Genomic DNA, 224,732 nt, shown 5'->3' with positions numbered 1-224,732 from the left:
GAGCACGCGCAGGTCGAGGCGGCGGATGCGCTGGTGGCTTTCCAGCGTCTTGCTGTCGGCCGGGTCGATGCTGGCGGTGTCGATGCCGATGAGCTTCACGCCCATGGCCGCCAGGCGCTCGATGGTGGCCGGTGCGTAGGCCGCGAGTTGCGGGTCCCAGCGGTCGATGGGCATGGCGCCGTAGGTGCGCACCAGCACGCGCGGTGGCAGCTGGCTGGTGATGGCATGCGCAATGTGCTCCCACTCGATCAGCGGGCCCTTGGCAATGGCATGGATCACGCGGCAGGGGCCGATGAAGGGGGCCAGATCCACGAGGCCGATGGTCTGGCCTTCGGGGTCGTAGTGCAGGGGCGCGTCGGCGTGCGCGCCGACATGCGGTGAGAGCTTGATCTCGCTGACGTTGACCGGGCAATCCGGCGAAATGGTCGCAGCCCAACGCTGCTGGTAGGGCGTGTCGCCGGGAAACACCGGCGTGCCTTCATGCACGGGCGGTGAAATGTCCCAGATGCGTTGCGGATGTGATGAAGCCATGGCGCGAAGTTAGCGCCCGGCGAGGGGTCGTGGTGTCGGTTATTTCCAACACCATGCGTGACCAGATGAACCGGGTCAGTGATCGAGCGGCGGCAGCCCGTGCCGCGAGCGCGCCCGCTCGCAGGCGTCGCTGCCGGCCTGCAGCTCGTGGCACGGGTTGGGGCGCCATTCGTAGATGCCGCAGGCCACGGCGTGGCCGATTTTGCCGGTCAGCGCCGCGCAGCGCATCGGCGTGTGGTCGGTGCCGCGCATGCGGCAAAGCGCATCGTTCACCTCGACCGCGAGGCCCGACGGCACGCGCCCGCCGTTGTCGTCGAGTTCATGCACGCTGAAGTCGACGCGGTAGCTGGCGCAGCAGGCGCCGCATTGCTGGCAATCGGACACGCGGCCACGCCCTCAGCTGTTCAGAGCTTGCCCAGGAGCAAGAACTCCATCAGCGCCTTCTGCGCATGGAGCCGGTTCTCGGCCTCGTCCCACACCACGGATTGCGGGCCGTCGATGACCTCGGCCTGCACTTCCTCGCCGCGGTGCGCGGGCAGGCAGTGCATGAAGAGGGCGTCGGGCTGTGCGATGCGCATCATGTCTTCGTCGACGCACCAGTCGGCAAAAGCCTTGCGGCGCGCCTCGTTCTCGGACTCGTAGCCCATGCTGGTCCAGACGTCGGTGGTCACCAGGTCGGCGCCGCGGCAGGCTTCCATCGGGTCCTTGAAGACCTGGTAGCTGTCGGCCGAGCGCAGGCCCGCCACCGACTGGTCGACCTCGTAGCCGCTGGGCGTGCTCACGTGCACCTTGAAACCCAGGATCTCGCTCGCCTGCAGCCAGGTGTTGGCCATGTTGTTGCCGTCACCCACCCAGGCGACGGTCTTGCCTTGGATGGAGCCGCGATGCTCGATGTAGGTGAAGATGTCCGCAAGGATCTGACAGGGGTGGAACTCGTTGGTCAGGCCGTTGATCACCGGCACGCGCGAATGCGCGGCGAAGGTGTCGATCTTGGTCTGCTCGTAGGTGCGGATCATCACGATGTCGACCATGCGGCTGATGACCTTGGCGCTGTCCTCGATGGGCTCGGCACGGCCCAGCTGGCTGTCGCCGGTGGTCAGGTGCACCACGCTGCCGCCGAGCTGGTACATGCCGGCCTCGAAACTCACGCGGGTGCGCGTGCTGGCCTTCTCGAAGATCATGGCCAGCGTGCGGTCGGTCAGCGGCTGGTGCTTTTCGTAGGTCTTGAACTTCTTCTTGATGATCGCCATGCGATCGAAGAGGTAGGCGTATTCGTCGGCCGTGAAGTCCGAGAACTGCAGGTAGTGGCGGATGGCGTTGGGCGTGGTGGCGGTCGTCATTGCGCTACGGGCTCCGACAGAAAGGTTTTCACCAGGGGCGCGAGGATGGCGACGATCTCGTCGGCCTCGGCAATGCTCAGGATGAGCGGCGGCACGAGGCGGATCACCTTGTCGGCCGTGACGCTCAGCAGCAGGCCCGCGTCGCAGGCGCGGTTCAGGATCACGCCGCAGGGCCGGTCCAGCTCGATGCCCAGCATCAGGCCCTGGCCACGGATTTCCGTCACGCCCGCGAGGCCGCCGATTTCGCGCTCCAGCGCGCTCTTGAGGTGCTCGCCCACCGCGGCGGCGTTCTCGAGCAGCTTGTGCTCTTCCATGATGCGGATGGTCTCGATGCCGGCGCGCATCGCGAGCGGATTGCCGCCGAAGGTGGTGCCATGGTTGCCCGGGCCGAAGATGTTGGCGGCCTTGGGGCCAGCCACCACGGCGCCGATCGGCACGCCGGAGCCCAGGCCCTTGGCCAGCGGCATGACGTCGGGCTTGATACCGGCCCACTGGTGCGCGAACCACTTGCCGGTGCGGCCCATGCCGCATTGCACTTCGTCGATCATCATGAGCCAGTCGCGGGCGTCGCACAGGGCGCGCACCTGCTTCAGATATTCCCAGCGCATCGGATTGATGCCGCCTTCGCCCTGGATGGTTTCGAAGAACACCGCGACCACGTTGGGGTTGCCCTCGGTGGCTTTCTTGAGCGCCTCGATGTCGTTCAGCGGCACGCGGATGAAGCCCTCGACCAGCGGGCCGAAGCCGGCCTGAACCTTGGGGTTGCCGGTAGCCGACAAGGTGGCGATGCTGCGGCCGTGGAACGCGGCTTCGTACACCACGATTTCGGGCCGCTCGATGCCCTTGTCGTGGCCGAACTTGCGCGCGAGCTTCAGGGCGGCTTCATTGGCTTCCAGGCCGGTACAGCAGAAGAAGGCATTGGTCAGGCCCGACAGCTCGGTCAGCTTGGCGGCCAGCTGTTCCTGCCCGGGCACGTGGTAGTAGTTGGAGCTGTGGATCAGCTTGCTGATCTGGTCCTGCAGCGCGGGCACCAGCTCGGGGTGGTTGTGGCCCAGCGTGTTCACCGCAATGCCCCCGAGACCGTCGAGGTAGGCCTTGCCCGTGGTGTCCCAGACTCGGCAGCCCTGGCCGTGCGACAGCGCGATCGGCAGGCGACCGTAGGTGTTCATGACGTGGGGCGAGGTGGGCTGGGCGGTAGCGCTCATTCGGTTCTCCAGAAAGGGAACCGCGGATTCTAGGCGTGCCCCATGGCGGCTTCGTTGAGGATTCCGCATCACAGCAATGCCCCCTGCCCAGGAGGCAAAAGTGGGGCGGATAGAATCTCTTGTTGCACCGCAGCACCCGCTCCGGGCGCCTCATTCAACGATGATTTCCCCCACTGCCAAAGAAATCTTCATCCAGGGCATCACCCATGATGGCCGGACTTTTCGACCGAGCGACTGGGCCGAGCGGCTCGCCGGCGTGATGTGCTCTTTCCGGCCCGGCGGTGCGTATCCGGGGAGCCATTTGAGCTATTCGCCCTGGTGCGTTCCAACCACCATCAACGGGGTCAAGTGCGTGGTCGTGAATCGCGCCCTGCGCGATGCCGAGCCCATGGCCTGGGACTTCTGCGTCAATTTTGCGCGGGACAACGATCTGCAGGTGGCCGAAGCCTGCCTGGTCCCCGACGCGCCGGTCGCACCACTCAAAACCTGAGCCAGCGCTTCCACTCCAGGAAGCGATCGGACATGAAAAAACCGCCCGAAGGCGGTTTTTTACACTTTGCTGCAGCGCACCCCGATCAAACGGCGGATCGGAGAATTCCGATCCGGGCTTGCCTGACAGGTGTCAGGCGGCGGCCTTTTCAGGCGCGAGGGCGAGGGCCTTGACCTTCGCCGACAGGCGGCTCTTGTCGCGAGCTGCCTTGTTCTTGTGGAAGATGCCCTTGTCGGCGACGGTGTCGACGATGCTCTGGGCCTTCGCGAAGAGTTCGCTTGCCTTGGTCTTGTCGCCGGCCAGGACGGCCTTTTCGACATTCTTCACGGCGGTGCGGTATTTGGAGCGCAGCGAGGTGTTCGCAGCGTTGAGCTTGGTGTCCTGGCGGACGCGCTTACGGCCGGAGGCGAGGCGCGGGTTCTTTTTCTTGGGCTTGGCGGATGCCATGATTTAGTTCCTTAGGTGTCTGAGGATGATGCAGCAAAGCCCTCCATTATAGGCCGGGTTGGCTTTTTCGCCGAATCGCTGCTTGGCGGGCCCTACACTCGCCCCGTGTCCCTGCTCAAATCCGCTTCCACCGTTTCCCTGCTGACGCTCGCATCGCGGATCACGGGCCTTGTGCGCGACGTGCTCTTTGCCTCGGTATTCGGCGTCAGCGCCCTGACTGACGCCTTCAACGTCGCGTTCCGCATTCCCAACCTGTTCCGCCGGGTTTTCGGCGAAGGCGCCTTCAGCCAGGCTTTCGTGCCGGTGCTCGCAGCGCGCAAGAGCGAGGCCGGAGAGGAGGGCGCCAAGGCGCTGATCGACCACGTCGCCACGCTGCTCACCTGGGCGCTGGTGGTCCTGTGCGTGGCCGGGGTGGTCGGCGCGCCCTGGATGGTGTGGGCCATGGCCAGCGGGCTCGCGGGGTTCGATGCGGCCGTGGTCATGACGCGCTGGATGTTTCCCTACATCGGCTTCATGTCGCTCGTGGCGCTGGCGGGCGGCGTGCTCAATACCTGGCGCAAGTTCGCGGTGCCGGCCGCTTCGCCAGTGTTGCTGAACCTTTCGCTCATTCTTGCCATCGTGGTGGGCGCACCGCTGTTCAGGCGCTACGGCATCGAGCCCATCTATGCGCAGTGCGCCGGCGTGCTGGTCGGCGGGGTGCTGCAACTGGCGCTGCAAGTGCCCGCCCTGCGCGCCCTGGGCCTCATGCCACGCATCGGCGCCAGCTGGACGGCGCTGCGCACCGCCTGGACCGATCCCACCACGCGCAAGGTCATGAGCCTGATGCTGCCCGCGCTGCTGGGTGTCAGCGTGGCGCAGATCTCGCTGCTCATCAATACGCAGATCGCGTCGCACCTGGCCACGGGCAGCGTGACCTGGGTGGTCAATGCCGACCGGCTGATGGAATTCCCGACCGCCATGCTGGGCGTTGCGCTCGGCGTGGTGCTGATGCCGCAACTGGCCGGCGCGCGCGCCGCCAAGGACGACGAGCGCTATTCGGCTCTGCTCGACTGGGGGCTCCGGCTGGTGGTGCTGCTCTCGGCGCCCTGTGCCATTGCCCTTTTGCTGTTCTCGCAGCCGCTGGTGGCCGTGCTGTTCCACAACGGCGCCTACGGCGACGAGGACGTGAAGCGCACCACGCTGGCGCTCATGGGCTACGGCGTCGGGCTGGTGGGCATCGTGGCCATCAAGGTGCTGGCGCCGGGCTACTACGCCAGGCACGACATGCGCACGCCGGTGATCATTGCCGTGTCGGTGCTGGTGCTGATCCAGGTGCTCAACGTCTTCCTGGTACCGGTGCTTCAGCACGCCGCGCTCACGCTGACCATCGGCATCGGCGCGGTGGTCAATGCCATCTGGCTCCTGGTCGGGCTGATCCGCCGGGGCAGCTACAAGCCCGAGCCGGGCTGGGGCAAGTTCATCCTGCAGGTGGCGGCCGGCACGCTGGTGCTGGCCGCCTTGCTGGCCTGGGGCTCGCACTATTTCGACTGGATCGGCCTGCGCGCCCAGCGGCTGCATCGCATCGGGCTGCTGGCTGCGCTGATCGCGGGTGCGGGGCTGCTGTATTTCGCTGTGCTGGCGGCCGTGGGCGTGCGGCTGCGCAGTTTCATGCGCCGGTAAGGGGCTCGGACGGTGCTCGGTGGGAGCTCGCGCAACAGGGTTGTTTGCAAATTGTGCAAGCTGAAAACACCGCCTTGACGCTCCCCGAATGCTCCTCTACAAAGACACATGACGTTCAGCTTTCAGGTTCCCACCGCACTGGCTTATTTCGAGTCGCTGGTGCAGAGCGATGACCACTTTCCGCTGCTCGAGGCGGCCGCGAGCCTTGCGCAGGACGAATACCCCGACCTCGACGTGCAGCAGGTGCTCGGCGACGTCGACCAGCTGCTTGCGCGCCTGAAGCGCCGGCTGCCGGCCGATGCCGCGCCGCTGGCCCGGCTGCGCGCGCTCAACCAGTTCTTCTTCAACGACCTGAACTTCGGCGGCAACGTCAACGACTACTACGACCCCGACAACAGCTACCTGAACGCCGTTTTGCGCACGCGCCGCGGCATTCCGATCTCGCTGGCGGTGTTGTGGATGGAGCTGGCGCAGGGCCTGGGGCTGCAGGCGCGTGGCGTCGGTTTCCCGGGCCACTTCATGCTCAAGGTCACGTTGCCGAAGGGGCAGGTGGTCATCGACCCTTTTACCGGCAAATCGCTCTCGCGCGAAGAACTGGGCGAGAGGCTCGAGCCGTACAAGCGCAGCAACGGGCTGGTCGGCGACTTCGACGTGCCGCTGGGCCTGTACCTGCAGCCGGCCAGTTCGCGTGAAATCATCGCGCGCATGCTGCGCAACCTGAAGGAAGTGCACCGTGCCCAGGAGGACTGGCAGCGTGCCATTGCGGTGCAAGACCGGCTGATTGCGCTGCTGCCCACCGCCTGGGGCGAATACCGCGACCGCGGCATCGCGCATGCCGAGCAGGGCAACACCGCGGCCGCCGTGCGCGACCTCGAAACCTACCTAGAGCACGCGGAAGACGCGCTCGACGTCGACGCCATTGCCGAGCGCGTAGCCGCATTGCGGCGCGCGGCCAATTGATGGACGCGACGGACGGCGTGGCTGCCGCGCCCGATCTCGGCACGCTGCACGAATTCCACGGTGTGCAGCCGGTGCTGCCGGTGTCCGACGTCACGCGCGCCGCACGCTGGTTTCGCGACGTGCTGGGCTTCGAGCTCGACTTCATCGCCGGCGAGCCGCCCAGCTATGCGCGGGTCAAGAAGGGCGACCGCAGCTACGGCGATCCGGTCTACCTGCGGCTGTGGCAGTGCAACACGCGCGGCACGCCGCCCTGGCGCGGCGAAATCGTGATTCACGTGGGCAAGGACGTGGACGGCCTGCACGCCGCCTACGTCAAGCGCGGCGTGACGGTGGTCGAGCCGCCGGCCTCCCAGCCCTGGGGCCTGCGCGAATTCGCGATCCGCGAGCCGGATGGACACATCCTGCGCTTCTGCGGCTATTTGCCCTGAGTTTCTGATACAAATAATTACAAATGGATCGACGCGGACGTGTCGATCCGTATTTCGCTCGTCCGACGTGTGAACAGGAGCACGTGGTTTTTGCGGCTCCCCCAACCTCATCAACCTTCAGGAGAAAAGACATGCGATTCATGGTTCTGGTCAAGGCCAACAAGGATTCCGAAGCCGGCGTGATGCCGAGCACCGAGGTGCTCACCGCCATGGGCAAGTTCAACGAGGAACTGGTCAAGGCCGGCGTGCTGCTGGCGGGCGAAGGGCTGCATCCGTCGTCCAGGGGCGCCCGAGTGCGCTGCGAAGGGCTGAAGCGCACCGTGATCGACGGCCCCTTCGCCGAGACGAAGGAACTGCTCGCGGGTTTCTGGCTGCTCCAGGTCAAGTCGAAGGACGAAGCCATCGAATGGATCAAGCGCAGCCCGTTCCAGGAGGGCGAGATCGAGATCCGCCAGGTCTTCGAAGCCTCCGATTTCGGCGACTCGATGACGCCCGAACTGCTGGCGCAGGAAGACCGCCTGCGCGCGGAGGCCGAGGCCCGCGGCAAGGCCGGCAGCTGAGCCGGCCGCACCCAAGGAGACCCACCATGCGATTCATGCTGCTGATGATTCCCCACGGCTACGAAACGGCCGCGCCGGGCACCATTCCCGACGACGTCGATGCGGTGGCGGCCATGATGGCCTACAACGAGTCGATGCAGAAGGCCGGCATTCTGATCAGCTGCGACGGCCTGCACCCGCCCTCGATGGGCGCGCGCGTGAGCTTTCCGGGCCGCAAGCCCAAGGTGGTCGATGGCCCTTTCGCCGAGGCCAAGGAAGTGCTCGGCGGCTACTGGATCATCGACGTGTCTTCGCGTGCCGACGCCATCGAATGGGCCACGCGCTGCCCGGGCGGCGAGAACGAGGTCATCGAGGTCCGGCAGATCCAGGAGATTGCCGACTTTCCGCCTGAGGTGCAGGCCCTGACAATCGAATTGCCGTCGATGCAGGCGGTCAAGAAAACTTGACCATGAGCGCTGCGCCTCGCGACGAGGCAGCCATCCACCGCAGCATCGAGGCGGTGTGGCGCATCGAATCCGCCAAGATCATCGCCACTGTGGCGCGGATGGTGCGCGACGTGGGCCTGGCGGAGGAGCTGGCCCAGGACGCGCTGGTTTCCGCCCTCGAGCAATGGCCGGAATCGGGCGTGCCCGACAACCCCGCGGCCTGGCTCACCGCAGTTGCCAAGCGCCGCGCCCTCGACCGGTTGCGGCATGGCCAGCTGGCGGAACGCAAGGCACCCGAGATCGGCCGCGAACTCGATGCGCAGCACGAAATGGCGCAAGCCGATTTTGCCGAAGCGGTGGATGCGGCCATCGACGACGACATCGGGGACGACCTGCTGCGGCTGGTGTTCACCGCCTGCCACCCGGTGCTTTCGACCGAGGCGCGCGTGGCGCTCACGCTGCGGCTGATGGGAGGCCTCACGACCGATGAGATCGCCCGTGCCTTCCTCGTGCCCGAAGCCACCGTGGCGCAGCGCATCGTGCGGGCCAAGCGCACGCTTCTCGAAGCGCACGTGCCCTTCGAGGTGCCGCGCCGGCACGAGCTCGAGGCGCGGCTCGCGTCGGTGCTCGAGGTGCTCTACCTGATCTTCAACGAAGGCTACTCGGCCACCGCCGGCGACGACTGGATGCGCCCCGCGCTGTGCGACGAAGCGATGCGCCTGGGCCGCATCGTGGCCGAGCTGATGCCCGACGCGTCGGAGGTGCACGGCCTCGTGGCGCTGATGGAAATCCAGGCCTCGCGCACGGCGGCGCGCATGGGTCCGTCGGGCGAGCCAGTGCTGCTGCTCGAGCAGAACCGCGCGCGCTGGGACCAGATGCTGATTCGCCGCGGCTTGGCCGGACTGGCGCGGGCGGAAGCGCTGGTCGGCGCTCACGGCCCCTATGCGCTGCAGGCCGCCATTGCCGCCTGCCATGGCCGAGCGCGCACCGCGGAAGAAACCGACTGGGCGCGCATCGCCGCGCTGTACGACGCGCTGGCGGAGTTGTCGCCTTCACCCATCGTCGAACTGAACCGCGCCGTCGCGCTCTCGATGGCCTTCGGCCCGGCCGCCGGACTCGAAGTGGTCGATGCGCTCGTGGGCGAGCCGGCATTGCAGAACTATCACCTGCTGCCTGCGGTGCGCGGCGACCTTCTGCTCAAGCTCGGCCGCCGCGAGGAGGCGCGCAGGGAATTCGACCGCGCCGCCTCGCTCACGCGCAACACGCGCGAGAAGACATTGCTGCTGGCGCGCGCCCGGGCCTGCACACTGCCGGAAAGCTGATTCTCGGAGCCTCTGCGGCGCTAGGCTTTGGACAGCGATGTGGAAGCAGATGGTGAGCCGGGCAGCCCGAACTGATGCCATGCGCGCCGCAACTGCGTGTCCGATCCGAAGCCCGAGATTTCCGCCGCCCGCGTCACGCTCGCACCCGAGGCCAGCGCGAGCTGCGCCGCCGCCAGCCGCAGCCGCCGCAGGTAGGCCAGCGGCGCAACGCCCGCATGCTCGACGAACAACCGCGTGAGGTGACGCGCCGAGGTGTGGGCCACTTCCGCCATCCGGGGCACGCTCCAGTCGGCCTGGGGCTGTTCGCTGACGGCGTCCTGCACCCGGTGGAGGGCGGCATGCAAATGGTTGCGGTAGGCCAGAAAGGGCGACAGCTCCGGGTCGTGCGGGCCGCGCCGCTGCGCTACCACCATGGTCTGCGCCACCTGGGCCGCCAGCGGCTCGCCGCACACCTCCGCGATGCGGTGCAGCACCAAGTCGATGCCGGTCGTGACGCCCGCGCTGCTGTAGACCGGCGGATCGATCACGAACACGCGGTTGGCCACGACGTCGCAGCGCGGTTCTACCGCGCGCAACTCGTCCAGGTGGTGGTGGTGCGTGGTGACGCGCCGGCCCGCGAGCGCACCGGCATGCGCAGCGAGCAGGGCGCCGGCGCAGACCGTGACCAGCTCGAGACGGCCGCGCTCGAAGCGCTGCCCGCGCAGCCAGTGCAGAAGATCCTGGGTCTCGGCGTTGTCCACCGGGATGGAGTCGCCGGGCAGCCCGACGAGCACTATCCAGGCCGGGCCGTTCCATTGCGCCGGCAGCGGCGCGAGATTGGCGAGCGCAACCCCCACGGAACCGATCGACGTGGGGCGCGGGCTTGCGAATTCGATCTCGAAGCGCTCGGGCTGGCCCGCCGCGCGCAACCGCTGGTTGGCGATGCGCAGCGCCTCCGCGGGGCCGGCCCAGTCGAGCACCAGGCTGCCCGGCAGCAGCACGAACACTACGCGGATGGGTTGCTGCAGGAGGTCCATGCGTAGTCCATCTGGCGCGCCGTGCGTTCGGCCAGCGCGCGGCCGGACAGCCTTTCGACCAGGTACAGGCTCATGTCGATACCGGCGCTGATGCCCGCGGAGCTGACGACGCGGCCGCTGTCGATCCAGCGCTCACCTTCGCGCACGTCGAGGGAGGGGAACTGCTCACGGAGGTCCGCAATGTCTTCCCAGTGGGTGGTGACGGCCTCATGCGCGACCACGCCGCTTTTGGCCAGCAGGAAGACGCCGGTGCAGACCGAGGCGACGAGCTGCGCGCCGGCCGCGCATTCGGCGATCCAGCGCAGCGTATCGGAGCTCGCCATCGGCGCGTCGACCACGCCGCCGGGCACGATCAGCACGTCGGCTTCGGGGCTTGTGGCCAGGTCGTGGTCCGCCAGCAGGCGCAGGCCGGCGCGCGCCTGCACGGGCTGGCCGTTGCGCGCGAGCGCCACGGACGCCACCTCGAACGGGGTTGGCGTGCCGAGGTTCATCCGCCGGCTGACGCGGCTCGCGGTGGTGAACACTTCGAAGGGGCCCGCGAAGTCGAGCGCTTCGACGCCTTCGTAGGCGAGGATTCGTACGCGCAAAGTCATGCCGCCGCTCCTTCGCTGGCTTGGGCGCGGGCTCTTTGCAGCGCCTGCGCAACGCTGCAAACGGTGGCAAATCGGCCGTCCAGCACGGCCGCGGTGCGCGCCTTGATGTCGGCCGCAGCCAGCGGCCGGCCATCGGGCTGCACCATGTCGAAGGTCAGTGTGGCGTCGGTCACGTAGTCGACCTCCCAGCCCAGGTCGGAGGCATGGCGCGTGGTGGTTTCGCAGCATTGCTCGGTGCGGATGCCGCTCACGATCAGCCGGCCGATGCCTTGCTGCGTGAGCCAGACGTCGAGGCCGCTGTTGACCAGCGCGCTGTGGCGGTGCTTGGTGAAGGTGGCCGCGGCGTCGAACGGTGCCAAGCCTTCGATCGGCCGGACGAAGCCCGACTCGACCGCAAAGGGATGGCTTTCGATTGCGGGTTCGTCGACATGGAAGATGCGAACGATCGGGACATCGGCGGCCGAGCAGCCTTCGATCAGCGCGTTCTGCGCGGCGAAATACGGGTGCGCGACACTTTCGGACCAATAGGCGCGCTGCCGGAACGATTCCTGGGCGTCGATCACAATCAGACAGGATTTCATGGGTGCGGGCTCGAAGGGCGGAGTGAATGATGCCTCCTATTCTTCAGTGTCGCCAGCGCCCGGTCCGCGCCAAAGCAGACCAGAACCGATCAGATCAGGACATGAGTTCTACACGAGCTCGGCGGCCTGCAGCTCTTTCTTGAGGTACGCGTAGAAAAGCGGCGCCGCCACCAGGCCGGCCGGGCCGAAAATCGCTTCGGCCACGAACATGACGGCCAGCAGTTCCCACACGCGCATCTGCGTGCGGCTGCCGACCACCTTGGCGTTGATGACGTATTCGGCCTTGTGAATGACGATCAGGAAGACAAGGCAGGCGAGCGCCGTGATCGGAGAGACCGACAGCGCCACCAGCGTGATCACCGAATTGCAGACCAGGTTGCCCACGATGGGCACCAGGCCCGCCACGAAGGTCAATGTGATCAGAGCCGGCGTGTAGGGCAGGTGGGGGCCCCAGAGCGGCATCAGGAACAGCAGGAAGATGGCGGTCAGCAGGGTGTTGAAGGCCGCGATCCAGAACTGCGCGGCAACGATCTGGCGAAAGGCCTCGCCGAAGATGGTGATGCGCCGGTACAGCTGCGCAGCCAATGGCCGGTGCCGCAATGGCGGCGGCGCAATGGCGGCCAGCCCGCCCACGATGAGTCCGACGTAGGCGAACAGCAGACCGCCCAGCCATGCCCGGCCGGCCAGGGCCAGCGAACCGGCCTGCGCCCGCAGGTAGTTGGCCACCACGCGTTGCACTTCGGCCGCGCCTTCAGGCAGGTAGACCGCAATTTCTGGAGGCAGCTTGAGCCGCAGTTCGAGCACCGTGCGGGCCGTGTAGTCGAGCAGGTCTCGGTACTGGTCGGGCGCATCGAGGATGTACTCCCGCGCCTCCGACAGGCCGAGAGAAATCAGCGCAATGGGAGCGAGCAGCATCAGCGTGACCGCCAGGAACCGGGCCAGCACGCCGGCACGCAGCGGCGGCAGCCTCAGCCGCGCCAGGCCATTGCCGATCAGGCGTGCGAACCAGCGCGTGGCCAGAAAACCGATGCACACGCACAGAAGCCCGGGCAGCAGGTGCTCCCACATCACCAGCAGCAGGGCGGCCGGCATCAAGAGGTAGCTGGCCAGCACCACGTTGCGGGAAGCAGGCTTGGGCTTGGTGTCGATGGTGACGAGGGTGGGTTTGGCCATCAGGGTCCGGGTGCTGCGCGCGAGCCTCGGAGGAAAAGATCAGCCGACCACTACAGCGGCACCCGCGGCGCGCTCGGCGATGGTGCCGATTTCATGCACCGACTCTCCGGCTGCGCGCAGCGTGGCGGCACAGGCGGCGGCCTCGGCCGCATCGATCACCACCACCATGCCGATGCCGTTGTTGAAGGTGCGGTTCATCTCGATGTCGTCGATGCCCGCCACCTTCTGCAGCCAGGCGAAGAGCTCGGTTTGCGGCCAACTGCCCTTCTTGAGGTGGGCCGCCGTGCCTTCGGGCAGCACGCGCGGAATGTTCTCGAGCAAGCCGCCACCCGTGATGTGGGCCAGCGCCTTGATCGGGTGCTTGGCCAGCGCCTCGAGCACCGGCTTCACGTAGAGGTGGGTGGGTTCCATCACGGCTTCGCGGAAAGGCTTGCCGTCGAGCGTGGCCGGCAGATCAGCACCCGCGCGCTCGATCACCTTGCGTACCAGGCTGAAGCCGTTGGAGTGCACGCCGGCCGAAGCCAGGCCCAGCACCACGTCGCCGGGCTTCACGTTCTGGCCGGTGAGGATCTTCGACTTTTCGACCGCGCCGACCGCAAAGCCGGCCAGGTCGTACTCGCCGGCCGGGTACATGCCCGGCATTTCGGCGGTTTCGCCGCCGATCAGCGCGCAACCGGAGATTTCGCAGCCGCGTGCGATGCCGCCGATCACGGCCGCGGCCGTGTCCACGTCGAGCTTGCCGCAGGCGAAGTAGTCGAGAAAGAAGAGGGGCTCGGCGCCCTGCACCAGCACGTCGTTGACGCTCATGGCCACCAGGTCGATGCCGACCGTGTCGTGCATGTTCCATTCGAAAGCCAGCTTGAGCTTGGTGCCCACGCCGTCGGTGCCGCTCACCAGCACCGGCTCTTTGTAGCGCTTGGGCACCTCGAACAGCGCGCCGAAGCCGCCGATGCCGGCCAGTACACCTTCGCGAAGGGTCTTCTTGGCGAGGGGTTTGATACGGTCGACCAGGGCGTCGCCGGCATCGATATCGACACCGGCATCCTTGTAGCTGAGCGGGGTGGGCGTAGGGGAAGTCATGGTCGGACGGTGTCGAGAAAAGGGGCGGGAAGGAGACGAAGAGGTAGGGGCGCCGGTAACCGAAGCGGCCGGGCCGATAGAATTCCTCACGATTTTAAGGGCCCTCCGGGCCCCCTCCATGAACCTTCCCGGGATGAAACAGCTCGCGCTCGATATCGGCATTGCGACGGGCCCCAGCTTCGACGCTTTTTTTGCCGGCCCGAACGAGGCGGCGCTGCGGCACCTGCAACTGTGGGTGGGCGGCGCCGGCCAGCCGGTGCCGCACTCTCCCGTGCCCACCTATCTGTGGGGCGAAAGCGGCAGCGGCAAGACCCATCTGCTCGAATCGGTGCGTGTCGCACTGCGCGAGCAGGGCGCGAGCGTGGGTTGGCTGCACGCCGGCCTGCTGGAGCCGCCCGAGTTCGACGAGCGCTGGGGCGCCGTGCTCCTGGACGACGTGCACCTGTACACCGCGGTGCAGCAGCACGCGGCCTTCAACTGGTTCGTCAACGCGCAGACCCTGCAGCGCGGCGTGGTGGCCGCGGGCGCCCTGCCGCCGGCCGACCTGCCGCTGCGCGAAGATCTTCGCACCCGGCTGGGCTGGGGCCACGTGTTCCACCTGCAGGTGCTGAGCGAAAGCGAACGCCGCGCGGTGCTGCGGCAGGCGGCCGACGCGCGCGGCGTCATGCTGTCGGACGACGTGCTCGACTACATGCTGCACCGCTTCAGCCGCGACCTGGGCAGCCTCATGGAGCTGCTCACGCAGCTCGATGGCTATGCCCTGCAGACACAGCGCGCGATCACGATCCCGCTGATCCGATCCATGCTCGAAAACGAATAAAGAAGAGCTTCAACCAACAATGATCAAGAAATTCATCGACAAGCTGCTCGGCAAATCGGCCGGCGGCGCACAGGGCAAGAGCCGTTTCGGCAAGCGCCAGGAGGTGCCTGCGGAGGTTCACAAGATCGATCCAGCCCTGGTCGACGAACGCGCGAAGAACGTCGTCACCACGCTCCAGCAAGCCGGCTACGAGGCCTACGTGGTGGGCGGCGCGGTGCGAGACCTGCTGCTGGGCCTGCGTCCGAAGGACTTCGACGTGGCCACCAACGCCACGCCCGAGCAGGTCAAGTCGCTCTTCAGGCGCGCCTTCATCATCGGGCGGCGCTTTCGCATCGTGCACGTGGTGTATGGGCGCGGCCGCGAGCACGAGGTGATCGAGGTCTCGACCTTCCGCGCCTATATGGACAACGCCGCCGCCGAGCAGGTTGCCGGCAACGAGCGCACCAGCAAGGGCGAACTCGCAAGCATGAAGCACGCGGTGGACGCCAGCGGCCGCGTGCTGCGCGACAACGTCTGGGGCCCGCAGGAAGAAGACGCGGCGCGCCGCGACTTCACCGTGAACGCCATGTACTACGACCCGGCCAACCAGATCGTGGTCGACTATCACAACGGCATCAAGGACGCGCAGAAGCTCACGCTGCGCATGATCGGCGACCCCGCCACGCGCTACCGCGAAGACCCGGTGCGCATCATTCGCGCCATCCGCTTCTCGGCCAAGCTCGCGGCCCTCGGTTTCAAGATGGAAACCAAGACCGCCGCGCCGCTGGTCGAGTCGAGCAAGCTGCTGGCCGACGTGCCGCAGAGCCGCCTGTTCGACGAGATGCTCAAGCTGCTGCAGACCGGCCACGCCATTGCCACGGTGGAGCAGCTGCGCAAGCTGGACCTGGTCACTGGCATCTATCCGCTGCTCGACGTGGTGGTGGAGCGCGCCGATTCGCAATTCGTGAAGGCCGCCCTGCAGGACACCGACCGCCGCGTCGGCGAAGGCAAGCCCGTGGCGCCCAGCTTCCTCCTGGCCTGCGTGCTGTGGGCCGACGTGCGCGACGGCTGGGCTCAGCGCATAGAGGGCCGGCACGGCCAACGCCCGCAGCCGCCGTTCCCGGCGCTGCAAGATGCCATCGACGACGTGTTCAACGCCCGCATCGGCGACGTGTCGGGACGCGGCAAGCTGGCCGCCGACATGCGCGAGATCTGGATGATGCAGCCGCGCTTCGACAAGCGCACCGGTTCCACGCCCTACAGCCTGGTCGATCAGGCGCGCTTCCGCGCCGCCTTCGACTTCATGCGCCTGCGCGCCGACGTGGGTGAAGTCAGCGAGGCCATTGCCGAATGGTGGCAAGAGTTCAGCACAGCCGACGACGTGCGCCAGCAAGACCTGCTGGAGCAGGTGCGCGACGAGCAGAAGACCCGCCAGCGCGTGCGCACGCGCGACCCGGTGGCGCCCAAGCCTCACGGCGAACCGGCTGCGCGCCAGCGTCAGGACGGCCAGGAGCCGGCGCAGCAAGACGATGAGCTGGAAACCGAAGCCGCGGGCGTCTCGACCGATGGCGAGGCCGCGGCGCCGCGCAAGCGCCGGCGTCGCCGGAAGCCCCGCACCGGTGGTGCCGCGGGCGGTGGCGGTGCAGGCGAGGGCGGCGGGAGCGCCGCAGGCGAATGAGCGCCCCCAACCGGCCGAAGGATGGCAAGAGCGGCGGCAGGAGCCAGCCCGCGTCGCCGCGCGGCGGTGCCGCCAAGCCGAAGAGCGGCTCGGCGCCGGCACGCCGCGCGCCCAGCCGTCCCTCGGGCAAGGTGGCACCTGGCAGCCCTGCCGCACGCCGCACGCGCGAGGACTATCCGACGGTGCAGGCCTTCGTCGCCATCGGCGCCAACCTTGGCGACGCACAGGCGGCGGTGAAAGCGGCCATGGACGCCATCGGCACCATCGAACGCACCGTGGTCACGGCGCGCTCGTCGCTTTACCGCAGCGCACCGGTCGATGCGGCCGGGCCCGATTTCATCAATGCCGTGGTGGCTGTGCGGACCGGGCTCACGGCCGAGGCGTTCCTGGCCGAGCTGCATCTGCTCGAAGAGCAGGCCGGCCGCGAACGGCCGTTTCCAAATGCGCCGCGCACACTCGATCTCGACCTGCTGATGCACGGTAATGCGATCAAGGACACGCCCGCGCTGAGCTTGCCGCATCCCCGCATGCGAGATCGCGCCTTCGTGCTCAAGCCGCTGGCAGAGATCGCTCCGGACAAGGTGCCGCGCGCGGCGCTCGCCCGCGTCTCGTCACAGGTCATCGAGCGAATCCGCGACTGAGCCGGCCGGAGTCCGGAACCCTGCCGGACCGGCCGGCTTTGCGCCGCCCATTACACTTGCGCGGTTTTTCATGACGTTGTCACGCATTTGTGGCAGCCGCGAACCCAGGAGAGCGCCATGTTTGGCAAGCTGCTGCCCCGCGAGGGGAATTTTTTCGAGATGTTCAACCAGCACGCCGAGCGCATTGTCGAAGCGGCGCGGGCGTTCGAGCAACTCGTGGCCAATTACAACGACGTGCACTTGCGGGAGCAATACAACCGCGACGTCGACAATGCCGAGCGTGCGGCCGACCGCGTGACGCATGACGTCAACCGGCTGATCCACAAGACTTTCATCACGCCCATCGACCGCGAGCAGATCCACAAGCTCATCAACACGATGGACGACGTGGCCGACCTGATCCAGGATTCGGCCGAGACAATGGCGCTGTACGACGTGCGCCACATGACCGACGAGATCGTGCGCCTCACGGCACTGAGCGTGAAGTGTTGCGACCGCCTGAAAGACGCCGTCAAGTTCCTGGGCAAGATCGCCGACCCGGCCGTGGCCGAGGCCACGCTCAAGACCTGCGAGGAAATCGACCGCCTCGAGTCGGACGCCGATCGCGTGATGCGCAGCGCCATGAGCAAGCTGTTCCGCGAGGAGCCGGATGTGCGCGAGGTGATCAAGCTCAAGGCAATCTACGAATTGCTCGAGACGATCACCGACAAATGCGAGGACGTGGCCAATGTGATCGAGGGCATCGTCCTCGAGAATTCCTGATCGGCAGCAATCGATGGCAACGGTTCAGGTCGCCCTCTGGGTGGTGATGGTGCTGGTCGCGCTCGCGATCCTGTTCGACTTCATGAATGGCTTCCACGACGCGGCGAACTCGATCGCCACCGTGGTGTCGACGGGCGTGCTCAAACCGGGACACGCCGTGCTGTTCGCGGCCTTCTTCAATCTGGTCGCCATCTTCATCTTCCACCTGAGCGTGGCGGCCACGGTCGGCAAGGGCATTGCCCAGCCCGGTGTGGTCGATGTGCACGTGGTCTTTGGCGCTCTCGTGGGCGCCATCAGCTGGAACCTCGTGACCTGGTACTACGGCATCCCGAGCAGTTCGTCGCACGCGCTGATCGGCGGCATCGTGGGGGCCGTGATCGCCAAGACCGGTACCGGCGGCCTGGTGGCCACCGGCATCTGGAAGACCGTGGCCTTCATTTTCGTTTCGCCGTTTCTCGGCTTCGTGCTGGGCTCGATGATGATGGTGGTGGTGGCCTGGGGCTTCCGCCGCGCCACGCCGTCCCGCGTCGACCGCTGGTTCCGGCGGCTGCAGCTGGTGTCTGCCGGGGCTTACAGCCTGGGCCACGGCGGCAACGATGCGCAGAAAACCATCGGCATCATCTGGATGCTGCTGATCGCCACCGGCTACGCCTCGGCCACCGATGCGAGCCCGCCTACCTGGACCATCGTGAGCTGCTATGCCGCGATCGCGCTGGGCACCATGTTCGGCGGCTGGCGCATCGTAAAGACCATGGGCCAGAAGATCACCAAGCTCAAGCCCGTGGGCGGCTTCTGCGCGGAGACCGGCGGCGCGCTCACGTTGTTCCTGGCCACCGCGCTGGGCATTCCCGTCTCGACCACCCACACCATCACTGGCGCCATCGTCGGCGTCGGCTCCGCGCAACGCGCGAGCGCCGTGCGTTGGGGCGTGGCAGGCAACATCGTCTGGGCCTGGATCTTCACGATCCCGGCATCGGCCTTCGTCGCCGCCATTGCCTACTGGCTCAGCCTGCAGATTTTCTGAGGCGCGCGCCCTTCGGGCGCGCAACGGGCTACTGTGAAATCTTCCGGCCTTCTTCGACCTGGTGTTCGAAGTAGCGCTGGAAGCTGAACACGATGCTGGCCATCAGCACCGTGGTGCCGAAGAGGAGCGCGAGTACCACCGCCCCGATGGTGGCCCAGTTGGTGAGGCCGGGCGCGGCGTCCGGAGGCGCACCCGCGTTGAAGCGTGCATTCCACTTCTCGGGCGCCATGAGGCCGTAGATGATGGCCATCAGCGCGCATCCGGCGATGGTGAAGCCCAGGAACGGAATCAGAACCCAGCTCCAACCGTCGTCCAGGCCGTACATGCGTGCGCGCTCGATGCCGTAGAGGCCGAGCGCCGTGGGAATGGGCAGCAGCCAACCGAGCCAGTCGCCCATGCCGCGAAGGTAGAAGCGGTGCAGGCCCAAGGGGCCGCCCAGGAAGGAGAGCCAAGCGGCAATGGTCTTGTTTTTCATTCGGGTTTGGTGGTGCTGCCTTCGCCGAGGACCTTTTCCATCAGGACCACGTCGCGCCATTCGCCGAACTTCCAGCCGCAGTCCTTGAGCACGCCCACATGCGTGAACCCCTGGCTGCGATGAACGCCCACCGAGCCCGCGTTGGCCGAGTCGCCGATCACTGCGATGAGCTTGCGCACGCCCACCGCCTCTGCGGCCTGCGAGAGGGCTGCGAGCAGCTGGCCGCCCAGGCCCCGGCCACGTGCGGCTTCGGAGATGTAGATCGAGTCTTCGGCGGAAAAGCGGTAGGCCGGGCGCGGCTTGAACCAGTTGCAGTAGGCAAAACCCAACACTTCGCCGTTTTCTTCGGCAACGAGATAGGGCAGGTTCTTGCCGAGCACGTCGGCGCGCCGCGCCGCCATGTCGGCGGCCGAGGGGGGCTCGGTTTCGAAAGTGCCGGTGCCGTTCAGCACGTGATGGGCGTAGATGGCCGTAAGGGCCGCGACATCTTCGTCGCGGCTGGGGCGGATGATGAGGGTCATGCAGGTGGAAAACGAAGCGCGCCAAGCGCTGAAATTGGAGAAAACGCGGGTCGGGCTATAATCGCAGGCTTTTCAGCGTGTCGCTGGCCGGGTGGCCATGTCGCGTGTCTCGACGTTGAAAGAACACTGTGAGCGGGCTTCTTGTTTAGACAACGGGCTTGCTGCACCACCCAAGGATAAATCATGGTCGTCATTCGACTCTCCCGCGGCGGCTCCAAAGGCCGTCCGTTCTTCAACATCGTCGTGTCGGACAAGCGCGTTCGCCGCGATGGCCGTTTCATCGAGCGCCTGGGTTTCTACAACCCGATCGCCAAGGAAAACGAAGAAAGCATCCGTATTGCCCAGGACCGCCTGGCCTACTGGAAGGGCGTCGGCGCACAAGCTTCGCCGACGGTTCTGCGCCTGATCAAGCAAGCTGCAGCCGCAGCGCCCAAGGCAGCTGCCTAAGCTGTCCGGCACGCCGATGCTGCCTACACTCGAAGCCGCCGAATTGCCGGCGGATGCGATCGAGGTAGGACGCATCGCCGATGCATGGGGCATCAAGGGCTGGTTCAAGGTCCTGCCCCACAGCGCCCAGCCAGAGGCGCTTTTTTCTTCCAAGCGCTGGTTCCTGCAGGCTCCCGGAGCCTCGGCAACCGCAGCTTTCCGGCTCGCGATCCGCGAAGCCAAAGAACATTCCGACTGCATCGTCGCCTCGTCCGAAGATGTGCCCGACCGCAATGCCGCCGAGGCACTGCGCGGCGCGCGCGTGTTCGTGCCGCGCTCGAGCTTTCCGACGGCCGGCGATGACGAGTACTACTGGGTCGACCTGATCGGCCTTTCGGTGGTCAACCGCGAAGGCGTGGCGCTCGGCACGGTGCGCGAACTGCTCGCTACCGGCCCGCAGACCACGCTGGTGCTCGCGGCCGAAGAAGACGGCAAGGCCGTCGAACGCATGGTGCCCTTCGTCTCTGTCTTCGTCGACAAGGTCGACCTCGCCGGCCGCCTGATCACGGTCGACTGGCAGCCTGAGTACTGATCGAGGCTTCGCGCGCATGCGCTTCGACGTCCTCACGCTTTTTCCCGAACTGTTCGCGCCTTTCATGGCCAGCGGCGTGACGCGCCGTGCCTACGAGTCGAAGCAGGTCGAGGTCGTGCTCTGGAATCCGCGCGATTTTGCGCAGGGCAACTACAAGCGCGTGGACGACCGGCCTTTCGGCGGCGGTCCCGGCATGGTGATGATGGCTGAGCCACTCTCGACCTGCCTCGATGCGGCGCTCGCTGCGCGCGGCTCTCCGGCGCCTGTTGTGCTGTTTTCCCCCATCGGCGAATCCTTGCGCCACGAAGCGGTCGAGCGCTGGTCCGCCAGCGAGGGCGCGGTGCTGGTTTGCGGCCGCTATGAAGGCATCGACCAGCGCTTCATCGACACGCGCGTCACGCACCAGATCAGCCTCGGCGACTTCGTTCTCTCGGGCGGCGAGATCCCGGCCATGGCGCTGCTCGACGCGGTAGCCCGTCTGCAGCCCGGAGTGCTGGGCGATGAGGCCAGCCATGTGCAGGACAGCTTCAACCCCTCTCTCGACGGCTTGCTCGACTGCCCGCACTACACGCGGCCCGAGCAATGGAACGGGCAGGGCGTGCCGGCACCGCTGTTGTCGGGGCACCACGTGCAGATCGAGCGCTGGCGGCGCGACCAGCGGTTGGCCATTACCGCCGCGCGGCGCCCCGACCTGATTGCCGCCGCGCGCGCTGCGGGCCGCTTGAGCAAGGCCGATGAGACGGCCCTCAAAAAAAAGCTATAATCTTCGGTTCCCCGATCCTCTGCCCGGCCGCGCCTGGCTTTGTTGCGTTCAGTGATGAAAGAGCAATGAAACCAAAGGCGCCTTTTGTGTAGCGCGAGCACGATCGAATATCAGGAAATCATGAACCTCATCGAAACCCTCGAGCAGGAAGAAATCGCCCGCCTCGGCAAGAAGATCCCCGATTTCATGCCCGGTGACACGGTCATCGTCAGCGTGAGCGTCGTCGAAGGCACCCGCAAGCGCGTGCAGGCCTACGAAGGCGTCGTGATCGCCAAGCGCAATCGCGGCCTCAACAGCGGCTTCACGGTCCGCAAGATCTCCAGCGGCGAAGGCGTGGAGCGTACGTTCCAGACCTACAGCCCGCTGATCGCCGGCATCGAAATCAAGCGCCGCGGCGATGTTCGCCGCGCCAAGCTGTACTACCTGCGTGAACGCAGCGGCCGTTCGGCACGTATCAAGGAAAAGCTGCCGGGCAAGTCGCAGGCTGCCAAGTAAGCTGCTTGCTTCCGTGCAAAAAGCCGCCGCTCTGGCGGCTTTTTGCGTTGTGCGCCGTGCACGCTTCTTGCGAACCTGCGAAAAGACAACAGGCCCCTTTTACGCTCTACTCCTTCACTGAAACTCTCTCACTTGACCAATTCCGCCGCCTCCATGCCATTTGCGCCCGACGAACCCGTCAACGCCGTGGTGCCACCCACGCTGTTGGCGATCGACCCGCGCAAAGCACCGGTGGTGGGCGGTCCTGACGGCCTGCCGGCTGTTACACCCGCGCAGTTGACCACCGAGGCGCTGCGCAACCGCTTTGCCACTCCGCCGGAGTGGGTGCCCGAATTGCGCCGCGAGCCGCGCATGACCGAGCGCGCGCCGGCGCAGGCTGCCGTGCTGGTGCCCATCGTGCAGCGGCCGCAGGGCCCCACCGTGCTGCTGACCGAGCGCACCGCGCACCTGTCCACCCACTCGGGCCAGGTGGCGTTTCCGGGCGGCCGCGTCGACCCCGAGGACGCGAACGTCGCGGCGGCCGCGTTGCGCGAAGCCTGGGAAGAGGTGGGCCTGTCCGCCCGGTTCATCGAAGTGCTTGGTAGCCTTCCGACCTACACGACCGTCACTTCGTTCATCGTGACGCCCGTGGTCGCGCTGGTGAAGCCCGACTTCGAGCTCACCATCAATCCCTACGAAGTGGCGCTGGCCTTCGAAGTGCCGCTGGCCTGGCTCATGGACCCGGCCAACCACCGCCGCCATACCGTGCCCGCGCCCGACGGCACCCGCCGCGAGTGGTACTCGATGCCCTACCAGGACGGCGCCGAAGAGCGCTTCGTCTGGGGCGCCACCGCGGGCATGCTGCGCAACCTCTATCGTTTCCTCAGCGCCTGACCTCGGTCTGGCCGGGCTCGCGCAAGCTCTCTCGCTATCATCGAAGGATGAGCTTCTTTGCCATCCTGTGTGCGTTGCTGATCGAGCAGGTGCGACCGCTCGCCTCTCGCAACCCGGTGTACGGCGGCGTGCTGGCGTGGACGCGCTGGACCAGCCGCAACTTCGATGCCGGCAAGCCGCATCATGGATGGGTTGCATGGGCCCTTGCGGTGTTCGTGCCCACTTTGATGACGCTGGGCATCCACTGGCTGCTGGTGTTCACGCTCGGGCTGCCGTTTGCCGTGCTCTGGAGCATTGCGGTGCTGTACGTCACGCTCGGATTCCGCCAGTTCAGCCACCACTTCACGGACATTCGCGACGCGCTCGATGAAGGCGACGAGCCGCTCGCGCGTTCGCTGCTGGCGCACTGGCAGGGTGTCGATGCGGCCGATCTGCCGCGCAGCGAAATCGTCCGCCACGTGATCGAGCATTCGGTGATCGCGGCGCATCGCCACGTGTTCGGCGTTCTGGCATGGTTCTCGATACTCGCTGCCTTGGGACTGGGGCCGGCCGGTGCGGCGTTCTATCGCATGAGCGAATTCGTCTCGCGCTACTGGACACACAAGAACGGCGCGGCCATCCAGCCTTCGAGCGTCTCGGTGCAGCGGGCTGCGGAGCGCGCATGGCACGCGATCGACTGGCTGCCCGCTCGCATCACTGCGCTGGGCTTCGCGGTCGTCGGGAGCTTCGAGGAGGCCATCGATTGCTGGCGCAACGATGCGCGGCGTTTTCCGAGCGAAAACGATGGCGTGATCCTCGCGGCGACCTCGGGCGCGGTCAACGTGCGCCTGGGCGGCGGTGCGCTGAGCCCGATTCCCGTTGCCGACCCATTGCCGCGCGCGCAGGCCGGCGACTCGATGGGTGGCGGCCGGACCGATAGCGGCAGCACGCCGGGCCGCGAGCCCGAGCCTGGTCACCTGCGCAGCGTAGTCGGCCTGGTGTGGCGCTCGGTCGTGATGTGGATGGTGCTGCTGGCCCTGCTCACGCTGGCCCGGCTGCTCGGCTGAGAAGCGTCAAACGCCATGACCGCCACAGTGCCGGCCTTCTGGAGCCCGCGCATCGGCGCGCTTGAACCCTATGTGCCCGGCGAGCAGCCGCGCATTGCCAACCTCGTCAAGCTCAACACCAACGAGAACCCCTATCCGCCGTCGCCGCGCGCCATCGAGGCCATCCAGCAAGCGGCAGCGAACGGCCTGGAGCGCTACCCCGACCCGACCTCGCTCGCAGTGCGCGAAGCGGTGGCGCGGCGGCACCGCCTGCAAGCCGACCAGGTGTTTGCGGGCAACGGTTCGGACGAAGTGCTGGCGCACGCCTTCTTCGCCTTCTTCCAGCAGGCCGAGCCGTTGCTGATGCCCGACGTGAGCTACAGCTTCTATCGGGTTTATGCGCAGCTCTACGGCATTGAATGCGAACTGCTGCCGGTCGATGAGAGTCTGCGCATTGATGTCGATGCCTTGGCGGCCCGTGCCCGCAGCGGCTGTGCCGGCCTCGTGATCGCCAATCCGAACGCGCCGACGGGCATCGGGCTACCGCTTGCGCGCATCGAGCAACTGCTCGCGGCGTGCCCCGCGCGTGTGGTGCTGGTTGACGAGGCGTATGTCGATTTCGGCGGCGAGAGCGCGTTGCCGCTCATTGGCGAGTATCCGAACCTGCTGGTGGTGCAGACCTTGTCCAAGTCGCGCTCGCTGGCGGGCTTGCGGGTGGGCTTTGCGTGCGGACAGGCGCATCTGATCGACGCACTGGTGCGCGTGAAGGACAGCTTCAATTCCTATCCGCTCGACCGGCTCGCCACGGCGGGCACGGTGGCGGCGCTCGAGGACGAAGACTGGTTCAGGACCACGCGCAACAAGGTCGTCGATACCCGCGAAGGGCTAAGCCTGCAGCTCGAAGACCTCGGCTTCGAGGTGCTGCCGTCTCAGGCCAACTTCGTGTTTGCGCGCCATCCGAAGCGCGATGCGGCAGAGCTTGCGGCACTGCTGCGCGAGCGCGCGGTGCTGGTGCGGTATTTCAAGCAGCCGCGCATTGCGCAGTACCTGCGAATCAGCATCGGCACGCGAGAGCAGTGCGGAGCGCTGGTATGGGCGCTTGAATCGATCCTGGGCGTTCAGTAGCTCAGTAGCTCAGTAGCTCAGTAGCGCGACTGGCTCAGCTCGGCAAAGAGCTCGCCGTAAATCTTGTAGCGCGTCGCGCTGATCGGCCCCGGCTTGGCCGGCGAATCCACGTTCGCAATCACGCCGCATCCGGGCTCGTGCAGATGGGTGCAGTTGTAGAACTTGCAGTCGTTCGCGTGCTCGGCAATGTCGGGCATCAGCTTTGCGAGCTGCATCGGCTGGATGTGGTTGAGCCCAAATTCCTGGAAGCCCGGCGAGTCGATCAGGCCGGTGGTGCGCGCTTCGTCGATCCAGTACCAAGTGGTGCTGGTGGTCGTGTGCTTGCCTGAGTTCAGCGCCTGCGAAATCTCTTGCGTCAGCACGGTCGCGCCCGGCACCAGCAGGTTGGTCAGGGTGCTCTTGCCCGAGCCGGAGGGCCCGAGCACGAGGGTCGACTTGCCGGCAAGCAGCTTCATCAGCGACGCATAGTCTGCTTCGCCCGACGCCTTCAGCGACAGCGGCAGCACGCCGTGATGCATGCGGCGATAGGGCGCCAGCTTGTTCCATGCGCGCGCGAAGGGCTCGACCAGGTCGCTCTTGTTGAGCGCGATGATCGGCGTGATGCGCTCGGCCTCCGCCGCTATCAATGCGCGCGCCAGCTGATGCTCGGAAAACTCCGGCTCGGCGGCGATCAGGATCAGCACGTGGTCAAGGTTGGCCGCAAACGACTTGGTGCGGATCTCGTCCTGCCGGTAGAAGAGGTTGCGCCGCGGCACGACCTCTTCGATGGTGCCCTCGTCCTCCGTGGCCTGCCAGCGCACGCGGTCGCCGACCACCGCCTGGCTCTTCTTGCCGCGCGGGTGGCAGATCAGCCGCTCGCCAGTGGGTGTTTCGACGAGGCAATGACGCCCATGACTGGCAACAACGAGACCGTCGTGTAGTGTCTTCGCAGCAGTGGCGGCGGAGGCAGCGGCGCGGCCCGGTTTAGCCACGGGCGTGTTCCGTCATGCGGTGGGACCCGCAACCAGCGCGTCGGCCTGGCGTGCGCACTCGAAGTCGGTGACTGAAAGCCCGCCCACGTCGTGCGTGTTGAAGCGCACGGCGCAGCGGTTGTAGTGCACCGACAGGTCCGGATGATGGTCTTGCGTGTGGGCGATGAAGGCCAGCGCATTCACGAACGCGATGGTCTCGAAATAGTTGGCAAAGGTGAAGGTCTTCTCGATGGCGACGTTGGCACCGTCGCCGCTGAGCTTCCATCCGTCGAGCTTGGCGAGGCCGGACACGATCTCGGTGGCGCTCAGTGCGTGGCGGGGAGGAATGTTTTTCCAGTCTTTGGGTTTGAACATGCTGCTCATGGTCTCGGCTTCCGGGGCAAGTATTTTTTCAGGCCGCCGCCATGCGCGCGAGGCGCTCGGAGGCCGGAGGGTGGGAATAGTAGAACTTGACGAACACCGGGTCGGGCGTGAGCGTCGATGCATTGTCCTGGTAGAGCTTGAGCAGCGCGGCCGACAGGTCGGCGCCGCTGGTTTGCGCAATGGCATAGGCATCGGCTTCGAATTCATGCTTGCGCGACAGTCGGGCGGGCAGGGGCGCGACGAAGAATCCGAACACCGGAACCGCGAGCATGAACAGCAGCAGCGCAAGCGCATTGTTTGGCGCCGTTGCGGCCATATTGGGCTGCACCCCCAGGCCCGTGTAGAACCAGGCCTGCGTCGACACCCAGCCCAGAAGCGCGAAGCCCGCAAGGCTCAGCGCAAACATGGCCACGAGCCGCTTCACGATGTGGCGGTGCTTGAAGTGGCCGAGTTCATGCGCGAGCACGGCTTCCACTTCGCTTGCGTTGAGCTGGCGCAGCAGCGTGTCGTAGAACACCACGCGCTTGCTCGCACCAAAGCCCGTGAAGTACGCGTTGGCGTGGGCGCTGCGGGTGCTGCCGTCCATCACGAACAAGCCCTTGGCGGCAAAGCCGCAGCGCTTCATCAAGGCCGTCACGCGATCCTTGAGGTCGGGGTCGTCGAGCGGCTTGAACTTGTTGAACAGCGGCGCAATGAACGTGGGGTAGATCAGCATCCCCAGCAGGTTGAAACCCATCCACACAGCCCAGGCCCAGAGCCACCACGTGGTGCCGGCGGTGCCCATGAGCCAGAGGATCACCGCTGCGATCGGCAGCCCGATCGCCGCGCCGAGCAGCGTCGACTTGAGGGTGTCTGCAAGCCAGAGGCGGAGGGTCATCTTGTTGAAGCCGAAACGTTCTTCGAGCCTGAAGGTCTGCCAGAGCGTGAAAGGCAGCTCGAGCAGGGCGCCGATGGCCGCGAACGCCGCCAGCAGGGCCAACTGCTGCACCATGCCGCCGCCGAGCCAGGCCAGCAGCAGCCGGTTGAGCACGTCGAGCCCGCCCAGCAGCGTCCAGCCCAGCAGCAAAGCGGTGCTCCATGCCATCTCGACCAAGCCGAAGCGCGCCTTCGCAATGGTGTAGTCGGCGGCCTTCTGATGCGCGGCGAGGCTGATGGTGTGTTCGAAAGCGGCCGGCACGGCGCCGCGGTGCTGCGCCACGTGGCGCACCTGCCGCGAAGCGAGCCAGAACTTCACGAGCAGGCCCGCGACCAGTGCAGAGGCGAAGGCAATGGTGAAGATGAGCGAATAGGACATGAGCGTCGAGTTTAGCCCTCGGGTCCGGCCGGTGCAGACCTTCGACGACAATCCAGCGATGCCCGAATCCCTTGACCCCACGACCGCCACAGCCACGCCCGTCCTGAAGAAAAGCGACCAGAACCTGGTCTGGCTCGACTGCGAAATGAGCGGCCTCGACCCCGAAAAAGAGCGCCTGCTCGAGATTGCCGTGGTCGTCACCGGCCCCGACCTCACGCCCCGCATCGACGGCCCGGTGCTGGTCATCCACCAGAGCGACGCGGTGCTCGACGCCATGGACGCCTGGAACAAGGGCACGCACGGCCGCAGCGGCCTGATCGACAAGGTGAAGGCCTCCACGCTGGACGAAGCTGCTGCCGAGCAGCAGCTGCTGGAGTTCATCGCCAAGTACATTCCGCGCAGCGGCTCACCCATGTGCGGCAACACCATCGGGCAGGACCGGCGCTTCCTGGTCAAGTTCATGCCCAAGCTGGAGGCCTACTTCCACTACCGCAACCTCGACGTCAGCACCCTGAAGGAGCTGGCCAAGCGCTGGAAGCCCTCGGCCTACAGCTCCTTCAAGAAGCAGCAGGCGCACACGGCGCTGGCCGACGTGCACGAATCCATCGAGGAGCTCGCGCACTACCGGGAAACCTTTCTAAAACTCACGGATTAGGTAAAAACCCCGACCCGTGCCATAATCGAAGGCTGCGCTGATCCGGGCTACCGGTATTTTTGGTTTTTCTGGTCAGCGTCTCTTGCATCTCCCTATCTTGCACACCGCGCCCGATCGCATTCGCTGATCAAAAAGGGCCGCAGCCTCCGGCGTAAGCCAGAAGTTGAATGTCGTTGGATGGTTGATGTTTTTAACCACCAACGGGGCGCCGCCTTCGGCAGCGCTCGCGTTTGAGATTGATATCTACATGACCGACGCTTTTGAAGCGCAGGGCGAGTTCGCGCCTGTGCAATCCACCAACAACAACGAATTCATCGCCGCCGTGGACACCGTGTCCGAGGCGCCGATTCTGGAGGCGCTCGATGCAGCAGCCCCCGAAGCGGCCGTGGCCGAAGAACCCCGCCTGCCCAACGGCTTCATCAAGCTGGGCCTCGCGCCCGAACTGATCGCCGCCGTGGCCGACCTGGGGTTCACCCAGCCCACCACCGTGCAAGACAAGGTGATCCCGCTCGCCATGGGCGGTGAAGCCGGCCAGGACGGCAAGGCCCGTTTCGTCGACCTGATGGTCTCCAGCCAGACCGGCTCCGGCAAGACCGCGGCCTTCCTGCTGCCCGTGCTGCACACGCTGCTCAAGCGCCAGGCCGAAGCCGAAGCCGAAGCCAAGGCCGAATTCCAGCGCCTGGCCGCCGAAGCCGCTGCCCGCGGCGAAGCCGTGCCGAAGAAGCCAAAGCGCAAGGACCCGACCAACGCACGCCATTTCAAGGCCGCCACTCCTGGCGCCCTGATCCTGTGCCCGACGCGCGAACTCGCGCAGCAGGTGGCGCACGACGCCATCGAACTGGTTCGCCATTGCCGCGGCCTTCGCGTGGCCAACGTGGTGGGCGGCATGCCCTACCAGTTGCAGATCGCCAAGCTGCAGAACGCCGACCTCGTGGTGGCCACGCCTGGCCGCCTGCTCGACCTGCAGCGCTCCTCGCAGCTCAAGCTCGACCAGGTCAAATTCCTGGTGGTCGACGAAGCCGACCGCATGCTCGACCTCGGCTTCTCCGATGACCTGGCCGAAGTGAACCAGCTCACCATCGAGCGCCAGCAAACCATGATGTTCAGCGCCACCTTCGCGCCGCGCATCCAGCAGCTGGCCCAGCGCGTCATGCGCGAGCCGCAGCGCATCACCATCGACAGCCCGCAAGAAAAGCACGCCAACATCAAGCAATCGCTGTACTGGGCCGACAACAGCCAGCACAAGCGCAAGCTGCTCGACCACTGGCTGCGCGACACCAGCATCAACCAGGCGATCGTGTTCGCCAGCACGCAAGTCGAATGCGACGGCCTCGCCGGCGACCTGCAGCAAGAAGGCTTCAGCGCCGTGGCGCTGCACGGCGCCCTGAGCCAGGGCCTGCGCAACCGCCGCCTGATGGCGCTGCGCCAGGGCCAGGTGCAGATCCTGGTGGCTACCGACGTTGCCGCCCGCGGCATCGACGTGCCGACCATCACCCACGTCTTCAACTTCGGCCTGCCGATGAAGGCCGAGGACTACACCCACCGCATCGGCCGCACTGGCCGTGCCGGCCGCGACGGCCTGGCCATCACGTTTGCCGAATTCCGCGATCGCCGCAAGATCATGGACATCGAGCAGTACAGCCGCCAGCAGTTCAAGGCCGAAGTGGTTGCTGGCCTCGAGCCGCAGCAGCGCATGCCGCAATCGCGTCCCCCGATGGGCGAGTACCGTGGTGGCCGTGGCGACAACCAGTCGCGTGACCGCAAGTTCGGCAATGGCGGTGCAGGCGGCGGCGGTGGATACCGCGGCGGCAACAGCGGCGGCTACGCCGGTGCCAGCGGCTTCAACGACCGCAATGCACGTGGTCCGGCCCCGAGCCAAGGTCACCAGGGCCCGCGCGGCTTCCAGGGCGGCAACAACGCCGGCTTCGGCGGCAGCCGTGACGACGGCGGCAATGGCGGCGGTGGCGGTGGTTATGGCCGCAAGCCGGGCTGGGGCGACAGCGCTCCGCGCGGCGGCCATGGCCATGGCGGCGGCCGCGGCGACGGCGGTTTCGCGCCGCGTGAAGGTTTTGCACCCCGCGAAGGTTTTGCACCGCGCGGCAATGGCGCAGGCCATGGCGGCCCGGGCAAGGTGTTCATGCCCCGTGACGCACAAAAGCGTGCGTTCAAGCCCACGCGCTGATCCATTTCGAAGCAGCCGGCCGGCTGCCTCGCCCCAAAAGAAAGCCCGCGCTTCGCAAGAAGCGCGGGCTTTTTCATTGCGGGTTTCCGAGGGGCTCCCTAGGGCGAAATTTGATTGACACATGAATCGATGAAAAGTAATGTAATAGTGCATTCTTTCCCCGGTCCGCACCGCGGCCGCCGGTTCATCGACATCTGCTTTTCAAATTTCAAACATGAAAATCGCGATTCTTGGGGGTGGCCACGGCGCCTATGCGGCCGCCGCGGACCTGTCCGAAGCTGGCCATGAAGTGCGCCTCTGGCGCCGCGACGCGGCTGCCCTTGAGCCGGTCGTGAAAGCCGGCGCCATCACGCTGAAGGATGCCGATGGCACGCGCGAAGTGCCGCTTGCGCTGGCCACCGCCGACATCGCCGCAGCCCTGAAGGACGCCGAACTCATCGTCGTTCCTACGCCAGCTATTGCCCAGCACGACATCGCGCTCGCCATGGCACCGCACCTGGTCGACGGCCAGGTCGTCTTCCTGCCGCCGGGCACCTTCGGCAGCTACGTGATGGCAAGAACGGTGCGACAGGCCGGCAACCGCGCCGACGTGGCCTGGGCTGAAACCGGCACATTGCCTTACCTTGCACGCAAGCATGGCGAGCGCGAAGTGAATGTCACGATCCGCGCCATCCGCCTGCCGACCGGCGTGTATCCGGCCCGCAAGGAGGTCGAAGCCATCGAGGTGATTCGCAGGGCCTACCCGGCGGTGCATGCCTGCGGCGATGCGCTCTCGGGCGCACTCATGAACGCCGGCCCGGTCATCCACCCGCCGCTCATGGTGATGAACGCCGCACCGCTGCAGCATTTCGAGCGCTGGGACATCCACAACGAGGGCACCCAGCGCGCGGTGCGCGACGTGACCGACCGGCTCGACCGCGAGCGCATCGCGGTGCGCGAGGCCTTCGGGCAGGGCGCGCCGCACTATCCGCTGGCCGACCACTACGACAACGACCAGTGGATGTACGGCGATGCGCACAAGCAGCTCGTCAAGTCGGGCGACTGGCGCGAAAACATCGACCTGCACACGCATCGCTACATCACCGAAGACACCGAACTCGGGCTCGCGTTCCTGGCCTCCGCGGCGCGCCATGCGGGGGTGGATGCGCCCATCGCACATGGCCTGCTCGCCATCGTCGGCGGCTTCCTCGGCCGCGAGCTTCGTTACGGCCCGCGCACCTTCGAAAGCCTGGGCCTCGCCGAACTGAGCGCGGCGCAGCTCAAGGAGAGGCTGCACGATGGCGAATGAGCCGCTGTTGCCGCGCTTTGCCGCCGTCGGTGCCGGGCGAATGGGGCGCGGGATTGCAATCGCGTTCGCCTATGCCGGACATCGCATCTCGCTTGTCGACCTGCGCCAGCGCAGCGATGAAGCCTGGCAACGCCTGCAGGGCGAAGCCAGGTCCGAGATCGAAGCCAGCCTCGCGAGCCTGGCGCAGCTCGGTGTGATCGATGCGGCGCAGAGCCAGCGCATCGCCGAGCGGGTGAACTTCGTGAATGCCGCTTCGGCGCCGCAGGCGCTGGCCGCCGCTGAGCTGGTGTTCGAAGGCGTGCCCGAGACCATGGACGCCAAGCGCGAGGCCTTCGAGCAGCTCAACCGCCATTGCCGCGACGACGCGATCCTGACCTCGACCACCAGCAGCATCCTCGTGACGCAGCTCGCGGCGCTGGTGCGCCTGCCCGGCCGTTTTCTCAACATGCACTGGCTCAACCCGGCCTACGTGATTCCGGTGGTCGAGCTCAGCTGCCACCCGGGCACCGATGCCGCCGTGCTCGCGCGCACCAAGGCGCTGATGGAAGAGATCGGCAAGCTGCCCGTGGTCTGCGGCGCAACGCCGGGCTACATCGTGCCGCGGCTGCAGGCGCTGGTGATGAACGAGGCGGCCCGCATGATCGAGGAGGGCGCCGCAACCGCCGAGGAAATCGACAAGGCCACGCGCTACGGCCTGGGCCTGCGCTTTGCCGCACTCGGGGTGGTCGAGTTCATCGACTTCGGCGGCTGCGACATCCTGCATCACGCGAGCCGCGAGATGTCGGCCTCGATCGGCAAGGGCCGCTACACCGCGCCGGCCATCGTCGATCGCATGGTCGAGGAAGGGCGACTCGGCCTCAAGAGCGGCAGCGGCTTCTACGACTATCAGGGCCGCGATATCGCATCCTACCGGCGCGACGTGCTGTCGCGCACGCTCGGCGAGCTGCGGCACGCCGGGCTGTGGCGCGCGCCCGCCGACGAGACGCGCTCATGATCATCCGCCGCGCCTTTGCCGACCTGTCGGTGGGGCAGGTGCACTACGCGGCGTGCGGCGATGCTCATGCGCCGGCCGTGCTGCTGCTGCATCAGTCGCCGCGCAGCTGGGCCGAGTACCGTGCGGTGCTGCCGCTGCTCGGCGCGCGGTATCGGGCCATTGCCATGGACACCGCGGGCTTCGGCGATTCGTCGGACGGCGGCGTGCCGGCAAGCATCGCGCAATGGGCGCGGGTGGCGTGCGAGCTGCTCGATGCGCTGAACATCCGTCAGACCGACGTGGTGGGCCATCACACCGGCGGCGTCGTGGCGATCGAACTGGCCGCGGCCTTTCCCGATCGCGTGCGCGGCCTCGTGCTGTCGTCCACGCCGTACGCCGGCGAAGCCTTTCGCATCGCCAGGACCCAGAGGCCGCCCATAGACGAGGTCGCGCCAAGCGACGATGGAAGCCATCTGTCTGCACTCTGGCAAAAGCGCCAGGGCTTCTATCCGCCGGGCCGCCCCGATCTGCTCGAGGCCTTCGTGCTCGACGCGTTGAAGGTCGGCCATCGTGTGGAGGAGGGCCATCGCGCCGTCGCGTCCTACCGCATGGAAGAGCGCATCGGCCGCGTGACGCAGCCTGCGCTCCTCATCCGCGCCACCGGCGATCCGTTTGCCGCACCGCATGCAACGGAGCTGCAACACCATCTGCCGGGTGCGCGCATCGTCGACATCGAAGGCGGCATGGTGCCTTTGCCGGACCAGATGCCCGAAGCCTTCGTGCAGGCGGTGCTCGGCTTTCTCTCGACACTGCCATGAAAGCCGTTTGCATCCACGGCTTCGACGCGGTGCCTCTGCTGGAGGAAGTACCATGGGTGGCGCTGCATGAAGTCGCCAGGCTGCAGGCCGGCGAACAGGTTCTGGTGACAGGCGCGAGCGGTGCCGTGGGCTCGCTCGCCATGTAGCTGGCGCGCGAAGCCGGCTGCACCGTGATGGCGGTCGATCCGGATGGTGAACCTCCGCCAGCCGCTAGTGCAGACCTGCTGATCGACACGGTCGGCGGCAGCGTTCTTTCGTCGGTGCTGCCTGCCGTGCGGCCCGGTGGCCGCGCAGTGCTCATCGGCTACACGGCCGGCCCCACGCTGCAGCTCGACATCGCGTATTTTCTGCAGCGCGACGTGGCGCTGCTGCCGCTCAACATGTTCAGGCGTGAAGCCGAGGGCCGTGCGGCGGTTCCCGGTTTGCTCGCGCGGCTGGCCGACGGCCGCCTGCATCTCGACGTGCACAGCTTCGCTCTTGCCGATGCCGCCATGGCGCTCGAATGGATCGCGCAGCGCGGCCATCGCGGTCGCGCGGTGCTGATTCCTTAGTCTTCTTCCGGCTCCTCGACCGGCAAATTCACGTGCAGGTCGATCATCTGCCGCAGGGTCTGCTTCAGCTCTTCAGCGCGCCGAAGGCCAAAGGGTTCGAGCACGCGCCGCTCGTGGTCGCGCGCGAGCTCCATCAGGTGCTCCACCGCCTTCAGCCCCTTGCGCGTGATGCGCACCAGCGTGATGCGGCGATCACTTTCATGGGGCAGCCGCTCGACCTGCCCGCGTGCTTCCATGCGGTCCAGCAGGCGTGTCACGGTCGGCTGCTTGGTCACGGTCACCTGCGCGAGCTGCCCGATGCTGATCGGCTCACTGCCCGCGAGCGACGCCATCACGCGCCACTCCGACACGGAAAAACCCTGCTGCCGTGCCACCTCGTGGAACTCCGAGGAGATCAGCTGGCTGGCCTGCGCCAGCAATGCGGGCAGGTAGTCATCGACGAAGCGATGCGTTTCGGGCGGTTGGTCAGCCATGAAGGCACCTCATGTCCACGCGCCTCACGGCAGCCGCGGGCACGCTGCTTGCATGTCTAGGGTAATTCATGATTGTGGATACATTCATTTGTCAACATTATAGAAACCACGGTGCAGCAGCTTGCTCGCATCGTCCCACGAGAGAGAACAAGGACCCCCATGGCTGAGCGTTCGTTCGTCGAAGAAGTCAAGAAGCTGCGGCTTTCCGGTGGCGAGGTATTTCGCGGTGAAGGCATTCTGGCGGTCACCAAGGCCCTGCTTGAATCGGGGGTTTCCTATGTGGCCGGCTACCAGGGCGCGCCCATCTCGCACTTGATGGATGTGCTGGCCGATGCGCAGGACATTCTTGCGGAGCAGGGCATCCGCTTTGAGAACAGCGCGAGCGAAGCCACCGCGGCCGCCACGCTGGCTGCGTCGGTCAACTACCCGCTGCGCGGCGCCGTCACCTTCAAGGCCACCGTGGGTACCAACGTGGCGTCCGATGCGCTCGCCAACCTCGCATCGGGTGGCGTCACGGGTGGCGCACTCATCATCGTGGGCGAAGACTACGGCGAAGGCTCGTCGATCATGCAGGAGCGCAGCCATGCGTTCGCGATGAAGTCGCAGATCTGGCTGCTCGATCCGCGTCCCAACCTGCCGAGCATCGTCGATGCGGTGAAGACCGGTTTCGATCTCTCCGAGGCCAGCAACACGCCCGTGATGCTGCAGCTGCGCATCCGCGCCTGCCATGTGCACGGCCACTTCATCGCCGGCGACAACAAGCGCGCGAAGTTCACGCTGAAAGAGGCGCTCGAAAATCCGCAGCGCGACGTCAGCCGCATCGTGCTGCCGCCCGCGAGCTTCGTGCATGAGCAGGAAAAGGTGAAGGACCGTTGGCCCGCCGCGGTGCGCTTCATCGAGGAGCGCAAGCTCAACGAGTTTTTCTCGGAGGACGCCGACGACATCGGCATCATCGTGCAGGGCGGTAGCTACAACACGCTGCTGCGTGCGCTCGAACGCCTGGGCCTGGCCGATGTCTACGGCAACACGCAGGTACCGCTCTATGTGATGAACGTGGCCTACCCGGTCATCGAGAGCGAAGTGATCCGCTTCTGCGAAGGCAAGCGTGCGGTGATGATCGTGGAGGAGGGCCAGCCCAACTTCGTCGAGCAGAACCTCGCGATCATCTTGCGCCAGGCCGGCTCGGCCACCGCGCTGCACGGCAAGGACATGCTGCCGGTGGCGGGTGAGTACACCGCGTCCGAACTGCTGAAGGGCGCGCGCACCTTCTGCGAGCACTATGAGCGCCTGGCGCCGCTGCCTGTCAAGGTGGCCGAGCGCAAGGTTATCCCGCTCAAGGAAGTGGCCGCCATCGGCGTCGATGGCGCGCCCGAGCCGGCATTGCCGTCCTCGTCGCTCGGCGAAGTGGTGCATGCGCGTCCTCCAGGTTTTTGCATCGGTTGCCCCGAGCGCCCGATATTCAGCGCGATGAAACTGGTCGAGCGCGAGCTCGGCGCGCACCACGTGAGTGCCGACATCGGCTGCCACCTGTTCTCCATCCTGCCGCCCTTCAACATCGGCAACACCACCATGGGCTACGGCCTTGGCGGGGCCGGTGCGGCGGCGCTCAATGCGCCGGCCGGCAAGCGTGCGATCTCGATGATGGGCGACGGCGGCTTCTGGCACAACGGCCTCACCAGCGGCGTGGCCAATGCGGTTTTCAATAAAAGCGACAACCTCACCATCGTCGTCGACAACAACTACACCTCGGCCACAGGCGGGCAGGACATCCTCTCGTCGAATGCCGTCAACAAGACGCGCAGCACCGGCCACGAGATCGAGCGCGCGGTTCGCGGCGTGGGCGTCGAATGGGTGAAGACGCTGCGCCGCACCTATGACGTGGCCGGCATGCGCGATGCGCTGAAGGACGCGCTCACCACGACGAAGAAAGGTCCCAAGGTCCTCATCGCGCAGTCGGAGTGCATGCTCAACAAGCAGCGCCGCGAAAAGCCGCTGGTGCGCAAGGCCATCGCAGACGGCAAGCGCATGGTGCGTGAAAAGTTCGGCGTCGATTCCGACACCTGCACCGGCGACCACTCGTGCATCCGTCTCTCGGGCTGCCCCTCGCTTTCGATCAAGCCCAACCCCGATCCGCTGCGCACCGATCCGGTTGCGACCGTGCTCGACAGCTGCGTCGGCTGCGGGGTCTGCGGCGAGGTCTCGCATGCCGCGGTGCTGTGCCCCTCGTTCTACAAGGCGCAGATCGTCAGCAACCCGAGCCGCTGGGACCTGCTGCGCGAGCGCGTGCGCGCCGCCGTCATCGGCTGGCTGCAGCGCGGCGAGGCGCGCCGCCGCGAAGCCTATGCGTTCTGAAGCAATGACGAACAAGCCACAGCCCATCAAGATCGCAATCCTCGCCATGGGCGGGGAAGGCGGCGGCGTGCTGGCCGATTGGATCGTCGACATGGGCGAGGCCAATGGCTACGTCGCGCAGACCACCTCGGTGCCCGGCGTCGCGCAGCGCACTGGTGCCACCATCTACTACGTCGAGCTGTATCCCCTGGTGCAGGCCGAGACGGATGGTGGCTCGCCGGTGCTGGCGTTGATGCCGTTGCCGGGCGATGTCGATGTGGTGCTGGCCTCGGAACTCATGGAAGCCGGCCGTGCCGTGCAACGCGGGCTGGTCACGCGTGACCGCACCACGCTCATCGCATCGACGCACCGCGTGTTCTCCATTGCGGAGAAGAGCGCGCTCGGCGATGGCCGCGTCGACAGCGCCCAGCTGCTCGCGCACACCGCAAGAGCCGCCAAGCGTTTCATCCGCTTCGACATGGCGCAGGCGGCCGAGGCTTCGGGCAGCGTGATCAGCGCCGTGCTGTTCGGCGCGTTGGCGGGCTCGGGCGTGCTGCCGTTCAGCCGCGGGCAGTTCGAGGCCACCATCGAGCGCGGCGGCGTGGGCGTCAAGCCCAGCCTCAAGGCCTTTGGCGCGGCGTTTGCGCGCGCCCAGGGTGGCGACGATGGCGAGACGCCGCCGGAGGCGGTTGTGGCCACGCCGGTGCCGCAGCCTCGCCACCCCGCGGTGCGCGCGCTGGTCGAACGCGTGCAGCACGGTTTCCCGCTCGCCGCACAAGACTTCCTGCTCGAGGGCGTGCGCCGCCTCATCGACTACCAGGATCCGGCCTACGCGGCCCTGTACCTCGACCGCATGGCCGCCATCGCCACGCTGCCCGGCAGCGAGGATCACCGACTGCTGCGCGAAACCGCACGACACCTTGCACTGTGGATGTCCTACGAAGACACCGCCCGCGTCGCCGCGCTCAAAACCCGCGCCACCCGCTTCGAGCGCGTGCGCGGCGAGGCCCGCGTGCAGCCGGGGCAGTTGCTCGCCATCAACGAATACATGCATCCGCGACTGCAGGAAATCTGCGAAACGCTGCCGGGCGGCATCGGCCGCTGGCTCATGAACTCAACGCTGCCGAAGAGGATCGTCGAGCGCTTCACGCAGCACGGCCGTGTGATCCAGACCAGTTCGCTGCATGGCTATCTGATGCTGCGCACCGTGGCGGCATGCAAGCGCTGGCGCCGCTCGACGATGCGCTACGCGGAAGAAAACCGCCGCATCGAAGAGTGGCTTCAACGCATTGCCGCCACGGCCCAGCGCAACCCCGAGCTGGCCGTCGAGCTGGCCCAGTGCCAGCGCCTCGTCAAGGGCTACAGCGACACGCACGAGCGCGGTATCCGCAACTACGACACCGTGATGCGCGCGGTCGAGCGTGCCGGCACAGCGCTCGCGCCTGCCACCTTGCGCGAACTGCGCGACGCGGCGCTCGCCGACGAACACGGCCACAAGCTGCAAGCCGCGCTGGCGCAGCACGCACTGGCCTGAAGAGACCACGCACGATGACTGCTCCCACCGCCACCCTTCAGCTTCGCGTTGCCGAAGCGCGCGAACTCAATCCGCTGATCCGCATGCTCCGGCTGCGCGCGGAAGATGGCCGCGCATTGCCCGGCTTCGCGGCCGGTGCCCACATCCGCGTGCAGGTGACGCTGCCCGACGGCAAGACCGACTGGCGCCACTACTCGCTGATCAACTTCGCGACGGCGCGCAACGCCACCAACGCGCCGACGGAATATGTCATTGCCGTGCGCAAGGAGGCCGAAGGCCGTGGCGGCTCGCGCTTCATGCACGAGCAGTTGAAAGAGGGCGACACCCTCGCCATCGAGCCGCCGAAGAACGACTTTCCGCTGCACACCGGCCCCGGTGGCACGGTGCTGGTAGCAGGCGGCATCGGCATCACGCCACTCGCCACCATGGCGGCACGGCGCCGCGCCGAAGGGGCGCCGGTGCGCCTGCACTACGCAGGCCGCAGCCGCGACCTGATGGCCTTCCTGCCCGAGCTGCAGGCGCTCTTGGGCGACGACCTGCGCGTGCATGCCGACGCGGAAGTCGGCACGCCGCTGGCCGTCGATGCGTTGCTCGACGGCGTCCCCGCCGGCGACCGCCTCTACGTTTGCGGCCCCAAGGTCATGCTCGACGCCGTGCTCGCCCGCACCCAGGCGCGCGGCTGGGAACACGACCGCGTGCACTTCGAACTCTTTACCGAACCGGTCGTGGAAGAGGGTGACCAGCCCTTCGAGGTGGAGCTGGCGCAATCGGGCCAGCGCTTCACCGTGCCGGCCGACCAGAGCATCCTCGATTGCCTGATCGAGAACGGCTGCGACCCCATGTTCGACTGCAAGCGCGGCGAATGCGGCGTATGCGCTACCCCTGTGCTCGAAGGCGAGATCGACCACCGCGACTACGTGCTGACCGCACGAGAGAAGGCGGAAGGCACCGTCATGCAGATCTGCATCTCGCGCGCCAAGGGCGCACGTCTGGTGCTCGACATCTGAAGCAAGGAGCCACGAGAACCATGACCTCGTACCGAGACAACCCGGAAGCGGTCCGCGCGCTGGTAGAGAACGACCGCGTGCATCGCGACCTGTACATCAGCCAGGAACTGTTCGAGCTCGAGCAGGAGCACTTCTTCGCCAACACCTGGAACTACGTCGGCCACGAGAGCCAGCTGCCGAAGCCGGGCGACTGGATCAGCAACGAGATTGCCGGCCGCCCGCTGATCGTGGTGCGCCACACCGATGGCAGCGTGCGCGCGATGATGAACCGCTGCGCCCACAAGGGCTCGCGGCTCGTGAGTGGGCCCTGCGGCAAAACCGGCAAGTTCTTTCGCTGCCCCTACCACGCCTGGACATTCAAGACCGACGGCTCGCTGCTCGCCATCCCGCTGAAGACCGGTTACGAGAACACCGCGCTGCACGAGTGCGAATCGGCCAAGGGGCTCATCACGCTGAAGCACGTGCGCAGCTACCGCGGCTTCATCTTCGTGAAGGTCAACGATGCGGGGCCGGACTTCGACGAATACTTCGGCGACTCGCTGAGTTCCATCGACAACATGGCCGACCGTTCGCCCGAGGGCGAACTCGAGATCGCGGGCGGATGCCTGCGCTTCATGCACCAGTGCAACTGGAAGATGTTCGTGGAGAACCTCAACGACACCATGCACCCGATGGTGGCGCATGAATCGTCGGCCGGCACCGCCAAGCGCATGTGGGCGGACAAGCCCGAGGACGAACCCAAGCCCATGGCGGTGGAGCAGTTCGTGCCTTTCATGTCCGACTACAAGTTCTTCGAGGACATGGGCATTCGCACCTACGACCACGGCCACAGCTTCACGGGTGTGCACTTCAGCATCCACAGCAAGTACAAGGCGATTCCCGCGTACGACGACGCCATGAAGGCGCGCTACGGCGAGGAAAAGACCGCGCAGATCCTGGGCATGGCGCGGCACAACACGGTGTACTACCCGAACCTCACGATCAAGGGTGCGATCCAGGCCATTCGCGTGGTCAAGCCGATCTCCGCCGACAAGACGCTGATCGAGAGCTGGACCTTCCGCCTGAAGGGTGCGCCGCCCGAACTGCTGCAACGCACCACCATGTACAACCGCCTCATCAACTCGCCGTTCTCGGTGGTGGGGCACGACGACCTGCAGGCGTATCGTGGCATGCAGGCCGGCCTGCACGCGAGCGGGAACGACTGGGTCAGCCTGCATCGCAACTACGATCCGTCGGAGCTGAAAGGCGGCGAGATCACGACCGGCGGCACCAACGAACTGCCGATGCGCAACCAGTACCGCAGCTGGGTGCAGCGCATGACGGAGACGATGTGATGGCCGCCGTCGAAATCACCCGCCAGGACCTGATCGACTTCGTCGTGAACGAAGCGCACCTGCTCGACACGCGCCGCTATGAAGAATGGAACGCGCTTTTCACCGACGACGCGTTCTACTGGATTCCACTGGTGCCCGATCAGGAAGATGGCATCAACCACACCTCGCACCTGTACGAAGACAAGCTGCTGCGCGAGCTGCGCATCGAGCGCTTGAAGAGTCCGCGCGCGTTCTCGCAGCAGCCGCAAAGCCGTTGCCACCATCTGCTGCAAATGCCGGTGGTCGAAACGCTCGATGCCGAAGGCAACCGCTTCGTGGTGCGCACCGAGTTTCACTACACCGAATCGCAGGGCGATGAGCTTCAGTTCTATGTCGGCACCTTTTTCCATCACCTCACGGTGCAGAACGGCGCGTTGCGCATGACGCTCAAGCGCGTGAACCTACTCAACTGCGACGCGGCCTTGCCGGCCGTGCAGCTCTTCATCTAGGGACGCGATGCCACACGTCACCGTCCATCAAGTCTTTGCGGCCACCGCGGCGCGCACGCCGCAGGCCGAGTTCTTGTTCACCGAGTCGGTGACCGCTTCGGCCTACGGCATCCCGGCCGGCGCCATTAGATGGGGCGAGGCAGCGGCCGAAGTCGAGCGCCTGCGCACTGCCTATGCGAAAGCCGGCTACGGCCACGGCCATCGCGTGGGCCTGCTGCTGGAGAACAGGCCGGCCTTCCTCTTTCACTGGTTCGCGCTCAACGCGCTGGGCGTAAGCGTCGTGCCGATCAATGCCGAAATGCGATCGACAGAACTGGTCTACCTGATCGGCCATAGCGAAATCGGTCTCGCCGTGACGCTGCCCGAGCGCGCGAACGACTTGCGGGCTGCCGCTGCACAAGCCGGCGTGTCCTTCGAGACCATGGGCGCCGACGATGCAGTGCCAAGCGCGAAGACAGCCGCGCCGCGCGCCCACGAGCCCATCGGCGTCGACACCGAATGCGGCCTGCTCTACACCTCCGGCACCACCGGGCGCCCCAAGGGCTGCATCCTGAGCAACGCCTACTTCCTGCGCGCCGGCGAATGGTACGCCGCGCTCGACGGCGTGTGCAGCATCCGCCCCGATGCCGAACGGGTCATCACGCCGCTGCCGCTCAACCACATGAACGCGATGGCGTTCTCCACCATGGTGGTGCTGGTTGCGGGTGGCTGCCTGGTGCAGCTCGATCGCTTCCACCCCAAGACCTGGCTGGCCAGCGCGCGCGAAAGCGGCGCGACCATCGTTCACTACCTTGGCGTGATGCCGGCAATGCTGTTGTCCGCACCACCGTCTGCCGCCGACCGCGACCACGCGATCCGCTGGGGCTTCGGCGCCGGCGTAGACCGCAAGAACCACGCGCCTTTCGAGGAGCGTTTCGGCTTTCCGTTGGTCGAGGCCTGGGCCATGACCGAGACCGGCGCTGCCGCCTGCATCATGGCCAACCGCGAGCCGCGCCTGGTGGGCACCAGCTGCTTCGGCAGGCGGGAGGAGTTCGTGCAGATCCGCCTCGCGGGCGAAGACGGGGGTGACGTCGCCACCGACATGCCCGGCGAATTGCTGGTGCGCTCCGCGGGCGACGACCCGAAGCGCTACTTCTTCTCCGGCTACCTGAAGGACGAGCATGCCACGCGCGAGGCCTGGGCCGACGGCTGGTTTCATACCGGCGATCTCGTGCGCCGCGATGCCGAGGGAAATTTTTTCTTCGTTGACCGCAAGAAGAACGTGATCCGCCGGAGCGGTGAGAACATCTCGGCCGTGGAGGTCGAGAGTGTGCTCAACCAGCACCCGGCCGTGAAGACATCTGCCGTAGCCGCTACGCCCGACGCGGTGCGCGGCGACGAGGTGCTGGCCTGCGTCGTGATGCGCGAAGGCGCCGACGTCTCGCAGCGCGAGGAGATCGCGGCGAGCATCGTCCAGCACGCCCTTGCACAGCTCGCCTACTACAAGGCGCCGGGCTACGTGGCTTTCGTCGATGCGCTGCCGCTCACGCCTTCGCAAAAGATCCAGCGCGGGCAACTGCGCGAAATGGCGCAGGCGTTGCCGGGGCAGAGCCATTGCATCGACACCCGCGCCATGAAAAAGAGGCAGGCATGACGAGGCAACGACTTTCCTACGAAGGCGTCGCGGTGGCTGTGCCCGTCACGGTGCCGTACGTGCGCTATTCCACGCGCACTGCGCACTGGTTCATCGGCCAGGCCATCGAGGCGCTGGTCCAGGCCAGCGGCGTGGCCAAGGAGCAGATCGACGGCCTCTGCCTCAGCAGCTTCTCGCTCGCGCCCGACACGGCCGTGGGCGTCACGCAACACCTGGGCCTGTCGCCGCGCTGGCTCGACCATGTGCCGACCGGCGGCGCCTCGGGCGTGATGTGCCTGCGCCGCGCCGCACGCGCCGTGCAGGCGGGCGATGCCGACATCGTGGCCTGTGTCGGCGCCGACACCAACCATGTCGATTCCTTTCGCCAGACGCTCGGCAGCTTCAGCAACTTTGCGCGCGACGCGAGCTACCCCTACGGTTCCGGCGGGCCCAACTCGATCTTCGCCTTTATCACTGCCAACTACATGCGCACCTATGGCGCGAAGCGCGAAGACTTCGGCCGCATCTGCGTAGACCAGCGCACCAATGCGCTCGGCAATTCGAACGCGATGTTCAAGAAGCCGCTGACGCTTGAGGAGTACATGGCCGCACGGCCGATCTCCGATCCGATCCACTTGTTCGATTGCGTGATGCCCTGCGCCGGCGCCGACGCATTCCTGGTGATGAGCGAGGAGCGCGCGCGCGACCTGGGCTTGGCGCACGTCGTGATCCGCGGCGCCATCGAGCGGCACAACGCCTATGCCGAAGACCCAGTGATGGTGCAGGGCGGCTGGCGCAAGGACCGCGACGATCTCTATGCACAGGCCGGCGTGCAACCCGCCGCGCTCGACTTCGTACAGACCTACGACGACTACCCGGTCATCGTGATGATGCAGTTCGAAGACCTGGGCTTCTGCGAGAAGGGCGAGGGCTCGGCCTTCGTGCAGTCGCACACGATGACCTTTGACGGCAGCTTTCCGAACAACACGAGTGGCGGCCAACTCTCGGCCGGGCAGGCCGGTGCGGCGGGTGGCTTCCTCGGCATGGTCGAGGCGATCCGGCAGCTGACAGACCAGGCTGGCGCGCGCGCCGTGCCCAACGCCCAGCTGGGCCTTGTCGCCGGCTTTGGCATGGTGACTTACGACCGCTGCCTGTGCACCGGCGCCGTCATCCTCGGGAGACAGGAATGATGTACCCCCACGTTTGCCGCTTCACGGCTGCACTGCCCCCCGAGGTGGCCGCGCGCCTGCCTTGGGGCGGCCCGGCGGAGGCGCTATGACCATGCCGATGATGCGCCCCCCGCGCAAGAACCCGGTGCTGCGCACCCGGCAGATGAACCTGCCGCCCGGCGCACGCGGCCGCGTGGCGCTCGGCCTCACGGCCGCCGCGGCCGAGGGCCGCTTCGAGCTCCAGACCTGCGAGGACTGCGGCACCGTGCAGTACCCGCCGCGTGAGGTCTGCCACAAGTGCCTCTCCGCCGCGTTGCGCTGGCGCCAGCAGAGCGGCGAGGGCGAGCTGCTCGGCAGCACCACGCTGCACCACAGCAACGACCTGTTCTTTCGCGAGCGGCTGCCCTGGCGGCTGGGCCTGGTGCACCTGGATGCCGGCCCGACGCTCATGGTCCACCTGCATGGCGAGGTTGGCGATGCGCCCCAGCGCGTGCGAGTCGGTGCCCGGCTCGACCGCGCGGGCCAGGCCGTCCTCATTGGTTTTCCGAACGAAGGGAGTGCCCACATGGCCGACGACAAGATGCTCCGTGAAATGACCAGCGACCCCAAGTTCCGCAAGGCGCTGGTGACCGACGGCAAGACCGAGGTAGGCCAGGCCCTCGTGCGCGCACTGGTGAAGGCCGGCGCCGACATCGTCTGGGTCGGCCATGCCGAGCCCTGGAAGAAGATGGGCGACGGCCTGGACGACATCTCGGCGCTGCCGCAGGTCACGCTAGTGCCGCTCGACCTCACCAACGGCCGCCAGGTGACCGAGCTTGCGGGCTCCATCGGCGGCAAGGTCGACATCGTGATCAACAACGCCGAGGTGCACCGCACCTTCGGCATCGGCTCGCGCCGCGGCACCGACGTGGCCAAGGCCGAGATGGACATCAACTACTTCGGCCTGCTGCGCCTGGCGCAAGAGTTCGGCCCCGCGCTCAAGGGCCGCTCGGCCGACGGTGCGACCGGCGCGACGGCCTGGGTCAACCTGCTGTCGATCTACGCGCTCAGCAACTTCCCGCCGCACGGCACCTTCAGCGCCTCGAAGGCGGCGGCGCATTCGCTCGCGCAGTGCCTGCGCGCCGAGATGCGGCCGGCCGGCATCCGCGTGATCAACGTGTTCCCCGGGCCGATCGACGACGAATGGAACCAGCACACGCCGCCGCCCAAGCTGGCGCCGACGGCCTTGGCCAATGCCATCGTCAAGGCATTGCGTGATGGCGTCGAAGACGTGTACCCCGGCGACGTGGCACAGGAGTGGCTGGAGCGCTGGCGCGACAACCCCAAGGTGCTCGAACGCGAGCTGGCCGCAGGCGGCTGAGACAGGAGCCATACGATGACGACAACCACCGAACTGATGTCCGCCGCCGAAATTCTCGGCGGCCTCGTGACCGCGATGGCCAGCGGCCGCATCCGCGTGATCGACCTCACGCAGACGCTCACGCCCGAGTTCCCGCAGATCGCGCTGCCGCCCGAGATGGGCCAGTGCTGGCCCTTCCGCATCGAGGAAGTGTCGAAGTACGACGAGCGCGGACCGGGCTGGTACTGGAACAATTTTTCCTGCGGCGAGCACACGGGCACGCACTTCGACGCGCCGATCCACTGGATCTCGGGCCGCGACCTGCCGAACAACTCGGTCGACACGATTCCCGTGCAGCACTTCGTGGCGCCGGCCTGCGTGATCGACTGCTCGGTCGATGTGCAGGGCAACGACGACTACCTGCTGAGCGTGGCCGATATCGAGCGCTACGAAGCCGCGCACGGCCGCATCCCGAAGGGCGCGTGGGTGCTGATGCGCACCGACTGGTCCAAGCGCAGCGACCCGGCGGCCTATCAGAACTTCGATGAGACCGGCCAGCACACGCCCGGCCCGAGCACCGAGGCCGTGCGTTTTCTGGTGGAGCAGCGTGACGTGCTGGGCTTCGGCTCCGAGGCCATCGGGACCGATGCCGGACAGGGCTACCACCTGCGGCCGCCGTACCCGTGTCATTACTACATGCACGGTGCGGGGCGCTATGGACTGCAGTGCCTGAGCAACCTCGACCAGCTGCCGCCGTCTGGCGCGGTGCTGATCTGCCCGCCGCTGAAGATCGAGAAGGGCAGCGGCAGCCCGCTGCGCGTGCTCGCCTTGGTGGGAGCTTCGCTGTGAGCAACGCACCCAACGTAGCAGCTGTCACCGGCGGCAGCGCCGGCATCGGCAAGGCGATCTGCGAAGACCTGCTCGCGCAGGGCTACGAGGTGGTGTCGCTCGCCCGCCGCAAGGCCGAGATCGATCATCCGAAGCTGCACAGCATCGAGGTCGATCTGAGCGACCGCGCCGCCACCGGCGAGGCGGTGCGCGAGCTGGTCGAACGCTTCTCGCCGACCACCATCGTCCACAACGCCGGGGTGATCCGCGCGGCCTTGCTGCCCGAGGTCAAGCTCGACGACCTCGATGCGCTGGTCGACCTGCACCTGGGTTGCGCAATCCAGCTGGTTCAGGGCGCATTGCCCGCCATGCGCGCGCAGCGCTTCGGCCGCGTCGTGCTGCTGTCGTCCCGTGCCGCGCTGGGCCTGGCCACGCGCACCAGCTACTCGGCCACCAAGGCCGGCATGCTGGGCATGGCGCGCACATGGGCGCTCGAGCTTGCCGCGGACGGCATCACGGTGAACGTGGTGGCGCCGGGCCCGATTCGGACCGACATGTTCTATGACGTGGTCGAAGCCGGCAGCGAGAAGGAACGCGCGCTCGCGGCCTCCGTGCCGGTCAAGCGGCTCGGCGAATCGGCCGACGTGGCGCGCGCGGTGCGTTTCTTTGCCGACCCGGCCAGCAGCTTCATCACCGGGCAGGTTCTCTACGTCTGCGGCGGCACCAGTGTCGGCAGCCTCGCCCTCTAGTCATTCAGCGTTCGTCACGTTCATTCCTTACTTCTGGAGCATCGCCATGAAAGTCCTGAACCGATTCCGTGCCCTCGCGGGCATTGCTGCAGCCTTTGGTGCGCTGGGCGCCGCGGGCGCGTGGGCCGCCGATCTCAAGGTCGGTTTCATCACCTCGTTGTCGGGCCCGGTGTCGTCGCTCGGCATTCCTTACGAGAAGGGCATGAAGGCGGCCATCGCCTACAAGTCGGAAATTGGCGGCCGCAAGATCCAGCTGGTGCAGCTCGACGACGCGTCCGACCCTTCCACGGCCGCGCGCAACGCCCGCAAGATGATCGACGAGGACAAGGTCGACGTCATCATCGGCACCGCAGGCTCCCCCGGCGCGCTGGCCATTGCTGGCGTGGCGCGCGAGACAAAAACGCCGCTGATTTCCATCGCCAACGCGAACTTGCCGGGCGAAGAGGGCGCGTGGATGGTCACGCTGCCGCAGCCCGCACCGCTGATGGTGAGCGCGGTGGTCGATCGCATGAAGAAGTCGGGCGTGAAGACGGTTGGCTACATCGGTTTCTCCGATGCCTGGGGCGACCTGGTGTACGACGCACTGCAGAAGAGCGCGGAGCCTGCCGGCATCAAGATCGTGTCGAACGAGCGCTATGCGCGCGCCGATTCCTCAGTGACGGGCCAGGTGCTGAAGATCGTCGCACTGCGCCCCGATGCGGTGATCACCGGTACCTCGGGCACGCCCGGTGCGCTGCCTTACCTGGCACTCGCGGAGCGCGGCTACAAGGGCCAGATCTACGGCATGCACGCGCTCATCAACCCTGACTTCGTGCGCGTGGGTGGTGCTGCCGTCGAAGGCATGCTCGCGCCCACCGGCCCGGTGATCGTGGCCGAGCAGCTGTCCAGCGACAACCCGATCCGCAGGGTCTCGATGGACTTTCGCGCTGCCTACCAGAAGGCCAACGGCGCGCCGCCGACCGATGCCTTCTCGGCCTACACCTTCGACGCGTGGCTGGTGTGCCTGGACGCGGCCCAGCGCGCGCTTGCCACCAAGGCCGAGCCGGGCACGCCGCAGTTCCGCCTCGCCTTGCGCGATGCCATCGTGAGCACCAAGGAGCTGGTGGGTACGCACTCGGTCTACAACTTCAAGCCAAACGATCGGTATGGCTCGGACGAGCGTTCGCGCGTTGTCGTCAAGCTTGAAAAAGGCCAATGGAAGCTGGTTCCCTGACATGAAAAAACTCACTCGCATCCTCGGCGCCACGGCCGTCGCGCTGGCGGCCGCGCAGGCCGTGGCGGCCGATCTCAAGATCGGCTTCATCAGTTCGCTCTCGGGTCCTGTGGCCGCGCTGGGCGTGCCGTATGAAAAGGGGATTCGCGCGGCGATTGCCGAACATCCCGAGATCGGCGGGCGCAAGGTCCAGCTGATCGTGCTGGACGATGCCTCCGACCCCACCACCGCCGGGCGCAATGCGCGCAAGCTGGTGGTGGAGGACAAGGTCGACGTGCTCATCGGCACCTCGGGCGTGCCTGGTGCGATGGCCATTGCCTCGGTGGCGCGCGAGCTCAATACACCGCTGATTTCGCCGACGCCGGTCACCATCCCTGGCCCCGAAGGCGCGTGGACCGTGACGGTGTCGCAGCCCTTTCCGTTGATGGTCGCAGGCGTGGTGGACCGCATGCAGAAGTCCGGCGTGAAAACGGTGGCCTTCATCGGCTTTTCCGACGCGCTCGGCGACCTGGCCTATGACTCGCTCGTGAAGAGCGCCGACAAGGCCGGCATCAAAGTGGTGGCGAACGAGCGCTACGCGCGCAGTGATTCGTCAGTAGCTGGGCAGGTGCTGAAGATCGTCGCCACCCGGCCCGACGCGGTGTTTGCCGGCAACTCGGGCACACCCGGCGCGCTGCCCTACATCGCGCTGGCCGAGCGCGGCTACAAGGGCAAGATCTACGGCACGCACGGGCTTATCAACGCCGACTTCGTGCGCGTGGGCGGCAACTCGATCGAAGGCTTGCAGGTGCCCAGCGGCCCCGTTCTGGTGGCCGACCAGCTGCCCGACAGCAACCCGATCAAGAAGGTGTCGATGGGCTTTCGCAACGCCTACCAGAAGGTGAACGGCGCGGCGCCCACCGATGCCTTCTCGTCGTACACCTACGACGCCTACCTGCTGCTGGCCGACGCCGCTTCGCGCACCAAGGGCGAGCCCGGCACGCCGCAGTACCGCACGGCGCTGCGCGATGCCATAGTGGCGACCCGCGAGCTGGTGGGCACGCACGGCATCTACACCTTCAAGCCCGATGACCGCTACGGATCCGACCAGCGCGGCGTCGTGATCGTGCAGATGAACAAGGGCCAGTGGAAGCTGGTGCCCTGAGATAAGCCCGAGCACGCCGATGACCAGCTACCGCCATCATCCCGAACGCATCGCCGCCCTGGTGCAGCACGACCGCGTGCACCGCGACCTGTACCTGAGCGATGAGATCTTCGCGCTCGAACAGGAGCATCTGTTCGCGACCACCTGGGTCTTCCTTGGCCATGCGAGCCAGGTGCCGGAGGCGGGCGACTTCGTGGCGCAGGACATCGCGGGCCGGCCGCTCCTGATGGTGCGCCAGCCCGATGGCGCGGTGCACGTGCTCTACAACCGCTGTGCGCACAAGGGCACGCAGCTGGTGACGGACGAGTGCGGCAACACCGGCCGCTTTTTCCGCTGCCCCTACCACGCGTGGACTTACAAGCTCGATGGCGCGCCGCTCGGCCTGCCGCTGAAGAACGGCTACGAGGGCACGCAGCTCAAGGCCTGCGAGTCGGGGCAGGGGCTCTCGGTGGTGAAGCACGTGAAGGTGTATCGCGATTTCGTGTTCGTGCGCTTGTCCGATGCGGGCCCTGCCTTCGAGGACTATTTCGGCGAGGTGCTGGGCGCCATCGACAACATGGTCGACCGCTCGCCCGAGGGCAAGCTTACTGTCGGTGGCGGCGTGCTTCGCAATATCGTGCACTGCAACTGGAAGATGTACCTGGAGAACATCAACGACACGGTGCACCCGATGTCGACGCACGAGTCGGCCACCAAGGCGGCCGAAGCACTGTGGGAGGGCCGTGCGCCCACCGATCCTAAGCCGATGGCGATGGAGCAGATGCTGCCCTTCGGTTCGGGCTATGAATTCTTCGACAAGATGGGCGGCCGGGTGTTCGCCAACGGCCACAGTGTGCTGGGCGTCAACTTCAGCATCCACTCCAACTACGCGCAGCTGCCCGAGTACGAGGCCGCGATGCGCGCCGCCCACGGCGAAGAGCGCGCGGCCGAGATCCTGCAGCGCTCGCCGCAGAACTCGGTCTTCTATCCGAGCCTCTCGGTCAAGGGCTCGCCGCAGGCCATTCGCGTGATCCGGCCGCTGGCCGCGAACCGCACGCTCGTCGAGGCCTGGAGCTTTCGCGCGGCAGGTGCGCCCGCGCTGCTGTTCGAGCGTGCGATGAGTTACAACCGGCTGGTGTTCTCGCCCATGTCGGTGGTCGCGCACGACGATGTGCACCTGTTCGAGAGCATCCAGCAGGGCCTGCGCGCCGGTGGCAACGAATGGGTGAGTCTGCATCGCAACTACGATCCGGCCGAACTCGCGCAAGAGACGATCACCACCAACGGCACCAACGAGCTGCTCATGCGCAACCAGTTCCGCGCCTGGGCGAAGTCGATGGTGGCCGGCATGGAGGCCGCGGCATGAACGGCGATCCGCGCGATTTCGCCGCCCACGAGGCAGCTCTGCTCGACGAGCGCCGCCTCGACGACTGGTTGGCCCTGTTCGCCGAAGACGGCCACTACTGGGTGCCGCTGCTCGGTGCGGCGCAGACGGATCCGTTCTCGCACAACTCCCTGGCCTACGAAGACCGGCTGCTGCTGCAGCTTCGGGTCGATCGCCTGAAGAACCCGCGTGCGCATTCGCAGCATCCGGCAAGCCACAGCCAGCATGTCCTGCAGTCTTCGCGCATCGAGCACGAGTCGCCCGGCGAAGCGCGGTTGCGCACGCCATTCATCTACATCGAGGCGCGCGGCGAAAGCCAGGTCTTGCTGACCGGCACCGCACGCCACCACCTCGTGCGCACGCCCACGGGCTGGACCATTCGCGAGAAGCGCATCGACCTGCTCGACGCCGCCCGCGCGTTGCCGGCGATCCAGTTGTTCATCTGAGTTTTCCCGTTCATTCCATCCTTCCTCACTGGAGCTACGACATGAAGAGCCTGATGCAGACCTTGACGCGCGGTGCCCTCGCCGCGGCGCTGACCGCCTGTGGTGTTGCGAGCGCGTTCGCGGCCGACCTCAAGGTCGGCCTGAGCGTGTCGCTGTCGGGGCCCAACTCCTCGCTGGGCGTGCCCTATGCCAAGGGCATGCAGGCCGCGCTGGCCTACAAGCCGGAGATCAATGGCCGCAAGGTCCAGCTGATCGTGCTGGACGACGGCTCCGACCCGACCACCGCCGGGCGCAATGCGCGCAAGCTCATCGAGGAAGACAAGGTCGACGTGCTCATGGGCACCTCGGGCGTACCTGCCGCCATCGCGATGGCGCAGGTGGGCAAGGAGGCCAAGGTGCCGATGATCGGCCTCACCCCCATCCTTCTCGACCCCAATGAGAACCCCTGGGTCGTGACGGTGGCGCAGCCGACCCAGCTGATGATCGATGCGGTGGTCGAGCGCATGAAGCGCAACAACGTGAAGACCGTCGGCTACATCGGCTTCACCGATGCCTGGGGCGACCTGGTCTACAACGCGCTCATGAAGGCCGCGCCCGAGGCCGGCATCAAGGTGGTGAGCAATGAGCGCTACGCGCGCGCCGACGCCTCGGTGACCGGGCAGGTGCTGAAGATCGTGGCGCTGCGGCCCGACGCGGTGATGACCGGCGGCGCCGGCACGCCGGGTGCGCTGCCGTTCCTTGCGTTGCAGGAGCGCGGCTACAAGGGCGGGGTGTACGGCCAGCACGGCCTGATCAACCCGGACTTCGTGCGCGTGGTCAGTGCTTCTGGGCAGAACGCGCTGATGCCCACCGGTCCGGTGATCGTGGCCGAGCAGCTGCCCGACGGCTACCCGACCAAGAAGATTGCGACCGATTTCCGCGCCGCGTTCCAGAAGGTCAATAACGCACCCACCAGCGACGCCTTCTCGGCCTATTCCTTCGACGGCTGGCTGGTGTTTGCGGATGCCGCATCGCGCGCCATGAAGAAGGCCGAGCCGGGCACGGCGGAGTTTCGCGTCGCATTGCGCGATGCCATCTTCAGCACCAAGGAAGTGGTGGGCACGCACGGCGTGTACAGCTTCAAGCCCGGCAGCCTCTACGGCGTGGACGAACGCGCCCGCGTGATCGTCAAGCTCGACAACGGCCAATGGAAGCTCGCACCTTGAACCGCTTGATGCCAACGACGACGATTCCCCGAGGGGCATTTCTATGACATGGGACGTGGCGCTGATCCTCGTCACCGATGGCCTCGCCAACGGTGCCGTCTATCTGCTGGCCGGGCTCGGGCTGGTGTTGATCTTTTCCGTCACGCGAGTGGTGTTCGTGCCGTTCGGCGACATCGCGGCCTTCGCGGCCCTGTCGCTCGCGGCTTTCGAAACCGGCCGCGTCCCGCCGACCATCGGCATGGTGGCCGTGCTCGCCGCGCTGGCCCTGGCCACGGAAGTCGGCAGCCTGCTGCGGCGCGGGGAGACCAAGCGCATTCCCAAGGCGGTGCTGATGTGGGGCGTGCTGCCCGCCATCCCGTGCCTCTTGGCATGGTTGGCGGCGCGGCCCGGTGTGCCGGTGGCGGTGCACATCGCGGTGGCCGTGTTGCTGGTGGTGCCCATTGCACCGCTGCTCGCGCGGGTGGTTTTTCAGCCGATCGCGGATGCCTCGGTGCTGGTGCTTTTGATCGTGTCGCTGGCGCTGCACTTTCTTCTGTCGGGCCTGGGCCTGCTGTTCTTCGGGCCTGAGGGCTCGCGCACCACGCCGCTCACGAGCGCCGTGTTCACGTTGGGCGACGGCTTCACGGTCAGCGGCCAGGTGGTGCTGATGGTGGGCGCGGCCATTGTGCTGAGCGGGCTCTTCTTCCTGGTGTTCGAACGCACGGTGGCGGGCAAGGCACTGCGCGCCACGGCGGTGAACCGCATCGGCGCGCGGCTTGTCGGCATTCGGCCGGTGCGCACGGCGCTGCTCGCCTATGGCTGCGCCTCGCTGCTGGCCGGGCTCATCGGCGTGCTGATCGCGCCGGTGACCACCATGTATTACGACTCGGGTTTCATCATCGGCCTGAAGGCCTTCGTGGCCGCGATCATCGGCGGGCTCGTGAGCTACCCGATGACGGCCCTGGGTGCGCTGGCGGTGGGTGTGGTCGAGAGTTTTGCCTCGTTCTGGAGCGGCGCGCTGAAAGACGTGATCGTATTCAGCCTGCTGATACCGGTGCTCATGCTGCGGTCCTTTCTTGCGGCCCACGCCGAAGAGGAAGAAGACGAGGTGGACCAATGAACGACAACAACAACAGAAACCGCAAGCGCATGGCCTGGATCGCCGCGGTGGTCGCCGTGCTGGCGCTGGTGCCGGCCGTGGCGGGCAGCTTCACGGTCTCGCTGCTCAACGACATCGGCATCGGCGCATTGGTGGCGCTCGGGCTGGTGCTGCTCACGGGCGTGGGCGGTGCCACGTCGTTCGGCCAAGCTGCCTTCGTGGGCATTGCCGCCTATGCCACGGCATGGCTCACCACCACGCAGGGCATGTCGCCATGGATCGGGCTGCTGTTCGCGCTGCTGCTCACGGGCTTGTCGGCGCTCGCCATCGGCATGCTCACGCTGCGGCTGGGCGGGCACTTTCTGCCGCTCAGCACCATCGCCTGGGGGCTGTCGATCGCCATGCTGTTCGGCAACGTCGATGCGCTCGGGCGGCACACGGGCCTGTCGAACATTCCAGCGCTGCGGATCGCGGGCTGGTCGCTGGCCGATCCGCGCGCGATGTATTACCTGATCTGGGTGGTGGTCGGGCTGGCCTGCCTGTTCAGCCACAACCTCCTGCAGTCGCGGCCGGGCCGTGCGATTCGCGGCTTGCGCGGCGGTGCCACGCTGCTGGCGAGCGTTGGGGCCGATGCGTACCGCGTGCGGCTCACGCTGTTTGTCACGGCCGCGCTCTTCGCGGGGCTGGCGGGGTGGCTCTATGCGCACATGAACCGCTTCGTGAGCCCTTCCCCCTTCGACGTGCGTGCAAGCATCGAATACCTGCTGATGGCGGTGGCCGGCGGGCTCGGGCAGCTGGCGGGCGCGCTGGTGGGTGCGGCCCTGGTGCTGGTGCTGAAGAACGGCCTGCAAGACGTGCTGCCGATGCTCACGCAGCGCGCGGGGCAACTGGAGGCCGTGGCGTTCGCGACGCTCTTCATCCTGCTGCTGCACTTTGCGCGGGGCGGGCTCATGGGACTGCTGCGCCGCTGGACGCGTCGGCGCGCCGGTGCACCAGGTGCTTCGCGCTACCAAGCGCCCACGGTCGATCCCCTGCCGCACCGCCAGTTGCCACAGCGCGGCACGCAGGTGCTGTCGGTGAAGGGTGCGGTCAAGCGCTTCGGCGGGCTGGTGGCGGTCAACGACGTGAGCTTTGAAGTGAACGCGGGTGAGATCGTCGGCCTGATCGGGCCCAACGGCGCGGGCAAGTCGACCATGTTCAACCTGCTGACCTGCACGCTGCCGATGAGCGCGGGGCAGGTGCGCTTTCTGGAACACGACATTGCCGGCATGCCGCAGCGGCAGGTGGCGCGGCTGGGCCTGGCGCGCACCTTCCAGCACGTGAAGCTCAGGCCGCACATGAGCCTGCTCGACAACGTGGCGCTGGGCGCGCATTCGCGCACGCGCTCGGGCATCCTCAAGGCGGGCTTGCGGCTCGACCGCACCGAAGAAAAGCAGATCCTGCAGGAAGCGCAGCGCCAGCTCGACCGCATCGGCCTGGGCGACCGCGCGCACGAGTTGGCGGGCAGCCTGCCGCTGGGCACGCAGCGCATTCTGGAAATTGCGCGCGCGCTGGCCGCCGACCCGGTGCTGCTGGTGCTCGACGAGCCCGCGGCGGGCCTCCGCCGCAAGGAAAAGATGGCGCTCGGCGACCTGCTGCGCAAGCTGCGCGAGGAGGGCGTGACCATCCTCATCGTCGAACATGACATGGACTTCGTGATGAAACTGGTGGACCGTCTGGTGGTGATGAACTTCGGCTCCAAGCTTGTGGAAGGCGTGCCTTCTGCGGTCCGGGCCGATGAGCGCGTGCAGGCGGCTTACCTCGGGAGCGTTGTATGACCGCAATGCTGGAAATCGGCGACCTGCACGTGTCCTATGGTCAGGTCGAGGCGGTGCGCGGAGTGTCGCTCGAGCTGCAGCCGGGCCAGATCATCTCGGTGATCGGGCCGAACGGCGCGGGCAAGACCACGCTGCTTGCGGCTGCGATGGGCCTGCTGCCGTGCAAAGGCACGCTGCGCTTCGAGGGCGAGGACCTGCAGGGGCTCGACGTGGAGGCGCGTGTGGAGCGCGGCCTGTGCCTCGTGCCCGAGAAGCGCGAGCTGTTCGGCGAGCTCACGGTGCTCGACAACCTGCAGCTCGGCGCCTATGCCAAACGGCTGCGCAGCGATGCGATGAAGCGACAGTTGCAGTCGGTGTACGACCGCTTTCCGCGCCTGGCCGAACGCCGCTCGCAGCGCGCCGACACGCTCTCGGGCGGTGAGCGGCAGATGCTCGCTGTGGGCCGTGCGCTCATGTCCGCGCCGCGCTTGCTGATGCTCGACGAACCGAGCCTGGGCTTGGCACCGCTCATCGTGCGCGACATTCTTTCCATTGTCCGCAAGCTGCGCGAAGACGGCGTCTCGATCCTGCTGGTGGAGCAGAACGCGCGCGCCGCGCTCGAAACGTCGGATCACGGCTACGTGCTCGAAACCGGCGAGATTGCGCTGTCGGGTGCTTCTGGCGAACTGGCAAGCGATCCGCGGGTGCAGGCCACTTACCTTGGCGGAGGCACACACGATGACGAATGACCCGCGCGCGGTGCCGCCCGTTCAACGTACTTTGCCCGACATGTTGCGTCGGCAGGCGGCGCTGTTCGGCTCGCGCCCGCTGCTGCGCATCGCGGGCCGCCAGTGGTCGCATTCCGATGCGGCCGAAGCGGCGGGCGTGCGAGCGGCCGTGCTGGCGCAAGCCGGCGTCCAGCGCGGTGACCGTATCGCCGTGATGTGCGGCAATCGCATCGAGTTTCTCGAAACCTTTCTGGGGGCCGGCTGGCTCGGCGCTTCCACGGTGCCGGTCAACACCGCCTCCATGGGGCCTCAGATCGAGTACTTCCTGGCGCACAGCGAGGCAAAGCTGCTGGTCATCGAAGTCGGCTTTTTGGAACGCCTGCAGACTGCGGACCTTGCGCAGACGAAGCTCGAGGAAATCTGGGTCGTCGGCGATGCGCCGGCGGGCAGCGGCGCCGCATGGCAGCCGCCGGCCGGCGTGCGCGTGCGCGCCTATCCCGCTGGCGGGCCAGCCATTCCGCCCGCCGATGTGCACCCCGGCGACTCGCTCGCCATCCTGTATACCTCTGGCACCACCGGACCGGCCAAGGGCGTGATCTGTCCGCACGCGCAGTATTTCTGGTGGGGCGTGAACAGCGCGGAGGTGCTTGGCGTAGGCGCGGACGACGTGCTGTGCACCACCTTGCCGCTCTTTCACATCAATGCACTCAACACCTTTGCGCAGGCCGCGCTCACGAGTTCCGAGGTCGTCTTCGAAACGCGTTTCTCGGCGTCCGGCTTCTGGCCCTCGATGCGTGCGAACGGCGCCACCGTGGTCTACCTGCTGGGCGCCATGGTTCCGATACTGCTTGCGCAGCCCGCGGGCGAGGCAGAGCGCAATCACCGCGTGCGCACCGGGCTCGGCCCGGGCGTGCCCGACGCCGCGGGCAAGACCTTTTTCGAGCGCACCGGTGTTCGCCTGCTCGAAGGCTACGGCTCCACCGAAACCAACTTTGCCATTGCCACGGCGCCGGACTCGCCGCGCGGCGGCGTGATGGGATGGCTTCGGCCCGGCTTTCAGGCGCGCGTGGCCGACGAAAGCGATGCGGAACTGCCCGCCGGAGAAGCCGGCGAACTGCTGCTGCGCGCCGACGAGCCGCACGCCTTCGCGAGCGGCTACTTCAACATGCCCGAGAAAACGGTCGAGGCCTGGCGCAACCTCTGGTTCCACACCGGTGACCGCGTGGTGCGCGATGCCGACGGAGCCTTCCGGTTTGTCGACCGCATCAAGGACGCAATCCGCAGGCGCGGCGAAAACATCTCGTCGTTCGAGGTCGAGCAGGTGCTGCTGAGCCACTCCTCGGTGGCCTCCTGCGCCGTGTATCCGGTGCAATCCGAGCTGGCCGAAGACGAGGTGATGGCCGCGCTGGTGCCGCGCGACGGCGAGCGCATCGACCCCGCCGAACTGGTTCGCTTCTGCGAGAGCCGGCTGCCTTACTTCGCGGTGCCCCGCTACATCGACGTGCTGCAAGACCTGCCGCGCACCGAGAACGGCAAGGTGCAGAAGTTCAAGCTGCGCGAGCGCGGCGTCAGCGCGCAGACCTGGGACCGCGGGCCGGCCGCTCGTCCGGCGGCCAAGGCGGCATGAGTTTCGTCCGCCCGTTTGCGGCGAGTTCACGGGTTGAAAAGGCGACGAGGCACAATCGCTAAAATCATTCAGAACTAAACATTTCAGGTATGCACGCAAATTCACTGACTGGCCGCCATGCCCTCGTCACCGGTGCCGCGCGCGGCATCGGCGCCGAGATTGCCCGCACACTGGCTGCGGACGGCGCAACATTGACCCTGCTGGGGCGCGACATCGAAGCGCTCCGGCGCGTGGCAGCCACGCTCGAAGGCCGGGGGCACGGCGTTGTCGCCGCCGACGTGGCTGACGTGCAAGCGGTGCAGTCGGCCTTTGCACTGGCCCGTGCAGAGCGCGGCCCGGTCGCCATCCTCGTCAACAACGCCGGCGCGGCCGAGAGCGCGCCGTTTCTCAAGACCTCGGTCGAGCTCTGGCAGCGCATGCTGTCGGTGAACCTGACCGGCAGCTTCCTGTGCGCGCAGGCGGCGCTGCCCGACATGCTCGAGGCCGGCTGGGGCCGCATCGTCAACATTGCCAGTACCGCGGGCCAGAAGGGCTATGCCTACGTTGCGGCCTATTCGGCGGCCAAGCATGGCGTGATCGGGCTCACCCGATCGCTCGCACTCGAAGTAGCGCGCAAGGGCATCACCGTGAACGCGGTGTGCCCTGGCTACACCGACACCGACATCCTGCGCGCGAGCGTTGCCAACGTGGTGGGCAAGACCGGGCGCAGCGAAGCTGACGCGCTGGCCGAGTTCTCCAGCGTCAATCCGCAGCGGCGCATCGTGCAGCCTGCCGAGGTGGCCGACGCGGTGCGCTGGCTGTGCGGCGACGGCGCCGCGTCCGTTACCGGGCAGTCGGTCTCGGTGTCGGGCGGAGAGGTGATGTGATGCGCAACGATGCCTCGCATGCCGCACTCAGCGATGCCGAAGAACTCGGCCACGAGGCCCGCGCCGGCCGCGAAGATCACGCCATGCTCAGGCTCTGGCTGCGAATGCTCGCCAGCACCACGCAGATCGAAGCCGAGATCCGGCGCCGGCTGCGCGAGCGCTTCGGCATCTCGCTGGCACGCTTCGACTACATGGCCCAGCTCTACCGCTATGAAGAAGGCCTCAAGATGCGCGTGCTGTCGCGCTACCTGATGGTTACCGGCGGCAACGTCACCGGCCTGACCGACGAGCTCGAGCGCGACGGCCTGGTGGCGCGCGCACACAGCCCTGACGACCGCCGATCGTGGATCGTGAGCCTGACGCCCAAGGGGCGCACGACCTTCGAGACCATGGCCAAGGAACACGAGCAGTGGATTCTCGAAATGTTCTCGGGCCTCGACATGAAGACCGTCAAGCAGATGCACACGCAGCTCGGGCAGTTGCGCGTGCACGTGATGCGCAGCGAGCCTTCGGGCGAAGAGGGCTGAACATGACGAGTGCAGCAGCGCAGCCACAAAAAGCCTCAGGCGCCGAGTTCCAGCGCCCGCGGATGATCCGCTTTTCCGATTGCGACCCCGCCGGCATCGTCTTCTATCCGCAGTACTTCGTCATGCTCAACGGGCTGGTGGAAGACTGGGTGAGCGAAGGGCTGGGCATCGACTACCACGCGTTCATCAACGAGCGGCGCATCGGCTTGCCAACGGTGCGGCTCGAGGCCGACTTTCGCGCTGTGAGCCGCATGGGCGACAAGGTCACGCTCGGCCTTTCGGTTGAGCGGCTGGGCTCGCGCTCCATGACGCTCGTGTTGCGTTGCTTCGACGCGGCAAGCGGCGAACTGCGCATGCAAATGAAGCAGGTGCTTGTGACCACGTCCCTCGATAGCCATCGCGCGGTTGAGGTTCCGCAGGACATGCGGGCGGCCATGTTGCGAGGTGCAACGCCGTCGCGGGCTTGAGGCCAAACCGTCTCAAGAGAGGTCAGCCCAATAAAAAAGCCCGCTACCGATGAGGTAGCAGGCTTTTCAGCGTTTCCGCGATGTTGGTTGGTGGGCCCTGAGTGACTCGAACACTCGACCTACGGATTAAGAGTCCGCTGCTCTACCAACTGAGCTAAGAGCCCTTGCACTAGAAAACGTTTTGCGTTTTTTGGCAAGACCGCAAGTATAGCGTAAAAATTCTGGGGTTCAACGATTTTGTGCGCGGCGGCGTTAGCATTGGCCATCATCTGCGGGTCCCCGGGGGCCCTCCACCAGGAGAATCTTCCATGACAGATACAACCACCATGCCTCATGTTGTGATCACCGGGGCCGCGGGCGCGCTGGGGCGCGCAGTGGCGCAGCACTTTCTGGAGCAGGGCGCACGCCTTGCGCTGGTCGATCACCGCGCCGACCACTTGGCCGAGGTCTTTCCGGGCCTGGACAATTCGCAGCACCTGCTGCTGGCGGGGGACGTAACTTCCGCGTCGGAAATGTCGGAGCTTGCGGGCCAGGCGCTCAAGGCTTTCGGCCGCATCGATGCGCTGGTCCATATTGCAGGCGGCTTCGAGATGGGTGAGGCCACCCATGCGCTCACGCGAGCAAGCTGGGACCGCATGATGAATCTCAACGCATGGTCTTTCGTGGCGGTTACACAAGCGGTGCTGCCTTCGATGATCGAGCACGGCGCCGGCCGCATCGTGGCGGTCACGGCCAAGGTGGCGGCGCGCGGCTTGCCGGCCATGGCAGCGTACATCGCATCGAAGAGCGCGCTGCAGCGCCTGGTGGAAGCCATGGCCGCCGAGGCGGCGCCGCACGGCGTCGCCGTCAACAGCGTGGCCCCCAGCGTGCTCGACACGCCGGCCAACCGGCAGGCCATGCCCGACGCCAATCCCGCTGAATGGGTGTCGACCGCCGTCGCGGCGCAGACCATCGGCTTTCTCGCATCGCCCGCGGCCGCGGCGCTGCATGGCCAGCATCTGACGCTCGACACCTGAAATAGCAGATAGATCAGTAGCTACACAGGGCCCTGGCGCAATGCCAGGGCCCTTTTTTTGTCCTCTTTTGCCGCAATGGCTCGCCCGCCCTGGGGCAGGCGCTTTGTCATGGGTGCGGGCAGGGCGGGCGGGGCGCTTGTCTCGCTTCAGAAGGGGCGCACCGCTCATGTGCCCAGGCGGCGCAATTTCTACAGTGACCCCACGGCGAAACGTTTGAGCCCGATGAGGGCAGCAAGCAGCGCCGGCCGACCACACCACTGGAGACACGCATGGAACCGTTCAACCTGCCGCCAAGAAATTTCATGAACCTGCTGCGGGAAGACGCGGGCATGTCGTTCATGGAATTCGCGCTGCTCGGTTCCCTCGTGGTGTTCGTGAGTTTGTTGCTGCTCCTTGCGGCACGGCGCGGCGCCTGAATGCGCAACAGCAAATCAATAACAACGCCATACGGAGCTGTCCATGCGTGAATTCGATGCCTTTCTCGAGCTGCTGGCGATGCTGGCAACGGATTTCCGCATGGTTGGGCTCCTTGCCCTGCTGGTGATGGCCGCGGTCAGCGACTTGCGCACATATCGCATTCCCAACTGGCTGACCTTCGGCGGCATGGTCTTCGCGGTGATCTACGGAACCTTCGCAGCGCGCACGCCGCTGGTGGGCGCGACGCAGGCATTGGGTGGGCTGGGAACAGGCCTTCTGATCATGCTGCCGTTCTATGCGTTGGGAATCATGGGCGCCGGCGACGTCAAGCTGATGGCCATGGTTGGCGCCTTTCTCGGCCCCTATCAAACGCTGTTGGCGATTCTCTTCACGTGCATTGCGGGCGGCGCGGCGGCGTTGATCGTTGCCATGCACCGGCGCCGCCTCGGCCACATGCTGGCCAACGTGAAGGACACCGTGAACGGCATGGCGATGTCAGGCATCGCCGGCCTCCGGCCCAACGGAACCATCGACACGCGGCAATCCATCGGAAAGCTGCCTTACGGAATTTGCATTTGCGTGGGGACGGTCGCAGAAGTCCTGGCGCATCAACTGGGCTACGTGTAGTCCGCCATTTTCATCCCACCGCACTCGGAGATTCGCATGAAAAACATCAAGGCACTCGGGCTGCTGCTGCTGGCCCTCCTCACTGGTCTGGCCGCCGCAGTCTACGCGGCGGGATGGGTCTCGCGACAGGGCGGGATCGCCTCCAACAAGGTTGTTGTCGCCGCAGTCGACATCGAGCTGGGCAGCCGGGTCAACCCGCAGATGCTGTCGCTGGTCGACTGGCCGAGCGGCTCGCTACCGCCGGGATCGTTCACCGACGCCAAGTCGCTCGAAGACCGGGTGGTCAAGGTCGGCGTGCTGCGCGGTGAAGCCATTCTGGAGGGCAAGCTCGCGCCGGTCGGAACCCAGGGCGGGCTCTCGGCGGTCATTGCGAGCGGCAAGCGCGCCATGACCGTCCGGGTGAACGACGTGGTGGGTGTGGCGGGCTTTGCACTGCCGGGCAACTACGTCGATGTGATGGTCAACGCCCAGCAAGACAAGAACCGTGGCGAGGAGGGCCGCCAGATCAGCAAGACAGTGCTTGAAAAGGTGCTGGTGCTGGCCGTAGCGCAAGAGGCCAATCGCGACGAGACAAAGCCGAAGGTGGTCAGTGCCGTGACGCTGGAGCTGTCGCTCGAAGACTCGGAAAAGCTCGACCTCGCACGCAGCGTGGGAACGCTCTCGCTGGTGCTGCGCAACCAGATGGACAAGACCACGGTCGCCACCGCAGGTATCACCAAGGGCCAGTTGTTCGGCGAGAAGGAAATCCTGCCGATCTCCACCACCGTAGCTGCGCGGCCGGCCCCTGCGCGAGTGCCGCGTGCCGCCCCAATGCGGCAATCCGAGTGCGTGGAAGTTATCCAACACGCAGCCCGCTCGCTCAACTGCTTCTGATCACCCCCGCAGGAGGAACCACAAGTGCAACATCTCTCTTCTTCTTCACCCGCCTGGCTGCTGGCGGCACTCATGACGCTGGCGGCACCCGCCATGGCCGCGGACGTGGTGGCTGCGGCGCCGGCTGCTGCTGCTGCAACCCCGGCTGCAGCACCGGCCGCGCCTGCCACCCGGCGCTGCACCGCGATCATCCCGGACGACCAGCCGACCTACGCCGTGCTCGGCAAGTCGGTGGTCATTCCGCTGAAGGCGCGCGTTGCGCGCATCGTGGTCAGCGGCCAGCCGCCGAGCCGCGCGGCCGCACCAGCAGCCGCGGGGCAGCCGGCCCCGGCCCCCGCCACGGCGGCGAACGCGGGCGACGGCATCGCCGATGTCGACGTCACGCTGCTGAGCCCGACCGATCTGTTCTTCCGCGGCCGCCAGGCGGGCTCGATGAACGTCGTGCTGCAAAGCGTCGACGGCACCTGCTACATCAAGGACGTCATCGTGACGATCGATCCGGGCGCGCTGCAGTCCAAGCTCGCCGAGCTGATGCCGGAAGAAAACCGCATCCGTGTGCGCAGCGCCGAAAAATCGATCGTGCTCACCGGCGAGATCAGCGATGCGCTCAAGCTCGACGACGTGATGAGTCTGGCCATGGCCTATGGCGCCGACGGCAAGAAGGTGGTGAACTTGATGCGCGTGACGGCGCCGCAGCAAGTGATGCTCGAAGTGAAGATCGCAGAGGTCAGCAAGACGCTGCTGGACCGCCTGGGTGCGCGCGTCGGCCTGCAACGCACGGCCAGTGGCGGGCTCAACACCTACTCGCTGATCTCCAACTTCTTGAGCGGCGGTGCCGGCCTTGTCGAGGCGCTGCGCATCGGCCGTGCATCCATCGCCATCGATGGTCAGAAAGACGACGGCCTGGTGCGCATCCTGGCCGAGCCCAACATCATGTCCATCAGCGGGCAGCAGGCCAGCTTCCTGTCGGGCGGAAAGATCTTCATCCCCGTTTCGCAGAACTCCAACGGCCGCGCCGGCTCGACCATCACGCTGGAAGAGAAAGAGTTTGGCATCGGCGTGAAATTTACCCCCACGGTACTCAACGGCGGGCGGATCAATCTCAAGATGATTTCCGAGGTGTCGGACCTGTCGCAGACGGGCTCTCCCTTCACCACCGTGGGCGGCGTGACCGCCGTGCTGCCCTCGCTGACGGTGCGCCGCGCAGACACCACCGTGCAGCTCAATGACGGGCAAAGCTTTGTCATTGCGGGGCTTATCAAGAGCAACTCGACCGAAACCGTGAAGCGCTACCCCGGCCTCGGCGAGGTTCCGGTGATGGGGGCGCTTTTCCGCAGCACCGAGTTCCAAAACGACCAGACCGAGCTGATGTTCGTGATCACGCCGCGCCTCGTTCGGCCGCTCGGCGAATCGCCTCGCGTTCCGACCGACAACCACGTCGTTCCGAGCCGCGCCGAGATCTACCTGAATGGCAGTCTCGAAAGCAGCACCCCTGCCCCGGTCGCACCGGCCAGCGATACCCAGTAAGGAGCACCACCATGTTCTTCAAGTCGACCATTTTCGCGCTGACGCTGCTCGCAGGCACCGGCTGCTCCCACGTCACCCCCAACTACGACGCGCGCTTTGGCGATGCCGTGCGCGACGCCAAAAGAAAGATGACGCTCAACCCCGATGCGGGCAAGGACGGGAATCCGGTGGTGGGCATGGACGGCCGTGCAGCACGCGAGTCGATGCTGCAGTACCAGGAGTCCTACAAGACGCCGCCGCCGGCGGTGAACGTCATCAACATCGGCGGCCAGATCGGTGGTTCGGCGAAGTGACCGGGCGCCCTTCTACGAATTCGAATTTGTTCCACAGAGTCTCACATGGAAAGGAGAGCACCACTACTCGCAATGAACTTTCTTACCCACCACGTCATTCTTTTTACCCTGATTCCCAACTGTTCAAACCTTGAAAGGAAAGAACCATGAAAAACTTTCTCCAGGCCATCGGCCAATCCACCCGCGGTTTCCTGCGCGACGAGGACGGCGCCCAGGTCGTCGAATACGCATTGATCATCGCGGTCGTCTCGATTGCGCTGGTCGTTGCGTTGAAGGCGCTTACCAGCAGCGGCGGCAGCTTCTCGACCTTCATCAATCGCGTTACCACCTGCCTGACTTCGACGACTGGCGGTTGCGTGTAAGGGGCTGGGCGGGCGAGCCGGGGTACGCCCCACGCTCGCCGGCTCACTGGCCAAGTCCGCATTCTTCTCAATGAAAAAGGAGTAATTCCATGATCAAGTCATTCCTTCGGGACGAGACCGGCGCTCAAGTGGTGGAGTACGCGCTGATCATCGCGGTCGTCTCGATCGCGTTGGTCGTTGCGTTGAAGGCGCTTACCGACAACAGCGGCGGCTTCACGACCTTCATCAATCGCGTTACCACCTGCCTGACTTCGACGACTGGCGGTTGCGTGTAAGTAGCTGGGCGGGCGAGCCGGGCATTCCCACGCTCACCGCCTCACTTACCAGATCCGCATTCTTCTCAACAAAAAGGAGTAGTCCCATGTTCAAGTCCTTTCTGAAGGAAGAGAGCGGTGCTCAGGTGGTGGAGTACGCGTTGGTCATCGCCGTAGTCTCGATCCTGCTGATCATCGCGCTGCAGCCACTCGCAACCGGCACCGGTCTCAGCGATCTCATTGATCGCGTCTTCACTTGCCTCGGCGGCGTCAACTGCGCCTGAAGCGCAGGGCTTTGCCGAACCACCACTGCACAGGAAGCCGATCATGCAAGTCCACACTCCCGGCCGTCGACAGCGCGGCGCGATGATCATTACCGCCGCACTGGTGATGCTGTTTCTCCTCGGGTTCATGGGCATTGCGCTGGATTTCGGCCACCTGTTCGTTGTCAGGACAGAGCTGCAGACCGCCGTCGACAGTTGCGCGCTGGGCGCAGCGCGCGAGCTCGACAAGCAGGGCACGGCGATTGCGCGGGCCCAGAGCGCCGGCCAGACGGCCGGCAACGCGAACCGGGTCAACATGCAGTCGGCCACCTGGAGCGGGCAGGGCCAGCTGGTCTCCGCCGATATTACTTTTCGCGACGCTTCCTATGCACCCACGACCGATCCTGCGGTGGCCATCTATGCGCAGTGCGTGCACACGCAGCCCAACATCGTCATCTGGCTCATGAAGGCCATGGGTGCCTTCTCCGGAAATGCGACCACCTACCCCGCGACGGGCAATGTCGCGGCCACCGCTGTGGCCACCCGAGCCAGCGCGCAGACCACCTGCCCGGTCCCCGTCGCACTCAAGCCGAAGGCTGGAGGCGTAGCGCCGAACTACGGCTTCAACGTCGGCGACTGGGTGAAGCTGATCCAGGCGCAGAACGCAGCCACCGGCGGCGAAATTGGCTGGGCCAACCTGGATGGCAGCAACAACGCTTCGGAGACCGAATCCGAACTGAACAATCACTGCGGAACAAAGGTTGGCGACACGCTTGGCACCCCCGGAGTGCAGACCTCGGTGGTCGACGTGTGGAATCAGCGCTTCGGCATCTACAAGAACACCGGCAATCCGAGCTTGCAGCGGCCTGACTACACCGGCTACGCCTATACCTCGCTCAACTGGCCCGCGCAGTTCAATGCTTACGACGGCCCGGCCCCCGGATCGCCCGCGAGCGCCCAGAACTTCGTGACCAAGCGGGCGGCCTTCGCATCCTGTGCGGATACCGGGACAAAGGTGAATGGCGCGAACAGCTGCGAATCGATCACGGGGCTGTCGCTCAACAGCTTTCAGAAGCTGGCAGCGCCAGGCAACGTGGCAGGCGGCCACAAGCAGTACGGGTTCGACCGCCGCATCGTCACGGTGCCGGTGATCGACGGTGGCTCACATGTCATCGACTACGCCTGCATGCTGATGCTGCAGCCGCTTTCCATTCCGATGAGCGACACGTGGCTGGAGTTCCGCGGCAATGCCGGCGCAGCCAACAGTCCCTGCACGACGAGCGGACTCGCCGGCGGCGCGGCGGGTCCGATGGTTCCGGTCCTGGTGAGGTAATGCACATGAAAACGTCGAATCAAAGGCAACGCGGTGCGGCCCTGATCGAGCTGGCGCTCATCACGCCGCTGCTGCTGCTGCTCACATTCATCACGACCGAGTTCGGCCGCGCAATGTACGAATACAACCTGGTCGTCAAATCGACCCGCGACGCGGTTCGATATCTGTCCGTCCAGACGCCGGGCACGCACATTGACGAGGCGCGCAATCTGATGGTGTACGGCAACACCGCCGGCACCGGCACGCCGCTCGCGCGCGGCCTGAGCCTTTCGAATGTGCCTGCGGGCAGCTGCTGCACCTGGCAATCGGCGGGGGCGAATCCGCTCATCACGACCGTGACGGTGCGTATCAGCAGCTACAGCTTCCATTCGCTCTTTCCGTCGGTGATGGGCGTCGTGTTTGCCGACGCGAACGGCAACATCGTCTTCAGCGATATCACCGCCACCATGAGGGCTCCGTCATGAGACACCGCACATCAGGGGCGACCACCGTGGAATTTGCGCTGGGCCTGCTCATCTTTCTCATGCTGCTGCTGGGCATCCTGGACTTCGCGCGCATGCTGTTCACATGGAGCATGGCCAGCGAGGCCACGCGTGCCGGCGCGCGCTACGCGGTGGTGTGCGATGACACTGGCCAGCAGGCGCTGGTGCTGACCCGTATGCAGGCCCTGCTGCCGCAGATCACCGCGGTGAGCGTGGCCTGGACGCCGGCGGGCTGTACGGCCGCCACCTGCCAGGGCGTCACGGTGGGAATCACCGGGCTCAACTACCAATGGATCTCGCCCATCGTAGGGGCGACGGCACCGCTGATTCCGATGCCGAGTTTTTCGACCTTCCTGCCGCGCGAAGTGATGCGCAAGGACCCTCACAGCCCAACCATCTGCTCGTAGAGACGAAACGGAACCTGCCATGAAAATCTCCATCATCTCCCCCAATCCCGGCCATCTGCAGGACATGCGCAAGGTACTCGAGGCGCGCTCACACGTGGTCTCGGTGTTCGAAGGAGGCAAGAGCCGGATGCAATGGGTTGTCGAGCAATCGGTGCCCGATTTGTTGCTGGTGGACGGCATGTGCTGCGACCCGCAGGAAGTGGCAATGGTGGAGCAGCTCACCATGCGGCACCCCGCGATCGCAGTGGTGCTGCTATGTGCAATGCAGACACCCGAATTCCTTATTCTTGCCATGCGTTCTGGCGTGCGCGAGGTGCTGCCTTCGCCGCCCGAGCCGGCAGCCCTCGAGGCCGCCGTGGAGCGCATTTCGATCAAGATGGCTGGCACGCTAGCACGCGAGGCGGGACAGGTGGTCGCCTTCATGCCGTGCAAGGGCGGCAGCGGCGCGACCTTTCTTGCCACCAACATCGGACACCAGCTTTCGATGCGACGCTCGGTGCTGCTCATCGACCTGAACCTGCAGTTTGGCGATGCGCTTTCCTATGTGAGCGACCTGCGGCCGTCGTCCACCGTGGCCGATGTGGCCCGCGACATCGGACGGCTCGATGCATCGTTGCTTGCCGCAAGCGCGGTCAAAGTGGCGCCAGGCTTCAGCATTCTTGCCGCCCCGGATGATCTTTCGCGCGCGCTGGAGGTCAAGGCGGAGCACATCGACACTATTCTTCAAGTGGCCGCGGCCCAGTACGACTTCGTGCTGTTCGACCTCGGCCTGCGCATGGATCCGCTCACCATCCGCGTGCTGGACCGTGCGGATCGCATCTTTCCGGTGCTGCAGCCGAGCCTGCCGCACATCCGCAACGTGACGCGCCTCATGCAGGTGTTCAAGTCGCTCGGTTACGCGGCCGGCAAGGTCGAATTGCTCGTCAATCGCAGCGCGGGGGGAACGGAGATCGGGCTGGCCGACATGCGCCGTTCGCTCGGCGGGGCCACGCTGGTCAGCGTGCCCGACGGCGGCAAGGACGTGGACGCGTCGATCAACCGCGGCGTGCCTTTGGCCGACATGTCCCGGGGTAGCCCGCTGTGCAAGCGGCTTGCCGAAATCTCTCACACCCTCAGTCCGCGCCCCAAGGAGGCAGCAGGCTTCATCGGACGGCTTTTCCGCCGGGCCTGAGCGCTGCGTTGTCTCTTCGGGCCTTTTCTTTTCTTTCTTCCATAGCAAGGCAGGTTCCCCATGTCATTTCGAGAACAGCTCAATGCAATCGAAGCCGAGCCGGTCGTGCGTCCGTCGGGGTTGCCCTTGGCCGATGGAGCGCTTTCATCCTTTGCTTCGGACACCTACAAGCTCCTGAAAGAGCGAATGCACCTGAAGCTGCTGGACCGCTTCGACCTGGCCGCGCTCGAAACCCTGAAGCCCGAGTTGCTGAGGCAGGAAATCTCCACCATGGTCGCGCGGCTGCTGCAGGAAGAGCCCGAGGCGCTGAACGACATCGAGCGGCGCACGCTGATACGCGACATCCAGCATGAGATGCTCGGCTTCGGGCCCATCGAGCTGTTGATGGCCGACCCGACGGTGTCGGACATCCTGATCAACTCGCACGACCAGATCTACGTCGAGCGCAAGGGTCGGCTGGAGCTGACGGACGTGAGTTTCACCGACGAGAAACACCTGCTGCGCATCATCGACAAGATCGTCTCTCTGGTGGGGCGCCGCATCGACGAATCCAGCCCCATGGTCGATGCCCGACTGCCCGACGGATCGCGCGTCAATGCCGTGATTGCGCCGGTTGCCCTGGATGGCCCGATGATGTCGATTCGCCGCTTCGCAAAGATCCCGCTGAAGATGGAAAACCTGGTGAACGATCTCAAGACGCTGACGCCGCAGATGGGGCTGATGCTCGAAGGGCTGGCCAGCTCGAAGATCAACATGCTTATCTCCGGCGGCACCGGTGCCGGCAAGACGACGCTGCTGAACATCCTCTCCGGCTTCATTCCCGCCACCGAACGCATCATCACCATCGAGGACGCCGCCGAACTCCAGCTCCAGCAGCCGCACGTCGCCCGCATGGAAACCCGGCCGATGAACATCGAGGGGAAGGGCGAGATCACGCAGCGTGCACTGGTGCGCAACGCACTGCGCATGCGGCCCGATCGCATCGTCATTGGCGAGGTGCGCGGCGCCGAGGCGGTCGACATGCTGCAGGCCATGAACACCGGCCACGAAGGATCGCTCACGACCATTCACGCCAATACGCCCAGGGATGCGCTGGCGCGGCTGGAGAACATGATCAGCATGGCCAACCTGAATCTTCCGCATCACTCCGTGCGCCAGCAGATCGCGTCGGCCATCACCGTTGTGATCCAGGTCCTGCGCATGGTTGACGGCCGGCGCAAGGTCACCAGCATCCAGGAGATCACCGGCATGGAAGGCGAGGTGGTCACGATGCAGGAGATCTTCGCGTTCCGCCAGACCGGCATGGGCCCCGACGGCCGCGTGCGCGGCTACTTCCATGCCACCGGCGTGCGGCCGAAATTCGTCGAGCGCCTGCACTCCTTCGGTGTGGTGTTGCCCGACACCATGTTCGATCCCGACAAGCACTACGAATAGGAGACCATCATGTTCCAGAACCTGGTTGGCGACACGCTCGTTACCCTGTCTGTGCTGGTCTTCGTGACGGTGCTGCTGGTGATCGAGGGTTTGTACATGCTTTGGCGTGCCTACAGAGGGCCCGGGGCACAGAAGATCGGCAAGCGGCTGCAGGCGCTGTCGGCGGCCACCGACCGCGTCGCGCAGGCGCGACTCGTGAAAGACCGCGTGCTCAGCGACGCACCGTGGATACAGCGCGTTCTGCTGAAGCTTCCGCGAGCCCACCGCCTGGATCGCTTCATTCTCCAAGCCGGTCTGGAATGGACGGTGTCCCACGTTCTGCTCGCCTGCGCGGTGTCCGGCATGCTTATTTTCCTGGCGATGGTGTGGGTTGCGAACCAGGCCGCGTGGATTGCCGTGCTGGTGGGCGCCGCCGGCGCGGCGGTGCCGCTGCTCTACCTTAACTACCGGCGCAGCCGCCGCTTGGCGCATCTCGAGAGACAGCTGCCGGACGCGCTGGACCTGGTGACGCGCGCGCTTCGCGCAGGCCATTCGTTTGCGAGCAGCGTGCAGATGATCGGCGAGGAGATGTCCGAACCCATTGCGGGCGAGTTCCGCATGGTGGCCGACGAGGTCGGCTTCGGGGTCTCGCTGCAGCAGGCGCTCACGAACATGAGTGAGCGCGTGCCGCTCACCGACCTGCGCTACTTCGTGGTTTCGGTGTTGATCCAGCGCGACTCCGGCGGCAATCTGACCGAAGTGCTCGGCAACTTGAGCCGGCTCATCCGCGACCGGCTCAAGCTGCTGGCGCGGGTACGGGTGCTGTCGGCTGAAGGGCGCCTGTCGGCCTGGATCCTGGGCCTGATGCCTTTGGCACTGGCGGCGCTCATGAACGTCTTCAACCCCGAGTTCATGTCTCCCCTGTGGACCGATCCGATCGGCATCACGGCCGTCAAGTACATGCTGGGCCTGATGGTGGTCGGCGTGCTGATCCTGCGCAAGATCGTGAAGATTCGTGTCTGAAGGAGAAATGCCATGCTATTTCCCATCCTCGTATTCGTTACCGTGTCCCTCGCCATCGGCGGATTCGCGGTGTGGATGCTGCCCACGCGCACCGAGCAGCGCCTGCGGGCGGTGGCTCCTTCATCGAGCAAGTCGGCGTGGACAGAAACTGCCGTCAAGATCGTGGGGCCCTTCGCCCAGCTGTCTTCGCCTACGGGCGACGGCGAGACGTCGCCGTTGCGCCTGCGGTTCCTGAATGCGGGCATCCGCCATCCGGATGCGAGCCTCTTTTACTTTGGCCTGAAGACGCTGCTGCCGCTTGGCTTTGCCGGCCTGGCCTTTGTGGCGATTCGCGCGGCAGGAGCGGACAACGGACTCACCACCCTGCTGTGGTTGGCGGTGGCTGCGCTGCTTGGCTGCTACTTGCCCAACATCGTGCTGCGCATGATGATCAAGAGCCGCCAACGCGAAGTTTTCGAGAACTTTCCCGACGCCGCGGACCTGATGCTGGTCTGCGTCGAGGCCGGTCTCGGGCTCGATGCCGCCCTGGTCAAGGTCACGGAGGAGATCCGCGTCAAGAGCGAGGCGCTGGCGCAGGAGCTGCATTGGACCAATCTCGAGATGCGCGCGGGGGGTACACGGGAGAAGTCGTTGCACAACCTCGCGCTGCGCACGGGCGTGGAGGAAATCGGGACCTTCGCCACCATGCTGACCCAGGCCGACCGGTTCGGCACCAGCATCGGCGAATCGCTGCGCGTGTTTTCGGACGACCTGCGTCACAAGCGCCAGGTGCGCGCGGAAGAGCTTGCCGCCAAGGTGCCCACCAAGATGCTGCTGCCGCTGGTGCTGTGCATCTTTCCGTGCATCTCGCTGGTCATCCTGACGCCAGCGGCCATCCGCGTGGTCCGCATCATCGGGCCGATGCTCAGCGGCGGACTGTGAGCCCCGGCGCCCGCGCTCAATAGGGCGCGGCGTCGAGCTGGTGCTTGATAGCGTAGATATACAGCTCCAGCCGGTTCGCCACACCAAGCTTCTGGTAGATCGCCGTGAGGTGAATGCGAAACGTGTGCTCGGTCACGAACAGCCGTGCGCAAGCGTCTTGTTCGGAGCGCCGCTACCCTCGACCACGGCACGAATGACCTGCCGTTCCTTCTGCCTCAGGCTGGCCAGCTTGGCTTCTTATGGATTCACCTTCACCGGCTTCTTGGGAGAGGTCAGCTCGGAGAACACGCGGCCCATCCTGACGCCGGCGGCAATTCGCGTGGTACGCATCGTCATGCCCATGCTCGCAGGCCAGTGAGCCGCGATCACTGAACAGGGGCGGGTGAAGCACCCGCCTTTCGCTCAGTGAGGCACCATGTCCAGCTGATGCTTGATAGCGTAGATATACAGCTCCAGCCGGTTCGCCACACCAAGCTTCTGGTAGATGGCTGTAAGGTGATTGCGGAACGTGTGCTCGGTCACGAATAGCCTTGACGCAAGCGTCTTGTTCGGAGCACCGCTGCCCTCGACCACGGCACGAATAACCTGCCGTTCCTTCTGCGTCAGGCTGGCCAGCTTGGCTTCTTCGGGATTCACCTTCACCGGCTTCTTGGGCGAAGTCAGCTCGGAGAAAACGCGGCCCATTGCCTGCGCGTCGATGCACAGCTCGCCCTTGTGGACGCGTTGGATGGCATCGAGCACCTGCTCCGCCGAAGCGTCCTTGCCCAGCACGCCCCTGGCGCCGCGCAGCACGGCGAGGTCCAGCGTTTGCTGCTTGCGCTCCGCGGTGAGGACGAGCGCGCGCGAAATGTCGTTCGACAGCAGCTTTGGAAGAATGTCGAGCGAGCATTGGCCGGCCAGGTCGAGGTCGAGCACGATGACGTCGGGCACGTAGTGCACGGTGTGTTCCAGCGCTTGCTCGAAGCAGCTTGCGGTGGCGACCACCTTCATGCGCGGCTGCTCCCCGTCGATCAGCCTCGACAGCCCCCACAGCATGGTCTGGTGGTCGTCGACCAGCATGACACCGATGGGATGATCCGTTGTGATGGGTTGCATGTTTCTTCCCCTTTTATCTTGTTCAGATGGGTATTTCGACCAGAACCGCCGTTGCGCCGCCCATGCCCTGGGTAACCTCCGCGCTTCCTCCGAGGGCTGCCGCGCGTTCGCTGATGGAGCGAGGGCGGAAGTTCGAGAAATTGGTGCCGCATGCTTCGTTTTCGATCCGGATCTGCAGCTTGCCGTCGGTGCAGCCGATGCGGATGCGGCCGTGATGGGCATGGGTGTGCTTGCAGATGTTGTTCAGCCCTTCGCGCACCAGCTGGAGCACTTCAGCCGTCATCCGGTCGTCCAGGTGGACGTCGCCGTCAACGACGATCTGGATGTCGATCCCGTAGAGCGTCTTGATACGCGCCGCCTGGCGGTGCAGATGCGGAAGGATGAACTCGCATTGGCTGTCGGCGCCGTGCTTGACGGTGCCGGCAAAGTGGCGCAGGTCGGCAACCACGCTCTCGGCCATGGCGGCCAGCTTGTCCAGGTCGTCGATCAGCGGATTGTCGGCGCCTGCTTTCTTTCGAAGCGCGCTCAGTCCCATCTTGAGTCCGATATAGGGCTGGATCGCGGTGTCGTGCAGGTCCAGCGAGAGCTTCAGGCGCTCCTTCGAGGCGGCCTCCGAGGCCATGCCGTCGAGCACTCGAATGGTCTCGATGACCGGAAAGACCTGGTCCACGAGGTGCGCAAGAAACAGCGCGTCGGACTTGCGGAACAGTCCCTCGTGTGAAGACACGTAGATCCGTCCCTCGCCCTGGCGCATTGGCAGCGGTGCAGTCATGAAGCTGCGAGCCTCCAGCATCGCGGCAACCGCAGCGCTGTGCCGCAGGCCCTGTTCGTCCTGGGGTTGCCAGCGATGCGTGCGAGGTTCGCAGGCATGTCCGTCGGCGCGCACCATGCTCATCGGCCAGGGCAGGCGGCTGCTCAGCACGATGTGCTCGGCGTCCAGTGCCATCAGCGGCGACTCGCAGACGCGTTCGATCGTCTCGACACTGACGGATTCGGCCGTATCGCTCTTTCCGACCGAGCGCAGCACCCAGCCGCTCGTATCGGTGTCGCGCATCAGCAGGATGCAGTGGCTTGCCTCGAAGAAGGCCAGGGTCTTCTCCATCGTGCTGGCGATCGTGCGGTTGACGCCGAACCGCGGATTCGACAGCCGGCTCACCTGGCTCAGCAGCGCAAGGCGCCGGCGCAACTCGACCTTCGATCCGCCCCAATGGCCGATCATGTGCCCCAGCGCCAGGAGGAACGTGGTGCGCATGAGCAGTTGGGGGGTGTCGCTCCCTGTGCCTGTTCCGAGCCCGCAGGTGGCGAACGACACCACCGCGGCCATGGTCATGCGGGCACCTTCTTCGTAGCCCCACCGGAAGGACGAAGTGAGGATGGCGAAGAAGTAGAAGAGAAAGTAGAGGCTGCCGCCGCCGCCGGTCACCAAGACCATCAACGTGAACCACAAAATGTCTAGCCAGTGGATGGCCTTGCCCTGAAAATACGGCAGGCCCGTTCGGGTGCAGACGTGAACACCGAGGCTGTAAACCACAAAGCCCGAGAAGACGAGCCAGATGGTGCTGCCGATGTCTTGTTGGTCTACTTCGCCGGCGTCAACCCCGACCGCCAGCAGCGCTGAGACCGACAGCACCAGCCGCATTCGCGCCACCATGAGCGCGTCGGCGGTCAGAGAGTCGGTCCCGGAATCCGGGTCGATGGAAGAGGCAGGCATCGCGGGTTTTCCAGTGCATCGAGCGGCTCATATCTCGCCGGCTGTCAATAGCGACGAGACGCCCATATCCCCGGGAGGGGATCTGCGGGACGTAACACCTTGGTTCACTTTTGCGCCAAAATTAATATTGTGAGGTTTTCACATTACTACTTTTGTAGTCGAAAGCAATACTTTTTGTTAATACCCTAGGTCAGTGTGTACTTTTGTTACCAACTGATGCGAAATGCGAGGGGTGGCCAGCAGTTGTATCCGCCGCTGGAAGCGGCAAAAGCAGGCAAGAAAAAGGGCTCGGAAGAATCCGAGCCCCTGAATGATGGGTGGTGGAGAGGATGAGGATCGAACTCACGACCTCCGCATTGCGAACGCGGCGCTCTCCCAGCTGAGCTACCCCCCCACACAGCCCGAATTTTAACCAGAACCCGTCTCCTGGCGCAGGGGGCCATGCCAAGATTCGCGCCTCGCAAAAGAAGGAGCAGAAACCGCATGGCCTCGTACGAACCCGCCTGGCTGGAAGGCATGTACAACAATCTCGCCCGGGTCAACGATCACCCGGCGTACTTCGCGCGCTGGGCCGGCGATTCAGCGGCTGCGCGTGAGGCGCTTCCCAGCCGGATCGATGTGCCCTACGGCCGGGGAGTGAACGAAACGCTCGACATCTTTCCCGCACCCGTGGTCGATGCGCCGGTGCTGGTCTTCATTCATGGCGGCTACTGGCGCGCCATGGACAAGCGGGACCATTCCTTCATTGCACCTGCGTTCAATGATCGCGGCGTGTGCGTGGTGATGCCCAACTATGCGTTGTGTCCCGGGACGGCGGAGCAGCCAGTGACCGTGCCGGACATCGTCATGCAGATGGTGCGCGCGCTCGAATGGACCTGGCGCAATGCCGCAAGCTTTGGTGCGGACCCCGCGCGCATCACCGTGGCAGGCCACTCGGCCGGCGGCCACATGGCGGCCGCGCTGCTCGCCTGCGACTGGAAGGCCCTGTCACCCGAGCTGCCAGCGCAGCTTGTGCGCAATGCACTGTCGATCTCCGGCCTCTACGACCTTCGGCCGTTGCAGCGCACGCCGTTTCTCGAGCATGCGCTGAAGCTCAGCGATGCGGATGCGCTGCGCGCCAGTCCGGCGCTCTGGCCCGCGCCTGCGCGCGGCCAGCTGCATGCGGTGGTGGGAGGCGACGAGAGCGAGGAATTCATTCGACAGAACGCGTCGATCCGCGAGGCCTGGGGTCGCAACGCGGTGCCGGTGTGCGAGACGCTGGACGGCCTGAACCACTTCAGCGTCGTCGATGCATTGGCCGACCCCGCCCACACGCTGCATCGGCACGCGGTGCAGCTGCTGGAAGCCTGATCCCGCCCTGCGGCGCCCGGGAGGGCGCCTACATCAGCAGGTGTTCGCCCGCGTTGTCGCCGCCCAGCGTGACGTAGTTGACCTTGCGGATGTCCATCAGCGTGCGGCCGCCCGCGTAGCTGATGGAGCTTTGCACGTCCTGCTCCATCTCGACCAGCGTGTCGGCCAGCTTGCCCTTGATGGGCTCGAGGATGCGCTTGCCCTCGACGTGCTTGTATTCGCCCTTGTTGAAGTCGCTGGCCGAGCCGTAGTACTCCTTGAAGAGCGTACCGTCGACTTCGACCGTCCGGCCCGGCGACTCCTCGTGTCCCGCGAAGAGCGAGCCGATCATCACCATCGAGGCGCCGAAGCGCACGCTCTTGGCAATGTCACCATGGTCGCGAATACCGCCGTCTGCAATGATCGGCTTGGTGGCCACGCGCGCACACCACTTGAGCGCGCTGAGCTGCCAGCCGCCGGTGCCGAAGCCGGTCTTGAGCTTGGTGATGCACACCTTGCCCGGACCGATGCCGACCTTGGTGGCGTCGGCGCCCCAGTTCTCCAGGTCGATCACGGCTTCAGGCGTGCCCACGTTGCCGGCAATCACGAAGGAAGCCGGCAGCTTCTGCTTCAGGTAGCCGATCATGTTCTTCACGCTGTCGGCGTGGCCGTGCGCAATGTCGATGGTGATGTATTCGGGCACCAGGCCTTCGGCCGCCAGCTGGTCGACGGTGTCGTAGTCGGGCTTCTTCACGCCGAGCGAAATCGAGGCGAACACGCCCTTGCCGTGCATCTCCCTGACGAATTTCACGTTGTCCAGGTCGAAGCGGTGCATCACGTAGAAGTAGCCGTTCTGCGCCAGCCAGAGGCAGATCGGCTCGTCGACCACTGTCTTCATATTGGCCGGCACCACCGGCAGGCGGAAGCTGCGTGCGCCCAGCGTCACGCTGGCGTCGCACTCCGAGCGGCTCTCCACGCGGCACTTGCGCGGCAGCAGAAGGATGTTGTCGTAATCGAAAATTTGCATGACCAGGCTCCTGGAAGGAATCGTTGAGGAAAACGAATGAGCGCTTGGTCCGGCCGGCTTTGGCGGTGCGTTTCGAAAAGAAAACGCCCACAAAAAACCGGACGCAAGAAACTTGGGCCCGGTGATTGATTTTACGCAGTCTCGCCAAGGCGGGTCTTCCGGTTCTTCATATAACCCGCATACGGGTTGGTTTCTACAATCGACGGATGTTGTTTAACGAACCTGCGGCTGACGCCACCCCCTCGGAACTGCCGCTGCTGCAGAACCTGAACCCGGAGCAGCGCGCCGCGGTCACCCTGCCTGCGGGCAATGCCCTCATCCTCGCCGGCGCCGGCTCGGGCAAGACCCGCGTGCTCACCACCCGCATCGCCTGGCTGCTGCAGACCGGCCAGGTCTCCGCCGGCGGCATCCTGGCCGTGACCTTCACCAACAAGGCCGCCAAGGAAATGATGACGCGGCTGACGGCGATGCTGCCCGTCAACGTGCGCGGCATGTGGATCGGCACCTTCCACGGCCTGTGCAACCGCCTTTTGCGCGCGCACTGGAAGCTGGCCAACCTGCCTTCCACCTTCCAGATTCTCGACACGCAAGACCAGCTTTCGGCCATCAAGCGGCTCATGAAGCAGTTCAACGTCGACGACGAGCGCTTTCCGGCCAAGCAGACGCAGTGGTTCATTGCCGGCGCCAAGGAAGACGGCCTGCGCCCCAAGGACGTCGAGATCCGCACCGAGGACGACCGGAAAAAGGTCGAGCTGTATCAGCTCTACGAGGAGCAGTGCCAGCGCGAAGGCGTGGTCGACTTTGGGGAGCTCATGCTGCGCAGCTACGAACTGCTGCGCGACAACGACCCGGTGCGCGAGCACTACCAGCGGCGCTTTCGCCACATCCTGATCGACGAGTTCCAGGACACCAACCGCCTGCAGTACGCATGGATCAAGATGCTCTCGGGGGTCACCGCGGCCGGCCAGTTCACGCCGGGCGAGAGTAGCGTGATTGCCGTGGGCGACGACGACCAGAGCATCTACGCCTTTCGCGGCGCGCGCGTGGGCAACATGGCCGACTTCGTGCGCGAGTTCGACGTGCAGCACCAGATTAAGCTGGAGCAGAACTACCGCAGCTACAGCAACATCCTCGATTCGGCCAACGAGCTCATCAGCCATAACAAGAAGCGGCTGGGCAAGAACCTGCGCACCGACCAGGGCCCGGGCGAGCCGGTGCGTGTGTACGAGTCGCCCACCGACCTGGCCGAGGCGCAGTGGATGGTCGAGGAAATGCGCCAGCTCGTGCGCGACGGCTTCGACCGCAAGGAAATGGCGGTGCTCTACCGCAGCAATGCGCAGAGCCGTGTGATCGAGACGGCGCTCTTCAATGCCTCGGTGCCGTACCGCGTGTACGGCGGCCTGCGCTTCTTCGAGCGTGCCGAAATCAAGCATGCGCTCGCCTATTTGCGCCTGCTCGAGAACAAGGACGACGACACCAGCTTTCTGCGCGTGGTCAACTTTCCGCCGCGCGGCATCGGTGCGCGCACGCTTGAGCAACTGCAGGACGCGGCGCGCACGGCCGGACGTTCGCTGCACGACGCGGTGCACGCCGTGGGCGGCAAGGCGGGCTCGAACCTCACGGCCTTCGTTGCCAAGATCGACGTCCTGCGCGAGCAGACGCAGGGCGCGAGCCTGCGCGAGATCATCGAGCTGGTGCTCGACCACAGCGGCCTTGTCGAGCACTACAAGGCTGACCGCGAAGGCGCTGACCGGATCGAGAATCTGGAAGAACTGGTGAATGCGGCCGAGAGCTTCGTCACGCAGGAAGGCTTCGGCCGCGACGCGGTGGCGCTGCCCATCGACGAGCTGCGCCAGTCGCCCGCGAGCCAGGGCATCGATCCGAGCCGGCCGCTTATCGACGAGCCGCTCGCGCCCGATGCTGAGACGGGTGAAACGCTGAGCCCGCTGGCCGCGTTCCTCACGCATGCGGCGCTCGAGTCGGGCGACAACCAGGCGCAGGCCGGGCAGGACGCGGTGCAGTTGATGACCGTTCACGCCGCCAAGGGCCTGGAGTTCGACTGCGTGTTTATCACCGGCATGGAAGAGGGTCTGTTTCCGCACGAGAACTCGATGAGCGACTTCGAAAGCCTCGAGGAAGAGCGCCGTCTGATGTACGTGGCGATCACGCGGGCTCGCAAGCGCCTGTACCTGAGCCATTCGCAAACGCGCATGCTGCACGGCCAGACCCGTTACAACGTGAAGAGCCGTTTTTTCGAAGAGCTGCCCGAAAGCGCGCTCAAGTGGCTCACGCCGAAGAACCAGGCCTTCACGCCGTCGGCCTTCGGCTACGGCGGCGGTTATGCGAGCACGCGCGGCGGCGGCGGCAGTTACAGCAGCGGCAGCGGCTACGGCGGTAACAAGGACACCTATGCAAGCCCGCCGGTGCCTCCGCAGAAAACCGCGCCCTCGCACGGCCTGCGATCGGGCATGCAGGTGTTCCACAACAAGTTCGGCGAAGGCACGGTGCTGTCGCTCGAGGGCACGGGCGACGATGCGCGCGCACAGGTCAAGTTCACGCGGCATGGCGTGAAGTGGCTCGCGCTGTCTGTGGCCAAGCTCACGCCCGTGTGAGCGCTGCCATGCCTTGGGCACATTTGCTATTAAACAAATAGCTTAGGCCGTAATAACCACGGGCGTTTCAGACGCTTCTTGAAGAAGCAATCGCCGTACACTCCTTGCTCGCCAAAAAACAAGGGGAGTTGGGATGTGGTTCCTTGGAATGATTGCCGGGCTCTTCATAGGGGCCTTGGCCGAGTCGCTTCCGGCCGCGCTGATCCTCGCGGTGGTCGGCGCGTTCGCATTGCCGAAGATCGTCGGCAAGAAAGCCCCGGCGGCCCCCGCGCGCACGGAGGCTGAGAGCGCGGCACCACCTTCCACCGCTGCGCCGGCGGGCGGCGTGCTGAAGCTGCAGCAGCGCGTCGCCGAACTCGAACAGCGCGTGAGCCTGCTTGAACAGCGGCTGGGGCAGGGTGCAGCGGGTGCGGCGATTGAGCCCATGCCTTCGCCTGTACCCGTGCTTGTGGCTGCCAAGCCGGACGTCCAGGTCCCGCAACCCCTGCCAATGCCGGTCGCGCGGCCGGCGGCGGCGGCGGCAGCGGCAGCGGCAACCGCCACGGCGCACGTTCCGGTGCCAGCCATCCAGCCGGCAGTGGCGAAGGCTGCTTCCGAGCCGGCCGCACCCGAGGTCGCCAAGCCACCCATGGCTACGCCAGCGCCGCCCCGGCGCGTGCCACCGCCACCGCCCCCTCCCGCGGTCCCGCTGCGCGACCGCCTGCCTGCGCCCATCGCGAACCTGATCTTCGGCGGCAACATGCTGGTGAAGCTTGGCGTGCTGATCCTCTTCTTGGGGCTGGCCTTCCTGTTGCGCTACACGGCCGAGCGCGTCACCGTGCCGGTCGAGCTGCGCTATGCGGCGGTCGCCCTCGTGGGCGCGGGGCTTCTGGCGCTGGGCTGGTTCCTGCGCCGCAAGCGCACCGGCTACGCGCTGATCCTGCAGGGCGCCGGCATCGGCGTCTTCTACCTGACGACGCTGGCGGCCATGAAGGTGCACGAGCTGCTGCCGCCGACTGCGGGCTTCGTTTTCCTCTTCGGCGTGGCCGCGCTGAGCGCGGTGCTGGCGGTGCTGCAGAACGCGCCGGTGCTGGCCATCGTGGCGGTGCTCGAAGGCTTTGCGGCGCCGGTGCTTGCGTCCACGGGCCAGAACCGACCGGTGGGGCTCTTCACCTACCTGCTGGTGCTCGATGTCGGCATCGTGCTGATCGCCTGGTTCAAGGCCTGGCGGGTGCTGAACCTGATCGGCTTCGTCGGCACCTTCACGCTGGCCGCGGGCTGGGCGCACAAGTACTACACCGACGACCAGTACGGCATCGTGCAGCCCTTCCTCCTGGTGTTCTTCCTGCTGTTCGTGGCCATCGGCCTGCTGTTTGCGCGCCGCACGCTGTTCGATGCACCCGTGCAGCCCGCGCAGCCGCTGGCCGCACGCGCGCTCGATACCTTGCGCCGCGCGGGCCGGGTCGACAGTTCGCTCGTGTTCGGCACGCCCATGGTCGCGTTCGGCATGCAGGTGCTGCTGATGCAGCCGTGGGAATACGGCGCCGCGTTCTCGGCCATGGCACTCGCGGCCTTCTATCTGGTGCTGGGCCGCCTGGTTTTTGCCACGCAGCCGAAGGGCCTGGCGCTGCTGGCGGAGGCCTATGCGATCGTCGGCGTGATCTTCGGCACGCTCGCCATTCCGCTCGGCTTCGAAGGCCGGTGGACGGGTGCGGCCTGGGCCGTGGAAGCGGCCGGCATGTACTGGCTGGGTGCGCGGCAGGGGCGCGTGTATGCGCGCGCCTTCTCTTTTCTGGTGTTTGCCGGTGCGGTGTGGAAGCTGCTCGAGGCCACGCAGCTCGATGCCGCCGCGGGACATCCTCTGCTGCAGGGCTCCGTGATCGGCCCGCTGCTGGTGGCGGTGAGTGCCTTTGCGATGTGGACCATTCACCGCCGCGCGAAGCTCGACGAGGGCAACGGCTGGGAAGCGCTCGTGGGCACTGCCTTGCCGTGGCTCGGCATGGGCGCGCTCACGCTGCTTCTGTGGCAGTGGTTCACGCCGCCCTGGGCAGCGGCTGCAACGGCGGTGCTGGCATCCGCCACCTTTGCCGTCGCGGTGCGCTTCGAGCTGCGGCTGCTGGCGTTCGTGACGTATGGCATGCAGGCGATGTCGGTGGCCGCGTTCATCACCACGCTGCATCGCGTCGCCGATGCCCGTGCCGGCGACGAGGTGCTTGCAACCGGCTGGCAGGGCGCGGTGGCGGCGAGCCTGATCGCGCTCAGCCTGCTCGGCAGCGCCGCCTGGTCGATGCTGCGGGCGCACCGCGCCGCACTGGCACGCGGCATCCAACCGGTGTGGTCGACGGGCAATACCGTCGCGGTGATTGCGGGCGTGAGCCTGCTGCATCTCGCGATGCTGTTCCAGGTGAGTCTTGCGCAGGCTGCGCTGCTGTGGCCGCTCACGGCCACGGTCGTGCTTTGGGTGGCGCTGCGCATGGCGCACAAGCCGCTCGCGGCGCTGGCCGGCGTACTGCAGGTCATTTCGGCGCTGCTCTACGTCTTTGGCCAGATCTGGATCTATTACGGCAACAACCCGCCGCCGGCTTTCGCGCACCTGGGTTTCTGGACGCCGGTGGTGCTGGGTCTCGCGGCCCTGCTGGCCGGCGGCTGGATGAGCGACGAGGCATGGCGACGCGCCACCGAAGGCACCAGCGCGGCCAAGCGCACACGCTGGATCAATGACTGGTGCGCCAATCCCGCCGTACTGTGGGCGCCGGTGATCTGGGGCTTGGCGTGGTGGCTCTTCGGCTGGCTGGACGAATCCGGCGAGGTGCTGCGCCGCAACGGGTCGGCCGGGCATGTGGCCGCGGCCGCCATGGCGATCGTGCTTGTGACCTCCGTTCTTTCGGCGGTCGTGGCGCACCGGCGCGGCTGGCCGCAGCTGGGCCGGGCCACCCTGGCCACTTTGCCGGGCCTGGTGCTGATTGCCGCCCATGGCGCCGCGTTGGCCGCGCCGGGGGTGTACGTTCCATCGAGCGCTCTGGGCTGGATCGCCTGGCCGCTCGCGCTGCTCTGGCACCTGCGGCTTTTGCATGCGCAGAAGCGCTGGCTGGCTCCGTCGGCACTGGCGCCCTTGCATGTGGCAGGCTTCTGGTTCTTTGTGCTGCTGGCCGCGCGCGAATGCCAATGGCAGCTAGGGCGCGTGGGCGCGGAATGGTCGAGCTGGCAACTGCTGGGCTGGGCCATCGTGCCGGCGCTCGCGCTGTGGATGCTGCGTTCGCGCGCGCTGCTGCAGCGTTGGCCGATGTCCGAGTACCGGGCCGCGTACCTCGAGATCGCGGCCATGCCGGTGGCGGCCTACCTGCTGGCGTGGGTCTGGGTCACCAATGCCACGAGCCCGGGGAACGCATCGCCGCTGCCTTACGTGCCGCTGCTGAACCCGCTGGAGCTTGCGCAATGGCTGGTGCTCTTCGCGCTGGTGCTCTGGTGGCGTGCCTTGCCACAGGGCTCGTTCGCGCGCGTGCAGCCCATGGTTGCGAAGGGCGTGCTCGGCCTCACCGGCCTGGCGCTGCTGACCGGCATGGTGCTGCGCAGCTGCCATCACTATGCGGGTGTCGAATGGCGTTTCGACGCGCTCTACGCCTCGTGGCTCACGCAGGCGGCGCTCTCCATCACCTGGGCCATTTGCGGCGTGGTTGCGATGGTCCTCGGCCATGCACGCGGGGTGCGCACGCTGTGGGTCGGCGGCGCCGCGCTGCTCGGCGTTGTGGTGCTGAAATTGTTCTTCGTCGAATTGGCGGACCGAGGCGGGTTGTTCCGCATCGTGTCGTTCATTGCGGTGGGCGCATTGCTGCTGTTGGTGGGCTATTTCGCCCCGGTGCCGCCAACGCGGAAGGAAATGGAGAAAGATGTGTTGCCCGAAGGAGGTGTCGCGTGAAGCAGGGTGTGAAGGCATTGCGCCGCACGGTGTGCGTTCGTCTGGCCGCGGTTGTGGCTGTGGGCTGGCTGGGTGTGGCCGGGGCGCAGCGCCCGACCACCGCGACGGCTCCCATCGCCTTGCAAGGCAACGGCCCCTACTACCGGCTCGCGCTGCCGCTCGGCATCTACGCCCATGCTGCATACGGCGACCTGCGCGATCTGCGTGTGCGCAATGCCGCCGGTAACGCCGTGCCCTACGCATGGCTGCGCAACGAGGCCGCTGAGCCGCAATTCACGTCCAAGGAGGTGCCGATCTTCGCGCTGCCCGCGACTGCTTCGGGCACCGCCGACTCGGCTGAAGACGCATCGCTGGGCTTCAGAGTGCGGCCCGACGGTTCGCTGGCACTGGCCCGCAACCCGGCGCGCAAGCCGGCGGAAGCGGCGCAGTGGCTGATCGATGCGAGCCAGCTCAAGGGTGGCCTGCTACAGGCGCGCTTCGACGTGGCGCCCGCGGCGCGCGGCCTGTTCGCCTTCAGGCTCGAAGCCAGCGACGACCTGCGGCATTGGCGGCCGGTTGGCGGCGAAGAGCAACTGGTGCGGCTGGCACACGGCGGCCAAACCATCGAGCGCCTCGCGGTCGACCTCGGCGGTGTGCATGCGCGCTTCCTGCGCCTGCGCTGGAGCGATCCGCAAAACGGCGCACCGCTGACCGGTGTTGCGATCGACAGCGTACAAGAGGTCGAGCCCGTGGCACCGCTCCAATGGACGAGCGCGCTCAAGCCCGAGCGTTGCGGCACCGACCATTGCGACTACGCGCTGCCGCGCGGCCTTCCGGTGGAAAGCCTGCGCGTCGACCTGGCCGACGTCAACACGCTGGCGCAGGTCGGTGTTTCAGGCCTGTTCACCGCTACGCCGGCGGCCGCCGAGCCGGTATTTGTTCCACGCAATCCGCTATATGCGCTGCGGCACCAGCAACGCCGGCCAGCGCCCGCTGCAAGCAGCCCCGGTGAAGTGCCGCTGCTCGACACGGTGGTGTACCGCCTTGCGCAAGGGGCTGGCGAGGCGCGTTCGCCGTTGCTGGCGCTCGATGGCAGGAGCTACTCGCATTTGCGGCTGCGCACGGCGGGGCCGGTGAGCGTGCTGGGCCCCACGCCGCCGACGATTGCGGTAGGCGCCACGCCGCGCACGCTGGTGCTCCTGGCCCAGGGCGCCGCGCCGTTTTCGCTGAGCTGGAATACGGCGCCCGAAAAGCAGGTGGTGCAAGGCGGCGCTCCGGGCGCCGCCTTGCCGCTGGCCACGCTGTTGCCGGGCTATTCGCCCAGCAAGCCCGTGACGGCCGGCGAAGCCTCCGTCACGCTGCCGCCGGCGCCGGTGGCCGCTGTCGAAGCGGTGGTGGCCGCAGCCGCGCAATTGCCCGTTCCAGTGCAACCCGACCCCTTCCGCAAGTGGTGGCTGTGGGGCGCGTTGGGTGTGGGCCTGCTGTTGCTGGCCGGCATGGCTTGGTCGCTTTTCGCGAGCCTTCGCAAGGACCGGGCGCTGGCCGACTGACCCGTCGGCCGCGGCGCCTTCAGTTCGGATCGAAGCTGTCGCGGAAGGTGAACCAGGTCGAGCTCATCGACATGGCCGCGAGCACCAGCGCCATGCCGACGATCAGCACGTTGCCGATGGCCGCCGCGCCGGCACCGCCGCCTACCGCGCCAAAGCCGATCACCACGGTGGCGATCAGGCCGATGCCGATGCCGGCGATGAGGAACACGCCCAGCCACGCTAGGCCGAACAGCGCATAGGCGCCAAAGTTGCGAAACAGCGCGACCACGCTGAAGAACACGCTCTTCACCGGTTCCACGCGGTGCCAGTGCACGAGCGCGGGTGCATGCCACATGGCGAGCGAGAGCGGCAGGTTCAGGCACATCAGGAGCATGCGTGCCACCTGGAAGTCGCTGCTCGCCATCACCTCGGGCGTGAGCGCTTCGTCGAGCAGGTAGGCCTTGGCAAGCTGGCCGCCGTCGACGAACGTGGTCAGCAGCACGGCCACCACGAAGTACAGCGCGGAGATCACGCCGAGCTTGACCAGTGAACGCCACTCGGCCCGCATGGCGCCGGCCACGGCGATGAACATGGCGGAGCCGGTGGGGCGCTGCGTGTGCCCTTCGGTGCCGATGCCCTCGGCGTTGTCGGTGTACGCCACCGAAGTGGCCACCATCAGGCCCAACGTCATGAAGGGCAGCAGCACCGGCGCCAGCACGCTGCCGACGAGCGGCAGCAGCGACACCGTCGAGATCAGCGCCATCAGCAGGAAGAACAGCGAGATGAAGGCGAGCGGCTGGCGCCAGAAAGTCTTGAGCCCGAGGCGGACCCATTCGGCGCCGGTTCGCGCCGGCACGAGGTGGAGTTTCATTTTTTGAGGATCAGGCGGCCAGCGGTTCGAGCGACTGCGCCATGGCGTGCGGATGGGCGGCGCGCTCGCGCAGCACGCGCTCGAAGTGCGCCGGGTCGTGCGGCTTCAGCATGCTGGCTTCGCGCGGCAGGTGAAAGTCCCAGAGCCGCGAGATCCAGAAGCGCAGCGCCGCGGCGCGCAGCATGGCGGGCAGCAGGGCGCGCTCGGCCGCGTTGAGCGGGCGAACGGTTTCATAGGCCGCCAGCAGCGCGTCGGCGCGTTCGGCGTCGTGCTGTCCGGTCGGGAGGTCGATGGCCCAGTCGTTCAGGCACACGGCCAAGTCGAACAGCCATGTGTCGGTGCCGGCAAAGTAGAAGTCGAAAACGCCGGTCAGGCGCGGTGCCACGCCGGCGTTTTCGCCGGTGGCGAACATCACGTTGTCGCGGAACATGTCGGCGTGCACGGGCCCGCGCGGCAGCGCCGCGTAGGCCGACGACTCGGCCACGTGGTTCTGGTAGGCGAGTTCGGCGCGCAGCAACCCCGCTTGCGATTCATCGACGTAGGGCAGCACTACCGGGACGGTGTCGTTCCACCAGGCCAGGCCGCGCAGGTTCGGCTGGATGCGCGGAAAGTCGCGCGCAGCGATGTGCATGCGCGCCAGCAGGGCGCCCAGTTCGGTGCAATGCGCGGCACGTGGTGCGAGTTCGCTCCGGCCCGAGAGCCGCTGCACCAGCGCCGCCGGCTTGCCCGCCACCTTGAGCAGCAGTTCGCACGGGGCGTTCGCGGGGATCGTCAGCGCGTGCCCCGACGGCGGCTGGATGGCCGGATCGGCGACGGGCTCCGGCACCGGCAGGCCGCCGCCCGCCAAGTGCTTCATGAGACAAAGGTAGTAAGGAAGCTGCTCGGCGCCCAGGCGCTCGAACAGCGTCAGCACGAACTCACCGCTCTCGGTGGTCGCAAAGTAGTTGGTGTTCTCGATGCCACCCTCGATGCCGCGAAGCTCGCGCAGAGGGCCCAGGCCCAGGCGCTGCACGAGCGCGTCGGCCTCGCCGAAATCGACTTCGGTAAAAACTGCCATGGCGGTGCTCAGCGTGTCGCTGCGGATTGAATGCGCGGCACGGTCAGAACTTCATCACGTTCCAGACCCGGGCGCCGTTGCCGTTCGAGTTCGCTTCGCCCGAACCCGTTCGCGCGCCTGGGTCGTTCGGCCGCACCTCGTAGCCCGGCACGTTGGCCTTGGGCTTCACGTTGATGCTTTGCGTGCGGCCTCCGTAGCGCACCTCGTCGACCGAGGCGCCGCTGTCTTCCGTGTGAATGTGCTCGACCTTCTGGTTGCGACGGCCGTCGGCCTGCTCCTGATTTTGTAGCGGCTCGGGCGACCCGGAGGCGCCAGCGGGTGCGGGCTGCGCCTGGACGGCGGCAAAAGGGACGGCAAAGGCCAGCGCCAGCAGGATGCGGCGGGCGACCAGGAGTGTGGGGCTAGGCATGCAACGATTGTAGGCTCGGGCCCGCCTCCGGCGTGTCGGCGGGCGGCGCTTGCCGCCGTGGTTCGGGAGCTCGGTCCGGGCACGGCAAAATGGCCCGATGACCGACAAGAAAACGCTGCTGCTCGTCGATGGCTCGAGCTATCTTTACCGCGCCTTCCATGCCATGCCCGACCTGCGGGCCGTGCCCGGCGATCCGAAAAGCCCCGCGACCGGCGCCATCCGCGGCATGATCAACATGATGACCGCGCTGCGCCGCGAGGTCCGCGCCGATTACGCGGCCTGCATCTTCGATGCGCCCGGCAAGACCTTCCGCGACGACCTGTATCCCGAATACAAGGCCAACCGCTCCCCCATGCCCGACGATCTGCGCAGCCAGATCGAACCCATCCACGAGGTGGTGAAGCTCATGGGTTGGCCGGTGCTCTGCGTGCCCGACATCGAGGCCGACGACGTGATCGGTACGCTCGCCCGGACGGCGGCGCGGCAGGGCGTCGAGGTCATCGTGTCCAGCGGCGACAAGGACCTGAGCCAACTGGTGGACGAGCACATCACCATCATCGACACGATGAACGGCAAGAGGCGCGATGTGGCCGGGGTCACGGCGGAATTCGGCGTGCCGCCCAATTTGATGATCGACTACCAGACGCTGGTCGGCGATGCGGTCGACAACGTGCCCGGCGTCGAGAAGGTCGGCCCGAAGACTGCTGCCAAGTGGCTGCTCGAATACGGTTCGCTCGACGCGCTGATAGAACGCGCCGCCGAGGTCAAAGGCCAGGCCGGCGAGAACCTGCGCAAGGCACTCGACAAGCTGCCCTTGAGCAAGAACCTCGTCACCATCCGCACCGATTGCGACCTGGCCGGGCACGTCACGGGCCTCCCGTCGCTCGAAGGCTTGCCAGTGGGCGCGCCGCAAACTGCCGAGCTCAAGCCCTTCTACGAGAGGTTCGGCTTCAAGAGCCTGGTCAAGTCGCTCGAAGCACTGGAAGTGCCGCCCGAGCTGATCGAGGAAAACAACAAGAAGCAGATGGCCCGCGGCGCCGCGGCAAGCAGCGACCAGGGCGGGTTGTTCGACGAATCGGCGGACCTCGGCGCGATGGAGGCGGCATCGCCCGCGAGCAACCTGAAGTACGAGACCATCACGAGCTGGGAGCAGTTGGACGCCTGGCTCGCCAAGCTCGAGGCCGCCGAGCTGGCCGCCATCGATACCGAGACCACCTCGCTCGACGAAATGGTCGCGCGCATCGTCGGCCTGAGCTTCAGCGTCGAGCCCGGCGAGGCAGCCTACGTGCCGCTCGCGCACAACTATCCCGACGCGCCCGCGCAGCTGCCCATCGACGAAGTGTTGGCCAAGCTCAAGCCCTGGCTCGAAAACCCTCAGAAGAAAAAGCTCGGCCAGCACATCAAGTACGACCGCCACGTGCTCGCCAACCACGGCATCGAGGTGCAGGGCTATGCGCACGACACCATGCTGCAGAGCTACGTGCTCGAGGCGCACCGGCCGCACGGCCTCGCGAGCCTGGCCGAACGCCACCTGGGCCGCAGCGGCATCTCGTACGAAGACCTGTGCGGCAAGGGCGCGCACCAGATCCCGTTCAGCCAGGTCGACATTGCCAAGGCCGCCGAGTATTCATGCGAGGACAGCGACCAGACGCTCGACGTTCACCTGGCGCTGTGGCCGCAGATCGAGCGCGACGAAAAGCTGCGCTTCATCTACCAGCTCGAGATGGATTCGAGCGAGGCGCTCTACCGCGTCGAGCGCAATGGTGTGCTGATCGACGCGCCCACGCTCGCGGCGCAAAGCCACGAGCTTGGCACGCGCATCATGGCGCTCGAGCAGGAGGCCTACGAGATCGCGGGCCAGCCGTTCAACCTGGGTTCGCCCAAGCAGATCGGCGAGATCTTCTTCACCAAGCTGGGCCTGCCGGTGGTCAAGAAAACGCCGAGCGGCGCACCCAGCACGGACGAAGAAGTGCTCGAGAAACTGGCCGAAGACTATCCGTTGCCGGCCAAGATCCTCGAGCACCGCGGCTTGTCCAAGCTCAAGGGCACCTACACCGACAAGCTCGGCCAGCTGGCCAATCCGCGCACTGGCCGCGTCCACACGCACTATGCGCAGGCGGTGGCGGTCACGGGGCGCCTGTCGAGCAACGATCCCAACCTGCAGAACATTCCGATCCGCACGCCCGAAGGCCGCCGCGTGCGCGAAGCCTTCATTGCGCCGGCCGGCAGCGTGATTGCCAGCGCCGACTACTCGCAGATCGAGCTGCGCATCATGGCCCACATCAGCGGCGACGAGTCGCTGCTGCGCGCGTTCCGCGAAGGCATCGACGTGCACCGCGCCACCGCGGCGGAAGTGTTCGGCTCCACGCCCGACCAGGTGTCGAGCGAGCAGCGCCGCTACGCAAAGGTGATCAACTTCGGGCTCATCTACGGCATGAGCAGCTTCGGGCTTGCGCGCAACCTGGGGATCGAGACCAAGGCCGCGGCCTCCTACATCGAACGCTACTTCGCGCGCTACCCGGGCGTGAAGGCATACATGGACGAGACCAAGGCGCTGGCAAAAGAAAAGGGCTATGTCGAGACCGTGTTCGGACGGCGCCTGTACCTGCCCGAGATCAACTCGCCCAATGGCCCGCGCCGCGGCGGTGCCGAGCGCGCGGCCATCAACGCGCCGATGCAAGGCACGGCCGCCGACCTGATCAAGCTGAGCATGATTAAGGTACAGAACGTGCTTGACGACGAGAAACGCGCCACCAGGATGATCATGCAGGTGCACGATGAACTGGTGTTCGAAGTGCCTGACACCGAGGTCGAGTGGGTGCGCACCGAAATTCCGCGCCTGATGGCCAGCGTGGCCGAACTCAAGGTGCCGCTGCTCGCTGAGATCGGCATCGGTCCCAACTGGGACAAGGCGCACTGACCCCCCGTCCGACCAAGAAGGAAGAACCAAGCCCATGAAAATCCAGCCTCGCAAGTTCCTGCTCGCCGCCGTCTGCGCCGCATGGCTCGGCAGCGCTTTTGCCGCGCCCGATGCGCGCATCGCCACGCTCGCCGCCAAGGAAACGCCCGCGCTGCTCGAGACGCTGAAGGAGCTGGTCTCGATCGAATCCGGCAGCCGCGATCTTGAAGGCCTGGAGAAGATCTCCGATCTCATCGCCGCCAAGTTCAAGGCCATGGGCGGCGAGGTCGAGCTCATCGATCCGAGCGCCGACGCCTACCGCATGGAGGACACGCCCGAGAAGATCGGCCGTGTCGTGCGCGCTACCTTCAAGGGCACGGGCAAAAAGAAGATCATGCTCATTGCGCACATGGACACGGTCTACACCGTGGGCATGCTCAACAAGCAGCCATTCCGCGTCGAAGGCGACAAGGCCTACGGCCTGGGCATTGCCGACGACAAGCAGGGGGTCGCGGTCATCACGCACACGGTCGCGATGCTGCAGGCGCTCAAGTTCAAGGACTACGGCACGCTCACCGTGCTGATCAACGGCGACGAGGAAATCAGTTCTCCCGGTTCGCGCGCGCTCATCACTCGACTGGGCGGCGAGCACGACGCGGTGCTGTCGTTCGAGGGCGCGTCGGTCAAGGAAGACAAGCTCTCGCTCGCCACCGCGGGCATTGCCTCGGTGGCATTGAACGTGACAGGCAAGGCCTCGCATGCGGGTTCCGCGCCGGAGCAGGGCGTGAACGCGCTCTACGAGCTCTCGCACCAGATCCTGCAGATGCGAGACTTGTCCGATCCGGCCACGGGGCTCAAGATGAACTGGACCATTTCGAAGTCGGGCAGCAACCGCAACGTGATTCCGGCCAGCGCCACCGCGGGCGCCGACGTGCGCGTGCTCAAGGTAAGCGACTACGACCGCATCGAGCAGCAGGTGCAGGAGCGCGTGAAGAAGCAGCTGATTCCGGAGGCCAAGGTCGAGATGAAGTTCGAGCGCCGTCGCCCGCCGCTCGAGGCCACCGATGCCTCGCGCGCGCTCGCAAAGCATGCGCAGCAGATCTACAAGGACGAGCTCGGCAAGCCGTTGGGCGCCGACGATGCGGTGGCCGGTGGCGGCACCGATGCCGCATTTGCAGCGCTCAAGACCAAGGCGCCGGTGGTCGAGCGCTTTGGCCTTCAGGGCTTTGGCGCGCATTCGGCGGACGCCGAATACGTGCTGGTCGACTCCATCGAGCCGAGGCTCTATCTTGCAACCCGCATGGTGATGGATCTCTCCCGCAGCAAGGTTGCAGGCAACTGAGTCGGCCATGCGCCTGCGCCACATCGAGGTCTTCAACGCAATCATGCTCACGGGGAGTGTGAGCGCGGCGGCACGGCTCATCAACATCACGCAGCCGGCGGTGAGCCGCACCTTGCAGCATGCCGAGCTGCAGCTGGGCTTTCCGCTGTTTCAGCGCGCCAAGGGCCGGCTCACGCCGACCACCGAGGCGCTCACGCTGTATCCGCACATCGAACGGCTGTTCGCGCAGCTCGACGAGGTGCAGCGCCTTGCCGCCAACCTGCGCGCGGGCAGCGACACCGGAGAACTGCGCATCCTGAGCGTGCTGGCGCTGAGCTACGAGGTGCTGCCGCGCGCGCTCAAGGCTTTCCGCGAAAAGCACCCGGGCTATTCGATCACCGTCGAGTCGCTGCACTCGCCGCAGATCATGTCGGCGCTGTTGCTGCAAGAGGCCGACGTGGGCTTTGTCTTCAGCCCGGCGGTGCATCCCTCGCTCACGCAGGAAACGCTGGCCGACACGCGCATGGTGTGCATCGCGCCCAAGGGAATGCTTCCGCGCGCGCTGGTGCGAAACGGTTCGGTGGCGCTGCACGACCTGGTCGACCGGCCCGTCATCGGGCTCGACAGCCGCGACCCGGTGGGCACCAGCCTGAGCCAGGCCTGCCGCCAGGCGGGCGTGGGCTTTCAGCAGGCGGTGGTCACGGTGCAGACCTATCACGCGGCGCTGTCGATGGCGCACCATGGGCTGGGCGTGGCGCTGGTCGATGGATGCACGGCCCGTTCGGCCGACGGCACCAAGGTCGACGTGCTGGCGCTGGAGCCGCACATTCCGGTGCCGGTGCGCGCGCTGCGTTTTGCGGGCAAGCCCGATTCGGTGGCGGTGCGCGGCATCACGCGCTGCATGCGCGAGGCGATCGAGCAGGCGGCCTGACAGGCGTGCCGGCCGATCAGGAGGCCGCGCGCTCCAGTGCCTCGGCAATCCGCCGCGCCGAGCCGAAGGCCAGCGTGAAGCCCAGGGCGCCATGGCCGGTATTGAACAGCATGTTTGCCGGCGCGCTCGGCATCCGACCGATGATAGGAAGCCCTGTGGGCGTGGCGGGCCGCATGCCGGTCCACGGGTGCAGCTCTTCCAGCCGGCTCGCGTGCGGAAAGAGGGCGCGCGTGGCAGCGGCCAGCGTCTGGATGCGGGTGGCCGGAATGCTCGCGTCGTGTCCCACCAGTTCCGCCATGCCGGCCACGCGAAGCCGCGAGCCGATGCGCGCGAACACCACCTTGCGCGCGCTGTCGGTCACGTTCACGCGAGGTGCGGCGCCCGCTGAGGGATCGACCTCCACGGTGATGCTGTAGCCCTTGAGCGGATACACCGGCAGATAGGCGCCGATGGCGCGTCCGAGCTTGTGCGAAGCCGAGCCCAACGCCATGACGAAGGCATCGGCTTCGATGTCTCCAATGCTCGTTTTCACGGCGGCCACCTTGCCTTCACTGCGGGCAAAGCCGTGCACGTCGGCACCGAGCAGAAAGCGCACGCCGCGCGCGCTGAGCACCCGCATGAGTTCGGCGCAAACCTTGAGACAGTCGGCCGCGCACTCGCTGGGCGTGTAGACCGCACCGACCATCTGGCCGCGATAGTCGGCGAGCGCGGGCTCGATGGCGACGCACTCTTCGGGCGACACGATGCGCTGCTCGCTGCCCATGGTGCGCTGGAGTTCGAGCTGCGCGCGCGCGCCTTCGAGCGCCGCCGGGCTCGCGTAGAGCACCAGCTTGCCGGTGGCGGAAAAATCGCAGTCGGGCGCGACGTCGGCCTGCATCGCTTCGAATTCGGTGCGGCTGAGCGCGGCCAGCGCGAGCAACTGGGCTGTGGTGTCGCGCGAGGTTTGTGCATTGCAGGCCGCAAGAAAGGCCAGGCCCCAGCGCCACTGCAAGGGATCGAGTTGCGGCTGCAGCTTGAGCGGGGAACTGGGCGAGAGCAGCAGCTTGGGCAACTGGCGCCAGATCGACGGATCGGCCAGCGGCTGCACGTACGAGTAGCTGAGCTGTGCGCCGTTGCCGCCGCTTGCGCCCGCACCGGGGGCCGCGCGGTCGATCACCGTGACCTGATGGCCCAGGCGTTCGAGTTGCCAGGCAGTGGCCAGGCCCACGATGCCGGCACCGAGCACACAGACATGCATGGAGGCAACTTTCCGGGGAGTGAATCGGGAGTGAACAGGAGACAGCATCGACTTTAGGGGCGCGCCGCGCCGGCCGGAAATGCCAAAAGCGCCGTGGCCCATAGCCAAACCGCATGCCCTGCAGCCCATAACCTTTGGGTATGGCCTAGGGTTCAATTGGAATTGTCGGAGTGCGTCACTCCTTCTTACACTGGCCGCTCCGTTCAATCCATCTGAAGAAGGCTCGCATGAAACTCTCCGCATTGATGGCCGCCGCCGCCGTGGTGCTGCTTTCCGCCACCGGCGTCCAGGCCGCCGACACGCTGGCCAAGATCGCCGAGTCCGGCAAGATCACGCTCGCCTACCGCGAGTCGTCGGTGCCCTTCAGCTACCTGGACGGGCCCAACAAGCCCATTGGCTTCTCGGTCGAACTCTCCAACGCCGTGGTCGAGGCGGTGAAGAAGAAGCTCAACAAGCCCAATCTGCAGGTGCAGCTGATGCCCGTCACCTCGCAGAACCGCATTCCGCTGATCACCAACGGCACCGTCGACCTGGAGTGCGGCTCCACCACCAACAACACGGCACGCGGCAAGGACGTGGCCTTTGCCGTCAACCATTTCTACACGGGCACGCGCCTGCTGGTGAAGAAGTCTTCGAAGATCAAGAACTACGCCGACCTGGCCAAGAAGACGGTGGCCAGCACCACCGGCACCACCAACGCGCTGGTCATGCGCAAGTACAACACCGAGAAGAACCTCGACATGGACATCGTGCTCGGCAAGGACCACGCCGACGCATTCCTGCTGGTGGAAAGCGACCGCGCCCTGGCATTTGCAATGGACGACATCCTGCTGTATGGCCTCATCGCCAACGCCAAGAACCCGGCCGACTACGAGGTGGTGGGCGACGCGCTGCAGGTCGAGCCCTATGCCTGCATGTTGCCGAAGGACGACCCGGCTTTCAAGAAGCTGGTGGACGACACTTTCATCAGCATGATGAAGAGCGGCGAGTTCGAGAAGCTCTACACCAAGTGGTTCATGTCGCCGATCCCGCCGAAGAACGCACCGCTGAACCTGCCCATGAGCCAGCAGCTCAAGGACAACATCAAGGCGCCGTCAGACAAACCGGCGATCTAAGCTCGCCCCCAGGCAACAAGGGAAGACTTGCGCAATGGTTTCCACGAACGTCGTTGGCATTCTGGGCGGCATGGGCCCCGCGGCGGGGGCCGACTTCGTTCGGCTGTTCGTGCAGGCCTGCGCCCAGCAGATGCGGGCACGCGGGGAGCCGGTGCGGGACCAGTCTTTCCCGGAGCACTGGCTCGCGCAGGTGCCGGTGCCCGACCGTACCGATGCACTGGGCTCGGCCGAGAACGGCGCGCACCAGCCGCTGGAGCCGATGCTGCAGGCGCTGGGGCGCCTTGCCGCATTGGGGAGCCGGGCGGTGGCCATTGCCTGCAACACGGCGCATGCGTGGCATGACCGGCTACAGGAACGTTTTCCGCAGGTAGAGCTGCTGCACATGGCGCGCGAGGTGGCACACCATCTTGCGGCGCAAGGTTCGGGCAACGTGGCGCTGATGGCTACCGAAGGTACCTACCGCGTCCGGCTCTACGAACAGGCGCTGGCCGAGGCGGGACTCGATTGCCACGTGCCACCGGCGGACGAACGACGCATCATCACGCGCGGCATCTTCGATGGTGTGAAAGCGGGCAACATGCGGCTTGCCGAAGAATGCTTTTCGCACGTGGCGCTGCGGCTCGCGGAACGCCACGGGCCCGTCACCATCATCATGGGCTGCACCGAGGTGCCGCTCGGGTTGCAGGGTTCGGCCGCGGTTGCCGGGCTGAATCTGGTCGATCCGGCGCAGGTCCTGGCGGCTGCATTGGCTCGCCGCGCTTATCGCGACTGAAGACTTTAGGTCACACAGCAGCCCTGTTGACATACAGGCTGGCCGGATACGGCCCGGGCTGATTTCGCCTACATTGCGGCGTGCGTTTTTGCGCATGCCCCTTTGTTCGACGATTCAACTGGAGCTCTACCCATGTCCCTTCGCGACGACAGCCGTTCCGATTTCGATTCGCTTCGCCCCGGCGAGAGCACAGAGCAGGGCGCCACGCGCCGCACCGCGCTCAAGGCCGCCATTGGCGTGGGCTACGCGGCCGCCGTCATGCCGGTCATGGCGCAGACCGCGATCAGCACTTCGGCCGAAGGCCTGAAGGCAGGGCCGATCAAGTACACCGTCAACGGTTTCGAAGTGCCGGCCTATGCGGCCGCGCCGGCCGGCAAGACCGGGCTGCCGGTAATCCTGGTGATCCAGGAAATCTTCGGCGTGCACGAATACATCGCCGATACCTGCCGGCGCTTCGCGCAACTCGGCTACCTGGCCATTGCCCCCGAGCTCTATGCGCGGCAGGGCGACCCGCGCGGCTACACCGACATCCCCAAGCTGCAGGCCGACATCGTGAGCAAGGTGCCCGATGCGCAGGTGCTGGCCGACCTCGATGGCGCACTTTCGTATGCATCGGCCAACGGCGGCAACGTATCCAAGGCCGGCATCACCGGCTTCTGCTGGGGCGGACGTTTCGTGTGGCTCTATGCCGCCACCGGCAAGGTCAAGGCTGGCGTGGCCTGGTACGGCCGGCTGGTCGGTCAGCCCAGCGAACTCACGCCGCGGCACCCGGTCGATGTTGCGGCTAACCTGCAGGCGCCCGTGCTCGGCCTTTACGGCGGCAAGGACCAGGGCATCCCGCTTGACACGGTTGATAAGATGAAAGCAGCGTTGGCAAATGGAACCCCGGCTGCCAAGGCTTCGAGCTTCGTCGTGTATCCCGAAGCAGGCCACGCGTTCCACGCCGACTATCGCCCGAGCTATGTAAAGAGCGCGGCCGAAGACGGATGGCAGCGCGCCACCGCCTGGTTCAAAGCCAATGGCGTCGTCTGACGACAGCCTGTAGCCACCCACCGCCGAAGGCCGTCCCAGTGACGGCCTTTCTCTTTTTATGAACGATATCGGGCGTCGATGCCCATCGACATTGCAGCTATGAATTTGATAGTGATCATCCTGGCCACCCTGGTCGCCGGCATCGGAAGCGTGTGGCTGGCCGCCTTGCTCCTGCGCGTGGGCGTGCGCAGCGGATCGGGTGGCGTGAACTCACAGCACCTGCTCAGCCTGGCCGCGGGGGCGCTGCTCGCCACGGCCTTCATGCACCTGCTGCCCGAAGCCTTCGAGAGCCGCATCGAACCCGCGATGCTGTTCGGCGTGCTGCTGTTCGGCCTGGTGTTCTTCTTTTTGCTCGACAAGGCCGAGCTCTGGCACCACGGACACGAGCATCACCACGGCGACGCTTTGCCGGGACCGGTGGGGCAGCAGGCGGCCGGGCACGCGCATGATCACGACCACGGCGGCCATGCGCATCACGATCACGGCGATCACAGCCACGGCCACGCACCCCGTGCGGGCGGCGGCTGGGCGGTGCTCACCGGCGACAGCGTGCACTGCTTCGGCGATGGCATCCTGATCGCGTCGGCCTTCATCGCGGACATCCGTCTCGGGCTGGTCGCGGCCGTCGCCGTGCTTGCGCACGAAATCCCTCACCACATCGGCGACCTGGTGGTGCTGCGCCAGAGTTCGGCCAACCAGCGTGTGGCGCTGGTCAAGGTATCGCTGGCCGGCACCATGACCATGCTCGGCGGCATCGTGGGGTGGTGGCTGGTCGATCGGCTGCACGGCCTGTTGCCGTACTTCCTGGTGCTGGCCGCCAGCAGCTTCGTCTACGTGGCGCTGGCCGACCTGATTCCCCAGTTGCAGAAACGACTGCCCGCGCGGCAGACCGCCGCGCAGATCGCCTGGCTGATCGTCGGCATTGCGCTCGTCACGCTGGTGAGCCGGCTCGCGCACGGCGAGCACGACCATGGCCATGCGGAACACGGCCACGCGGAGCATGGCCATGCGCACGAAGGCGAAGGCGCCCCGGCGCACAAGGACTGACAGGCGGACTGACCGGCATCGGGTGGATACTTTCCGAAACCCACACCTGTCCGGGGAATGGCGCACGGCACCCGAAAGAGGTGCACCATTGGGGGTATGACGAATGTCTCGCCTATGCAATCGCCGAGGAACCGATCATGAACAACGTCGACGCCAAGAAGCGTTCTGCTCCGCCATCGACAGAGGATGACGACGACTCGCCTGTCGATGATTTCGAAGAATCCGAATCGGAATCCGAAGCCACCGACGACCTGTCGGACGAAACCGGCATCGACCTGACGGATGCCAGCGAACTCGATGCCGACAACGTTCCCGCGGACGAAGAATTCGACCGGGTGATGAACGCACCCGATTGAGCCGATTCTTGATCAGCCCTGGGCCGCAGCCGCTGCGCGCAGACGCTGCGGGCCGAGCATTTCTGCCGTAAGACTGAAGCCCGCGATGCGCTCCGGCAGCGGCAGGCCGCGCGCCAGTGCGGCGCACGCCTCGCCCATGGCCGCCGACGTCTGGATGCCGTAGCCGCCTTGGGCCGCTACCCAGAAGAAGCCCGGTGCATCGGATTCGAAACCGCCCACCAGGTCGCCATCGGCCACGAAGGAACGCAGGCCGGCCCAGGTGCGGGTGGGGCGCCGGATGGTAAGCGTGGTTGCTTCCTCGATCCGATGGATGGCGATGGCGATGTCCAGTTCCTCCGGCTGCACGTCCTGCGGTTCGACAGGGTCGGCATTCGCCGGCGAGCCGAGCAGCATGCCGGCGTCGGGCTTGATGTACCAACCTTCATCGGCACTGAACACCATGGGCCAGTGCGCCACGCTGCCGCCGCTGCCTTCGGGCGGTGCGAAAATGAAGGCCGAGCGCCGCCGTGGCTCGATGCCGATGGGCCGCACGCCCGCCATCTGCGCAATGGTGTCGACCCACGCGCCCGCGGCATTGATCACTACCGGCGCTTCGTAGACTTTGCCGCCGGCCGTCACGCGCCAGCGCTCGCCGATGCGCTCGATGGCGGTCACGCCGGCATCGCACGCCAGTTTGCCGCCGGCTTGCCGCATCCCGCGCAGATAACCCTGGTGGATGGCGTGCACGTCCATGTCAGCCGCCTCGGGCTCGTAGACGCCGCCGGCGACGTGCTCGGGCCGCAGCACCGGCACCATCGCGAGCGCCTCTTCGCCGCTGAGCCGCTGCGCGCCCGTGTTCATGGCGCGCAGCACTTCCCAGTGCGCGTCGAGTTCGCCCATGTGGTCGGCGCCCGCCACCATCAAGGCGCCGCGCGGGGTGAGCAGCGGGTGCTCCGAAAATCCCTCGGGAGGGTGTTCGAGAAACGCGCGGCTCGCCATGGTGAGGGCGCGCACCTGCGCCGTGCCATAGCTTTCCATGAAGAGCGCGGCCGAGCGGCCGGTGGAGTGATAGCCCGGCTGGGCTTCGCGCTCGAGCAGGATCACTCGGGCGTGCGGGGCAAGCCAATGGGCCACCGAGGCCCCGGCAATGCCGCCGCCAATCACAAGGAAGTCGGCTGCGACGGACGCTTGGGTGTTGGAAGTCATCGGCGAAGTGTAAAGACAAATTTGCGGATACGCAAATTTCGCAAGTGCCATCCGTAAGGAGAGAGGTGCAGATGCAGCGGTGAAATTTGCGTCGACGCAATTTGCCAATACGCAAATTCCAGGCCTGGGTCGATACGATCCGAATGGATGGCGCGGCATCGGGCTGGCAGAATCGCAGCGCATCACAACAGAGAGCCAAGCGTGAATCCACACACGAGGACCCAGTCCGGGACGAGGCCGACGGACGAGCCGCCGACGCTGGACCGCACCACCTTCGGCCATCGCCTGCGCACCGCGCGCAAGCGTTTCGGCTGGACGCTGGCAGAGCTGGCCGAGCGATCGGGCGTGTCGATCACCACCATCTCGCGCGCGGAGCGTGGCCAGCTCGCGCTGGGCTACGAGAACTTCACCGCACTGGGCCGCGCGCTGCAAATGGACATGAACGCCATGTTCGCCGGCGCCGGCGTGAAGCCCGCGCAACTCGACAGGCCGGTCGTCACGCGCGCGGGCAAGGGCGTGGTCTACCGCGGCCTGTCGATCGCGTATGAATTCCTCGGCACCGCGGCGGCCGGCAAGCAGATGAGCCCCATCGTGGGCACCGTGCATGCGCGCAGCATCCATGGCCCGGAAGACTTCGTGCGGCACTCCGGCGAGGAATTCGCCTATGTGCTGTCGGGCGAGATCGAAGTGCACTTCGACAACGGCGAAGTGGTGCATCTCGCGCGCGGCGACTCACTGTATTTCGACAGCCGCATCGGCCACGCCTACGTGAGCGTGAGCCGGCAACTCGCGAAGATCGTGGGCATGACGACGACGGAGAGCGGGCACATGAGGTCGGCGCGCGAGGCGCCTGCATCCTCGTCGGCAGGCAAGGTTTCGCCTGAACCCAAGTCGAAATCCAAGCCCGCGGTCGCAGCAAAGAAAACCGCACGCGGCCGCGCAGGCTGACGGTTAGCTGGCCGCCCTCAGGGCTGGTCCTTGGGAAGGTCGCCGGGGCGGCCGGGCGGGCGACGATGGGCTGCTGCCGCAGCCGCGGCGGCCGCATGCTGCTGGGCCTGTTGCTGTTGCTGCTGGCGAATCTGCTGCTGCTGCGCTTGCTGCTGTTGACGTTGCTGCATCGCCTGCTGTTGCTGTTGCTGGCGCGCCGCTTGCGCCTGTTGCTGTTGCCGCTGCAACTGCTCTTGTTGCTGCTGCTGTTGTCGGGCCTGCTGCTGCGCCTGCTGCTGTTGGCGTTGCTGATGCTGTTGCTGCATCGCCTGCTGTTGCTGACGCACCGCTTGCGCTTGTTGCTGCTGCTGTTGCCGGGCCTGTTGCTGCGCCTGCTGCCGTTGCATCTGTTGCTGTTGAGCCTGTTGTTGGGCTTGCTGCTGCATCTGCTGCCGCCGTGATTGCTCCTGCTGTGCCGAGAGCCTTTGTTGACGGGCCTCCTGCGCGGCGTGCTGCTGTTGCTGGGCCTGCTGTCGCCGCGCTTGTTCTTGCTGTTGCTGTTGTTGAAGCAGGGCCTGCGGCTGCGATGGCTGCTGGTTGGAATTGCGCGCCTGTTGCCGTGCCTGTTGCTGCGCCTGTTGTGCTTGCTGGCGCTGCAACTGGTCTTGCCGCTGTTGCTGCTGAAGGCGAGCCTGCCGCTCCTGTTGCTCTTGCTGACGCTGGCGCGCCTGCAACTGCTGAGCTTGCCGTCCGGCCTGTTGTTGCTCCCGCTGTTGGCGCATGAAGGCTTGCTGCTGCTGCTGCTGCGCTTGTCGTTGTTGCTGCTGTTGCTGTGCCAGCTGGGCGTTCTGTTGCTGCGCCAAGCCCGGAGCGCCCGCGAAATTGGGCGCGGGAGCGCCTGGCGGCATGGGGCGCGGCGCATTGTTGTTGTAGACATTCCGCACGTTGTTGACCACCGTCGTCGAACGCGAGATGTACGTGCTGTTGTTGTAGACCACTGCGGGCCGGGCGTAGGCCGGCTGCACCGCGCGATCCTGGCTGCGGTAGCGCGGTGCGCCCCAGTTCATGTCCCATGAACGCCAGCCCCAGTCGTGGCGTTCGAGCGCGGCGCCCACGACCACGCCGAGCCCGAAGGTGAACGCGCCGGCCGCCGCCATCTGGCCGCGGCTGTAGCCGGGTGCCACCTCGACGGGCGGAGCATACGCATAGCCGGGATACACGGGCACCGGCTCGCCGTAGATCCGCTGCGGGTCGTAGCTCGGCACGTACACCACGTCGGGCTGCGCGGGCTGAATGGTGATGAGCTGCGGTGGCGGCTCGATCACGGCGGGGCCGGCATAGACCGGTTGCATGTCTGTTGCCGGCGTGTAGTTCTGCGGTGTCGCGGCGCTCGCGACGCGCAGCTTGCCGTTGTTCTTGAGCCGGCCCGCCGCCGATGCGCGCTGGCGCATGACCTGGATGGCGTTCATCACGTCGGCCGGATCGTTGTAGTAGGCCTGGCCGAGCGCGTCGGTCCACGCGATGTTGCCGGCCATCTGGTCCAGCACCGGGCGGAATGCGGTGAGCGACTTCACGCTCGGATCCCAGGGCTGCTGGTTGGCCGCATCGGCGAGGGGACCGCCCTTGAGCGCAGTGTTCTGCGCGAGCCAGCCATGCGCGGCGGTGATCTGGTCAGGATAGGTGGAGCCGGCCAGCACCTGCGCCACCAGCTTGTCGGGATACAGCGCGATGGGAGCGACGAGTTGGTAGAGCTGCTCGGCCGAGGGCGGCGCATAGGCTGCAGGCGCTGGAGCGGCCGGTGCAGGTGAGGGCGCAGGCGCGGGTGCAGCCGCCATTGGAGGCGCAGGTGCCTGGGCGCTGGGCGCGTTGTCGGTCTTGTTGCAGCCGCCAATGGCGAGCGCGCCAATGCACAGCGAGATCGTCACGAGCCGCGCGGCTGGCGTGCGGCGGAATGATGTTGTCATCTGGAGTTCCTATGAGCGTCGACCTTGTCACGCCCTGAACTCTTTCAACGGCGCGTCACCTGTGGCGACGACGCCAGCTTGCATCGCCGATGCAACGGTCTGTGTCGGTGCTGCGCCGCCTGCGCTGTCGGCGCAGAACCACAGGCTCCCGGTGAGGCCTACTTGGCGCCGCCCGCGTACTTGGTGACGCTGGTCGCGTTCACGTGATAGCCGCTCACGCCCATCATCGAATCGTTGCGCAGGGTCTGCAGCTTGCCGGTGACCCACACGGTGTCCATGGCGCGGAACTTGGCGCCCTTTGGCGTGACCACATGCAGGATCTGGTTGGCCGGCGGCGGCGGCGTGTGGATGCACGCGCCGAAGTAGGGCACGAGCAGGAACTCGGTCACCTCGCCCTTGGCCTCTTCGAGCGGCACGATGAAGCCCGGGATCTTGATGTCCGCACCGTTCATCGCCGGATTGGTCGGCGCGTTGTTCGACACCTCCTGCATCTTCATGAGCAGCTCGTTGGCGCGGGGGTCGCCGTCGTTGAGCGCGCTCAGGTCCATACCCTTGAATTCCTTGGCCGGGTCCCAGTCCTTGGGCACCAGTTCTTCCCAGGTAATCTGGCGCGGCTGGCCCGGCGCGGCCTTGGCTGCGGCCGGCGGTGCAGCCTTGCCGCCGAGGGGGTTCGATGCGGTCGTGTCCTTGGGCGCGGGTTCGGCGGCCCATGTGGCGGCAGCGAGGCCGGCGCCGGCGAGCAGCATCGAAAGCCGGGAAAAAGCTCGGAGCGTAGGTGTCTTCTTTGCGATGCGCATGGTTTCAAATCCTCGGTGAGAGGCCGTCGGCCAACGAGAGCCGGTAGGCACGGATGCCGGGCAAAAGGCTTGCGAGCCAGCCCGCCACCAGCAGGCTTCCCATCAGCAGCCATTCGTTCAGTGTAGGTTCTGAAAGACTCAATGTCAGCCCGAACTGCGACTGCAGCCATGGCGAGAGCAGGGCGATGCCGAGCACGGCCGTGACCACGCCAAAGGCCACACCCAGCACGGTGACCATGGCGCCCTCGAGCGCGAGCAGCGCCAGCACGTGGCGCAGGCCGGCACCCACGGCGCGCAGCACGGCCAGCTCGCGCCGCCTCTCGTTCAGGCCTGCCATCACCACCGAGACGAGGCCCGCGAGGCTTACGAGCGCAACCAGCGCCGACATCAACAGCAGCGCGTTCTCGCCGATGCCGATCACGCTCCACAGTTCGTCGAGCGCCACGCCCGGCAGGATGGCCATCAGCGGTTCGCCGGTGTAGGTGGAAATCCAGCGCTGCACGCCGAACACCGCGGAGCGGTTTTTCAGGCCCACGAGTGCGGCCGTCACGTTCTTCGGTGTCAGGTCGAACTTGCGCACCTGCTCGGCCGGAATCTTCACGCCCGGCATCGGCGCGCCGCCCACCCATTCGAGGTGGATCGCTTCCATTGCTTCGAGCCCGATGTGCACCGTGCGATCGACGGGCGTGCCGGTGCGCGCGAGCACGCCGACCACCGTGAAGGGCTTGTCGGCATGTTCGGCCGTGTTGAGCTCGCCGCTGCCGTGCGCGAGCGTGATCTTGCGGCCGACGTGGTAGCCGAGCTTGTCGGCCACTTCGGCGCCGACCACCGCGTCGAACAGTTCGCTGAAGGGCTTGCCTTCGCGCAGCTTCAGCTGCTGGCGGTCGCCATAGCGGAAACGGCTGAAGTATTCAGGCGAGGTGGCCAGCACCGCGAAGCCGCGGTGCGAGTCGCCCAGCGAAAGCGGCACCACCCAATCGACGCCCTGGTGCGCGGCCAGCGCCTGCACGCTCTTCCACGAGATGTTGTTGGTGGCCGCGCCGATGCGGAACACCGAATACAGCAGCAGTTGCGTAGAGCCCGTGCGTGCACCCACGATCAGGTCGGTGCCCGAGACGGACGATGCGAAGTTCTCGCGCAGCTCGGTGCGTATGCGTTCGACGCCGAGCAGCAGAAAGGTCGACAGGGCGATCGAGAACACCGTGAGCGCCAGTGTGAAGCGCCGGTTCCAGGCGCTGCGCCAGGCGATCGAAAAAAGTGCTCTCATCGGCAGGCCTTCATGCGTCCACCGCCATCGCAACCGAAACCGCGCGGTTGATTTCGGGCAGCAGCACATGCCGGGCAAAGCGCTGCGCGATGCGCTGGTCGTGGCTCACGAACACGAGCGCGCTGTGATTCACCGCAGAGGCCGTCAGCAGCACGTCGAGAAAGGCTTCGCGCCGGTCTTCGTCGAGTGCGGAGGTGGGCTCGTCGGCAATCACCACTTCGGGCTGGCCGATGAGCGCGCGCGCCGCGGCCACGCGCTGCTGCTGGCCGACCGACAACTGCATCGCCTGGCGCTTCCACAGGTTGCGGTCGAGTCCCATCTGGTCGAGCAGGTGCTCGGCTTCTTCGCGGGGGCTTCCACCGCGCGCGGCCTGCGATGCGCGCCGCTGCGAGAAACGGCAGGGCAGCAGCACGTTGTCGAGCACGCTCAGATAGGGCAGCAGGTTGAACTGCTGAAAGATATAGCCCACGTGTGCCACGCGGCAGCGGTCGCGTGCGGCACCCGAGAGTTGCGACCAGTCGTGCCCCAGCAGCGTGACGCGGCCTTCGTCGGCCACCAGCACGCCGGCCAGGAGCGACAGCAGCGTGCTCTTGCCGCAGCCGCTCGGTCCGTGCAGAAAGACCGACTCGCCGGCCGTGATGCGAAAGGCCTCGATGTCGATGCACGGCGCCTTCATGCCGGGCCACGCGAAGCGCAGCGCTTCGACGGCGAGCACCACGCGCAGTGCCGACGACTCGCCCTGGGGGGCGGTGCTCACGGCCTTACTTGCCCCAACTCAAGCGCACCGGCTGTGCGGCCTGCGCACCGGCAGGGCGCTTGAGCTGGCGCTTGAACTGGCCTTGCGCCGATGCGATCTGCGCATCGATCTGGCGCGTGCCTTTGAATGCGGCGAAAAGATTCACGTCGATGAACTTTGCCGCGGCCGCGGTGGTGCAGTTGAAAGAGAAGGTGGCGTCGAGGTCCGCGTGGCCCTCGGGCTCGCTCGGGTCAGGCTTGCCGAGGCCGAGCGCGCCGGAGCGCAGGTCGACGGGGCCGAGCTTGCAGTTGGCCGCCGGGTCGATGGCAAAGAGCTTGTCCGCCGCGCGCAACTGGGCGATGGCGTCTTCGGCGGTCTTCTTCTCGGCGTCTGTCTTGGGTGCGCGCTCGAAGCCGACGATGTTGTCGAGCGGCGATTCCATGTTGATCACGACGGTGGGACCGTCGATGGCCACGTCGAGCTTGAGCTGGCCGTGCACGTGCGCATGCTGCTGCTGTGCCTCGGAGGAAAGAAAGGGGGTTGCCGCGAGCATTGCCGCGGCAAATGCGAAGCCGGATGAAATGCGTCGTCGAAGTCGGATCTGTTTCATGGTTCTGCGCCTTGCCGGGTCGGCAGCCCCGGCGTGTTGCTCCACTCGCTCCAGCTGCCGGCATAGAGCGCGGTGGTCCCCAGTCCCGCGATCTGCATTGCAAGCAGGTTGGGCACGGCACTCACGCCGCTGCCGCACTGGTGGACGACCGTCGCCGGATCGCGTCCCGCGAGCAGCGCTTCGAACTCGGCACGCAATTGCGATGCCGACTTGAACTTGCCGTCGGGGCCGAGGTTTTCGGCGAAGGGCCGATTGAAAGCCCCGGGGATGTGACCCGCGATCGGGTCCAGAGGTTCCACCTCTCCGCGATATCGTGCGGCGGCTCGCGCGTCGATCAGGTTCTGGTCAGGCTGGCAGAGCCGGCGCACCACGGCGTCGGTGGTCACGAGCTTCGCGAGCGGTTCGCCCGGCACGAAATTCGACTGAAAGTGCGTCGGCTCTTCGCGGTTCGTGACTTCGCCGCCCGCGGCTTGCCATGCCTGCAGGCCACCATCGAGCACCGCGACCGCGTCGTGCCCCATCCACTTGAGCATCCACCAGAGCCGGCCGCAGTAGTTGGCGCCGTTGCGGTCGTACACCACGGCCTGCATGTCGTTGGAAAAGCCGACGCTCGACAACCAGGCCGCGAACTTCTCGCGGCTGGGCAGCGGATGGCGCCCGCCCGAGGCCGGCACGCCGTCATCCCGCGCGACGACCACGTCGCCCTGTGCGCCAGGCATGCCGTGTTTGGCGCTGAGGTCGGAGTCGAGGTTCGCATACACGGCGCCAGGGATGTGTGCGGCGGCATATTGCAGCGCGCCCGCCTCGGGCTTCATGAGGTCGAAGCTGCAGTCGAAGACCATGAGAGGCGCGCCGCCAGCCTGCAGCTGCTGGAGTTGTTCGACGCTGACGAGGGTGGTGTACATGGTGCGGTTCCTTCGCTGTCGCTGAATACGATACGGTTCAGTGTTCTTCTGCCGGCGCCTTGGGTACCGCGCGCTGGCGCAGCACGGTGGCTGCGATGCCGCTCACGATGATGAGCGCCATGCCGGCCCAGCCGGCGGCGTCGATGCGATCGTCGAACAGCACCACACTGTAGAACGCCGCAAAGACAATGCCGGAATACTGCAGATTTGCCACCACCAGCGTGCCGGCCTGGGTTTTGGCCGTGGCGTAGGCGCGCGTCATGCAAAGCTGGCCCAGGGCGGCCAAGAGGCCGATCGGCAGCAGCCACAGCGCATGCTGCCACGTCCACGAATCTCCGCCCGAAAACCCGGTGACGGCCGTGGCAAACGCACCCGCCACGGCCGAGCCCACCGCGAAATAGAAGACCGTACGCAGTTCGGGTTCGCCGATGCGCGACAGCGCCACCACCTGCATGTAGGCAAACGCCGCCGTGAGACCCGAAAGCAGACCGAGCAGGCCCGCGAAACCTTCGTTGGCGTTGACCGAGGGCTTGAGCATCAGCACCACGCCCACGAAGCCCGCGAGCACCGTCAGCACCAGCGGCCCCTGCAGCGGCGGGCGCTGCACGCGGCCGTCGCGGCCGGGCACCGGCACCCATGCGAGCAGCGCGCCGCCGACCAGGAAGGCCGCGATCCAGACGCTGCTCATGTAGTTGAGCGTGACCGCGGTGGCCAGCGGCATATGGGCGATGGCGTAGAACCATGCACCCAGCGACACCACGCCGATGGTGCTGCGCCAGGCGTGCATGCCGGGGTAGCGGGTGGCCAACGAGACACCGCGGTTGCGCGACAGAAGCCACAGGAACACGATGCCGATCAGGCCGCGCCCGAGCACCATCTCGCCGCTGTTGAACCAGGCCGAGGCCACCTTGACGACCACGCTCATGGTGGCGAACAAGAAGGCGCCCAGCACCATCCAGAGTGCTTGCACTATGTGCTCAGGCGCTCTGCATTGCGCTGCGGTACCACTCGTGGAATTGCTGCATGCCGTCTTCCATCGGGCTCTGGTAGGGGCCGCTCTCGTCGTCGCCACGCAGCATGAGGGCGCGGCGGCCGGCGTCCATGCGCTCGGCGATCTCGTCGTCTTCCACGCAGGTTTCCATGTAGGCCGCCTGCTGGGCCTCGACGAACTCGCGCTCGAAAGCCACGATTTCCTCGGGGTAGAAGAACTCGACCATGTTGAGGGTCTTGGTGGGGCTCACCGGATGCAGCGTCGACACCGTGAGCACGTGCGGATACCACTCGACCATCACGTGCGGGTAGTAGGTGAGCCAGATGGCGCCGTACTTGGGCGGCTTGCCCTCTCGGTACTTGAGGAGCTGCTCCTGCCACTTCTGGTAGATCGGGCTGCCCGCGCGGCCGAGCCGGTTGGCCACGCCCACGGTCTGCACCGAGAAGTTGCGGTTGAACTCCCAGCGCAGGTCGTCGCAGGTGACGAAGCTGCCAAGGCCCGGGTGGAACGGGCCGACGTGGTAGTCCTCGAGATAGACCTCGATGAAGGTCTTCCAGTTGTAGTTGCACTCGTGCAGTTCGACCCGGTCGAGCGCGTAGCCCGTGAAGTCCAGGTCGGCGCGAGGGCCGAGTTCGGCCATGTCGGCCGCCACGTCGCGGCCCACGCCGTTCGGGCCGCCCTCGAACAGCAGGCCGTTCCACTCGGTGAGCGGATAGTTGTGCAGGTTGAGGCAGGGGTCCTGGTCGAAATGCGGCGCACCGATGAGCGTGCCCGTGGCGCGCGGGTCGGCGGCCGCGTAGGTCCAGCGGTGCAGCGGGCAGACGATGTTGCCGCCGGTCTGGTTGTCGAGCTGGCCGCGGCCTTGCAGGATGAGCGCCTGCCGGTGGCGGCAGACGTTCGAAATGAGTTCGACACCCTTGGGCGTGTGCACCAGCGCGCGGCCCTGGTGCTCCTGCGGCAGGGTGTGGAAGTTGCCCAGCTCGGGCACCGCGAGCCGGTGGCCCACGTAGCGCGGCCCTTGCGCGAACAGCGTTTGCATTTCGCGCGCGTAAAGCGACTCGTCGAAGTATGCGGAAACTGGAAGTTGGCTCGCGGCCTGCTGCAGTTGAAGACTTAAATCAGACATGGAGGACCTGACCAAGCTCCCCACAGGGAGAAAAAAGAGAAAAAACGGAAGGCGCCGTCTGGAGTCCGAAGGGGCGACGGCCCGGAGAGTTGTGCCGGGGTGGCCGGCAAGGGAAGCTGGGATTGTACCCAAGGGGGCACCGCAGCGCCCATGGTCTGTTCGGCCGCCATCCGCCGCATGCTTCGGGGCGGTCGACGGCCCTTTGGTTCCCCGACCTAAAATGTTTGATTTCACACTCGTTCGCTCGCATGCCCAAGGTCCCTTCTTCCGCCACGTCCAGCCCGGCAGCCACGCCCGACACGGGGCCGCTGCCGGCCAGCTACGAAGCCGGGCTCCAGGAGTTGGAACAATTGGTTGCAGAACTCGAGTCCGGCCAGCTGCCGCTCGATCAGTTGCTTGGCAGCTATCAGCGCGGTGCCGCACTGCTCGCTTTCTGCCGCGAAAAGCTGCAGGCGGTCGAAGACCAGATCAAGGTGCTCGACGCGGGGAGCCTCAAGCCCTGGACTGCGGAATGAGCGCCGCAAGTAACGTGGGCGATTGGGACGCGCAGCGGCTGGTCAACTGGAGCGAGCCGCACTTGGCGCGTGTCGAGGCGGCGCTTTCGCGTTGGGTCGGGGTCGATGCGCCGGTGCTGCTCGGTGAGGCGATGCGCTACGCCGTGCTCGACGGCGGCAAGCGGCTGCGTCCGCTCCTGGTGCTGGCCGCGAGCGAAGCGGTGGGCGGCAATGCGGCCGCGGCGCTGCGCGCGGCTTGCGCAACTGAACTGATCCACGCCTACTCGCTGGTGCACGACGATCTGCCCAGCATGGACAACGACGTGCTGCGGCGTGGCAAGCCCACGGTGCATGTCAAGTTCGGCGAGGCCGATGCGCTCCTGGCCGGAGATGCCTTGCAGGCGCTGGCCTTCGAGCTGCTGACGCCCGACGGCGACGAAATTCCGGCTTCGACCCAGGCCATGCTGTGCCGCCTGCTGGCGCGCGCCGCCGGCAGCCAGGGCATGGCGGGCGGCCAGGCCATCGACCTTGCCAGCGTCGGCATGGCGTTGACTGAAGCGCAGCTGCGCGAAATGCACCGCCTGAAGACCGGTGCGCTGCTGCAGGGCAGCGTCGAGATGGGTGCGGCCTGTGCCGGTGCCGTGGCGCCTGCCGCGTTGAACGCATTGCGCGATTACGGCGCCGCCATCGGCTTGGCGTTCCAGGTGGTCGACGACATCCTCGACGTCACGGCCGATTCGCAAACCCTGGGCAAGACGGCCGGCAAGGATGCGGCCGCCGACAAGCCCACCTACGTTTCGCTGTGGGGCCTCGACGGTGCGCGTGCTCAGGCACGGCAACTGCTTGCCGAAGCGCTTGCGGCGCTGGGCCGCAGCGGCCTTGCCGACACCGCGGCACTGCGCGCGCTGGCCTACATGGTCGTCGACCGCGACCGATGAACAGTTCACAGATGGACAAGAAGAACCACGACGATTCCATGGCACCGCTGCTTCCCACGCTTCACGATCCGTCGCCGATCCGCCACTACGACCGCGCCCAGCTCAAGCAGCTGTCCGACGAGGTGCGCGCCTGCGTGCTCGACAACGTCTCGCGCACCGGCGGCCACCTGAGCTCCAACCTCGGCACAGTCGAGCTCACGGTCGCGCTGCACCATGTGTTCAACACGCCGCACGACCGGCTGGTGTGGGATGTGGGCCACCAGACCTATCCGCACAAGATTCTCACGGGGCGGCGCGAGCGCATGCCCACGTTGCGGCAGATCGGCGGTATCTCGGGCTTTCCGCAGCGCAGCGAGAGCGAATACGACACCTTCGGCACCGCGCATTCGTCCACCAGCATCTCGGCCGCGCTCGGGATGGCCATGGCGGCCAAGCAGAAGGGCGAAGACCGCCACACCGTCGCCATCATCGGCGACGGCGCGCTCACGGCCGGCATGGCCTTCGAGGCGCTCAACAACGCCGGCGTGTGCGACTGCAAGCTCTTGGTGATCCTGAACGACAACGACATGTCGATCAGCCCGCCCGTGGGCGCGCTCAACCGCTATCTTGCGCAATTGATGAGCGGCAACTTCTACGCCGCCGCCAAGAACGTCGGCAAGAGCGTGCTCCGCGCCGCCCCGCCGCTGTTCGAGCTTGCCAAGCGCCTCGAGCAGCATGCCAAGGGCATGGTCGTGCCGGCCACGCTGTTCGAGCAGTTCGGCTTCAACTATGTCGGGCCGATCGACGGCCACGACATGGATTCGCTGGTGCCCACGCTCGAGAACCTCAAGCATCTTGACGGCCCGCAGTTCCTGCACGTGGTCACCAAGAAGGGACAGGGCTACAAGCTCGCCGAGGCCGACCCGGTGGCCTACCACGGGCCTGGCAAGTTCGATCCGCAGGTGGGGCTTGTCAAGTCCGCCGCAGTGGCCAAGCAGACCTTCACGCAGGTTTTCGGTCAGTGGCTGTGCGACATGGCGGCGCATGACGGCCGGCTGGTGGGCATCACGCCCGCCATGCGCGAAGGCTCGGGCCTGGTCGAATTCGAAAAGCGCTTTCCCGACCGCTATTACGACGTTGGCATTGCCGAGCAGCATGCGGTGACCTTCGCGGCCGGCCTGGCCTGCGAAGGCCTGAAGCCGGTGGTCGCGATCTACTCGACCTTTCTGCAGCGCGCGTATGACCAGCTCATTCACGACGTCGCGATCCAGAACCTGCCGGTGGTGTTCGCACTCGACCGCGCGGGCCTCGTGGGCGCTGATGGCGCCACGCACGCGGGCGCCTACGACATCTCGTTCCTGCGCTGCATCCCCAACATGAGCATTGCCTGCCCGGCCGACGAGCGCGAGTGCCGGCAGCTGCTGTCGAGCGCTTACGAGCAGAACCATCCGGTTGCCGTGCGCTATCCGCGCGGCGCGGGTGCGGGCGTGACGCCGCACCTTGCGCTCGACGCGCTGCCTTTCGGCAAGGGCGAGGTGCGCCGCGAAGGCAAGCGCATTGCCATCCTCGCATTCGGCAGCTTGCTGTACCCGGCGCTCACCGCTGCAGAATCTCTCGATGCGACAGTTGTCAACATGCGCTGGGCCAAGCCGCTCGACGTTGAACTGCTGCTGCAGGTGGCGGGCACGCACGATGCCATCGTCACGATCGAAGAAGGTGCCATCATGGGCGGTGCGGGCAGTGCGGTGCTCGAGGCGCTGCAGGCTGCCGATGTGATGAAGCCGGTGTTGCAGCTGGGCCTCCCCGATCAATTCATCGAGCATGGCGACCCGGGCAAACTGCTCGCATCGATCGGCCTCGACACAGCGGGTATCCAAGCCGCGATCACGCGGCGTTTCGGCTCCGTCGCAGGGTAAACCCCGGCCGGCCGCGTGTAAGCGCGTTTTTACAATCGTTGCGACTTACAAAAGTCGTCGACGCGGCCACAAGCCGCGTTTCGTTTTTTCCAATGCACTCGGAGTGAATTCAATGGATCGTCGTTCCCTCATCAAAAACGCTGGCATCGCTGGCGTTCTGGCCGCCGGCATTGCGCCCGCAGTTCATGCGCAAGCCGCCGTCCGCTGGCGCCTGGCGTCGAGCTTTCCGAAGCCGCTCGACACGATCTATGGTGGTGCCGAAGTTTTCTCCAACGCAGTCAAGGCCATGTCGGGCGGCAAGTTCGAGATCTCGGTGCACGCAGCTGGTGAGTTGATGCCGGCTTTCGGCGTGGTCGATGGCGTGCAGCAGGGTTCGGTCGAAGCCTGCCACACGGTGCCCTACTATTTCTACGGCAAGAATCCAGCCTTCGCGCTCGGTTCGGCCATCCCCTTCGGCATGAACGCGCGCCAGATGAACGCGTGGATGATGCACGGCAACGGCCGCAAGCTGATGGACGAGTTCTACGGCACCTATGGGATGCTGAGCTTCAACGGCGGCAACACCGGCACCCAGATGGGCGGCTGGTTCCGCAAGGAAATCAAGACCCCGGCCGACCTCAAGGGCCTGAAGATGCGCCTGGGCGGCGGCCTGGTGGGCGACGTGATGACCAAGCTCGGCGTGGTGCCGCAAAGCATCCCGGGCGGTGAGATCTACCAAGCGCTGGAAAAGGGCACGATCGACGCCGCCGAATGGGTGGGCCCGTACGACGACCAGAAGCTCGGCTTCAACAAGGTCGCGCCGAACTACTACTACCCCGGCTGGTGGGAAGGCGGCCCCGAGGTCGACTTCTTCATCAACAAGAAGGCCTTCGACGCTCTGTCGCCCGAGAACAAGGCCATCATCGCGGCAGCGTCCGCCATGGCCGCGCAGGACATGCTGGCCAAATACGATGCCCGCAACCCCACCGCACTCAAGCAACTGATCGGCGCCAAGACCAAGCTGCTGCCTTTCAGCAAGGAAATCCTGGACGCGTCGTTCAAGGCTTCGCTGCAGGTCTACGAAGAGAACAGTGCCAAGAGCCCGGAATGGAAGAAGATCTACGCCGACTTCCTGACTTTCCAGCGCGACCAGGTGGCCTGGTTCCGCGTTGCCGAAGGCCGCTTCGACAACTACATGCAATCCGTGAAGCTCTGAGCTTTAACGGCTGCACAAAAAAAACCGCGCAATGCGCGGTTTTTTTATGGGCGCTTCTTCATGAAAGAGCGCCGGCACGAACGTGCAATCAGAGCTTGCGTGCCTGCTTGAGCTCGGCCACCAGCCGCTCGAATTCGGCGATGAGTTCCGGGGTGGCTGCGTAGAACACGGCGAACTTGCCGACCAGCGTGCGCACGTAGAGCCGTGGCGCAATCAGCCAGTCGAGCCCGCGCACGCGGATCAGCTTGCCGAATGCGAGGTCGTCGAACGCCATCTGCTTGTCCCAGATCCAGCGCTGGTGCAGGCCCTTGCGGTCGATGCGAGTGCGGCTGGTCATGATGTGGAACCAGGTCCAGCCCATCAGCGCAATGCCGGCGAGGAACCATCCGAGGCCGCCGGTCTTGGCGCTGCCCAGCGCGCCCACCGACCAGAGCTGTGCCAACCAGAACGCGCAGCCGCCCACGATCACGGTGGCCAGAAGCTTGAAGGGCAGCGAAAACGCCTGGCCCTCGACCGCGTCGCCCTGCGACGGTTCGAAACGAAACGGTGCCGGACCCAAAACGCCTACTTCTTCTCGGGTTCGGTGGCGCCGCCGCCAGGAGCGGCCGGGGCCTCTTCCTTGGGCGCATCGGCAAAGGGATTTTCACCACCGCCGCCGCCCTCAGTGCCGGAGTTCGAGTTCATGTCGTCGGCCGGCACCTCGATCTGCACCTTGTCGGTGTCGATCGTCTCTTCCTTGGGCAGGAACATCGTCACCGTCTGCGGCACGAAGATCACGATCGCGACCAGGATCAGCTGCATCAGCACCCAGGGAATCGCGCCCATGTAGATGTCGTTCGACAACACCGGCTTCGCGATCCGTTTCTCCTTGAACAGCGTGTCCGCAATGCCTCGCAGATAGAAGAGGGCAAAGCCGAACGGCGGATGCATGAAGCTGGTCTGCATGTTCACGCACAGCAGCACGCCGAACCACACCAGATCGATGCCGAGCTTGGCCGCCACCGGGCCCAGCATCGGCAGGATGATGAAGGCGATCTCGAAGAAGTCGAGGAAGAAGGCCAGGAAGAAGATGAACAGGTTGACGACGATCAGGAAGCCGATCTGCCCGCCCGGCAAGCCCGTCAACAGGTGCTCGACCCACTTGGCCCCGTCCACGCCCTGGAACACCAGCGAGAACACGCGTGCGCCGATCAGGATGAACACCACCATGGCGGTGAGCCGCATGGTGCCGACCATGGCTTCCCAGATCAGTGCCAGTGTCAGCCGCTTGTGGATGGCAGCGAGGATCAGCGCGCCGACCACGCCCATTGCGCCCGCCTCGGTAGGCGTGGCGATTGCCGTGTCGATGCCCGGCAGGCCACCCATCGAACCCAGCACCGCGAAGATCAGGATGGCCGATGGAATGATGCCGCGCAGGCACTTGGCCCACAGCTTGGCGCCGCTCAGTGTGCGGGCGCTCTTGGGAATGCCCGGAATGTGATGCGGCTTGATGACGCCGAGCATGAAGGTGTAACCCGCAAAGATCAGCACCTGAAGGATCGAGGGACCCCAGGCGCCGCGGTACATGTCGCCGACCGAGCGGCCCAGCTGGTCGGCCATGACGATCAGCACCAGCGAAGGCGGCACCAGCTGCGTGATGGTGCCGGACGCTGCGAGCACGCCGGTGGCGTAGCGCATGTTGTAGCCGTAGCGGATCATCACCGGCAGCGAGATCAGCGCCATCGCGATCACCTGGCCCGCCACCGTGCCGGTGATGGCGCCGAGGATGAAGCCCACGATGATCACCGAGTAGCCGAGGCCGCCCTTTACGGTGCCGAACAGCTGGCCCATCGAGTCGAGCATGTCTTCGGCAAGCCCGCACTTTTCGAGGATGGCGCCCATGAAGGTGAAGAACGGGATGGCTAGCAACAGGTCGTTCGACAAAATGCCGAAGATGTTGATCGGCAAGTTCTCCATGAACACCGCCGGGAACCACCCCATCTGGATCGCGAAGAAGCCGGAAGCCATGCCCAGCGCGGCCAGCGAGAACGCCACCGGGAAGCCGATCAGCATGATCAGCACCAGCCCGCCGAACATGATCGGCGCAAAGTTTTCCATCTGCATATCTGTGCTGTCCTGTAGTTCTAGTTGTTCACTGCGCTTCGGGGGTGGGTCCAGTTCACTGCACCGGCTTCTCGTAGTGCGTGTCCATCTCGATCAGGCCCATCAGATAGGCGATGCGCTTGATCACTTCCGACACGCCCTGCAGGAACATCAAGGCAAAGCCCAGCGGCAACAGCAGCATGGCGGGCCAGCGGATCAGGCCGCCCGAATTGTTCGACATTTCGCCGGAGAGCAGCATGCTGTAGAAGAGCGGCCAGCTGAGCCAGGCGATGATGCCCATCACCGGCAGCAGAAAGCAGAGCAGGCCGAACAGATCCACGTAGACCGGCCCGTGGCCCTTCAGCTTGCCGTAGATGATGTCCACGCGCACATGTTCGTTGAGCTTGAGCACCACCGGCGCGCCGAGCATGACCGTGGCGGCGAACAGGTACCACTGGATTTCGAGCCAGGCGTTGGAGCTGGTGTTGAGGCCAAAGCGGACGAAGGCGTTGCCGGCGGAAATCAGCGCCGCGGAGAGCACCGTGAACGCGGCAACCTTGCCGAGTTGGCTGCTGATCCAGTCCATCCAGAACGAAAACTTGAGAAGTGCGGACAAGGGGGTCTCCCGGCCAGATGACAAAAAGTGTGATGCCTTGTGGGCAATCGGCACAAAGCCTGCGATGTTAACGCGGCTATGCTGAGTGGCCGCTGATGGCCATCGGGGGGTTTCCCTGAGCACCATAATGAAGCAATGGCTGCGCCGCATTCCCTACCGCACTCCATCGATTCGCCCGACATGCAGCGGGCGGGCCGCGAACTGCTGTCGCTGGCCCTCATCGATGCGCGCAACCACACGCTTCATCTCTTGTCGCTTTATGAGGAGGCGCTGGGTTCGGCCGCGCTTGACATCGCGCGCACAGACGACACCAGCGTGGTGCCGCCTGTGTGGCTGGCCGGGCACATCGGCTGGTTCGCCGAATGGTGGATAGGGCGCAACACGCAACGGGCCTTCGGCGCCGAGTGTCCGGTGCGTCCGACCCGGCTGGCGGCCATCGATCCGAACGCTGACGACTGGTGGAACCCGACTCAAGCGTCGCGTGCGCAGCTCTGGTCGCCCGGCCTGCCGGACCTCGGCCAGACCAAGGCCTACCTGCTCGAAACGCTGGAGAGCACGCTCGAACTGCTGGAGCATGCGGCCGAGACCGATCCGGGGCTGTACTTCTATCGCCTTGCCCTGTTCCACGAGGACCTGCGCGGCGAGCAGTTCATCGTGATGGCGCAGACCCTGGGGCTGCCGCTGGGCATCGAGCCGACGCCCGCCGCCGTCACGCGCGAGCCGCTGCTGCTGCCCGCCACGCGGTGGGAAATGGGCCTGCCCGAAGGCTGCGGCTTCGCATTTGCGCAGGAGCGCGGCGCGCACCGTATCGACGTGCCCGAGTTCGAGATCGACGCCCAGCCCGTCACGTGGAACCAGTACATCGAGTTCGTCGACGAAGGCGGCTACGACCGCGAGGAACTCTGGCACCCCGAAGGATGGCGCTGGCTGGCTTCGCAGATCGAGGGGCGGCGCGGGCCGCGCCATGTCGAGCAGATCGGGGCAGCGCGCCACGGCACGGGTGGCTCGGTGCTGCAGCAGCGTTTCGGCGCCACGGTGCGAGCGGCCGGCCACCACAGCGCGGTGCATCTGAGCTGGTGGGAGGCCGATGCCTGGGCGCGGTGGGCCGGCCGGCGCATCGCGACCGAGGTTGAATGGGAGATTGCGGCGTTGACCGCGGCACGCCGCGGCTTTCGCTGGGCCGACGTGCACGAATGGGCCGCCAACACGCTGCGGCCCTGGCCCGGCTTTCGGGCCGACCCGTGGAGCGCGGGCAGCGAGTTCGACCCCGCCCCCGCATTCGGCCGCGCGCGCGTGCTGCGCGGCGCCTCGTTCGCAACCCGGGCGCGCCTGCGCTCGCCGCGGCGCCGCGGCTTTGCACTGCCGGACCGCGACGACGGCTTCTTCGGCTTTCGAACCTGCAGTCTGTGAGTCGCCCTCGGCGTCGCTAGGGAATGCCGCCCGATGAGAGCGGCGGCGCCACTTCCTCCAGCGGTTTGCACTCCGCATCGGCCGCATAGCGCAGGGCCAGCAATCCCGCGACGATGACCAGCGTGGCGCCGATCGCGTAGCCCACCATCACCGCGCCCCGGCTCCCGGTTTCGATCAGCACGCCAAACAGCACCGGCGCCGCGAAACCGCCCGCGCCCATGCCGATGGCATAGAAGATCGCAATCGCCATGGCCCGCATCTCGAGTGGAAAGACTTCGCTGACCGTGAGATAGGCCGAGCTCGCGGCGGCCGAGGCCAGGAAGAACACTGCGGACCAACACAGCGCCTGGCTGCGCGCATCGAGCCAGCCCATCATGAAGGCCCAGCCGGTGAGCGCAAGCCCGACGCCTGCGAGCACGTAGGTGAGCGCGATCATCTTGCGCCGGCCCACGCTGTCGAACAGCGGGCCGAGCAGCAAGGGGCCGAGGACGTTGCCAAGCGCAAACGGAAAAATGTAGAGCGCCACGTTGTCTTCGGCCACGCCGTAGAAGCGCGTGAGCACCAGAGCGTAGGTGAAGAAGATCGCGTTGTAGAAAAAAGCCTGCGAGACCATCAGCGCTACGGCGACCACGCTGCGCTCGCGATAGCGGCGCAGCAGCACGTGCGCCACTTCGCGCATCGACGGGCTGTGGTGGCGCCCGCCGGCGTAGGCCACGCGGCCTTCGGCCGCCGCCAGCGGGCCGTGCTGCGAGCGCACCTGAGCCTCGATGTCCTCGATGATGCGCTGCGCCTCGTCGGCGCGGCCGTGCGCCATCAGCCAGCGCGGGCTTTCGGGTACGTCGCGCCGCACCAGCAGGATGGCCACGGCCAGCACCGCGCCCAGCGCGAAGCCCGCGCGCCAGCCCCACACGGGCCCGATCACGCGCGCATCGAGCAGCACCAGGCTGAGCCCGGCGCCCAGCGCCGCGCCAATCCAGAAGCTGCCGTTGATCGCCAGGTTGACGCGGCCGCGCACGCGCGCCGGAATCAGCTCGTCAATGGCGGAGTTGATGGCCGCGTATTCGCCGCCGATGCCCAGGCCCGTGACGAAGCGGCAGAGCGCGAAGAAGGCGAAGTCCGGCGAGAACGCGGTGGCCAGCGTGCCCACCGTGTAGACCACCAGCGTGACCAGGAACAGTTTCTTTCGCCCGAGCCGGTCGGTCAGGCGTCCGAAGATCAGGGCGCCTATGACCGCTCCCGCGATGTAGATAGAACCCGACCAGCCGATCTGGCCGGCGCTGAGCCCCAGCGTGTCGGGCCGCTCGAGCACGGCGCCGATCGAGCCGACCAGCGTCACCTCGAGTCCGTCGAGCACCCAGGCCACGCCGAGTGCGATCACCACTCGCCAGTGCCAGCGCGACCAGGGCAGGCGGTCGAGACGGGCAGGAATGTCGCTGTGCACTGCGGCTGTCGTCATGGGCTCAACCTTAACCCATGTGCTTTTGCGGCCCTTTAGTGGCTGTGCTTCTTCTCGCGGGGGAAGGTCCACCAGGGCAGCAGCGCGCGCAGCGACTGGACCTCGCCGCTGGCCGCGGTTTCGTAACCGGGCAGCGTGCCCAGCAGGTGCTGCCAGGTTTCGCTGCGCAGCACGGCCACCAGCGCCTGCATCGCCGGCTGCTCGAGCGCCGACTTGAGGCAGGCGAGGTGGTAGCGCTCGTGCACCAGGGGCACGAAGCCCAACCCCACGGCGTGGGCTGCCGATTCGAGCCCGAGCCCGGCATCGGCCTGGCCTGACGCCACGGCCTGCGCCACCGCGGCATGCGAGGTTTCAGAGCGTTCGTAGCCCGCGAGCGCGGTGGCATCGAGCCCCGCCTGCGCCAACAGATCGTCGAGCAGCACGCGCGTGCCGGTGCCGATCGCCCGGTTGACGTAGCGCGCCCGCAGCCGTGCCACGTCGGCCAGCGAGTGCAGGCGCAGCGGATTGCCCGACGCCACGATGAGGCCTTGCGTTCGCCGTGCGAACCCGATGAGCTTGTGCTGCCCGGGCTTGAGCAGCGGCTGGTAGGTACGCTGGGCCAGCGAGCCGCGCGGTGCATGCTCCAGCGTATGAAAGCCCGCCATCACGCAGCGGCCCTGGTTGAGCGCGCGGATCGCATCCACGCTGCCGGTGAAATGAATGTCAAGGTGCAGCTGGGCTGTGCCTGCGGCGTGGGTGCGCAGCAGCGCCAGCGCGTCGTCGTGGCTCGCGTGCAGGCTCAGTACGTGGGTGCGGTCATCGAAGGCGACGGCGAAGGCGCGCTCCAGTTCGGCGTGCAGTGCCTCGATCTGCGGCGCCAGCCGGGCCTGGGCCTGGCGCTCGGCCCACAGCAGCTTGTCGCCGAATTCGGAAAGCTGCGCGCGCTGGCCCTGTTCGCCCTGTATCAGCGGGTGGCCGAGCGTCTGTTCCCAGTGCTTGAGCTCACCCCACACATGGCGGTAGGAAAGGCCGAGCGCGCGCGCGGCGGCCGAGATGGAGCCGTGCTCGCGCACCGCCTGCAGCATCTGCATCAGTGGATTGCGGATCTGCCGCGAACCGTTGCGGCGGGGACGTATCGCGTAGGAAAGGTCGATCTGATGCACGAAAGCTGGCGGGCGGAGATGGAGGCCGGCTCATTATGCAGAGCCGCCCATTGCCCGCCGCCGGCCGCGCGTCAGGCGGTTTCAGCGAGTGCGTCGCCCAGCGCGTTGATGAGGCGGTCGATCTCGGCCTTCTCGGAAATGAAGGGCGGTGCAATCTGGATCGTGTCGCCGCCGTAGCGCACGTAGAAGCCCTTCTTCCAGCAGTTCATCGCAATCTCGTACGGGCGGCGTGCCGGTTCGCCGGGCAGCGCTGCGATCGTGATGCCGGCGGCCAGGCCGTAGTTGCGGATGTCCGTCACGTGCTTGCTGCCCTTGAGGCTGTGCACCGCGTTCTCGAAATGCGGGGCGAGCGTTTTCACGCGGCCGACCATGTCTTCCTTCTGGAGCACGTCGAGCGCCGCGATGCCTGCAGCGCAGGCCACCGGGTGCGCGCCGTAGGTGTAGCCGTGCGGAAATTCGAGCATGTAGTCGGGGCCGCCCGCCGCCATGAAGGTGTCGTAGATCTCCTTGCTGGCAATCACCGCGCCCAGTGGCTGCGCGCCGTTGGTCACCTGCTTGGCGATGTTCATGATGTCTGGCGTCACACCGAAGGCTTCGGCGCCCGTGAGCGCGCCGCAGCGGCCGAAACCGGTGATCACCTCGTCAAAGATCAGGAGGATGTTGTTCGCGGTGCAGATGTCGCGCAGCCGCTTCAGGTAGCCCTTGGGCGGAATCACCACGCCGGCCGAACCCGCGAAGGGCTCCACGATCACGGCCGCGATGTTCGAAGCATCGTGCAGCGCGATCAGGTCGAGCAGGCGGTCGGCCAGTTCGGCGCCGTTCTCGGGCATGCCGCGCGTGAAGGCGTTGGCTGCAATCTGCGTGTGCGGCAGGTGGTCCGCCTCCACGCCCTGGCCGAAGAGCTTGCGGTTGGCCGCGATGCCGCCGACCGAAATGCCGCCGAAGTTGACGCCGTGGTAGCCCTTCTCGCGGCCGATCAGGCGCGTCTTGCTGGCGAGGCCCTTGGTGCGCCAGTAGGCGCGCGCCATCTTGAGCGAGGTGTCGGCGGCTTCGGAGCCCGAGCCGGTGAAGAACACATAGTCCAGGCCCGCGGGCGTCAGGTCCTTGATCTTGTTGGCCAGCTCGAACGAGAGCGGGTGGCCGAACTGGAAGGCGGGCGAGTAATCGAGCTTGGCGATCTGGCGGCTCACCGCCTCGGTGATTTCGGGGCGGCCGTGACCGAGGCCCGAGCACCAGAGACCCGAGAGGCCGTCGAAGATCTTGCGGCCGTCGCCATCGGTGAAATAGGCGCCCTTGGCCTCGACGATCATGCGCGGATCAGCCTTGAAGTTGCGGTTGCCGGTGTAGGGCATCCAGTGCGCGTCGAGCCAGGCGGCGTCGGTGCGCAGGGCAGGCGTCGGTTCGATGGCGGGTGTGGCAAGGGTCATGGCGCTTCCCGCTCGGGGCGGGCTCCAAAGGGGTAATGAGATATGCGGATTGTTGGCACAGCCATCAGTGTGGAGAATGGCGCAATATCAATGTTCACTTGACACTTCATGCAAGTAAAGGCCAAGACCCGTAGCAATGCCCAGAACGGTGCCCCGGGCACCCGCAATCGCGCCGTATTGGGGCAGCTCAGCGACATGGACTTGCGCCTGCTCAAGGTGTTCAAGAGCGTGGTCGACTGCGGCGGCATGGCGGCGGCCGAGCTGGAGCTGAACATCGGCACCTCCACGGTGAGCCGGCACGTGAAAGACCTGGAAACGCGGCTCGGTCTGGTGCTGTGCCGGCGCGGCCGGGCGGGTTTTGCGCTCACGGCCGAGGGCCAGCGCGTGTACGACGAGACGCTGCGGCTGCTGGCTTCGGTGGATGCGTTTCGCGGCAGCATCGACGACATCCACAACCGCATGGGCGGGCAGCTGGAGGTGGCGCTGTTCGACAAGACGGCCACCAACCCGAAGGCGCGCATTGGCGACGCGATCGCGCGCTTCACGGAGATTGCGCCCGAGGTGAACCTGGCGGTGCACGTGGGGTCGATCAACGCGATAGAACAGGGTGTGCTGGAGGGCAACTTCCAGATCGGCATCATTCCGGCGCACCGCGCTTCAAAGAGCCTGGTGTATGCCGACCTGTTCGACGAGACGATGCTGCTTTATTGCGGCAAGGGTCATCCGCTCTTCGAAAGCAACAACGCAAAACTCACATGGACCAAGCTGCGTGAGCATCATTTCGCGGGTCTGGGCTACCACTCCCCCAACATGGAGTTGAGCCACCGGGCCAAGCTCTCGCGCAAGGCGACGGGCTTCGACCAGGAGGCGATTGCCACGCTGATTCTTTCGGGGCGATTTCTCGGTTTTTTGCCCGACCACTACGCGCAGGTGTTCGAGGAGCGTGGGCTGATGAAGGCGGTGTTGCCAGCGCGATTCAACTATGTGTGCCGATTCGTGAGCCTGCTGCGAAGGTCGCCGAAGCCTTCACGAGCTGTGTTGGCGTTTCAGGACTGTCTGGAGAAAGCCCATGCCTGATTCCGTGCCCCGATTCGTTTGTCCTGTGCACGCGCCCTGAATCAACGCTGCCCGCTGGGCAGCAACAGATGCTTGGCCCCGATGTGCGCCTCCATCTCGTGCATGTGCGCCTCGGCGTCGACCATGTGCTCGGCCATCAGGCGGCGCACGGTGTCGGCGTCTTCGCGGCGGTAGGCATCGAGCAACTGCGTGTGATAGTCCACATTGGCCTCGCCGAAGTGGTGATGGTCCAGCGCCTTTTTGTAGACGACGAGGTCGCGCAGCAGATCGTTGAGGAAGCGGCACATGAAGGACAGCACCGGATTGGGGCAGGCCTCGGCCAGCATGGTGTGAAACGCAAGCTCGGCCTCGCGCTGGCTGCGCAGCTCGTCCTCGGTGGTGGGCTCTATCGTGCAAAGGCGCACGTTGGCTTCGAGCCGCTCGAACTGCTCGGGCGTCAGCCGGCCGACCACGCTCACTGCCAATTCGGGCTCCAGCACCTTGCGCAGCTGATAGATGTGGTGCCCGTCCAGGTGATGAAAGTGCAGGAAGTTGCGCAGCGGCTCCGACGCGTGGTCGACCGACACCTGCTGCAGATACGCCCCGCCGCCCGGCCCCGTGCGAATGGAGATCAGCCCGCGCACTTCCAGCGCCTTCAATGCCTCGCGCACCGTGCTCTTCGAGTAGCCGAAGAGCTCGATCAATTCCTTCTCGTTCGGCAGCCGGTCGCCCGGCTGCTTGCGCTCGGCAACGATCCAGCGCTTGACGTCCTCGACGATGACATCGGAGAGCTTTTGCCGCCTGGGGCGGTTTTGCCCAAAGGTCATGGCGTCCTGCGGCGATTTCATGCGTGAACAGTCATTTCGAGAGTGATGGGGGCACTTGGAGCAGGTATCGGGCCCGGCCTTCCCGGATTTTGGCACGGCCATTGCTAGCGGGTTTTTACCAGCATATTAATCCTATTTATCCGCTTAAATTCGCTGCCGACCTCAGGCCGCACTTTCCCTTACCTCCCAACCACGTCCGGAGAATTTCATGCAACGCAGACACCTTCTTCAGCTTGCCGCCTTGTCGGCCGCTCCCGCTTCGCTCCTGGGTGGCCGCGCCGCCTTCGCCCAATCGGCCGACGCGATCCGCTTCGGCTGCCCGGTTCCGATGTCGGGTGCCTTCGCGGCGAACGGCAAGTTCGCCGACCTGGGCATGAAGCTGGCTATCGAGCAATACGGCAGCGTGCTCAAGCGCCCGCTGGCTTACACGGTGCTGGACACCGAAGGCAAGCCGGCCACCGCCGTGCGCAAGGTGCAGGAAGCCTCGCAGCAGCAGGGCGCCAAGTTCTTCGCGGGCGGCATCCTGTCGTCGGAAGCGCTGGCCATGGGCAAGGAGGCCGAGAAGGCCGGCGGCATCTTCATCACCACCGCGGGTGCGGACGAGATCACGGGCAAGGACTGCAACCCCGCCACCTTCCGCTGGTCGGTGCCTACCTTCGGCGCCGTCGAGCAGACGGTGCGCCCGCTGATCGCCACCATGCCCAAGGCCAAGCGCTGGTACACCATCACGCCGCAGTACGTCTTCGGCGAAGGCCTGCTGGGAGCTGCCAAGAACATCTTCCAGGAGAAGGGCATCGAGCACGTGGGCAACAGCTACCACTCGCTCAACGAGAAGGAGTTCAGCGGCTACCTCACCAACGCCATGGCGGCCAAGCCCGACGTGTTGCTGCTCTTGAACTTCGGCGCGCAGTCGTCAGCGGCGCTGCGCCAGGCGGTGAGCTTCGGCATGCACAAGAACATGACGATCCTCATTGCCTGGGCCTCGGGGCTGGAGCAGTTCGACGAACTGGGCGCCGACCTGTGCGACGGCGTCTACTTCGGTGCGCAGTACTGGCACACGGCCGACACCACGCTCAACAAGGACCTGGTGAAGCTCACGGCCGACAAGCTGAAGATCGTGCCCAACTACAGCCTCGCAGGCTCGTATGTCTGCACCAAGATCCTCATCGACGGCATCGTCAAGGCGGGCACCGTCGACCAGAAGGCCGTGATTGCGGCGCTCGAAGGCATGAAGTACGACGGCCTCACGGGCACGGAGGAAATCCGCAAGGCAGACCACCAGGTCATCAAGGACTACTACCTGCTCAAGGGCAAGGCCAAGTCGAAGATGAAGAACCCGGCCGACTACGTGGACGTGGTGAGTTCCGGCAAGTCCTTCCTTGCAGTGGACAAGACCGGCTGCAAGCTGGCCTGAGGCTCGTCAAGGACACCGGCGCGCCCATGACCGTCTACCTGCTCCAGACCATCAACGGAATCGGCATCGGCATGCTGTATTTCCTGCTGGCCGTTGGCTTGTCCATCGTGTTCGGCCTGCTGCGCTTCGTGAATTTCGCGCACGGGGCTTTCTATTTGCTGGGCGCGTACTTGTGCTTCCAGGCCATGCAGTGGGGGCTCGATTTCTGGGCCGCACTGGTGCTGGTGCCGCTTTTCGTGGGCGGGCTGGGCTGGCTCGCGGAGAAGCTGTTGCTGCGCCGCGTGTACGCCAAGGCGCACGAGTTCCACATCCTCGTGACCGTGGGGCTCGCGTTGGCGGTGCAGGAGATCGTCATCGTGTTCTGGGGGCCTCTGGGCAACAGCGTGGCGACCCCCGACCTGCTGCAGGGCGTGGTGATGTGGGGCAGCTTCGTCTATCCCAAGTACCGGCTGTTCGTCATCGGCTTCACCGCCGTGCTGGCGGTGCTGCTGTGGTGGGTGCTCGAAGGCACGCGACTGGGCAGCGCGGTGCGCGCGGGCAGCGAGTCGACCGAAATGGTCTCGCTGCTAGGCATCAACGTGTTTCGCGTGTTCAGCCTGGTGTTCGCACTGGGCGCGGCAACTGCTGCGCTGGCCGGCGTATTGGCCGCACCGATTCGAGGTGCCGAGCCCTTCATGGGCGTCGAGGCGCTGGGCGTTGCCTTCGTGGTGGTGGTGATCGGCGGGCTCGGCAGCTTCGGCGGCGCGCTGGTCGGCGGCTTGCTGATCGGCATCGTGCAAAGCCTCATGAGCACCATCTGGCCGCCGGGGGCGAGCCTGATGATCTATATCGCGATGGCGGCCGTGCTGCTGCTGCGCCCGCATGGCCTGCTTGGCCGGAGCACATGAAACACCCCATGCCAAGAAAAATCACTTTCCTCCTGGCGCTGATCGTCGCGCTGGGCCTGCCGCTGGTGCTGCGCTCGGGTTCGCTCGCGAGCGAGGTGCTGATCTATGCACTTGCCGCGCTGGGCTGCAATCTGTTGCTGGGCTACACGGGGCTTCTGTCGTTCGGGCAGGGCATTTTCTTCGGACTGGGCAGCTACACCATCGCGATCCTGCTCACGCGTTTGCAGCTGCCGATGCCGCTCGCCCTGCTCGCTGCCATTGCCATGGGCGCACTGGGCGCGGCGGTGGTCGGCTGGGTCGCCATCCGCCAGCGCGGCACCTACTTCGTGATGCTCACGCTGGCTTTCGCGCAGATGTTCTATTTCGTGGCGTACACCGCTTCGGGGCTCACGGGTGGAGACAACGGGCTGCTCGACGTGCCGCGTCCGGCCTTCATGGACACGCCCTGGAAGTACTACGCCTTCGTGGCCGTGATGTTCCTCATCGCGTTCGGCCTGCTGCTGCGCGTGACGGATTCGGTGTTCGGCCGCACGCTGCTCGCCATTCGCGACAACGAGGACCGGGCCGCCGCCGTGGGCTACAACCTCAAGCGCTTCAAGCTGCTGGCCTTCGTGATCTCCGGCGCCGTGACCGGCCTTGCAGGCGGCCTGCATGCGATGATGACCGGCATCGCACCGCTGTCGAATGCCGAGTACCACACGAGCGAGATGATCCTGGTCATCACCGTGATCGGCGGCACCGGCAACCTGTTCGCCTCGGTGCTGGGCTCGGCCTTCTACGTGCTGCTGGCCGACTGGCTTTCCACGCTGTGGCCGCGGTGGCTGCTGCTGTTGGGGCTGTTGCTGATCGGCGTGAGCATCGGCATGCAGCGCGGCCTCTGGGGGCTGGGCGAAGCCGCATGGCGGCGCGTGTTCCGCAAGACGCCGTCCGCGCCCAAAACGCCCGCGGCGCAGGGAGAAAAAGCATGACGCAACCCGTACTGATCGAAGCCATCGGCGTCACCAAGCACTACGGCAAGTTCGCCGCGCTCGGCGGCGTGGACCTGAAAATCCTGCCCAACACGGTGCACTCGGTGATCGGCCCGAACGGCGCCGGCAAGACCACGCTGTTCCACATGCTCACGGGCACCGGCACCACCACGGGCGGCCGCATCCTGTTCGATGGCCACGACGTGACGCACGAGCCCGACCACAAGCGCGTTCAGCGCGGCATGGCGCGTTCGTTTCAGGTGACCAGCCTGTTCGCGAGCCTGTCGGTGCGCGAGAACCTGCGCGTGGCGGCGCAGGGCGTCGCACCGCGCCAAGCCATGAACTGCTGGCGTGCACCGGTCGGCGAGCGCGCCTGTGCCGAGACGGTGGCCGAAGTGCTCGCGCGTGTCGGCCTTGAACGGCTCGCGGACACACCCGCCAGCGTGCTCTCGCACGGCCAGCAGCGCCGCCTCGAAGTGGGCATGGCGCTGGCCGCGAAACCCAAGGCCATCTTTCTCGACGAGCCGACCTCGGGCATGGGCATCGACGACCTCGACGACATGAAGCGGCTGATCCGCAGCCTGCGTGACGCGCACACCGTGGTGCTGATCGAGCACAACATGAACATCGTGATGGACATCTCCGACACCGTGACCGTGATGCAACTGGGCCGCGTGCTGGCCGAGGGGCTGCCGGGCGACATTCGCTCCGATGCGCGTGTGCGCACGGCTTACCTGGGCAACATGATCACCGGGGGCAAGGCATGAGCGGCCCTATTCTGGAAGTTGAAGGCCTCCACGCTCACTACGGCAAGAGCCATGTGCTGCAGGGCGTGTCGATGACCGTCGGCGAGGCCGAACTCGTCACGCTCCTCGGCCGGAACGGCGCGGGCAAGTCGACCACGCTCAAGAGCATTGCCGGCGCGGTCACGCCCACCGGCGGCCGCGTGCGCTTTCAGGAGGCGGACATCGCGGGCCTGCCACCGCACCGCATTGCCACGCGCGGCGTGTGCCTGGTGCCCGAGCACCGGGGCGTCTTCAAGCTGCTGACGGTGGAAGAGAACCTCCTGCTCGGCCAGCGGCGCGACTCACCCTGGCAGCTCGACGACATCTACCGCATCTTTCCGCGCCTGAAGGAGCGGCGCCGCAATGGCGGTGGCCAGCTTTCGGGCGGCGAGCAGCAGATGCTGGCGATTGGCCGCGCGCTGATGAACCATCCGCGATTGCTGATTCTCGACGAGCCGGTTGAAGGCCTTGCACCGGTGATCGTCGAGGAAATCGTCGCGCAGCTGAAGCTCATCAAGGCGGCCGGCGTGGCCATCCTGCTGGTGGAGCAGAACCTCGAAGTCTGCGTGCAACTCGCCGACCGCCACTACATCCTGGAGCAGGGCGTGATCGTGCACGAGGCCGGCAACGCCGCCTTCATGGCCGACCACGAAGTGAAAGACCGCTACTTGGGCGTAGGCCTTGCTTGAGGCCTCGCATACCTTCTTCTTTTTGCAAAGCCATGAACTCACAGACCCCACTCCGCATCAACGGCGAGCGCCTCTGGAACTCGCTGATGGAACTGGCGAAGCTCGGCGCGACCGAGAAGGGCGGCGTCTGCCGCATCGCACTGACCGACCTCGACCGCCAGGGCCGCGACCTCTTCACCCGCTGGGCGCGTGAAGCCGGCTGCGAGGTGCGCGTCGACCAGATCGGCAACATCTTTGCGCGCCGCGCCGGCCGTGACAACACGCTGCCCCCGGTGGTCACGGGCAGCCATATCGACACCCAGCCCACGGGCGGCAAGTTCGACGGCAACTACGGCGTGCTGGCCGGGCTCGAGGTGATCCGCAGCCTGAACGACGCGAACGTCGTCACCGAGGCGCCGCTGGAGATCGCCGTGTGGACCAACGAAGAGGGCTCGCGCTTCGTGCCCGTGATGATGGGCTCGGGCGTGTTCGCCGACGCCTTCACGCTCGAGCATGCGTTGGCGCAGCGCGACAACGACGGCATCAGCGTGGCCGAGGCGCTTGCGTCGATCGGCTATGCGGGCGCCGCGCCGGCTTCGGCCGCGGCATCGCCCGTGGGCGCGTATTTCGAGGCGCACATCGAACAGGGCCCGGTGCTCGAAGCCAACGAGCGGGTCATCGGCGTGGTCGAGGGCGCGCTCGGCCAGCGCTGGTACGACGTGGTGCTGCAGGGCATGGAGGCCCACGCCGGCCCCACGCCGATGGAGCTGCGCAAGGACGCGCTGCTCGCGGCTTCCGAATTGGTGATGGAGGTCAACCGCATTGCGCTTGCCCACGCGCCGCATGGCCGTGGCACGGTCGGCTGGATCGAAAACTATCCCAATTCGCGCAACGTGATTCCGGGCCGCGTGAAGCTCAGTGTCGACCTGCGCGCGGCGGACGACGTGGTGCTGTCCGCCATGGACGCCGAGCTGAAAGCGTCGGTGCAGCGCATCGCCGCCAAGAGCAAGGTCGAGGCCACGGTGGAGCAGGTCGTCTACTTTCCGCCTCAGCCCTTCACGCCCACGCTCGTGTCAGCCGTGCGTGAGGCCGCGAAGGCGCAGGGCATGACCTGGATGAACGTGATCAGCGGTGCGGGGCACGATGCCGTTTACCTTGCGCGCGTGTGCCCCACGGCGATGATCTTCGTGCCCTGCCTGGACGGCATCAGCCACAACGAGATCGAGGATGCGGAGCCCGGCCACCTGGAAGCAGGATGCAACGTGCTGCTGCAGGCGATGCTGCAAAGCGCGGGAGTGGCAGCGTGAAGGCCGCGCTTCGCAGCATTGGCGTTCGCATCGTCGCGGCAGGCATCGCGGTGGCAGCCACCGTCACTGCTGCTGCGGCCGCGGAACCACCCATCCTGGTGGGCCAGTCCGCCGTGCTGACCGGGCCGCTCACGCCCAACAGCCTGGCGTTCATGGAGGGCCAGACGCTGTTTTTCGACCAGTTGAACAAGGCCGGCGGCGTCGGCGGGCGGCCCGTGAAGGTGATCACCTACGACGATGCCTATGTGGCAGAGAAAGCCGCGGCCAATGCAGAGAAGCTGCTCGGCACCGACCGTGTCGTCTGCCTCTTCGGCGCCATGGGCACGGGTATCGGCGCGGCCATGGTGCCTGTCGCGACCAAGTACGACAGCTTCATCTTCGGCGGACTGACCGGTGCGGCCGTGCTGCGCGGGCCAAAGGTGCCGATCTATCACATGCGCGAATCGTATGCCGACGAAGTCCGGCGCGTGATGACCCACCTGACGACCATCGGCGTGACGCGCATCGCCATCGTCTCGAGCGACGACGCCTACGGCAAGGGGATCGAGAAAGACGCGGTAGAGGCACTCGAGAAGACCAAGCATCCTGCCCTCCTGGCGCTGCGCTTCAATCCCAAGGACACGGATCTTTCCGCCACCGCGCAACAGGTCAGCGCGAGCGGGGCGCAGGCGGTCTACGTCATTGCGGCCGGCATGCCGGCGATCAACGTCATCCGGGCGCTGGTGGCCGCGCCGGTGCATCCGCAGATCTACACGAACTCCGTGGCGAGCTCCTTCCTTCTGTACAAGGAACTCGGCGACCGAAGCCGCGGCATCGTGCTGTCGCAAGTCGTGCCGCCGTTCTGGAAGACCCGGTTTCCCATCGTCGACGAGTACCAGCGCGCGATCAAGAGCGCGGGCGGCAGCGGTGAAGGCTCCTACCTGGGCCTGGAGGGCTACATCACTGCCAAGGCCTTCGCGGAGGCGCTGCAGCGCGTGAAGGGGCCGATCACCACCGAATCGCTGAAGCGCAGCATCGAGAATTCGCCGCCCATGAACCTGAACGGATTCCAGGTCGCATTCCGGCCCGACAACCGGAACGGTTCGAGTTTCGGCGACATCACGATGCTGGGAAGCGGCGGAAAGTTTGCGCAATGAAAGTACTGATCGCACGTCTCAACCACGAGACGAACACCTTCTCGCCGGTGCCCACGCCGCTGGCGGCCTTCGGGCCCGACGGACCCACGTTCGGAGAGCAGGCCTACAAGGACAACAAGGGCATGCGCACCGCCATGTCGGCCTTCATCGACCTGGCCGAGCAGGCGGGCGCGACGCTGGTCACGCCGGTGTCGGCCTCGGCCAACCCGAGCGGGCCGGTCGACGCGGAGGCCTACGCCACGCTCACGCAATGCATCGTCGATGCGGCGCCTGGCTGCGATGCCATCCTGCTCGACCTGCACGGCGCCATGGTGGCGCAGAACAGCGCGGACGGCGAGGGCGACCTGTTGCTTCGGCTGCGCGCCGCGGCACCCGGCGTGCCCATTGGCGTGGCGCTCGACCTGCACGCCAACGTCACGGCCGTGATGGTCGGCAACGCGGACGTGATCGTCGGTTTCAAGACCTATCCGCACATCGACATGTACGAGACCGGCGAACACGCCGGGCGGCTGCTGTTCGATCTGCTCGCAGGACGCAGCAAGCCCGCGATGCGCTGGCACCAGTTGCCGTTGATGGCACACACGCTGCGCAGCGCGTCTTTCACCGGCGCGATGCAGCGGGCCATCGAGGCTGCACGCGAAGCCGAAACATCGGAGTCGCTCGCGGTGTCCATCTTTGCCGGCTTCTCGCTCTCCGACATCGAGGCGCCGTGCATGAGTGTGGTGGTTGTCGATGCGAAGTCGCACGAGCGCGCGCAGGCCACCGCCGATCGCATCGCGAAGTGGATGTGGGACGAGCGCGAGGCTTTCGTCTACCGCAGCGAGCCCCTGGCCGAATCGGTGGCGCGTGCCAAGGCCATCGCCCAGGGCGCGACGCGTCCGGTGCTGCTGCTCGACCATGGCGACAACTGCATGTCCGGCGGCAGCTGCGACACCATGGACGTGCTGCAGGAGGCCCTGGCGCAGGGGCTCGACGGCATCGGCGTGGGGCCGCTGTGCGACCCCGAGGCCGTGGGCGAACTCATCGCGGCGGGCGAGGGCGCCACGGTCACGGTGGCGCTGGGCAACAAGGTGTCGCTCGAAGGCATCGGCTTGTCGAAGAAGCCCGTCATGCTGACCGGGACGGTGCGCACCGTTGGCAACGGCGAGTACGTGATCACCGGCCCCACCTATACCGGGCAGCGCAGCAGCATGGGACGCACGGTGCTGTTCGATATCGGCGCGGCGCGCATCGTGGTGACCGAGCGCACGCAGGAGCCCTGGGACATCGGCGTTTTCGAATGCGCGGGGCTCGACCCGCGCAAGGAACGCTTTCTGCTGCTCAAGTCGCGCATGTACTGCCGGCCGGTGTTCGAGCCGATCTCGGCCGCGCTGGTCGAGTGCGACAGCCCGGGGGTGACCAGTTCCGACTACAGCCTGTTCCCGTTTTCCAAGGTGCGCCGACCCGTGTTTCCGCTCGACACAGTCTGATCTGCACAAGGGTATTAGCTACCTATGCAAAGAGTTGCATAGGTAATTGGAAGTACACCGCGATACTGCGGCGCTTCCACCCATGAAGCCCTCCGAGTGAACACCTTTGCACAGAGCGCCGTCGCGGCCTGGCAACTGCTCGTGTCGGGCGATCCGGTGTTGCTGGCCATCGTCGGGCGGTCGCTCGCGGTCAGCGCCAGCGCCTGCGTGCTGGCCTGCGGGCTGGGCCTGTTGCTGGGGGCGTGGCTGGGCGTGGCGCGCTTTCGCGGCCGCGCCGGGTTGCTCACGCTGCTGAACACCCTGTTGGCCCTGCCGTCGGTGGTGGTCGGACTGGTGGTCTACCTCCTGCTGTCGCGCTCTGGCCCGCTCGGCTTTCTGGGCTGGCTTTTTTCGTTCAAGGCCATGGTGCTGGCGCAGACGGTGCTGGTGCTGCCGGTGGTGACGGCGCTCACGCGCCAAGCCATCGAGGATGCCGAGCGTGCGCACGGCGAGCAACTGCGCTCGCTGGGCGCCGGGCCACTGGTTCGGGCGCTGCTCCTGGTGTGGGACGAGCGCTATGCGCTGCTCACCGTGCTCATTGCCGCCTTCGGCCGCGCGGTGTCGGAAGTGGGCGCGGTGATGGTGGTGGGCGGCAACATCGACGGCTTCACGCGCGTGATGACCACGGCCATTGCGCTAGAAACCAGCAAGGGCGACCTGCCGCTGGCGCTGGCCTTGGGCATCGTATTGCTGGGCGTGGTGCTGGTGCTCAACCTTGCCATTGCCGCGGTCCGCGGGTGGCGCGAGCGGGTCGATGGCGGGGGCGGCGAAGGCGGCGGCATGGCGGCCTGGTGGCGGCCCGAGGCGCGCCCATGAACGAACACGTGCAACTTGCAAGCGCCGACACCACCGTCTTTGCGCTGTACGGCGTCGACGTCCGGCTGGGGCGCGTGGCGGCCCTGCAAGGCGCGACCCTCACCATCGCGGCCGGCGAGCGCGTGGCGCTGATCGGCGCCAACGGCAGCGGCAAGACCACGCTGCTGCGGCTGCTGCATGGCCTGGTGCCGCATGCGGCGGGTAGTTTCACCAGCGCCGCGCCGGGCCGCCACCAGGCCATGCTGTTCCAGCGTCCGCACATGCTGCGCGCGTCGGTGGCTGTCAACGTGGCGATAGCGCTGTGGCTGCGCGGCATGCGCTGGCGCGATGCCCGCCGCGCCGCGATTCCGGCGCTGGCGCGCGTGGGGCTGGAAGACTTGGCAAACCGCAACGCTCGCGCCTTGTCAGGCGGCCAGCAGCAGCGGGTGGCGCTGGCACGCGCCTGGGCGCTGCATCCGGCGGTGCTGCTGCTCGACGAGCCCACCGCCAGCCTTGACCCTACTGCCAAGCGCGAGGTCGAGTCGCTCATCGCCGAAGCCGCCGCGGGCCGCACGCTGGTGTTCGCGAGCCACAACCTCGGGCAGGTGAAGCGGCTGGCCAGCCGCGTGGTCTACCTCGAGCACGGCCGCGTGCTGGCCGACCTGCCAGTGCACGATTTCTTTCATGGGCCGCTGCCGGAAGAGGCCCGCCTGTTCGTCAAAGGAGAGTTGGCATGAGTCTGTCTTTCAAGCACCGCGGCAATGCGGGCATCCGCGCCTCGCTGGCGGTGGCGGTTTTCTTACTGGCTGCGGGTGCCGCGTGTGCCGAGACCATCACCATGGCCTCGACCACGTCCACCGAGCAATCGGGCCTGTTCTCGCAGCTGCTGCCGGCCTTCAAGAAGGCCACTGACATCGACGTCAAGGTGGTGGCGGTGGGCACTGGCCAGGCGATCGACATGGCCAAGCGCGGCGATGCCGACGTGCTGTTCGTGCACGACACCGCGGCCGAGGAGAAGTTCGTGGCCGAGGGCTTCAGCGCCAGGCGCTACCCGGTGATGTACAACGACTTCGTGCTGGTGGGGCCCAAGGCCGACCCGGTGGCTGCAAAGGGCAAGGACATCGTTGCCGCGCTGAAGAAGATCGCAACCGCCAACGCGCCTTTCGTTTCGCGCGGCGACAAGAGCGGCACCGACGCGGCCGAGCGCCGACTCTGGACGCAGACCGGCGTGGGCGAGGCTGGGCAGCCGGTGCCCAACGATCGCAAGGGCACGGGCTACAAGGAATGCGGTTGCGGCATGGGGCCGGCGCTCAACATCGCGGCCTCGTCCGGCGCGTATGTGCTGGCGGACCGCGGCACTTGGCTCAGCTTCAAGAACCGTGCCGATCTGGCGGTGCTGGTCGAGGGCGACAAGCGGCTCTTCAACCAGTACGGCGTGATGGTCGTGAGCCCCGAGAAATTTCCCTCGCTCAACAGCAAGGGCGCGCAGAAGTTCGTCGACTGGGTGATCTCGCCGGCCGGACAGCAGACCATTGCGGACTACAAGATCGGCGGCGAGCAGCTGTTCTTTCCCAACGCGCTGGCGAACTAGATCATTGGGTTCCGTCGATCTCTGACGCTAGATTTCCATGGAGTACTCACCTTCCGCTGTGTGAGAGTCTCGGGTACTGTCTTGCAGTTCACCCCGCTATGGAGCAAACCCGTTGCTATGCCAGAAGAAAGCCAAGATGAGCGCTTGTACCAGCCACCATTGACCAACAAGAAGGCCGAAGCTGACACCAGCTAGTGGCCCACGCCTTACGCCCGTTTTTGCGAGGACGCGCGCCCCGAGAAGACAACACAGAACTCCGAGTGCCGCGAGATACCCTCGGCACCACTCTGTTGCCCACAGCGTGTGAGAAGCCACGATTGTGGTTATAGAGGCAGCGATGAAAGGCGCCCATATCACTAAAAAACGCCGTAAGTCCTTCATTGCCTGCCTTTGAAGTAGTCCATAGCTCGCGCCTCCAAAGGTCAAGTCTCATCGAATCCGTGTAGCTCAACGGGTTCCGATAGCTGTACGCGCCATCCAATTCGTGGGTGATTCTCGGCCTCACGGCGACAGCCAGTGCGACGTGGCAAGCACATGCCCATCATCCGCAAGCTCGAATGGCGCCGTAGCAACCACGCTCGGCCAACGCTTCGAGCACGGTGCGACCAAGTGCGGCTACCTTGGCATCTTCATTACAGGCGAGCCAGTAAGCGTGTTCGACTGTCGAATTCGAGTTCATTCACGTCCCTTTGGCATGCCACTCATGATTCGAGGCAGCGTTAGTCGGAGTCTACGATTTTGCAAGCGATTACCGAGTTTCCCGTCATTGAAGACTTGGATCTGCGCACGCTTGATGTATTGCTTTTCGCCCTCAGTGAGCTTGTCCAATGCGTCTTTGAATGGGCCAGCACAGAGCTTCTCGTCACCCGGGTAAACAGCAAACGAGCCCGTCAAAAACCGCGGGCCTTCGTGCTTTCCGATGAAAGTATGCACATGATGGCCCGCACCCGTTTTTAAGCCGTGCTCCGCGCGATAGTCAGTCGCTGGAGGGCCGGGATAGGCGACGACGGACACAGGGCCAACGTTGTAGATGGTTTCCAGTCCTTCGGGGTCCGTGAACAGCAACGGGTTGAGCTCAGCATAGGCGAACAGGTTCCAGCCAGCATCAAGACCGGTCGGATCGGGCTGTGTATAGCGTCCCGTCCTCGGGTCATAGGTGCGGTTGGCGTTGTAGAAGAGTCCCGTCTCGGAGTCCGCATACTGGCCCAGATACCGCAGGTTGAAGGTCACCGGGGTTGCGGTGGTTGTTCCGCTTGTCGGCACGGTCTCAGGCCCCGCGAACCTTTTTGCCGCAGTTGTGGGTGCGGTCTCCCCAAACGCCGAGTAGGCCCACTGCCACATCACTTGCCCGCTGCCGCTGGTGATACGCCGCGGCGTATTCAGGTGGTCGCTGTGCACCGCGTACACCACCCCATTGATCACCGCTGCCACGGGCATCGGCCCGCTGGCCGTGGGCAGGTACACGTACTGCGTATTGCCCCCGCTGTTGGCTCCGCCCATGCCCGTCTCGGCCAGGAGCATGCCATCCTCGTCGTAGACGAAGGCGTAGCCCAGCTTTTCCGCAGTTACCGTCAATGGCGTCCAGCCCTTGGCGAAGAACGCCTCCAGCGCGCTGCCCGTTGTGCCCTGCGCCGGATACACCGGCTCGGTCTTGAAGACACGCTGACCCAGCGCGTTGTGCGCGTAGCGCGTGGTCGGGCTGCTGTCGGTGCGGCCCACGGTAGCGTTGGAGAAGCGCCCCTCGGCGTCGTAGCTGAAGCCGTTGAGTCCGTCGCTCGTCAGGTCACGGTTCGCGTTGAAGGCATAGTTCACGCTTGTGGTCGTGCTGCCTACGGTTTGGCTGAAGCCCGTGGCCTGGTTGCTGTCGAACGAGGGCAGCGCGTAGGTCCTGTTCGTGCTTTGCGCTCCAATCCCTCTGGTGCTGGTCTTGCGGTTGCCGTTGGCGTCGTAAGTGAAGCCCGCTGTACTCGCTGGATTGGTCGCAGTGGCGGGGGTAATGACGTTGAAGCCGGTCACGCGTCCCGTGGGGTCATTGGTCACGCTCCAACTGGTGTTGGCATTGGTCACCGTGCTGTTGGTGGCGACCGTGTCCGCCGGCCCGAAAAGGTTCTGCGTAAGACTGGTGATCCGCCCGGCGGCGTCGTAGGCATAGCTGCTGAACTCGGTGGTGGTCATGCGCCCTGCCGTGTCGTAAGCGCGCAGGGCGTACAAACTCGTGGCGGCATTGCTGTCGGCAAAGGCCCACCCCCACTTGAACGGCTGACCCAGCGGGTTCCAGAAGATGTTGGCGACCAAGGATTGGCCATCCCAGTTCATCTGGATGAGGCGCCCGACCGCGTCGTACGCATATCGACGCTAAAGCATTGAGGCTCAGGCAGCCCAGCAAGCCAGCAATGACAAGACCGGAAACTCGGTCCACCACCTGCGCGCACACGCGCAGCAACACAGTCAACTTTTTCATGACTGGCTCTCTTGCCCGTTTCGGCTGTTTTGATTGGGGCTGAATGTAGCAACAGCTGAAACCGCTTTTGCGCGGTTGCGGCGATGCCCGACACCCAAGTTACGACGCACGGTGGCGCCAACAATCGCTGTTGTCATGGTTTTATTCCCCCTGAAATTTCTTGTCGCCGGTCGCTCAGCTCACGGCTTTTTCTCGTCGCTTCAAACAGGCCTCAGGTCCGTTCACCCCGAGCTGCGAGCGCAAGCTTTGACGCGGGAGCCTAGCCAGTTACTGGCCGCAGCTCAAATTAGGTTTCCTGGCAGTTGACATTGATCGCCGCTTGTCACTTTTCGAGCGAACTGCTGGCTACTCTGTTAACCGAGCGCACCATGACCTCGCAGGTCATCGACGCCGGAAGCGCCCGGCGCGACCATTCCTTCACCCCGCGATGTTGCGGGTCGAGAACTTCGAAAGGAATCGTCATCATGAACACCGCCGCACACGACGCCGCCGTCATTGCACAACGCTACATCGCCGTCTGGAACGAAACCGATGCCGCGCGCCGCGCCGCGCTGATCGAGGCCCATTGGACAGCCGACGCGCACTACGCCGATCCCATGGCACAGGCCAGCGGCCGCGAGCAGATCAGCGCGCTGGTCGGTGCGGTGCACCAGCGCTACCCGGGCTTTCGCTTCAGCCTGTTCGGCAATGCCGAGGCGCACGGCGACAACCTGCGCTTTTCATGGATCCTGGGCCCGAGCGGCGCCGAAGACCTGATCCAAGGGACCGATTTCGCGCGGCTCGACGCAGGCAAGCTTCGTTCGGTGACCGGCTTTCTCGACAAGGTGCCGGTGGGCGCCTGAAGCTTCGGCTTCAGTCCGCTGAGCCAGAAGCTGCCCGGCCGCGCCAGAGCTTGCGGTAGACGGTAGCTCGGCTGATGCCGAGGGTGCGCGCGGCTTCGGCCACGTTGCCGCGGGCGTCGGTCACGGCCTTGCGGATGAGCGCGGTCTCGACGTCGCGCAGCAGAGGCCGGGCCTCGGGCGCCGCACTCGCCGGGCTCTTGCCGCCGCGCCGAGGCCGCACCTCGATTCGCAAGCCCGACCAGAGCGGCACCTCGAGCACGGCGTCGCCACGCCGGGCGGCATCGAACAGCATGCTCAGCGGCAGCGCGAACAGGTCGTTGCAGTGCAGGGCATGCGGGCTGCGCGTTGCCAGGGGCTGATGTAGCATCTGCCGCGCCGCAGCATTGGCGCCCGTGACCTTGCCGCATGCGTCGACGCACAGCAGGCCCTCGGTGACGTCGTTGCCCGGGGGGCTGCCGGGCCACGAGAGATGCAGCCGCAGTTCGCATCGCGTGTTCAGCACCAGCATGTTCTCGATGCTGCGCGCCGACAGCGTGGCCAGGTGCCGCAGCTCAGGCCGCTCGACCACCTGGACGCCGGTCAGGTCGAGCATGCCGATGCAGTCGCCCTGGGGGCCGAAGAGCGGCGCCCCGGCGCAGCTGTAGACGCTGGTGTCCTCGAAGAAATGCTCGCCGCGGTGCAGCCACACCGATTCCTGCTCGGTCAGCGCGGTGCTGATGGCGCTGGTGCCGATCGCGCGCTCCGACAGGTCGACGCCGACGCGCGCGATGTTGCGGGCATGGCGGCTGGCGGCGTCGGTGCCGTCGGGCAGGGGGCCCACGTCGACCACGATGCCGGCGGCGTCGGTCAATACGGCGAAATACCGGGTGTCGGCGATGGCGCGCGACAGCCGCTCGATCACCGGCCGGGCCGCCACCACCAGCGCCCGGTTGCGCTCCGCCACGTTGCGAACGGCCGATCGGCCCACGGGTTCGAAGTCCACTCGCTGCTGCGGCTGCCGCCCGGCTTCGATGCAACGCTCCCAGGAACGGGCGATCCATGGCTCGATGCGCACGTTGCCTCGGGAGCGAGAGCCTTCACCGTGGATCAGCTCCCGGCGAGCCTGCGCAATGGCGAGCGAGCGCTCGGGCGGGTGCAGAACGGGAGAGGCGGGCATCGGGTCGGGTGGCTCGGACGGGAGGTCTTCTTGTTGAAAGTTGCCGGTCGGCAAGTTGTTTCATTTTGAGAATTTCGCGCCGGCTGCGCAAGCGGCGAGGGTTTTGCCTAGGATAGTGCACGAGACCGGCATCCAAGATGCCGATTGCTGAACCAGCCATCACCTTCACGGAGACAGCCAAATGCAGGTAGCTTTCACAGTCAACGGCCGACCGGCCACGGTCGACGCACCCCCCAATACTTTCCTGGTGCACGCCATCCGCGAGCATCTTCATCTCACCGGCACCCATGTCGGCTGCGACACCGCCCAGTGCGGCGCCTGCACCGTTCACCTGAACGGGCGCGCCGTCAAGTCGTGCAACATATTGGTCGGGCAGGTGGCCGGTGCGCAAATCACCACCATCGAGGGCGTCGCCCAGCCGGACGGCACCATGCACCCCATGCAGGCGGCCTTCAAGGAGTGCCACGGCCTGCAGTGCGGGTTCTGCACCCCCGGCATGGTCATGAGCGCCATCGACCTGTGCACCCACCATCCAAAGTCGAGCGAAGCCGAGATCCGCGAGCTGCTCGACGGCAACCTGTGCCGCTGCACGGGCTACCAGAACATCGTCAAGGCCGTGAAGATGGGCGGCGAGGCCATGGCCTCGGGCACCCCGGTCAAGACCACCGCCACCGTTTAAGGGAGCCACATCATGGGTGCCTCCGACTTCTCGAACCTGCCCCACATCGGCGAAGCGCTGCGGCGCAAGGAAGACTACCGCTTCCTGACCGGCGCGGGCAACTACACCGACGACATCACGCTGGCCAACCAGAGCCATGCGGTCTTCGTGCGCTCGCCGCACGCCCATGCGGTCATCAAGTCTGTCGACATTGCCGAGGCGATGAAGATGCCTGGCGTGGTCGGCATCTTCAGTGGCAAGGACATCGAAGGAAAGATGGGCGGGCTGCCTTGCGGGTGGCTCATCAACAACCCCGACGGCACCCCCATGAAGGAGCCGATGCACCCGATCCTTGCGATCAACAAGGTGCGCTACGTGGGCGACCACGTGGCCATGGTGGTGGCCGAAACGGTCGAGCAGGCCAAGAACGCCGCCGAGGCCGTGGTGGTCGACTACGACGTGCTGCCCGCCCTGGTGAGCGTGGCCGACGCGGCAAAGAAGGCGAGCGGCGTCACGCTGCACGACGAAGCGCCTGACAACCAGTGCTACAAGTGGGCGCTGGGCGACAAGGCGGCTGTCGATGCGGTGTTTGCCAATGCCGCGCATGTGACCAAGCTCGACCTGGTCAACAACCGGCTGATTCCCAACCCGATCGAGCCGCGCGTGGCCATTGGCAGCTACAGCCGCGGCACCGACGACTACACGCTCTACGTGTCCAACCAGAATCCGCACGTCGAGCGCTTGCTGATGACGGCCTTCGTGCTGGGCCTGCCCGAGCACAAGGTGCGCGTGATCGCACCCGACGTGGGCGGCGGCTTCGGCTCCAAGATCTTTCTGTATGCCGAAGACGTGTGCCTGACCTGGGCCGCCAAGCAGCTCAATCGCAACATCAAGTGGACGGCGGAACGCTCGGAATGTTTCCTGTCCGATGCGCATGGCCGAGACCACGTGAGCCATGCCGAGATGGCGCTGGACAAAGATGGCAAGTTCCTCGCCATGCGGGTGCACACAGACGCCAACCTGGGCGCCTACCTGTCGACCTTCTCGACCGCGGTACCCACCATCCTCTACGCCACGCTGCTCGCGGGCCAGTACACCACGCCGCAGATCTACGTCGAGGTCGATGCCTGGTTCACCAACACCGCGCCGGTCGATGCCTATCGCGGCGCGGGGCGGCCCGAAGCCACCTACCTGCTGGAGCGCCTCGTGTCGCGCTGCGCCTGGGAAATGAACCTGGGCCAGGACGAGATCCGCAAGCGCAACTTCATCACCACCTTTCCGTACCAGACGCCGGTGGCACTGCAGTACGACACGGGCGACTTCCATGCCTGCATGGACAAGGCCCGGGTGCTGGCCGATGTCGATGGCTATGCGCAGCGCAAGGCGGCCACCGAGGCCAAGGGCAATCTGCGTGGCATCGGCTACTCGAGCTACATCGAGGCCTGCGGCATTGCGCCGTCGAACATCGCGGGTGCGCTGGGCGCGCGAGCGGGTTTGTTCGAGTGCGGTGAGATCCGCGTGCATCCCACCGGCAGCGTGACGGTGTTCACCGGCTCGCACAGTCACGGCCAGGGGCACGAAACCACCTTTGCGCAGGTGGTGGCGGCGCGGCTGGGCATTCCGGTCGACAACGTCGACGTGGTGCACGGCGACACGGGCCGCGTGCCCTTCGGCATGGGCACCTATGGCTCGCGCTCGATCTCGGTCGGCGGCGCGGCCATCATGAAGGCGCTCGACAAGATCGAGACCAAGGCCAAGAAGATCGCCGCGCACCTGATGGAGGCGAGCGACGCCGACATCGAGTTTGCCAACGGCGAGTTCACGGTCAAGGGCACCGACAAGAAGATCCCGTTCGGACAGGTAGCGCTCACGGCCTACGTGCCGCACAACTATCCGCTCGACAAGCTCGAGCCCGGCCTGAACGAAACCGCCTTCTACGACCCGACCAACTTCACTTTCCCGGGTGGCACCTACATCTGCGAGGTCGAAGTCGACAAGCAGACCGGGGAGGTCCGCGTCGACCGCTTCACCGCGGTGGACGACTTCGGCACCATCATCAATCCGATGATCGTCGAGGGCCAGGTGCACGGCGGTCTGGTGCAGGGCATCGGCCAGGCGCTGCTCGAAAACTGCGTCTATGACAACGAGACCGGCCAGCTGCTCACCGGCAGCTTCATGGACTACGCCATGCCCAGGGCCGCCGACTTTCCGCAGTTCAATCTTGACACGGTGTGCACGCCATGCACGCACAACCCGCTCGGCACCAAGGGCTGCGGCGAGGCGGGCGCCATCGGCTCGCCACCGGCGGTGATCAACGCCGTGCTCGATGCGCTCGCGCCGCTCGGCGTCAAGGATCTCGACATGCCCGCATCGGCCAGCCGCGTCTGGGAAGCGATGCAAAAGGGCAGCGGAAGTGCGGCGCAGGCTGCAACACCGCAAGCGCCCTCGCTCGCCGCCAGTACCCAAGGCCGTCCCGCCCCCTGAACATAGAAGGAACCACACACCATGTACGCCTTCACACTCGAACGGCCCTCCACCATGGCCGATGCCGCCAAGCTGGTCACGGCCGGCGCCAAGCCGCTGGCCGGCGGCCAGACTCTGCTCGCCTCCATGAAGCTCAGGCTGTCCGCGCCCGAGCGGCTGGTGGACCTTGGCGGCATCAAGGAACTCACCGGCATCAAGAAAGACGCTGGCACGATCACCATCGGCGCCATGTCGAGCCACCTCGACGTGGCCAACAATCCCGACGTGAAAGCCGCCTTCCCCGCGCTGGCGGACCTGGCCTCGCGCATTGGTGACCGGCAGGTGCGCGCGATGGGCACCATCGGCGGCTCCGTGGCCAACAACGACCCGGCCGCGTGCTATCCCAGCGCGGTGCTGGGTTCCGGTGCCACCGTCATCACTTCGAGGCGCGAGATCGCGGCCGACGATTTCTTCCTGGGCCTCTTCACCACGGCGCTGGAAGAAGACGAGCTGATCACCGCGATCCGCTTTCCGCTTCCCAAGCGGGCCGTGTACGAAAAGCTGCGCCAGAAAGCGTCGAACTTTCCGCTCGTCGGCGTGTTCCTCGCGCAGTACGACAGCGGCGTGCGGGTGGCCATCACCGGCGCCGGCAACGGCGTGTTCCGGCACGCCGGGCTCGAAGATGCGCTCAACAAGAGCTTCACGGCGGCAGCCGCGGCGGCCGTGAAGATCGATGCGAGCGACCTCAACAGCGACCTGCATGCCACGGCCGCCTACCGCGCCAACCTGATCAGTGTGCTGACGCAGCGCGCGGTGACCAAGGCGCTGGGCTGAAGCAGCCGGGTGCCGACCGGAAGGCGCGGCATCCTCGCGTCTTCCGCTACGCTTTGCCATGATCTTTCCGACCATCGATTCCCTCTCCGAAGGCTTGATGCAGGCCGGCTATTTCGCCGACCGCCGCTTGGCCACGGCCGTGTTCCTTGCGCTCAAGCTGCAGCGCCCGCTGCTGCTCGAGGGCGAGCCCGGTGTCGGCAAGACCGAGCTGGCCAAGGCGCTGTCGAAAGCGCTCAACCGCGAGCTGCTGCGCCTGCAGTGCTACGACGGGCTGGAGCAGCGCGAAGCGCTTTATGAATGGAACTACGCCGCGCAACTGCTGCACATGCGCGCGGCGGAGGCCTCCGGCGCGGCACGCGACGTGGAGGCCGAGGTCTACCAGCCCCACTACCTGATCCGCCGCCCGTTGCTGCAGGCCCTGCAGACGCCCGCGCCCGGCGCCGTGCTGCTGATCGACGAAGTAGATCGCGCGGACGAACCCTTCGAGGCCTTCCTGCTCGAATACCTCGGCGAATACCAGGTCAGCATTCCCGAGCTCGGCACCGTGCGCGCCGTGGTGCCGCCCGTCACCATCCTCACCAGCAACCGCACGCGCGAGCTCAACGACGCGGTCAAGCGGCGCTGCCTTTATCACTGGCTCGACTACCCCGAGCGCGAACGCGAGCTGGCGATCGTGCGCGCGCAGGTGCCAGAGGCCGGCGAGAAGCTCTCGGCCCAGGTAGCTGCTTTCGTCGCGCGGCTGCGCGATGCGCCTTTCGTCAACGCTTTTCAGCGCGCGCCCGGCATCGCCGAGAGCGTCGAATGGGCGAGGGCGCTGATTGCGCTGGACACCGTCGAACTCGACCCCGAAGTGGTGGTCGACACCGCGGGCATCCTGTTCAAGCAGCGCGACGACGTGGCCGCGCTCACGCGCGAACTGGCGGCTGACCTGCTGAAGCCCGAGGAGCCGGTTGCGCCCTGAGCGTGGCCGAAGGTAGCGGCCGCCCATGACCGGCATCCAGCAACTCGGCGACGTACGCAGCGGCAAGCTGGCCGGCAACATCACTGCCTTTGGCCGCGCGCTGCGCCGCGCGGGCGTGCGCACCGATGCCATGCGCATCGCGCTCGCTGCCGAAGCGGCCACGCTGGTGGGTGTGGAGAGCCGCCTCGATCTGAGTGCCGCGATGGAAGCCGTCATGGTGAGCCGCGAGCAGGACCGCATGGTGTTCCGCGAACTCTTCGATGCGTGGTTTCGCGACCCTGAACTGGCCAACAAGCTGCTCGCGCAGATGCTGCCAAGCGCCGAAGGCAAGGCCGAGCCCTCCAAGCGTCGCCCTCGCGTGCGGGAAGCGCTCACCGCGCCACGCGATCCAGCGAAGCCGGCTGCGCCGGCCAAGCCCGACAAGGAGGTCGAGTTCGACGCCGCCATGACGTCGAGCGACCGCCATCGCCTCCAGCATGCGGACTTCAACGCGCTCGGTGCGTCCGAGTACCGCCTGGTCGAACGGCTGGCGCGCGACGTGACCTTGCCCATTCCTTCACTGCCCTCACGCAGGCTGCGCGTGGCGAGCGATGCAGGGCAGCAGCATGCGCGCATGCATTGGCCCGGCGTGCTGCACGAGGCGGCGCGCACGGGCGGCGAGATCCTGCGCCTGCCGAAGCTGAGCCGCCGCGAGCAGCCGCTGCCGCTGTTGGTGCTGATCGACGTGTCGGGCTCGATGGAGCGCTATGCACGGCTGCTGCTGGCGTTTCTGCATGCGTCCACCCGGCGGGCCGGCCGGCGAGACGTGTTCGCGTTCGGCACTCGGTTGACCGACCTGACGCCCGCTTTCAGGTTGGCCGACACCGACGCCATGCTGGGCGCCGCCAGCCTCGCGATCGACGATTTCGCAGGCGGCACGCGGCTCGGCAGTTCGCTGGCCGAACTCCGCCGCGCCCATGCCCGCCGCCTGACGGGCCGCCGCACGCTGGTGTTGGTGATCAGCGACGGGCTGGACACCGGTGAGCCCGCGCTACTCGAAAACGAGCTGCTCTGGCTCAAGCGCCATTCGCGCCGCCTGCTGTGGCTCAACCCGCTGCTGCGCTTCGAGGGCTACGCCCCTTTGGCGCGTGGGGCCAGCGTGCTGCACCGCCATGCAGACGCGATGCTGGCGGTCCACAATCTCAGTGCCCTCGAACAGCTGGCCGCCAGCCTCGCCGCACTCATGCGGTCCGGCCGCTAGCGGCTCACAGAAAAGACAAAAGGAAACTCCATCATGGAAATGCTCGGAAACCGCCGCCTCGGCATCACGCAACAACAGGCGTGGGAAGCGCTCAACGATCCCGAGACGCTCAAGAAGTGCATCCCCGGCTGCGACAAGTTCGAGCTCACGGGCGATAACCAGTACAGCGTGGCGCTGGCGGTCAAGATCGGCCCGGTGTCGGCCAAGTTCAACGGCAAGGTGGCGCTGTCGGACATCGTCGCGCCCGACGGCTACAAGCTCACCTTCGAGGGGCAGGGCGGTGTGGCGGGGTTTGCCAAGGGCTCGTCCAGCGTGACGCTCAGGCCGCTGGACGGTGCCGCGGCCGTGCCGCCGGCCATCGATGGGGCGGAAGGCGCTTCCGGGGGAGCCGCGCCTTCGCCGGCCGGCTGCGAACTCGACTACACCGTGCAGGCGCAGGTCGGCGGCAAGATCGCCCAACTGGGCCAACGCCTCATCGACGGCGCCGCCAAGTCGACCGCCGACGATTTCTTCAAGCGCTTCGAAGCTGAAATGCAAAGCCGCTACGGCCCGCCGCCGGTCGCCGCCGAAGAAACGGCGGAGGCGCCTGCGGAGAAGGCGGGCGTCATGTCCGGCTTCATGAAGAAGATCGGCCTCGGCAAGAAGGACGACAAGGATGCGTCCGCCGCATCGGACGACGCGAGCTGAGGACACGGACAACGCCATGGAAAATCTCGACGTCATGGTGCTGCGCACGCTGCGCGACTGGCGGCAGGCCGGCAAGCGCGCGCTGCTGACCACGGTGGTGCGCACCTGGGGCTCGTCGCCGCGGCCGGTCGGCTCGATCATGGCGCTGGCGGACGACGGTGCGGTGGTGGGCTCGGTCTCCGGCGGCTGCATCGAGGACGACCTGATCGCCCGCTACAGCCACGCCCACGCGAACAACGGTCAGGGCGAAGAGGTGCCGCCGGGCGCGCCGCCCGCGCTGGTGAAATACGGCATTACGGCCGACGAGGCGCATCGTTTCGGGCTCCCCTGCGGCGGCACGCTGGAGCTGTTGCTCGAATACGACCCCGATGCGGCCTCGCTCGACACGCTGGTGGCCGAGCTCGAGCAAGGCAAGCTCATGCAGCGCACCGTCACGCTCGCGACCGGCGCCGCGCGGCTGGCCGAGGCAACCGCGCCCGACGCGCTCAAGGTGAACGACACCGAGCTCACCAACACCTTCGGCCCCGAGTACCGCATGCTGCTGATCGGCGCGGGGCAACTGGCCGAATACCTCGCGACGATGGCCAAGTTCAGCGGCTTTGCCGTGACGCTGTGCGATCCGCGCGCCGAGTACCGCACCGCGTGGTCCCTGCCGGGCGTGGAGATCACCACCGAGATGCCCGACGACGCGGTGCTGGCCTTCAAGCCCGACCGGCGCAGTTGCGTGGTCGCGCTCACGCACGATCCCAAGCTCGACGACCTGGCGCTGCTCGAAGCCTTGCAGAGCGAGGCCTTTTACGTGGGCGCCATCGGCTCGCGCCGCAATGCAGAGGCGCGGCGCGACCGCATGATCGAGCACTTCGATCAGACCGCCGAATCGCTCGCGCGTTTGCGTGGACCCATCGGCATCTACATCGGCAGCAAGACGCCGCCGGAAATCGCGGTGAGCGTGATGGCCGAGATTCTTGCGGTGAAGAACGCGGTGACGCTGCCGCGCGAAATGGAAGTGGCGCGCGCCAAGGGCATGCAGCAGCTCGCCATGAGCTGAATGAATCGCCCGCCCGGCCGTGTCAGTCAGGTCAGTCGGCCGACTTTGCCGCCGGCGGCACGTCGCCGCCTTTTTGCCGTTCGCGAAAGAGTGCGGCGCGCATCAGGAAGATGGTGGTGATGGGCGCGGTGAGCGCAATGAAGAGAACGATCAGCACGGCATGCAGAAACAGGCTGTAACCCTGCACCGAGAAATAGACGATGGTGGCAATAGTCATGCACCACACGCCCGCCGTGGCACCGAGCGTTGGCGCATGGATGCGGCGGAAGAAGGTGGGCAGGCGCACGAGACCGAAGGAGCCGATGGCCGCAAAGGCCGCGCCCAGAACGGCGAACACGGCGGTGACGACTTCTGCCCACAGGGGCAGCGGCCCCACGATGAAATCGCTCATTCAATCACCTCCCCACGCAAGAGAAACTTCGCCATGGCCGTCGACCCGACGAAGCCGAACAGCGCCGTGAGCATGGCCGCTTCGAAGTACACGTTGCTTGCATAGACGATGCCGAGCACAAGCATCATCAGCATGCCGTTGATGTAGAGGCAGTCCAGCGCCATCACGCGGTCTTGCGCGCTCGGGCCGATCAGCAGGCGGGCGAGCGCGCAGAGCATGGCCACGGCCAGCAGCAGCAGCGCGAGTTTCAAGGCCCAGAAGAGCACAGGCGTCATGATTCGAAGATCTCCATCAAGGGGTGCTCGTAGCGCTCTTTGATCGTGGCGATGAAAGCGGCTTCGTCTTCGACGTCGAACACATGGATCAGCAGCGTACTGCTGTCGAACGAGATTTCGCCCCAGGCGGTGCCGGGCGTGAGGCACATGATCATGGCCAGCACCGCGAGCCCGTTCGGGTCGCGCAACTCGAGCGGCACGTTCACGAACTTCGATGCGATGCGCGAGGTGCGGCGCGTGAGCAGCCGGCGCGCCACGAAGAGCGCGGAATGCAGCATGTCGGCCGAGGCCCGACCCGCGAGCCGCAGCGCAACCCAGGGCTTGCGCATGCGAACGGTGGCGGGCCGCAGGCCCTCGGTAAGCAGCGGAACCGCAATGGCCAGCACCAGCGCGGATGCCAACGTGGCGGCCTCCAGCGACTGGTTGAGCAGGAGCCACACGGCGAACAGCGCGATCGACAGCGGCGGCGAAGGAATCCAGCGCTTCATGGGGCAGGGCCTTTCGCCGGAGCCACCGGATTGGGAACCTGCCGCGCATTCATCACCGCATTGCGATACGCCGCGGGCGCGTGCAGCCCTTCGGCGGTGATGAGCGCGTGGCGCATGACGGGGCCGGCCCACACCGTCAATGCCACGCAAGCCGCGAGCAGCCCCGCCACGGGCAGCACCTCGAGCGCGGGCAGGGCGGGCATGGTGGGGTGCGGCTGGGTCCAGAAATGGCGCATGCCGGTGCGGCTCAGCGCAATCAGCGCCAGGAAGCCCGAGGCGATCAACAGCGCCAGGAAGATCCATGCGGCCGTGGAGGTACCGCTGGTCACGAAGGCACCCGACAGCATCGCGAACTTGCCCACGAAGCCCGAGAGCGGCGGCAGGCCCGCGAGCAGTAGGGTGCAGCCGATGAAGCTCAGGCCCAGGAACGCCACGCCCGCGGGAATGGCGCGGCCGTAGAGCGCCTGCGCTTCGTCGTCGAGATTCACGTCGTCGAGCACGCGCAGGTCTTCCGCCAGGAACGGCGCATTGCCTGCCTGCTCATGCGGCGCGACGCTCAGGCCGGCGTTGCGCCAGCGCTCGATCATGTCGATCAAGAGGAAGAAGGCGCTGACCGCGAGCGTGGAACTCAGCAGGTAATAAAGCGCGCCCGCCCACACGGCCGGTTCCCCGAGGCCGATGGCCGCGATGAGCGTGCCGGCCGACACCAGCACGCTGAAGCCTGCAAGGTTGGAGAGCCGCTGCGTGCCCACGATGCCGAGGGCCCCGGCGAACAGCGTGGCCAGGCCGATCGCGATGAGTACCGATTGACCGAAGGCGGTCGAGGCGCCCGCATCGGGCGCGAAGAACAGGGTCCACAGTCGCAGCAGCGTATAGATGCCGAGCTTGGTCAGCAGCGCGAAGACGGCGCCCACGGGCGACACCGCCGCGCTGTACGCCGGCACCAGCCAGAAGTTGAGCGGCCACGCGCCGGCCTTGGCGAAGAAGGCCGTCGCGAGAATGGCGGCGGCGGCATGCACGAGGCCACGATCGGCCGGCGCGAGCTCGGCGATGCGCATGCCAAGGTCAGCCATGTTGAGTGTGCCGGTCACGCCATAGAGCAGGGCCGCGCCAATCAGGAAGAGAGACGAGGCGGCCAGGTTGATGGCGATGTAGTGCAGCCCGGCCTGCACGCGCAGCCGCCCCGAACCGTGCAGCAACAGTCCATAGGACGCGGCGAGCATCACCTCGAAGAAGACGAACAGGTTGAACAGATCGCCCGTCAGGAAGGCGCCGTTCAGGCCCATGAGTTGCAGCTGCAAGAGCGGATGGAAATGCACGCCGGCACGGTCCCATCGCGAGGTGGAATAGATCGAGGCCGCGAAGGCGACGACGCCAGTGAGCGCCACCATCATGGTCGACAGCCGGTCGGCCACCAGCACGATGCCGAAGGGCGCTTGCCAGTTGCCGGGCAGGTAGACGCCGATCGAACCGGGTCCGTCGCCGGTGCCGGGGGCATTCACCCAGCGCAACAGCGCCAGCGCCGCCAGCAGGCCCATCAGCCCCGAGACCACGCTCAGGGCCGACTTGGTGCGGCGGCGCCTTTCACCGAGCAGGAGCATCAGTGCGGCCGTGAGCAGCGGCACGAGGATCGGCACCGCCACGAGATGCGGCATGCTGAATTCGAGCAACCGGTCGAGAAGTTGGATGAGCGCCGTCACTCCGCCGCCCCCTTCCGCTCTTCGCCGTCCACGTGGTCGGTGCCGGCAAGGCCGCGCGAGGCCAGCAGCACGACGAGGAACAGCGCGGTCATCGCAAAGCCGATGACGATGGCTGTCAGCACCAGGGCCTGCGGCATCGGATCGGCGGTGTTCGCGAGCGTGGCGGTGAAGCCCTTGACCAGCACGGGTTCGCTGTCGAGCTTGAGCCGGCCCATGCTGAAGATGAACAGATTGACGGCGTAGGAGATGAGCGTGAGGCCCATGATCACCTGGAAGGTACGGGGACGCAGCAGCAGGTACACACCCGAGCCGGTGAGCACGCCGATGGCGAGTGCGAGCACGATTTCCATCAGTGCACTCCCTCCACCGACTCGGCCTGGGCCAGGGCTTCCTTTTCGCGCTGCTCGTCGGCCCAGCGGTGGCTGCGAATGGATTGGTGGGCCAGCGCGGTGAGGATCAGCATGGTGGCGCCGAGCACCAGCGCGAACACGCCGATGTCGAAGAAAAGCGCGCTCGGCACGTGCAGCTCGCCCAGGACCGGGAGATGCAGGTGAGCGGTGTGCGTGGTCATGAACGGATAGCCGAACACTACCGCGCCGCTTCCGGTGGCCAGCGCAAGCAGCAGGCCGACGGCGATCCAGCGGCGCGGGTAGATGCGCAGATGCTCTTCCACCCACTCGGTGCCCGAGACGATGAACTGCAGCAGCAGCGCCACCGACATCACCAGCCCCGCGACGAAGCCGCCGCCCGGCGCGTTGTGCCCGCGCATGAAGAAGTAGACCGACACCAGCACCGCGAGCGGCAGCAGCAGCCGCACCAGCACGGCCGGCACCATCAGGTAGCCCACGGCCGTGTCCTTGGCGAGGCGCGGGTTCAGCAGGTCGCTGCTTCCATCGTCGGCCTGCGCGCGTTGCTGCACCGGCAGCGCCATCGATTCGCGCGCCGGCCGGAAGCGTCGCAGCAGCGCATAGACCGTGAGCGCCACCACGCCGAGCACGGTGATTTCGCCGAAGGTGTCGAAAGCGCGAAAGTCGACCAGCATCACGTTGACCACGTTGGTGCCGCCACCCTCGGTGAGTGCGCGCTCGAGAAAGAACGGCGAGATGCTTTGCGGAAACGGGCGCGTCATCATCATCCAGGCCAGCGCCGCCATGCCGCTTCCGGCGGCCGTGGCCACCAGCAGGTCGCGCCCGCGCCGGCCCCAGGGGCGCAGCCGGGTGCGCGCGGACTGCACGGCGTCCTTGCTGCGCATCGGCAGCCAGCGCAGGCCCAGCAAGATCAACACCGTGGTCACGGCTTCGACCACGAGCTGCGTCAGCGCAAGGTCGGGCGCCGAGAACCAGATGTAGGTCACGCAGCACACCAGGCCCGCGCCCGCGGCGAGCATCAACGCGGCAAGCCGATGGAACTTGGCCTGCCACGCCGCGGCCAGTGCACAGACGCCGCCGATGAACCAGGTCATCGCGAACATCGTCGAGAACGGCAGCAATTCGCGGGTGCCGCGCGTGACGGGTGCGGTCCAGAGCGAGACCGCGGCGCCCACGCCCGCGACCGCGATCAGCAGCAGCAACTGCACCTGCAAGCGCCGGGTGCCCAGCACGCGGCGGCTGCGCCGGCCGGCTTCGCTGAGTTGCGCAAGCAGGTGCTCGAAGATGGCCTGGCCGTCGAAGCGGTGCAGCAGCGGCGTGCGTTCGAGCTCGCCGCGCGCGCGGCGGCGCCGCTGCGACAGGTACAGCACCACGCCGCCCGCCAGCGCCACGAAGCTCATCGCCAGCGGCAGGTTGAAGCCGTGCCATACGGCCAGGCTGTACTCAGGCAGCACGCCGCCCACTACGGGCAAGGCGGCGGCCGCGAGCAGCGCGCCGATGGACCAGGCCGGCGCCACGCCGACCACCAGGCAGACCAGCACCAGCAGCTCGACCGGCACGCGCATCCAGTGCGGCGGCTCGTGCGGTTGCCTCGGCACCTCGGGCCCGCACGGCGGACCGAAGAACACGTCGAACACGAAACGCGCCGAGTACGCCACGCTGAAGATGCCCGCGACGGTGGCGATGATAGGCAGGCTCACGTTGACCCAGGGCGTCGCCTGGATGAACACCGTCTCGGCAAAGAACATTTCCTTCGAGAGAAAGCCGTTGAGCAGCGGCACGCCGGCCATCGAGGCGCTCGCGATGATGGCCAGCGTGCCGGTGATCGGCATCAGCCGCAGCAGGCCGCTCAGTTTGCGGATGTCGCGCGTGCCGCTCTCGTGGTCGATGATGCCGGCGGCCATGAAGAGCGATGCCTTGAAGGTCGCGTGGTTCATGACGTGGAACACGGCCGCCACCGCGGCCAGCGGGCTGTTGAGGCCGAGCAGCAGGGTGATGAGCCCGAGGTGGGAGATCGTCGAGTATGCGAGCAGCGCCTTCAGGTCGCGCTGGAACATGGCCACAAAGCCGCCAAGCAGCAGCGTGATCGCGCCCGCGCCGCCAACCAGCCAGAACCATTGCTCGGTTCCCGAGAGTACCGGCCACAGCCGTGCCATCAGGAACACGCCGAGCTTCACCATGGTGGCCGAATGCAGGTAGGCCGAGACGGGGGTCGGTGCCGCCATGGCGCGCGGCAGCCAGAAGTGGAAAGGGAACTGCGCGCTCTTGGTGAAGGCGCCTAGCAATATCAGCACCAGTGCGACGGGATACAGCGCATGCGCGCGAATGGCGTCGCCCGAGGCCAGCACCACGTCGAGGTCGTAGCTGCCGGCAATGCGGCCCAGCACCAGCGTGCCCGCCAGCAGGCAGAGCCCGCCGGCACCGGTGACGGTGAGCGCCATGCGCGCGCCGCGCCGCGCGTCACGCCGGTGATGCCAGTAGCCGATCAGCAGGAACGAGAACAGGCTTGTGAGTTCCCAGAACAGCACCATCTGGATCAGGTTGCCCGAGAGCACCACGCCCACCATCGCGCCCATGAACGCGAGAAAGAACGAGAAGAAGCGCGGCACGGGGTCAGAGGCCGACATGTAGTAGCGCGCATACAGCACCACCAGCGCGCCGATGCCGAGCACAAGCATGCAGAACAGCCATGCAAAGCCGTCCATGCGGAACACGAGGTTGAGGCCCAGCTCCGGCAGCCACTCGATCTCCTGGCGCAGCACGTTGCCGTGCGCGATCTGCGGAAAGATCCATGCGGCCTGCAACGCGCAGCCCAGCGCGACGAGTCCCGCCAGGGTCGATTCCCGATTCCGCGCGTTCGACGGCATCAACGCGGCCAGCACGCTGGCAATGAAGGGAAGAGCGACGAGAAAGACCAGGGGCATTGCGATCGATTCTATCGACCAGCCTCTGGAAAAGGCGCTTCTAAGACAGGCCCTGCAGCCGCCCTTTGGAGGTGTCAGGCGGCCAGCGCCTGCACGCTGCGAATGCCCAGCCAGGTGAAGAAGAGCGAGCCGCCGAGATGCGCGGTGGCAGTGACCGCCGCCACGCCAGGCCGGCCCTGGAGCAACATGGTCACGACCTCGGCCGAGAAACTCGAGAAGGTCGTGAGCCCGCCCAGGAAGCCCGTGACGAGCGCGAGCCGCCAGATCGGATCGAGGTTGGGGAGCAGCTGGAACACGGCAATCGCCACCCCGATCAGGTAGCCCCCGATCAGGTTGGCGGCCAGCGTGCCCCATGGCATGAGTCCGCCGGCGCCGAACCAGAGTGCGAGGCCCCAGCGCGCCAGCGCGCCGACGGAGGCGCCCATACAGATGGCAAGAATCGGAAGCAGCATGGAGGCGATTGTGGGGGACGCGTGAGACCCTCTAGGGCGCCATCTGCTGCGGCAGCCAGGTGACCAACTGCGGCACGAAGTAGATGATGAGCACAGCCGCCACCATCAGGAAGAACATCGGCAACGTGACACGCGCGATGTAGAGCAGGTCCTTCCCCGTCATGCCCTGCAGCACGAAAAGGTTGAAGCCTACGGGCGGCGTGATCTGTGCCATCTCGACCACCAGCACGATGAAGATGCCGAACCAGATCGGGTCGATGCCGGCGGCGATGACCGTCGGCATGATGACCCCCATGGTGAGCACCACCATCGAGATGCCGTCGAGGAAGCAGCCCAGCACGACGTAGAACGCCGCGAGCATGATGATCAACTGGAACTTCGAGAGGCCGAGCGAGCCGATCCATTCGGCCAGATGGCGCGGCAGGCCGATGTAGCCCATGGCGAGCGTGAGAAAGGCCGCGCCCGCGAGGATCAGCGCCATCATGCAATAGAGCCGCGTGGCGCCGAGTAGCGCCTCTTTGAAGCTGTGCCAGCTGAGCGAACCCTGCGCGGCCGAGATGACCATGGCGCCCACGACGCCGACGGCCGCAGCTTCGGTGGCCGTGGCAATGCCGGCGTAGATGGAGCCGAGCACCGAGAGGATCAGCAGCGCCACCGGGATCAGCGATAGCGAGGCCTTCAGTTTCTGGACGAAAGGCAGGCTGGTATCGGCTGGCGGAATGCGGTCGGGATGGCGCAGCGCCCAGAACACGATGTAGCCCGAGAACAGCAGCGCGAGCATGATGCCTGGAATCACGCCCGCGATGAACAGCCGCGCAATGGACACGTCGGCGCTCACGCCGTAGACGATCATGATGATCGACGGTGGGATCAAGAGACCCAGCGTGCCGGCGCCGGCCAGCGTGCCGATCACCATGTCGTCCGGATAGCCGCGGCGCTTGAGTTCGGGCAGGCTCATCTTGCCGATCGTGGCGCAGGTGGCCGCGCTCGAACCCGACACCGCCGCGAACACCGCGCAGCCCACCACGTTGGTGTGCAGCAGCCGGCCGGGCAGACTTTGCATCCAGGGTGCGAGCCCCTTGAACATGTCCTGCGAGAGCCGCGTGCGGAACAGGATCTCGCCCATCCAGATGAACAGCGGCAGGGCGGTGAGCGTCCAGCCCGAGGCCGAGCCCCAGATGGTCACGGCCATGGCATCGCCCGCTGGGCGCGACGAAAAAATCTGCATGGCGATCCATGCTACGCCGGAGAGCGTGAGGCCGATCCATACGCCGCTGCCCAGGATAAGGAATAGCGCGGCGATCAGCAGGCCTGCAACGGCGATGTCATTCATGGCGCAGTGCCTCCGTTTCGACCGGCTTGGCCGGTCTTCCTCGCCACTCGATCACGAACTCGTCGAAGGCTGCGATGGCGAACACCAGCGCACCGATGGCCATTGAGAGCTGCGGCAGCCACAGCGGGGTGGCGTCGTTGCCGGTGGAAATGTCGTGGAAGTCGTAGGACTGGAACACCAGCCGTGCGCTGTACCACGCGAACAGCACCGCGAGCAGGGCGCCCGCGCCCATGGCCCAGCGTTCGAGCCATCGCTGCGCCGCGGGCGGGAGGTTCTGCAGCACCAGGGTCACGCGGATGTGCTCGCCGCGCTTGAGCGTGTGCGCGAGCGCGAGAAAACCGGCGCCGGCCATCAGGTAGCCCGCATAGGCGTCGATGCCCGGAAGGTTGAAATGGAGTTGCCGCCCGACGATGGAGAGCAGCACCATCACCAGCAGGCCGACCAAGAAAAGCGCCGCCAGGGCGGCGGCGCTGTTGTAGAGGAAATCGAGTGTCTTGCGCATCGGTGGGCAGCGCCGCGTCACATCTTCTTGTACGCGTCGACCACGGCCTGGCCCTCGGCGCCGGCCTTTTCGAGCCATTCCTTGAGCATGGTGTCGCCCACCTTCTTCATGTCGGCCTTGAGCTGGTCCGAAGGGACGTGGATGGTCATGCCGTTCTTCTTGAGCAGGTCGAGGTATTCGAGGGTCCTTTTCTTCGACAGGTCCCAGCCGCGCTTCTCGGCTTCGGCGGCGGCCTTGAGCACGGCTTCCTGCGTGGGCTTGTCCAGCGCGTCGAAGGCCTTCTTGTTCATGAGCACCGCATTCTTGGGCAGCCAGGCCTGGGTGTCATAGAAGTTCTTGATGTATTCGTAGGTCTTGGTGTCGTAGCCGGTGGAGCCCGACGACATGTACGACTCGATCACGCCCGTGGCCATGGCCTGCGAGAGTTCTGCCTGCTGCACCGTGACCGGCTGCGCGCCCACGAGTTCGGCGACGCGCGCGGTTGCGGGGCTGTAGGCGCGCCACTTGACGCCCTTCAGGTCGGCTGCCGAAGAGATCGGCTTCTTCACGTAGATGCCCTGGGGCGGCCAAGGCACGGTGTAAAGCAGCGCGATTCCTTGCTCGGCCAGCTTCTTCTCAAGCGCGGGCTTTTGCGCCTGGTAGAGCTTCCATGCGGCGTCGAAGCTGTCGGCGAGGAACGGGATGCCGTCCGCGCCGAACATTTGCCATTCGTTCTGGTAGTTGACCAGCAGGATTTCGCCCAGCTGAGCTTGGCCGCCTTGCACCGCGCGCTTGATTTCAGGCGCCTTGAAGAGTGCCGCATTCGGATGAACGGTGATCTTGAGCTTGCCGCCGGAGGCCTTTTCCACGTCGCTTGCAAACTGCACGACATTTTCCGTGTGGTAGTTGCTGGCGGGGTAGGCCGTGGGCAGATCCCACTTGGTTTGCGCGAAGGCTGCGGCACCGAGGGTGAGGCCGGCCAGGGCAATACCGAACTTGTGATTCATGAGCGCTCCGGAACGAATGAGAGTGAAAACGGAAACGAGCATACGTGCAAATTCCGGGCCACTCCTGAGGCATTTCCCTGCCACGCGGCGTTGCACGGCAGCATGTTCTGGTGCTGCGGCGCACGTAAAAAAACCGCCTCGAGGGCGGTTTTGCTTTGGGCTGCCATCAGTCCGCGCATGCGGGACTGGGCACCTGGCTTGCGGTCTTTGGTTGTGGCCTTTCGGTCAGGGCTTGGCTGGCTTTGCATCGGCAGCAACGGCGGCAGCCTTGACGGGCTTTGCGGCCTTGTCTGCCTTGGCGGCTGCCGGTGCGCTGGCTTGGCCACCGAAGGCCTGGCCGTTGACCGTGAGCCCTTCGGCCGACAGCTTTTCGGCCTTCTTTTCTTTCACGCCCTTGATGCGCTGCATGAAGTCGGGCCAGTCCTTGAACTCGCCTGTCTTTCGCGCGTCGAGAATGCGCTTGGACATGGCCGGGCCGATGCCCTTGACACCATCGAGATCGGCCGCGGTGCCCTTGTTGACGTCGACGGCGGCGAACGAAGCAGCCGCAAACAGCATGGCCAGCGTGGCCAGGATTTTCTTCAGCATGATTTCAAACTCCCTGATTTGTTGATTTCGGACCGCCGGCGCAGCCGCCGGCTCGCGTTCAACGAGTTCAGGGAAAGAGGCGTTGACTGCCTCGCACCGCGCAAGGACTCGGCTCACCATTGTTCCGAAACATGTTCGGAACGTTGCTCAGAGTTCTTCGACGCGGCGTGGCGGGTAGCTGTCCCAGGCTTGGCATCCGGGGCAGTGCCAGAAGTACTGGTGCGCCTCGAAGCCGCAGGCGGCGCAGCGGTAGCGCATCAGCGGCCGCGTCGCCTGGTCGAGTGCGCGCTGCACTTGCGGATGGAACTGCTCGTGTTCGAAGCGCTCGCTGGCCAGCCAGCGCGAAGCGGCCACCAGCGAAGGCTGTTGCGCGAGATGCGCGATGTAGCCGTCGCGCGGTGCGAGCGGCAGGCCTTCCGCGGCTGCCATGGCATGGGCGGGCGAACCGCCGAGCGCCATCAACGCCTCGAGCACGTCGATGGACGGCGATTCGGCATAGCGGCGCTGCAGCAGCTGCAGCGCCTCGCCTTCGCGGTGCGCGGCCACCGCGGCCTGCTGCAGCGCAGCCGCATACAGCGGCAGCGCGAGGGGAGCGGTATTGCTCAACGCGACGAGGGTTTCGAAGGCCGTGGCAGCCTCGCCGTTGCGCAACTGCAGTGTGGCCGAGTCGATGGCAGGGCGCGGCGCCTGCGGCGCGAGTGCCACGGCTTCCGAGAGCAGCCGGTTGGCGGCGGCCAGGTCGCCGGCGGCCACCTGTTCGGCCGCCTGTTCGCACAGATGATGGGCCCGGCGCGTGCTGTAGCTCGCCTGGTCGGACTCATCGAGTTTCTGCGCCACGTCGGCGGCCTGGGTCCATTCGCGCGAACGCTCGTAGATGGCCAGCAGCGAAAGCCGCGCCTCGTTTTCGTAGCGCGTGCCCTCGAGCTTTTGCAGCGCGGCTTCGGCTCGGTCGAGCAGGCCGGCGCGCAGGAAATCCTGCGCTAGCGCATGCTGGGCGCGCTCCCGGTCGCTGCGGCTCAGGTCGCCGCGGCCCAACAGGTGTTCGTGCACGCGCACCGCGCGCTGGTATTCACCGCGCCGGCGAAACAGGTTGCCGAGGGCGAAGTGCAACTCCTGCGTGTCGGGGTCGTTCTGCACGGCCTCGATGAAGGCATCGATGGCCTGGTCCTGCTGCTCGTTGAGCAAAAAGTTGAGGCCGCGGAAATAGGCCTTGGGGGCTTGCCTGTTTTCGAGCTTGAGCTGGCGGATGTCGAAGCGCGAGGCGAGCCAGCCAAGGACAAAGGCGACGGGCAGGCTGATCAGCAGCCAGCTGGGATCAAAGTCCATGTTGGCGTACGGCGGGTAGGTCGGTGGCGGAGATGGACGGTGCCGGTGCAGGCGCCGATGAGGCGGGCGATCCGGTCGCGGCGGGGGGGTGTTGGTGGAGCACGGAAGGCGCCTGGGCCGCTGCGGCGGCGCGGTGCTTCCACCATCCCGGCAGCATGCCGAGCGCACCCACGACCAATCCACCCGCAAAGGCTGCGAGCACCACCAGCACCAGCGGCGCGCGCCAGTAGGTGCCAAAGAAGAAGTAGACAGTCGCGTCGTGCTGGTTGTTCAGCGCGAAAGCAAAAAGCGTAAAAAAAATGGCTGCCTTGAGCAGCCACATGAGGTATTTCATAGCCGTTCCCGTTGCCGGGAGCATTCTACGTTTGCATCATCCACGCGGATATCAGGCTTTGCGGCCCTTGGCTTCCTTGCTTGCGTCCAGCTCGGCGGTCTTGGCGTCGACGGCTTCGCGCAGCGCCTTGCCCGGCTTGAAGTGCGGCACCCGTTTTTCGGGAATCTGAACGCTTTCGCCCGAACGCGGATTGCGGCCGATGCGCGGCGGACGCCGGTTGACCGAGAAGCTGCCGAAACCGCGAATCTCGATGCGGTGCCCGCGTACCAGCGCGTCGCTCATCGCGTCGAGAATGGTCTTGACGGCGTATTCGGCATCGCGGTGCGTCAACTGCGCAAAGCGCGCTGCGAGTTCTTCGACGAGGTCAGAGCGGGTCATAGGCCAAACAAAAACGTGGACGAAAAAAAAGACAGAGCGGCCCCAAGGCCTGCTCTGTCTTCGGACGCAGCTTACTTGCTGTCGTTGTTGTCGAGCTTGGCGCGCAGCAGGGCGCCCAGGCTGGTCGTGCCCGCGTTTTCGCGTGCCGACTGCTGGCTCAGGTTGGCCATGGCGCCTTGTTCGTCGACCATGTCCTTCTGCTTGATCGACAGCTGGATGTTGCGGGTCTTGCGATCCACATTCACGACGATGGCAGTGACTTCGTCGCCTTCCTTCAGCACGTTGCGGGCATCTTCGACGCGGTCGCGCGAGATTTCCGAAGCACGCAGGTAGCCGATGATGTCTTCTCCGAGGTCGATCTCAGCGCCGCGGGCGTCCACGGTCTTGACCTTGCCGGTCACGATCTGGCCCTTGTCGTTCACGGTGGTGAACGTGGTGAACGGATCGCTGTCGAGCTGCTTGATGCCCAGGCTGATGCGCTCGCGGTCGACGTCCACAGCCAGAACGATGGCTTCGACTTCCTGGCCCTTCTTGTAGTTGCGAACGGCGGTTTCGCCGGCTTCGTTCCACGAGAGGTCCGAGAGGTGAACCAGGCCGTCGATGCCGGCAGCCAGACCCACGAATACGCCGAAGTCGGTGATCGACTTGATCGGGCCCTTGACGCGGTCGCCGCGCTTGGTGTTTTGCGCGAACTCTTGCCACGGGTTGGCCTTGCACTGCTTCATGCCCAGGCTGATGCGGCGCTTGTCTTCGTCGATTTCGAGGACCATGACTTCGACTTCGTCGCCCAGCGAGACGATCTTGTTCGGAGCGATGTTCTTGTTGGTCCAGTCCATTTCGGAGACGTGCACCAGGCCTTCGATGCCGGGTTCGAGTTCGACGAACGCGCCGTAGTCGGCAATGTTCGTGACCTTGCCGAACAGGCGGGTCGATTGCGGGTAGCGGCGCGAAACGCCCATCCACGGGTCGTCGCCCATTTGCTTGAGACCCAGCGAGACACGGTTCTTCTCGGTGTCGAACTTGAGGATCTTGGCGGTGATTTCCTGGCCGGCTTGCACCACTTCGCTCGGATGGCGAACGCGGCGCCATGCCATGTCGGTGATGTGCAGCAGACCGTCGATGCCGCCGAGGTCGACGAACGCACCGTATTCGGTGATGTTCTTGACCACGCCACGGACCACGGCGCCTTCCTTCAGGGTCTCCATCAGCTTGGCGCGCTCTTCGCCCATGCTGGCTTCGACCACGGCACGGCGCGACAACACGACGTTGTTGCGCTTGCGGTCGAGCTTGATGACCTTGAATTCCATGGTCTTGTTTTCGTACGGCGTCAGATCCTTGATCGGACGCGTATCGATCAGCGAACCCGGCAGGAACGCGCGGATGCCGTTGACGAGCACGGTGAGGCCGCCCTTGACCTTGCCGCTGGTGGTGCCGGTGACGAAGTCGCCGGATTCCAGTGCCTTCTCGAGCGCGAGCCACGAAGCCAGACGCTTGGCGGTGTCGCGCGAGAGGATGGTGTCGCCGTAGCCGTTTTCAACGCTGCCGATGGCAACGGAAACGAAGTCGCCGGCCTGGACTTCGAGTTCGCCCTTGTCGTTCTTGAACTCCTCGATCGGCACGTACGCTTCGGACTTGAGGCCGGCGTTCACGACGACGTGGTTGTGTTCGACACGCACGACTTCGGCCGTGATGACCTCGCCGGTGCGCATTTCGGAACGCTTCAGGGACTCTTCGAATAGGTCGGCAAAAGATTCAGACATTTATGGTTCCTTCCGTCAGGCAGGGTTGGCAGGCGCTCTTGCGAAATTGCGTGCGGCTGCTGTGGGTCTGGAGACGGCGGTTTTGTGGGCTGGTGCCCGGTTGGTTGAACAACCAGCAGGCCGGTGCGCTGTCGCGCGAGAGGAGCCTGCTGGAGCGGTATGCGCTACCCCGGAATCCGGTTGGCGCGAGCCTTTCGGGCGGACCTGAAAGGCTGTAACTTCAATCCGCTCAAGCGGGCTTGAACGGCTGAATCTCCTGCCACCAGTTCAACACCTGGTCGATCGATTGCTCGATGGACAGCTGGGAGTTGTCGAGGTGGCGGGCATCCTGCGCCGGCTTGAGGGGAGCGACGCTGCGGGACGAGTCCCTGGCGTCGCGTGCTTCCAAGTCGGAGCGAAGACTGTCAAGTGTAGTCGAAATACCCTTTGAAATCAACTGCTTATGCCGGCGTTCCGCCCTCTGGGCGGCGCTGGCCGTCAGGAAGACTTTCAGTGCCGCGTCGGGGAAGATCACGGTGCCCATGTCTCGGCCGTCGGCCACCAGGCCCGGAAGCTGCCGAAAGCGCTGCTGCAGCGCCAAAAGCGCCGCGCGCACCGCGGGCAGCGTGGAGACGCGCGAGGCGTCCATGCCGGCGGCTTCGGTGCGGATGTCGTCGCTCACGTCTTCGCCGGCCAGCAGAACCTTGCCTTCGGTGAAGTGCAGGGGCAGGGACGCTGCCAGGGTGGCAATCTGCGCCTCGTGCTGGGGGTCGGCGCTGAGCCCGGTGCGCCGCATGGCCAGGCCGGTCACGCGGTAGAGCGAGCCCGAATCGAGGTAGTGGTAGCCGAGCAGGCGGGCCACTTCGGCGGCGAGCGTGCCCTTGCCCGAGGCGGTGGGGCCATCGATGCAGATCACCGGGACCTCGTGCGCCTCGGCCACCGAAAACAGGGTTTCGAAGTAGTCCGGAAAGGTCTTGGCGACGCAGTGGGGCTCGAGAATGCGCACCGGCACCCGGGCCGGATTGAATGCCGCGAGCGAGAAACACATCGCCACGCGGTGGTCGTCATACGTGCGGATGCTGGCCGGCCGCCAGTCGGTCGGCGCGAGCGGATGTACCCGGATGAAATCGGGGCCGGATTCGACCGTGGCGCCGAGTTTTTTGAGCTCATTGGCCATGGCGTCGATGCGGTCGGTTTCCTTGACGCGCCAGCTGGCGATGTTGCGCAGTGTGCTCGGACCGTCGGCATACAGCGCCATGACGGCCAGCGTCATCGCGGCATCGGGAATGTGGTTGGCGTCGAGGTCGATGGCCTTGAGCGGCCAGGCGCCGCGGCGCACTTCGAGCCAGTTGGGCCCGCTGTCGACCTCTGCGCCCATCTGCCGCGCCGCGTCGATGAACCGGATGTCGCCCTGGATCGAATCGGCGCCCACGCCTTCGATGCGGATGCCCTTCTGGCTGCCAGCGACCGTGGCAATGGCACCCAGCGCGATGAAATAGCTGGCAGAGGAGGCATCGGCCTCGACGTGGATGTCGCCCGGCGAGCTGTAGCGGCTGCCGGCGGGAATGGTGAAGCGCTCCCAGCCGTCGCGCCGCACCGTGATGCCGAAGCGCGCCAGCAGGTTCAGCGTGATCTCGATGTAGGGCTTGGAGATTAGCTCGCCGACCACCTCGATGACGATGTCTTTGCGGGCTGCCAGAGGTAAGGCCAGCAGCAAGGCCGTCAAGAACTGGCTCGACACGTCGCCGCGCACGCGAATCGGCGTGTCCAGCGCCAGCGCGCTGTGATCAACCGGCCGGATGCGCAGGGGCGGATAGCCGGGGTTGCCCAGATAGTCGATCTGGCAGCCGAGCTGGGTCAGCGCATCGACCAGATCGCCGATTGGCCGTTCGTGCATGCGCGGCACGCCGCTCAGTTCGAACTCGCCGCCCAGCAGCGACAGGGCGGCGGTCAGCGGACGCATCGCGGTGCCGGCATTGCCAAGGAAGAGCGGCAGCAGCGGTCCGCCCGGCTTCAACTGACCGCCCAGGCCGGTGATGCGCAGCGTGTTGCCCGCTGCGTCGATGCCGCAGCCAAGCGCGCGCAGCGCATCGAGCATCACGCGGGTGTCGTCCGAGTCGAGCAGGTCGTGGATGGTGGTGGTGCCGCTCGCCAGCGCCGCCAGCAGCAGCACGCGGTTCGAGATGCTCTTGGAGCCGGGTAGCCGAACGGTGCCCGAAGCCGCTGCGAGCGGGGGAATGTCCAGGAAGGCCGTCGAGAACATGTCAGGCGTCCTGCGAGGCGTCGGTGTTGGAATGCCAGGCGGCGCGGACCTTGCTGGCGGCGGCAATCGCATGCTCCAGCGCCTGCGTGTCGGTGGCCGCCATCAGCGCCTCGAGTTCCAGCAGCGCCTTACGGAAGGCCTGCGATTGCAATAGCACCTGCTCGCGGTTGGCAAGCAGCACGTCCCGCCACATCACCGGATCGCTGGCCGCAATGCGCGAAAAGTCGCGAAAGCCCGGACCGGCAAGGCCCAGGAAGCGGTCGCCCTGCGGCTGCGCGACAAGGGCGTTGATGTAAGCGAACGCCAGGAGGTGCGGCAGGTGGCTCACGGCCGCGAAGGCGCTGTCGTGTTCCTCGTGCGTCATGGTGACGACGTTGGCGCCAATGCCGCTCCAGACTTGCGAGGCACGCTGCACATTGGAGCGCAGCGTGGCCTTGACGGGGGTCAGCACGACCTTGCGGCCGGCGTAGAGCGACGCCTCGGCGTGCTCGATGCCCGACACTTCCTTGCCGGCAATTGGGTGTGCCGGAACGAAGTGAGCGAACTGGTCCTGCAGGCCGTTGCGCGCGGCTTCGATCACGTCGCCCTTGGTCGAACCCACGTCCATCACGAGCGTGTCGTTCGAAATGCCGTGGCGAATGGCCTTGAAGGTGGCTTCCGAGGCCGCCACCGGCACGGCCAGCAGGACCAGGTCGGAGCCCGAGACCGCCAGCAGCGCGGAAGGCGCCACCACGTCGATCACGCCGAGCTGGCGCGCCCGCTCCGTGGTGGAGGGCGACTTGCTGTAGCCGACCACGCGTTTTACGAGTTTTGCGCGCTTGAGCGCAAGCGCAAAGGAGCCGCCCATGAGGCCGCAGCCGATCAATCCCAATTGCTCGAACATGGTGCTTGTCCGGCTCAGGCTTTGACGGGGTAGGCGCCAAGCACCTTGTAGAACGCGCAGAGGCCGCGAAGCTCGGCCAGGGCCGCAGCCACGTTGGGCTGCGAGGGATGGCCGTCCAGGTCGATGTAGAAGTAGTACTCCCACTGGCCGGTGCGCGCGGGCCGCGACTCGAAGCGGGTCATGGATACGTTGTTGACCTTCAGCGGCACCAGCAGGTCGTGCACTGCGCCGGGGCGGTTGGGCACGGAGACGATCAGGCTCGTGCAATCGCGCCCGGATGCCGGCGGCATGGCCAGCGTCTGGGGTAGGCAGATGACCGAGAAGCGGGTGCGGTTGTAGGAGTCGTCCTGGATGGCGTGCGCAACGATGTGCAGGCCGAATCGGGTGGCGGCACGTTCGCCGGCCAGCGCGGCCCAGGCCGGGTTGGTGGCCGCGAGCCGCGCGCCTTCGGCATTGCTCGAGACGGCGCGCCGCTCGGCGTTGGGCAGGTGCTTGGACAGCCAGGTCTGGCACTGGGCCAGCGCCTGCGGATGGGCCAGCACCGCCTCGACGCCGTCGAGCGTATTGCTGCTGCGCAGCAAATGGTGGCGCACCAGCAGGCTGACTTCGCCAACCACGTGGGTGGGCGAATGCAGAAACAGGTCGAGCGAACGCGTCACCACGCCTTCGGTCGAGTTTTCGACGCCCACCACGCCGTATTGGGCGCTGCCGGCCGCGGTGGCGTGAAACACCTCGTCGAAGCTGGCGCAGTAGATCAGGTCGGCGGCGCCGCCAAAGTATTCGATGGCGGCTTGTTCGCAGAAGGTGCCCTCGGGGCCCAGCACTGCCACGCGCTGGGGCGATTCGAGCGCCAGGCAGGCCGACATGATCTCGCGCCAGATGGCCGCCACGTGCAGGTCCTTGAGCGGGCCCGCATTGCTCTTTTGCATCTTCTCGATGACTTGGGCGACGCGGTCGGGGCGGAAATACGGCGTACCTTCGCGCTTCTTGACCTCGCCGACCAGCTCTGCCACGTGGGCCCGCTCATTGAGCAGGCTGAGCAATTGCTGGTCGAGCGAATCGATCTGCACGCGCAGACCGGCAAGGCTCTCGGAGTTGTCGGGGGAGGAGGGCGGAGTTGGAGCGGAGGCGGTCATCGGTGCGAGCAACAGGGCATGCGCCTAGGCATGCGATCGCTCGAATTCTCGCATGTAGCCCACAAGTGCCTGTACGCCTTCCAGCGGCATGGCGTTGTAGATGCTCGCGCGCATGCCTCCGACCGACTTGTGGCCCTTGAGCTGCAGCAGCCCGGCCTCGCGCGCGCTGGCCAGGAAGGCGTCATTCCGGCTCTCGTCAGAGAGGAAGAAGGGTACGTTCATGCGCGAGCGGCAACCCGGGTCGATCTTGTTGACGTAGAACGAAGAGCCATCGATGTAGTCGTACAGCAGCTTCGCCTTGGCGATGTTGCGTTGCTCCATGGCGGCCACGCCAGTGAGCGTGCCTTCGGTCTGCTGTAGCAGCCATTGGAATGTGAGCCCCGCCATGTAGATGCCCCAGGTCGGCGGGGTGTTGTACATGGACTTGTTGTCCGCAACGATCTTGTAGTTGAACGCGCTGGGGCAGATTTCGAGCGCATGACCGAGCAGGTCGTCCCGCACGATCACGAGCGTGAGTCCGGCCGGGCCGAGGTTCTTCTGCGCCCCGCCGAATGCCAGGCCGACGCGGCGCCAGTCGACGCTGCGCGAGGCCACGTGCGACGAAAAGTCAATGACCAGCGGCGCATTGCTGCCAAGGGCTGCGAGGTCGGGCAGCTGATGAAACTCGATGCCGTTGATGGTCTCGTTGGTGCACAGGTGCACGTACGAGGCATCTTGCGCGAGTCGCCAGGTCGATGGGTCGGGCAGCCGCGTGTGATTGTCGCCGGCGTTGCTGGCGGCGATGTTCGCCGTGCAATAGCGCTGGGCTTCCTTTTGCGACTTGATGCTCCAGCTGCCGGTGATGACGAAGTCGGCGGCTTTGCCGCGCGACAGGTTCATCGGCACGATGGCGTTCTCACCGAGCCCGCCACCCTGCATGAAGAGGATGTGGAAATTCTCGGGCACAGCCAGCAGCGTGCGGATGTCGGCTTCGGCCTGGGTGCAGATGGCGCCGAATTCCTTGCCGCGATGGCTCATTTCCATCACGCTCATTCCGCTGCCTTGCCAGTCGAGCATTTCGGAGGCGGCGCGTTGTAGCACCGCCTCCGGCATGGCAGCCGGACCTGCGGAAAAGTTGTACGGGCGTGTGCCGGCGAGCTTGGGCTGCTGCTGTTGTGTCACGTCACTTCTTGGCGGGAGCCTTGGCTGGGGCCTTGGCGGGAGCGGCGCCTTGTTGCGAGCCGCCGGTCGGAGCACCCAGCGCCTTGGCCACGTTTTCGTCGAGTGCGCGCATCTTGGGTTCGATGGTTCCGCGCGTTTCGGTCACGAGCTTTTCGGTCAGGGCGGTCTGCATCTTCGGATTCAGGTCCTGGTACTTCTTGCTGAGCGGCGAGTTGATCCAGGCCAGCAATTGCTTGAGCTCTTCTTCGCTGAAGTTCTGCTCGAGCAGCGGGGTGAGGGCGCCCGGTGCCAGCTGCACGGCCTTGTCGCGCACGATCGGATAGGCCTCGTCGAAGTACTTCTTCAGTTCGGCGTCGGCGGCCTTGGCAGCCGACTCGCGCTTGGCTTCGGGCACTTGCGTTTGCAGGTATTGCGAACCAGCCTGCGCGATGGGCGCGCTCGATTGCTCGACCAGGCCGCGTGCGAGGGATTCGATGCCGGGGCGTTGCACGTCCACGAACTGCTTGATAAGCGCGGCTTTGTCCTGCGCCATGGCGGCCATCGAGCTGCCAGCCAGGGCGACAGTCAGAAGTGCGAGCTTGAATTTTTTCACTGAGGGTTCTCCGTTGAAGATGTGGAAGTATCGTCTGCGCCCGGCTCGGTCTCGCCGTTGGCGTCGTTTTCGACGATTCGCTGTAGCCCGCTGAGTTTGGCGCCTTCGTCGAGCCCGATCAGCGTGACGCCTTGCGTCGCGCGACCCAGTTCGCGAATCTCGGCAACCCGGGTGCGCACTAGCACGCCCTTGTCGGTGATGAGCATGATCTCATCGTCCGCATGCACGAGGGTGGCGGCAACGACTTTGCCGTTGCGCTCGCTCTGTTGAATCGCAATCATGCCTTTGGTTCCCCGGCCATGACGGGTGTACTCGGTAATGCTTGTGCGCTTTCCGTAACCATTTTCGGTGGCGGTGAGCACGCTCTGCTGCTCGTCCTCGGCCACCAGCATGGCAATTACGCCTTGGCCCGGGTCGAGCGACATGCCGCGCACGCCGCGTGCATTGCGGCCCAGCGGACGCACGTCCTCTTCGTCGAAGCGCACCGCCTTGCCGCCGTCGCTGAACAGCATCACGTCGTGCTTGCCATCGGTGAGTGCGGCGCCGATGAGGTAGTCGCCCTCGTCGAGGTTCACCGCGATGATGCCGCCCTTGCGGGGGTTGTTGAACTCGTCGAGGGTGGTCTTCTTGACCGTGCCCATGGAGGTTGCCATGAACACATACTGGTCGGCCGGGAAGGTGCGCTTCTCGCCGGTCAGGGCGAGCGCGACGTTGATCTTCTCGCCTTCCTGCAGCGGGAACATGTTGACGATCGGGCGGCCGCGCGATCCGCGCGATCCCGCCGGCACTTCCCACACCTTGAGCCAGTAGAGCCGGCCCCGGTTGGAGAAGCACAGGATGTAGTCGTGCGTGTTTGCAATGAAGAGCTGGTCGATCCAGTCGTCTTCCTTGGTGACCGTGGCCTGCTTGCCGCGCCCGCCGCGTTTTTGCGCCCGGTATTCGTGGAGCGGCTGGCTCTTGATGTAACCGCTGTGCGAGAGCGTCACCACCATGTCGGTCGGGGTGATCAGGTCTTCGGTCGAGAGATCGAAGGCGCTGTGCTCGACAAGGCTGCGGCGCGCGCCGAGCTTCGATTGGCCGAACTCCTGCTTGATGGTGCCGAGTTCGTCGCCGATGATGACCGAAACACGCTCGGGCTTGGCCAGGATGTCGAGCAGGTCGTCGATCTCTGCCATGACTTCCTTGTACTCGGCAACGATCTTGTCCTGCTCGAGACCGGTCAGGCGCTGCAGGCGCATCTGAAGGATTTCTTGGGCCTGGGTTTCCGACAGGCGATAGAGACCGTCCGAACCCATGCCGAACTCGCGCTCCAGGCCGTCGGGGCGGTAGTCGTCGGCATTGACCACGCCGCCATCGGCGCGTGAACGCGTGAGCATTTCGCGCACCAGCTTGCTGTCCCAGCTGCGGGTCATCAGTTCGGCCTTGGCGACCGGCGGCGTCGGGGCGTTGCGGATGATCGAAATGAAATCGTCGATGTTGGCCAGCGCCACCGCGAGGCCTTCGAGTACGTGGCCGCGTTCGCGGGCCTTGCGCAGGGTGAAGACGGTGCGGCGCGTAACCACTTCGCGGCGGTGCTGCAGGAAGACCTGGATCAGGTCCTTCAGATTGCACAGCTTGGGCTGGCCATCGACCAGCGCCACCATGTTGATGCCGAAGGTGTCTTGCAGCTGCGTCTGCTTATAGAGGTTGTTGAGCACCACCTCGGGCACTTCGCCGCGCTTGAGCTCGATCACCAGGCGCATACCCGACTTGTCGGACTCGTCCTGGATGTGGCTGATGCCTTCGATCTTCTTTTCGTGCACCAGCTCGGCCATGCGCTCCTGCAGCGTCTTCTTGTTGACCTGGTAGGGGAGCTCGTCGACGATGATCGCCTGGCGCTGGCCACGGTCGATGTCCTCGAAGTGGCACTTGGCGCGCATCACGACCTTGCCGCGGCCCGTGCGGTAGCCGTCCCGGACGCCATTGATGCCGTAAATGATGCCGGCGGTGGGGAAGTCGGGCGCCGGCACGATTTCCATCAACTCGTCGATGGAGGCCTCCGGATTGCGCAGCAAGTGCAGGCAGGCGTCCACCACTTCATTGAGATTGTGCGGTGGAATATTGGTGGCCATGCCCACTGCAATACCGCCGGAGCCATTCACCAGCAAATTGGGCAGTTTGCTCGGCAAGACCTTGGGCTCTTTTTCCGAACCGTCGTAATTGTCTTGGAAATCGACAGTTTCCTTGTCGATATCGCCCAGCATTTCGTGCGCAATTTTGGCGAGCCGGATTTCCGTATACCGCATTGCGGCCGCGTTGTCTCCGTCCACCGACCCGAAGTTGCCTTGGCCGTCGACCAGCATATGACGCATGGAAAAGTCCTGCGCCAGCCGCACGATGGTGTCGTAGACCGACTGGTCACCGTGCGGGTGGTACTTGCCGATCACGTCGCCCACGATACGGGCGGACTTCTTGTAGGCCCGGTTCCAGTCGTTGTTGAGTTCGTGCATGGCAAACAGCACGCGCCGGTGCACGGGCTTGAGGCCATCGCGTGCATCGGGAAGCGCCCGGCCAACGATCACGCTCATGGCGTAATCGAGATAGCTGCTGCGCATTTCCTCTTCGAGACTGATGGGCAGGGTTTCTTTGGCGAAGGAGGTCATTGAGCGAGAGGCTGGCGGCAGGAAGGCGAAATTTTACGCTGTGAGGGGTGTCGCACCGCCGCAACACAAGGCGGCTATTCCGCCTCCGTCCTACGCTTCCGGGCCGTCCAGCGGCCTGTTTGCCAAAGACCCTATGGCACAATCGCCTCAACGTTTTGGGTGGTGGTCACTTAAAGCGTCCTTGATTCGCAGCGCGGCTGCGGCTTTTTCCCCAAGAGGAGAACCATGAAGAAACTGAATAAAGTGGCGATGATGTTTGCAGTCGCTGCGCTCGCCACTGCCGCCGGCGCGCAGACCCGTGTCACCGCTGCGAATGGCGGTCCTACGATCGACAACTGGCAAAACGGCACCGGCGAACTGGTTTGGAAGAACGGCACGAACGAACTGTGCTGGCGCGATGCCAACTGGACGCCGGCTACTGCCGCCGCTGGTTGCGACGGTGCTCTGGTTGCAGCAGCTCCGGCTGCAGTTGCTCCCGTTCCGGGCGCACCGGCCGCTCCCGCGCCCGCACCGCAAGTCGCCGCTTCGAAGGTGACCTTCGCTGCTGACGCATTCTTCGACTTCGACAAGTCGGTTCTGAAGCCTGAAGGTCGCGCAAAGCTGACCGACCTGGTCTCGAAGATCCGTGACGTCAACCTCGAAGTGATCATCGCTGTGGGCCACACCGACTCGATCGGTTCGGACGCCTACAACCAGCGTCTGTCGGTGCGCCGCGCCGAAGCCGTCAAGGCCTTCCTGGTCTCGAAGGGCATCGAACGCAACCGCGTCTACACCGAAGGCAAGGGCGAGAAGCAGCCTGTGGCTGACAACAAGACCAAAGAAGGCCGCGCCAAGAACCGCCGCGTGGAAATCGAAGTGGTCGGCACCCGCGCCAACAAGTGATTCGATTGAATCGCTGAAAAAAACCCCGCCTCGGCGGGGTTTTTTTATGCCTGTCGAATTCCTTCTGATACGCGTCAAGTGCCCACTCATGTCCGCCGGTGCATTCTCCGTTTCATAATCGTGGCATGACAGATAACGTGAATGCCGATCCCGCGGAACTCGCCAAGTTTTCGGAACTAGCCCATCGGTGGTGGGATTTGGACAGTGAATTCCGTCCGCTCCATGAAATCAATCCGCTGCGACTGGAATGGATTGACGGTATTGCGCCCATTTCACAGCGCAAGGTGCTCGATATCGGTTGTGGCGGAGGCATCCTCGCCGATTCGATGGCCCGAAAAGGCGCCGAGGTGCTTGGCATCGATCTGGCGAGCAAGGCGCTCAAGGTGGCGAGGCTGCACGCGCTCGAAGCCGGCACGAGCGGCGTCAAATACCGTGAAGTCAGTGCCGAGGCGCTCGCCGCGGAGCAGCCTGGCAGTTTCGACGTCGTGACCTGCATGGAAATGCTCGAGCACGTGCCCGAGCCCGCTTCCATCGTCCAGGCTTGCGCAACGCTCGTGAAGCCGGGTGGCTGGGTCTTCTTTTCGACGATCAACCGCAACCTCAAGTCGTTCATGCTGGCCATCGTCGGTGCCGAATACGTTCTGGGCATGCTGCCCCGCGGCACCCACGAATACGCCAAGCTGATCCGGCCCAGCGAGCTGGCGGCCCACTGCCGCGCAGCCGGCCTTGACCTGCGCCACACGCGGGGGATGGAACACAACCCGTTGACGCGCCGCTACTGGCTCAGCGCCGACACCAGCGTCAACTACATGTTCGCTACGCAAAAGCCGGCCTCGACGACGGGTTCGCAAGCGTGACGGCCGGAGCAGTAAAAGCCGTGCTGTTCGATCTGGACGGCACGCTGATCGACAGCGCACCCGATCTCGGCGCCGCAGCCGACAAGATGCGTACCGATCGCGGCCTCGAGTCGTATCCGCTGGAGCGCTATCGGTTCATGGCCGGAGCTGGCGCACGGGGCATGCTCGGCGTGGCGTTCGGCATCGCGCCCGATGCACCGGAGTTCCCCGCACTGCGCGAAGAATTCTTCGTGGCCTACGAGAACCGAATGCTGCTCAATACGCACGTGTTCGACGGAGTGCAGGCGCTCATCGACGCCATCTGCACACGTGGGTTGGCCTGGGGTGTGGTCACCAACAAGTCGGCGCGCTTTACCGATCCGTTGACGCGCGCCATTCCGCTTTTCAGCAGCGCGGGCGCCATCGTGAGCGGCGATACGACGCCGTATTCCAAGCCGCACCCCGAGCCCTTGCACGAAGCGGCGCGGCGGATGGGCGTGCCGTCCAGCGCATGCGTGTACGTGGGAGACGACGAGCGCGACATCGTCGCCGGCCGTGCCGCGGGCATGCGAACCATCGCGGCTACCTATGGCTACATGGGCCCGCAGGCCGATGTGACACTCTGGAACGCAGATGCTTCGATCGCTGCGCCCCTGGAGCTCTTGCATTTGCTGAATAAGGCCTAAAATGGTTGGCTTGGGGCTGCACTGGTTTCGACGTGGGTTCGGAATCGCAGCGGGGCATGTCGAGCTGAATGCGCTCGTAAAACAGATTCAAACAAACTAACTGCAAACGACGAACGTTTCGCACTCGCTGCTTAATTGCCAGTGAGCCTTGCAACAGTTGGCCGATGGGCTGGGCAAGGGGGTCTGGAGCAATCCTGACCTCCCGGCTGCAAGGATAATTACATGGGCTGGCTCCGATCCGTGTACCTTGGGTCGGGGCGAGAAAATAGGGTGCTGGCGTCCGGTTTAGCGTGTGACTGCGCGACTCCGGAAGCGAGACTCAAATCAGATCACTAAACATGTAGAACTGCGCGAAGAAGGCTTGCGGACGGGGGTTCAAATCCCCCCAGCTCCACCATCCATCAAAAAAAGCCAACCTGCGGCAGGTTGGCTTTTTTTTGCCCGGACGCACGGCTATAGTCACCGGGCGCTGTCACGCCATCACCGTTGCGCTTTCTCGCAAAGGGCGCAGCTGGCCAGCTCGATCCGCCAAAAAAAGGACGCCGTGCCCGATTCACTGACTTCGACGCTCACGCGCTACTACAACGCGGTGCCCTATGAATCGCACCCGTTCCCGCAAACGGCGGTCGAGCATCTCGAAGCCATCGCGTTCCTGTTCGGCCTCCAGACGCCTGCTCCCGCCCGGGCGAGGGTGCTGGAGCTTGGCTGCGCCGCAGGCGGCAACCTGATTCCGTTCGCCGCGCGCCATCCAGAGGCCAGCGCCCTCGGCCTCGACTTGTCGAAGGTACAGGTGGAGCAAGGCACAGGCGCGATTTCCCGCGCGGCACTGCCGAATGTGGAGCTGCGGGTGTTCGACCTCGCGGAGATCGATGCATCTTTCGGCCAGTTCGACTACATCGTCTGCCACGGGGTCTACAGCTGGGTGCCGGGCCCGGTACAGGATGCGATTCTTCGCATCTGCTGCGAGAACCTTGCACCGGATGGCGTCGCCTATGTGAGCTACAACGTGTACCCGGGCTGGAAGGCGAGGGAGATCGTGCGCGACGCAATGATCCTGCGGGGCGGTCCGCGCGACACGCCGGAAGAACAGCTGTCATATGCGCGCGGCATGCTCGAATTTCTGGAGCAGTCGGCTCGGTCCGACAGCGTTCTCAAGAAAACGCTCGAAGAAACGATGCCTATCGTGCGTGGTGCCAACAGCTACTACCTGCTGCACGAATTCCTCGAGCCCTGCAACGCACCCTGCTATTTCAAGGAGTTTGCGGCGCGCGCCGAGGCCAAGGGCCTCGCCTACCTGGCCGACGCGGAGCCCTCGACCATGTTCGTGCAGAACTACGGCGAAAAGGTTCGCGAGCCGCTGCTGCGCGAGTGCGGCGGAAGCCAGGTCCTGATGGAACAGTACCTCGACTTTCTGGTCAATCGCACCTTTCGCCAGACCTTGCTGGTCAAGCAGGGCCGCGGCGGCGACATCCGCTACCGGCTCGACCACGCCCGCATTCGCGGACTTGAATTCGCCGGTGTGTTCGCGGCGGCGGACGGCGGCGCTCTGACCCTCGATGCACGTGAGCAGCCGTGCAGGGCGCTGCGCAATCTCACAGTGACGCTGCGCCTGCCGGTGCACAAGGCCTTGGCGCAGGTGCTCGATTCCCGCTACCCGGCCAGCACGTCGTTCGAGGCGCTGGTCGCCGCGGTGGTGTCTGTCACGGGTGAGGCGCGCACTTCCGTCGAGCCGCACGTGCTGTCGATGCTCGAAGAACTGCTTATTCTTGGCGCCGTGCGTATGCGGCGCGGACCAGTGCAGGTCGCCGTCGAGATATCGGCGCGGCCGCGTGCCCTGCCGTCGGTTCGAACCGCACTCGGTCTCGCGTTGTCGGCCGGAAACTCGGCCAGTGTCTGCAACCAATGGCACGATTCCGTGGAACTCACCGCGCTCGAGCGTTGCCTGTTGCCGCTTCTCGATGGTGCGCATTCGCACGAGATGCTGGCCGACCATCTGGTGGGCGAGGTGCTTGCCGATCGCCTCAGATTCGTTCAGAACGACAAGCCGCTGACCGAAACTTCGGCCATCAAGGAACTCGCGCTGAAGCATGTGGCGCTTGGCTTGGACGATTTGCAGCGCAAGGCGCTGCTGGTCGCATGACGCGGTCTATCTCCTTTCATCATCATCCAACTCAACGAGGGACTTTCTCCATGCAGCAACTCCACTGGACTCCAACATTGCGCGCCGCGGTGGCGGCCACACTCGTACTGGCGGCCGCAAGCGCTTCCAATGCCGCCTCGCAGGCGCCGGTCGCTGCCGAACACGGCATGGTGGTGAGTGCGCAGCACCTAGCCACCAAGGTCGGTGTCGACGTGCTCAAGCGCGGCGGCAACGCGGTCGATGCGGCGGTGGCCGTGGGCTATGCGCTGGCGGTGGTGTACCCGGCAGCGGGCAATCTTGGGGGCGGCGGCTTCATGACCGTGCAGCTGGCCGATGGCCGCAAGACTTTTCTCGACTTCCGCGAGAAAGCCCCGTTGGCCGCAACTGCCAACATGTACCTCGACAAGGACGGCAACGTCGTCAAGGGCCTGAGCACCAACGGCCACCTGGCCGTGGGCGTGCCCGGCTCCGTGTCGGGCATGGAATACGCGCGCGAGAAGTACGGCACCATGAAGCGCGCCGACCTGATCGCCCCCTCTATCCAGCTGGCCGAGAAGGGCTTTGCGCTGGAGCAGGGCGACATCGACATGCTGCGCACCGCCACCAACGATTTCAAGAAGGACCCGGTCTCCGGCGCGATCTTCCTGAACAAGGGCGAGCCCTTCGCGGTCGGCCAGAAGCTGGTGCAGAAAGACCTCGCCAAGACGTTGCGCGCCGTCAGCGCCAAGGGTGTCGACGGCTTCTACAAGGGCTGGGTCGGGCAGGCCATCGTGGCGTCGAGCCAAGCCGGGAAGGGCATCATCACCCAGGCCGACCTCGACCAATACAAGACGCGCGAGCTGGCGCCGGTCGAATGCGACTACCGCGGCTATCGCGTGGTGTCGGCACCGCCGCCAAGCTCGGGTGGCGTGATCATCTGCGAGATGCTCAACATCCTCGAAGGCTATCCGCTCAAGGATCTGGGCTTCCGCTCGGCCGAGTCGGTGCACTACCAGATCGAGGCCATGCGCCACGCCTACGTCGACCGCAACAGCTACCTGGGCGACCCGGACTTCGTGAAGAACCCGCTCGACCGCCTCCTCGACAAGGGCTATGCCGAGAAGATCCGCGCCGCGATCGATCCCAAGAAGGCCGGCGTCTCCAAGGACATCAAGCCCGGCGTCGCGCCGCACGAAGGCAGCAACACCACCCACTACTCGATCACCGACCAGCAGGGAAATGCGGTCTCGGTCACCTACACGCTCAACGACTGGTTCGGCGCCAAGGTCACGGCCGACAAGACCGGCGTGCTGCTGAACAACGAGATGGACGACTTCACCGCCAAGATCGGCATGCCCAACATGTACGGCCTGGTGCAGGGCGAGGCCAATGCCATTGCCCCGGGCAAGCGCCCGCTGAGCTCGATGAGCCCGACCATCGTCTCGAAGGACGGCAAGCCGGTGTTCGTGGTCGGCACGCCCGGCGGCAGCCGCATCATCACGGCGGTGCTGCACACCATCCTGAACGTGGTCGACTACGGCATGAACGTGCAGGAAGCCGTCGATGCGCCGCGCTTCCACCAGCAATGGCTGCCCGACGTCACCAATGTCGAGACCTTTGCGCTGAGCCCCGACACCCGCAAGATCCTGACCGACATGGGCCACAACCTGGGCGTGCCGCAGCCAGCCAACCACCTGGCGGCGATCATCGTCGGCGCGCCGTCGCTGGGCGGCAAGCCTGTCGGCGCCAACCGCTTCTATGGCGCCAACGACCCCCGCCGCAACACCGGCCTGGCTGCCGGGTACTGATCCGGCAAACTAGGGCGGTCGCGCCACTTTGGCGCGGCCGCCTTTTTCATTTCCATGCATCTGCAAGACATTCTTTATTCCCAGGGCTTCGGCACGCGGCGCGTGTGCGCGGGGCTGATCCAGCAGGGTCTCGTGACCATCGCGGGCAAGGTCGTGAACGACCCCTTTGCCGATCTCGATCCCGAAGGCCTCCTCTTCACGGTCCAGGGCATTGAGTGGGCGTACCACGAGAAGGCCTACCTGATGCTGCACAAGCCGGCGGGTACCGAGTGCTCGCAAAAGCCCTCGACCTACCCGAGCATCTACACGCTGCTGCCGTCCCCGCTGCGGCTGCGGCCCAACAAGGGCGCGGTGCAGGGCGTGCAGGCCATCGGCCGGCTCGACCAGGACACGACCGGGCTGCTGCTGCTGACCGACGACGGCCAGTTCATCCATCGGATGGGGTCCCCCAAGCACCACGTTCCCAAGGTGTACGAGGTCACGGCCAAGCATCCGGTGGACGATGCGCAGATCGCCAAGCTGTTGGCCGGCGTGGTACTCGACGACGATCCCAAGCCCGTGCGCGCGGCCGCCTGCGAATCGGACAGCCCGCTGCACCTGCGGCTGACGCTCACCGAGGGCAAATACCACCAGGTCAAGCGCATGCTGGCCGCGGTCGGCAACCGGGTCGAGGGGTTGCACCGCTCGCGCATCGGCCAGCTGGCACTTCCCGCAGACCTTGCGCCCGGCCAATGGCGCTGGCTCGATGCCGGGCAGGTTGCCACGTTGCGTGAAAAAACACCGGATAAGGCCACCGGGAATGGGACGGTCAGCCAGCCGTAGGGTCCGGACGTTGATAATCGACAGCACTCTTCCGGAACTTTTCCCTTGCGATCCCTTGCCCGACCGAACGGCCGCTTTGCGGCCTTCCTGTTTTCCTGCCTGACGGTCTGGGCGGCGCAAGCCGCCACCGCTGCGCCGCCCGAAGTCCCGCCGATCTTCGTGCTCAATTCGCTGGATGCCAGCGTCAGCGTGATCAACCCCGCCGACTGGTCCGAAAAGCAGCGCATCGCCACCGGCAAGGAGCCGCACCACATCTACATGACGCCGGACGAAAAGTCGGTCATCGTGGCCAATTCGGCGGGCGATTCGCTGACTTTTCTCAACCCCAAAACCGCCGAAGTGCAGCGCGTGGTTTACGGCATCATCGATCCGTACCAGCTGCAGTTCTCGCGCGACATGAAGTGGTTCGTCACGGCCGGAAACCGGCTCAACCACGTCGACGTCTACCGCTGGGACGGCAAGGACCCGAAGCTCGCCAAGCGCATTGCCACCGGCAAGACGCCCAGCCACATCTGGATCGACGCCACCAGCACCATCGCCTACGTGACCATGCAGGACAGCGACGAGCTCATCGCCGTCGACCTGCCCACGCAGACCATCCGCTGGCGCATGGCCACCGGGCCCATGCCGGCCGACATTTTCGGCGTGCACGGCGACAAGACCCTGCTGGTGGGTCTCACCGGCAGCGACGGCGTACAGGTGTTCGACGTAGCGGGCGCCGAGCCCAAGCTGGTCGGCAAGATCCCGACCGGCAAGGGCGCGCACGCCTTCCGTGCGGCCGGCGACGGCAAGAGCGTCTTCGTGAGCAACCGGGTGGCCAACACCATCAGCCGGATCGACCTGGCGACGCTCAAGGTCAGCGCAACCTACCCCGTGCCGGGCGGTCCCGACTGCATGGACGTGTCGGCCGATGGCAAGACCCTGTACGTCACCTCGCGCTGGGCCAAGAAGCTCAGCGTGGTCGACCTGGCGACCCAGAAGGTTGTGCGCCAGGTCAATGTCGGCCGTTCGCCGCACGGCGTCTGGACGCTGGACCATGCGAAAAGAATCTGAGCGGGCGGGTTCGAGCCGGCTCCGCGGGCTGTCCGGCATCGTTTTCGCAGTCGCATGTGCAGCCACGCCCAGCGCCTGGGCGCAGCAAGGCGCGACCTGCGAAAAGCCGGTCTACCTGACCTTCGACACCGGTCACATGGGCGTTGCGCCGCTGGTGGCCGACGTGCTCAAGCGCCAGAACGTCCGCGTCACCTTCTTTGCTGCCGCCGAGCGCACGCAGACCGACGGCGACAGCCTCGATAGCCACTGGGCCCCGTGGTGGAAGGCGAGGGCGGCCGAAGGCCACGAGTTCGCCTCCCACACCTACGACCATGCGTACTGGCGCGGCGACCTCAAAGGAGTGGAGCCAAGCTTTCGCATCAAGCCATCGGCAGGCGCGTTCGCGGGCCGCGAGTTCACCTGGACCGCGGCCGAGTACTGCGCCAACATCGGCGAGGCGTCCGAGCGGCTGGCCCTCATCACCGGCAAAAAGCCACTGCCATTGTTCCGCGCGCCGGGCGGCAAGACGTCGCCCCGGCTGCTCGCGACTGCCAAGGCCTGCGGCTTCGAGCATGTGGGCTGGGCGCCTGCCGGGTTCCTGGGCGACGAACTGCCGAGTGAGAAATTCAGCAACGAAAAGCTCCTTTCGCAGGCGCTGGAGAGCATCCGCCCCGGCGACATCCTGGTCGCGCACCTGGGCATCTGGTCGCGCAAGGATCCGTGGGCGCCGGCCAATCTCGAGCCCCTGATCGTTGGGCTCAAGGCCAAGGGCTTCTGCTTCGAGACCCTGCGCCAGCATCCGCAATACCGCGCCTGGATCGCATCCCACCCCTGAGGCCGCTGCTGTGATCGATTGGTTGACGGATGCATTTTCCGCGCTGCAGGCCTGGTTCTTCGAGGCGGTGGTGCAGCCCCTGGTCTTCGCGGTCGGCCTTGGCGGATGGACGGAAGACGCCTTCGACGCCACTGGTTGGCTGCTCGTCGGGCTGATCCAGGTGGTGGTGCTGCTTGCGGTCATCGGTCCGCTGCAGCGCTGGCGAGCCGTTGAGCCGGTCACCGACCGCCGCGCCATTCGCATCGACGTTCTCTACACGCTGATCCATCGCCTGGGCGTCTTCAGGCTGGCGATGTTCTTCACGCTCGAGCCCCTGTTCGACGAAGCCATCGGGAGCCTGCGCACTGCGGGGTTTGTCACCTTTCACCTGGACGAAGTCTTTCCCGGCGTGACCGACGTGCCATGGGTCGCGTTTGCGATCTACCTCGTGGTGCTCGACTTTGTCGGCTACTGGATCCACCGCGGCCAGCACCAGTTCAACTGGTGGTGGGGCCTGCATTCGCTGCACCATTCGCAGCGCCAAATGACCATGTGGAGCGACGACCGCAACCACCTGCTCGACGACATCGTGCACGACACGCTGATCGTCATCGTCGCGCAGCTGATCGGCGTGGCACCCGGGCAATTCATCGCCTTCGTGGCCTTCACGCAGCTCAGTGAAAGCCTGCAGCATGCGAACCTGAAGCTTGCTTTCGGCGCCCTCGGCGAGCGGCTGTGGATCAGCCCCCGTTTTCATCGGCTGCACCACAGCATTGGCCTGGGCCATGAATCGCGTGGCGCCCACACCTTGGGCGGGCACAACTTCGGCGTGCTGCTGCCGTGGTGGGACATGCTCTTTCGCACTGCCAATTTCGAAGAGCGCTACGACCCGACCGGCATCCGCGACCAGGTCGAGCCCGGCGCCGACGGGAGGCTGCGCGACTACGGCAGCGGCTTCTGGGCGCAGCAATGGCTCGGCCTGAAGCGCATGGTCGGCCGCGGCTGAGCGCCGGCCCCAACCCAGCCGGTTATCCTTCGCACCCAATGCGCCTGCTCCTCGACTCTTTCTGGCGCGCGGTCGCCTATTGCATGCTGCCGCGCGTGATCGTGCTGTCGCTGCTGCCCCTGGGCCTGATGGTGCTGCTGGCCGCAGGATTCGGCTATTTTTTCTGGGACGCCACCGTGGCATGGACCCGCGAGGCGCTCGACGCCTGGCCACTGCTGTCGAGCTTCTGGGGCTGGATCGGGCGGCTTTTTTCGGGCGACGTCACGGCGGTGCTGGCGCCGCTGGTGGTCGTGGTGGCCGCCACGCCGTTGATCGTGGTGGTCTCGCTCCTGATCGTGGCCGGCCTGATGGCGCCTCCGCTCACGGCATTGGTGGCCCACCGCCGGTTTCCCGCGCTGGAGCGCAAGAAGGGCGCCTCTTTCTTCGGCAGCGTGGCGCGCTCGCTCGGCGTGACCGTGCTGGCGCTGTTGGCGCTCGTGGTTTCCATGCCGCTCTGGCTCATTCCTCCGCTTGTGCTCGTCCTGCCGCCGCTGATCTGGGGCTGGCTCACCTACCGCGTGATGAGCTTCGATGCGCTGGCCGAGCACGCGAGCCCCGAAGAGCGGGCCGCCATCCTGCGTGCGCACCGGCTGCCGCTTTTGTGCATCGGCGTGCTGTGCGGGTACCTGGGGGCCGCACCCAGCATCGTCTGGGCCTCGGGCCTGCTGTTTGCCGCCGCCTTCTTCGTGCTGGTGCCGCTTGCCATCTGGATCTACACGCTGGTATTTGCGTTTTCGGCGCTCTGGTTCGGCCACTATTGCCTCGATGCCCTGGCGCAGCTGCGTGCACAGCGCGGAGCCGCCGCCGCTTCTACCGACAGCGCACCAGCCCTCGAGGCCGACCAGGCCGTACTTTCTCAGTGGAAATCCCCATGACCCGCGCATTCGGACTGATCGTCGTCGGCGACGAAATTCTTTCAGGCAAGCGTGTCGACAAGCACATGCCCAAGGTCATCGAACTGCTCGCCGCGCGCGGCCTGCAGCTTGGCTGGGCCGAATACGTGGGCGACGTGCCAGCGCGCATCACGGCGGCGCTCGGCCGGGCCTTTGCTTCGGGCGACATCGTCTTTTCGACCGGCGGCATCGGCGCCACGCCGGACGATCACACGCGGCAATGCGCCGCACAGGCCCTGCGGTTGCCGCTCGAACTGCATCCCGAGGCCGAGCTGCTGATCCGCGAGCGCATGCAGGACACCGCGCGCGAGCAGGGCATTGCCTACGAGCCGGACCGCCCCGACAACATCCACCGTCTCAACATGGGCGTGTTTCCGCAGGGCGCCACGATCATCCGCAACCCGTACAACAAAATTCCGGGCTTCAGCATCGATCACGTCCACTTCGTACCGGGCTTTCCCGTCATGGCGTGGCCCATGATCGAGTCTGTGCTCGACAGCCGTTACGCGCACATGTTCACTAGCGGCCAGGCGGCCGAAAAGTCGGTCATCGTCTTTGGCGCCATGGAAGCAACGCTCACGCCGCTGATGGAGGCCATCGAAGCGGCTCACGCCGGCATCAAGGTGTTCAGCCTGCCCAGCGTCGACCATCCGGAATACGGCCGCCACATCGAACTCGGGGTCAAGGGCGATCCCGTTCGCCTCGAAGCCGCCTATGCGCAGCTGATCGAAGGCCTGCACGCCTATGATGCGAAGCTTGGCCCGGAATTGGTGCGTTAGTTTCGAATGCACCAAAGTAGTGATTTTTCGCCTTTTTTTGGGGTTTGCCGCCCGTGCCGGAGCCTCTTCCGAAGAGGCGACAATGGCACAGAAACTGCATCCTTCGTCTCTGTATTCCTAACCACCATCCAACTCAGGAGAAACTGATGGCAAAGACCGTCGCCGATGTACTCAAGCTCGTCAAGGAAAACGAGGTCAAGTTCATCGACTTCCGCTTCACCGACACCCGCGGCAAAGAGCAGCACGTGACCGTGCCCGTCTCGGCTTTCGATGAAGACAAATTCACCTCGGGCCACGCTTTCGACGGCTCGTCCATCGCTGGCTGGAAGGGAATCGAAGCCTCGGACATGCAGCTCATGCCCGATCCCAACACCGCCAACATCGATCCCTTCTTCGAAGAAACGACGCTGATCCTGACTTGCGACGTGATCGACCCCGCCGACGGCAAGGCCTACGAGCGCGATCCGCGTTCGCTCGCCAAGCGCGCCGAGGCGTACATGAAGGCTTCGGGCCTGGGCGACACCGCCTTCTTCGGTCCGGAACCCGAATTCTTCGTGTTCGACGGCGTCCGCTGGAAAAACGACATGTCGGGCTGCTTCGTGAAGATCGACTCCGAAGAAGCTTCGTGGAACACCGACAAGGAATACGAGCACGGCAACACCGGCCACCGTCCGGCAGTCAAGGGTGGCTACTTCCCAGTTCCCCCGGTCGACAGCTTCCAGGACATGCGCTCGGAAATGTGCCTGGTGCTCGAATCGCTCGGCATCCCGGTCGAAGTGCATCACCATGAAGTGGCCAACGCCGGCCAGATGGAACTCGGCACCAAGTTCAGCACGCTGGTCCAGCGCGCCGACTGGGTCCAGCTGCAGAAGTACGTGATCCACAACGTGGCCCACGCCTACGGCAAGACCGCCACCTTCATGCCCAAGCCCATCGTCGGTGACAACGGCTCCGGCATGCACGTGCACCAGTCGGTCTGGAAGGACGGCAAGAACCTGTTCGCCGGCGACGGCTATGCAGGTCTCTCGGACTTCGCGCTGCACTACATCGGCGGCATCATCAAGCACGCCCGTGCCCTGAACGCCATCACGAACCCCGGCACCAACAGCTACAAGCGCCTGGTGCCCGGCTTCGAAGCCCCGGTGAAGCTGGCCTACTCGGCCAAGAACCGCTCGGCATCGATCCGCATCCCGTTCGTGGCCAACCCCAAGGGCCGCCGCGTCGAAGCGCGCTTCCCCGATCCGCTGATGAACCCGTACCTCGGCTTTGCTGCACTGCTGATGGCCGGTCTCGACGGCGTGGAAAACAAGATCCATCCGGGCGAAGCCGCCAGCAAGGACCTGTACCACCTGCCGCCGGAAGAAGACGCGCTGATCCCGACCGTCTGCCACAGCCTCGACCAGGCTCTGGAATACCTCGACAAGGACCGTGCGTTCCTGACCAAGGGCGGCGTGTTCACCGATGCCTACATCGACGCGTACATCGAGCTCAAGATGCAAGAAGTCACGCGCTTCCGCATGGCGACCCACCCGGTCGAATTCGACATGTACTACTCACTCTAAATCGGTGGGCGCAAGCCCCTGACGGTTAAGTAAGACAAAAAGGACGGCTGCGGCCGTCCTTTTTCGTTGACGCGGAACATCTTGTCACCGATGGCGTCGAATTGCAGGAAAATGCGCCTTTGTCGCGCCATCCACCGATTCTCATGAAGACTGCTTCCCTCATTTTCCTGGCTGGTTCATTGTTGGCCGTCGCCTTGCCGGCGTCGGCTCAGGAGCGCGTATGGCGCTGCGGCAATGAATACACCAACAACGCGACCGTGGCGCAGCAAAAGGGCTGCAAGGTCCTGGAAGGCGGCAACGTCACCGTCGTGCAGGGCACGAAGCCTTCGGGCGGCGGTTCCGCGAGCAGCGGTTCCGGGCAGGCCGCGGCGCGTGCGCCGGCTGGCAGCCCGCGTGTCGAAGGCGTCGACCAGCGCGCCCGCGATGGCGAAGCCCGCTCGGTGCTCGAGTCCGAGCTGAAGAAGGCCGAGGCCCGCCAAGCGGAGCTGCAAAAGGAATACAACAACGGCGAGCCCGAAAAGCAGGGCAGCGAAGGCCGCAACTACCAGAAATACCTCGATCGCGTGGCTGAAATGAAGGCCGAGCTGGCGCGCAACGAGAGCGACATCGCGGGCATCCGCCGCGAACTTGGCCGTCTGCCGGTCAAGCAGTAAGCCATGGTTTTCGGGAAGAAGGCGACTGGCGCCGGCCTGCGCTTTCAGTCCTTCGACCTGTTGTCGACGCTGATTGCGGTGGTCAGCACCAACGGCTCGGTGCTGTTCGCCAACGCGGCGCTCGAAGACGCGCTGGGCACGTCGCGCCGCACGCTCGAGGGCTCTCAGTTCGGTGCCTGCTTTCATGAGCCGCACGTTCTTCGCACCGCTATCGACGGCGCGCGCAGCAACGACTTCGCCACGCTGCGCTACGAGGCGTTCTTGCGCCGGGTCAACCACGAACTGATGCCGGTGCAGGTCACGCTGGCACAAGGCGACAAAACGGGCGAACTCATCATCGAGATGTCGCCGCTCGAGCAGCAGGTGCGCCAGGACCGCGAAGAACGCCTGCTCGACCAGGCGCAGGCCAACAAGGAGCTTATCCGCAACCTTGCGCACGAAATCAAGAACCCGCTGGGCGGCATTCGCGGCGCCGCGCAATTGCTGCAGATGGAGGTCGAATCGCGCGACCTCATCGAGTACACGCAAGTCATCATCCATGAAGCCGATCGGCTGCAGACGCTGGTCGACCGGCTGCTGGCGCCGCACCGGCGCCCGCACGTGGTGGGCGACGTGAACATCCACGAGGTGTGCGAGCGCGTGCGCTCCGTCATCCTGGCGGAGTTTCCGCGCGACCTGCACATCGAGCGCGATTTCGATCCCTCGATTCCCGAATTCCGCGGCGACCGCGAGCAGCTGATCCAGGCCACGCTCAACATCGTGCACAACGCCGCGCAGGCCCTGGCCGAGCGCCGCGCGGCCGGCGATGCGCAGATCACTTTCAGGACGCGAATCGCCCGGCAGGTGATATTCAACAAGCAGTGGTATCGATTGGCACTGGAATTGCATGTCATCGACAATGGACCGGGTGTGCCGGACACGATCAAGGACCGCATCTTCTATCCGCTCGTATCGGGCCGGGAAGGCGGGACAGGGCTTGGATTGACGCTTGCACAAACCTTTGTGCAACAGCATCACGGCGTGATCGAGTGCGACAGCGTCCCGGGCCGGACCGATTTCAAGATACTGATACCGCTGCCCTAGCAGCCACGGCAACAAGGAGATGCATGAAGCCGATCTGGATAGTTGATGACGACCAATCGATCCGCTTCGTGCTCGAGAAGGCCTTGCTGCGCGAAGACTTGCCCACGCGCAGTTTCACCAACACGCGCGAGGTGCTCGCCGCCCTCGAACTCGCCGACGAAGACGAGCAGCAGGGCCCCCAGGTCCTGGTGAGCGACATCCGCATGCCCGGCGGCTCCGGCCTCGACCTGCTCGACAAGATCAAGGCCAAGCACCCCGGCCTGCCGGTCATCATCATGACGGCGTTCTCCGACCTGGACAGCGCCGTGTCGGCGTTCCAGGGCGGGGCCTTCGAATATTTGCCCAAACCCTTCGACCTGCCGCGCGCAGTCGAGCTCATCCGCCGCGCCGTCGACGAAAGCCAGCGCGAGGAAGTGGCGGAGGAGCGCATGGTGGCTGCGCCTGAAATGCTGGGCCAGGCGCCGGCCATGCAGGACGTGTTCCGCGCCATCGGCCGGCTCTCGCAAAGCAACGTCACGGTGCTCATCACCGGCGAGTCGGGTTCGGGCAAGGAGCTGGTGGCGCGCGCGCTGCACAAGCATTCGCCCCGCGCCAACGGTCCCTTCGTGGCCATCAACACCGCGGCCATCCCCAAGGACCTGCTTGAGAGCGAACTGTTCGGCCATGAGCGCGGCGCCTTCACCGGCGCCCAGACCATGCGGCGCGGCCGCTTCGAACAGGCCGAGGGCGGCACGCTCTTTCTCGACGAAATCGGCGACATGCCATTCGACCTGCAGACGCGCCTGCTGCGCGTGCTGAGCGACGGGCACTTCTACCGCGTTGGCGGCCACAACTCGGTCAAGGCTAACGTGCGCGTCATCGCGGCCACGCACCAGGACCTGGAGCAGCGCGTCAAGCTCGGCGGCTTCCGCGAAGACTTGTTCCACCGCCTCAACGTGATCCGCCTTCGGCTGCCGGCCCTGCGCGAGCGCGGAGAAGACGTGCCCGCGCTCACGCGCCACTTCCTGCAGGTGAGCGCGCGCCAGCTCGGCGTCGAACCCAAGCGCATTTCCGATGCCGCGTTGGCGAGGCTCGCCGCCTTCAGCTTCCCGGGCAACGTGCGCCAGCTGGAAAACATCTGCCATTGGCTGACCGTGATGGCCCCGGCGCAGCTGATCGAAGCCAAGGATCTGCCGCCCGAAGTCATGGCCGCGGCCGCCAGCTCGCAGGTGCAGCCTGCCGACGCAGCCCCCACTGCAGCAGCGCCGGCTCAAGCCGCGCCGCAGTTGTCACCGAGCCCTGAACGTGAAACGGCACCGGCAAGCACCGCGCCCGAAGCCGCCGAAGGCCTGGTCGGCGCAAGCAGCTGGGAAAGCGGCCTCGAGATCGAAGCCCAGGCGCTGCTCGCAGCCGGCCGCACCGACGTCTGGGACGTGCTCTCGCGCCGCTTCGAATCGCGGCTCATCCTCACCGCCCTCGCCAACACCCGCGGCCGCCGAATCGAAGCCGCCCAGAAGCTGGGCATCGGCCGCAACACCATCACCCGGAAGATCCAGGAACTGGGGATCGAGTAAAGCCGCCGCACAGGTGGCGGCTGGCCCTCCCTTCCAGGCCAGGGATACCGCGGAACCGGCTTTGCCGGGCCGCTGGTATCGCCCCCGGTAGGGGGTTGGCGAAGCGACACGAAGTGCGCGAAGACTGGGGGCGAGCCTAGTTATCGGCTTCGCTGGCCCAGAGTCAGCGAGTCCAGCTGGAAGTTTCCGCTCTTGTCCCAGAGCCACGTGTCGACGTACGTATGCCCGCCAAGGCGCCCGGGGCTCGGCAGCGGCGAGGCCGCCTTGATGAGCTCCGCAATCTTGGGTGGCACCTCGGGTGCATGGCTCGGCACGCGGCTGAACGTCACGTTCTTCACGTTGCCGTTGGCGTCCAGGTCGGTCTCGACCACCACGACGGCGTAGACCAGCGGAGGAATCTTCCCCTTGTAGATGCGCTGCGGATAGGCGTTGTAGATCTGGCGTGCCCCGGTCTTGCGATAGGCCCGCACGGCGGGAGTCTGCGCGGTGATCAGTCGAACGGTAGGGACATCAGCTCTGGGGCTGGCCACCTCGTCAGGTGCGGAAGTGGCCGGCTTGCCGTCGCCGGCCTTGTCCGCCGGCTTGAGTGCCGAACAGGCGGCGAGCGCCAGTGCCGCCGCAAGGATTGCAAGGGTGCGCATGTTCATGGTCATCAGGTGCCTTGGTCGAGATCGAGCACCACGGGGGCGTGGTCACTTGGTTTTTCCCACTTGCGCGGCACGCGATCGATGATGCAAGCCTTAGCGCGTGGCACCAGCGGCTCGCTCACCAGGATGTGATCGATCCGCAAGCCGCGGTTCTTCTGATAGCCGAGCATTCGGTAGTCCCACCACGAGTAGCTTTTCTCGGGCTGTTCGAAGAGGCGAAAGCTGTCGGCCAAGCCCAGTTGGAGGAGCGCCTTGAAATGGTCGCGCTCTTCGGTCGTGTGATGAATCGTCTCCTTCAGGCCCACCGGGTCGAAACTGTCGCGGTCTTCCGGCGTGATGTTGAAGTCGCCCAGCAGGACCAAGTTCGGATGTGCCGCCATTTCGGCGCGAAGCCATTCGCGCAAGGCGCGCAGCCAGCCCATCTTGTATTCGAACTTGTCGGTGCCGGGCGCCTGGCCGTTGACGAAGTAGCCGTTGACCACGCGCAGCGGACCCGTCGGCGTTTCGATCGTGGCGGCAATCACGCGCGACTGGTCGTCGGCAAAGCCGCCGATGTTTCTTGCCACGTCGCGCATCGGCGCCAGGCTCAGGATGGCCACGCCGTTATAGGTTTTCTGGCCGAACACGGCCGCCTCGTAACCAGCCGACTTGAGCACGTCGAGAGGAAACTTGTCGTCGCTCATCTTGAGCTCCTGCAGGCACAGCACGTCCACGGGGTTGGCAATCAGCCAGTCGAGCACATGCTGCAGGCGTGCAGTGAGGGAGTTGACGTTCCAGGTGGCTATTTTCATAATAGTTATAGCTATATGATATTAAAGGAAAAATTGTTTTCTATTTCTGACGGTACCCGGTAGGGTATCCGAAAAGATTTGCTGCAATATCTGCTGGCGAGTTGAGCACTGCATGACTTGTCCGCGATGCTACAGATTCGACGACTTACGAGGGTCATCGTTCAGAATGTGTTCGCCAGCAACCGATATTGCGTTCGACTCCGTCAAAGCCTCGACGTCCTCTCCGACAAACTGGCAGCAACTCCATCTTGGTGCGCAACGAGCGACACGCTCATGCCCGGTTCGTAGTTTCGACGAACCAGCGCGGTCTTCTCGGCAAGGGACCTGCGCCTGCGGCGCTAGCTACGTTCGTGCGGATCGCCACTGCACTTTCGTGACCGCGCTGATCTTGCATTGGTGGCCACGGCTGGTGGCGAGTCCACCGCGCCAAAAGAAGAAATCAAAGATGGGTGCCCAACCATATGCATTCGGCCACCCCCTTTTTTGACCGGTGGTCAGCCGCGTAGCCGCCCTTCGGGTACGCCCGAAAAGCGAACGCTGCTGGCAGCGTCAGAAGAGATCGCGGTTGCTTCCTGTCTCGGGATGTACCCGGCACGCCTAGCAAACGCATGTCCAGTGATCTTTCCATATTCCGTGCCGGCGCAGATCTGCCAACTCCTCGCGCTTTCCCTCCTCACTCATTGGACCGGTGAACTGCATTAGCATGAAGTCTTGAGTGGCCTGGCGGAAGTCAAGTTGCTCGGTAGCGATGCCCACCACTTCGTGAATGCCCGAAACTCTCAAGCGAGCTGCCCGGCAGTAGCCGACCAATGAAGTTCTGCGAAGTGCACGGTAGTCCTCTTCGCTCACTGACCGGTCGCGCCGCAACACCATGAGCACATAGGCGCGCCCCGGCCGGCTCGGCAGAACCATGGTCTTGCTGAATCTTTCTTCTGCGAAACTGCGGGTCAGGACGTCTTTGAGGCCCTCGGACAGCAGCTTTCTTCCGATGCGACCCTCTTGGGCCATTGCCCGAAGGACCTCTTCGTGCGCATGCACATCACTGGATGCGTCTTCAAACCGTCTGAGCACCTGGGCCGTCGAGTTCTGGATATGACTTGTCTGATGCTCAATGAGTTCATCCCACAGATAACTGTTTGCAATTAGTTCTTTCCATTTGACATAGGCGTCGCTCGCCCGAAAGCGTGACCATCCGCCCTCTTCGAACATGACCAGTTTCCTGCCATCGGGAACGACAGGAAAGGCAAAACCAGTGGCAGCATCACTGTCGTGATTTAGCAGGTAGGAGGCGAGCAGGTCTTCTTCGCCGCTGATGACGAAATCCATGCCGGGCTTGCACAGGTAGTCCTCTTTCTTGCGAAGATATTCGATCAGGTCTGGCGCAGTATCCAGCTCACCGAGCAGGACATCCAGGGTGAGTTCGTCGACCACGTGGATGAACAGACGCTTTTTTAAGGGCCATCCCACCATGAATGGGTGCGTTTTGTGGTCTTCCGCATGCAGCTGGGTGTTAATCACCAAACTGCCAGAGCTGCTGTTGCCCCAGTATTGTTCCCCCGCTGGCACGCCACCCCGGGTTACGGCCACCAAATGCAACCGTAGGTGTTCCCTGGACGGCAGGGGAACGGGCAATGGATGCTCGCAGGCTGAATCAAGAAAAATGCGGTTGGGATGTTGCTCTATGAAGGATTGCGCTCCAGCCAACTGCTTGGCGGATCTTTCGATCGCGCTCTTAAACCACCTCGGCCAGGACACTTCGACGGCGTGCGCATTGGAGAAATTGCAATGCTTATCGGAGAAGACGATGACATCGTTGCCGAACACGACCAGCAGATCGCACAGTTCGCGGCCACCGCTCTCGTCGGTGAAAGGGTTCTGGAAGCTCCAAAAGCTCAGAAATGCCTTTCGGGCAAGAACCCCAAGATAGCGCTCCGAGTCAGTGATTCCAGATGCGGGCTTACCCATCTGCCAGATCGGTGTGGACTGAAAAGGTGTCATATTGGTGGTCGGCGCTCATGAATCGCCGGGCCACAGCATAGATGGTGGGGCAGACGTAAAGCGGAGAAGCAAAGGAGAGAGGCGGGCAGTCTGCTGCATGGGGTTCGCCTGACCGAACAAATGGCCGAAGGGCCCGAGGCCGGGCCGGACTTCCCGCCCGTTGTCATCGCAGTGGCTCGCTGGAAAATTCGATGCGGTCATCGCGTAGAGCAACACGATAGAGATTTCGCCTGATGTGGTCGCGCGGCCCGTGACGCAGGGTCTCGTTGGACCGAGAAGGAGACCATTGGCCTAACAGCCGCCCGCTCAGGGTCGGCAGCGCCTTTCGGCGCCATGGGTTAGCGGTCATCCGCGTTGTCGGCGGATCGCGCTTTCCGGGCGACATCTGCAGAAGGTTGGTATAAGCCGGCGATGTGCCACTGCCGTTGATGATCGAACGTCAGCTTCCTGGCTGACACTGTGAGTTGAGCGGGCGACGGCGACCGACAGCAATCGCTGCGACGCCGCCCTTCGCATATGCCCGCTCTAGACGGCTGGTTGCGGTCAGTCGGCGCGGCCCGCTGCTTTGCGCCGCAATCGAGGCATCCGGCAGCGCATCGATACGCCTCACCGCCGCAGCAAGGCGGACGAATCTGTGCCGCTCAATCGACACTCGCTTAGATTTCCGTCTCCGAGATCTCCAGGGCGCCATCCACCTCGATGCCCAGGTATCTGATGGTCGACTCAAGCTTGGAGTGGCCAAGCAACTGCACCGCGCGGAGGTTCCTCGTCCACCGGTAAATCAGCGTTGCCTTCGTCCGTCGCATCGAGTGTGATCCGTAGTCGGCAGGATCTAGTCCAAGCTCTCTGACCCAGCCACCAAGAATCCGGGCGTACTGCCAGGTGCTGAGGTGCGGCGAGTCGTGCATTCGGCTCGGGAACAGGAAGTCGTCCGATCGAAGTCCGGTGCGCTGGATCCACGCCTGTACAGCCTCGCGGGTTCCGGGCGTGAGCTCGAACTGCACTGGACGCTGCGTCTTGTGCTGCATCACTGTTGCCCGTGGGGCAACTTGCTCTCCGTGGCAGACGTCCCCGACCTTCAGGCTAACAAGATCGCAGCCTCGTAGCTTGCTGTCCAGACCCAAGTTGAAGAGAGCGAGCTCGCGCACTCGGCCCTCCAGTTGCAGCCGTACTCGCAGCCCCCAAATGTCCTTGAGCTTGAAGGGTACCTTCTGGCCGACCATCTTGCCCTTGTTCCAGGGTACATCTGTTTAGTCGTTGGCATGATGGCCCGCATACCCGTCGCAGTGTTCGCAGCCTGTGACATAGGTGTGGTCGGTGTCGCCAGTCATTGGGTCGTTGCACCACTGACATTGGCCCACTGAGTCAAAGTAGGCGAAGCAGTTGGTGCAGAGGTAGCCGCCTTGGTATTCGCATACGGTGTGATAGCCCTGACACTCGTCGCAGTTGGCCGGGGTGTCGGCGTCAAGGCCGTCCTTTGTGCCGCGAAAACTGTTTTGATCGAGCAGCTCAAAGATTTCGCTTTCGCCTGAGACTTCGCAGTCGCATTCCGTGCAAGAGAACCCGTCGTAAGGTTCCATGTACTGGTCGGAGTCGCCACAATCTGGGCAATCTATCTGGAGCCGCTTACCGCTGTGGAAACATACCATGCAGTGGTGAGAGGTCAGGCGAGGGGCTTCCTCTTCAGCTTGGTAGGCGTTTGTATGGCAGCGGGGGCAATCTTCAAAGGTCGCTCCACCTTTCTTCATGCCCTCAATCTTCGGTTTCAGGTCTTCGTACTTGGCCTTCGCGTAGTGATTGTTGGCGATCAGCGTTCGCTCCATTCGCTGGAATTCGCTTGTAAACGGTTTGAATTCTTCACGCCAGGTGTCAGCTACGAATCTGTTCAATTCAAACCAGGCGGTTGCTTGCTCTAGCTTAATCTCGTTACGCTGCTTGCCATTGAGCCCACTGTGATAGAAATGCACCATGCGGTTGCGGTGCTGGCGCACTTTGTCAAACGCATCTCTCGCACTTTTTTGAAGAGGCTTTTTTAGCGTCTTGGACAGAAGCGAACATGCCTCTTCAAAAGATACAGAAACAAAGTCACCTGAGTCATATTTTTGTCGGTCTGGTTCGCGCCCAGCGATGACCAGAGTCCAATGATCCAATACGAGTGGAGCCTTGAGAAAAATCTCTACTGCCGTGTAGAAATTGATGACCGAGTGCTTCGGATCGCTGTCAAGCTGAGACATAGCCTTCTCAAGAAAGTCAATGCCATTGCGCACCAAGTTCTCAAAGTCTGTCGTAGGCGCTTTCTTCGCTACGGGTTTGGTCATTCTTCTGGCTCCCTGAATCTCTTACCACTGAAACCTGATCATACTTATCGGCATGCTATTAGAGGCTGTAGCAATGCTTGGCGGTCGGTAGACTAATTCCGCGTCTAGGAGCGCTTGCTGAAGCTCCAGTTTCGCTGCCACGGTGCCTAGGGTCGGTGGAGCGTGACCGGGAAACAGGTTCAGAAACACAGCCTGCGAGCGAAGCTCAAAGTAGAAGCCTCCAATGTGCCCGTCGTTGATCAGCGGAATCATGACGATCTCGCTAGGCTGGTGCAATGTTTCCTTTGCCGGGAAGAGGAAGTGAGCGCCCATTTGGTGGCCGAAGGGCAGCTTTCCAAACGCCACATCGATGAGGTAGGGGGAGGGCAGACCCGGCACAGAACCGTTCATACCGACACCGATGTGCAAGTTCCCTCGGTAGGAAAGGTTGATGGCGGTCTTGAGCAGCCAGCGTTCTAACTTGTGGCCGTCGACGTTGTTGTTGCCAAGCGGGTCGTCTTTGGTTGGCGGTGCTGAGCGCTGGAAGAGGCCAATAGCTTTCTTGGCTTCTGCGTCTATTTCTGACAAGGCCGAGTTGTGGGTCTTGCAGAGGATTTGCCTCTCAAGCCCGTTGACCCCTATGGACTTGGTCTCACCCTTGCACCAGTCAAAGCCTGAAACGTGGACAACCCCTTCGGGGAACAGGCACTTGGACACGATGTGTTCGGCTGACGGTCCTTCGCCGCATCCACAACAGGCAGCAGCCCAGCACTTGAACTTGCGATTCTGAGGAATGTTCATGGTGTCAGCGTCGCTTGCCATGCCCGTAACTGCCAGGCAGCATGAGGCGAGAGTCCATCAGATCGTGGCTTATCTTTGGCTTCGCGGCCTTCTTGGAGGGCTTTGCTGGGGCAGTCTTGACGGTAATGGGCTTGGAGAGGGCCTGCTTTGCTGCCTTGGCTACCTGCTCGGGCGTGGCCTTCTTGAACTTGCGCGGCTTCGTCTCCGTGAGCACGAAGTTGAGCTTGGGGCGAAGTGAGAAGATGAGGTCGGTGGCATGGACGCTGCCTTCCACGAGGGTCAGCAGGTGGTTGAGGTAGTTGAAGTCACCGTGCTTGGCGGCATGCTCTGTAGCCATCTGGACAGACAGGTTGTATGTGCCTGATTGGCAGAGCTTCTTGAGATCAATGAAGGCACTGATCTTCGGATCGGTCACGGTGCTTATGAACTTGCGAAGTTCGGCAATCCTCTTCTCATCCATGCTTTTGCTTCCCCCTTGCAAGCATTGTTGCCGCCCAGATGAAAAAAAGCACCACAAGGGCGCTTTTTTAACTGGTCAAGTGCTCGTTACTTGACGCGGTACTTCTCGATGTCGTCGCCGGCTGCTTGAGCTTCAACGAGCCACTTGGGCTTGCGCGGCCCCGTGCTGCACCAGACCAAGTTTCCGTGTCGCGCTTCTTGTACATGACGGTGGCTTCCACTACAGCTGGAGGCAGTGGATGGGCAACATCGTCTCGATGGGGAACGGCGGTCGATCCAACTTCCGCTATGGGCGGCGGCCGACATTCGCCCCACTCGTGCAATGGGTACTATCGGCCAGAATCGGACCGTCCGCATGGGCGCCCGACAAGGGGAAAAGAGAACCGAAGAAGAAAGGACGGCGGACCGACCATCCCAGTCACCTGAGTTGGCGCCGCTAAGAGCGTCCTACTGTTACGCTCACCACGACGCGAATCAATGGCAGATCGCGGTTCAGAAGGGCACGGGAAAACATCAAGTTCGGGGCCGCCTTGGCTCAAGGGCTCAGGCATCTTCGATTCTCAACTTGAACATGGAGGCGCAACGTGAAATCTCCACGGCCGTTTGACCCCGATGACGTGAGCACGCTGCCCGTTGTTCACCTTGTGAGTTCCGGGCGTCCAATATTCGATGGTCAAGTGAATCCGGTGTGGAGTGCGATGGTTCAGACCGCCCACGTCACAGATCCAGCAATACCGGTTGCCCTCAAACACATCCCGTCCACCGTAAAAGTTGCGATTGAGCTCGGCTGCTCACTGGCAGCGACTGCCCTCAAAATTCCAGTGCCACGAGGGATGCTCGTGCTTGCAAATCCAGACGATGTTCCGGGTCTTGCTGAGCACGGCCGTCCAATACCAGGTCTCCCCGAAGTTCTCTGCTACGGCAGCGTTCTGAGGTGGCCGGAGCGCGCGCGGGCGCGAACCGGCGACCCGCTTGTTGATGACTATGTCTGGAAACGGTTTTGCGACTCGGCTACTGCTGCACCCAGTGCAGCCTGGGACGAGCTGGTTGCGAATGGAGACCGCCATGCTGGAAACTTCATCCTGGAAGGATCGAAATACTGGCTTATCGATCATGACCACGCCCTCAAACCACTGGCCAAATCGGTAAAAGCAGTACTCAGCTCCAAGACGCGAGCGGATCTCGTCAGCTATCGGGCGCAGCGCAATCAAGTAGCCGCGCAGCTTGTCCGGCGTCGTCCGGGAGATCACGCTATTTTGGATCAGCCGAAAGCGCTTTCAACACGCGCAAAAACGCTTGAAGGCCTCGTAACGATGATGGGGCACTGGAGGTCAGGAAATTCCATGATCGACGATGTCCTTTCCGACGCTGAGACCGTGGTTCGTGGCATCATTCTCCGGTTGCCGGCGCTCGCTCTACTTTTGGATGCCCGCTTGGCCGGCCCCCAATCAAGTTTGCAGTGGACATCTCCGACGCGACCACTCTTCGAGCCATGATCAGCGCACCCAAAATTCTCGCTAGGTACAGAGGCGTGATGTGGGAGCCGATCGAGAATACTGGCGAGCGAGTCTTTGCGATTTTGTGCGTCGAGCCTCTTGGCCCAGAGGCCGAACATCTTGCACCTCAAGCTTACGTGCTACTTAGCGCAGAGCGTTTGCGCTCGCTGCTCGGAAGGGCACGCGGCGACTCAGCGAGCGCTATGTTGAGCGAGTGCGCTGCCTTCATGACCGATAGGCTTGTTCGAGGCGCCCCGATCGAACAAGTGCAACCGCTATTCCATAGCTTTTCGCTCGGTCCTGTTCAGCAAGCTCGCGCCTACAGCGTAGAGCAATTTTTGGACGCGACCGTTCGCACGCTCACTGTTTTTGGCAGCGCGGCTGATCTATACGCGCCGGACTTGTTGTCGCCACCGAATGCGACTAGGCGCACCTCAGAATTCATTCGACAGATTCGTCGAACATTTGCAGCTGGTGACGATGAGCGCCAGCGCCGCTTTCACGTCCGCCTGCAGCGCGAGCAAGATGCTCCCATCGTGTTCATTGACTACGCGGTTGGACCCGTCGTCCTGCAAGTCGCTTCTGTGCCATCGAGCTCGAACCAGGCGCCGCCGGCGGAAGCTGAGCTGAAGGGCAAGATTCTGGATCTTGAAGTGGTTCGCACTGAGTTTGGTGTCAATCGCTTCGAACCCACGTTGATGCTCAACGTTCGCTCTCTCACCGAGGCCCCAGATTCCGACGGAACACGGATCGCAAAAGAAGCGCATGAGCAGATTCGCAGATATGCAGAGTGGGCGAAAGTGCGCGTCATCGAGGTCACATCCGCTGGCGAAGCATCGAGTGAGCTTGAGCGTCTGGAAGCGCTGTTGAGATAGAGCACGAGACAAGTTCATAAGAACTGCGGACAGGGCAAAGCAACGCCCGCGCGTGAGAGCCCTTCCTTAGCACCTACTCGTCGAAGATGAGTCAGTTCGACCACAACCGGTCTGTCGAGAACGGCCGCGCTGGGGTAAACCCAACCCGGCTCCAGTCGGACTTGCTACCAATCAATCCAGATGGCGGGCTACTGAGTCTGACGCTAGCGTATCGGCGTTCTGCGAGCAACATAAGAACCGTACTCGTTGTACTTTCGGCCGACGGTCCAGTCGAATCCTGCCTCTAGCATCGACGACTCCAGGTAGAGCATGACGAGCGCCGTGCCGTCTGTGCTGCCAATGCACTGCTCCTGGACTTCAAACTTGCCGGCATCATCGTTCTCAAACCAGACGTCGGCTGGTTGCTTCCCTAGCCCTCGGCACTCTTTGCCCTGATGGAGCAAGTCGTACGTGAAAGAGTCTTCGTCCAACTTCTCTTTGAGGAACCAGCGCTTTGGGATGTCGCGGGCGGGCATGGCCCAGCGTCTGCCTTGGCGGTCGTAGCAGGCCACGATGACGGGAAGCGTATTGATGTTGGCCAGACGCAGCGTAGTGGCCATGACGCTTGTCCCGAAATCGCCTGCAACGCGGGTCAGTTGCTGAAACGTCGGCTTCCCGAATGACGCGACCACGGGGTTGAACAGAGGACCGGGCATCAGCAGGTGTGCTGCAAAGCTGTCCGCCTCCTTCTCCAAGGCCCGCTCCGACGACAGGTTAGCGCTGGGGTCGTCCACGCGGCACTTGAAAGAGCGCCCTCGATGTAAGTGCCAGTGGCCGAGTTCGTGCGCCACGGAAAACCGCTCGCGTCCGCGAACGCCCGAGGGATTGATGGTGGCGATGGCACGGTCGCGGTAGCCCACGAGCGAAGCTTCGCATCCTGTCATCGCCTCGTAGACGACCTCGACTTGGGAGTCGAAGGCGATTGCTTCGACGTCCAGTTCGTCAGGACTGCTAATGCCCAGGTCCGCAATCAACGCCTCGGCGCGATCGCCAACGGTCGAAGTCACTTGTCATCTCCGTCCCTGGATGACTCGATGCTCTTAAGCTTTGTGTACAGCGCTATCGCCTCGTCGTCAGATAGCTCGCCAAGGTTGCGCGCAGCTAGAGTGAACCTGCTGTCATTGGCTGCCTGCGCCAAGAAGCGTCGTGCTTCCTCTGCCGAAACATTCTGAGGCGCCATGGCAGGCTTAGACTTCAAGGCGGCGTATCCGGCTTTGGCCGCGGCAAGTCGCGAACGGCTGGCGTTAGTCTTGGCCGCCTGGAGTAGACCAAGGCCCTTGGCCTGCACTGCGGCTGGGTCAAGGCCTTCAAGAATCTGGTCGTCGGGGGTTGCAATCAGCTCATCGACGAAGGTGTCGATGAAGTTGTCAAATTCGTTGGTCGGCTTCGTGTTCATGTCGGTCTCCGGTCGGGGTCCAGCGCTTTCAATCGGCGCAGGAGTCGGTTTCGAGCCGCGTCGTACTTCTTCTCATCCCATCCCAGGGCGTCGCGAGCGTCAGCGCCTCGCAAACCTTCAGCCCAGGTCATGACGAGCAATTCCAAATCCTCGTCGCCCCCGAGCTTGGCGTAGAGGGCGGCCATCTGCTGCTTTCCAGACAGCTCGTCCTCAGGGGTGATGGTGACCTTGCCGTGCGCCGCCGGCGTCTTGTCGTCCTCGTCGGCTTCGAACGGGTCCACGACCACGTTCTCGTCGACGGGGCTGGCGTCGTTGCGCTTGCGCGCATTACTCGCGATGCTGTGCATCGCGGTCTTGAGAACGACTAGGGGGTGAAGTCCGGGTCGCCAGACGCGGGTTTCGTCCAATAGGCTGCACAGCGTTTCCTGCAGCAGGTCGTCCGGCGTCCAGCCGGTCAGGCCACAGCAGAAGGCCGTGGCGATGGAAGCCGCACGCCCCCAGTCGGCCGGGCTCAGGCTCTTAAGAGCGGCCTCTACCTCGGCCTTGGACAGGCGCTCTTCGGGTTCGGGAATAGCAGACATAGACGGGGTTCTCCCTCACTATGACTCTCGACCCCACAGCCGTGGACGGGCCGAATGAAAAGAATTTATTTGTGCCGGCGTCCACGGAGCCGGTCTGGGGAGTCCTAGTAGGTAGGGGCAGCATTCCCGCAGCCCGCTCATTTACAAGGAATCCTAGCCATGCAGATTAACCGGAAAACCCGCAACATTACGAAGTACCTTAAGCACCTCCAGCCGACCGAGCTGTACATGCTCGGCTTGGTCGTCCACCCCGGCGTCGAGGCGCGGCTGAAAAACCTCGGCTTCGAGGTGCCGCTCGTCCCCGGCCAGCGCGTGCTGGCCCCGGCCCGCAAAGGACCGGCATCCCGGCGCAACGCCGAGGGCTTCGACATCGTCCACCGCGACCGGCCGAAAGAAATCGCCTACCGCCAGGTCGTCTGGACTTGGACGCAGTTCGCGGGTCGCAACCACACCGAGGAGAAGTCCAAAGTGGTCGATGTCCCGTACCAGCGCTACCCCCGCACCCACATCTTGCCCTACGGCATCGAGCTGGAGGTCAAGATGCGCGCCGATGGCCAAATCTACGTCTTGGCAGGCCCGTTCTCCAACGACGAGTTCAGCGTCGCTGTGGCGACCAACAGCGCCAACATGATGCGCGAGGCGCTCGGAGGCTTCGAAGTGCTGGATAAGGAGCTGACCAGCTGGGTCAACGCCCCGATGCGGCGGCTGCACTGGCAACTGTTGCCCCCGGGCCGCAACCCGTGGGAATCCGCGCTGCCGGCTCTCGAGGGCGTCGTCGAACATGCTCCTGCGGGAAACCGGGGGGTGCTGCGTGCCCGCTTGTCTGCCGTCGGGGCCAAGAAGCCGGACTTCGTGGCCATTGGCCTGGGGGGCTTCGAGGGGTACGCCGTCTTCGGCTTCGCACGATTGAAGCTGTGCGTCTTGGAATGCCCGCAGGTGAACAACGCCACTTATGTGCTGCCGATGGAATCGTGGGAGCGCGTCGCCCAGATGACCAAGGCAGAGATCCTCGACGCCAGAGCCCATACTGCCCGCATCGTGCACACACGGCGCTGGTTCGACGCGCTGGACTCGGTGCTAAGCGACGATCGAAAGGCGGCGTAGTGCACAGGTCGACTGGACGGCGCAGCGGAAGCCGTCGGTTGTAGCCCGTGTCCAGAATATCTCGCATCGTCCAACTTATCTCGTAGATTCTGCGGGATACATTTCGTTAGGGGAAAATGTCTAATAACGCTCCTATTGACGATTTCAGCCATTTTTGGAAGCAGACCCGGCTTCCCGTGATATTCCAACGGCAACGTCCCGCTCCTTTGCTAATTCGTCTTCCCTACGCGCAAGACAATAAAGTTTGGCTTCGAAATGGTGAGAGAAACAAACCGGCTTGGGATAAAGAGAACGGAGCTTGGGGAATTCCCCAGGCTTGGTTTGAGCGAACAATTCGCTTAGCTTTTAGCCGATACCGCGCATGTTATGTCATTCAGCTCTACCGAGAGAAGGAGGTTTGTGCTGCTGCGTGTTGGAATGCAGTTGGTGCCGACTGCGAATGTTCCTGTATGGGCGCAAATCACAGCTCAGGCCGCCCCATCGGCCGCTGGTATGAAGTCGACGATACCTTTGCCGTCATGTGGGGGATACAGCGTTATTCAGTTCGGTTGCTAAAAGCGCCGTAACCCAGCTGTCAGCGAGCTGGCCTGCGGCCCGTCACTTACTTGTTCGCCAGACCGCACAACCATGTGAATGCTCAAGAGGTGGAAGAGGCGCTGGACACCATCGGGACGTCTTGCTATAGGCACGCGCATCCACGAACGACCGCTTCCCGCACTTCGCAATGACCAGTTGAATCCGCCCTGCGTAGCTGTCCTTCGGATATGCCCGCTTCAGACTGGCCTGTGACACTCGAGTTTGACGCCCGGCTATTGCAGCAGCGCGAAGGCAGCCGGATTTTTACCCTTGAGGTCCTCCAAGATGGCAGACATCTGACTGCCGAGATTCACGTAGGCCACGTCGCGGCCCAGGTATTTGACGTCGTTGGCGCGCTTGGCGCCGCGATGCAGTGCGACGACGCGCCAGTTGTCGTCGAACACTGGCGAGCCGGACGAGCCGTGGTCGGTATCGGTGAGGTAGAGGACTTCGGTCGCCGTCGCATCGCACGCGAGGTTGTTGCGTAGACCGACGCGCTTGTATTCGCCGCGAGGGTGCTGGACGATGTTGAGAGGCACCCATGAGCCGGCCGACAGAGTCAACGCGCCGGGCTGCACCTTCAGCGGCGGATAGTCAGGCAGTGGGTCGGTGGAAAGCAGTGCGTAGTCGAGGGATTCGTGGAAAGCCACGAGGTCGCGCACCTTGAAGCGCCGAGTCGGGGCATCGGGTGCGTCGAAATCGAAGACCAGCTCCGCATTGCGCGTCTGCTGCGTCAGGTCCGCGACGGAAGCCTTCGCTTCGTCCGCGTTCCTTGCATTCACGACGTGGTGATTGGTGATGGCCAAACCATTGCCGATTACCCAGGCCGTGCCGTTCATGACCCACGGCTGCCCGCTCGCCAGGAACCTCTGCTGCCCGCCATCGAACCGCGGCACGCGCACCTGGGCGATGCTGCGGCCAGCCTGTGAGCCGAGCGTGAGGAAGCTGAAGCTGACCATTTCGTCGCGGCCGGTGGTGAAGGCTTCGTTCGCGATTGCCGCTGTCGTGGTGGCGGGTACCTGCACCGGCGGCACGCCGGAGGTGAGATTGCCCCAGTGAGAGGCATGCGAAGCAAACAACTCCACTTCCGGCAGGCTCCTTCTCTGCAGCCAGGCCACGCAGTTCTGCAGGAAGATCGCGAGCGGCACCGTCCCGTCGAGCAGGCGCTCGCGCTCATTGAATGCGAGCAGCAGCGCCTCGAACCTTTCGAGCGGCTTGTTGGACATCGGGATGATACCGACGAAGCCCTTGTGGATGCCTCCCACCAAAGCCTCCAGGTCCGCGTTGATCAACCCCGACTGCACGGCGGCGTCGATGAGGGCATTGAAGCTCGGTGGATCGAGGTAGCGCATGTCAGATCGATTCCCGCAAGACGTTGGACGCGAACGTGCTTACGTGCTGGACGCGAAGGACGCGATAGGGCCAGACCCTCGCCATCGACATGAAGGCCTCGATCAGCACATGGTCCCACTGGTACGACCGGTCCGCGATTTTCACGGCGCGAGTCCGCTTGCACTGCGAAACCAGCCATGCGAGGGTGTCACGCTCGACTCCGGAGCCTCCGGGAAACGCCGCCGTGGTGAACGGGCTCTCGCGGTCGGTCAAGCGCGTGGAAAGACGGTACAGAACGTCCTCGTCGAATTGCCGCATGAACGGCAGGCACTCGGGCAGCAGGGGGAAGATGGCCCAGAGGTCCACGGCCTCCAACCTCGTGACATCGGAGCACGCCTGCGCAGCCAGGACGGCATTCTGGGTGTCGTCTTCCGACCGGATACTCAGCCGATGCAGGGCGACTTGCGCGAATGCCCATGCGGACTGGTTGCGGTCCGCCAGGGCATGCAGATGCTCCAGCACCTCCGTGAATTCCGCGGCGGGCTTCTGCAGCACGCCGCCAGGGCGGATCGCACACGCGTAGTCGCTGAAGAACTCCAGGTTCAGCACGGGGTTCACCACCAGGCGCATCGATTCGAAAGCTTTCTCCAGCCAGGTCATCTGGTCATGGACCCTGCCCAGTTGCGCGGCGAGCCGCGACAGCAGCAACTGGACCGATGCGGGGCTGTCCGTGGACTGCTCCAGCACGCGGGCGGATTCGTAGGCTTCCGCCGCGGCACGTTCGCCGTGCGGGATGCGTTCTTCCAGCTGCGCCACCTGCGCGGTCTGGCGGACCTCGGCGCTTGCCTCCTTGAAGACGTTCTGGTCCACGATGAAGCCGAATCGAAGCAGCTTTTCCTGGACGCCGACGTCGAAATCGGCGATCGAAGCCTGGATGCTCGCCCGCACGTCGGGCTTGCGGAAGTCCTCGCGGTAAGGCTCGTGGCCCAAGTGCAGTGCGTGATATAGCGCTTCCGCCTCCGCCCGGAGCGACTGCTGCCTTGAGTACCATAAGTGCGCGGCCATGTGGATGGTCTTCACCCTGCCGGGCTCTCGCACGACCATCAACTTGAGCATCACTCTGCGAAGGTCGCTGCGGTGCACGAGAGACCCGTCCGTGCCGTCGCTCATGACCAGCGACGTTTCGCGGGCCAGCTCGTTGAACAGGCTGCGCGCCTGGTCGATGTTGGTGAGTTCGAGTTTGCAGGGCCCGTTCAGGACGCTCAGGATGACATCGGGATCCACGCGCCGAAGCACGAGGCCCGGATGCGCGAGTGCGCGAACACGGGGATCGTGGATGTGGCCGAGGAAGCGGTCGTACAGCTGGGCCTGGATCACGTCGTCTGCGGGCGAACGCCAGAAACGGTTGCGTCCGTTGAAGGATTCGAGGGACCTCTTGCCTTCCGCTTTCAGCACCTTCGCTGCCAGCATCAGCGACAGGGGGATCCCACCCACCAGCCGGTGGATTGCCTCGGCGGCCGCGCTGTCCTCCACGCCCTTGGAGCGCATGAATGCCTGCGTTGCCTCCAGGTCGAACTGGCCCAGTAGCATCTGCTCGGGCGGCTGACCGCCAAGCTTCAGGGTGTACGTGGGCGCCCGCCCTGAGACCACGACACGAATCCAGGGGAATTTCGCGAGCGCGTTGTCCAGGAGATCCCAGAAGGGATAGGCCCTCGCTTCATCGCGATACTGCACTTCCTCGAACGAGTCCACGATGATGACGAACGGCTTGGGGACGTCGTCCGTCGCAAGGGCACGACACAATTGCGCGAACACCGCGCGGGCATCCCCATCTTGGCCCTTCCTGGATTTCCGGTCTTCGGCGAACTTCCGCAGCGCGCCTGGCTGCTGCATCTGCATCTGGTCTGCGATTTCGCGCACTAGGGCTTCTAGGTTGCCGATGTCCCTGTCCGCGCGGTCGAAATCGAGGTACGCAACCGGGATGCGGACGCTCTCGTCGAGTCGCAAGTGTTCGAGCGCGAACCGCGCAACCAGCGCCGACTTGCCGATGCCGCCAGGTCCCGACAGCGACAGCGCCGGCCTTGCTCTGCCTACCAGGTTCTTGACCTTCTGCAGCAGGCGCGCCGGCGGGAGCACTCCCACGTGAGAGCGCAACTGGTCCATTTCGCTCACCCTGCCGAAGAACACCGCGTCGCCCGCCATGCGTTCGAAGTGCGACGCGAACCGGATCCAGGCCAGCCGCTGCCGCGCAGCGGCGGCGACATCTTCCGCGAGCCGCACGTCCTTCAGCCAGACAATGGCCTGCAGCAACCCTTCGAGGCCACGTTCGTCGAGGTCGTGCACGGCAACCTCGCGTTGCATCAGCAGGTCTTCGAAGATGCTTTGCACGCGACCCGTCCTTTCCTGCGGGTTGCATTGCAGGGCATCGCGGATGTCCTGGTCGGACATGGCACGCAACGTTTCGGCACGCACGGTGTTGCGCATGACCCAGTCGCCGTCCAGGGGCAGGCTGCCGGCGGCCCGGACGAGGTCGTCTTCGAGGATGCGATCGGCAGCCGAGATATCAGAGACACTCGTGGATGGACTCAGTGCGGAGACATCGCGGATGGCGGCCAGCACGGCCGCGGCCCGGCGGTATGCGGTCTGCACATCGGGTTCGGCGCCGAAAGCGCGGATGGGGTTTTGATGCAGGAACTCCATCGCGCGGCGGGACGGGCCGTCAGGTTCGCTGGCGAGGGCGATCGGTAGCATCAAGGTCTCCTAGCCCGCGGGCGGCAGCAAGCCGCGCAGGCGCTTGTGCAGATGCGCCAGGCGCGCCTTGCCGGCCGCCGGCGCTTCCCGGAGGATCGCCTTCGCCATCACGAGAGGCAGCTCGGGCATCTGCGCCAGCCCCTTCTCCGCGCGGATCTGGTTGAGGCGTTCGATGCAGGGCACGAGATCGTCCGGTATCAGGTCGGCCGCGTCGGTCAGCGTCTCCTCGACCCAGTCGGCGTCCTGCACGCCTACCAGTTCGCCTATGGCATCAATGAGGATCAAGCGCATCTGCTGCCGCTGGGTGGGCAGGCAAATCTGCTGCGCGAGCGCATTGACGAACAGCGGGATGTCCGGATCGACGTCCTGCGCGAAGGCACCTTCGATGACGAAGACGTGCAGATCGGTCTGCTGCCGGGCATTGAACAGGATCCAGCGCGCCAGCGTCGCGGGGTATGAGCTTCCCGCCTCGGGCGGCAGGTCGTCCGAGGATGCATCGGTGTTCGCCGGCTGGTTGGGCTGCGTGAGCTTCATCTGCGACGCGAGGTCGGAAGCAAGTTGCCACACCTTGTACAGCGCCTGGAATTCGGCGTTGATTCGCGCCACCGCGAAGACGATCGGCGGCTTCGGCTCGATCGACGCGATGGCACCCAGCGCGTCGAGGCTGAAACTGCGGCCCGATCCCGGAGGGCCATTGACCTTCAGGATCGGCTGGTCTCCGCTTTCGATCAGTGCCTTGGCCATGGCGCGAAACTTCACCCTGTCGAAGAAGGGCAACCGCTCCTTGCGAAGCCAGGTCTTGTCGAAGGGGTCGGGGTTGGGATTGATCTTCGCGTTCAGCCGATTGACGACGTCGCGGAAGGCGGGCAGCTGTGCCGAGAGGTTGAGGCGCGTGATGATGCTCGCAAGCCAGCACGTGGGCTGCGCGCGCCACTGGTCGCGAATGGACACGGCGACCAGGATCGAAGCCAGGTCGCCCGCGTTGGCCACGCCAATCGGAAGAAGCGTCAGAAGGCGGTTGGACTCGTCCTCGTCCACGAGTGCCGCCCTGACCATTCCCCGAATGTCCGTGCCCTGGATGATCGTCTTGGTCAGCTCCAGGATCACCTCGTCCCGCTCGCTCAGCGTCAGCATCTGCTTCTACCCTCCGAAGTATTCCGCCCAGGGCACCCTCACGAACCTGCCATCCTCCACCGCCGCTTCGGACTCCGTCCCGCCGTCGACCACCGCGCCTGACTCCGTGCGCACGGTCTCCTTCGCCAGCTTTTCCCAGTCGTGCAGGAAGATACGCTCGTAGTACTCCGCCATCGGGGCGTCCTCGATGAGGATGCTCGCGTCGCGGTTGACCTGCACGCCCTGGTTGGTCACGTTGTGGCTGCCCAGCAGCACGATCTTCGAATCGACGACGATGCCCTTGGTGTGGCAGCCCGCCTGGATGCGCACGCGATCCATGTTGAAGCCGGCGAGCTGGAGCGACTCGAGCTTCTTGCGAACGGGACCGATGTTGCGGAAGATCATCCGCACGTCGAGGCTTTCGTCGCGCGAGTACTCCGCCAGCAGTTCCATGAGCTCCGCGAATTCCTCGGTGGGAGCCTTTACGGGGTTGAGCGACTGGTTCTGGAAATACAGCTTCTTCGCGGGACGCCTGCGCAGCAGGTCCAGTACAACGGGCAGGTAGTTGTCGGGCGTGAGGATCGGCTGCACGGTCGCCGGCCTGCTTCGGGTGAAGGTGCGTTTGAGCGGCGGGAAGACTTCCAGGTCCACGCGCGCCGCCTCTTCGGCTTCGAGGAATTCCGACACAGGCACGAGCACGTCGGGCATGGCGACGGCGGCGGCCTCTTCCTGGGGACGGCCGAGCGCTGTGCGGTAGTCGTGTTCCAGAAAAGCCTGGAAGGTCTTGGCGAGCTCTTTGTTTTCGATGACGACGTGCCATTCGCGGTTGTACTTCGGGATCAGCCTGCGGTCTGCGTCGGCGGCGAGGAAGTCGTAGTCGGGCTGGTTGGACGACTGCCAGTTGCCGCTGGACAGCCAAAACGCGCTTTGGTCGCGCACGGCCACCTTGATGTGATAGGCGCTGGCGAAGGTCTGCCCCGCGCCCGTCCGCGCAAAGGTACTGGTGAACCGCGAGCCCGCGGCCCGCTTCAAGCCGCGCACGATCTTATCTTCGGTGAAGTCGCCCGCCTTGGTGGAGTCGACGTCGTCTTCCGCGGGCAGCGACTCCTTCGGACCGAGCGTCTGCGTCCACGTGACGGCCGAATCCTTCAGCGCCGAGCGGATCGCCGTGTAGATGTGGGGCGCCGTGAAGTCGTACATGCCCAGGACCATGGATTCGCTGGTTGCCAGCAGGAAAGGCTTCAGCACTGACCAGCCGGCGTCGGGCGAAACGCAGCAAATGATCGTCATGGCGGCGGTCACGGGGTCGAGCCGCACGCCGCGTGGAGGCTCATAGGTGATGGCCGGAACTGCTTCGGTCGACTCGTCGTCGGGCAGCTGAATCGATTCGATCAGCGGGATGTCGGCGGATGAAAGTAGCGCAGCCGCTTCCGTGCCCAAGGCGCGCATCTGCTCGAGCGGGTCGGCTGCGACCACGTCGCACGGCACGCCGTCGAGGTCGGTCGGCGCGCGGGCCGCGCACTCGTTACCCGGGGCGAAAGCGACGACAACACAAGGCGTGTTCGTGATCTTCCCGGCCCGGAACAGATAGCCAGCACGCACGGCCAGCGCGCCCATTTGATGCAAGCGTGCCCGGTGCTTGGCGGCTGCGGCGATGGCTGCTGCCAGCGGCTGTATCGACACCCTGCGGCTGGACGGGCGTGGCCTGGGAATAGCGACTTCGCCAAGCACGGAACGGATGCTCGCGCCATCGACGCGGACCTTCGCGGTGCCGGCCTGAACGTAGTAGCCGTGGCTGTCCCTGCGCAGCTCCGCCGCCGTTGCTTCCGCTGCCGTGGAGGGTGGTTCGGCCCGTGGCGTGCCGGTGTCGGGTTGAGCGTCAGTGCCATCGCGTCCGGGGATGAATCTATCATTGCTCACTGGTGTTCTCCTCGATCCAGACGATCAGGTTCGCAAGCACGGGCGGGCTAATCCGCGTGCCGGAGTTGCCCGCGGTGCTGCCGTTGGTGTGGATGCCCACGGCGATGCGGCCGGTCTGGTCGGTGTTCTGCCAGATGGGACTGCCACTCTGGCCGCCATAGGTGTCGTGGTCGTAGTCGAGGCGGGTCTCGCTCACGCCGATCACAGGCCTTTCGTGGTAGTACTGAAACTTAGCCTGCTCGCGGTCCGCCGGGTAGCCGCTGATCCTTGCCTGTACGCCCTTCAAGGCGGCGTCCGGCAGTGCGCGCACCGAGAAGTTGCCCACCCGCCGCCCGGTTTCGGACTCGGGCAGGAAGATGACGCCGTAGTCGTAGTCCCGACTGTTGGCGTGCACCCACCCCTTGACGGAAGCGAAGCGCGTAGCGGTGATCCAATTGAAAGGCACGTCGTCGCCATACAAGCCCGGCGCCACCCTGATCGACTTGGCCCAGCCGCCTTCCTTGAGCATGTAGACGCAGTGGCCGGCCGTGACCAGCACATTGGGCGCGATGAACCAGCCGGTGCCAACATATTGCGTCCCGGTTGCGGCCTTGATGCGCAGGGCACAGATCTGCCGCCATGGATTGGTGCGGATGGACGCGGGGTCGACCTTCACGCGGTCGTCTTCGCCGAGAACGACCTCGTAAATCATGGCTTCGCGGTTGAAGCTGCCGTCGGCCGCGTCGACGGCGGTCGCCGTCTCCATGGGCGCGCCCGATTCGGCGATGAAGCCTTCGTCGATACGCTTTGCCTTGAGCGGCCGGTAGTACTTGAGCTCAGCTACTTCGGTGACCAGTGTCGCTTCAACTGCGGATTCTCCGACGACCTCCCAGCTTCCCACCCTTGCGTGCATGTCCATGGGCATGGTGTTCTCCTAGTGTGCGCTGTTATACAGCTCACTATGACGCGCTGCTTCGCTAAAAATAGGGATGACTAGTTGGCCGTTGCATGGTAGTTTTTAGAATTCGAACGCTTATGCGCTAACCACTGTCAGCGCCGACAGGTCCCCAGGAGGTCCCTTCTATGAGCCACGGCCAGTTTTCCGGCAACCCGACCACCGAATGGATGGAGGAGGTCGACCCCGACCGCGGCATGAAGCTGTTAGCGGAGTTCTCCTTCGTCGACCCCGACGGGCGTAAGTGGGTAGCGCCGAAGGATTCGGTCGTCAACGGAGCGAGCATCCCCGAAGCGCTTTGGTCGTCGGTGGGCAGCCCGTACACGGGCGACTACCGCCGTGCCTCCATCGTCCACGACATCGCGTGCGACACACCCACGGTAAACCGGGCCGAGGCGGACAAGATGTTCTACTTCGCCTGCTTGGCCGGCGGCTGCTCGAAGCCGCAGGCCAAGCTACTTTACGCAGGCGTGCGAATTGGTGCGTGGAGGTCGAGCCTGTTGCCCGAAGGCTATGTGCCCGAAGCCGCCGCGCTCCCCGAGCCGAAGCTGCCCAGCCAGCACACCATCGACGCACTCGTGGTGCGGGCGAAGTACACGCTGATCGCTCAGAAGCTGGCCGAGACACCGGACGACTTCGAGGCGATCGAGGCGGCGGTGGACAGCGAGATCGCAAGGTAAGCGGCGGCGCGTCCTGCAGCGCCGTTCAGCGCTCCGCGATGTAGTGCTGCATTGTCACGATCTCGCCTTTCCGCAGGAATTCGCGCATGCGCGCCTCCATGCCTTGAACGCTCCGGGTCGAATGCGTTCATCGCAGTCGATAGTGAGCAACCGATGCAAGCAATGGCCGCTTCGGTCGATTGGGCGAATAGGGCAGAACGCCGGTCGATGCAGCAAGTCTGTTGCATCCTCCGGTCAAATCGGCACTGCAAAACTGTCCTTTGAAGGCCGAACTGTGAGATCCCAAAAATTTTCAGACCCATATGACTGAACTGAGCACGTAGGAGAGTTCAACTTCTGCGCGAGGGTTTGCGTGCCGGCTTTGCAGGTTTGTTCAGGATTGCCTGATTCTTCCTGCGCAGCAAGCCGCCTTCCGATGTGGGAGCGTTCGTGGCAACGACTCCCTCGAAAAGCACAGGTAATGTCGTCCCCAAGCTGTGGCAGAGGGTCGCCAGGGTCATCAGAGAGGGGTTGATGTAACCCCCTTCGAGCTTGGAGATTCGAGACCGCTCGACCTCGGCGTCGAAGGCCAAGGCCACTTGGGTCTTGCCTGCAGCAAGTCTGAGTTTCTTCAAGTTCTTCCCCAGCGCCTGCGTTACCGCATTGGGCAGTGTCCCGATCGCCGGTTCTGGTGGAGGCGTCGTTTTTCGACTGGCATCTTTCATCGCCGTCGAGGGTCAAGAAATGTGCACCTCAAGGAAACGTCTTAAAGGACACATGTGGGAAAATGTGTTCTATAAGACATGTTTGCTCTGGCTTGAGAAATCTGCCGTTTGCAGACCGGCAAGGGAGCGCTGCCGAAAACCAACTTCGTTTTACGACCAGGAGATTTCCGATGACCAACTTCGTCCACTGCCGCGGCTGCGGCCACCAGATCCACGAAACCGCCCCCACGTGCCCCAAATGCGGTGCTCCGCAGGTGATCGCCGCGCAGGCCGCACCCAGCGCGATGGCGCCGCTGGCGTCCTCCCTCGCCAGCTATGGGCCGATCCCCTGGTATCGCCAGCGTTGGGCCTTGATCTGCATCTTCTTGTTGTTCGCGCCGGCCGTGGCCGTCATTGCCTGGACGGGCGAGCTCTACTACATCGCGCGTGGGACCGTGAAGACCTTCCCCAAGAGCGTGAAGGTCGTCATCACCGGCATGGCCATCTTCTTGTTGATCGCCGCGGGCTCCGACGAGGAGGCCCTCCAAGGCTTCGCCGGCATGCTGCTCATCGGCATGGCCATTGGCCTGTCGCTGCGCAAGTGAGCAAGGCTTCAGTTTTCAATCCACTTCTTCCCGAATCCCATGAAACAGATCCTCAAGGCGCTCTTGGCGCCGTGCATAGCGATTGCGTCGGCGATGCTGCTGGCTGCCTGCAGCCCCTCCACCCTGGACTTCCGCAACGCCGAAATCGTCAACGGCAAGCTCTACCGTTCAGGCTCGGACAAACCCTTCTCGGGCCACGTCACCAACGTGCCCGAGCGCACCGTGCTTGCTGGCCACCAGGAGTACTACCCCTATCAGTCCGCTGTCTCGAACGTGTTGAACGCGCTGGGCATCACCGCCAACTACTTCGGCGTGCAATCGCTGTGCGACGTCGATGCCGAAGAGGGGGTGCTGGACGGTCGCGTGGTGTGCCGCATGGGCGCCGGTCGCTTCCTGGCTTATGAGATGGGCTTCGACAAGGGTGTCCTGGACGGCCCCATCAAGACCTACTACCCCAACAAGGAGGACAAACTGCTGGCCGAGGCCACCTACGACGACGGCGTGCTGGACGGGACCATGAAGGTCTACGGCCTGGCGACCGGTCGCCAGGTTCTTCAATCGACCTGGAAGAAGGGTAAGCCTGAAGGCAAGGAAGAGATAGTCGACGACGAGAGCGGCAAGCTGTTCAGCCGGGTTTTCTACACCAAAGGCGTCGTGCAGGGCGAGATCGTGCGCTACGTGCGAGGGACCGACCGGCTGGCCTATCGTGCCAAGGTGGTTGACGGGATGAAGGACGGCCTCGAAGAAAAGTTCGACCCCTTTTCCGGCAAGCTCGAGGAGCGCCGGGAGTGGAAGATGGGCAAGCCCCATGGCGATCTGGTGCGCGCCAAGCTGGACGCGGACAACAAGCCGACGGACGAACTGGCGCTCGTGGCCCGGTACGACAACGGCGTGGAGGTGCCGTTGAAGGCGGCCGCGGCGCCAGCGGCTGCAACCAATGTCCAGGGCTGCGTGGACACGCGGGTCGTCGCCTTCCGGATCCAACAGGGCGATGACGAGGTGATCACCGCCGATCAACTCGGCGAGTGGGAGGCCGAATGCCGAGAGGGCAAAAAGCCCTGACAGATTCCCCGAGCAGCCTGGCGTCCAAGCCGCCATTTTCTCGTTCACCTCAAGCCGCCTTCGGGCGGCTTTTTCGTTTCCGAACCCATTGCGGCCCGGCACGGCGAACAGGCCGTCCGGGCTCTATGCCGCTGCGTCCTCGCAGCGCGCCTCAACCCCCTCCCAATCACCCCTCAAAAAGGAGCCTTTCACCTTGTCTTACCTTCAATGTCCCCAGTGTGGCTCGGACCGCATCGAAACCCGAGACGTCGCCCAGCGTACCGGCGGCACCCTGGGCGGTCTTGCCGGCGCTGCCGGCGGCATCGCAGGTGCGCTGCGCGGCGGTCGCACCGGCTTCGCGCTCGGCATGGCCGCGGGTCCCATCGGCGGAAGCGTCGGCACCGTGATCGGCGTCATCCTCGGCGGCCTGGGCGGCGGTGCCCTTGGCACCGAGGTCGGCGCCATCTTCGGCCGTGTCGTCGACGACCGTGTCCTGAACAACTGCCGCTGTACGGCCTGCGGCCACAGCTTCAGCGGCCGGCGCGGTGTCTCCGAGCCACCGTTCTCGCCTTCGCCTCCGGTGTCCCCGGGACCGTCCGGATCACCGTTCGGCATGGGACCCGATCACGCGGGCTTCGACGACGATCACGACCCGGACTTCGATCACCTCTGATCGCTGCGCCACGCGCATCCATGCCGTCTCCGCTGCGGCATCGGCCATTGCTTTTTTCCTGAGCCCTCGCTCACTTCCCCTTCGTACGCGCACGCGCCCCAGCGCACCTCTGCGACTTCACGCGCAGAGGCCTCGTCACGCGCGTCTTCCACCCAAGCAACCACCTATGGCACATCTCATCGAAACAATGGCCTTCACCGGCGACACCCCCTGGCACCTGCTCGGCCATCGGCTCCCGCCGAAGCAACCGATCGAGGTCTGGGCCCGCAGCGCCGGCATGGACTGGACCATCCGCGAAACCCCCGTGCGCTACATGACCGAGGGCCCGGAGACAGTCCCATCGCTCCAAACCCTGGAAACCTTCCAGGACCACAAGGTCCTCTACCGCAGCGACACCCAGGCCCCCCTGTCCGTCGTGAGCAGCCGCTACCAGGTCGTGCAGCCTCGGGCTGTGCTCGAGTTCTACCGCGACCTCACCGAGATCGGCGGCTACGAGATGGAAACGGCCGGCGTTCTCAAGGCCGGACGCAAGTTCTGGGCACTGGCACGCACCGGCAAGCAGGCCGTCCTTAAAGGCTCGGACATCGTCGACGGCTACCTGCTGCTTGCCACCTCCTGCGATGGCACCCTCGCCACCACCGTCACCCCGACGACGGTCCGGGTCGTCTGCAACAACACCTTGTCCATCGCGCTGGACGGCACCAGCCATGCGATTCGAGTGCCCCACAACACCCGCTTCGATGCCGATGCCATCAAGCGCAAGCTGGGGATTGCCGTCTCCCAGTGGGACCACTTCATGCACCGCATGAAGCAGCTGTCCGAACGCAAGGTCAAGGGCAAGGAATCCCTGGACTACTTCCTCCAGGTGCTGTGCGGATCGAACGCCAGCGACGTTACCCGCGAGCAGCGCGGCACCGGACAGCCGGGCCTGCCGCATGACCGTGCCCTAAAGAAGGTGCAGGTGCTCTACGAGGGCAGGGGCCGAGGCGCCGAGCTCGCAGCGGCCAAGGGAACGGCCTGGGGCCTACTGAACGCGGTGACCGAGTTCGTCGACCACGAGCGCCGGGCCCGCAGCCGCGAGTACCGGCTCGACAGCGCCTGGTTCGGTCAGGGCGCGGCGATCAAGCAGCGCGCCCTCGCGCATGCACTTCAGCTTGCGGCTTGAAGCCCGTTCTCAGGGCATTTACACCCCCCGTCCCCCCAAAAGAGGTCGCTCTCCTTCACTGGAGGAGGCCCTTTTGTCGGTCAGACATCGGAACCTTCAAAGGAAAAAATCATGGTCAATACACGTGCGGAGCGTCTGAGAACGCCGCGTCCGGCAGGGCGGCCATTGCTCCAGTTGGTCGAGCCGCCACAGACACAAGACCAAGAGACGGCAGGCGATCGCTGGTCGAACATGCGAGAGGCAAGCCTCGGCAGCCTCGACGCCGCCGCGGCCCTCGGCCACGACCCCTTCAAATCCCAGGTCCGCCTCTGGATGGAGAAGACGGGCAGGCAGGATCTGCTGCATCCTATCCGGCTCGAGAACGACAGCCACGCGTACTGGAGCCGGCTGCTCGAGCCGATCGTGGCCGCCCACTACACCCTCCGGACCGGACGCAAGGTGCGGCGCGTCAACACCACGCGGCAGCACCCCGAGCATCGCTGGATGTCCGCCACCGTCGTTCGCGAAGTCGTTGCCTCACCCGAGGTCCAGCTGCTCGAGTGTTTGTCGGTCGGCATGCAGATGGCCCCGCTGTGGGCCTTCGGCGTTCCCGAGTACATCCGGCTTCGGGTCCTGCACCAGCTGGCGGTCACGGGCGCGCGCGCCGCCGATGTGGTCGTACTGCTGGGCGGCCAGGACCTGCAGGTCTATCGCATCGAACGCCAGGAAGCCGAAATCGCGCGGCTCATCCGGCAGGAGCAGGCGTTCTGGCGCCACGTCGAGCGCGACCAGGCGCCGCCTGCGCTGGACGGTGACGGGCCAACGCTCTGAGGGCCCGGGCCCTCAGCGTGGTCGCCCGAACGGCCACCACCGCCAGCGCCCCGTTGTCCTCGCCTCGAGCGGCCGCAGGTCCAGGGTGTCGTAGCTCGTGAACGGCGCGCCGGCGCGCCGGCGCAATTCCCTCTCGAGCTCATGCGCGATACCGCGGGCGTGAAGGTCTCCGGCAAGTGCCTTCCTGCGCCACTCGGTCGCCATCGTGCTCAGCACCTCGTCGGGCAGCTCCTGCTGTGTCGTCATGCCCGGATTGTGCCGTCTGGGTTCGCCGCCAGAGGGCCATCTGTGCGCGCAGAAGGGCGGTGTGGTTTTTCTTCTCTTCCCAGCGCGCGCTTTTCTTCTTCTCTTTCTTGCAGTCCCACCAGAAATATGAACAACGAATCAACGTCTCGCCCTCTGGCCGATCTCGGGCCCGTCGCGGTCCTGTCGGCGAGCCTTCATCGCTACATCGCCAGGACGCTTCGCGTCAGCGCTCTCCATCTGCCCTGGGCCGTCGCGCGGCAGCTCCACGCCGAGCACCAGATCCCGCCGGGCGATGGCGCCCCGCCATCCGCGCACGCAGGCCTGCGGCTGATCGAACTCGACGACTTCAACTGGCGGCTGGACGTCACGGCCGACAGCATCGCGGCCGCCCAGGCGCTGGAATGGGCGGACCTGCGCCAGCTGCTGCGGCTCGCGCAGACCTGCCAATGCGAGGCGTTGGAGCTCGCCGGCGACCACCCGCTATTGCCGGCCGCCCTCGCGTTCGAGGTCTTTGCGTGGCCCTGAGTCGGCCCCCCAGTGTTCGCCCTGCGTCCATTCGTCCCTTCACCCACCCATCCACCCATCCACCAGCCCGCCTTGCGCGGGCTTTTTTACGTCCGACCGATGCATCATCTTCTCTCTCACTCCGTCTTCCCGCTCCGGGCCGTCCGTTCCCGACCCCGCGATCTGAATGGCACTCGCCTCGTACCGGCGCCTCCGTCCGCCACAGGGGCCTGACATGGGCACCATCGTCTACCGCGCCACCAAGGACCAGGCCATCCACGACGAGCTGGCCAGCGTCGGCGGCCATTGCACGGTGCTGGCGCACCGCGTGATCGGCAACCGGTTGTGGTTCCTCGCCGAGACCCGCACCGGGGACAACGCCGGCCGCAAATGGATCGGCCTCACGCTCATCGACTGCCGGCATGGCGAGGCGGCCGTCAAGAGCATGGACGAGACCTGCGGGCCTTGCTACTACGACTGTCCGCTCGCGTTCCTCGCGCAGGCGGACGCGCCCACGGGCCCGTATGCCGGCGCCTGGCGCGAGCAGGTGCGCGCTTTCCACGCGAACCGGATGGCTAGGCGGGCGGCGATCCGGCCCGGCGTGCGCATCACGTACGGCGACTGCATCTACGTGCTGCGCCGCAGCCTCGGACGTCGGGGCTGGGACGTCGCGCGCGAGAGCGACGGCCTGGTCTTTCGCCTGAAATCCCGACAACTCGGCCGCGCCACGGTGCTGCCATCCCAGGAGATCCTGACATGAATACCCACTTCCAGCGGCACGAGACGGTGCCGCCTCACACCCGCAACCTCGCGGCGACCGACCAGTTCAAGTGGTCGGCCGAATTCGAGGTGCCGGCGATCGGCACCGACGTCCTGATCCGCATCAACGACATCGGTCGCGCCCAGGTCGTGGGCTATGCGACGCAGGACGGCTACCTGGGCGTGATGACCGTGCCTTACAGCCCGCCGGCCTGGTGGGTGCGCCAGAACGGGCCGGCCGGCCTCGGGAACCCGGCGCTGGCTTTCGGGGCCAAGATCTCTCCGGTCACGTCGAAGGAGAAGACGCCATGAGCGGCCTGTCCCTGGTGTTCACGGCGGACGTCGATGTCTTCGATGCAGCGGCCTTGCGCCGTGCGGCATGCGCGCAGGCGTCCAAGGAAGGACTCACCGAGGAGAGTTGGGCGTCCCTGCGCCAAGGCATCGCGAGCGACCTGATCATGCTGCTCGACCCGGGTTCGATCCCGGGTGCGGGCTTCGAGATCCGGCACTCGGTGTGCGAGGCGAGCGGAGACGGATCATGAAGCGATCATTACCCTCAACCAATGTCGAGTTCGTCACGGACCTGATGGCGTTCAGCGCCCATGGGGCGTTGATCCAGGCCTTTGTGATCCAGGCGCTGGACCGGTATTCGCAAATGGTCGTGGCCGCCACGCCCGAAGCCTTGGACACCGCGCTCGTGAGTGGCCATGCCTGGCATGGCTGCGCTGTGGAGGTGCGCAGGAAGCTCGCGCAGAGGCTTGGCGAAGAGGAGCCCGAGGTACTGGGGCCGATTTCCGAGGAGCCCAATTCCGAGGATTCCTCTTCGTCTTCCGCCACCTAAAGCCAATCACGTCGCGATCAGTCGCTCGACCCGAGTGCCGCCCTGGCGCTCGCATTTGGCCGTCCCTGGCTTTTTTGCACCTTCGGGTCCTTTTTTGTCTCTGCGCGCCCCGAATCCCTCGAGCCCTTGAGGCGGGGAGGAGGGCGCGCGTTCCTTCCCTTCGCCGCTCCCGCGGCACCTCCAACAGAGGAGCTCACCTTGGCCTCCATGCATTCGTGCGGCCGACCGCCGCGATCCGTCGCTTCGGCCGCACCGCCATCGCCTTTCACCTATCACTTCACGCGCATTAGCCGCAATGCGAAGACCGGACCAATGCCGGTCACCACAACGAGTGCGAATTCATGTCCACCGGACTGCAGCCTCAAGCGCAACGGCTGCTATGCGGAAAGTGGCCCCCTGGCGCTGCACTGGCGAGTCGTCTCGGAAGGAGGACGCGGCGGCAGCTTCGACGAACTGCTTCAGGACATCGCCACGCTTCGGCGCCATGCCCTGTGGCGGCACAACCAGGCGGGGGATCTGACGCCATTTTCGCCCGGCGTGATCGACGGCAGGTTGCTCGCGAAGCTAGTGCAGGCGAACAAGGGACGGCGCGGATTCACCTACACCCACTATGCACCCACGGCGGCGAACGGCGCGGCCATTCGCAGGGCCAACGAACTTGGCTTCACAGTGAACCTGAGCGCGGAGACGCTCGCGCAGGCGGATGCCCATGCGGAGCTTCGGATCGCACCGGTTGTGGTCATCCTGCCGGGCGGCACCACAAAACCAATGCGAACTCCCGGAGGGCGCCATGTCGTCGTGTGTCCCGCCAGCCTTAGCAACACCGACTGCCTCAACTGCGGCATCTGCCAGCAACGTGATCGCGTTGCGATCATGGGGTTCCCGGCGCACGGGAGCGGTGCGAGGCATGTGCAGGGGGTTTTCTTCGCAGGGCAAGTCTCTTGAGAAAGACCGACGAAACCCCAGGCGCAGATCCTACGGAGGACATGCCCGTGCTGGACGAGGAATTCCTCCTGCAGGTAGACCGAGCCATGTTGGCTTGCAAGCAGTCCGACCCGCATCGACTGGAGCAAGTTCGGCGTGCGGCTGAGGAGGAAGCGCGGTTGGTCAACATGACGAACGTGCATGGGCTCGAGCAACGCGGTCACGGCCGCAACGGAGTGAGATAAGTGCGAGCCTGGGCATTTCTTCATCGTGAAGGAATAGCCTGGGCTCCCACGAGTTGTCTATTTTTTTGCTTGAGGCGCTCAGTTTCTGCGTCAAGAGGGCGGAACGCTCACGCAATCTGCTCGGCGACGAGCCCCGGTCGCACGAGCCGGTGAACGCCGGTGCCGCTGAATAAAGCTGCCACTGGAAGCGCTGGATGCAGAGAGATATTGTGGATGAGAGTGTGCGAAAAATCACATTCCGCTGCGCATAGGCACGCCACGCGCTCGCCTTCGTATCATGATGTTACCGTTGATGCAGAACTACAAAACTGAGCGGCAGCGAGGATCGATTGGGAATCGGACATCTTGGCCTGGAAGTTCGCGAGCGAGAACCTACCCCCTTGGATTCGCTCATCGTCAACGAGTCGCAAGAAGCGTTTCTGGCGCGCTGCGGCGAATGACCGTCTTTTCCGGTGCAGGTCGCTGCGCGCTCAGCACGGAAAATCTTCCGCTACTCTGAACGCGCGCGCCTTTGACTAGAGGCACCGTCGGTTCAGTCAAAGGTAAACGATGTCTGAAGCTGAACCCTCCGTTTTTCAAAGCAACCTGCCCTTGGAGGCAAAGCTTGAGCGTGCTCGGATGGAGTTGCTCGATCTCTCTGCGCGAAACCGTCTTCTACACGTCCCTCGCTTTTCGAAAAGTGCCAAGACCATCGACGTTGTCGACGAGAGGTCGGCGGAAGTATTTCGTCTCTTGGTTCGCGAGAACAAGGCATTCACTTTTATCGCTGGCCGGCCGGACCGGGTTGGGAGCGATATAGAGGACGATGCTGAGGACGAGATATCGGCCGTGGAACTGGCGCAACCAGAGGAAGAGGAAGGAGATGCTGATGGGCGCGGCGTGTTTGTTCGACATGCCGATACCAAGCTCCAAACCAGGATGACTCCAAAGGGTCTGCAAAAGCGCCTTCTGGATCTCTATCACGATGCTCGAACTCTTGAAGAAGAGCAGGGGGTGAACATCCTGTTCCTAGCGCTCGGCACCCTGAATTGGATCGATCCAAACAAGAAGGAAAACGTTCGCCATGCACCACTGGTCTTGGTGCCCGTGAGCTTGGAGCGAGGGACCGCGGGCGAGAAATTTCGCCTTCGAATGCGCCCGGAGGATCAAACTTCGAATCTCTCACTCGAGGCCTATCTCGATCGCGTCCATTCCCTCAAGCTCCCGGCCTTCGAAGGCGGCGACGAGTTTGACCCCGCAGCGTATCTCTCCGCGGTCGCGGAAGCTGTCTCCACAAAGCCAGATTGGACAGTAGTTCCCGACAACATCGTCTTGGGCTTCTTCTCGTTCGCGAAGTTCCTCATGTACAGGGACTTGGACCCTGAAAATTGGCCCGCTGCGGGTAAGCTGACCGAGCAGCCCATGATCCGTTCGCTCCTTGCTGATGGGTTCGAAGGTCGCGAGCCTCTCATGTCAGAGGATTTGCCCATCGACGCTCATATTGAACCGGGGGACATGCTTCACATCGTCGACAGCGACAGCTCACAGACATTGGCCGTTCACGATGTACGTCGCGGCCGCGATCTGGTCATTCAAGGCCCACCGGGGACCGGAAAGTCCCAGACCATCGCCAACGTAATCGCATCCGCGGTTGCGGACGGTAAAACCGTTCTCTTTGTGGCGGAAAAGATGGCGGCGCTCGATGTCGTAAAAAGGCGCTTGGATCAAGCTGGCGTGGGCGACACGTGCTTGGAGCTTCACAGCAACAAGGCGAACAAGCGGATCCTCCTCGACGAGTTGCGGAGAACCTGGGAGTTGGGGTCACCGCGCGGCGAATTCCCTTCCGCATTGACCGCGAAACTCAAGGACGCCCGAGATTTGCTCAACAGCCATGCGTCCCGCATGCATGTCCCTCATCTGCCCTCGACATTGACGGCATTTGACGTCATCGGCCACTTGACCCGCCTCCGCCAAGAGGGACAACGCCCAGTCGATCTCTCGCTCGAGCATGCGATTTCGTGGACACCTGACGATTTTGTAGCTCGTCGTCACCTGCTCCATGAACTCGTCCAACGCATCGAAGACATCGGCTTGCCGGCTCACCATCCTTGGAGAGGGGTGGGCTTGGACATGGTCCTACCCACCGCCGTCGAGCGCCTGACCCCCAAGCTTGACCGTTTGCGCACGCGAATTGAAAGCCTGCGCCGTGAGGTTGCGGAGCTATGCAATCGCCTCGAGTTGGAACCCTTGCCTCAGACATTTGACGAAGTTCGCCGTGTTGGGGAACTCGCCGAGATCGTGGCTACCGCACCCAATTTGTCTGCCGACGCGTTGTCCTCGCCGATATGGAGTGAAGGCTTGGAGCAGATTCGGGAGCTCGTGGAGCACGGACAAGCATTCGAAGGGATGGCCGCTGAGCTTTCGCCACTATTCTCGGCACGGGCACTCGGCACATCCATTGATGGATTGGAGGCTGGATTGGCTTGGCTTCCGATGAACATCTTGCCAGAGGCATTTGACAAGGCACGAGAGCTCGCGACGCTTCTCCCGCAGTTGCGAGCCGCCGCTGAACAGTTGAGGCTAGAACTCGGTTCAGTTGGTGCTATTGATACCTTCGCCGCGATCGGGAAGCTGGCCATTACAGGCGAGCGCGTAGCCGCTGCTCCCGATGCAAGTCCCGATGCCTTCGCTGCGACTGTTTGGGACCACGGCGTTGAGCAGGCAGGAGATCTGGCTGATGCCGTAGCCTCATTGGAAGAAGCACGGCGAGTCATAGGAGATCGTCTGCTCGATGTAGCTTGGACTACCGATGTGAGGACCGCCCGCCAGTTCCTGGCGACAAACACGGGGCTGCTGAAGCATTTCAGTGGCGGTTGGAGACGGGCGAGAGCGCTCGCTCGCTCGCTCGTCAGCGACCAGAATGCGCAGGTCTCCGAGATCGTCAAGCTCCTTGATATCCTCATGAAGGGGCAAAAATCGGCCGCCAAAGTGCGGGACGGTAACGCCTTCGGCGCGGCGGCATTTGGCTCGGATTGGCGTGGTGAACGGTCCAGCAGTGCTCCTTTGCGGGCGCTGGTCGCATGGATGCGCACGTTGCGCGGTTTGGGTGCTGAGCCGCGACTGATTGCCGGCCGATTGGCTCAGCGTTCAGAGGTTGGCGATCGAGCGCTCCAGTTGCGCAAACTTCTGGAACGAACCGAACCATTTTTGGTGCGGTTTTGGGCAGATCTTGAGGGCGCAGCGCCGACTGCCATGAACGGTGCTGCTTCGGTGGAGCGTGCTTCGTTGGAGCTGATTGAAACTCGCATCACTGGGATGGTCTGGGCAGATGAGCTGTCGAGCCGAGTTCTGAGAAGCGTGCCACAAAAGCTAGCCGAACGATTGGATTTGATCCGGCGCCTTGGAGCGTGGCAAGATTTGGCCAAGTCAATCCAGACAGGCGACGAAACTGGTCGCCTGGCGTTTGGTGCTGCGTGGACCGGGCTCACTTCGACCTGGACGCTCCTTTCGTCCGGGGTCAGCTGGATTGCCGGGCACGGTGCGCTTCGCCACCTCGCCGCGAGGCTTCCTGAAAGAGTTGAGATCGCCAAACGCGCGCAGTGCACCGAGCGTGAATCAGAGGCAGCTTCAACCGAATTTTTTGAGGTACTCGCTGCCTTGCAAGCGAATTCACTCGCGCTCTTTGGCGCGCCGTCTCACAACGCAACCCCCTTCGGCGAATTGAGCGACAAGCTTTTCGTCTGGCTCGCAAATACCGAGCAGTTGTCAAAATGGGTAACCTATCGCGAGCGTGCAAACAGGGCTCGAGAAGCGGGTCTGGTTCAACTCGTCGATCGTCTCGCCGATGGAACCTTGGTCGCGAGCGCCGCGCGCTCGACGTTCGAGATGGCGTACTACGAAGCGATGCTCGCCGAACTGATCCAGTCCGATCCGGAAATCGGTCGGTTCGACGGGAACTTGCATGCGAGGCAAGTTCAAGAATTCGCAAGCCTAGACTTGCAGCGTATCAAGGCGGCGAGCATCGAAGTCGTCAGGACCCACCATCGTCAGATCCCGCCTCGTGATGGCGGTGTCGGACCGGTTGGTGTCTTGCGCGCCGAGATGGCACGACGTCGAGGCCATATGCCGATTCGGCAGCTGATGCAAAAGGCGGGGCCAGCCGTTCAGGCGCTGAAGCCGGTGTTGATGATGAGCCCATTGTCGGTGGCGCAATTCTTGACACCCGGCCGCCTGAATTTCGATTTGCTGGTCATGGACGAGGCGAGTCAGATCCAGCCTGTCGATGCGCTTGGCGCGATAGCACGCTGCAAGCAGGTCGTTGTGGTTGGGGACGAAAGGCAGCTTCCGCCAACCAAGTTTTTCTCGAAGATGACCGGATCGCAGGCCGGCGAAGACGAGGACGATGGCACGCCCGTGGCTGATATCGAGAGCATCCTGGGCCTGTTCGTTGCGCGTGGGCTTCCGCAGCGCATGCTGCGCTGGCACTACCGCAGTCGCCATCAATCTTTGATCGCGATCTCGAACAGTCAGTTCTACGAAAACAAGCTCTTCATCGTCCCCAGCCCCTATACCCAAGAGGCTGGCATGGGACTGCGTTTCCATCATGTCCCAGATGGCGTCTTTGACTCCGGAGGTACTGGAACAAATGCCGTTGAAGCTAGGGTGGTCGCTGAGGCCATCATTCGGCATGCCAAGACACACGCGGAGCTTTCGCTTGGTGTCGCAACGTTTTCGGTGTCTCAGCGGCGGGCGATTCAAGACGAATTGGAGCTGCTACGCCGGTTGAACCCGGACACGGAAGATTTTTTCCACGCCCATCCTAGCGAGCCCTTCTTTGCCAAGAATCTTGAGAATGTGCAGGGGGATGAACGCGACGTCATCATGATATCGGTCGGCTATGCCAAGAATGCACAGGGCTACATGGCCATGCGTTTTGGTCCACTCGGTGCCGATGGCGGCGAGCGCCGCCTGAACGTGCTCATCAGTCGAGCCAAGCGACGATGCGAAGTGTTTGCCTCGATGACGGACGATGACATCGATCTCAATCGAGCGAAAGGTAAGGGCGTCTTTGCGTTCAAGTTGTTTCTGCACTATGCGCGGACAGGTCGCCTTTCGGTTGCAAAATCCAGTGGTCGAGAGATGGACAGTGTCTTTGAAGAGCAGGTGGCGAACGCTCTACAGGCAAAGGGATATCAAGTTCATCCTCAAGTGGGAATTGCAGGCTTCTTCATCGATCTTGCCATTGCCGACCCGCAGCGTCCGGGCCGATACCTGGTCGGCATCGAATGCGATGGGGCGTCCTACCATTCTGCGAGATCGGCGAGAGACCGAGACCGTCTTCGCCAGGCGGTACTTGAGGACCACGGCTGGATCATTCATCGCATCTGGAGTACCGACTGGTTCCAGCGCCCAAGTGAACAGCTGGAGAGGACGATTGCTGCCATCGAAGCTGCAAAAATTGAACTGGATGCGCGTCTTGAAACTGGTTTGCATAAGCAGCGCGCCGTTCCCGTCGAAATTATCACTGTTGAACGGGGCGATGTAACGGAGATTGGGCTGTCGGACGTCGCAGAAGCGAGTTCTTTCAATCCTCCTTATGCCGAGGCGGCACCGGCGAGATCGGGACTGTACGAGTTGCACGAGACACCCGTCGGTGTGATGGCGGAGTTGGTTGAGGAAGTCGTGCGAACCGAGGCGCCGGTCCACATCGATGAAGTGATCGCGCGATTGCGCACCGCCTGGGGCCTTCAGCGTGCCGGCGCTCGGATCGAGGCCGCGGTCGAGCACGGTGCCAGTTTGTCGCTAGCTCGAGGCCGCATCATTCGTGAAGGTGCATTTCTTTCCATCCCTGGTACGGAGCCGTTTCCTCGTGACCGAGGCGCCGCTTTGTCGGCCGGGCTGCGAAAGCTAGAGATGATTCCCCCGAGCGAGATCGCCGCGGGTGTGATTCACGTGGTTTCTTCGAACTTCGGAGCAACAGACGACGAGGTCATTCTCACTGTGGCTCGCATGCTCGGATTCAAGGCCACGAGCGTGCAACTTCGCAAGGCAATCTCGGCAACCGTCACAACATTGTTGGAGCGCTCTGAATTGAGGCGGGAGGACAAGATGATCGTCGCCAATAGAGGAGCAGTGGGAACCGTCGCCGCTGCTGGCCGCGTCGCGACCAACGAGGCGGCAGCCTGGTCAGTTTCGCCGCTTGCGGTTCCTGAAGGAAGAGAAAGCTGATGGCTTTGAAGTTTCGAGAAGACAAGGGCTTGTTTGTACTGGCGTTGTCCCGCCACGAGGATTTGGAACGCTTGGCAGATATCCTCACCCTCGACGCGGCCGACGGCCATCGACGCCATGCACAGGAGCTGTTGAAGGACCCAGATTACAAGCGGGCACTGGACGAGGGTGATCTGCGCAAGGCCTGGAAGTCGTTGGCCGCCGAGTTGCAAGCCTATGGTGGCGACTCGATCGCCAACGCCATGCGCAGTCTCGTCAAGGGACATACTGGGATTCTCTACCGCGAGATCGTCACCGATGTCTGTACCCACCTGAAGATCGAGATCAAGTCGGCAGAAGATATCAAGTCTTTGGAAGACCAGTTGCTTGTCGGGGTACTGAGCGGCCAGAAGAAGAACTTCTCGGACGATGAACTAGATCAAATCTTGGATCAGGCAGCGATGAAAGTAGGACCGAGCGAAAGTGGAGGTGGCAAACGAAATTTCGAGGATCTAGTCCATGGCCTTTCGAGCAACGCACAGATTGCCTATCTGGCCGCGATCGTTGCGTCGATGGTTGTTTCGGCAGCTCTCCCATCGTTGGTTCGCTTGACATTGCCAGTTGCATTGGCGGTGGCGGCCCCGCGCGTGGGAGCGGCGTTTGTGCCTGGATTGAATGTAGTCTCCGCAGCTTCAGCGTTGAAGCAGATTACCAGCCTGGCCTATCGCGTTACGCTGCCTGCCGTGTTGGAGGTGATCCGCATTCGCAGACTTGCGCTGCTGGCTTCGCTCAACGAGGAGCGTTTCGCATGAAAGAAATCCTGGGATTGCTAAAGGTCGATCTATCGAAAGTTTCCGCCGATGTGCTGGAAGGCTTGCGGACGAAGACGATGGACCTGTCATATACCAACGGAATGGTTCATTGGGCAACGGGCTCTGGTCGCACCGGCATCGTCGCGCACCTGCCAATGATTCCCGTGAGCCCGAAGGAGTTAGCTTCAGCTGAGCAACTTCTACAGGTAGGTAAGCTCGTAAGAGGGGCACAGTTCGCTTCGGTTGCGGCAACAGCAACGGCCGCCGTCGTGGTCGTCGCGGTGGTTGTGGCTGCAACGATCTACCTGACCGGAAAGATTGATAAGGTAGAAAATGCGATTGCCGAGGTCGCACACTCCATAGGCCAGCAGGATCGGCGCGAGTACCTTAAGTACTTCGAGGACTATGCGGGCGCGGTGAGGTCCGCGCAGGTGATGCTGAATTCGCGTGTGCCGGTGTCTGAAATCAGCCGTATGGCGGAGCTGAGGCTCGACCGTCTGTCCGAGGCACGGCAGCAGATTTTTGGCTTCGTGCGCGGGCTCCAAAGTCTCTACGGTTCATCACAACCGAATCAGGCGCAGTACGCATTGGCCATCGGCTTCATGATTGAAGTGTTGGATCTTGTGCCAGCGGCACTGATTGTGGAGCGCGAACTTTGTCTGGCCGCGGGCATGCCGGGCATGGCCCAACGCTACCGTGAGCAGGTCAGCCGAGAGATCCGTCGAGAGTTGGAAAGCTTTCGCGAGTGGTGCGATGCGCAGTATCGTCAACTGGCCTTGGGGCACGGCGGTTTCCCGGATGTCCTAGCGGAGAACCGGGATCGATTGAAGGCGCTGTTCGGCTCTAGCGCACACGACATTCTGCTAAGTGACCCCCTAGCTCCGTTCTTTGCGACGGCCGCCTCAGCCGCTGGCCCGGAGGAACAGGCGAGCCATGAGCGTCCAGCAAACACAATGAATCGGGACAAGACTGCCTGAGCGCTATCAATAACGAGCATTGACGATGTTTCAGGGCGAGACTGTGGCAACCTGCCAGCCAATGTGCTCTGGCAGGTTGCCCCTCCTCTTCGCCGTCTTTTTTTGAGATGTGGACGAGAAATGCGCCCGACGCTACCGTTCAAGCTCGCAACATAGGTCAGCGATACTTCTTTTTCTTGGCGCTGCGTGTGTAGTCGCAACGGGGAAATCGGCTACAACTGCTGAACATTCCGTAGGGCCCTTTGCGGGGCACGAGACTACCTTGCTTGCATTCCGGGCAAACTTGCGTGTCAGTGCTCACGCCGTCGAGGGCCGTCGGCGCAATCTGAAAATCCTGCATGAGCTCCGTCAGGAACGGCGACTCTCGATATCGAAGGGTTACCAACGTGACGCTGCGCCGCGCGCGCGTCAGGGCGACGTAGAAGAGGCGACGCTCCTCCGCCATGGGAAATGTCTCGGGGCTGGGCATGGCAAGTTGCAGCACAGGGTCATCCACAATGCTGCTCGGGAAGCCATAGGAGCCAGTCGCCAGCCGCGGAAGCAAGACATAGTCCGCCTCCAGGCCTTTGGAGCCGTGGATGGTGAGGAATGACACATCGAGAGCATCTGCCAGGTCATCCCAGGCCGAGACGCTTTCCTTGTCGCGACGGTAGCGGCCCAGCACATAGACGCTGACTTTTCCGGTCTTGTTCCTCTCCACGGTGCCGGCGCGGATCTCCTGCGCCAACTGTGAGAGCACGTGACGGACTGCGCCGCGGATGAATTGAGGCTCATCCACCTGAATGGCGCGCACGGCGGGGGCGAATTCCTTGGTGGACGACTTCACCCGCTTGGAGATCTGTCCCGTGTTCTTCAAGACGTAATAGTCCGACGAAGGCCGCCCTTGCCTGATGCGCAGGCTGCGGGAAGCATCTGACCCGAATCGCAGACCCGCTTGGAGGTGTGCGCTAAAGG

Annotated in this window: 219 protein-coding genes, 2 tRNA genes and 1 other RNA gene (1 of these 222 running past the window's edge); 137 read left to right on the top strand and 85 right to left on the bottom strand. The window is 65.1% G+C overall.

Annotation, left to right across the window (positions count from 1 at the left end):
* From kynB to BLR24_RS16280, 4 genes are all read right to left on the bottom strand, one after another.
* Positions 1-531, bottom strand: partial view of an arylformamidase gene (gene kynB, locus BLR24_RS16295; protein WP_093018657.1) — the 5' portion only. The gene continues 120 nt to the left of window position 1, outside the view; the window shows 531 of its 651 coding nt (coding positions 1-531); it begins with the start codon at positions 529-531; its stop codon lies beyond the left edge, outside the window.
* A 75-nt stretch (positions 532-606) separates the two neighbouring features.
* Positions 607-915 (bottom strand): YkgJ family cysteine cluster protein, encoded by a 309-nt coding sequence (locus BLR24_RS16290; RefSeq protein ID WP_093018655.1) that lies wholly within the window; start codon positions 913-915, stop codon positions 607-609.
* Positions 916-935: 20 nt separating this feature from the next.
* Positions 936-1,871: an ornithine carbamoyltransferase gene (gene argF / locus BLR24_RS16285; RefSeq protein WP_093018653.1), complete on the bottom strand. Its 936-nt coding sequence runs from the start codon at positions 1,869-1,871 to the stop codon at positions 936-938.
* A complete protein-coding gene (locus tag BLR24_RS16280) occupies positions 1,868-3,076 on the bottom strand; it encodes an aspartate aminotransferase family protein (protein ID WP_093018652.1) in 1,209 nt (402 codons plus the stop codon). Before BLR24_RS16280 ends, argF begins: the two co-directional genes overlap by 4 nt.
* A 160-nt stretch (positions 3,077-3,236) precedes the next feature.
* Here BLR24_RS16280 and BLR24_RS16275 point away from each other — a divergent pair, with 160 nt between their 5' ends.
* Positions 3,237-3,566 (top strand): DUF3579 domain-containing protein, encoded by a 330-nt coding sequence (locus tag BLR24_RS16275; protein ID WP_093018650.1) that lies wholly within the window; start codon positions 3,237-3,239, stop codon positions 3,564-3,566.
* Between the two features lie 132 nt (positions 3,567-3,698).
* On the opposite strand, the gene rpsT is transcribed toward BLR24_RS16275, so the two are convergent.
* The gene (gene rpsT, locus BLR24_RS16270; RefSeq protein WP_007831346.1) at positions 3,699-4,013 is read right to left on the bottom strand and encodes a 30S ribosomal protein S20; all 315 of its coding nucleotides are present in this window, start codon (positions 4,011-4,013) and stop codon (positions 3,699-3,701) included.
* Between the two features lie 105 nt (positions 4,014-4,118).
* Here rpsT and murJ point away from each other — a divergent pair, with 105 nt between their 5' ends.
* From murJ to BLR24_RS16240, 6 genes are all read left to right on the top strand, one after another.
* Positions 4,119-5,672, top strand: a complete 1,554-nt coding sequence (murJ, locus tag BLR24_RS16265; protein WP_093018648.1) for a murein biosynthesis integral membrane protein MurJ — start codon at positions 4,119-4,121, stop codon at positions 5,670-5,672.
* 108 nt (positions 5,673-5,780) lie between these two features.
* The gene (locus BLR24_RS16260; protein ID WP_093018646.1) at positions 5,781-6,632 is read left to right on the top strand and encodes a SirB1 family protein; all 852 of its coding nucleotides are present in this window, start codon (positions 5,781-5,783) and stop codon (positions 6,630-6,632) included.
* A complete protein-coding gene (locus BLR24_RS16255) occupies positions 6,632-7,060 on the top strand; it encodes a bleomycin resistance protein (protein WP_093018644.1) in 429 nt (142 codons plus the stop codon). Before BLR24_RS16260 ends, BLR24_RS16255 begins: the two co-directional genes overlap by 1 nt.
* A gap of 131 nt (positions 7,061-7,191) precedes the next feature.
* Positions 7,192-7,620, top strand: coding sequence for a YciI family protein (locus tag BLR24_RS16250; RefSeq protein WP_093018642.1), 429 nt, complete (start codon positions 7,192-7,194; stop codon positions 7,618-7,620).
* A 26-nt stretch (positions 7,621-7,646) separates the two neighbouring features.
* Positions 7,647-8,066: a YciI family protein gene (locus BLR24_RS16245; RefSeq protein WP_093018640.1), complete on the top strand. Its 420-nt coding sequence runs from the start codon at positions 7,647-7,649 to the stop codon at positions 8,064-8,066.
* A 2-nt stretch (positions 8,067-8,068) separates the two neighbouring features.
* Positions 8,069-9,367, top strand: coding sequence for an RNA polymerase sigma factor (locus tag BLR24_RS16240; RefSeq protein ID WP_093018638.1), 1,299 nt, complete (start codon positions 8,069-8,071; stop codon positions 9,365-9,367).
* A gap of 20 nt (positions 9,368-9,387) precedes the next feature.
* Here the strand turns inward: BLR24_RS16240 and BLR24_RS16235 are convergent, their stop codons facing one another.
* From BLR24_RS16235 to purM, 5 genes are all read right to left on the bottom strand, one after another.
* The gene (locus BLR24_RS16235) at positions 9,388-10,383 is read right to left on the bottom strand and encodes a GlxA family transcriptional regulator (protein WP_093018636.1); all 996 of its coding nucleotides are present in this window, start codon (positions 10,381-10,383) and stop codon (positions 9,388-9,390) included.
* The gene (locus BLR24_RS16230; RefSeq protein ID WP_093018634.1) at positions 10,353-10,976 is read right to left on the bottom strand and encodes a DJ-1/PfpI family protein; all 624 of its coding nucleotides are present in this window, start codon (positions 10,974-10,976) and stop codon (positions 10,353-10,355) included. Before BLR24_RS16230 ends, BLR24_RS16235 begins: the two co-directional genes overlap by 31 nt.
* Positions 10,973-11,557, bottom strand: coding sequence for a cysteine hydrolase family protein (locus tag BLR24_RS16225; RefSeq protein ID WP_093018632.1), 585 nt, complete (start codon positions 11,555-11,557; stop codon positions 10,973-10,975). The genes BLR24_RS16230 and BLR24_RS16225 overlap by 4 nt, the downstream gene beginning before the upstream one ends.
* A gap of 108 nt (positions 11,558-11,665) precedes the next feature.
* Positions 11,666-12,730, bottom strand: a complete 1,065-nt coding sequence (locus BLR24_RS16220; protein WP_093018630.1) for an AI-2E family transporter — start codon at positions 12,728-12,730, stop codon at positions 11,666-11,668.
* A 39-nt stretch (positions 12,731-12,769) separates the two neighbouring features.
* Positions 12,770-13,810, bottom strand: coding sequence for a phosphoribosylformylglycinamidine cyclo-ligase (purM, locus tag BLR24_RS16215; RefSeq protein ID WP_093018628.1), 1,041 nt, complete (start codon positions 13,808-13,810; stop codon positions 12,770-12,772).
* 133 nt (positions 13,811-13,943) lie between these two features.
* On the opposite strand from purM, the gene hda reads away from it, so the two are divergent.
* The 5 genes from hda to BLR24_RS16190 all read left to right on the top strand — a co-directional run bounded on the left by hda (position 13,944) and on the right by BLR24_RS16190 (position 18,714).
* Complete coding sequence (gene hda / locus BLR24_RS16210; protein ID WP_254787341.1) at positions 13,944-14,630, top strand: DnaA regulatory inactivator Hda; 687 nt, start codon at positions 13,944-13,946, stop codon at positions 14,628-14,630.
* 19 nt (positions 14,631-14,649) lie between these two features.
* Entirely contained in the window at positions 14,650-16,287 is a 1,638-nt protein-coding gene (pcnB, locus tag BLR24_RS16205; RefSeq protein ID WP_093018624.1) for a polynucleotide adenylyltransferase PcnB, read from the top strand.
* A complete protein-coding gene (folK, locus tag BLR24_RS16200) occupies positions 16,284-16,928 on the top strand; it encodes a 2-amino-4-hydroxy-6-hydroxymethyldihydropteridine diphosphokinase (RefSeq protein WP_368086194.1) in 645 nt (214 codons plus the stop codon). The genes pcnB and folK overlap by 4 nt, the downstream gene beginning before the upstream one ends.
* Positions 16,929-17,045: 117 nt before the next feature.
* Entirely contained in the window at positions 17,046-17,690 is a 645-nt protein-coding gene (locus tag BLR24_RS16195; protein ID WP_021006205.1) for a DUF47 domain-containing protein, read from the top strand.
* 13 nt (positions 17,691-17,703) lie between these two features.
* Entirely contained in the window at positions 17,704-18,714 is a 1,011-nt protein-coding gene (locus BLR24_RS16190; protein ID WP_093018622.1) for an inorganic phosphate transporter, read from the top strand.
* Positions 18,715-18,742: 28 nt separating this feature from the next.
* On the opposite strand, the gene BLR24_RS16185 is transcribed toward BLR24_RS16190, so the two are convergent.
* Both BLR24_RS16185 and BLR24_RS16180 read right to left on the bottom strand, forming a co-directional pair.
* Entirely contained in the window at positions 18,743-19,189 is a 447-nt protein-coding gene (locus tag BLR24_RS16185; RefSeq protein ID WP_093018620.1) for an NINE protein, read from the bottom strand.
* On the bottom strand, positions 19,186-19,710 hold the full coding sequence (locus tag BLR24_RS16180; RefSeq protein ID WP_093018618.1) for a GNAT family N-acetyltransferase: 525 nt from the start codon (positions 19,708-19,710) through the stop codon (positions 19,186-19,188). Before BLR24_RS16180 ends, BLR24_RS16185 begins: the two co-directional genes overlap by 4 nt.
* A gap of 183 nt (positions 19,711-19,893) precedes the next feature.
* Between BLR24_RS16180 and rpsP the strand changes: the two genes are divergently transcribed.
* The 7 genes from rpsP (at position 19,894) to hisC (ending at position 25,009) form a co-directional block, all read left to right on the top strand.
* Positions 19,894-20,157 carry a 30S ribosomal protein S16 gene (rpsP, locus tag BLR24_RS16175; RefSeq protein WP_093018616.1) on the top strand — a complete coding sequence of 88 codons (264 nt, stop codon included), beginning with the start codon at positions 19,894-19,896 and terminating at the stop codon, positions 20,155-20,157.
* 16 nt (positions 20,158-20,173) lie between these two features.
* Positions 20,174-20,728 carry a ribosome maturation factor RimM gene (gene rimM, locus BLR24_RS16170; protein WP_093018614.1) on the top strand — a complete coding sequence of 185 codons (555 nt, stop codon included), beginning with the start codon at positions 20,174-20,176 and terminating at the stop codon, positions 20,726-20,728.
* 16 nt (positions 20,729-20,744) lie between these two features.
* Positions 20,745-21,491 (top strand): tRNA (guanosine(37)-N1)-methyltransferase TrmD, encoded by a 747-nt coding sequence (trmD, locus tag BLR24_RS16165; protein WP_093018613.1) that lies wholly within the window; start codon positions 20,745-20,747, stop codon positions 21,489-21,491.
* A 120-nt stretch (positions 21,492-21,611) separates the two neighbouring features.
* A complete protein-coding gene (gene rplS / locus BLR24_RS16160) occupies positions 21,612-21,986 on the top strand; it encodes a 50S ribosomal protein L19 (protein ID WP_093018611.1) in 375 nt (124 codons plus the stop codon).
* Between the two features lie 153 nt (positions 21,987-22,139).
* Complete coding sequence (locus BLR24_RS16155) at positions 22,140-22,859, top strand: CoA pyrophosphatase (RefSeq protein ID WP_093018978.1); 720 nt, start codon at positions 22,140-22,142, stop codon at positions 22,857-22,859.
* 47 nt (positions 22,860-22,906) lie between these two features.
* Entirely contained in the window at positions 22,907-23,905 is a 999-nt protein-coding gene (locus BLR24_RS16150; protein ID WP_093018609.1) for a CobD/CbiB family protein, read from the top strand.
* A gap of 15 nt (positions 23,906-23,920) precedes the next feature.
* A complete protein-coding gene (hisC, locus tag BLR24_RS16145; protein ID WP_093018607.1) occupies positions 23,921-25,009 on the top strand; it encodes a histidinol-phosphate transaminase in 1,089 nt (362 codons plus the stop codon).
* Positions 25,010-25,026: 17 nt separating this feature from the next.
* On the opposite strand, the gene rsgA is transcribed toward hisC, so the two are convergent.
* From rsgA to BLR24_RS16130, 3 genes are read right to left on the bottom strand one after another with little or no spacing between them, the layout of a single operon-like run.
* Positions 25,027-25,980, bottom strand: a complete 954-nt coding sequence (gene rsgA / locus BLR24_RS16140; protein ID WP_055799539.1) for a ribosome small subunit-dependent GTPase A — start codon at positions 25,978-25,980, stop codon at positions 25,027-25,029.
* Positions 25,981-25,992: 12 nt separating this feature from the next.
* A complete protein-coding gene (locus BLR24_RS16135; RefSeq protein WP_055799535.1) occupies positions 25,993-26,343 on the bottom strand; it encodes a 4a-hydroxytetrahydrobiopterin dehydratase in 351 nt (116 codons plus the stop codon).
* 28 nt (positions 26,344-26,371) lie between these two features.
* Complete coding sequence (locus BLR24_RS16130; RefSeq protein WP_093018605.1) at positions 26,372-27,637, bottom strand: M48 family metallopeptidase; 1,266 nt, start codon at positions 27,635-27,637, stop codon at positions 26,372-26,374.
* 58 nt (positions 27,638-27,695) lie between these two features.
* Between BLR24_RS16130 and orn the strand changes: the two genes are divergently transcribed.
* The 7 genes from orn (at position 27,696) to BLR24_RS16100 (ending at position 34,104) form a co-directional block, all read left to right on the top strand.
* Positions 27,696-28,292, top strand: a complete 597-nt coding sequence (gene orn, locus BLR24_RS16125) for an oligoribonuclease (RefSeq protein WP_093018976.1) — start codon at positions 27,696-27,698, stop codon at positions 28,290-28,292.
* Between the two features lie 247 nt (positions 28,293-28,539).
* Positions 28,540-30,474, top strand: coding sequence for a DEAD/DEAH box helicase (locus BLR24_RS16120; RefSeq protein WP_175543288.1), 1,935 nt, complete (start codon positions 28,540-28,542; stop codon positions 30,472-30,474).
* 214 nt (positions 30,475-30,688) lie between these two features.
* Complete coding sequence (locus BLR24_RS16115; protein WP_093018602.1) at positions 30,689-31,762, top strand: NAD/NADP octopine/nopaline dehydrogenase family protein; 1,074 nt, start codon at positions 30,689-30,691, stop codon at positions 31,760-31,762.
* A complete protein-coding gene (locus BLR24_RS16110) occupies positions 31,752-32,756 on the top strand; it encodes a 3-hydroxybutyryl-CoA dehydrogenase (protein ID WP_093018600.1) in 1,005 nt (334 codons plus the stop codon). Before BLR24_RS16115 ends, BLR24_RS16110 begins: the two co-directional genes overlap by 11 nt.
* Positions 32,753-33,553 (top strand): alpha/beta fold hydrolase, encoded by an 801-nt coding sequence (locus BLR24_RS16105; protein WP_093018598.1) that lies wholly within the window; start codon positions 32,753-32,755, stop codon positions 33,551-33,553. Before BLR24_RS16110 ends, BLR24_RS16105 begins: the two co-directional genes overlap by 4 nt.
* On the top strand, positions 33,550-33,699 hold the full coding sequence (locus BLR24_RS31065; RefSeq protein ID WP_254787338.1) for a hypothetical protein: 150 nt from the start codon (positions 33,550-33,552) through the stop codon (positions 33,697-33,699). The genes BLR24_RS16105 and BLR24_RS31065 overlap by 4 nt, the downstream gene beginning before the upstream one ends.
* 27 nt (positions 33,700-33,726) lie before the next feature.
* Positions 33,727-34,104 (top strand): zinc-binding dehydrogenase, encoded by a 378-nt coding sequence (locus BLR24_RS16100; protein ID WP_254787374.1) that lies wholly within the window; start codon positions 33,727-33,729, stop codon positions 34,102-34,104.
* Here BLR24_RS16100 and BLR24_RS16095 read toward each other — a convergent pair.
* Positions 34,101-34,577: a MarR family winged helix-turn-helix transcriptional regulator gene (locus BLR24_RS16095; RefSeq protein ID WP_093018596.1), complete on the bottom strand. Its 477-nt coding sequence runs from the start codon at positions 34,575-34,577 to the stop codon at positions 34,101-34,103. The genes BLR24_RS16100 and BLR24_RS16095 overlap by 4 nt on opposite strands.
* A gap of 159 nt (positions 34,578-34,736) precedes the next feature.
* On the opposite strand from BLR24_RS16095, the gene BLR24_RS16090 reads away from it, so the two are divergent.
* The 22 genes from BLR24_RS16090 (at position 34,737) to BLR24_RS15985 (ending at position 59,428) form a co-directional block, all read left to right on the top strand.
* Entirely contained in the window at positions 34,737-36,929 is a 2,193-nt protein-coding gene (locus tag BLR24_RS16090; protein WP_093018594.1) for a thiamine pyrophosphate-dependent enzyme, read from the top strand.
* Between the two features lie 4 nt (positions 36,930-36,933).
* A complete protein-coding gene (locus BLR24_RS16085) occupies positions 36,934-38,442 on the top strand; it encodes an indolepyruvate oxidoreductase subunit beta family protein (protein WP_093018592.1) in 1,509 nt (502 codons plus the stop codon).
* A 14-nt stretch (positions 38,443-38,456) separates the two neighbouring features.
* Positions 38,457-39,449 (top strand): PDR/VanB family oxidoreductase, encoded by a 993-nt coding sequence (locus tag BLR24_RS16080; RefSeq protein ID WP_093018591.1) that lies wholly within the window; start codon positions 38,457-38,459, stop codon positions 39,447-39,449.
* A gap of 20 nt (positions 39,450-39,469) precedes the next feature.
* Positions 39,470-40,783 carry an aromatic ring-hydroxylating dioxygenase subunit alpha gene (locus BLR24_RS16075; protein ID WP_093018589.1) on the top strand — a complete coding sequence of 438 codons (1,314 nt, stop codon included), beginning with the start codon at positions 39,470-39,472 and terminating at the stop codon, positions 40,781-40,783.
* A complete protein-coding gene (locus BLR24_RS16070; RefSeq protein ID WP_055799499.1) occupies positions 40,783-41,271 on the top strand; it encodes an aromatic-ring-hydroxylating dioxygenase subunit beta in 489 nt (162 codons plus the stop codon). The genes BLR24_RS16075 and BLR24_RS16070 overlap by 1 nt, the downstream gene beginning before the upstream one ends.
* A gap of 7 nt (positions 41,272-41,278) precedes the next feature.
* A complete protein-coding gene (locus BLR24_RS16065; protein WP_093018587.1) occupies positions 41,279-42,904 on the top strand; it encodes an AMP-binding protein in 1,626 nt (541 codons plus the stop codon).
* Positions 42,901-44,073 carry a thiolase family protein gene (locus BLR24_RS16060; RefSeq protein ID WP_093018585.1) on the top strand — a complete coding sequence of 391 codons (1,173 nt, stop codon included), beginning with the start codon at positions 42,901-42,903 and terminating at the stop codon, positions 44,071-44,073. Before BLR24_RS16065 ends, BLR24_RS16060 begins: the two co-directional genes overlap by 4 nt.
* Positions 44,074-44,158: 85 nt before the next feature.
* On the top strand, positions 44,159-45,412 hold the full coding sequence (locus BLR24_RS16055; RefSeq protein ID WP_093018583.1) for an SDR family NAD(P)-dependent oxidoreductase: 1,254 nt from the start codon (positions 44,159-44,161) through the stop codon (positions 45,410-45,412).
* Between the two features lie 15 nt (positions 45,413-45,427).
* Entirely contained in the window at positions 45,428-46,240 is an 813-nt protein-coding gene (locus BLR24_RS16050; protein WP_093018581.1) for a cyclase family protein, read from the top strand.
* The gene (locus BLR24_RS16045) at positions 46,237-46,968 is read left to right on the top strand and encodes an SDR family NAD(P)-dependent oxidoreductase (protein WP_093018579.1); all 732 of its coding nucleotides are present in this window, start codon (positions 46,237-46,239) and stop codon (positions 46,966-46,968) included. Before BLR24_RS16050 ends, BLR24_RS16045 begins: the two co-directional genes overlap by 4 nt.
* A gap of 46 nt (positions 46,969-47,014) precedes the next feature.
* Entirely contained in the window at positions 47,015-48,181 is a 1,167-nt protein-coding gene (locus BLR24_RS16040) for an ABC transporter substrate-binding protein (protein ID WP_093018577.1), read from the top strand.
* A gap of 1 nt (position 48,182) precedes the next feature.
* The gene (locus BLR24_RS16035) at positions 48,183-49,325 is read left to right on the top strand and encodes an ABC transporter substrate-binding protein (RefSeq protein ID WP_093018575.1); all 1,143 of its coding nucleotides are present in this window, start codon (positions 48,183-48,185) and stop codon (positions 49,323-49,325) included.
* Between the two features lie 19 nt (positions 49,326-49,344).
* Positions 49,345-50,670 (top strand): aromatic ring-hydroxylating dioxygenase subunit alpha, encoded by a 1,326-nt coding sequence (locus tag BLR24_RS16030; RefSeq protein ID WP_093018573.1) that lies wholly within the window; start codon positions 49,345-49,347, stop codon positions 50,668-50,670.
* Positions 50,667-51,134, top strand: coding sequence for an aromatic-ring-hydroxylating dioxygenase subunit beta (locus BLR24_RS16025; protein ID WP_093018571.1), 468 nt, complete (start codon positions 50,667-50,669; stop codon positions 51,132-51,134). Before BLR24_RS16030 ends, BLR24_RS16025 begins: the two co-directional genes overlap by 4 nt.
* A gap of 41 nt (positions 51,135-51,175) precedes the next feature.
* Positions 51,176-52,339 carry an ABC transporter substrate-binding protein gene (locus tag BLR24_RS16020; protein WP_093018569.1) on the top strand — a complete coding sequence of 388 codons (1,164 nt, stop codon included), beginning with the start codon at positions 51,176-51,178 and terminating at the stop codon, positions 52,337-52,339.
* A gap of 43 nt (positions 52,340-52,382) precedes the next feature.
* On the top strand, positions 52,383-53,438 hold the full coding sequence (locus tag BLR24_RS16015) for a branched-chain amino acid ABC transporter permease (protein WP_055799466.1): 1,056 nt from the start codon (positions 52,383-52,385) through the stop codon (positions 53,436-53,438).
* The gene (locus tag BLR24_RS16010) at positions 53,435-55,234 is read left to right on the top strand and encodes a branched-chain amino acid ABC transporter ATP-binding protein/permease (RefSeq protein WP_093018567.1); all 1,800 of its coding nucleotides are present in this window, start codon (positions 53,435-53,437) and stop codon (positions 55,232-55,234) included. The genes BLR24_RS16015 and BLR24_RS16010 overlap by 4 nt, the downstream gene beginning before the upstream one ends.
* Complete coding sequence (locus BLR24_RS16005) at positions 55,231-55,962, top strand: ABC transporter ATP-binding protein (RefSeq protein WP_093018565.1); 732 nt, start codon at positions 55,231-55,233, stop codon at positions 55,960-55,962. The genes BLR24_RS16010 and BLR24_RS16005 overlap by 4 nt, the downstream gene beginning before the upstream one ends.
* Complete coding sequence (locus BLR24_RS16000; protein ID WP_093018563.1) at positions 55,952-57,568, top strand: ATP-dependent acyl-CoA ligase; 1,617 nt, start codon at positions 55,952-55,954, stop codon at positions 57,566-57,568. The genes BLR24_RS16005 and BLR24_RS16000 overlap by 11 nt, the downstream gene beginning before the upstream one ends.
* Positions 57,569-57,657: 89 nt before the next feature.
* Positions 57,658-58,434, top strand: a complete 777-nt coding sequence (locus tag BLR24_RS15995; RefSeq protein ID WP_093018561.1) for an SDR family NAD(P)-dependent oxidoreductase — start codon at positions 57,658-57,660, stop codon at positions 58,432-58,434.
* Positions 58,434-58,961 (top strand): MarR family winged helix-turn-helix transcriptional regulator, encoded by a 528-nt coding sequence (locus tag BLR24_RS15990; RefSeq protein ID WP_093018558.1) that lies wholly within the window; start codon positions 58,434-58,436, stop codon positions 58,959-58,961. Before BLR24_RS15995 ends, BLR24_RS15990 begins: the two co-directional genes overlap by 1 nt.
* A 2-nt stretch (positions 58,962-58,963) precedes the next feature.
* Positions 58,964-59,428 carry an acyl-CoA thioesterase gene (locus BLR24_RS15985; RefSeq protein ID WP_093018556.1) on the top strand — a complete coding sequence of 155 codons (465 nt, stop codon included), beginning with the start codon at positions 58,964-58,966 and terminating at the stop codon, positions 59,426-59,428.
* Between the two features lie 88 nt (positions 59,429-59,516).
* On the opposite strand, the gene BLR24_RS15980 is transcribed toward BLR24_RS15985, so the two are convergent.
* Positions 59,517-59,592 (bottom strand) — tRNA-Lys (locus BLR24_RS15980).
* Positions 59,593-59,736: 144 nt separating this feature from the next.
* On the opposite strand from BLR24_RS15980, the gene BLR24_RS15975 reads away from it, so the two are divergent.
* From BLR24_RS15975 to BLR24_RS15905, 16 genes are all read left to right on the top strand, one after another.
* Positions 59,737-60,444 (top strand): SDR family NAD(P)-dependent oxidoreductase, encoded by a 708-nt coding sequence (locus BLR24_RS15975; protein ID WP_093018554.1) that lies wholly within the window; start codon positions 59,737-59,739, stop codon positions 60,442-60,444.
* 269 nt (positions 60,445-60,713) lie between these two features.
* Positions 60,714-60,860: a hypothetical protein gene (locus BLR24_RS30730; protein WP_175543287.1), complete on the top strand. Its 147-nt coding sequence runs from the start codon at positions 60,714-60,716 to the stop codon at positions 60,858-60,860.
* Positions 60,861-60,903: 43 nt separating this feature from the next.
* Positions 60,904-61,488 (top strand): A24 family peptidase, encoded by a 585-nt coding sequence (locus BLR24_RS15970; RefSeq protein WP_093018552.1) that lies wholly within the window; start codon positions 60,904-60,906, stop codon positions 61,486-61,488.
* 36 nt (positions 61,489-61,524) lie between these two features.
* A complete protein-coding gene (gene cpaB, locus BLR24_RS15965) occupies positions 61,525-62,361 on the top strand; it encodes a Flp pilus assembly protein CpaB (RefSeq protein WP_093018550.1) in 837 nt (278 codons plus the stop codon).
* A gap of 24 nt (positions 62,362-62,385) precedes the next feature.
* Positions 62,386-63,888 (top strand): type II and III secretion system protein family protein, encoded by a 1,503-nt coding sequence (locus BLR24_RS15960; RefSeq protein ID WP_093018548.1) that lies wholly within the window; start codon positions 62,386-62,388, stop codon positions 63,886-63,888.
* Between the two features lie 11 nt (positions 63,889-63,899).
* Positions 63,900-64,181 (top strand): hypothetical protein, encoded by a 282-nt coding sequence (locus tag BLR24_RS15955; protein WP_093018546.1) that lies wholly within the window; start codon positions 63,900-63,902, stop codon positions 64,179-64,181.
* A 146-nt stretch (positions 64,182-64,327) separates the two neighbouring features.
* Positions 64,328-64,543 (top strand): Flp family type IVb pilin, encoded by a 216-nt coding sequence (locus BLR24_RS15950; RefSeq protein ID WP_093018544.1) that lies wholly within the window; start codon positions 64,328-64,330, stop codon positions 64,541-64,543.
* Positions 64,544-64,632: 89 nt separating this feature from the next.
* The gene (locus tag BLR24_RS15945) at positions 64,633-64,818 is read left to right on the top strand and encodes a Flp family type IVb pilin (protein WP_093018542.1); all 186 of its coding nucleotides are present in this window, start codon (positions 64,633-64,635) and stop codon (positions 64,816-64,818) included.
* An 86-nt stretch (positions 64,819-64,904) separates the two neighbouring features.
* On the top strand, positions 64,905-65,081 hold the full coding sequence (locus BLR24_RS15940; RefSeq protein ID WP_093018540.1) for a Flp family type IVb pilin: 177 nt from the start codon (positions 64,905-64,907) through the stop codon (positions 65,079-65,081).
* 43 nt (positions 65,082-65,124) lie between these two features.
* Positions 65,125-66,393, top strand: coding sequence for a pilus assembly protein TadG-related protein (locus tag BLR24_RS15935; RefSeq protein ID WP_093018538.1), 1,269 nt, complete (start codon positions 65,125-65,127; stop codon positions 66,391-66,393).
* Positions 66,394-66,398: 5 nt separating this feature from the next.
* The gene (locus BLR24_RS15930) at positions 66,399-66,857 is read left to right on the top strand and encodes a TadE/TadG family type IV pilus assembly protein (protein ID WP_093018974.1); all 459 of its coding nucleotides are present in this window, start codon (positions 66,399-66,401) and stop codon (positions 66,855-66,857) included.
* Entirely contained in the window at positions 66,854-67,282 is a 429-nt protein-coding gene (locus BLR24_RS15925; protein WP_093018536.1) for a TadE/TadG family type IV pilus assembly protein, read from the top strand. Before BLR24_RS15930 ends, BLR24_RS15925 begins: the two co-directional genes overlap by 4 nt.
* Positions 67,283-67,301: 19 nt before the next feature.
* A complete protein-coding gene (locus BLR24_RS15920) occupies positions 67,302-68,453 on the top strand; it encodes a CpaE/TadZ family protein (RefSeq protein ID WP_093018534.1) in 1,152 nt (383 codons plus the stop codon).
* A 60-nt stretch (positions 68,454-68,513) separates the two neighbouring features.
* The gene (locus BLR24_RS15915; protein WP_093018532.1) at positions 68,514-69,887 is read left to right on the top strand and encodes a TadA family conjugal transfer-associated ATPase; all 1,374 of its coding nucleotides are present in this window, start codon (positions 68,514-68,516) and stop codon (positions 69,885-69,887) included.
* 9 nt (positions 69,888-69,896) lie between these two features.
* A complete protein-coding gene (locus BLR24_RS15910) occupies positions 69,897-70,889 on the top strand; it encodes a type II secretion system F family protein (RefSeq protein WP_093018530.1) in 993 nt (330 codons plus the stop codon).
* A gap of 12 nt (positions 70,890-70,901) precedes the next feature.
* Positions 70,902-71,810, top strand: coding sequence for a type II secretion system F family protein (locus tag BLR24_RS15905; protein ID WP_093018528.1), 909 nt, complete (start codon positions 70,902-70,904; stop codon positions 71,808-71,810).
* Positions 71,811-71,826: 16 nt separating this feature from the next.
* Here BLR24_RS15905 and BLR24_RS31060 read toward each other — a convergent pair whose 3' ends face one another.
* A complete protein-coding gene (locus tag BLR24_RS31060; protein ID WP_254787336.1) occupies positions 71,827-71,946 on the bottom strand; it encodes a helix-turn-helix domain-containing protein in 120 nt (39 codons plus the stop codon).
* Between the two features lie 57 nt (positions 71,947-72,003).
* Between BLR24_RS31060 and BLR24_RS31055 the strand changes: the two genes are divergently transcribed.
* The gene (locus BLR24_RS31055) at positions 72,004-72,168 is read left to right on the top strand and encodes a hypothetical protein (RefSeq protein ID WP_254787334.1); all 165 of its coding nucleotides are present in this window, start codon (positions 72,004-72,006) and stop codon (positions 72,166-72,168) included.
* Positions 72,169-72,212: 44 nt separating this feature from the next.
* Here the strand turns inward: BLR24_RS31055 and BLR24_RS15895 are convergent, their stop codons facing one another.
* The 3 genes from BLR24_RS15895 to BLR24_RS15885 form a co-directional block, all read right to left on the bottom strand.
* Positions 72,213-72,905, bottom strand: coding sequence for a LuxR C-terminal-related transcriptional regulator (locus tag BLR24_RS15895; RefSeq protein ID WP_093018526.1), 693 nt, complete (start codon positions 72,903-72,905; stop codon positions 72,213-72,215).
* Between the two features lie 22 nt (positions 72,906-72,927).
* Positions 72,928-74,616, bottom strand: a complete 1,689-nt coding sequence (locus BLR24_RS15890; RefSeq protein ID WP_093018524.1) for a sensor histidine kinase — start codon at positions 74,614-74,616, stop codon at positions 72,928-72,930.
* Positions 74,617-74,934: 318 nt separating this feature from the next.
* Positions 74,935-75,010, bottom strand: a tRNA-Ala gene (locus tag BLR24_RS15885).
* Positions 75,011-75,099: 89 nt separating this feature from the next.
* On the opposite strand from BLR24_RS15885, the gene BLR24_RS15880 reads away from it, so the two are divergent.
* Entirely contained in the window at positions 75,100-75,966 is an 867-nt protein-coding gene (locus BLR24_RS15880; protein ID WP_093018522.1) for an alpha/beta hydrolase, read from the top strand.
* A gap of 28 nt (positions 75,967-75,994) precedes the next feature.
* Here BLR24_RS15880 and BLR24_RS15875 read toward each other — a convergent pair whose 3' ends face one another.
* Positions 75,995-76,972 (bottom strand): GMP reductase, encoded by a 978-nt coding sequence (locus BLR24_RS15875; RefSeq protein ID WP_055799393.1) that lies wholly within the window; start codon positions 76,970-76,972, stop codon positions 75,995-75,997.
* A 206-nt stretch (positions 76,973-77,178) separates the two neighbouring features.
* Between BLR24_RS15875 and BLR24_RS15870 the strand changes: the two genes are divergently transcribed.
* The 3 genes from BLR24_RS15870 (at position 77,179) to BLR24_RS15860 (ending at position 85,008) form a co-directional block, all read left to right on the top strand.
* Positions 77,179-79,584: a UvrD-helicase domain-containing protein gene (locus BLR24_RS15870; protein ID WP_093018520.1), complete on the top strand. Its 2,406-nt coding sequence runs from the start codon at positions 77,179-77,181 to the stop codon at positions 79,582-79,584.
* Positions 79,585-79,717: 133 nt separating this feature from the next.
* Positions 79,718-83,479 (top strand): DUF2339 domain-containing protein, encoded by a 3,762-nt coding sequence (locus BLR24_RS15865; protein WP_093018518.1) that lies wholly within the window; start codon positions 79,718-79,720, stop codon positions 83,477-83,479.
* A complete protein-coding gene (locus BLR24_RS15860; protein WP_093018516.1) occupies positions 83,476-85,008 on the top strand; it encodes a DUF3999 domain-containing protein in 1,533 nt (510 codons plus the stop codon). Before BLR24_RS15865 ends, BLR24_RS15860 begins: the two co-directional genes overlap by 4 nt.
* A gap of 19 nt (positions 85,009-85,027) precedes the next feature.
* On the opposite strand, the gene BLR24_RS15855 is transcribed toward BLR24_RS15860, so the two are convergent.
* Genes BLR24_RS15855 through BLR24_RS15845 form a run of 3 tightly spaced genes read right to left on the bottom strand, consistent with a single transcriptional unit; the run spans position 85,028 to position 87,324 of the window.
* A complete protein-coding gene (locus BLR24_RS15855; protein ID WP_093018514.1) occupies positions 85,028-85,858 on the bottom strand; it encodes a BPSS1780 family membrane protein in 831 nt (276 codons plus the stop codon).
* Positions 85,859-85,868: 10 nt separating this feature from the next.
* Positions 85,869-86,915 carry a homoserine kinase gene (locus tag BLR24_RS15850; protein ID WP_093018512.1) on the bottom strand — a complete coding sequence of 349 codons (1,047 nt, stop codon included), beginning with the start codon at positions 86,913-86,915 and terminating at the stop codon, positions 85,869-85,871.
* 43 nt (positions 86,916-86,958) lie between these two features.
* Entirely contained in the window at positions 86,959-87,324 is a 366-nt protein-coding gene (locus tag BLR24_RS15845; protein WP_093018510.1) for a hypothetical protein, read from the bottom strand.
* Positions 87,325-87,421: 97 nt separating this feature from the next.
* On the opposite strand from BLR24_RS15845, the gene polA reads away from it, so the two are divergent.
* Genes polA through BLR24_RS15830 form a run of 3 tightly spaced genes read left to right on the top strand, consistent with a single transcriptional unit; the run spans position 87,422 to position 92,475 of the window.
* Positions 87,422-90,244 carry a DNA polymerase I gene (polA, locus tag BLR24_RS15840; protein ID WP_093018508.1) on the top strand — a complete coding sequence of 941 codons (2,823 nt, stop codon included), beginning with the start codon at positions 87,422-87,424 and terminating at the stop codon, positions 90,242-90,244.
* Positions 90,245-90,278: 34 nt separating this feature from the next.
* Positions 90,279-91,565, top strand: a complete 1,287-nt coding sequence (locus BLR24_RS15835) for a M20/M25/M40 family metallo-hydrolase (protein ID WP_093018506.1) — start codon at positions 90,279-90,281, stop codon at positions 91,563-91,565.
* A gap of 7 nt (positions 91,566-91,572) precedes the next feature.
* On the top strand, positions 91,573-92,475 hold the full coding sequence (locus BLR24_RS15830) for a LysR family transcriptional regulator (RefSeq protein ID WP_093018504.1): 903 nt from the start codon (positions 91,573-91,575) through the stop codon (positions 92,473-92,475).
* Between the two features lie 16 nt (positions 92,476-92,491).
* Here BLR24_RS15830 and BLR24_RS15825 read toward each other — a convergent pair whose 3' ends face one another.
* A complete protein-coding gene (locus BLR24_RS15825) occupies positions 92,492-93,712 on the bottom strand; it encodes a D-amino acid dehydrogenase (protein WP_093018502.1) in 1,221 nt (406 codons plus the stop codon).
* Positions 93,713-93,939: 227 nt separating this feature from the next.
* Between BLR24_RS15825 and BLR24_RS15820 the strand changes: the two genes are divergently transcribed.
* From BLR24_RS15820 to BLR24_RS15800, 5 genes are all read left to right on the top strand, one after another.
* A complete protein-coding gene (locus BLR24_RS15820; protein WP_093018500.1) occupies positions 93,940-94,827 on the top strand; it encodes a transporter substrate-binding domain-containing protein in 888 nt (295 codons plus the stop codon).
* A 34-nt stretch (positions 94,828-94,861) separates the two neighbouring features.
* Positions 94,862-95,599 carry an aspartate/glutamate racemase family protein gene (locus BLR24_RS15815; protein WP_093018498.1) on the top strand — a complete coding sequence of 246 codons (738 nt, stop codon included), beginning with the start codon at positions 94,862-94,864 and terminating at the stop codon, positions 95,597-95,599.
* Between the two features lie 132 nt (positions 95,600-95,731).
* The gene (locus BLR24_RS15810) at positions 95,732-96,631 is read left to right on the top strand and encodes a dienelactone hydrolase family protein (RefSeq protein ID WP_093018496.1); all 900 of its coding nucleotides are present in this window, start codon (positions 95,732-95,734) and stop codon (positions 96,629-96,631) included.
* Positions 96,632-96,730: 99 nt separating this feature from the next.
* Entirely contained in the window at positions 96,731-97,678 is a 948-nt protein-coding gene (locus tag BLR24_RS15805; RefSeq protein ID WP_175543286.1) for a ZIP family metal transporter, read from the top strand.
* Positions 97,679-97,815: 137 nt separating this feature from the next.
* The gene (locus tag BLR24_RS15800) at positions 97,816-98,034 is read left to right on the top strand and encodes a hypothetical protein (protein WP_093018492.1); all 219 of its coding nucleotides are present in this window, start codon (positions 97,816-97,818) and stop codon (positions 98,032-98,034) included.
* Positions 98,035-98,046: 12 nt separating this feature from the next.
* Here BLR24_RS15800 and BLR24_RS15795 read toward each other — a convergent pair whose 3' ends face one another.
* On the bottom strand, positions 98,047-99,219 hold the full coding sequence (locus BLR24_RS15795) for an NAD(P)/FAD-dependent oxidoreductase (protein ID WP_093018490.1): 1,173 nt from the start codon (positions 99,217-99,219) through the stop codon (positions 98,047-98,049).
* Positions 99,220-99,420: 201 nt separating this feature from the next.
* Between BLR24_RS15795 and BLR24_RS15790 the strand changes: the two genes are divergently transcribed.
* Positions 99,421-100,167: a helix-turn-helix domain-containing protein gene (locus BLR24_RS15790; RefSeq protein ID WP_254787331.1), complete on the top strand. Its 747-nt coding sequence runs from the start codon at positions 99,421-99,423 to the stop codon at positions 100,165-100,167.
* A 17-nt stretch (positions 100,168-100,184) separates the two neighbouring features.
* On the opposite strand, the gene BLR24_RS15785 is transcribed toward BLR24_RS15790, so the two are convergent.
* From BLR24_RS15785 to BLR24_RS15750, 8 genes are all read right to left on the bottom strand, one after another.
* Complete coding sequence (locus tag BLR24_RS15785; RefSeq protein ID WP_093018486.1) at positions 100,185-102,110, bottom strand: DUF3300 domain-containing protein; 1,926 nt, start codon at positions 102,108-102,110, stop codon at positions 100,185-100,187.
* A 158-nt stretch (positions 102,111-102,268) separates the two neighbouring features.
* The gene (locus BLR24_RS15780; RefSeq protein ID WP_093018484.1) at positions 102,269-102,907 is read right to left on the bottom strand and encodes a DUF3299 domain-containing protein; all 639 of its coding nucleotides are present in this window, start codon (positions 102,905-102,907) and stop codon (positions 102,269-102,271) included.
* A 4-nt stretch (positions 102,908-102,911) separates the two neighbouring features.
* Complete coding sequence (locus BLR24_RS15775) at positions 102,912-104,174, bottom strand: ABC transporter permease (protein ID WP_093018972.1); 1,263 nt, start codon at positions 104,172-104,174, stop codon at positions 102,912-102,914.
* Between the two features lie 10 nt (positions 104,175-104,184).
* Complete coding sequence (locus BLR24_RS15770; RefSeq protein ID WP_093018482.1) at positions 104,185-104,931, bottom strand: ABC transporter ATP-binding protein; 747 nt, start codon at positions 104,929-104,931, stop codon at positions 104,185-104,187.
* 4 nt (positions 104,932-104,935) lie between these two features.
* Complete coding sequence (locus tag BLR24_RS15765; protein ID WP_093018480.1) at positions 104,936-105,520, bottom strand: DUF2796 domain-containing protein; 585 nt, start codon at positions 105,518-105,520, stop codon at positions 104,936-104,938.
* Complete coding sequence (locus BLR24_RS15760) at positions 105,517-106,425, bottom strand: sulfurtransferase (protein ID WP_093018478.1); 909 nt, start codon at positions 106,423-106,425, stop codon at positions 105,517-105,519. Before BLR24_RS15760 ends, BLR24_RS15765 begins: the two co-directional genes overlap by 4 nt.
* A 37-nt stretch (positions 106,426-106,462) precedes the next feature.
* The gene (locus BLR24_RS15755) at positions 106,463-107,380 is read right to left on the bottom strand and encodes a DMT family transporter (RefSeq protein WP_093018476.1); all 918 of its coding nucleotides are present in this window, start codon (positions 107,378-107,380) and stop codon (positions 106,463-106,465) included.
* A gap of 22 nt (positions 107,381-107,402) precedes the next feature.
* Positions 107,403-108,542: an aromatic ring-hydroxylating oxygenase subunit alpha gene (locus BLR24_RS15750; RefSeq protein ID WP_093018474.1), complete on the bottom strand. Its 1,140-nt coding sequence runs from the start codon at positions 108,540-108,542 to the stop codon at positions 107,403-107,405.
* A gap of 248 nt (positions 108,543-108,790) precedes the next feature.
* On the opposite strand from BLR24_RS15750, the gene BLR24_RS15745 reads away from it, so the two are divergent.
* The 4 genes from BLR24_RS15745 to BLR24_RS15730 all read left to right on the top strand — a co-directional run bounded on the left by BLR24_RS15745 (position 108,791) and on the right by BLR24_RS15730 (position 113,064).
* On the top strand, positions 108,791-109,057 hold the full coding sequence (locus BLR24_RS15745) for an exodeoxyribonuclease VII small subunit (RefSeq protein WP_012746712.1): 267 nt from the start codon (positions 108,791-108,793) through the stop codon (positions 109,055-109,057).
* Positions 109,054-109,974: a polyprenyl synthetase family protein gene (locus BLR24_RS15740; RefSeq protein WP_093018472.1), complete on the top strand. Its 921-nt coding sequence runs from the start codon at positions 109,054-109,056 to the stop codon at positions 109,972-109,974. Before BLR24_RS15745 ends, BLR24_RS15740 begins: the two co-directional genes overlap by 4 nt.
* Positions 109,975-110,012: 38 nt before the next feature.
* Positions 110,013-111,869 (top strand): 1-deoxy-D-xylulose-5-phosphate synthase, encoded by a 1,857-nt coding sequence (gene dxs, locus BLR24_RS15735; RefSeq protein WP_093018970.1) that lies wholly within the window; start codon positions 110,013-110,015, stop codon positions 111,867-111,869.
* Between the two features lie 112 nt (positions 111,870-111,981).
* Positions 111,982-113,064 (top strand): TRAP transporter substrate-binding protein, encoded by a 1,083-nt coding sequence (locus tag BLR24_RS15730; protein WP_093018470.1) that lies wholly within the window; start codon positions 111,982-111,984, stop codon positions 113,062-113,064.
* Between the two features lie 88 nt (positions 113,065-113,152).
* Here the strand turns inward: BLR24_RS15730 and BLR24_RS15725 are convergent, their stop codons facing one another.
* The 3 genes from BLR24_RS15725 to BLR24_RS15715 are packed head-to-tail and all read right to left on the bottom strand — an operon-like array spanning position 113,153 to position 115,762.
* Positions 113,153-113,623, bottom strand: a complete 471-nt coding sequence (locus BLR24_RS15725; RefSeq protein WP_093018468.1) for a hypothetical protein — start codon at positions 113,621-113,623, stop codon at positions 113,153-113,155.
* Between the two features lie 5 nt (positions 113,624-113,628).
* Entirely contained in the window at positions 113,629-115,167 is a 1,539-nt protein-coding gene (locus tag BLR24_RS15720) for a TRAP transporter large permease (protein WP_093018466.1), read from the bottom strand.
* 55 nt (positions 115,168-115,222) lie between these two features.
* Entirely contained in the window at positions 115,223-115,762 is a 540-nt protein-coding gene (locus BLR24_RS15715; RefSeq protein WP_093018464.1) for a TRAP transporter small permease subunit, read from the bottom strand.
* Positions 115,763-115,897: 135 nt separating this feature from the next.
* On the opposite strand from BLR24_RS15715, the gene BLR24_RS15710 reads away from it, so the two are divergent.
* Entirely contained in the window at positions 115,898-117,172 is a 1,275-nt protein-coding gene (locus BLR24_RS15710) for an SUMF1/EgtB/PvdO family nonheme iron enzyme (protein ID WP_093018461.1), read from the top strand.
* Positions 117,173-117,188: 16 nt separating this feature from the next.
* Here BLR24_RS15710 and BLR24_RS15705 read toward each other — a convergent pair whose 3' ends face one another.
* The 3 genes from BLR24_RS15705 to BLR24_RS15695 all read right to left on the bottom strand — a co-directional run bounded on the left by BLR24_RS15705 (position 117,189) and on the right by BLR24_RS15695 (position 121,197).
* Positions 117,189-118,628, bottom strand: coding sequence for an MFS transporter (locus tag BLR24_RS15705; RefSeq protein WP_093018458.1), 1,440 nt, complete (start codon positions 118,626-118,628; stop codon positions 117,189-117,191).
* A gap of 35 nt (positions 118,629-118,663) precedes the next feature.
* Positions 118,664-119,770 carry a substrate-binding domain-containing protein gene (locus tag BLR24_RS15700; RefSeq protein ID WP_093018456.1) on the bottom strand — a complete coding sequence of 369 codons (1,107 nt, stop codon included), beginning with the start codon at positions 119,768-119,770 and terminating at the stop codon, positions 118,664-118,666.
* A gap of 71 nt (positions 119,771-119,841) precedes the next feature.
* Complete coding sequence (locus BLR24_RS15695) at positions 119,842-121,197, bottom strand: omega-aminotransferase AptA (protein ID WP_093018454.1); 1,356 nt, start codon at positions 121,195-121,197, stop codon at positions 119,842-119,844.
* A gap of 108 nt (positions 121,198-121,305) precedes the next feature.
* On the opposite strand from BLR24_RS15695, the gene BLR24_RS15690 reads away from it, so the two are divergent.
* Positions 121,306-122,274, top strand: coding sequence for a LysR family transcriptional regulator (locus BLR24_RS15690; RefSeq protein ID WP_093018452.1), 969 nt, complete (start codon positions 121,306-121,308; stop codon positions 122,272-122,274).
* A gap of 41 nt (positions 122,275-122,315) precedes the next feature.
* Here BLR24_RS15690 and BLR24_RS15685 read toward each other — a convergent pair whose 3' ends face one another.
* On the bottom strand, positions 122,316-123,101 hold the full coding sequence (locus BLR24_RS15685) for a FadR/GntR family transcriptional regulator (protein ID WP_254787328.1): 786 nt from the start codon (positions 123,099-123,101) through the stop codon (positions 122,316-122,318).
* A 187-nt stretch (positions 123,102-123,288) separates the two neighbouring features.
* On the opposite strand from BLR24_RS15685, the gene BLR24_RS15680 reads away from it, so the two are divergent.
* The 11 genes from BLR24_RS15680 to BLR24_RS15630 all read left to right on the top strand — a co-directional run bounded on the left by BLR24_RS15680 (position 123,289) and on the right by BLR24_RS15630 (position 134,139).
* Positions 123,289-124,494 (top strand): ABC transporter substrate-binding protein, encoded by a 1,206-nt coding sequence (locus tag BLR24_RS15680; RefSeq protein WP_093018450.1) that lies wholly within the window; start codon positions 123,289-123,291, stop codon positions 124,492-124,494.
* Between the two features lie 26 nt (positions 124,495-124,520).
* The gene (locus BLR24_RS15675) at positions 124,521-125,381 is read left to right on the top strand and encodes a branched-chain amino acid ABC transporter permease (RefSeq protein WP_093018448.1); all 861 of its coding nucleotides are present in this window, start codon (positions 124,521-124,523) and stop codon (positions 125,379-125,381) included.
* An 8-nt stretch (positions 125,382-125,389) separates the two neighbouring features.
* Entirely contained in the window at positions 125,390-126,349 is a 960-nt protein-coding gene (locus BLR24_RS15670) for a branched-chain amino acid ABC transporter permease (RefSeq protein WP_093018446.1), read from the top strand.
* Entirely contained in the window at positions 126,346-127,116 is a 771-nt protein-coding gene (locus BLR24_RS15665; protein ID WP_093018444.1) for an ABC transporter ATP-binding protein, read from the top strand. The genes BLR24_RS15670 and BLR24_RS15665 overlap by 4 nt, the downstream gene beginning before the upstream one ends.
* On the top strand, positions 127,113-127,823 hold the full coding sequence (locus BLR24_RS15660) for an ABC transporter ATP-binding protein (protein WP_093018442.1): 711 nt from the start codon (positions 127,113-127,115) through the stop codon (positions 127,821-127,823). The genes BLR24_RS15665 and BLR24_RS15660 overlap by 4 nt, the downstream gene beginning before the upstream one ends.
* A 32-nt stretch (positions 127,824-127,855) precedes the next feature.
* The gene (locus BLR24_RS15655; RefSeq protein ID WP_093018440.1) at positions 127,856-129,109 is read left to right on the top strand and encodes a Zn-dependent hydrolase; all 1,254 of its coding nucleotides are present in this window, start codon (positions 127,856-127,858) and stop codon (positions 129,107-129,109) included.
* Entirely contained in the window at positions 129,106-130,245 is a 1,140-nt protein-coding gene (locus BLR24_RS15650) for an ABC transporter substrate-binding protein (RefSeq protein ID WP_175543285.1), read from the top strand. Before BLR24_RS15655 ends, BLR24_RS15650 begins: the two co-directional genes overlap by 4 nt.
* Entirely contained in the window at positions 130,242-131,714 is a 1,473-nt protein-coding gene (locus tag BLR24_RS15645) for a M81 family metallopeptidase (protein ID WP_093018436.1), read from the top strand. The genes BLR24_RS15650 and BLR24_RS15645 overlap by 4 nt, the downstream gene beginning before the upstream one ends.
* A 96-nt stretch (positions 131,715-131,810) precedes the next feature.
* Positions 131,811-132,569 (top strand): ABC transporter permease, encoded by a 759-nt coding sequence (locus BLR24_RS15640; protein ID WP_093018434.1) that lies wholly within the window; start codon positions 131,811-131,813, stop codon positions 132,567-132,569.
* A complete protein-coding gene (locus BLR24_RS15635) occupies positions 132,566-133,285 on the top strand; it encodes an ABC transporter ATP-binding protein (protein WP_093018432.1) in 720 nt (239 codons plus the stop codon). The genes BLR24_RS15640 and BLR24_RS15635 overlap by 4 nt, the downstream gene beginning before the upstream one ends.
* A complete protein-coding gene (locus tag BLR24_RS15630; RefSeq protein ID WP_093018430.1) occupies positions 133,282-134,139 on the top strand; it encodes an ABC transporter substrate-binding protein in 858 nt (285 codons plus the stop codon). The genes BLR24_RS15635 and BLR24_RS15630 overlap by 4 nt, the downstream gene beginning before the upstream one ends.
* Before the next feature lie 675 nt (positions 134,140-134,814).
* On the opposite strand, the gene BLR24_RS15625 is transcribed toward BLR24_RS15630, so the two are convergent.
* From BLR24_RS15625 to BLR24_RS30720, 3 genes are all read right to left on the bottom strand, one after another.
* On the bottom strand, positions 134,815-136,434 hold the full coding sequence (locus BLR24_RS15625) for an RHS repeat-associated core domain-containing protein (protein WP_175543284.1): 1,620 nt from the start codon (positions 136,432-136,434) through the stop codon (positions 134,815-134,817).
* 162 nt (positions 136,435-136,596) lie between these two features.
* Entirely contained in the window at positions 136,597-136,737 is a 141-nt protein-coding gene (locus tag BLR24_RS30725; protein WP_175543283.1) for a hypothetical protein, read from the bottom strand.
* A gap of 185 nt (positions 136,738-136,922) precedes the next feature.
* The gene (locus BLR24_RS30720; protein ID WP_175543282.1) at positions 136,923-137,066 is read right to left on the bottom strand and encodes a hypothetical protein; all 144 of its coding nucleotides are present in this window, start codon (positions 137,064-137,066) and stop codon (positions 136,923-136,925) included.
* On the opposite strand from BLR24_RS30720, the gene BLR24_RS15620 reads away from it, so the two are divergent.
* Entirely contained in the window at positions 137,065-137,442 is a 378-nt protein-coding gene (locus tag BLR24_RS15620; RefSeq protein ID WP_093018426.1) for a nuclear transport factor 2 family protein, read from the top strand. The genes BLR24_RS30720 and BLR24_RS15620 overlap by 2 nt on opposite strands.
* A gap of 10 nt (positions 137,443-137,452) precedes the next feature.
* Here the strand turns inward: BLR24_RS15620 and BLR24_RS15615 are convergent, their stop codons facing one another.
* A complete protein-coding gene (locus BLR24_RS15615) occupies positions 137,453-138,598 on the bottom strand; it encodes a helix-turn-helix domain-containing protein (RefSeq protein ID WP_175543281.1) in 1,146 nt (381 codons plus the stop codon).
* A 181-nt stretch (positions 138,599-138,779) separates the two neighbouring features.
* On the opposite strand from BLR24_RS15615, the gene BLR24_RS15610 reads away from it, so the two are divergent.
* The 7 genes from BLR24_RS15610 to BLR24_RS15580 are packed head-to-tail and all read left to right on the top strand — an operon-like array spanning position 138,780 to position 146,489.
* A complete protein-coding gene (locus BLR24_RS15610; protein WP_093018424.1) occupies positions 138,780-139,277 on the top strand; it encodes a (2Fe-2S)-binding protein in 498 nt (165 codons plus the stop codon).
* 12 nt (positions 139,278-139,289) lie between these two features.
* On the top strand, positions 139,290-141,740 hold the full coding sequence (locus tag BLR24_RS15605; protein WP_093018422.1) for a xanthine dehydrogenase family protein molybdopterin-binding subunit: 2,451 nt from the start codon (positions 139,290-139,292) through the stop codon (positions 141,738-141,740).
* 21 nt (positions 141,741-141,761) lie between these two features.
* Complete coding sequence (locus BLR24_RS15600) at positions 141,762-142,553, top strand: FAD binding domain-containing protein (protein WP_093018420.1); 792 nt, start codon at positions 141,762-141,764, stop codon at positions 142,551-142,553.
* 58 nt (positions 142,554-142,611) lie between these two features.
* Positions 142,612-143,514: an AAA family ATPase gene (locus BLR24_RS15595; RefSeq protein WP_093018418.1), complete on the top strand. Its 903-nt coding sequence runs from the start codon at positions 142,612-142,614 to the stop codon at positions 143,512-143,514.
* Between the two features lie 25 nt (positions 143,515-143,539).
* Complete coding sequence (locus BLR24_RS15590) at positions 143,540-144,754, top strand: vWA domain-containing protein (RefSeq protein WP_093018416.1); 1,215 nt, start codon at positions 143,540-143,542, stop codon at positions 144,752-144,754.
* Positions 144,755-144,787: 33 nt separating this feature from the next.
* A complete protein-coding gene (locus BLR24_RS15585; protein WP_093018414.1) occupies positions 144,788-145,441 on the top strand; it encodes an SRPBCC family protein in 654 nt (217 codons plus the stop codon).
* Between the two features lie 16 nt (positions 145,442-145,457).
* Entirely contained in the window at positions 145,458-146,489 is a 1,032-nt protein-coding gene (locus BLR24_RS15580; RefSeq protein WP_093018412.1) for an XdhC family protein, read from the top strand.
* A gap of 31 nt (positions 146,490-146,520) precedes the next feature.
* On the opposite strand, the gene mnhG is transcribed toward BLR24_RS15580, so the two are convergent.
* The 21 genes from mnhG to gyrA all read right to left on the bottom strand — a co-directional run bounded on the left by mnhG (position 146,521) and on the right by gyrA (position 168,950).
* Positions 146,521-146,880 (bottom strand): monovalent cation/H(+) antiporter subunit G, encoded by a 360-nt coding sequence (gene mnhG / locus BLR24_RS15575; protein ID WP_093018410.1) that lies wholly within the window; start codon positions 146,878-146,880, stop codon positions 146,521-146,523.
* Complete coding sequence (locus tag BLR24_RS15570) at positions 146,877-147,155, bottom strand: K+/H+ antiporter subunit F (RefSeq protein WP_093018408.1); 279 nt, start codon at positions 147,153-147,155, stop codon at positions 146,877-146,879. The genes mnhG and BLR24_RS15570 overlap by 4 nt, the downstream gene beginning before the upstream one ends.
* Positions 147,152-147,643: a Na+/H+ antiporter subunit E gene (locus BLR24_RS15565; protein WP_093018406.1), complete on the bottom strand. Its 492-nt coding sequence runs from the start codon at positions 147,641-147,643 to the stop codon at positions 147,152-147,154. Before BLR24_RS15565 ends, BLR24_RS15570 begins: the two co-directional genes overlap by 4 nt.
* Positions 147,640-149,298: a monovalent cation/H+ antiporter subunit D gene (locus BLR24_RS15560; protein WP_254787370.1), complete on the bottom strand. Its 1,659-nt coding sequence runs from the start codon at positions 149,296-149,298 to the stop codon at positions 147,640-147,642. Before BLR24_RS15560 ends, BLR24_RS15565 begins: the two co-directional genes overlap by 4 nt.
* Positions 149,299-149,339: 41 nt before the next feature.
* The gene (locus BLR24_RS15555; RefSeq protein WP_093018402.1) at positions 149,340-149,693 is read right to left on the bottom strand and encodes a Na+/H+ antiporter subunit C; all 354 of its coding nucleotides are present in this window, start codon (positions 149,691-149,693) and stop codon (positions 149,340-149,342) included.
* On the bottom strand, positions 149,693-152,635 hold the full coding sequence (locus BLR24_RS15550; protein ID WP_093018400.1) for a monovalent cation/H+ antiporter subunit A: 2,943 nt from the start codon (positions 152,633-152,635) through the stop codon (positions 149,693-149,695). The genes BLR24_RS15555 and BLR24_RS15550 overlap by 1 nt, the downstream gene beginning before the upstream one ends.
* A 74-nt stretch (positions 152,636-152,709) precedes the next feature.
* Positions 152,710-153,087, bottom strand: a complete 378-nt coding sequence (gene crcB / locus BLR24_RS15545) for a fluoride efflux transporter CrcB (protein ID WP_093018398.1) — start codon at positions 153,085-153,087, stop codon at positions 152,710-152,712.
* Between the two features lie 31 nt (positions 153,088-153,118).
* Positions 153,119-154,420, bottom strand: a complete 1,302-nt coding sequence (locus BLR24_RS15540; protein ID WP_093018396.1) for a TRAP transporter large permease — start codon at positions 154,418-154,420, stop codon at positions 153,119-153,121.
* The gene (locus BLR24_RS15535) at positions 154,413-154,922 is read right to left on the bottom strand and encodes a TRAP transporter small permease (protein ID WP_093018394.1); all 510 of its coding nucleotides are present in this window, start codon (positions 154,920-154,922) and stop codon (positions 154,413-154,415) included. The genes BLR24_RS15540 and BLR24_RS15535 overlap by 8 nt, the downstream gene beginning before the upstream one ends.
* Positions 154,923-154,939: 17 nt before the next feature.
* Positions 154,940-155,908: a TRAP transporter substrate-binding protein gene (locus tag BLR24_RS15530; RefSeq protein WP_093018392.1), complete on the bottom strand. Its 969-nt coding sequence runs from the start codon at positions 155,906-155,908 to the stop codon at positions 154,940-154,942.
* A 225-nt stretch (positions 155,909-156,133) separates the two neighbouring features.
* On the bottom strand, positions 156,134-156,496 hold the full coding sequence (locus BLR24_RS15525) for a ComEA family DNA-binding protein (protein WP_093018390.1): 363 nt from the start codon (positions 156,494-156,496) through the stop codon (positions 156,134-156,136).
* Between the two features lie 147 nt (positions 156,497-156,643).
* The gene (gene lapB / locus BLR24_RS15520; RefSeq protein ID WP_093018388.1) at positions 156,644-157,822 is read right to left on the bottom strand and encodes a lipopolysaccharide assembly protein LapB; all 1,179 of its coding nucleotides are present in this window, start codon (positions 157,820-157,822) and stop codon (positions 156,644-156,646) included.
* Positions 157,812-158,156 (bottom strand): LapA family protein, encoded by a 345-nt coding sequence (locus BLR24_RS15515; RefSeq protein WP_093018386.1) that lies wholly within the window; start codon positions 158,154-158,156, stop codon positions 157,812-157,814. Before BLR24_RS15515 ends, lapB begins: the two co-directional genes overlap by 11 nt.
* A gap of 51 nt (positions 158,157-158,207) precedes the next feature.
* Positions 158,208-158,534 carry an integration host factor subunit beta gene (locus BLR24_RS15510; RefSeq protein WP_093018384.1) on the bottom strand — a complete coding sequence of 109 codons (327 nt, stop codon included), beginning with the start codon at positions 158,532-158,534 and terminating at the stop codon, positions 158,208-158,210.
* Positions 158,535-158,605: 71 nt separating this feature from the next.
* The gene (gene rpsA / locus BLR24_RS15505) at positions 158,606-160,294 is read right to left on the bottom strand and encodes a 30S ribosomal protein S1 (RefSeq protein WP_055799200.1); all 1,689 of its coding nucleotides are present in this window, start codon (positions 160,292-160,294) and stop codon (positions 158,606-158,608) included.
* 229 nt (positions 160,295-160,523) lie between these two features.
* Positions 160,524-162,536 (bottom strand): bifunctional 3-phosphoshikimate 1-carboxyvinyltransferase/cytidylate kinase, encoded by a 2,013-nt coding sequence (locus tag BLR24_RS15500; protein WP_093018381.1) that lies wholly within the window; start codon positions 162,534-162,536, stop codon positions 160,524-160,526.
* Between the two features lies 1 nt (position 162,537).
* Positions 162,538-163,419, bottom strand: a complete 882-nt coding sequence (locus BLR24_RS15495) for a prephenate dehydrogenase (protein WP_093018379.1) — start codon at positions 163,417-163,419, stop codon at positions 162,538-162,540.
* A 14-nt stretch (positions 163,420-163,433) separates the two neighbouring features.
* Entirely contained in the window at positions 163,434-164,555 is a 1,122-nt protein-coding gene (pheA, locus tag BLR24_RS15490; protein ID WP_093018966.1) for a prephenate dehydratase, read from the bottom strand.
* Positions 164,556-164,579: 24 nt separating this feature from the next.
* The gene (serC, locus tag BLR24_RS15485; RefSeq protein ID WP_254787367.1) at positions 164,580-165,647 is read right to left on the bottom strand and encodes a 3-phosphoserine/phosphohydroxythreonine transaminase; all 1,068 of its coding nucleotides are present in this window, start codon (positions 165,645-165,647) and stop codon (positions 164,580-164,582) included.
* Positions 165,648-165,717: 70 nt separating this feature from the next.
* The gene (locus tag BLR24_RS15480) at positions 165,718-166,308 is read right to left on the bottom strand and encodes a DUF2059 domain-containing protein (RefSeq protein WP_093018375.1); all 591 of its coding nucleotides are present in this window, start codon (positions 166,306-166,308) and stop codon (positions 165,718-165,720) included.
* Positions 166,305-168,950, bottom strand: a complete 2,646-nt coding sequence (gyrA, locus tag BLR24_RS15475) for a DNA gyrase subunit A (RefSeq protein WP_093018373.1) — start codon at positions 168,948-168,950, stop codon at positions 166,305-166,307. Before gyrA ends, BLR24_RS15480 begins: the two co-directional genes overlap by 4 nt.
* Before the next feature lie 225 nt (positions 168,951-169,175).
* Here gyrA and ompA point away from each other — a divergent pair, with 225 nt between their 5' ends.
* The 16 genes from ompA to ntrC all read left to right on the top strand — a co-directional run bounded on the left by ompA (position 169,176) and on the right by ntrC (position 185,517).
* Positions 169,176-169,832, top strand: coding sequence for an outer membrane protein OmpA (ompA, locus tag BLR24_RS15470; RefSeq protein WP_093018371.1), 657 nt, complete (start codon positions 169,176-169,178; stop codon positions 169,830-169,832).
* 125 nt (positions 169,833-169,957) lie between these two features.
* Positions 169,958-170,689, top strand: coding sequence for a bifunctional 2-polyprenyl-6-hydroxyphenol methylase/3-demethylubiquinol 3-O-methyltransferase UbiG (ubiG, locus tag BLR24_RS15465; protein ID WP_093018369.1), 732 nt, complete (start codon positions 169,958-169,960; stop codon positions 170,687-170,689).
* Positions 170,686-171,354, top strand: a complete 669-nt coding sequence (locus BLR24_RS15460; protein ID WP_093018367.1) for an HAD family hydrolase — start codon at positions 170,686-170,688, stop codon at positions 171,352-171,354. Before ubiG ends, BLR24_RS15460 begins: the two co-directional genes overlap by 4 nt.
* Before the next feature lie 12 nt (positions 171,355-171,366).
* Positions 171,367-171,751: a transfer-messenger RNA gene (gene ssrA / locus BLR24_RS15455) on the top strand.
* 147 nt (positions 171,752-171,898) lie between these two features.
* A complete protein-coding gene (locus BLR24_RS15450; RefSeq protein ID WP_175543280.1) occupies positions 171,899-173,494 on the top strand; it encodes a methyltransferase regulatory domain-containing protein in 1,596 nt (531 codons plus the stop codon).
* A 50-nt stretch (positions 173,495-173,544) separates the two neighbouring features.
* Positions 173,545-175,281 (top strand): gamma-glutamyltransferase, encoded by a 1,737-nt coding sequence (ggt, locus tag BLR24_RS15445; protein ID WP_093018365.1) that lies wholly within the window; start codon positions 173,545-173,547, stop codon positions 175,279-175,281.
* 54 nt (positions 175,282-175,335) lie between these two features.
* Positions 175,336-176,103, top strand: a complete 768-nt coding sequence (locus BLR24_RS15440; protein ID WP_093018363.1) for a pseudouridine synthase — start codon at positions 175,336-175,338, stop codon at positions 176,101-176,103.
* 45 nt (positions 176,104-176,148) lie between these two features.
* Positions 176,149-177,156 (top strand): YncE family protein, encoded by a 1,008-nt coding sequence (locus BLR24_RS15435; RefSeq protein WP_093018361.1) that lies wholly within the window; start codon positions 176,149-176,151, stop codon positions 177,154-177,156.
* Positions 177,140-177,970 carry a polysaccharide deacetylase family protein gene (locus BLR24_RS15430; RefSeq protein ID WP_254787326.1) on the top strand — a complete coding sequence of 277 codons (831 nt, stop codon included), beginning with the start codon at positions 177,140-177,142 and terminating at the stop codon, positions 177,968-177,970. Before BLR24_RS15435 ends, BLR24_RS15430 begins: the two co-directional genes overlap by 17 nt.
* A gap of 10 nt (positions 177,971-177,980) precedes the next feature.
* A complete protein-coding gene (locus BLR24_RS15425; protein ID WP_093018359.1) occupies positions 177,981-178,955 on the top strand; it encodes a sterol desaturase family protein in 975 nt (324 codons plus the stop codon).
* Positions 178,956-178,993: 38 nt separating this feature from the next.
* The gene (locus BLR24_RS15420; protein WP_093018357.1) at positions 178,994-179,869 is read left to right on the top strand and encodes an EI24 domain-containing protein; all 876 of its coding nucleotides are present in this window, start codon (positions 178,994-178,996) and stop codon (positions 179,867-179,869) included.
* A complete protein-coding gene (locus BLR24_RS15415; RefSeq protein WP_093018355.1) occupies positions 179,866-180,666 on the top strand; it encodes a competence/damage-inducible protein A in 801 nt (266 codons plus the stop codon). The genes BLR24_RS15420 and BLR24_RS15415 overlap by 4 nt, the downstream gene beginning before the upstream one ends.
* A 146-nt stretch (positions 180,667-180,812) precedes the next feature.
* Positions 180,813-182,228, top strand: coding sequence for a type I glutamate--ammonia ligase (gene glnA, locus BLR24_RS15410; protein WP_042582369.1), 1,416 nt, complete (start codon positions 180,813-180,815; stop codon positions 182,226-182,228).
* A 143-nt stretch (positions 182,229-182,371) separates the two neighbouring features.
* The gene (locus BLR24_RS15405; protein ID WP_093018353.1) at positions 182,372-182,881 is read left to right on the top strand and encodes a hypothetical protein; all 510 of its coding nucleotides are present in this window, start codon (positions 182,372-182,374) and stop codon (positions 182,879-182,881) included.
* Positions 182,882-182,884: 3 nt separating this feature from the next.
* Complete coding sequence (gene glnL, locus BLR24_RS15400) at positions 182,885-183,964, top strand: nitrogen regulation protein NR(II) (protein ID WP_028260054.1); 1,080 nt, start codon at positions 182,885-182,887, stop codon at positions 183,962-183,964.
* Between the two features lie 23 nt (positions 183,965-183,987).
* The gene (gene ntrC / locus BLR24_RS15395; protein WP_093018351.1) at positions 183,988-185,517 is read left to right on the top strand and encodes a nitrogen regulation protein NR(I); all 1,530 of its coding nucleotides are present in this window, start codon (positions 183,988-183,990) and stop codon (positions 185,515-185,517) included.
* A 140-nt stretch (positions 185,518-185,657) separates the two neighbouring features.
* Here ntrC and BLR24_RS15390 read toward each other — a convergent pair whose 3' ends face one another.
* The 7 genes from BLR24_RS15390 to BLR24_RS15360 all read right to left on the bottom strand — a co-directional run bounded on the left by BLR24_RS15390 (position 185,658) and on the right by BLR24_RS15360 (position 192,511).
* Positions 185,658-186,164, bottom strand: coding sequence for a hypothetical protein (locus BLR24_RS15390; RefSeq protein ID WP_254787323.1), 507 nt, complete (start codon positions 186,162-186,164; stop codon positions 185,658-185,660).
* A 5-nt stretch (positions 186,165-186,169) separates the two neighbouring features.
* On the bottom strand, positions 186,170-186,955 hold the full coding sequence (gene xth / locus BLR24_RS15385) for an exodeoxyribonuclease III (protein ID WP_093018347.1): 786 nt from the start codon (positions 186,953-186,955) through the stop codon (positions 186,170-186,172).
* Positions 186,956-187,552: 597 nt separating this feature from the next.
* Entirely contained in the window at positions 187,553-188,953 is a 1,401-nt protein-coding gene (locus tag BLR24_RS15380) for a hypothetical protein (RefSeq protein WP_139188767.1), read from the bottom strand.
* A 656-nt stretch (positions 188,954-189,609) separates the two neighbouring features.
* Entirely contained in the window at positions 189,610-190,176 is a 567-nt protein-coding gene (locus BLR24_RS15375; RefSeq protein ID WP_093018343.1) for a tyrosine-type recombinase/integrase, read from the bottom strand.
* 27 nt (positions 190,177-190,203) lie between these two features.
* Positions 190,204-191,271 (bottom strand): hypothetical protein, encoded by a 1,068-nt coding sequence (locus BLR24_RS15370; protein ID WP_093018341.1) that lies wholly within the window; start codon positions 191,269-191,271, stop codon positions 190,204-190,206.
* A gap of 21 nt (positions 191,272-191,292) precedes the next feature.
* Positions 191,293-192,051, bottom strand: a complete 759-nt coding sequence (locus tag BLR24_RS15365) for a hypothetical protein (RefSeq protein ID WP_139188766.1) — start codon at positions 192,049-192,051, stop codon at positions 191,293-191,295.
* Between the two features lie 4 nt (positions 192,052-192,055).
* Complete coding sequence (locus tag BLR24_RS15360; RefSeq protein ID WP_093018337.1) at positions 192,056-192,511, bottom strand: hypothetical protein; 456 nt, start codon at positions 192,509-192,511, stop codon at positions 192,056-192,058.
* 616 nt (positions 192,512-193,127) lie between these two features.
* Here BLR24_RS15360 and BLR24_RS30415 point away from each other — a divergent pair.
* Together BLR24_RS30415 and BLR24_RS15350 are read left to right on the top strand one after the other, a co-directional pair.
* The gene (locus tag BLR24_RS30415) at positions 193,128-194,006 is read left to right on the top strand and encodes a hypothetical protein (protein WP_139188765.1); all 879 of its coding nucleotides are present in this window, start codon (positions 193,128-193,130) and stop codon (positions 194,004-194,006) included.
* Entirely contained in the window at positions 194,003-194,881 is an 879-nt protein-coding gene (locus tag BLR24_RS15350) for a hypothetical protein (protein ID WP_093018333.1), read from the top strand. The genes BLR24_RS30415 and BLR24_RS15350 overlap by 4 nt, the downstream gene beginning before the upstream one ends.
* 203 nt (positions 194,882-195,084) lie before the next feature.
* Here BLR24_RS15350 and BLR24_RS15345 read toward each other — a convergent pair whose 3' ends face one another.
* Genes BLR24_RS15345 through BLR24_RS15335 form a run of 3 tightly spaced genes read right to left on the bottom strand, consistent with a single transcriptional unit; the run spans position 195,085 to position 196,897 of the window.
* On the bottom strand, positions 195,085-195,927 hold the full coding sequence (locus BLR24_RS15345; RefSeq protein WP_093018331.1) for an ImmA/IrrE family metallo-endopeptidase: 843 nt from the start codon (positions 195,925-195,927) through the stop codon (positions 195,085-195,087).
* Positions 195,924-196,316, bottom strand: a complete 393-nt coding sequence (locus BLR24_RS15340) for a hypothetical protein (RefSeq protein WP_093018329.1) — start codon at positions 196,314-196,316, stop codon at positions 195,924-195,926. Before BLR24_RS15340 ends, BLR24_RS15345 begins: the two co-directional genes overlap by 4 nt.
* Positions 196,313-196,897 carry an RNA polymerase sigma factor gene (locus BLR24_RS15335; protein ID WP_093018327.1) on the bottom strand — a complete coding sequence of 195 codons (585 nt, stop codon included), beginning with the start codon at positions 196,895-196,897 and terminating at the stop codon, positions 196,313-196,315. The genes BLR24_RS15340 and BLR24_RS15335 overlap by 4 nt, the downstream gene beginning before the upstream one ends.
* 159 nt (positions 196,898-197,056) lie before the next feature.
* Between BLR24_RS15335 and BLR24_RS15330 the strand changes: the two genes are divergently transcribed.
* Complete coding sequence (locus tag BLR24_RS15330) at positions 197,057-198,001, top strand: hypothetical protein (RefSeq protein ID WP_093018325.1); 945 nt, start codon at positions 197,057-197,059, stop codon at positions 197,999-198,001.
* An 809-nt stretch (positions 198,002-198,810) separates the two neighbouring features.
* Here BLR24_RS15330 and BLR24_RS15320 read toward each other — a convergent pair.
* From BLR24_RS15320 to BLR24_RS15300, 5 genes are read right to left on the bottom strand one after another with little or no spacing between them, the layout of a single operon-like run.
* Positions 198,811-199,929, bottom strand: a complete 1,119-nt coding sequence (locus tag BLR24_RS15320) for a trypsin-like peptidase domain-containing protein (RefSeq protein WP_093018321.1) — start codon at positions 199,927-199,929, stop codon at positions 198,811-198,813.
* A 1-nt stretch (position 199,930) separates the two neighbouring features.
* Positions 199,931-202,660 carry an ATP-binding protein gene (locus tag BLR24_RS15315; protein WP_139188764.1) on the bottom strand — a complete coding sequence of 910 codons (2,730 nt, stop codon included), beginning with the start codon at positions 202,658-202,660 and terminating at the stop codon, positions 199,931-199,933.
* A gap of 9 nt (positions 202,661-202,669) precedes the next feature.
* Positions 202,670-203,794, bottom strand: coding sequence for a hypothetical protein (locus BLR24_RS15310; protein WP_093018317.1), 1,125 nt, complete (start codon positions 203,792-203,794; stop codon positions 202,670-202,672).
* 6 nt (positions 203,795-203,800) lie between these two features.
* The gene (locus BLR24_RS15305) at positions 203,801-205,693 is read right to left on the bottom strand and encodes a phospholipase D-like domain-containing protein (protein WP_139188763.1); all 1,893 of its coding nucleotides are present in this window, start codon (positions 205,691-205,693) and stop codon (positions 203,801-203,803) included.
* Entirely contained in the window at positions 205,683-206,597 is a 915-nt protein-coding gene (locus BLR24_RS15300) for a trypsin-like serine peptidase (RefSeq protein ID WP_093018313.1), read from the bottom strand. The genes BLR24_RS15305 and BLR24_RS15300 overlap by 11 nt, the downstream gene beginning before the upstream one ends.
* 158 nt (positions 206,598-206,755) lie before the next feature.
* On the opposite strand from BLR24_RS15300, the gene BLR24_RS15295 reads away from it, so the two are divergent.
* Entirely contained in the window at positions 206,756-207,307 is a 552-nt protein-coding gene (locus BLR24_RS15295; protein WP_093018311.1) for a DUF1353 domain-containing protein, read from the top strand.
* A gap of 329 nt (positions 207,308-207,636) precedes the next feature.
* On the opposite strand, the gene BLR24_RS15290 is transcribed toward BLR24_RS15295, so the two are convergent.
* Positions 207,637-208,011: a helix-turn-helix domain-containing protein gene (locus tag BLR24_RS15290; RefSeq protein ID WP_093018309.1), complete on the bottom strand. Its 375-nt coding sequence runs from the start codon at positions 208,009-208,011 to the stop codon at positions 207,637-207,639.
* 170 nt (positions 208,012-208,181) lie between these two features.
* Here BLR24_RS15290 and BLR24_RS15285 point away from each other — a divergent pair, with 170 nt between their 5' ends.
* From BLR24_RS15285 to BLR24_RS15265, 5 genes are all read left to right on the top strand, one after another.
* Positions 208,182-208,595: a zinc ribbon domain-containing protein gene (locus tag BLR24_RS15285; protein WP_093018307.1), complete on the top strand. Its 414-nt coding sequence runs from the start codon at positions 208,182-208,184 to the stop codon at positions 208,593-208,595.
* A gap of 39 nt (positions 208,596-208,634) precedes the next feature.
* Positions 208,635-209,657 carry a toxin-antitoxin system YwqK family antitoxin gene (locus tag BLR24_RS15280; protein WP_093018305.1) on the top strand — a complete coding sequence of 341 codons (1,023 nt, stop codon included), beginning with the start codon at positions 208,635-208,637 and terminating at the stop codon, positions 209,655-209,657.
* A gap of 193 nt (positions 209,658-209,850) precedes the next feature.
* A complete protein-coding gene (locus BLR24_RS15275) occupies positions 209,851-210,309 on the top strand; it encodes a hypothetical protein (RefSeq protein ID WP_139188762.1) in 459 nt (152 codons plus the stop codon).
* Positions 210,310-210,475: 166 nt separating this feature from the next.
* The gene (locus tag BLR24_RS15270) at positions 210,476-211,474 is read left to right on the top strand and encodes a DUF932 domain-containing protein (RefSeq protein ID WP_093018303.1); all 999 of its coding nucleotides are present in this window, start codon (positions 210,476-210,478) and stop codon (positions 211,472-211,474) included.
* 111 nt (positions 211,475-211,585) lie between these two features.
* Positions 211,586-212,284 (top strand): YqaJ viral recombinase family nuclease, encoded by a 699-nt coding sequence (locus tag BLR24_RS15265; RefSeq protein WP_093018301.1) that lies wholly within the window; start codon positions 211,586-211,588, stop codon positions 212,282-212,284.
* Between the two features lie 12 nt (positions 212,285-212,296).
* Here BLR24_RS15265 and BLR24_RS15260 read toward each other — a convergent pair whose 3' ends face one another.
* A complete protein-coding gene (locus tag BLR24_RS15260) occupies positions 212,297-212,530 on the bottom strand; it encodes a hypothetical protein (protein WP_093018299.1) in 234 nt (77 codons plus the stop codon).
* 126 nt (positions 212,531-212,656) lie between these two features.
* Here BLR24_RS15260 and BLR24_RS15255 point away from each other — a divergent pair, with 126 nt between their 5' ends.
* From BLR24_RS15255 to BLR24_RS15210, 9 genes are all read left to right on the top strand, one after another.
* The gene (locus BLR24_RS15255; RefSeq protein ID WP_093018297.1) at positions 212,657-213,055 is read left to right on the top strand and encodes a hypothetical protein; all 399 of its coding nucleotides are present in this window, start codon (positions 212,657-212,659) and stop codon (positions 213,053-213,055) included.
* 166 nt (positions 213,056-213,221) lie between these two features.
* Entirely contained in the window at positions 213,222-213,794 is a 573-nt protein-coding gene (locus BLR24_RS15250) for a hypothetical protein (protein WP_139188761.1), read from the top strand.
* Complete coding sequence (locus tag BLR24_RS15245) at positions 213,791-214,105, top strand: hypothetical protein (RefSeq protein WP_093018293.1); 315 nt, start codon at positions 213,791-213,793, stop codon at positions 214,103-214,105. Before BLR24_RS15250 ends, BLR24_RS15245 begins: the two co-directional genes overlap by 4 nt.
* Positions 214,102-214,335 (top strand): hypothetical protein, encoded by a 234-nt coding sequence (locus tag BLR24_RS15240; protein ID WP_093018291.1) that lies wholly within the window; start codon positions 214,102-214,104, stop codon positions 214,333-214,335. The genes BLR24_RS15245 and BLR24_RS15240 overlap by 4 nt, the downstream gene beginning before the upstream one ends.
* The gene (locus BLR24_RS15235) at positions 214,332-214,634 is read left to right on the top strand and encodes a hypothetical protein (protein WP_217636326.1); all 303 of its coding nucleotides are present in this window, start codon (positions 214,332-214,334) and stop codon (positions 214,632-214,634) included. The genes BLR24_RS15240 and BLR24_RS15235 overlap by 4 nt, the downstream gene beginning before the upstream one ends.
* A gap of 207 nt (positions 214,635-214,841) precedes the next feature.
* Positions 214,842-215,579 carry a DUF7227 family protein gene (locus BLR24_RS15230; RefSeq protein ID WP_254787364.1) on the top strand — a complete coding sequence of 246 codons (738 nt, stop codon included), beginning with the start codon at positions 214,842-214,844 and terminating at the stop codon, positions 215,577-215,579.
* Positions 215,580-216,352: 773 nt separating this feature from the next.
* Positions 216,353-222,010, top strand: a complete 5,658-nt coding sequence (locus tag BLR24_RS15220; RefSeq protein WP_093018285.1) for a DUF3320 domain-containing protein — start codon at positions 216,353-216,355, stop codon at positions 222,008-222,010.
* Complete coding sequence (locus BLR24_RS15215) at positions 222,010-222,801, top strand: YaaW family protein (RefSeq protein WP_093018283.1); 792 nt, start codon at positions 222,010-222,012, stop codon at positions 222,799-222,801. Before BLR24_RS15220 ends, BLR24_RS15215 begins: the two co-directional genes overlap by 1 nt.
* Positions 222,798-223,778: a hypothetical protein gene (locus BLR24_RS15210; RefSeq protein ID WP_093018281.1), complete on the top strand. Its 981-nt coding sequence runs from the start codon at positions 222,798-222,800 to the stop codon at positions 223,776-223,778. Before BLR24_RS15215 ends, BLR24_RS15210 begins: the two co-directional genes overlap by 4 nt.
* Positions 223,779-223,935: 157 nt before the next feature.
* On the opposite strand, the gene BLR24_RS15205 is transcribed toward BLR24_RS15210, so the two are convergent.
* A partial coding sequence (locus BLR24_RS15205) for a 3'-5' exonuclease (RefSeq protein WP_217636325.1) occupies positions 223,936-224,732 on the bottom strand: 797 nt, incomplete at its 5' end.

The sequence above is a fragment of the Variovorax sp. OV700 genome, from assembly GCF_900099805.1.
Taxonomy (GTDB): Bacteria; Pseudomonadota; Gammaproteobacteria; order Burkholderiales; family Burkholderiaceae_C; genus Variovorax.
Note: the sequence above shows the minus strand (reverse complement) of the source record. Positions and strands in the feature narration are given on the sequence as shown.

Coding starts and splice junctions, on each gene's coding strand:
- folK (WP_368086194.1), top strand. CDS start 16,284: ATGAGCGCCCCCAACCGGCCGAAGGATGGCAAGAGCGGCGGCAGGAGC.
- BLR24_RS15775 (WP_093018972.1), bottom strand. CDS start 104,174: ATGAGAGCACTTTTTTCGATCGCCTGGCGCAGCGCCTGGAACCGGCGC.
- BLR24_RS16080 (WP_093018591.1), top strand. CDS start 38,457: ATGACTGCTCCCACCGCCACCCTTCAGCTTCGCGTTGCCGAAGCGCGC.
- BLR24_RS16040 (WP_093018577.1), top strand. CDS start 47,015: ATGAAAGTCCTGAACCGATTCCGTGCCCTCGCGGGCATTGCTGCAGCC.
- BLR24_RS15600 (WP_093018420.1), top strand. CDS start 141,762: ATGTACGCCTTCACACTCGAACGGCCCTCCACCATGGCCGATGCCGCC.
- BLR24_RS15290 (WP_093018309.1), bottom strand. CDS start 208,011: ATGAAAGATGCCAGTCGAAAAACGACGCCTCCACCAGAACCGGCGATC.
- BLR24_RS15310 (WP_093018317.1), bottom strand. CDS start 203,794: ATGCTGACGCTGAGCGAGCGGGACGAGGTGATCCTGGAGCTGACCAAG.
- purM (WP_093018628.1), bottom strand. CDS start 13,810: ATGACTTCCCCTACGCCCACCCCGCTCAGCTACAAGGATGCCGGTGTC.
- trmD (WP_093018613.1), top strand. CDS start 20,745: ATGCGCTTCGACGTCCTCACGCTTTTTCCCGAACTGTTCGCGCCTTTC.
- BLR24_RS15745 (WP_012746712.1), top strand. CDS start 108,791: ATGCCCAAGGTCCCTTCTTCCGCCACGTCCAGCCCGGCAGCCACGCCC.
- BLR24_RS15895 (WP_093018526.1), bottom strand. CDS start 72,905: ATGCAACCCATCACAACGGATCATCCCATCGGTGTCATGCTGGTCGAC.
- BLR24_RS15780 (WP_093018484.1), bottom strand. CDS start 102,907: ATGCGCATCGCAAAGAAGACACCTACGCTCCGAGCTTTTTCCCGGCTT.
- BLR24_RS31055 (WP_254787334.1), top strand. CDS start 72,004: ATGACCTGCCGTTCCTTCTGCCTCAGGCTGGCCAGCTTGGCTTCTTAT.
- BLR24_RS16235 (WP_093018636.1), bottom strand. CDS start 10,383: ATGGACCTCCTGCAGCAACCCATCCGCGTAGTGTTCGTGCTGCTGCCG.
- glnA (WP_042582369.1), top strand. CDS start 180,813: ATGGCAAAGACCGTCGCCGATGTACTCAAGCTCGTCAAGGAAAACGAG.
- BLR24_RS15890 (WP_093018524.1), bottom strand. CDS start 74,616: ATGCCTGCCTCTTCCATCGACCCGGATTCCGGGACCGACTCTCTGACC.
- BLR24_RS16085 (WP_093018592.1), top strand. CDS start 36,934: ATGACGAACAAGCCACAGCCCATCAAGATCGCAATCCTCGCCATGGGC.
- BLR24_RS15300 (WP_093018313.1), bottom strand. CDS start 206,597: ATGCCCATGGACATGCACGCAAGGGTGGGAAGCTGGGAGGTCGTCGGA.
- BLR24_RS15260 (WP_093018299.1), bottom strand. CDS start 212,530: ATGACGACACAGCAGGAGCTGCCCGACGAGGTGCTGAGCACGATGGCG.
- gyrA (WP_093018373.1), bottom strand. CDS start 168,950: ATGACCTCCTTCGCCAAAGAAACCCTGCCCATCAGTCTCGAAGAGGAA.
- BLR24_RS16110 (WP_093018600.1), top strand. CDS start 31,752: ATGGCGAATGAGCCGCTGTTGCCGCGCTTTGCCGCCGTCGGTGCCGGG.
- BLR24_RS15810 (WP_093018496.1), top strand. CDS start 95,732: ATGTCCCTTCGCGACGACAGCCGTTCCGATTTCGATTCGCTTCGCCCC.
- BLR24_RS15405 (WP_093018353.1), top strand. CDS start 182,372: ATGAAGACTGCTTCCCTCATTTTCCTGGCTGGTTCATTGTTGGCCGTC.
- BLR24_RS16190 (WP_093018622.1), top strand. CDS start 17,704: ATGGCAACGGTTCAGGTCGCCCTCTGGGTGGTGATGGTGCTGGTCGCG.
- BLR24_RS15665 (WP_093018444.1), top strand. CDS start 126,346: ATGACGCAACCCGTACTGATCGAAGCCATCGGCGTCACCAAGCACTAC.
- BLR24_RS15250 (WP_139188761.1), top strand. CDS start 213,222: ATGGCACTCGCCTCGTACCGGCGCCTCCGTCCGCCACAGGGGCCTGAC.
- BLR24_RS16120 (WP_175543288.1), top strand. CDS start 28,540: ATGACCGACGCTTTTGAAGCGCAGGGCGAGTTCGCGCCTGTGCAATCC.
- BLR24_RS15825 (WP_093018502.1), bottom strand. CDS start 93,712: ATGCATGTCTGTGTGCTCGGTGCCGGCATCGTGGGCCTGGCCACTGCC.
- BLR24_RS15210 (WP_093018281.1), top strand. CDS start 222,798: ATGAAAGAAATCCTGGGATTGCTAAAGGTCGATCTATCGAAAGTTTCC.
- BLR24_RS15220 (WP_093018285.1), top strand. CDS start 216,353: ATGTCTGAAGCTGAACCCTCCGTTTTTCAAAGCAACCTGCCCTTGGAG.
- rpsT (WP_007831346.1), bottom strand. CDS start 4,013: ATGGCATCCGCCAAGCCCAAGAAAAAGAACCCGCGCCTCGCCTCCGGC.
- BLR24_RS15955 (WP_093018546.1), top strand. CDS start 63,900: ATGTTCTTCAAGTCGACCATTTTCGCGCTGACGCTGCTCGCAGGCACC.
- BLR24_RS16275 (WP_093018650.1), top strand. CDS start 3,237: ATGATTTCCCCCACTGCCAAAGAAATCTTCATCCAGGGCATCACCCAT.
- BLR24_RS15740 (WP_093018472.1), top strand. CDS start 109,054: ATGAGCGCCGCAAGTAACGTGGGCGATTGGGACGCGCAGCGGCTGGTC.
- BLR24_RS15875 (WP_055799393.1), bottom strand. CDS start 76,972: ATGCAAATTTTCGATTACGACAACATCCTTCTGCTGCCGCGCAAGTGC.
- BLR24_RS15295 (WP_093018311.1), top strand. CDS start 206,756: ATGAGCCACGGCCAGTTTTCCGGCAACCCGACCACCGAATGGATGGAG.
- BLR24_RS15320 (WP_093018321.1), bottom strand. CDS start 199,929: ATGCGCTACCTCGATCCACCGAGCTTCAATGCCCTCATCGACGCCGCC.
- BLR24_RS15970 (WP_093018552.1), top strand. CDS start 60,904: ATGCGTGAATTCGATGCCTTTCTCGAGCTGCTGGCGATGCTGGCAACG.
- ompA (WP_093018371.1), top strand. CDS start 169,176: ATGAAGAAACTGAATAAAGTGGCGATGATGTTTGCAGTCGCTGCGCTC.
- xth (WP_093018347.1), bottom strand. CDS start 186,955: ATGAAAATAGCCACCTGGAACGTCAACTCCCTCACTGCACGCCTGCAG.
- BLR24_RS15675 (WP_093018448.1), top strand. CDS start 124,521: ATGACCGTCTACCTGCTCCAGACCATCAACGGAATCGGCATCGGCATG.
- BLR24_RS15925 (WP_093018536.1), top strand. CDS start 66,854: ATGAGACACCGCACATCAGGGGCGACCACCGTGGAATTTGCGCTGGGC.
- BLR24_RS16230 (WP_093018634.1), bottom strand. CDS start 10,976: ATGACTTTGCGCGTACGAATCCTCGCCTACGAAGGCGTCGAAGCGCTC.
- BLR24_RS15865 (WP_093018518.1), top strand. CDS start 79,718: ATGTGGTTCCTTGGAATGATTGCCGGGCTCTTCATAGGGGCCTTGGCC.
- BLR24_RS16075 (WP_093018589.1), top strand. CDS start 39,470: ATGACCTCGTACCGAGACAACCCGGAAGCGGTCCGCGCGCTGGTAGAG.
- serC (WP_254787367.1), bottom strand. CDS start 165,647: ATGCCGGAGGCGGTGCTACAACGCGCCGCCTCCGAAATGCTCGACTGG.
- BLR24_RS15765 (WP_093018480.1), bottom strand. CDS start 105,520: ATGAAACAGATCCGACTTCGACGACGCATTTCATCCGGCTTCGCATTT.
- BLR24_RS30725 (WP_175543283.1), bottom strand. CDS start 136,737: ATGACAACAGCGATTGTTGGCGCCACCGTGCGTCGTAACTTGGGTGTC.
- BLR24_RS15420 (WP_093018357.1), top strand. CDS start 178,994: ATGCGCCTGCTCCTCGACTCTTTCTGGCGCGCGGTCGCCTATTGCATG.
- rpsA (WP_055799200.1), bottom strand. CDS start 160,294: ATGTCTGAATCTTTTGCCGACCTATTCGAAGAGTCCCTGAAGCGTTCC.
- BLR24_RS15285 (WP_093018307.1), top strand. CDS start 208,182: ATGACCAACTTCGTCCACTGCCGCGGCTGCGGCCACCAGATCCACGAA.
- BLR24_RS15985 (WP_093018556.1), top strand. CDS start 58,964: ATGACGAGTGCAGCAGCGCAGCCACAAAAAGCCTCAGGCGCCGAGTTC.
- BLR24_RS16250 (WP_093018642.1), top strand. CDS start 7,192: ATGCGATTCATGGTTCTGGTCAAGGCCAACAAGGATTCCGAAGCCGGC.
- BLR24_RS15375 (WP_093018343.1), bottom strand. CDS start 190,176: ATGGTCGGCCAGAAGGTACCCTTCAAGCTCAAGGACATTTGGGGGCTG.
- BLR24_RS15830 (WP_093018504.1), top strand. CDS start 91,573: ATGCGCCTGCGCCACATCGAGGTCTTCAACGCAATCATGCTCACGGGG.
- BLR24_RS15535 (WP_093018394.1), bottom strand. CDS start 154,922: ATGCGCAAGACACTCGATTTCCTCTACAACAGCGCCGCCGCCCTGGCG.
- BLR24_RS15555 (WP_093018402.1), bottom strand. CDS start 149,693: ATGGAAATCGTGCTCGCACTCGCCATCGGCGTGCTCACCGGCTCGGGT.
- argF (WP_093018653.1), bottom strand. CDS start 1,871: ATGACGACCGCCACCACGCCCAACGCCATCCGCCACTACCTGCAGTTC.
- BLR24_RS15670 (WP_093018446.1), top strand. CDS start 125,390: ATGCCAAGAAAAATCACTTTCCTCCTGGCGCTGATCGTCGCGCTGGGC.
- BLR24_RS15820 (WP_093018500.1), top strand. CDS start 93,940: ATGAAACTCTCCGCATTGATGGCCGCCGCCGCCGTGGTGCTGCTTTCC.
- BLR24_RS15390 (WP_254787323.1), bottom strand. CDS start 186,164: ATGAACATGCGCACCCTTGCAATCCTTGCGGCGGCACTGGCGCTCGCC.
- BLR24_RS16260 (WP_093018646.1), top strand. CDS start 5,781: ATGACGTTCAGCTTTCAGGTTCCCACCGCACTGGCTTATTTCGAGTCG.
- BLR24_RS15635 (WP_093018432.1), top strand. CDS start 132,566: ATGAACGAACACGTGCAACTTGCAAGCGCCGACACCACCGTCTTTGCG.
- BLR24_RS15610 (WP_093018424.1), top strand. CDS start 138,780: ATGCAGGTAGCTTTCACAGTCAACGGCCGACCGGCCACGGTCGACGCA.
- BLR24_RS15710 (WP_093018461.1), top strand. CDS start 115,898: ATGGCTGCGCCGCATTCCCTACCGCACTCCATCGATTCGCCCGACATG.
- BLR24_RS15645 (WP_093018436.1), top strand. CDS start 130,242: ATGAAAGTACTGATCGCACGTCTCAACCACGAGACGAACACCTTCTCG.
- ubiG (WP_093018369.1), top strand. CDS start 169,958: ATGACAGATAACGTGAATGCCGATCCCGCGGAACTCGCCAAGTTTTCG.
- BLR24_RS16280 (WP_093018652.1), bottom strand. CDS start 3,076: ATGAGCGCTACCGCCCAGCCCACCTCGCCCCACGTCATGAACACCTAC.
- BLR24_RS15940 (WP_093018540.1), top strand. CDS start 64,905: ATGTTCAAGTCCTTTCTGAAGGAAGAGAGCGGTGCTCAGGTGGTGGAG.
- BLR24_RS16070 (WP_055799499.1), top strand. CDS start 40,783: ATGGCCGCCGTCGAAATCACCCGCCAGGACCTGATCGACTTCGTCGTG.
- BLR24_RS15565 (WP_093018406.1), bottom strand. CDS start 147,643: ATGAAGCGCTGGATTCCTTCGCCGCCGCTGTCGATCGCGCTGTTCGCC.
- BLR24_RS15930 (WP_093018974.1), top strand. CDS start 66,399: ATGAAAACGTCGAATCAAAGGCAACGCGGTGCGGCCCTGATCGAGCTG.
- BLR24_RS15350 (WP_093018333.1), top strand. CDS start 194,003: ATGATCAGCGCACCCAAAATTCTCGCTAGGTACAGAGGCGTGATGTGG.
- BLR24_RS15370 (WP_093018341.1), bottom strand. CDS start 191,271: ATGACCAAACCCGTAGCGAAGAAAGCGCCTACGACAGACTTTGAGAAC.
- BLR24_RS16180 (WP_093018618.1), bottom strand. CDS start 19,710: ATGACCCTCATCATCCGCCCCAGCCGCGACGAAGATGTCGCGGCCCTT.
- BLR24_RS15630 (WP_093018430.1), top strand. CDS start 133,282: ATGAGTCTGTCTTTCAAGCACCGCGGCAATGCGGGCATCCGCGCCTCG.
- BLR24_RS15805 (WP_175543286.1), top strand. CDS start 96,731: ATGAATTTGATAGTGATCATCCTGGCCACCCTGGTCGCCGGCATCGGA.
- glnL (WP_028260054.1), top strand. CDS start 182,885: ATGGTTTTCGGGAAGAAGGCGACTGGCGCCGGCCTGCGCTTTCAGTCC.
- BLR24_RS30720 (WP_175543282.1), bottom strand. CDS start 137,066: ATGATGACGATTCCTTTCGAAGTTCTCGACCCGCAACATCGCGGGGTG.
- BLR24_RS16100 (WP_254787374.1), top strand. CDS start 33,727: ATGGCGGTCGATCCGGATGGTGAACCTCCGCCAGCCGCTAGTGCAGAC.
- BLR24_RS15730 (WP_093018470.1), top strand. CDS start 111,982: ATGGATCGTCGTTCCCTCATCAAAAACGCTGGCATCGCTGGCGTTCTG.
- BLR24_RS16095 (WP_093018596.1), bottom strand. CDS start 34,577: ATGGCTGACCAACCGCCCGAAACGCATCGCTTCGTCGATGACTACCTG.
- BLR24_RS16020 (WP_093018569.1), top strand. CDS start 51,176: ATGAAGAGCCTGATGCAGACCTTGACGCGCGGTGCCCTCGCCGCGGCG.
- BLR24_RS16035 (WP_093018575.1), top strand. CDS start 48,183: ATGAAAAAACTCACTCGCATCCTCGGCGCCACGGCCGTCGCGCTGGCG.
- BLR24_RS15540 (WP_093018396.1), bottom strand. CDS start 154,420: ATGAATGACATCGCCGTTGCAGGCCTGCTGATCGCCGCGCTATTCCTT.
- BLR24_RS15340 (WP_093018329.1), bottom strand. CDS start 196,316: ATGAACACGAAGCCGACCAACGAATTTGACAACTTCATCGACACCTTC.
- BLR24_RS15855 (WP_093018514.1), bottom strand. CDS start 85,858: ATGAAACTCCACCTCGTGCCGGCGCGAACCGGCGCCGAATGGGTCCGC.
- BLR24_RS15270 (WP_093018303.1), top strand. CDS start 210,476: ATGGCACATCTCATCGAAACAATGGCCTTCACCGGCGACACCCCCTGG.
- BLR24_RS15560 (WP_254787370.1), bottom strand. CDS start 149,298: ATGCCGCATCTCGTGGCGGTGCCGATCCTCGTGCCGCTGCTCACGGCC.
- BLR24_RS15935 (WP_093018538.1), top strand. CDS start 65,125: ATGCAAGTCCACACTCCCGGCCGTCGACAGCGCGGCGCGATGATCATT.
- BLR24_RS15995 (WP_093018561.1), top strand. CDS start 57,658: ATGCACGCAAATTCACTGACTGGCCGCCATGCCCTCGTCACCGGTGCC.
- BLR24_RS15240 (WP_093018291.1), top strand. CDS start 214,102: ATGAGCGGCCTGTCCCTGGTGTTCACGGCGGACGTCGATGTCTTCGAT.
- BLR24_RS15550 (WP_093018400.1), bottom strand. CDS start 152,635: ATGCCCCTGGTCTTTCTCGTCGCTCTTCCCTTCATTGCCAGCGTGCTG.
- BLR24_RS15870 (WP_093018520.1), top strand. CDS start 77,179: ATGTTGTTTAACGAACCTGCGGCTGACGCCACCCCCTCGGAACTGCCG.
- ntrC (WP_093018351.1), top strand. CDS start 183,988: ATGAAGCCGATCTGGATAGTTGATGACGACCAATCGATCCGCTTCGTG.
- BLR24_RS16025 (WP_093018571.1), top strand. CDS start 50,667: ATGAACGGCGATCCGCGCGATTTCGCCGCCCACGAGGCAGCTCTGCTC.
- BLR24_RS15815 (WP_093018498.1), top strand. CDS start 94,862: ATGGTTTCCACGAACGTCGTTGGCATTCTGGGCGGCATGGGCCCCGCG.
- BLR24_RS15440 (WP_093018363.1), top strand. CDS start 175,336: ATGCATCTGCAAGACATTCTTTATTCCCAGGGCTTCGGCACGCGGCGC.
- BLR24_RS16000 (WP_093018563.1), top strand. CDS start 55,952: ATGACGAATGACCCGCGCGCGGTGCCGCCCGTTCAACGTACTTTGCCC.
- BLR24_RS15705 (WP_093018458.1), bottom strand. CDS start 118,628: ATGACGACAGCCGCAGTGCACAGCGACATTCCTGCCCGTCTCGACCGC.
- BLR24_RS30730 (WP_175543287.1), top strand. CDS start 60,714: ATGGAACCGTTCAACCTGCCGCCAAGAAATTTCATGAACCTGCTGCGG.
- BLR24_RS15685 (WP_254787328.1), bottom strand. CDS start 123,101: ATGAAATCGCCGCAGGACGCCATGACCTTTGGGCAAAACCGCCCCAGG.
- BLR24_RS16030 (WP_093018573.1), top strand. CDS start 49,345: ATGACCAGCTACCGCCATCATCCCGAACGCATCGCCGCCCTGGTGCAG.
- BLR24_RS15595 (WP_093018418.1), top strand. CDS start 142,612: ATGATCTTTCCGACCATCGATTCCCTCTCCGAAGGCTTGATGCAGGCC.
- BLR24_RS15795 (WP_093018490.1), bottom strand. CDS start 99,219: ATGACTTCCAACACCCAAGCGTCCGTCGCAGCCGACTTCCTTGTGATT.
- BLR24_RS15265 (WP_093018301.1), top strand. CDS start 211,586: ATGGTCAATACACGTGCGGAGCGTCTGAGAACGCCGCGTCCGGCAGGG.
- BLR24_RS16005 (WP_093018565.1), top strand. CDS start 55,231: ATGACCGCAATGCTGGAAATCGGCGACCTGCACGTGTCCTATGGTCAG.
- ggt (WP_093018365.1), top strand. CDS start 173,545: ATGCAGCAACTCCACTGGACTCCAACATTGCGCGCCGCGGTGGCGGCC.
- BLR24_RS16150 (WP_093018609.1), top strand. CDS start 22,907: ATGAGCTTCTTTGCCATCCTGTGTGCGTTGCTGATCGAGCAGGTGCGA.
- BLR24_RS16245 (WP_093018640.1), top strand. CDS start 7,647: ATGCGATTCATGCTGCTGATGATTCCCCACGGCTACGAAACGGCCGCG.
- BLR24_RS16240 (WP_093018638.1), top strand. CDS start 8,069: ATGAGCGCTGCGCCTCGCGACGAGGCAGCCATCCACCGCAGCATCGAG.
- BLR24_RS15495 (WP_093018379.1), bottom strand. CDS start 163,419: ATGTTCGAGCAATTGGGATTGATCGGCTGCGGCCTCATGGGCGGCTCC.
- BLR24_RS15215 (WP_093018283.1), top strand. CDS start 222,010: ATGGCTTTGAAGTTTCGAGAAGACAAGGGCTTGTTTGTACTGGCGTTG.
- BLR24_RS16090 (WP_093018594.1), top strand. CDS start 34,737: ATGGCTGAGCGTTCGTTCGTCGAAGAAGTCAAGAAGCTGCGGCTTTCC.
- BLR24_RS15850 (WP_093018512.1), bottom strand. CDS start 86,915: ATGGCAGTTTTTACCGAAGTCGATTTCGGCGAGGCCGACGCGCTCGTG.
- BLR24_RS15530 (WP_093018392.1), bottom strand. CDS start 155,908: ATGAATCACAAGTTCGGTATTGCCCTGGCCGGCCTCACCCTCGGTGCC.
- BLR24_RS15330 (WP_093018325.1), top strand. CDS start 197,057: ATGCAGATTAACCGGAAAACCCGCAACATTACGAAGTACCTTAAGCAC.
- BLR24_RS15380 (WP_139188767.1), bottom strand. CDS start 188,953: ATGACACCTTTTCAGTCCACACCGATCTGGCAGATGGGTAAGCCCGCA.
- BLR24_RS15800 (WP_093018492.1), top strand. CDS start 97,816: ATGAACAACGTCGACGCCAAGAAGCGTTCTGCTCCGCCATCGACAGAG.
- BLR24_RS16015 (WP_055799466.1), top strand. CDS start 52,383: ATGACATGGGACGTGGCGCTGATCCTCGTCACCGATGGCCTCGCCAAC.
- BLR24_RS15785 (WP_093018486.1), bottom strand. CDS start 102,110: ATGACAACATCATTCCGCCGCACGCCAGCCGCGCGGCTCGTGACGATC.
- BLR24_RS15620 (WP_093018426.1), top strand. CDS start 137,065: ATGAACACCGCCGCACACGACGCCGCCGTCATTGCACAACGCTACATC.
- BLR24_RS15690 (WP_093018452.1), top strand. CDS start 121,306: ATGCAAGTAAAGGCCAAGACCCGTAGCAATGCCCAGAACGGTGCCCCG.
- BLR24_RS16130 (WP_093018605.1), bottom strand. CDS start 27,637: ATGTCCTATTCGCTCATCTTCACCATTGCCTTCGCCTCTGCACTGGTC.
- BLR24_RS16195 (WP_021006205.1), top strand. CDS start 17,046: ATGTTTGGCAAGCTGCTGCCCCGCGAGGGGAATTTTTTCGAGATGTTC.
- BLR24_RS15660 (WP_093018442.1), top strand. CDS start 127,113: ATGAGCGGCCCTATTCTGGAAGTTGAAGGCCTCCACGCTCACTACGGC.
- BLR24_RS16255 (WP_093018644.1), top strand. CDS start 6,632: ATGGACGCGACGGACGGCGTGGCTGCCGCGCCCGATCTCGGCACGCTG.
- BLR24_RS16105 (WP_093018598.1), top strand. CDS start 32,753: ATGATCATCCGCCGCGCCTTTGCCGACCTGTCGGTGGGGCAGGTGCAC.
- BLR24_RS16060 (WP_093018585.1), top strand. CDS start 42,901: ATGACGAGGCAACGACTTTCCTACGAAGGCGTCGCGGTGGCTGTGCCC.
- polA (WP_093018508.1), top strand. CDS start 87,422: ATGACCGACAAGAAAACGCTGCTGCTCGTCGATGGCTCGAGCTATCTT.
- BLR24_RS15580 (WP_093018412.1), top strand. CDS start 145,458: ATGGAAAATCTCGACGTCATGGTGCTGCGCACGCTGCGCGACTGGCGG.
- BLR24_RS15915 (WP_093018532.1), top strand. CDS start 68,514: ATGTCATTTCGAGAACAGCTCAATGCAATCGAAGCCGAGCCGGTCGTG.
- lapB (WP_093018388.1), bottom strand. CDS start 157,822: ATGGACTTTGATCCCAGCTGGCTGCTGATCAGCCTGCCCGTCGCCTTT.
- BLR24_RS15720 (WP_093018466.1), bottom strand. CDS start 115,167: ATGCAGATGGAAAACTTTGCGCCGATCATGTTCGGCGGGCTGGTGCTG.
- BLR24_RS15905 (WP_093018528.1), top strand. CDS start 70,902: ATGCTATTTCCCATCCTCGTATTCGTTACCGTGTCCCTCGCCATCGGC.
- BLR24_RS15315 (WP_139188764.1), bottom strand. CDS start 202,660: ATGCTACCGATCGCCCTCGCCAGCGAACCTGACGGCCCGTCCCGCCGC.
- BLR24_RS15750 (WP_093018474.1), bottom strand. CDS start 108,542: ATGTCTGATTTAAGTCTTCAACTGCAGCAGGCCGCGAGCCAACTTCCA.
- BLR24_RS16010 (WP_093018567.1), top strand. CDS start 53,435: ATGAACGACAACAACAACAGAAACCGCAAGCGCATGGCCTGGATCGCC.
- BLR24_RS15430 (WP_254787326.1), top strand. CDS start 177,140: ATGCGAAAAGAATCTGAGCGGGCGGGTTCGAGCCGGCTCCGCGGGCTG.
- hisC (WP_093018607.1), top strand. CDS start 23,921: ATGACCGCCACAGTGCCGGCCTTCTGGAGCCCGCGCATCGGCGCGCTT.
- BLR24_RS15525 (WP_093018390.1), bottom strand. CDS start 156,496: ATGCTGAAGAAAATCCTGGCCACGCTGGCCATGCTGTTTGCGGCTGCT.
- BLR24_RS16065 (WP_093018587.1), top strand. CDS start 41,279: ATGCCACACGTCACCGTCCATCAAGTCTTTGCGGCCACCGCGGCGCGC.
- BLR24_RS15615 (WP_175543281.1), bottom strand. CDS start 138,598: ATGCCCGCCTCTCCCGTTCTGCACCCGCCCGAGCGCTCGCTCGCCATT.
- BLR24_RS15910 (WP_093018530.1), top strand. CDS start 69,897: ATGTTCCAGAACCTGGTTGGCGACACGCTCGTTACCCTGTCTGTGCTG.
- rplS (WP_093018611.1), top strand. CDS start 21,612: ATGAACCTCATCGAAACCCTCGAGCAGGAAGAAATCGCCCGCCTCGGC.
- BLR24_RS15835 (WP_093018506.1), top strand. CDS start 90,279: ATGAAAATCCAGCCTCGCAAGTTCCTGCTCGCCGCCGTCTGCGCCGCA.
- pheA (WP_093018966.1), bottom strand. CDS start 164,555: ATGACCGCCTCCGCTCCAACTCCGCCCTCCTCCCCCGACAACTCCGAG.
- BLR24_RS15695 (WP_093018454.1), bottom strand. CDS start 121,197: ATGACCCTTGCCACACCCGCCATCGAACCGACGCCTGCCCTGCGCACC.
- BLR24_RS15255 (WP_093018297.1), top strand. CDS start 212,657: ATGAACAACGAATCAACGTCTCGCCCTCTGGCCGATCTCGGGCCCGTC.
- BLR24_RS15280 (WP_093018305.1), top strand. CDS start 208,635: ATGAAACAGATCCTCAAGGCGCTCTTGGCGCCGTGCATAGCGATTGCG.
- BLR24_RS15655 (WP_093018440.1), top strand. CDS start 127,856: ATGAACTCACAGACCCCACTCCGCATCAACGGCGAGCGCCTCTGGAAC.
- BLR24_RS15245 (WP_093018293.1), top strand. CDS start 213,791: ATGAATACCCACTTCCAGCGGCACGAGACGGTGCCGCCTCACACCCGC.
- BLR24_RS15235 (WP_217636326.1), top strand. CDS start 214,332: ATGAAGCGATCATTACCCTCAACCAATGTCGAGTTCGTCACGGACCTG.
- BLR24_RS16055 (WP_093018583.1), top strand. CDS start 44,159: ATGACCATGCCGATGATGCGCCCCCCGCGCAAGAACCCGGTGCTGCGC.
- BLR24_RS15515 (WP_093018386.1), bottom strand. CDS start 158,156: ATGAAATACCTCATGTGGCTGCTCAAGGCAGCCATTTTTTTTACGCTT.
- BLR24_RS16050 (WP_093018581.1), top strand. CDS start 45,428: ATGACGACAACCACCGAACTGATGTCCGCCGCCGAAATTCTCGGCGGC.
- BLR24_RS15415 (WP_093018355.1), top strand. CDS start 179,866: ATGACCCGCGCATTCGGACTGATCGTCGTCGGCGACGAAATTCTTTCA.
- BLR24_RS15590 (WP_093018416.1), top strand. CDS start 143,540: ATGACCGGCATCCAGCAACTCGGCGACGTACGCAGCGGCAAGCTGGCC.
- pcnB (WP_093018624.1), top strand. CDS start 14,650: ATGATCAAGAAATTCATCGACAAGCTGCTCGGCAAATCGGCCGGCGGC.
- BLR24_RS15920 (WP_093018534.1), top strand. CDS start 67,302: ATGAAAATCTCCATCATCTCCCCCAATCCCGGCCATCTGCAGGACATG.
- BLR24_RS15755 (WP_093018476.1), bottom strand. CDS start 107,380: ATGGTGCTGGGCGCCTTCTTGTTCGCCACCATGAGCGTGGTCGTCAAG.
- BLR24_RS15990 (WP_093018558.1), top strand. CDS start 58,434: ATGCGCAACGATGCCTCGCATGCCGCACTCAGCGATGCCGAAGAACTC.
- BLR24_RS15975 (WP_093018554.1), top strand. CDS start 59,737: ATGACAGATACAACCACCATGCCTCATGTTGTGATCACCGGGGCCGCG.
- rimM (WP_093018614.1), top strand. CDS start 20,174: ATGCTGCCTACACTCGAAGCCGCCGAATTGCCGGCGGATGCGATCGAG.
- mnhG (WP_093018410.1), bottom strand. CDS start 146,880: ATGAGCGATTTCATCGTGGGGCCGCTGCCCCTGTGGGCAGAAGTCGTC.
- BLR24_RS16115 (WP_093018602.1), top strand. CDS start 30,689: ATGAAAATCGCGATTCTTGGGGGTGGCCACGGCGCCTATGCGGCCGCC.
- BLR24_RS15585 (WP_093018414.1), top strand. CDS start 144,788: ATGGAAATGCTCGGAAACCGCCGCCTCGGCATCACGCAACAACAGGCG.
- BLR24_RS15335 (WP_093018327.1), bottom strand. CDS start 196,897: ATGTCTGCTATTCCCGAACCCGAAGAGCGCCTGTCCAAGGCCGAGGTA.
- BLR24_RS16135 (WP_055799535.1), bottom strand. CDS start 26,343: ATGAGCAGCATGTTCAAACCCAAAGACTGGAAAAACATTCCTCCCCGC.
- cpaB (WP_093018550.1), top strand. CDS start 61,525: ATGAAAAACATCAAGGCACTCGGGCTGCTGCTGCTGGCCCTCCTCACT.
- BLR24_RS15880 (WP_093018522.1), top strand. CDS start 75,100: ATGGCCTCGTACGAACCCGCCTGGCTGGAAGGCATGTACAACAATCTC.
- BLR24_RS15605 (WP_093018422.1), top strand. CDS start 139,290: ATGGGTGCCTCCGACTTCTCGAACCTGCCCCACATCGGCGAAGCGCTG.
- BLR24_RS16220 (WP_093018630.1), bottom strand. CDS start 12,730: ATGGCCAAACCCACCCTCGTCACCATCGACACCAAGCCCAAGCCTGCT.
- orn (WP_093018976.1), top strand. CDS start 27,696: ATGCCCGAATCCCTTGACCCCACGACCGCCACAGCCACGCCCGTCCTG.
- BLR24_RS16185 (WP_093018620.1), bottom strand. CDS start 19,189: ATGAAAAACAAGACCATTGCCGCTTGGCTCTCCTTCCTGGGCGGCCCC.
- BLR24_RS15760 (WP_093018478.1), bottom strand. CDS start 106,425: ATGTACACCACCCTCGTCAGCGTCGAACAACTCCAGCAGCTGCAGGCT.
- BLR24_RS31065 (WP_254787338.1), top strand. CDS start 33,550: ATGAAAGCCGTTTGCATCCACGGCTTCGACGCGGTGCCTCTGCTGGAG.
- BLR24_RS16225 (WP_093018632.1), bottom strand. CDS start 11,557: ATGAAATCCTGTCTGATTGTGATCGACGCCCAGGAATCGTTCCGGCAG.
- BLR24_RS15945 (WP_093018542.1), top strand. CDS start 64,633: ATGATCAAGTCATTCCTTCGGGACGAGACCGGCGCTCAAGTGGTGGAG.
- BLR24_RS16155 (WP_093018978.1), top strand. CDS start 22,140: ATGCCATTTGCGCCCGACGAACCCGTCAACGCCGTGGTGCCACCCACG.
- crcB (WP_093018398.1), bottom strand. CDS start 153,087: ATGCTGCTTCCGATTCTTGCCATCTGTATGGGCGCCTCCGTCGGCGCG.
- BLR24_RS15365 (WP_139188766.1), bottom strand. CDS start 192,051: ATGAACATTCCTCAGAATCGCAAGTTCAAGTGCTGGGCTGCTGCCTGT.
- BLR24_RS15360 (WP_093018337.1), bottom strand. CDS start 192,511: ATGGATGAGAAGAGGATTGCCGAACTTCGCAAGTTCATAAGCACCGTG.
- dxs (WP_093018970.1), top strand. CDS start 110,013: ATGGCACCGCTGCTTCCCACGCTTCACGATCCGTCGCCGATCCGCCAC.
- BLR24_RS15570 (WP_093018408.1), bottom strand. CDS start 147,155: ATGACGCCTGTGCTCTTCTGGGCCTTGAAACTCGCGCTGCTGCTGCTG.
- BLR24_RS15500 (WP_093018381.1), bottom strand. CDS start 162,536: ATGTTCTCGACGGCCTTCCTGGACATTCCCCCGCTCGCAGCGGCTTCG.
- rpsP (WP_093018616.1), top strand. CDS start 19,894: ATGGTCGTCATTCGACTCTCCCGCGGCGGCTCCAAAGGCCGTCCGTTC.
- BLR24_RS15845 (WP_093018510.1), bottom strand. CDS start 87,324: ATGCCTAGCCCCACACTCCTGGTCGCCCGCCGCATCCTGCTGGCGCTG.
- BLR24_RS15230 (WP_254787364.1), top strand. CDS start 214,842: ATGCATTCGTGCGGCCGACCGCCGCGATCCGTCGCTTCGGCCGCACCG.
- BLR24_RS15950 (WP_093018544.1), top strand. CDS start 64,328: ATGAAAAACTTTCTCCAGGCCATCGGCCAATCCACCCGCGGTTTCCTG.
- BLR24_RS15680 (WP_093018450.1), top strand. CDS start 123,289: ATGCAACGCAGACACCTTCTTCAGCTTGCCGCCTTGTCGGCCGCTCCC.
- hda (WP_254787341.1), top strand. CDS start 13,944: ATGAAACAGCTCGCGCTCGATATCGGCATTGCGACGGGCCCCAGCTTC.
- BLR24_RS15510 (WP_093018384.1), bottom strand. CDS start 158,534: ATGACCCGCTCTGACCTCGTCGAAGAACTCGCAGCGCGCTTTGCGCAG.